Raw genomic sequence first — 230,686 nt, 5'->3', positions numbered from 1 at the left:
CTACACCATTGATACGCTTTAATTCTGCCAATACGTTGATGTCGGCAAAGTTGTAAATAAATTTTTCGTCGAGAGTTGTGTCTTCGCTAATCAAGTTGATGTAAAGAAGCATACTGTTTACTTCTTTTTCAGTCACAACACCAGCTTTGATTACTTCTTCGGGTAATTCATCAAGTACAGTCGTCGCGCGGTTTTGTACGTTTACTGCCGCTACGTCAGGATCGGTACCAACTTCGAAATATACTTGAATAATACTTGTACCGTCGTTACCCGATACTGAGGTCATGTAGGTCATTCCGGGCACACCATTGATGGCTCGTTCGAGGGGAGTCACTACCGCTTTGGCACAAACTTCTGCGTTGGCACCTGTATATTTGGTTGTAACAGTAACTGCTGGAGGAGCAATATCTGGATATTGCGTCACAGGAAGGCTAGTCATTGATAATAAACCCAAAATCACAATGAAGATGGATATAACCAACGATAGCACGGGTCTATTGATGAAATTACTAAACATAGTGAAAAATCTTAGGGTCTACTATTGAGAATCTGTTTTAGAAAGCTCTTTGGCAATTGTTTTGAGTGCCACAAACTTCGGTTTGATTTCCGAACCTTCTTTTAAATTTTGGATACCATCATATACAATGCGGTCGTCAGTGTTTACTCCTGAGTCTATGATATAGAAGTGAGGTAAACGTTTGGAAGTTTTGATAGCCCTAGATTTTACTTTGTTTTTGTTATCGACTACATATACATACATGCGGTCTTGAATCTCAAAAGTAGCTTTTTGAGGAATAATCACAGCATTACGGTAGCGTTGTAAAATGCGAACTTTACCCGTTGCGCCATGTTTGAGAATTTTTTGTGGGTTCGGAAAGCGTGCACGGAAAGCAATATTACCTGTACTTTTATCAAACTCTCCTTCACTGGTTTCTACATGTCCTTTGTAGTCGTGCTCCTCACCATTCGCCAATAGGAGCGTTACCTGTGGCGCTGTATCTTTTTGCTTGCGAACATTATCGGCAATGTCTAGATATTCCTTTTCAGAAACATCAAAGTAGGCAAAAACCTCATCGTTTTTAGAAATAGTTGTCAATAAAGTTCCATCTTCCATCAAACTCCCAGGTTTGTTTGGAATACGGTTGACAATACCATTAAAAGGCGCTTTAATTTGAAGATAAGTAAGCTTGATTTTGGCAAAAGACTCATTGGCTTGAGCTTCTTCTACCTTGGCGCTGGCAAGCTCTACTTTATTTTGAGCGAGTTCGAGCTCAGTTTTTGAGACAACGTTCTTATCAACTAATTTTTTAACATTACTAAAATCAAGTTCAGCGGCTTTGAGTTCGGTCATCGTACTTCTGACAACCGCCTTAGTTCGCATATACTCTTCTTTTAATTCAGGATTATTAATAGTAAATAGTAATTGTCCTTGTTGGACATATTTACCTTCATCAATATAAATTTTCTCTAAATACCCCGTCACACGTGCTCTGATTTCTACATTTTGTACCGCATTGATTTCGGCTACGTAATCATTGTGTAAAAAAGTATCCACCACAATTGGTGAGGTGACAGTAAAGTTTTCAAGCGTGATGTCAGCTTTTTCTTCCTTTTTGTTGCAGGATGCCAATAGTACACAGAGGCTGGCTGCGAACAGAATTCTCTTCATAATTTTTCTATTTGTCTGATTGAGATAATCTTCAAATGAAACAAGGATATACTTTTCCCTATCTTTTGAGCTTATCAATATATTGAATCAAAGTGCTTATTGCCTTAGTTAAGTTAAGATAGGATGTTGTTGTAAACCTTTGATTATGTGGTTTTTTAAATAGAACATCATGACTAACGAACTGTAACAGTTTTATAAATTCAAAGATTATGGAAAGGAGAAATTATGAGTTATGGCCTACTTCGCTGAATAGAAAAGTAGCTAGAGATGCTCCGACAAGCATCTCCAACAGTTGTTTTTGTTTGTTGATTAATTGGATGAAGTATAATTCAAAAAGTATCGTTTTCTATTTCAAATCCTTGAAACAGTGGCTGTTTTTGAATTTTGTAGGTATTCTAGTGGAAAGATAATATGCTATAACCTAGGAGGGGGCGTAAACCGTTTTTGTTCTACACCATAATAATTTAAAGAATATTCAGTTGTGATTCCAGTCAATATTGATACCCCTAACCAATAATTTGATTCTTCAAGCAAACATAGGATTGTATCGGATGAAAAATCTTGATTTTGAACTTCTTGATTTGAATCAGAAGTCGTTAGGTCAAAATGATCCGACACATGTCGTGTTTGTTGCGAACTAAGAGGAACTACTTGAAAAGACTTGTATAAGTGTTTTGGCGTATAAAATCTTTCTTTTGTACAATTTTGACTACAGTGAGCTACAACTGAATTAATGTGTACGAACATCAATAATAGAATGAAAATAGAAAATATTATATGTGATTTACACTTAATCATTCTACTGATTTTTACAAAAATACGATTTTATAGTTGATAAAACTCGATGTTTGTGTGGTTTTTTAGATAAATGAATAAAAATAGGATTTAAAAAGCCTGTTTTTATAGATGAAAAATGATGTTCGTTGAAAAAATAGGTATTTAAAAAGTGGTTTGGTAATATTTGAATTATCCAATTAATCAAACACTTACTAGTCTTTTGGTAAAATGCTATGGGCAGTCAGCTATCAGTTCAATAAATACTTTTCTAACACTAGAAAAGAAAATACTTTATACGCAGTATTGTTCATTGCTGAAAGCTGACCACCAATAGCTGAACTATTATTTTACTTCTTCGTAATCGATATATTCGCCACCATTGAAGTCATCAGAGTTTTTGCCTGACTTTGGGGGCATAAAATCCACATCTACTTGACCATCACGTTTTTTAGGACGATTGGTGTTGGTATTCGGATTATATTGTTGTTGAAATTCCTGTTGGGCTTTGTTGATTTGTGAAACCACAAAGCCTTTCAATGCCCATTTCAATAATTTCGGAAATACAAAGAAAATGAGCACTACTATAAGAACGAATTTGAGCATTTCAATAAACAGTTTTGATAAATGACCGATAAATTCCCATGAATGGATTCTTGGGCTTTTGACATCAAAGTTAATCAAATGTTTAGTTGACTTTATGGCTAATTAACAAGTTTTTATAAACGGTTGTTTGATTAGACCATAGGTATAAACAAAGGTATCAATGCCGAATGACTTTATATTTGGAAGTGAACCTCCATCATGATGGACATAAAAAAGGAGTTAACGTTGTGCGTTAACTCCTTTTTAAGTGAGAAATCTGTCACAACCGAATAACAAATGTCTCTATTTCTTAGGACTAAAGATAGTCAATCCTTTATTTCTAACGTAATTTTAAGGTTACCAGCGATACCACAACTAAGATGATACATACAATCCAGAAGCGGGTTACGATTTTAGATTCGTTGTATCCTTTTTTCTGATAATGATGATGGAGTGGTGACATTAAGAAAACACGGCGTCCTTCGCCATACTTTTTCTTGGTGTATTTAAAATAGCTTACTTGAATAATTACGGATAAGTTTTCGACCACAAAAATACCACACAATACGGGAATCAACAGCTCTTTACGGATTACGATGGCCAATGTTGCAATTACACCACCCAACATTAAACTACCCGTGTCGCCCATAAATACTTGTGCAGGATAGGCATTATACCACAAAAATCCGACACATGCTCCCACAAAGGCGGCACAAAAGACGGCCAGCTCTCCACTGTTTGGAATAAACATGATGTTGAGGTATTGTGAAATAACCTTATTCCCAGACACATAAGCCAAAATCGCTAAACCAATACCGATAATCACCGAGGTACCTGCTGCTAGTCCATCAATACCGTCGGTAATGTTGGCACCGTTTGAAATAGCCGTAATGATAATAATAACCACAAGAACATATAGGATCCATGTGTATTGATCCATTGAGTCTGGTAACAGGTAACTATAATCAAATTGGTTATTCTTCAAGAAAGGAACCGTAGTGATTAAGTCTTTTGAGTCTGTAAACTTTTGAACTTCACCGATATTAGCGGCAATAGTCGCTTTTTCGTAAGTACGTACTTTGATATCGTCATTGAACCACATCGTGAGCCCAACAATTAGTCCAAGTCCTACTTGCCCAACTATCTTAAATCGTCCTGAAAGCCCTTCTTTATTTTTACGGAATACTTTGATATAGTCATCCAAAAAGCCTACAGCTCCTAACCATACGGCTGTTGTAATCAACAAAATAATGTAGACATTATGAAGCTTGGCAAAAAGCAAGGTTGGAACCAACAGTGATAACAAAATAATAAAGCCACCCATAGTAGGTGTACCTTTTTTTTGCATTTGTCCTTCAAGACCCAAATCGCGGATATCTTCGCCGATTTGAAGTTTACGGAGCATGTTAATAACCGTTTTTCCCCAGATTGCTGCAATACCCAATGAGGTTATAGTTGCGGCAATAGCGCGAAAAGTGATATATTGAAATACCCCTGCCCCTGGGAAATCAAAATGTTTATCTAAATAATCAAAAAGATAATAAAGCATGGTTCAGTGGATAGAAATTTGATGAAAAGGGATGTTTGTTTTGTCAAATTTCTACTTTTTTATTGAATAAACTTGGTTAAAAAAGGGAAAAGTTTTGCCTGAGTATGAGCATTGAGCTATCTGTAAGACAATTTGTCTTTTAAATCTGATGCTATCCTCAAGTCTGAATTATATGCCAAAGGCTTCTCGGATGATAACTCTATCGTCAAAATCGTGTTTTACACCTTGGATATCCTGATAAGTTTCGTGTCCTTTGCCTGCTACCAAAATAATATCGCCATTTTCAGATAGTTTATTAATGGCAAAGTGAATCGCTTCTTTACGGTCGATAATAGTTTTGGTTTTTTTGAAATCGATAGGAGGGACACCTTTTTGCATTTGCGCCAAAATCTCCTCAGGGTCTTCAAAACGAGGGTTGTCTGAGGTCAGAATAACTTTGTCGCTGAGCTCGCAAGCTATTTTTGCCATAATTGGGCGCTTGGTCGCATCACGATTTCCTCCACAGCCTACAATCGTAATGACTTGCTGATTACCATCTTTGATTTGCTTGATCGTCTTCAAAACATTTTCGAGCGCATCTGGTGTGTGAGCGTAGTCTACAATCCCAACTTTGCGTGTATCAGGCGAAACGATTTGCTCAAAACGTCCTGGTGCAGTTTGAAGACTCGACATATTGATGAGTACTTCGTCTTTATCTTCACCCAAAAGTATCGCAGCACCATAAATAGCCATAAGGTTGTAGGCGTTGAATGTACCGATTAATTGGAAGTGCACTTCTTTGTTGTCAATCTCCATTTCCAAGCCATAAATACTGTCTGAAACAATACGACCTTTTACGGTGGCAAGTGTTTCGAGCGAGTAAGTATTGATACTCGCCTTGGTATTTTGTACCATCACTGAGCCACGACGGTCGTCGATGTTTACTAAGGCAAAAGCTGTTTTTGGCAACATATCAAAGAAGCCTTTTTTGGCTTTGATATAATTGTCGAAAGTTTTGTGAAAATCTAGGTGGTCGTGGGTTATGTTTGAGAAAATGGCTCCTGTAAACGATAATCCCGTAATGCGATGCTGTACAACGGAGTGTGAGCTTACCTCCATGAATGCATAAGTACAACCAGCCTCTACCATTTCGGCCAATAGCTTATTCAAATTGATAGAATCTGGAGTAGTATGAGTAGAAGGAATAACGGTATCGTCGATTTGGTTTTGAACCGTCGAAATCAAACCGCAGCGGTATCCTAATTTTCTGAAAAGTCTGAATAGTAATGTAACCGTTGTTGTTTTGCCGTTCGTCCCAGTAATCCCTACTAGCTTAAGTTTACTGGAAGGATTATCATAAAAGTTGGATGAAGCATACCCCAAGGATTCTGCCGAATCGTTTACTTGGATATAGGTTACGGTTGGATGAATCACTTCTGGCAGGTCTTCACAAAGAATAGCGCTTGCGCCTAATTCTATGGCTTTTTCGATGTACGAGTGACCATCGGTTTGAGTGCCTTTTAGGGCAGCAAAAAGCGTTTGTGGACCAACCTGACGAGAGTCGATGGTGAGTTGCGAAATCTCTACTTCGGGATTACCCAAAACAGAGATTGTTTTTACTTGTTGGAAAATTTGTGTAACTGTTTTCATAAGGTAACATAAAAAGCGCTTTGTGAGCGCTTTTCAGGAATTATATAAACTTTTTACTTTTAATCGCAGGAATCACTTTCGAGTCAATCAAGAATAGTCGTTGTTTGTGGCTACCTACTTTGACATAGAAGTTGATTTTGAGCGGAACATCAAAAGAGCCTTTCTGAATTTTAATACTCAGAGGGCGTTCGACGCCGTTTTGCTTTGATTGTTTTTGGATTTCTTCAATATCTTTACTCGAAAATTCTTTCTTTCCTATAATGCGTTGATTCCCAAGGGATAGCTCTACGAGAATATGCTCAGCGTTGCGGATTTCTCGACTTAGTGAATAAAACACCCCAACTTCGGTAATTTTTGTTTTGTTATTGCTATTGCTCAGGTCGTCATCGGCATCATCAAAGCCGTTGGCATAAAACTCACGTTGGTAATAGTTACATGAAGTTTATCGTCGAGAGATTCTATGACATCATTGGTTTCTTTCAGTTCAAACTCAAGCTTTTTTACCTCATTTTGCTTTTGTGCAAGTACATCTTCTAGCTGATGAATGGTGGTATTTTGCCCTGAAATAATACTGTCTTTTTGTTTGATAATTTTCTGGAAACTAGTGATTTTAGTTTCGTATTCACCAATTGTTTTATTCAAACGAACCTGTAATTCATCTTTTTCTTTCGAAAGCTGATTGATTTGTCGTTGGAGCATTTGTACTACCTCTCTACGTTGTTCTTCGCTTTGCTCCTTACTTTCTTTTTGAACTGTCTCAAGTTGTTGTTTTAGCTCGTCGATTTTGCGTTGCTTTTCTTGAATTCCATCTCTATTATCCTGAATATCTTCTCGGAGTCGTCCCATATCAGTATTGATGGTTTTGATTTCCTCAGTATTCATTTGCATCTGACTCACTTGGAGTTGTGCTTGGATATATTGATGATAAAGAAAGTATCCTAGGAGTAGACCTGCCCCAGCTATAACGCTGTTTCGTATGGTCTTATTTTTTTGTGGAGGTTCGGTTGATTGTGGGTTCGGCACAAAAGATGTCATGCGATTAATGGCTTGATAAATAGCTTGTGATTTTTGATACGGGAAACTAAAAATACGAATATTTACCTACATAATTGAAAAAATAGCAAAAAATGCATTAATACGCTCTAGGCTATAAGCCGTAGGCGTTAGGCAAGCACAATATTTAGCCTATGGCATATAGATGCTGCCTGAAGCTCCTATTATTTCTGTCTTCAAATAACGAATTACGATTTAGGGTTGTACGAAGGAATTCTAATTATTAAGGATTTGGGATTTCTGATTTCGGAAATAAAGTAAAATACCTCTATTTTTTACAAAAAATAAAAGCTTACACTTCCGAAATCCAACATCCGATATCCGAAATAAACAGTTTTATGTTCCTTCGTACACTACTAATTACGATTAACTAATAACGTTTTATTGAAGGACAAGCTCTATTGTACGCCCTGAGGTAAAGTTTGAGCCAGGAGGAATACTTTGACTTGCTACTTTGCCTATTCCTTTCACTCTTACTTTCAAGCCTTTATTCTCTAACACATACATGGCATCGCGCAAAGACATACCACGGGTGTCGGGAACTCGGTTCTTCTTATTGTATTTGATTTCGTAGTTGAACGAGTTTTGACTGTCTTGTTTTACTGCTGTCCAGCCTTCTGTTTGAGGGCTTGTTTCGATAGACATTTCATCATTAAATGCTTTAATATCTGAAGAATGCGCAATTATTTTTTTCTTGGCAAAATTTAATTTTGAGCCGTCCTCTTTAATCAACAGCTTGTGCATTTGAATATCATTGGCATAAATCTTATCTGCAATTTCCTTAAAAACTGGCGCACAAGCATCACTTGCATAAAGGGCTTCTAGCTTAACCCCACGAGGGTTATCAATCACAACGGCAATACTATATTTGGGCGATTCGGCAGGGAAGAAACCCATAAATGAGGTATAGTACATTCCCTCACGGTATTTACCATTGACGAGTTTTTGAGAAGTACCCGTTTTCCCAGCAATTTTGTACATAGGATTGTTGATATTTTTGGCAGTACCATGTTCAACAACTCCTTCTAGCATTTTACGAACTTTTTCTAGGGTCTTTTCTGAACATATTGGGTCTGGATAAACGGTTTGCCCAACATGAAAATCTTGCATCACCTCATCTGCAATTTTGGTGCTTTTCACAATAATAGGCTGAATCCATTTGCCATTATTGGCTACAGCATTGTAAAAAGTAAGCATTTGCAATGGCGTAATGAGTTCGCCATAACCAATGGAGTTCCAATACATGGCTGTTTTGTCGCCCGCTTTTGGCTCGTTGATGACGGGTGAAACATCTGGTTTTAGCTGAAATTTGAGTGGCTCATTTAAGTGAAACTTTTTGAGATACTCATAATATTTTTTCTGTTTGGCATCGCCAAAATATTTTTGCATCAAGCGCATAATTCCTACGTTGGATGATACCTCAAAAACCTCTTGTGCAGGAATTGTCCCATGACCACCTTTTTTTGAATCTTCGGTGGTTAGGGTTCCGATTTTGATGGTACCGTCTCCAGTATTAACCAATTCTGTATTTTCCAAACCGCCTTCTTCCATAATGGCAATCATTGATGGAAGTTTGAACACCGAACCAGGGTCGGTACGATTGAGCACGGCGTGGTTGTAAGTTTCGGAATAGTAGGAACTATCTTTGCCGACTTTTGAGAGATTGGTCATTGCTTTGATTTCGCCAGTGGCTACTTCCATCACAATTACGCAACCTTTGTCTGCACGGTATTTACGAAGTGCATTCATGAGCGATGTTTCGGCAACGTCCTGAATATTGACGTTGAGCGTACTATGAACATCTAGTCCTTGTACGGGAATGCTTTTTTCGCCACCTTCTACAGGTCGCCAGCTTCCTCCGACAATTTTCTCGAAAACTCCTTTTCCAGATGTTCCCGAAAGCTCAACATCGAAAGCATTTTCAATACCTACTTTTTCTTTGTCTTTTTTGTAGCCAATGGTTCTTACACCCATTTTTTCAAATGGATTGTAGCGAACATTTACTTTTTCAAATACGACACCTCCCTTATACTTACCAGCTCGAAATACGGGCCATTTTCGCATTTTCTTAACATCTTGATAAGAAATCAAGTCATTGTTGAGAACGATATAGGTGATTTTACGGCGTCTTGCAAGGTCAATTTGAGAGTAATATTCTTCAGCGGTTTTATCATGATAAAAATTGGCCAAAAAATGACAAAGTGAATCTATTCCATCATCATAGATTTTGGCATTTTTTTTATTTCTTCTACTTACCAAAGGGTCAAAGCCCAACTTGTACTTGGGAAGAGAAGTGGCTAGTAAGCTACCATCGTCGGCAAATATATTTCCACGAACAGCCTCAATCGTACGTTCTTCTACATAAGACATTTTTGCTTTTTCACGCCATTTATTACCCTCGATAGTTTGTAGAAAAAATATCTTCCAGATAATACCCGCAGCCAATAAGAGCATAAACAAAAACATAGCACGAATACGTATGACGATGTCTTTCTTGATATTCATAACAAAGGGATTATTGATTGAAGAGCTTATAATTATAGGCTCGACGAGATTTCAAAATGCTTGATAGATATAAACTTCTATTGGTTGAGTGCCTTATTACGTTTTCGACTGTAAGCCATAGGAATTAGGCTTAAAGCTTACCAATCTTTAACAATGATTTTGGTAGGAGGGGTTTTGTTTTCCTCAATGCCCATAGACTCCACTCTTTTGATGATTTCAGACTGTTTTCCTGCTTTCATAAAATCAGCTTGTTGCGTGGTATAGTCAGCACGTAGCTCTTCTACTTCAGCTTTGGTTTTGTCTATTTGGTGAATCAAGCTCTCCGAGTGTAGCGATGACGCAATGTAGAGGACAATCAAAAACGATAGCCAAAGTAAATAGCGCAATTGATACGCAGGGAACTCCCCCCCAAGGAGGCGATCCATGTTGAAAATTGTATCAATAATTGAAAATAGCCCCTTGCCATTACTCTTGCGAGTAGAGCTAGATTTGGGTGTTACATTCTTCGAAACGTTTCTTGCCATTGTTGTGAGAAGGTTGAGAGTCGTTACTTAGACAATGTTGCAATACGAAGTTTGGCGCTACGAGAACGGTTGTTGCGAGCTAATTCGTCAGCAGAAGCCTCAATAGGTTTGCGAGACACAGCTTCTAGCGGTTTGTCAACTGTTCCGTAAACGATGTCTTTTTGAAGTTCACCATAGAAGTTGCCTGATTTGATATAATTTTTCACAAGACGATCTTCTAACGAGTGGAAAGTCATAATACACAAACGACTATCAGTATCGCGTAATAATTCTGGGGTTTGTTCAAGGAATTCCTGAATGACATCCAATTCCTGATTCACTTCGATACGAATGGCTTGGAATACCTGTGCAAAATAACGGAACTCCTTAAATTTTGGCGCATATTTTTCCAAAATTGCTTTAAGTTCGCCCGTAGTATTGATAGGCTGGTTCATTCGTTCTGAGCAGATAGCACCAGCAAGTGTACGAGCATTTTTGATTTCGCCATACATGCCAAAAATTTTATGCAGTTGCTCTTCAGGGTACTTATTGATAACAGTATAGGCCGATACTTCTGCTTTTTGATTCATACGCATATCGAGTTCGCCGTCAAAACGAGTTGAAAACCCACGAGTTGGCTCGTCGATTTGGTGCGATGAAATACCAAAGTCAGCCAATATCCCGTCTACTTGTTTGACACCGTGTAGGCGAAGATATTTTTTGATATATCTAAAGTTGGCTTCAATAAAAACTAAGCGTTTATCGTCAATAAGATTGGCATTCTTTTTAGCATCTGGGTCTTGGTCAAAAGCATAGAGTTTGCCTTTTTCTCCAAGTTTTTCCAAAATTGCTTTAGAGTGCCCGCCTCCACCAAAAGTGACGTCAACATACACGCCATCGGGGCGTATATTGAGTCCTTCTACGCACTCATGAAGCATTACAGATTCGTGATACATGATTTTTTAGGGTATGAAGTGATTAAAGCGAGTTGTTTAAGGGATAAGTGCCAAAGGCACAAGGCATAAAGTGAAAGTAATTTGAGTGCTTGATTCCCTCTAATAACTCTGTGTCTTTGTGCCTGTTCCCTTATTTCCATAAGGACTACTTTTTTCTCTGGTTAATAAAAGACCAATTCCCACAAAAATACAGAAAAACTTATCAGCATTCTAGTGCAATTTGAGAAACCTTTTTTCTTTCCTAAGCCAGCATCATACTAAGCACGCCGAGTATCATGAGAATTTTGCAGGCATTACTCAAAAAAGCAAAATCTTTTGATTTGTCTGCATATACCAAGCGGTAGGTCAAAAAGGCCAAAGGAAGCATCAATGCCATAAAAACATATCCAATACGGCTATGTGGAAGCTGAGTTGCCAAAATGAAAAGTAAAGCTGTGAAGATGGCGATAAGGCCATAAAGGAGTAATTTGGTGCGGGCGATTCCCCAGATGATTGGTAAGGTTTTGCAACCATGTTTTTCGTCACCTTTGAGGTCTTCCATATCTTTGATAATCTCTCTGATCAAGGTGATTTCAAAGGAGAAGATTGCATAAATCCATACCTCGCGCTGATGCCCAGGGTAATGCACCGCTAAGACTAACAACGAAAAGCCCGTGAGAATGGCAATCATTAAGTTGCCCCAAAACGGCAAACGTTTCAATTGATTGGAATATAACCACAAACAAAATACTGCCAAAAGGTTGACCAAGAAGACTTTCTTGCCCACAAATAAACCTAAAAGAAGCCCTGCTACATTGAAGATTTGATTGATGACCATAGCCCAACGACGTTTGATATATCGCCCAATCACTACCCGATGAGGTTTGTTGACTAAGTCTATTTTTATATCATAATAGTCGTTGATAATATAGCCAGATGCAGCAATAAAGAGCGTTGAAAGCACAATAAGAGCCAGCTGGTAGTCTAGAAAGACCTCGATTACATTACTCCACGTCAAATCTGCTTCTAGGATTAAGAAGATTCGAGTGAAGTATTGGGTAAAAGCAATAATCAGCAAGTTAGGCCATCTAATAAGCCGAACAAATGCCAAAATTGATTGTCCCAAGGTGACTTTGTGAGAATTATCTTTCATGAAAACAAAATTACGCGCTTTGTTTTATATGTTGTAACGAGTTGACGAGGTTATCTGTTAAAAGCCAATCCGCAAAAAATCTACTATTTTTTACAAAATAGATTTATTAGCCACTTGCAATATGGTCAATTATCTACCTAACATGAATACCCTTGAAGAAATTCTATCAGTTGGGGAGAAAATTTTGGTTTTTCGGTGTTGTATTCTCAAATCATCTTTTACCAAAGAAGGAGGAAAATTATAAATTACGTTTGTTAAGCAAAAAGTTTTTCAAGATTCATGATAAATCTGTTGTCCTTTTGGCTTATTCCCAAATGATTACAGCCCAGAGATTAAGACTCTTGGCTAAATGATGATACCAAATGGTAACTGTTCCATAAATAATATTCTATTTTGTAATTTTAAACAGTAGCGAGTAATTAAAAGTGATTCTTATTAGCTTGTTCGTTATTTCGACAATCTAATGTGAAGTACATCAGACTACCATCAAACACTCAATCTCAAGTAATTCAATGAAAATCGGAATAGTATGTTATCCCACTTATGGCGGTAGTGGTGTTGTAGCCACAGAGCTTGGAAAAGCACTTGCCAAAGCAGGGCATGAAGTACATTTTATTACCTACAGTCAACCGTCGCGTTTAGATTTTTTTAATGAAAATATTTATTACCACGAAGTAAGTGTATCAAGTTACCCTTTGTTTCAATACTTGCCGTATGAGTCGGCTTTGGCGAGTAAAATTGTCCATGTGGTATTGACTGAAAAGCTCGATTTGTTGCACGTACACTATGCGATTCCACATGCTTCGGCAACGTATTTGGCAAAGCAAATTCTGAAATCTAAAGGTGTACATATCCCTTTTATTACTACGCTTCATGGTACTGATATTACCTTGGTAGGCAAAGATCCTTCTTTCGAGCCAGTGGTAACTTTTTCAATTAATGAGTCTGATGGGGTAACTGCCGTGTCTGAAAGTCTCAAAAATGATACTTATGAGGAATTTGAAATTATCAGTAATATTCAAGTGATTCCGAATTTTATCGATTTAGAGCGTTTTAAAAAACTCAGAAAAGACCATTTTAAAATTGCCATATGTCCTCATGGCGAAAAACTCCTCATGCATACGTCCAACTTTAGAAAAGTAAAACGTATTGAAGATGTAGTGAGAGTTTTTCATTTGGTAAATCAGAAAATACCAAGCAAATTACTATTAGTGGGCGATGGCCCTGAGCGTACTTCTATCGAAATGCTTTGCCGTGAGTTAGGTGTACAAAACGATGTACGTTTCTTAGGTAAGCTCGATGTTATTGAGGAGGTTTTGTCATTGGCAGATATCTTTTTATTATTGTCAGAAAAAGAAAGTTTTGGTTTGGCAGCACTTGAGGCAATGGCGTGTGAAGTACCTGTGATTTCGTCAAATGCTGGCGGTATTCCAGAGGTAAATGTACATGGAGTAACGGGCTTTATCAGCGAAATTGGCGACGTAGAGGATATGGCCAAAAATACCATTTATATTCTCGAAGATGAAGAACGTTTACAAACCTTCAAAAGTAATGCCCTCGACAGAGCCAAAGAATTTGATATTGCGAATATCTTACCGTTGTATGAGCAATATTATGAGCAAATCACAGCAAAGAGCTGGAAGTTTCCTGAAAAAATGTTCGTAGATTAGGGCAATTGTGTCAGGAGGATGTGAGAAGTTAGTCATATAAAAAATATAGCGCATAGATATACTTACAAAATTGAGCATGATGACGGTTGGTTTTGTTATGCTCAATTTTACGGTGAAAAATGCTAAATAATGTCAGGTTTCGAGCCAAAATGCTCTATCTAAAATTTGAGATTAAAACTATCATTAAAAACTTTTGATCCTTTAATAACTAGACTGAATATGTTGAAAAATACTTATGTTTCAACATATTCATTGATGCCTATGACACCCAATATTCCGGAAACTACCAAAAAGCGTGTGGTAATCATTGGCGCAGGATTTGGTGGTTTGAAAATTGCCAGAGACCTAGCCGATAGCGAAGACTTTCAGATAGTGTTGATTGATAAAAATAATTATCATCAATTTCAACCTCTTTTCTACCAAGTAGCCACCGCAGGCTTAGAGCCATCAGCCATTTCATTTCCGCTACGATTGGCCTTCCATTATTACAAAGATGTTCATGTTCGTATTACCGAAGTTACCGAATTGCGTACCGACTCGCAGGAGATTATCACGCAATTGGGCGCTATCAGTTATGACTATCTGATTTTGGCGATAGGGGCAGATACAAACTTTTTTGGACAAAAAATATCCAAGAAAAGGCTTTGCCAATGAAGTCGGTAGGAGAGGCCTTGGGTTTGAGGAATCGCTTGTTAGAGAATTTTGAAAATGCCTTGGTATCTGACAGTGATGACGTTCGTCAAGGATTAATGACAGTGGTAGTTGTGGGTGGAGGCCCTACGGGTGTGGAAGTATCAGGTACTTTGGCTGAAATGAAACGCCATGTATTGCCGAAGGACTACCCTGAATTAGATTTTGATTTAATGAAAGTATATATCGTTGAATCAGGAGGGGAGTTGTTGGGGCCGATGTCAAAAAATGCGCAAATCAAATCGAAGGAATATTTGGAGCAATTGGGGGTTAATGTTTTTCTAAATACCCGTGTAACCGACTTTGATGGTAAGTATGCGTATTTGAACAATGGTGAAAAAATCCGCACGAATAATTTAGTTTGGGCAGCAGGAATTAAAGCTAATTTTATCGAGGGACTAAATCCTGAAATATTGGCTCGCGGAGGACGAATTAAGGTAAACAGGTATAATCAGATAGAAGGTCATCAAAACATTTTTGCCATTGGCGATGTTGCCTTTATGATCGAGGATGCCTATCCAAATGGTCACCCACAGGTGGCACAGCCTGCTATTCAGCAAGGAAAACTATTGTCAAAAAACCTTCCAAGACTTTTAAGAGGAAATCCATTGGAGGAATTTACCTATAAAGATTTGGGTTCGATGGCCACTGTTGGGCGCAACTTGGCAGTTGTGGATTTGCCTTTCTGGAGATTTCAGGGATTCTTTGCGTGGTTGACATGGATGTTTGTACACCTAATGTCGATTGTTGGGGTTAAAAATCGCCTTTTGATTTTTATTAACTGGTTGTGGAATTATGTTACCTACGATCAATCTTTGAGACTCATTATAAAACAAAAATCACCCAAAGCCGAGGATTAACGGAGAATAAAACAGATTAGAACAGTATGAAAAAATGATGAATTGTGATAAAAATCAATAAAAATTAGGAATTAGGAACTTTAAAAGTTTGTATCTTTGTTGTTATAATTCAATAATAAGACCTCATTCCTATTAAAATTATTGTTTTAGTGCAATTTTAATAGAAGGACAACTCATCATGTATATTACGATATGGAAGCGAATCAGAAAAAAATGAGACCCAAAAACAGTGGTACCAAACAATTGTTTGAAAACCCAATTCTAGAGAAACTGTCGAGAACTCACATTGCTGTTCCTGTAACGATGTTCTTTGTATCTGGAGCGGTTTTAGGGTGGTATGCATTTACTTACACAGATCTTTCAAATGGTTTGATTGGTTTGCTGTTTGGTATTGGTGCTATCACATTCACTTTTATCGAATACTGGGTACACAGAAGTGTTTATCATATCGACCCAACAACTGAGGCTCGTGCCAAATTCCAATATGTAGCTCATGGCGTTCACCACGAATATCCAAAAGATAAAACTCGTTTGGCTATGCCTCCTGTATTAGCTATTGTTGTGGCTGTAACCTTGTTTTCAGTCTTTTTTGTGTTGATGGGCGAAGCTGCCTATGCATTTTTCCCAGGATTTATCTGGGGATATGCTAGTTACTTGTTGGTTCACTATGCTGTACATGCATATGCACCACCAAAAAATTTCTTGAAGCAATTGTGGATCAATCACGCAGTACACCATTATAAAGATGGTAACGCAGTGTTTGGTGTATCCTCGCCACTTTGGGATTATGTTTTTGGGACAATGGACACCATGGACAAATCAAAAGTTTCAGAGAATTTGTAAGAAATACAGATGAATTGAGTGCATGAGTGATTATTTTTTAGTGCACTTCATCCTTTGAGACGCAATATTTGCGTTTAGAGGTTTGTCATCATAAGTTATAGCATAAAAAAAGGCGGTCGAAATAAGTTTTTCGACCGCCTTTTTTTATGATTCGTTTTTGGTATTTTTCCTTGTAAACAAAACTTTTCTTTAAGGGATAATTGATTAGTTTCAACCATCATCCCTAATGAAGTAAGGTCACTTCCGAAATCCAACATCCGATATCCGAAATAGACGGTTTTATAATCTTTCGTACACTTTAATCCAACCATTATCAGGGCAATCCTGTAGCATTTGTAAGGTTGTTTTTTGTAAAATAGGATGAACCCAATCGGGAGCAACATCTGCAAGGGGCACTAGCACAAACTTCCGCTCTTGTACGAATGGATGCGGAATTACCAATCGAGCATCGTTAATGATCAAATCATCGTAATAAATAATATCAATATCGATACAGCGTTCGCCCCATTTCTCTACTCGTACTCGTCCTAGCTCATTTTCTATTTTTTGGATTTTTTCTAAAATATCGTGTGGAACGAAGGAAGAATTTTCAATTTTTAATATCAAATTCAAAAAACCTGCTTGATTTAAGTTGCCCCAAGGCTCAGTTTCATAAATATTTGAAATAGAAAGATTTGTACTTATGTTTTGTCGGATAAGTTGTATCGCCTGATTCAAATTCTCTTCACGATTGCCCAAATTTGAGCCTAGAGACAGAAAAAGCGTTTGGAGTTTTGGCACTTGCATTGTATTTTTAATATGTACGATTAATACTGATACGTATATCAGCCATGAAAATTTTAGTGCTTACGCTATTGCCAGAAAGCATTACAAAGTTAGTTTTTGTAGTACTAGTTTAACACTCAAACGTGGAATATTATGAAGAACAGGATTGTAAATAGGGGTAACTTGCTTATTTCAGAGCCTTTCTTGGGCGACCCTAATTTTGAGCGAAGCGTAGTGTTAATTTGTGAGCATCATAATTCCTACGGGTCTTTTGGTTTGGTGCTCAATCAAACCTCTAATCTAGTACTGGCGGATGTCCTAGAGGAAAATGTATATCCTGATGTTCCCTTGTTTATCGGTGGACCTGTTCAGCAAAACACCCTGCATTTTGTGCATCGCCGACCAGATTTGATTGACGGTGGACAAGAGTTGCTCAAAGGCGTTGTATGGGGTGGAAATTTCGAACAAGTAAAACGTCTTTTGAATAATGGCGTGCTTCACCCTGAAGATATTCGATGCTTTTTGGGCTATTCAGGTTGGAGCGGAGGACAACTCAAAGACGAACTCGAAAAAGATTCGTGGATTGTAGCTTCGGCGACTTCTGAAATCGTATTTGATACACCTTCTGACTCTTTTTGGCGAACAGTTCTTAAAGGCATGGGGGGCGATTTTAAGGTAATGGCTAATTATCCGACAGACCCAAGATTGAATTGATTTTCTGTAGAAACGTAACTTTTTACGTGTTATACAACCAAAAATATCTTTTTGACATTTTACAAAGCAGCCGACACAGATATTTGTCGGCTGTTCTTGTTTTAGAGACAAAAATGTTAAACTATCTAAAAATGGAATGATTCTGGTAAGAAAATGTTTTACTTAGAGCAATAATTCAGAATAAGTAAAAGAAGTTATTAGTCTTATTACTCGACAAACAGAGTAAAGGGCATTTAGGTCTTTAGACTTGGTTACTCACTTTATTAATAAAGTTGTAAACTATTTAAAAATTAAGTCCAAAGTGAAGTCTTGAAATGAGAACTGGCTATACTTCCGAAATCAAAAAAACAAATTCGAAATAGGTTAAAAAGTTCACAATTCATCATTCACTAATTCATAATTAATCAAGCATGACCGACCCAAACGAACTGTCTGTATTTGAAGATGATCCAGATATTCCAGAGTTTACTACCATTTTTACCAAAGCTCAAGACCGTTATATGCTGTTAGTTGGCGCTTTGGGAGCTTTGCTGTATATGGTGTATTTTTTAAACCAAGCAGAATTATGGTCAGGACTTGGGATGTTGCTACTATCTTCTTATTTGGGGTGGACGTATGTCAAGCATAGTAAACCACAACCTAAAATTATTCTTTCGCAAGAAGGCATACAATTGGTTGGACAACCTTTTGTCTCTTGGGCATTGGTACATGGGTTACATATCAAACCTGAGGTGAAGAAAAATGTCTATATCGAAAACCTTATTTTTGTCAATAATGGACGAATCCAAGAAATACCTCTCAGTCAACTCGATATTACGGCTTGGCGCTTAGAACATTTACTCGAAATATACCAAGGTCGTTTCCGTTATGGATCTGTTACGATTTTACCAGACGATCTGGACGAATCTGAGCTGACAAATGACTAAATGCGAACTTATCCCTTTATGATTATCTGAAATAACCCCTCAAATCTTATGAAATCCAATTATTTACTACTGTCTGCTTTACTACTGAGTATGAGCTCTTATGCTCAACAAATTACGGTGAATTTTGAAGAGTACGAGCCAAAATCTACGTTGGTGGTGCCCGAACATATCACCACAAAAGCCAAATTTCCTTTTATTGATGTTCATAATCATCAGTGGAATTTACATGAAGAAAAAGAAAATTTGGACAAATTGATTACTGAGATGAACGCCCTCAATATGAAATTGATGGTTAATTTGAGTGGCAGGGGTTGGACAAGTGATGAAACCAAAAGTACTCAAACGCTGACAAAACAAATTGAACAAATCAAACAGTATTATCCAAGTCGTTTTGCGGTATTTACTAACATTGATTTTGCCAATATCAATACCAAAGGATGGACTGAAAAAGCGGTAAAAACACTTGAAGATGATGTAAAACTTCGCGGTGCAAAGGGTTTGAAAATTTATAAAAACCTTGGCTTTTCGGTAAAAGATGGTGATAAATTGGTGCGTGTCGATGACCCACGCTTAGACCCAATTTGGAAAAAAGCAGGTGAATTAGGCATCCCTGTACTAATTCATACGGCTGACCCAGAGCGTTTTTGGCAACCTGTCGACCGTTTTAATGAGCGCTGGCTCGAACTCAAATTGCACCCAGATAGAAAGAGAAATGCAGGTGAAAAATCAAATGACTTTACGTGGGAGCAACTTATTGAGCAACAGCATAATGTTTTCAAGAAAAATCCTAAAACTAATTTTATAGCGGCACACATGGGTTGGTACCCAAACAACTTACCCAAATTGGATAGTTTGATGGACGAAATGCCAAATATGTATGTCGAAATAGGGGCAGTGATTGCAGAGTTGGGTCGTCAGCCACATACAGCTAAAAGATTTTTTGAAAAACGTCAAGATCGAATTCTTTTTGGAAAAGACTCATGGGTGCCTTCTGAGTATGCGACTTATTTTAGAGTATTGGAAACCAACGACGAGTATTTTCCATATCATAAAAAATATCATGCGTTTTGGAGAATGTACGGCTTAGGTCTTTCGGATGGTATCTTGAAAAAAGTTTATTATAAAAATGCCTTAAAACTAATTCCAGGACTAGATAAAAGTCAGTTTCCTGAATAGGAGGAATCGTTATCTGTTAATGGAGTATCTGTTATTGGGTAATTGAAACCTGATTATGGAATAAAATAGAACTAGTCGTTTGATGTTGTAACAGATATACCGTTAACTGATAACATCTTTAACATTACACCATGAGATTTTTGCTAGTATTATTATTGAGTTTAATAAGTTGGAGTGTTTTGAGCCAAAATACTCGTTTGGGGCGTATCCGAAAAGTTATTGATAGTACGGGCAAATACACACCTATTAAATATTTGGCCATTGAGCATGCAAGAGGCTATGGACAAAAGTTGCGATTCTTTGAAGAAAGCGATATTTCATTTCAATTGATTGGGAAAAATATGCGATTTACAGGACGAATCGAGCAGATTGCTGATAGTACTTTTTTCTTTACAGACGAAGATAGTCATATCACTTCCGAAATTGCGCTCAAAGATATCGATATGATTTTCTCACCGTATCGACATATCCCCTTCGTATCCAAAGGAGCAGGGACTATCGCAGCAGGTGGGGTGATGTTTTCTGTGATTGATGTACTTAATCAAGTTCAGCGTAATCAACCTGTAAAGCTTAGCCCGGGGCTATTGGCCTTTAGTGGGGTATGTATTGGAATTGGTCTTATTGCCAAACCTCTATCGTATCCTAAATATAAAATCAGCCAGAAACGGCGCTTGGTCGTGCGATTCATGTAACAAATTAGGAAAGATTAGGTTCATGGATTAATTTTGTTACTCTTCTGAAAAGAATCCAAACGCTGGCGTTTGCTAATGCTTTGGAAGATTCTAATTAACCAAATACACGATGCCAAAGGATGACTTTGACATCCACAATCCGAAATTGACCTTGAAAAAGTTATTATTACACAAAGTACAACAGTCTTTCCAAACGGAAATTCCTTTACCGTCTTCAAAATCAGAATCTAACCGTGCCTTGATTATCAACGCACTTGCCAAAGGCCACGACAACTTGTCGAACCTTGCTGAAGCTCGTGATACTCAAACGATGATGCGTTTGTTGGCGTCTAACGACCCTATCGCCGACGTGATTGATGCTGGTACAACCATGCGCTTTTTGACTGCCTATTATGCGGTAACTGGTCAAATCAAAACCATGACAGGTACGCCACGTATGTGCGAGCGTCCTATCGGTATTTTGGTAGATGCATTGCGCGAATTAGGTGCTCAAATCGACTATGTAAAAACTGAAGGCTATCCTCCATTACAATTAAATGGTTTTGATTTTAAAGGAAACAGCCGTTTGGCGATTCGTGGAGATGTGAGTTCTCAATATATTTCGGCGTTGTTGATGGTTGCTCCTTTGTTGCCAGAAGGCTTAACCTTGGAAATTACAGGAGAGTTGGGGTCGAAGCCGTATATCGAAATGACTTTGAAACAAATGGAGGCATTTGGTGTACAAGCTCAGGCAGATTGGGACGCAAAAACTATCACTGTAGCTCCACAAGCTTATAATCCTATCCAGTATGCCGTAGAATCAGACTGGTCTGGTGCGAGTTATTGGTTCTCGGTTGTGGCTTTGTCAGATAAGGCTGATGCTTCTTTGGAATTGTTAGGATTGAAAGAAAACTCTTTACAAGGCGACTCCGTAGTTACTGACATTATGAGCCACTTGGGCGTGAAATCAGAATACACAGGGCGTGGTTTTAAATTGACGAAAATCGAGCCTGCTACTTCCTTGGAATGGGATTTTACCAACTGTCCAGATTTAGCGCAAACGATTTGTGTTGTAGCTGCTGCCAAAAATATTCCGTTGACCCTGACAGGAATTGAGTCTTTGAAAGTAAAAGAAACAGACCGTATCATGGCGCTTCAAAATGAGTTAATCAAATTTGGCGCAACCTTGAAAGAAGTCGAAACCAATCATAAATACCAATTGACTCCTGCTGCGGCCGAACGTCAAGCTGTACCTGTATCGGTACATACTTACGACGACCACCGCATGGCGATGGCTTTTGCTCCGTTGGCATTGGTAGAAGATGTAGTAATCGAAGAACCAGACGTGGTGGTAAAATCATATCCAAGTTTCTGGAATCACTTATCTAAAATCGTAACGATTGAATAATAGTGAATGATGAATGAGTGAATTGTTAATGATTTTTCCTAAAATTCACATTTCACCAGTAGCGACGAAATGATTGCGTCTTAAGTCGAGTTATATCTATCCCCAAAAAGCGGTCGAAAAGCAATTTTCGACCGCTTTTTTGATGAATAATAGGAGAATAAACCTAATTCCAAAATTCGGGAAGATTCATATTTGTTAAAAATACCAAAGATTTCTACATTACTTAGTCGCAAAATATTGCGTCTCTACAATTTACCCTAACTATTCCCATAACCATTCTGATTTTCAAATAGATGTAGGCACGTTTAGGGTTTAGGTCTAAAATATTTCTTAGGTCTAATGAGAATCAAATCGCTGATTTTTATGTATATTTAAAATTGAAGTATCTGATAATCAGTGTGTTAGTTTTTATTTTGTTTATTCGATTTTAGAAAAAGTTCAAACAAAATCAACGATTTTTAGACTTTCACACTTTATTTTTTACTAAAATATCGATAGACCTTAAACAAAACTTGTATGTTTGATTTGTCCTCAGACAGTAGTTCGGATGCCTTTATGCGTATCCGCTTGATTCATCCGCTACTGATTGGCAATGAATTTATGACACCACCTATTGCCTTGTCCGAAGAGGCACAAAATGATTATGAACTAATTTGCCGTTATGCCATCAAACAAGGTTGGATTCGTTGGGCAGATTTTCGTTTACACCTTAAAAATCCTTCACATGCTGTAGTGATTACTGACCCTCAACAAACAATTTTGTTAGCTAGTACTGGTTTTGAGCGTATGACTGGTTATACGCCTAAATTTGCTAGAGGTAAAAAACCGAAATTTTTACAAGGAAAAGACACAGAAGCCGATGTGCTCGCACTAATACGTGAACATATCCAAAAACGAATTCCTGTGGAGGGTGTTTTGACGAATTATCGTGCTGATGGCGAACCTTATCTATGCAAAGTGCAGATTGTTCCAATGTTCAATAAATCGTATGAGTTGGTCAATTTTATTGCCTTGGAAAATGAAGTGTTTCCCAACACAAAGCCATAACCAATAAAGCCCAATAGAACATTTTACCGAATTTTGTAGTTTTGGTTAAAACATCATTAACCATGCCGATGGCGTATGTCCATTGGTAAAAACTAAAAATCAGCATTAAAATCATTTTCCAATGAAAAAAAGTATTATTCTCTCCGCTTTGTTTGGGCTTTTGGTAAACACTTCTTTGTTGGCCAACACTGCTCCAAAGAAATCCCCTAAAGCACAGAAATCTATAAAGTTAAAAGCTGATGTTGATAACGGTGGTTTGACACTTCCGAATGGTATTGGTGCCTTAGTGGTAGCCGATGGCTTAGGAAAAGCTCGTCACTTGGCTGTAGCTCCCAATGGCGACGTATATGTTCGTCTGAATAAATTGGTAAATGGTAAAGGTACTGTTGTATTGAAAGATACCGATGGCGATGGAAAAGCTGACCAAAATACTTCCTTTGGAAACTTTTTGGGTACAGGTATCGTCATTGGCAATGGCTATTTATATGCTTCGTCTGACACATCGGTAGTGCGCTATCCAATGAAAGACGGAAAGATCGACGAGGCTGCTGGAGAAACAATCGTAACAGGATTGGAACACTACAGCGAACACGGTTCGAAGTCTATCGAGTTGGATGACAAAGGACATTTGTATGTAACTTTTGGTGCGCCATCAAATGCGTGTCAGGAGAAAAACCGTCAAAAAGGTTCTAAAGGAATGGATCCTTGTCCGATTTTGGAATGGCATGGAGGTATCTGGCAGTTTGACGCCAATAAGAAAAACCAAAAACAAGCTGATGGTGTGCGTTATGCTACGGGCTTACGTAATGTCGTAGGTTTGGATTGGAACAAACAACAAGGTGAATTGTATGCTATGCAACACGGTCGCGACCAGTTGAATACCATGTTTTCGACTTTGTATAATGCTGAGCAAAATGCAGAATTGCCTTCTGAGGAGTTTTGCTTAGTAAAAAAAGGCTCTGATTTTGGTTGGCCGTATTGTTACCATGATCGCTTCCAAAACAAAAAAATGTTAGCGCCAGAGTATGGTGGCGATGGCAAAATTCAAGAACGTTGCGAAGGTAAAGACCAGCCAATTATGGCTTTCCCTGCACACTGGGCACCAAACGCCTTGTTGTTTTATACAGGAAATCAATTGCCAGCAAAATATAAAAATGGTGCATTTATTTGTTTCCATGGCTCATGGAACCGTGCTCCGTTGAAACAAGGCGGTTATTTTGTGGCTTTTGTTCCTTTTGGTAAAAATGGAAAGCCATCAGGCGAATATGAAGTATTTGCAGAAGGTTTTGCTGGTGGTAGCGAAATCAAAAATCCTAACGAAGCAAAGGCGCGCCCGATGGGCTTGGCACAAGGTCCAGACGGTTCATTGTATATCAGTGATTCGGTAAAAGGAAAAGTTTGGAGAGTTATCAAAAACTAAACATCATCTCATGTTCAAATATATCATTACTTGTTTGTTGCTAGGAGGAATGTTGGGTTCGACAGTTTCAGCAAGATATAGTCAAAAACCTACTTCTCCTAAGGTCATACAAGCAGACTCTGGTCAGCTAGTTTATGAAAATTACTGCTTGGCTTGTCATCAAGAAGATGGGAGTGGAGTCCCAAATTTGAATCCACCATTAATCCAAAATGAATGGGTTTTGGGTGATTCAGCCCGATTGATTAAGGTTGTACTGAATGGACTAAAAGGAGTAGAAGTTGCGGGAGAAAGTTATTCAAATGAAATGCCCTCTCATGATTTCTTAAGTGATCAAGACATCGCCAATGTGCTTACGTACATTCGTAAAAGTTTTGGGAATAAAGCAAGCGCCATTACTCCTGTCATGGTAAAAATGCAAAGAGCTAAGAAATAACAAACTTAGTAAAATACTTGATTTTCAGTAAAATAGCTTTCCTAATAAGGCTTTAATTCTTTAGTGAAAAACTTTTTTAGAGTTTTGACACTACTGAGTTAAAGCCTTTTTTTAGAACCAAATATTGAAATTTTATAATTTTATGTAAAAATATTATTAAAATAGTGCTAAATTTGAAATAATATTTGCTATCCCGCCATTTGTAGCAGATACCTATCTTTATTGAACCCAAACTTTATTTTCTAAACAACCTCTATGAAACAGTTTTCCTTAGCTTTTGCTATGATGGGTCTCCTTGTCATGGGAATATCCTTTTGTGCACAGTCTCAAATCAAAGCACGTTCAAGTCGTGATGTCTTGTTTGATGTGAAAGTAAATGATGATAGTCGTGCTGTACTCAGCTGGGTAAGTTCAGAAGGGCATCGTCCTGCAAGATTCATCGTTCAACGTAGTAAAGACAATGACACTTTCTTCGACATTCGTGAAATTCCAGTAAAAGAAAGCATGGCCGATGAGAGACTCCAATTCACCTTCACTGATTCCAAAATTCTTCGTTATTCAGAGTATTATCGCATAGTAGAATATGAGCAAGATGGACAGTTTAATGTCTATACTTCGATTGCAGCTAAAATCACTTCGCCTATCATTGTGGCTCGACAAAATGACCGTAATGTGATTACCGTCACGGTAGAAAATAATACCAATGTGACAGCATTGGTTGGTACTGAGTCGGGCTTGGGTGTTCCTTGTGAGCAAGAAGCTACCACAGATGCCAATAGCGTAGTCTTGAAATCTTTATATCCTTTAAATTCTGGCAGTTATGTCGTTAAGCTCCGTTCTCCTGGTGGTGAAAGACAGTTTAAGTTTACCGTAAAAAGTGATGAACGTATGATTTCAGATTAGTTTTTTCTTTTGAGTGAACAGGCACAAAGGCACAGAGTGTTTTAGGGTATAGGGGTGAGGGTATAGGGATTAGTTTTTTATAAAAAAGTTGAAAACCTAGGTTAAATTGAGTAGATGGAATGTAGTTTAGGTTTTATCCTAACTCCTAACTCCTAACTCCTAACCCCTATTTCAGTAACTCGTCTAGGCTTGCATTTTTGTTGTTCATAAAAATATCGTTATGATAGAAATCGAGCTTTTTCATGAGATAGGAAAGTGTCGTGATTTCTGATGGCGATAAGTCTCCTACTACGATCCGAGAGACTTTGCTCATTTCTGGAAGTACGTTCATTACTTCCATTTTTCCTTTCTCTGTAATACTTACCCTAACGCTTCTTTTATCTGTCAAATCAGAGAATTCATGAATCAAGCCTTGTGCTACTAATCGTTTGATTACTTCTATTCCTGAGGTTTTTTCCATGACTTGTTTCGAAATCAATTCGGTTTTGGTCAGGCTTTCAAAGGTGATAAGGGTGATTAAAAAGGCAAATTCGTCCGCTGTTTGAATGATACTGTGCTGTAAAGCCTTCTTGATATATCCTTTGGCATAGCTAAATAACAATTTAACCAAGATAGCAACATCGCTGTTACTTTCTTGACGGACTATATTCAAATGTTGTTCTTTGTCTCCGCCCATTTTACGCATCTCAATATCCTTGCTTGGGCGTTGGGTGTTGAGATACCCTAAAAAATCATCTAAAGTATAATCATTTCCCCCTTTATACTCTGTATGAAATTGATCGAGATGCTCTATTATTTCTATTAAAACTTGCTTATTCATGGGCCTCAAAACCGTTATGTTATGGTAAAGCTTTCAGCAATCAGCTATGGGCAAACGGTAAAGTATTAAATATCTTAAAACTTTTGGTCTAATGGCTATAGCATACTGCCTGAACGATATAACTGAATATCAAATTTACGCAAATTATTGCTTATTCAACAGGGCGGTGCCTTTGCCCAAAAGCTGTCCAGATTCATTGTAGCAATAAGCTTCAAGAAATTTCTGTTGGGTGTTTGGGGTAGGTAACCAATCGATTTCAATGGTGAAATCATGGATAGACTGCTGATTCATAATCAAATTAATACAGTGAAAATTGGTGAGCAGGAAATGATCTCCATATTCTACAAATCGTTTGTAAAGCTCTAGGGATTGCAGCAATAAAGTGTCAATCGAAAAGCTTTTATCTTCTTTCGTATAAACAGTATTTTTCGAAAAGAATAAACTAAAATTATCGGCATCTAAATTCCAATTTTTTAACTCGAAGCCAAAAGACTCAATCGATGAATGAGTTATTTGAATGCTGTGATTGATGGTATCAGGTCTGAGAGTCATGTGATTTATTTTTTGAATTTTTCGAGAAGGTTACCACTAATGTATAGCCTATCCATAAAAGTCTTATTGAGCTGCTCTTTGAGTTGTAATTGTTGTACAAGTGCTTTTTGTAATGCGCTTTCTTGCGTGTTTAACTCAGAGGCTTCAAGTTGTCCTGTTTGAAGGCGAGCTTGATAGATGTCTAGGTTTTCTTTTAAAAGGATGATGTTTTTTTCAGCAAATGCAATCTCTTTCTGGAGTCTTTCGATGGTATTCGAATTTTGTAAAATATCCTTATTTTTTTGAGACTTATACTCTTCCTTTTGGTTTTCTACTACCGTGAGTTGTTTCTTGAGTTGCTTGCTCAAATTGATAGATTTGTCAGGTGCGAAAATGGGTAATTTCACAGAAAGACCTACATAGCTATTGCCAAACCATGAATTTGCTAAAAAGGGATTTATACTTTGCGTGTATTGGTTGGCACCAATGTATCCTTGAACTCCCAATGTTGGTCGATACTGGGTTTGCTCCGTTTGAATCTGCTGATTGAGCAGTTGTTCTTTTGTGATGAATTTTTGAAAATCAATACTTGATTCAAATGTGGAGTTATTCGGTGTGTTGTCCAAAACATCGTTGATAGGGGCATAGGAATCAGCTAACAGTTTTTCGAGACTGATATTGGTAAGATAATTCAAATAAATTTTCTCATTAATCAGGTTTGAAAAAGCTTTCTGAAATGCCGATAGGTTATTGTTATGATTGATTTTGGCGGTATTCCATTCGGTTTTCAATATTTTCCCCTCTTTAAACTTTGCCTCCATCATAGCCATAGAAATATAACTGCGAACAGAATCAGAGGCAGATTCTTGGCTTTGTAGCTGATAAAGCAGTATTTGGCTGTAGGATTTAATTATTTCAAAGACAAAATCTTCTTCTGCTTTTTTGAGATCCCAATTTGCCGAGGCCTCATTGATTTTACTTTCCTTAATCTTACTTTTTAAGGACAAATCAATCAAGGGCTGATACACCGTAACTCCTGCATTTTGTTGCCATTTGGTACCAAAACGAATAGCCTGCGTTTCGGTAGTAGGCGTACCGCTAAATAACCCCGTCGGAACTACCTGCGTGGCAATAATCGGATTGTAACGGTATTCATAAGCTAAGGCAATTTGAGGTAAAAACTTAGATTGGGCATCCAAACTTTTTAGAGCAGCCACAGCAAGATCTGCTTGGGCTGTTTTGATGCTAGGTCTATGTTTTAAGCCATTTTCGATACATTCATTGACTGTAATTTGAGCATACATGGAATGTACCAATAGCAAACAAATGATGATTAGTATTGATTTCATAAAATATCAAGATATATCGAATGATGAATTAGGAGTGTACGAAGGATAATAAAAACCATTTATTTCAGATATCGGATGTGGGATTTCGGAAGTGTAATCTTTTATATTTTATCAACAATAGAGGTATTTTACTTTATTTCCGAAATCCCAAATCCGCAATTCAAACCTAACCGCTATCCTCTAAATACCGAGGCTGGCTCGACGCCGTTGATTTTTTTGATGGCAAACAAAGAACCTCCCATTGAGATAAATAGCGTTATGACAAATAATCCCAGTATCTCCCAAGTCGAATAATTAATGGCCAATCCAGCATTTTCTACCCCTTTTTTGAAGCCTATTAAAAGTGCAAAGGCAATGACAAAACCGATGATAGCAAAAAAGAAGGATTGCAGTAAAATCAAATTTCGGACATAGCTGTTGGTTGCACCAATGGCTTTGAGCGTACCATAATCTTTGATACGGTCGAGTGCCGCCGAATACAATGTGAGTCCAATAATAAAGAAGCCACTGATGATGGCAAACACAACCAACGACCCTACACTTGTACCGATATTGGATGAGATGGTGATAAAGCTAATCGTAGAGGCTTGAAGCTCGTTGGCATCCCAAGCACGAATACCATAAAATTTGGTGTTAATGCTTTTGATAACAGACGCTACATCGTAACCCGGCTTTACTTGAATTGCGACTATGCTGACCTTATTTTCAGGAAACCCACCATAGTAACGTGCTTTGCTGAGTGTAGTGTAAAAGAACGCTCCTGCAAAGCCTCTGGCGTTTTTGGTTTGCAGGCTAATTTGGGCTTCCTTTCCATTAATCTCAACTCTGGTGCCTACTTCTAGTGCTGCATCAAAAGTCTTTTGGTCAAAGAATTCTGCCGACATAGCCTGGTCTTGGGCTAGGTCACTGATTTTGCCTTTAAAAACCTTTACAGGATTTGGGCCTGCCACAAAAACAGGTGCTCCACTTCCAATTAATAAAACAGAGGCTGTTTTTCCATTTTTGAATTTTACCAAACCGTTCGAGATTACTACTGGGTAAGTATTAGCTACTCCATCAACACTTCTAATTTCTCGAACATATCGTTCGTCTAGCTTGCCGAGTTCGTTGGCATTGCGGGTAATATTGTCGATGACCCAAATTTGAGCAATATCCTTACGGGAGTTTTCTACGAGTCCTCCCATGAGACCAGTCAAGAAGCCAAGAATACCAATTTGTTGACCAATCAGGAAAATACTAATCACAATACCCACGATTACCCCAATACTTTTGGCGGTGTCGTATTTGATAAATTTAAAGGCCGTCAGTATCATAGCTTGATGTTACATTCAATTTTGGCATTGATTACGAGATTCTTATCATCAGCAACAGAGATGCGTATCTCGCGCACTCTTCGGTCTTCTTGGTCATCTGCTTTTTCAGAAAAGAGAGATTTCTTTTTCAAATAAGGAGCCATCGATGAAATTTGACCTTTTGCCATAACATTGCTACTCCCAATATTGACGATTTCGACAGTGTCCCCAATTTTGATACTATTACTAAACATTTCATCTACCTCGGCTCTGATAATCAGTTTGCCTTGAGGGGCAACCTCTGCATAGCTGGCAAATTGGCTAACAGATTCGCCTTGGTTGACGGTTCTGTCAAGGATTATACCCGAAAAGGGAGCTCTAAATACTTTTTTCCCAGCTTCTTGATAAAGAGTTTTCAATTGTGCTTGAAGCTCATTCAGCTCACTATTTGCTAATTGTACTTGTGTTTTGGCCGCACTGAGATTGGCTTCCAAAACCTCTAGGTCTGTTGCTAAATTATCGTAGACTTGTTGCGTTTCGGCTCCCTTAGTAATGAGTTGTTTGGCTCTATCCAATAGCAATTTTTTGTTTTTGAGATTTGCAATAACCTCGGTTACCTTCGATTGTGTGATTTCTATTTGAGTACGTTGAGTCGCTATTTTTACTTTCAATTCATTGATTTTATTCTGCTCAGCATCATCATCGAGTTGCAGAATAACCTCATTGAGTTGCACCTTATCGCCATCATTTTTCATGACTTTTTCAACAATTCCACCAACTGGTGCAGATAGCTTGATAATACCTTCTTGTGGTTCTACTCTCCCGATGGCTACCACCAATTTTGTGGGAGCTTTGGGGTTAGATTGTTTTTGATTTGTTGACTCTTTTGATTGATCTTTATTACAGCCCATCAGTAGGGCTACTAATAGGCTCAATATCAAGTAATGCTTCATTTTGATAGTTATTTTGAATGAAAGTACAAAAGCGTATTTCTAAAAAATCAAACTCTTTTTGGTATACGTAATAAATCTCGGTGGTCAGTTAAAGAAGCATATCCTCTTCTTCCTGATGGTCGGAAATCATGCCGTTGTTGACGTAAATAATTCTATCTGCAAACTTTTTTAGTCTTAAATCATGCGTAACTACTGCCACTGATTTGCCTGTAGTCGAAAGCATTTTGAGTTCGTCCATGACGACTGAAACACTTTTGGTATCGAGGGCTGCTGTAGGTTCATCGCATAACATCAAGGGAGGGTTGGTTACTAGTGCACGCGCAATGGCCACTCTTTGCTGTTGTCCGCCACTGAGCATTTTAGGAAGGTTATACATTCTATCCTCCATACTTACTTTGCGTAAGGCGTCTATGGCGCGCTGACGTGCTTCTTTTCTAGAAATGCCTAGGAGTAACAATGGCTGCATGACATTTTCGAGCGCATTGAGCGGTGCCAATAAATTGAAGCTCTGGAAAACAAATCCAATGTTTTGAAGACGTACTTTGGCAAGTTGATTTTGACTAAGCCCATTGATCACTTGGTCACAGATAGTAACCTCACCTGTGCTAGGAAAAATCACACAACCTAGGAGTGATAGTAAAGTAGTTTTGCCAGAACCAGAAGGACCAATGATAAGTGTTAGCTCATTTTTCCTGAATTCACAACTTGATGGTTGCAAGGCTGTAATCACAGTATCCCCAGTTTTGTACTGCTTCGAGGCATTTGAAACACTTGCTACAATTTCCATAAATAGTACGATAACATTTTACTTTTTCAAAAGTAATACAAATATTTGATATTTATATATGTTTTCGTACTATATTTTTGTAATAGTTCAAAAACATATATAAAACATCTGGGCGGGTAAATTGTTTGAAGAAGTTTTAGGAAATGTTAAAAGGTGCTGAGCGTAGATATGTTATACGATTGATGGTAAGTTTTAAAACTGTTAAAAATAAGTCCAAGACTAAGTCTTGAACTAGTGTGAACCTCCACTTAGTGGGTGAATTTATTCACCCGTAACTTGAGTCTTGAACTAGTTAAGCTCCAGAATAAACGTCTGGTTTAAAAGCTAAAGCCAACCCTGATACTTAATCGGTTGAAAACTTCGGTAGATTTTTGTAGTTTTTCTGTCACTGAGGATTCTTGATAACGATAGCCAAGACCAAGTAAAAATCCGTTATTTTCTTGAAAAAGGAGTTTGATGCCTAAACCAACCGCAAATGTTGCACCACCTTGGTATTTGATAGTCGGAACATCGTTAGAAGTTGCATTGATACTGTATCCTCCTTCCACAAAGTAAAATGGAATTTTGGCGGAGGAGGTACTTAAATCCCCTCGCACACTCAACACTACAGGGACGAAGGTTTGTACGGCATACAAATCTGCGCCTACACCTATGCCAAGATAAAGGAGCGGATTGAACCTGTATCCGTTGGTTGTTTGAAATGAAAATGCTGAAGTAGTAACGCCATTGGAGGCACGATTACTCATGGCAAGTGGCCCAAGTTCGGTATAATTGACAAAGCCCTTTCTTTTGTAAGTAGCCTTTCCAAAATTCTGTCCAAGGGTATCTACTCGTTGGATTTCGGAATTAGTAAAAACCCATATAGATTGATCAATGGTTTGAATTGAAACTGAAGAAGCATCAGACTTCAGGAGTTTTCCTACAATTTGACTTCCATTTTTCAGATGTACACGATGTTGAGCAATACCAATAGTCTGATTGATTAACAAAATGAATGCTAGGAAAAAGGTCTTGATGAGATTTTTTTCATAATATTATTGGTCTAGCCATGTCTTAAACTCTGAACATCGCTCTTTTGATACATAAATTTCTGATTCAAAATTAGGTTTAAGTTTTACGAGCAATCGCCCTTTGTACACGGCCTTGACAGTTGCGATAGAGGCGATTTTAGTAATGACTTTTCGGTTGAGGCGGAAGAAAAAGTCTGGTTGTAAAAGCTGTTCGAGTTGCTCTAAAGTGTAATCAATGATATATCGTTTGGCATCGTGACAAACCAAATACACAATTTTATCATCGGCAAAGAAATAGGCTATTTCATCCAGTGTTTTATACTGTAAGGTATCGCCAAATTTTACTAAAAATCTAGATTTATATTTTTTTGATTGGTTTCTATACTCTGGATAATTCGCTGAATATCAAGCGAGTCGATGGATTTTCTATCGTAGTTGAGCTGATGATATTTGTTGAGTGCTTGGCTCAAATCTTCAAAATCCAGTGGTTTTAGAAGATAATCTATGCTATTAATTTTGAAGGCCTGAATCGCATATTGGTCATAGGCTGTCGTAAATATGACAGGATTTTTGACGGGTATTTTCTTGAAAATATCAAAACTTGAACCGTCTGCCAAGTGGATATCTACCAATAACAGGTCTGGTTCTTGATGTTTGACAAGCCAGTTGGTAGCTTTTTCGACTGAGTCGACGGTATCTACCACATTAATATTTTGGTCATACTCAAGGAGCAAACTTTTGGCTCGTTGCGCAGAGTGATATTCATCTTCAATAATTAGAACTTTCATAATAGATCTTCAGAGGATAGTTTAATAATGGGAATTTTCACAGTAAACTCATGTGTAGTTTTAATCACTTCCACTTTCAAAGGACTCAAGAACTGATAGCGTTGAATGATATTGCTCAAGCCTTTATTGGTGGATTCTGTAGTATTAACCAGTTTGGGTTGTAAGTTGTTTGATAAAACTAAATAAGGGTGTTCGGTATAGAGTGTGATTTTCAAAGGACTGGCGCTGGTAGCAATATTGTGTTTAATGGTATTTTCGAGTAACATTTGTAAAGCCATTGGTACAATTTGCCAATTGAGGTATTGTTCTTCTACCTTGATGTCTACGACGATTCCTTCATAAAAACGCTTTTGCAAGAGGAATAGATAGGATTTTGTAAAGTCAAGTTCTTCTGCAATGGTAATCAGTTCTTTATCATGGTGTTTTAAAACATATCGATAAACATTCGAAAACTGCTTAACAAACTGGATTGAGCTGGTGGTATCAGTGCTAATCAAAGAACTTAAAACACTCAGGTTATTGAATAAAAAATGAGGGTTTATTTGATTTCGAATAGCTTGAAGCTGCGCTTGCGTACTGATTTGACGGAGCTTTTCGGTTTCGAGAGCCATCATCTCAAATTCATGCACGTACAAATAAATCGTATTGAGAATGTTGAGAAAAAGGTTGATTCTGAAAGCAAACATCAAAAATAGTTTGATCAGCAAACCAAAATTATCACTGGGTCTAACATCCCAAGTATTTGCAAAAATGTATCCTAACCCAACAGCTAAAATAGCAGTAAGCAAAATACTGCTTGCCATACCTAGCAGGAGTTTATACCATAATTTGGGATAATGAAAACGGGAAATAAATAAGTAAATAAGCCTATTACCTTCCCAAATACCCAAAATCAAGAGGAAAAACAAGAACAGTAGCTCCGGTTCTTTTAATGGGATAGGATAGTAGCTGAGGGTTTCGGTAACGAGTGTATTGGCAAAAGAATACACCGTGAGGATTAGAACCCACAAAAATCGAAATGAATGAGCATATAGACTTTGCATAAATTGAGAAGAAAGAGTGGTATATCGATAACGGTTTTGAGTACTGGTATGTTTGAAAATAAATAACCCCCGTCCAAGGTCGACGAGGGCTAAGTAAAGACACTATCTACTATTTATGGTAACAATACTTTGTCAATTACATGGATTACGCCATTTGTAGCCAAAATATTAGCTGAGGTAATATTTGAGTTTCCGCTTGATTTGCCAATCACTTTAGCTCCACCTGATAAGTTGAATGTCACTTTCGCTGCCGAATTAGCGGTTGCAACCTCACCCGAAACATTTGGTAGGTCTGTTGAGAACACACGTCCTGGTACGACATGGTACAACAATACATTGGTCAATAACGTACGATTGGCTGGGTCTAACAAGGTTGCTTTTGGAACAGTTTTATAAAGTTCTGTAAAAGCGGCATTCGTAGGAGCAAAAACTGTCAATCCACTTGCTGAAGCCTGAGATAGAGCAGTTACTACAGCTGGGTCGGCAGCAGTCACTAGACTTACAAGTTCTGAGAAGTTGCTGTTTTCTGCTGCAATAGTAACCAAGTTTTTAGTAGGAGGAGTAATCACATTATCAATTACATGAATTACACCGTTTGAAGCATCCACATCCGTAGCAATAACTTTGATATTACCATTGATAAATACACCATCTGCATTTTTCGAAATGTAAATCGGGCTACTAGAGTTGAGCGTTGGTACAGTACCCGAAGTTACATTGGCTGCCATTACTTCTCCCGAAACCACATGGTTGGTTAGGATATTGGTAAGGTCAGTGTTATTAATACCATCCAGACTAGTAATACCCGCTTTTGTAAATGCTGTATTGTTGGGCGCAAATACCGTAAATGGTCCTGTTGCTTTCAGCGCAGTGACTAAATTAGCTTTGGTTAAAGCAGAAACTAAGGTGCTAAATTGTGGGTCTGCAATGGCAACATCTGTGATGTCTTTTGTCATGACCGTGTTGTTTTCTTCGTCTTTTGAGCATGCGCTCAAGCCAAGTAATACGAAGCCTAATAAGGCTAGTCCTGTTTTTTTAAGGTTTTTCATAAGTATAAAGGATTAATGTTTAATTCACCTCTATAACTTTGGCTCTTGAAAATAGGATATTGAAAACGGAGTGAAACAACTATATTATGGTGTGAAACCTAAATTCTTTTCCGTGAACTGTTCGATTTTATTACTGAACTTTAGGCGTATTTTAATAAAAATGCGCTCTATATTTTGTTGAAAATATAGAGCGCATTGTGGAAAGGAGGCTTTAGACTCTAATAAAGCAATAAAAACACTGCAATGCCTGCAAAATAACCCAAGAGGGCGGGAAGACTGATTTTGCGCATATACCAGATAAAATCAATTTTCTCCATACCCATTACGGCCACACCTGCCGCCGAACCGATGATTAGAATGCTTCCGCCTGTACCAGCACAGTAGGCCATGAATTCCCAAAGTTTACTGTCAACAGGATATTGAGCTAAGTCATACATACCCATCGAGGCGGCCACTAAAGGAACGTTGTCGATAACGGCAGAGGCTAATCCAATTGTAGTTACAATAATATCTTGATTACCAATAGTTTTATCCATCCACATAGCCAAGTCTGAAAGCAAATGCGTAGACTCGAGGGCTGCGATAGCAATTAGAATTCCCAAGAAGAATAGAATACTCGACGTATCGATTTTGCTGAGGGCATGTGCCACCGAAAAAGGCTTACGATCTTCTTCGTCTTTACCACTGTGTAAAATTTCAGAAACAACCCAAACGATACCTAATCCTAGTAATATGCCCATGTAAGGAGGTAAGTGGGTAATGGTTTTGAAAACAGGCACAAACAACAAACACCCCAAACCTACCACAAGCATAATAGTTGAGTTTTGAGCCTCTACAATGAGCTGATGCGTATTTTCGGGCGAATATTGTTCCTCATTGGCAGGTAAAGCTTTTACTTTTCCTTTTAGACGAGAAGTCATAAACAAAAGAGGAATTAATAAAGAAATCAAGCTTGGTAAAAATAAACCTTTCATAATATTACCTGCTGTAATTTGTCCTCCAATCCATAGCATCGTAGTGGTAACATCCCCAATTGGCGACCACGCTCCACCTGCATTGGCAGCAATGATTACGATACCTGCAAAAAGCTTACGAGTCTCAGGCTCTTTTATGAGTTTGCGAACCACCGAGATCATAACAATGGCTGTAGTTAGGTTGTCTAAGGCAGCAGAAAGGAAAAACGTAATGAGTCCTAAAATCCAAAGAAGTGTTACTTTGTTTTTGGAAGTAATGCGGTCGGTAATAAGTTTAAACCCATGATGGGCGTCTACCAACTCCACAATAGTCATGGCACCTAGTAAGAAAAATAGGATTTCGGCAACACTTCCCAAATGATGCGAAAGCTCGTCGACTACCTTTTCAGATTCATTAGCACTTCCGAGCGCATATACTGTCCAGCAAGCCACGCCTGTGAGCAAGGCCGTTGCCGTTTTGTTAATTTTGATAGGATGTTCAAGGGCAATGGCCAAATAGCCAAGGGTGAATAAAATAACGATTCCTGATAGCATGATAAAAGGGATAATGATACTCGATAGAGTTTCGAAGGTACCAAAATACAATATAAAGTCAAAACCCCTGCTTGGAAGAACCAAAACAGGGGTTTTAAATATGATTGCGGAATTGTGAGTGATGAATTATGAATGTAAATTTTACTTACTAATCTATTAAGTAATCGTGCACAATTAGATTTGACTTATGAGTTTAGGCACTAGGCAACAGGCACAAGGCAAAGAGTGTTAAAATGTTTTTTATTTACGATAGATATGTTTTTGCCGAATGCCCAAAGCTGAAAGCCAAAGGCTCAAAAATTAAATTTTATTTTGCCCACCTACTTATCTCACTAACTTCACTTTGCATTATTACACTAAGCTTAAAGTTGCTTATTTCAATTTAGCTACAGCAGTCTTAATTCTTTCGCAAGCTTCTGCCAATTGTTCGTCAGCGGCAGCAGTTGAAATACGCATACAGTTTGGAGCACCAAAGCCTGAACCAGCTACAGTAGCTACAAAAGCCTCAGCCAACAACCACATACAGAAATCGTCAGAGTTGTTGATTACTGTTTTGCCATCAGTTTTACCAAAGTAGTAGCTAATATCTGGGAATGCGTAGAACGCACCGTCTGGCATGTTTACTTTGAAACCTGGGATTTCACGCAACAAACCCACTACAAGATGACGACGACGGTCGTAAGCTTCCTTCATTTTGTAAGCCTCATCCAAAGGACCATTGAAAGCAGCAGTAGCAGCTTTCTGAGCGATTGAACAAGTACCTGAAGTAACTTGACCTTGTAATTTCTCAAGACCTTCTGCAATCCATTTAGCAGATGCCGTGAAACCAATTCTCCAACCAGTCATCGCATGACCTTTTGCAACACCATTTACAGTGATTACACGGTCTTTGATAGCTGGAATAGAACCGATAGAGAAGTGACCACCTGCTGTAAAGTTGATATATTCGTAAATCTCGTCAGCTAAAACGAAGATATTTGGATGTTTTTCAACAATAGCAGCAATAGCTCTCAATTCTTCTTCAGTATATACCGAACCAGTAGGGTTGTTTGGAGAAGCAAACATCACCAATTTAGTCTTAGGTGTGATTGCTGCTTCAAATTGCTCTGGAGTTACTTTGAAGTTATTATCAAAAGCACCTTCTACAATGACAGAAGTACCTTCAGCTAATTTTACCATTTCAGAGTATGATACCCAATAAGGTGCAAAGATGATTACTTCTTCGCCAGGGTTTACCAATACCGAAATAGCATTTGCCAATGCGTGTTTTGCTCCTGTAGAAACTACGATATTTTCTGGACCCCACTCAAGGTTGTTGTCACGTTTTAATTTATCGGCAATTGCTTTACGCAAGTCAGGGTAACCAGCCACTGGTGAGTAACCGTGAAAACCAGCATCAATAGCGTCTTTAGCAGCATCACAAATGTGCTTTGGAGTTTTGAAATCTGGTTCACCTACAGATAAACTAATCACTTTGTGACCTTGAGCCGCCAATTCGCGAGCTTTTTTGGTCATTCCCAACGTAGCCGACTCTTCTAATGCGTTGATTCGACTTGATAATAATTCGACAGACATTGTTTTTGTTGTTTCGGATTATGAAAAAACGAGGAAGATTTGAGCAAATTACAGTCACCCCCAAAATTGCACAAAGTTAATTGAAGGAGATTGCTTAAACTAACTTTTTTTGATTAATTAATATTGGCTTTTATTTCTTGTAAACTTGTTAAAAAAAGAGTACTTAAATTGTTGAAATGGTAATTTTTTAGGCATGGAAAGGAGTGAGGCGTTAGGGGATAGGTTTTGGTTTTAGGGAACAGGCACAAAGGCACAGAGTGTTTGAGTGGTTTTTTAGGGGATAGGGTATAGGCACTAGGCACTAGGGGTGAGTCGCTAGGGGAATGGTTAACAATATGAAAGTTTTCCACTTAGCGGGTGAATTTATTCACCCGTAACGAAAAGGTTTAAACAGCTTCAATGTGGCGTTGTTTAGGGGGGGGTAAATTTTTCTGATTGTTCATTGACAAAGAATTCAGTATTTTGCGCTTGAAGGATAGGTAAGTATGAGTGCTGAATTGTGAGTGATGAGTTTTGAAGGTGATTTTTGAGCTTTCGGCTTTCGGCGGTGGGCTATGGGGAAAGTGCATGTCTGTGGTCTTTAAAAACATTTTAACACTCCTTGCCTTATGCCTGTTGCCTTGTCCCTAACACACAAAACTTAACTATAATTCTGCACTAATACTTAATATCAGAAATCTGAAATAAATTATTTTTGTATCCTTTGCTCATTACTAATTCACAATTCATTATTCATAACTCACCATTTTAACCTCTCCATTATTAGCCAAACCTATATTTGTATGAGTCATTCGCACGATTTAATTCATTGTAAAAACTGTCAAAACGAATACCACGGGCACTATTGTCCAAATTGTGGGCAAAAAGCTACCACCAAAAGACTGGTTTTCAATGACATATTTTCGGAACTACTCAACGCCTTTACTTATTTCAACAGAGGCTTGTTATATACCCTAAAAATGATGAGTACTCGGCCAGGGCATTCGGTAAGGGAATATGTGCAGGGCAAACGAGTGAATCATTTTCATCCTGTCAATTATCTTTTGTTGATTGGTGGGGTGGCTACTTGGATTTATCTACATTACTGGGACGATCTTTTCAATATGGATATTATGTTCCAAAATATGAAAACCAAAGAACAAAAAGCTATAATGCCCTTCGTCAAAAAAGCCGTACATTTTGCTTTTGAAAATTATACCTATCAACTCATGTTTAGTATTCTTTTGTATGGTTTTTTCTCAGTTAAGATTTTAGGAAAAGAACGGTACAATTGGGTTGAAGGCATCGTTTTACATCTTTTTGTACTTTCACACTCTGAACTGATTAAGTTACTTTTGTTTCCATTTTTATTTTTTTGAAAAATAGTATTATCGGTTTTTATGCTCAATCTTTGATTTCCTCCCTCATCAGTATGGTCTATATGATTTGGGCATATAAGCAGTTTTTTGAGGAGGAAAACACTTGGTCAGCGATTGGAAAAACCTTACTTGCCATACTAGCCGCAGGTGTCGTCATTGCCGTGGTTTCTGGTTTTGGAGGATTCTTTATCTCGCTTTTTGGAGATAAAGCCGCCTTGATAAACGCTGTGACTGGAGGAAAATAAATAAGAGTGCTGGGAGATAAATTTTGAGTTCGATGTATTGTACTAAACCAAAGTACTCAGTTGACAGCCCAAAGCCCATTATACATAATTGATTTTAAAATGAAAATATTACATACTGCCGATTGGCATTTGGGTAAAAGATTGGATATGTTTTCTCGCTTGGAGGAACAACGTGAGGTATTGGCTGAAATCGTGGAGATTGCCGACAAAGAGGAGGTAGATGCCGTGATTGTAGCAGGTGATTTGTTTGATAACTTTAATCCTTCGTCAGAAGCTACCGAGCTGTTGTATTCTACTTTACATCGTTTGTCAAACAATGGAACACGCGCTGTGATTGCCATTGCAGGCAATCATGATTCTCCTGAGCGCATCGAAGTGCCTGATGCCTTAGCCCGTGCTTGCGGAATTATTTTTGTGGGGTATCCAAACGCCTATCTCCGTCCGTTTACCACCGATGGAGGAATAGAGGTATTGCATGTAGATAACGGATATATAGAGCTGGCATTACCCAAACAGCAAACGCCATTGCGTTTGATTTTGACACCTTATGCCAACGAAGTACGCTTGAAAACTTATTTGGGAGTAGAGGATACAGAGGATAGTCTTCGCCAGCATTTGGCACAGCACTGGAAGCAGTTGGCAGATCAATATTTCGACGAAAAAGGGATTAATTTCTTGGTAACACACCTCTTTATGATGAAAAATGGAGGAGAACAACCCGAAGAACCAGATGACGAAAAACCAATACTTCATGTAGGTGGCGCCTCGGCGATTTATTCTGAAAATATTCCTCCTCAAACGCAGTACGTAGCTCTAGGGCACTTACACAGATTCCAAACCATTGATACAGAGCCTTGTCCGATTATTTATTCGAGTAGCCCTTTGGCCTATAGTTTTTCGGAAGCTAATCAAACCAAATATGTGGTTGTGGTAGAGGCTCAGGCTGGGAAACCTGTCAATCTTTTACCTATTGCTTTAACTAAAGGGAAAAAATTGTTACGTAATAAATTTACCGAAGTAGAGGAGGCTCTAGCTTGGTTGGAGGAAAATCAAGACGCTATTGTTCAGATTACGATGATAACTGAAAGTTACTTGGAGTCGGCAGATAAGAAAAGGCTGATGGATGCACATCCGATGATGATGCCTATTATTCCTGAGGTGAAAAATTTGCAAAAAGGCAATGATGGTACTTCCAAAATTGTGAGTATAGATAACAAAAGTATGGAAGAACTTTTTGTAGAATATTTTAAAAATAGCAAAGAAGGAAAAGGTCAAGCCCCAAGCGAATCTTTGATGGAGCTTTTCAAAGAAATACAATCTGTGGAGATTTTTGAATAATTTTTGTCGAGAAGGCAACGGTTTTTGTCGACCATCAGTCATGTACTTATGAAACGTTTCAACTATATTTTTTAATCTCATAAAAAGTTAAACCAATAAGTACACATGAAAAAACAATTGTTATTATTGTTGATGGCTGTTTTTGGCCTTTATATGGTGGCTTGTCAATCACAAGATGCTACACCTTCAAGTGATGGTGATTTAGAAGCAATCCAAGTTTCAGCAGCACGTACTGCTGCGGATTCGACCACAAAGACTAAATGTAAAGGCAAATTAACGCCTATTGATTCTACCGCTCTACCTAGCAAGGTTATTTCTTATATCACTACTAACTACGCAGGAGCACAAGTGAAATTTGCGGCGACAGACTCATTAGGACAATATGTTGTAGGAATATCTTTGAATAGTACACATACAGGATTATTGTTTGATGCAAGCGGTAATTTTATTCAAATTATCGAAAAATATGGCAAGAAAGCTAAACTAACAGCAGTAGATATTACAACGCTACCTGCTTCAGTGACTAGCTATGTTACGACCAATTATGCAGGTTATACCATCAAAAAAGCAGGGACTAATGCCGATGGAAACTTGTTTGTAGGTATTGCAAATGATACAACTCGAGTAGTATTGGTGTTCGATTCAGCAGGAAACTTTGTCAAAGTAGCCGACATTCCTCCAATGAATGGTGGTCGTGGCAAAGGTAAAGGTAGAGGTCATTGATTTATCTGATTTGAAAATTAGGGGAATTTGAAGATTTGAAAATGACCTAATGTTGAACGATTACTTCCAGCATAATGCAAACAAAATAATTTAAAAGTGTAATTTGTATAATGCATATAACCACGCTCTTGTTGTAAGAGCGTGGTTTTTTATTGGGTAAAGTACAATATTTTACATCCAGAATACTAACTTCGTTCTGTTAAAGTATTTTATGTCAAACCTTCAGCTATCCCGTGAAAAAACTATTGCTACTCGTTGGACTTACCATGACGACCATGGTGAATGTCCTAGCTCAAACAGCGTCCAAAGAATTTTATATGATTGTGGGCACCTACACTGCCAAAACTAGCAAAGGCATCTATGTGTATCGTTTTAATCCGAGTACTGGAAAATTGCAATATACTAGTCATGTTAGTGGTGTCAAAAACCCCTCCTTTATTGCGGTGTCACCAACCCAAGAAATGGTGTATTCGGTAGGCGAAACCGATGGCGATGGTACCGTAAATTCTTTTAGATTTGACCGTAAGCAAGGAGTGTTGTCCTATCTCAACTCACAATCGGCTGGAGGTCCAGGTTCTTGTCATGTGACTACCGACCGTACAGGAAAGTGGGTTATGGTAGGGAATTATGGAGGAGGAAGTTTGAGTATTCTCCCTGTAGAATCAGATGGAACACTCGGAAAAGCTACCCAGACCATTCAACACACAGGAAGCTCAGTAAACAAAAATCGTCAGGAAAAACCACATGTTCACTCTGTGAATGTTGCGATAAATAATACCGATGTTTTTGTGCCAGATTTGGGTGTGGATAAAGTTTATACCTATAAGTTAGATACACAAAAAGGGCTTTTAAACCCTGGTAAACCTGCTTTTACCAGCTCGACACCAGGTTCTGGCCCACGCCATTTTGTATTTTCTCCTAATAACAAATACGCTTACGTTATTGAAGAACTTACGGCATCAGTTACGGCATATCGTTATGAAAAAGGCGCTTTAAAACCCATTCAGACGATTTCGACCGTGCCTTCTGACTACACTGGGCTCAAGTGGGATGCAGATATTCATGTTTCAGCTGATGGTAAATTTTTGTATGCTTCCAATCGTGCACACGAAAGTATTACGGTATATGCCATTGATGCCAAAACAGGCAAACTGACTTGGGTAGATAATACTCCAGTAGAAGGCAAAACACCAAGAAACTTTGCGATAGACCCGACAGGTAATTATGTAGTAGTTGCCAATCAAGACAGCGATAACATTACCGTGTTTAGTAGAGATAAAAAAACAGGTAAGCTCAAATACACAGGCTATTCTATAGAAGTGTCGATGCCCGTATGTTTAAAATTTGCTGATGCGTTGTAGGCGAAAGAATTACTAACACTTTAAAATAACGCAAAATTAACCTAGATTGTCCAGAAAGGCTCGGTGATTGATGTCACTGAGCCTTTTTTGATTTTGAATGAAGAATAAGTTTTTTATCGAGTGAAAAACTTTATTTATTTGTAGTCTAAAATTCAATGTGATATTATGAAACAAATCTACATCATTCTTTTCTTTTTATTATCAGTACATCTCGTAAATGGTCAAGGCAACTACAGTTCGAGTAACTTTTGTAAAGGACAAAGGATAAGTTTAGTGTCGCCCATCCAAGGAAAGACCTATGAATGGTCGGGTCCTAATGGGTATAAGTCTACAGGAAGTCAGACTGTTACAGTTGCAGAGATTGCTGATTCTAGCAAGCATACGGGTATATACACCGTTGTGGTTGACAAGCTTCAAAAGCATCATATTTTTGTCGGAATAAATCGATATTTATCTACCAAGTTTTCTATATCAACTTCTTCTGATGTAAGTGGGAACAAAGTACTTAGTGTAACTGGGAGTCATGCAAGTACTTTTGAGTGGTCGGGACCCAACAACTATTTTGCACTTGGAGAGACAGTAAAGATACTCCTGCCCCAATCAAACAATAGTGGATATTATAAAGTTACCGCAAGAGACCAATTTGGCTGTATTCTAAAAGACTCTATTAATCTGAAATTTGAAGGGAATGATTGTATCGGTGATTTATCTGTATCTTACCAACAGGAGGGAGGCCCAGTTACGACACTCCTCGGTGGATATCCAGATCCGTATATTATCTCAACTTGTGAAGATTCAAAATCTAATTTAACTGTATCTACTGCCTCGTTTTTGGGCGATTGGAAAGTAATCTGGTATAAAGATGGGAAAGTTTTTTTAAATTCTACAAGTATCTCAATAGCAGAGGAAGGTACTTACTATGCCCTTTTACAGACTCCTACGTGTGAATTTAAATCACGTACTATTAAAAGGGTAAATACAAAGGGGCTCAGTGTTTACTTTCCAAATAATACATCAAGTGATTCATTACTACTGTGTAACAAAAGAGGAGTTGTGCAGTTGAAAGGGGCACTAGTAAATAATAATAATGGAATTAATGCCTCATCGCCTTCCTTTCAGTGGTATAAAAATGACTCACCAATTCCGAATGCTAATGGTTCAACATTTGATGTTACCTCAGAGGGTAATTATAGTTTTAAAATTGTATCAGGTAATTGTGTTGGAACTTCTACAAAAAAAACAATCAAGTCTACCGACAAGATTAGGGCAAATATTTCATACTATACAGGTGGGAGTATCATTGATTCTAACGTAGTAAAAGTATGTGATATAAAAACTGATTGGCATTCCTTAATTGCGAAAGCAGATGGGGCATTCATTGTGTATAGGGATGGAAATCAAACCTATTCTTCTGATATGTTTAGCATTCGCGAGTATGGGCTTTATGTAATTAAAGCCACACAAGGGGAGTGTATTGCCTATGATAGCATAAAAATAGTACAGGGTAATGCCAATGATATTCTTCCATTGGCTGATTTTAGTAAAAATGTTTTGACTCTTCCTTTTACTTGCTCAAGTACTAATTTTAAAATACTATACTTTTATAATAATCAATATTTTGAGGACAAAATAAACTATCAGTGGTTCAGAGATGGAAAACTTATTAGTACCGATAACTTTGTTACAAGCTCGGATGGTGCGAGTTTTGTACTTAAGGTTAATAACTCAAAGTGTCAATACCAAAGTAAGCCATTTTCTCAAGCACCTATTCCATCGAATAAGGTCATAGCAACATTTAGCTCTCCTCAAAAACGATATTTGTGTAGGAAAGAAAGCATTGAAATATCACTATCCGACTGTTATTCCTTGTACTCTAAGTATAAAATTTGGAAAAGAGATGGGGTTGTAATCAATGAACCTTCTTCTAATAATCCAAATTATGGATGTTCGCTGACGGTTAATGAACCTGGTAAATATTGGATAGAATTTCCTACAAATACATGTACCTATTATTCTGATACAATCACTGTTGAATCTGCAGAGGTAAAAACTCCGAGCATTGTTGAGACTTGTGCATCTCAGAGTGTCAAAACCCTAGCAGTACAGGCGGAGAAAGGACTTTCCTATCTATGGCTTAAAAATGGTATTATCCAATCTGAACTAAACCAAAGTAAAATAGACGTAGGGGTTAATGATGCAAATACTTACAGAGTATTGATAAGCAATCCATACTGCGCTGCGCTTACCCCTGAGCTACATACTGGTCTTCGTTTTCCACAAATAAAAAGTCTTTGTGAGGAATCTTTACTTGAGCTAAATCCCCAAGCAACATCAGGTAGTTATCGTTGGACTGGACCTAATGGATTTACTTCTACCAGTGCAAATCCTGTGATTAACAACGTAGCCAAGACAAATGCTGGAGTTTATACCCTCACCTATCAGTCGACTACTGGTGGATGTGATGCTGTTTTTACAGTAATAGTTAATGTAAAAAATGCTGTCAAAGTAACCTACCCTTCATCAATGGAGGTATGCGAAAAAGGACAGCTAGCTCTTCCTCTGATTAAAACTACTGAGCAAGTTGGAATTAACTCTGTAGTTTATACAGGGCCAGGGATTTCGAATACGCTTAAAGGAGTTTCATCGCCATTAGTAATTGATAATTTTAATACAAACAACACAGGTATCTACAAGATTACCCCTATCAGGAGCGACACTAATACTTGTGGGTTTACGCATGAAATTACCGTTAGCATGAATAAATCTTCGGATTGCCGAAGTATCATTCTAAGGCAAACTCGACTAGATGCAATACCCGCAGCATGTGGGTTATCCTCCATTGAAATTCCTTTTGAAAAACTGGGTAACTTCGCACCCAATACAATTTTTAAAGTAATGATGGATAGTACTGTATTGGGAGAAGGTACCAACAGTCCAATCAAAATACAGCTGCCCGAAAGTACAAAAGACTGGTCTATCTTTATCACAACCTCTGATCAGTCTGTAAGTTCACCGATAGGAATCATTAAGAATAGGGGAGTGAATAATAATCCTTTTTCGGCATGGGTAAGTTATTTAAATTATAATGATTTTTTCTACACTTCTGCCGGAATTACAGCGTGTGATTCTGTTCAAATGACGTTTTCTTACTATCCTTATTTTGGGAGGTGGGCTTATAACAATGAGCTAACCAGTAATGATGCTAAAACGATTTCAGCAAAGCAAAGCGGAAGTTATCAGGTTATTTATTTATCATCAGGTGGTTGCCTTGCAAAAACATCTCCTAAGAATATAGTGTTGAAGAAAATCCCTAAAGTGGTTGTTGATGGAAGTAAAGATATCTTTTGTGGTAAAAGTACATTATTAGCAGAAAATAGCAATTTTCAATATCGAAGAAATGTATCCTATCAATGGATGAGAGACGGGATAGCTTTGTCAACGGATACTTCTTACAGTGGATTGTTTAACAGGGCAGGAAACTATCTACTGAAAGTAAAAATGGGCTCTTGTGAATCTGTATCAGATACCATTAAGTTGAAGAGTGCCCAAGGAAAAGTCCCTTTAAATATTAATCAATCTTTCAGTGTTAACACAGATGCTTCATTTAGTTGTAATGAAATGGGCATACCACTTAAGGAGTATCTATTTCAGGGAGACTCTACATGGAAGTATCAATGGTTTGTCGATAATAAACTACTAGCAGGCAAAGTAGGACTTCAACTAAAAGCGACCGAGAGTGGGGATTATTTTGTAAGAGTAACAAAGGATAGTTGTTGGGGTGTTTCCAATACATATACATATCAAAAACCTAAAAATCGATTTATTTTTTATCAACTAGATGATGGTTACTATCCAGAGGTTTCAATTATGTCGATTTGTGAAGGACAAACGGTTAATACCAATGTAAGTTTTATCTATCCCGATAGTGTTAATTACTATCCTAGGATAAAGTCCTTTACTGTTCGATTGAATAAGAATGGCAAGTTGATACATAGATTAAGCTATGAAAAAGACTATCATCCAGTAGATGATTGGCATGATGATGCAGAGTCTGCTCAATTAGATTCGTATAATAATAATTTCGGATTTCGGAGATTATCTCAATTAAATGCTGGAAAGTATGATATCGAGTTAGAATTAAACTTTAAAGATGGCACTACTTGTTCGTATAAGTCACACTCATTGGATATTCTTACTTCTGCAATAGCATCTACGCAGAAATATGCGAAGTTTTATATACCGTTTTACAGCAATGATTACGTAGGTGATACCCCAATAAATAGTTACAAAATCTGTGCTAAAGAGGTAAGACCATTTAGAGCATTCTATCAAGATGAAATCAGAGAATATAGCATTTATAAAGATGAAAAGTTAGTGGCAACCTATTCGGACTCTCAGAGTTTTGAAAACCATTTGGTAACTGAAAATGGTACTTATCAAGTAGTCATAAAACTACAAGGAGGATGTATGGTAAAATCTGACCCTAAAGTCTTTCAGTTTAACAGTATTGAAACACCGTTGTCAATAACAGAAGATAGTGTTTTTCTATGTAAGGGTTTAGTTACTAGTATTTTAAGTTTAAATGATAGATCTAAAATCAAAACGTATCAATGGTTTAAAGACGGAGAAACAGTAGGAACTAATCATCATACCTTAGCAGTGAATGCGCCTGGGGTCTACCATCTTCAGGTACAGTTTCAAACAGCCACGGGTTATACTTGCGAGGGTATTTCTAAGAAAATATTGTTCAAAAATACAGAGATACCAACTACTATTACGCCAAGTGATTCGGTATCCGTATGTGGTGAAAAAGGTGTCGATTTGTTAGCTACTTCTTCAGAAGGACTTTATTATCTATGGCAAAGAAATCAACAAACGATAAATGATGCCACCCAGTCTATTTATCAGGCAAAGTCTTCGGGTACTTATCGAGCAATAGTTCAAAAAGGGAAGTGTATCGACTTTACCCCATCTGTAACCGTCAGCCAACTACCCAGCATCCCAGCCACTGCCAGTATCTCAGGCGACCAGTCGATTGATTATGGCAAGGAAGCCAAGCTGAAGGTGGACTTGGGTTCTCATGCTCCATGGACTTTTAAATTGTCGGACGGACAAGAATTTACTGCCCAGAAAACGCCATTTGAGATTACGGTAAATCCTTTATCCACAACCTCTTATACACTTTCAGAAGTAAAAAATATCTGCGGTACAGGTACAGTAAGTGGTACCGCCAAAGTTACGGTATTGGTATTAGGTATAGAGGAGGAAAGCGGTATTCTTGTGGAGGTGTATCCCGTTCCAACCTCAGATTATTTGACATGGAAAGTTAGAGCAGATAAGTCTGCTTCTTACGATTTACGTTTGAGTGATACCCAAGGACGAGTGCTGGAACTGCAACAAAATACCGCACGTTCACAAGCGCACGAAGGACAATTGAATATCAGTACATTACCAACAGGAGTTTATTTTCTGCAACTGACCGTTGGAGATAAGACCTTTAGCCGTAAGGTGATAAAGGAGTAAAGAGTTTATAATGAAGCTGTTTAAAGTTACTAGTTCAAGACTTAGTCTTGGACTAGCTTTTTTAACAGTTTAAAACTGTTTTTATAAAATTCAGTGGAGGGTTCCAAACACCTGACTATCTCGTACTCGTTTTGTCCAATATTAATAATATATACACGGTACACTTCAAGCCTATTCTTCTGGTTTTAAATACACGCTAATTAACAGATAACTTCCTTTACTGAGGTGCTCAAAATTGATAAATATCAGTTTTGAGCACCTACTTTTATTATGCAGAGAAAATGTCTCGACACCTAATTTTGCGGGTTTTTAAGGAAGACTTGTTTTGAATAAGACAGGTCTAAATAGTATCTCTTGGAGATAGATTTTTCAAAGACTTTTGCAAAATGACACAATCAACTATAGAAATCATGGCTCCAGCGGGCTCTTGGGAGTCGATGATGGCCGCCATCAAAGCAGGAGCTAATTCGGTATATTTTGGGGTAGAACAACTTAATATGCGCGCCCGCCAAACCAATAATTTTCTGATTGATGACCTGCCCGAAGTGACTCGTGTTTGTGCCGAACACGGGGTCAAAAGTTATATCACCCTCAATACCATTATTTACGATCATGATATTTCTTTGATGCGAAGAATTATCGATAAAGCTAAAGAGGCAGGAATTTCTGCGGTGATTGCTTCTGACTTGGCAGTGATGAATTACTGTCGCAAAAAAGGGATGGAACTCCACATTTCAACTCAGTCAAATATCACTAATATCGAAACAGTCGAACTCTATGCCGATTATGCCGATGTGGTGGTAATGGCTCGTGAGTTGACTTTGAAACAAGTCGGTGACATCGTAAAAAATATTCAACGAAATCACATTACTGGTCCGTCGGGTAATTTGGTACAAGTCGAAATTTTTGCCCACGGCGCTTTATGTATGGCTGTTTCTGGAAAGTGCTATTTGAGTTTACACTCCCATAATGCCTCGGCAAATCGTGGGGCTTGTATCCAAAATTGTCGTCGAGAATATACGGTTATTGATAAAGAGGAGGGAATAGAGCTCGAAATCGATAATGAATACATCATGTCGGCCAAGGATTTATGTACCATTGATTTTTTGGACAAAATCATCGAAGCAGGCGTAAAAGTGCTTAAAATTGAAGGTCGTGGACGTGCTGCCGATTATGTTTTTGCCACTACACAGTGTTACCGACAAGCGGTAGATGCCATAGCCGATGGTACTTACACACCCGAAAAAATTAAACATTGGAAAGCAGAACTTAGCAAAGTATATAACCGAGGCTTTTGGGATGGATACTATTTAGGTCGTAAAATGGGCGAATGGAGTAATCAATACGGCTCGGTAGCTACTCAGAAAAAGGTATATTTAGGCAAAGGAGTGAAGTATTTTGAAAAAATAGGCGTTGGGGAGTTTTTACTCGAAAGTCAAGAAATCAACCTTGGAGACCAGTTGATTATTACAGGGCCAACCACTGGGTATGTGGAGGCTGTAGCAGAGGAAATACGAAACAATGAAGGTAATCCCGTAACAACTGCAAGTAGAGGAGAAACCATTGCGATACGGGTGGCAGAAAAGATACGTCCGTCCGACAAACTTTACAAAATCGTGCCTGCTCATGTTTAAGTTGATTCATTACCGAAACCGTTGTATTGGTTGTAATGCTTGCGTAGAAATAGCCTATCAGCGCTGGCGTATGTCCAAAAAAGATGGTAAAGCTGTACTGTTAGGAGCTATCGAAAAAAAGGAATCTATCAAATTCAGCTTAACGAGGACGAACTCCCCGAAAATGAACAAGCGTTAGAGGCTTGTCCTGTAAAGGTTATTCAGATTGTGAGGTGAGGATTTTGTTAGATATTAAACTTTGATCTTTAAAGTTCTTTTAGTGCCCCTTAGAAACGACGGAAAATACTAGTTTCTGTCGTTTCTAAGGGGCATTATAATTTCTTATTTGTTTGTAACGAGTGCTAGCGAAGCTTTCTGATTGCCCGTTCCTTTTAAACTTCCTTTGGCGACAAGTGTATAAATTCTACCAGTTGCAATCGACACTTTTTCTAACTGGAACAACAGCGAATCGTTGCTAGCGTCTTTTACCACAAATGTGTAGTTGGAGCCCGGAGTGATAGCCTCAAAAGTCTGCACACCAGCAAAACCCGTTTGTGAAAATAAAGGAGTATTTTGACCTTGAAGGTAAAGATTTAGTCCTTTATTTTCGACCATAAAATTGGCAAAACGAATATGGGCAAACTTAGGACTAGGTTTTGATAAATCGTCATTGTAAACCATAATAGAAGGATTGGCTTTAGTGCCAGCCACAAATGCGGTGTAGTTACCTTGTTCTGATAAGGTAATTTCTTTTTTTGCTATGGCAGTTGTTGAGCCTTTAGTACTAAAACTTAACTCCATTTTATTCGTAGGGAAATCTTGATAGCCAAGCTCAGTCATAAAGTCAATATCCTTGTCAAGAAACTTTTTGGTACCTAGGTAAAAACTTACTGCTCCACAATCAGTACAGGCGTTGAATACCGATAGTTTGGCTGGTTTGGGTTCTACATTGGGATTTACCTCGTAAACTTTCTTACAAGAAATGGACAATACTGCCACAAGAACAAAAGAGATGTTTGTAAATTTCATAAAAGAGAAGGTTTAAATTTATCTCAATGAGGTATGATTTCAGTGGATGGTTGTAAGCCTTTTCTGGATTTAACATTCTTTAACAAGTGGGTGAGATAGACTCAATGGAGCTAATTGTTGAAGTTGCAGTATATAGCATTATATTAGCTTTGAATCATTTGTTCTAACTGCTTTTCACAAGAATAATTTATGTAGACTAATAGTTTAAATATTCCTAGAATCACACGAAAATCTACTCAGGAGAATGGTTTTACTACAGTGATAATGGTAAGTTGATGACTTATGAGTTATGGGAGAATGGTAAGATTATGTCCTTGCCTAAAATAGGTTGCCCTCAAAAATCAACTAATGATGGCAACTTCAAAATCTAAAACTTGGAAAAGTACAAAATACGAGATTCGTCAAAGTCGTATTTTCAGTGAGTCGTTCAAACGAGAAAAAGTCGAAGACATTCTCAACAAAAGGATTAGTATCATCGAATTTTGTAAATTGTGGGATGTCAGTAGCACAAGCGTTTATCGCTGGATTTACCAATATTCTCCTCACCACAAAAAAGGAACTAAGATGATTGTACAACAAGATTCCGAAGAAGCTAAAACTCAGGAGTTACTCAAAAAAGTGGCTGAACTTGAGCGAATTTTAGGATTAGGCATCCCCGACAAAAACAAATGGAGATAGACTATCAGTCTAAACTTATTGAGATTGCCTCAAATGAACTCGACATTGACCTAAATCGCAGCGGCGAACCGTAAAAGTTTCAAGCCGACACTTTAGAGTACTTTCGTCGAAATATTACTCAATATTCTTACCAGATGAAGCACTTGTATGCACTTTGTGGTATTTCTAAACAAGGACATTATCAAATGCTCCGCAGAATAGAAGAATGGAAGGTAAAGGAAAGTCTTTATGTGGGCTTGATTCTCCAAATTAGGGAGATTCATCCTGCTATGGGTCTGAGAACCATGTATGATTATTATCAACCAGAAGGAATCGGGCGAGATGCCTTTATTAGTATTGGACTCTATTATGGCTTTAGGGTAAAAGCCTATAGAAACCTCTGTAGGACTACTTTTTCAAGTCCTTACAGTCGTTACAAAAACCTTTTGGTTGATAAAGTCCTCACAGACATTAACCAACTCTGGACGAGTGATATTACCTATTTTAAAGTAAATGATAAGTTCTATTACATCGTTTTTGTCTTAGATGTTTATTCTCGTTTTATCGTTGGATATTCCCTTGCGGATAATATGAGAGCAGAAAACAATATCATTGCTTTAAAAATGGCGTTGAAAACTCGGAAACAGAAGAAGTTTAAGCATGAACTCATTCACCATTCTGACAGAGGTAGTCAATACATCAGCGAAGCCTATGTCAGCCTTTTGAATGAAGCTGAAATCAGCATCAGTATGTGCAATGAGGTCTATGAAAATGCGCACGTTGAAAGAGTGAATGGCACGATTAAAAATCAGTATCTAATCTATAGAAATATTACAAATTTTGACGAATTAGCCACTGAGCTTAAAAAAGCAATTCACACATACAACTATCAAAGACCACACGCAGCCCTGAAAGGACTAACACCTTTTGCGTTTGAACAGTACATCAAAGAACTAAACAATGAAAACAAACCTAATTTACCGATTTGGACTTGTGATTATTCAAAAAACACCAACCCAAATCAAACTATTTTACAATTTTGATTACTTTAACTTGGCTAAAAATCAGGGCAACCTATTTTAGGCAAGGACATTATTAAGAAAAAAGTCTTTGAGTGAAGCCTAACATTATTCCTTGGTCTGTTCAACTTGCTCAGTCAATCTACAATAGACTTTATCACGGTTTCAGAAGTATCATAAAAAAAGGCTTGAATTTTTTAGATTTGTAGTCGCAAAACCAAACAAACTAAAAAAGACGAGCCATGAACAAAATTAACACATTAACTACACTTAATCATAGAGAATACACACATTTATATTCAGTTTTTTGTCCTCTTATGGAGGAACGAAGTTAGCAACTATACCCTCAAAGGGACTTTACGCAAGTATAAACAAGTTAAAGAATCTAAGTTAAGTAGCCTGTATGGGAATGAAGCCAAACTAAAGTTCATATTGCACTACTTAAAGCAAAACCCTAGTCAATCTTTTATGGCAGAGTATTCTGGGATATGCCAGTCAAAAGTAAGTGAATGGATCAAGTATCTCTTGGTGGTTTTACATGAAACCTTAGATCGTTTAAACTTTCTAGCTCAGCGTCAGGGTAGTTTTACTATTGATGAAAACTTAGATTATATTTTATGTGATGTCACTGAAAGACAGGTTAGTAGAAGTACAGACTATGAGCTTCAAAAAGAGTTTTATAGTGGGAAAAAGAAGACACATACTGTAAAAAACTTAGTATTTTCAGATTCCAATACTTACATCCATTATCTTGGAGAAACCTACGAGGGAAGTCTGCATGATAAAACCTTATGGGATGAAATAAGTCTTAAACCTTCCCCAGTAACGATAATAGCTGACTTAGGATTTTTAGGGGCTCATAAAGAGAATGAAAATGTTATTTTACCTTATAAAAGCTCAAAACACCACCCATTAACTACCCTTCAGAAGCAAATTAACAAAGCAATTGCCCAAGTAAGAGTCAGAGTAGAACATGCTTTTGCAGGGGTAAAAAGATTAAGAGTCGTCAAGGAGAAAATACGCCTGAGAACCAGTCAAATCCTAGATCGAATCATGGATATTGCTGTTGGATTACATAATCTTAGAGTTACTTTCAGAACAATAAATAATAAACCGTGATAAAGTCTATTAACTTGTAATTATTTTTAGCTTCTGAGTAACTAATTTTTTTCATTCTTTTAAAGTTTTGAGATATGTCTAGGTTTGTTAGTGTGTGGGCATCTGCTTGATACCAACGAAAAGACTTCGTGTTTTTGGTAAATGTGAAATATAAATTTGTAACGCTCTAGGGGTTAAATTGCTAATCTTGAGTTATTTTTCTATGTTCAACGGGGTTATGTATTATCCTGTTCAATTACTTTTATCCCCTTCCTATGTGCAACATCAAAGGCCTTACTAATTAAGGTTGTGCCACTTATGATTACACATATTTTTACATTCCACATTTATTCTAAATGTATCCTTTAAAGATCCACAACAATGCAATTATGGTTTTGTGCTGCTCGCTTTTCGGGAGTTTTTCCAGTTTCCCTAAAGCTATTCTAGTTGAAAATGTTTTCAAAATCACAACGGAAGTATAAGTAGGTTTTAAAGGAATTGTATTTATTGCTTTTTGATATATTTCCGAATTATAGACTAATTGAATTGGAAATAAAGTTTTTACCTGTGTGAAAATTAATGCAAAATCAAAAGATTGGTCATTCAATATCGTTTGGCAACCAATCTAAAATCTAACTTATTTTGCGCTATTTGATTGATAATAATTATCGTATTGTCTTAATCAAAAATTCCTTCTCAATTTACTTAAACTTTATGGCATATTAACAGCCAATCAGGAATATAGAGATTAATTTTAAGCTTTAAGCCGTTTATGCTTTCCTTTTTATTTGACATATTGAAATTATTGAGTATGACATAAAACTCAATATTTGGGAAGTCAGAATTCTTCATTCTTCAAACACCCAAAAACTACTCAAAGCCTTCACAGTTAATCAATTAAGTGTCTAACAAACAATCTTGATCTGAAATTATTTTAGTTAATGTTTGGTATATGTTGGGGTAAATCAGGGAAAGGCTTTCTAAAAAAGCTGGTATATTTGACCTAAAAGCAAAGTCTTGCAGAATAACCTAAAATCAGTACATCATATGAAAATCCAAAAACATTTAATCTTAGCATTTCTATTTCTTTGTGGCGTCCAGAGCTTTGCTCAAAAACAGCAAACTTTAACTTATTTCCAAAACGATACTCTGCGTTTGGACTTAGACCTATTTCTTCCCGAAAAAGCATCATCTTCTGAAAAACTTCCATTAGTCATTTTTGTACATGGCGGAGGTTTCTCTGGGGGCTCGCGTGATGGCGGATTTGCTTTCTGTAAATTCATGGCTCAGAACGGCTACGCTGCAGCAACCATCAGCTATACCTTATACATGAAAAACAAAAAGTTTAGCTGCGATGGTATTTTACCAGAAAAAATAAAAGCGTTTAATTTTGGGGTGAATGACTTATGGCTTTCTACTCTATTTTTTATTGATAAGGCTGATTCATATCATATCGACCCTGCTAAAATCTTTATTGCAGGCTCGAGTGCGGGGGGTGAAACTATTTTACACGCCGCTTTTTGGAATCAGAATTTAATGAAGATGTACGGAAAAACGCTTCCTGAAGGATTCAAATATGCAGGATTAATCTCTGGTGCTGGAGCTATCATGGATTTGAATTTAATCACCAAAGAAAATAAACTGCCCATGTTGTTCTTTCATGGCAATGGAGATGTGACAGTGCCTTACGGAACTGCTGCTCACCATTATTGCCCTGTAAATTCATCGGGATGGTTGATGCTGTTTGGGTCTTATTCCATTTTCAATCACCTGAAAAGCATGAAAGGAATGACGCACTTGTACACATATTGTGGAGGTGGGCATGAATATAGCGCCGAACTTTTCAATAAAAATCAAGCGTATATCCTAACCTTTATGAATGATGTTTTAAAAGGAAAAGTTTATCAGAAACATACGATTTTTGAAACTGGTAAAAAGAACCATTTATCAGCAGCATATAATTTTTGTAAATAAGATAGGGTAATTATGTCGAGCTGAGTACGATGAGTTATCTCTAACTGAATGATTTGGTTGAGTGAATGAGTAATTATTTTTAATATGAATTTTTAAAAATCACTCCTTCACTCAACCACCATTCACTCAATAAACACTGTTAGTAATTCTTAGCAGGTTTTACTTGTGGCTTTATGACATATCGGAAAGCTTTTCCTGTCAAAATATAACCCGAAGTTGAAGCTGTAGAGAATACTTTATAATTCACATTCATTAGGCCACTTGCACCCAAATCCTGCGCTTTTTCAACCATTTGCTTCAACAAGTCTCTTTTTTGTTGCTCATCATTTCCTCTTTTCAACATACGACCTTTATATTCTTGGTCAGTTGTAAGCGGATATTCACCCTCAATTTTCAGGTTTTCTATCTCCTCAAAAGCATTTGCAGGTTTATCTGTTCCTTGCAAAATTTCGATAGGATATTTTTCATCAATACCAAAATTTAAGCCAACACCAGAATCATAACCTCCTCTTTCATAATTCGGACGATAGTAAGAACTCGTTGAGGGTGGTTTGTTACAAGACAACACTAAGCCGATAAATAATATCGAAGCCAGCCCTTTTACAATTGAATTATTAAATACTTTCTGCATCATAAATTAGTACTCTATCCCAGAGATGTTTACATTCGTCCACAAATTTAAGGTGGATTGGATCAACTTGGTATTTATCGTGTCCTTCTATGTTGTTAAAAACTGTTAAAAGGTTATAATCGTAGCTTCTATCAATCACAGGACGGTCGGTGTCAGCAGGTGTACCTACATTAAAAGTTACCAAACCTTCAATAGTTCCAAGTGAACTTACCCCTTCTACAAATTTCTGACGGTCTTCAACCGACAAATCTGGTTTCAACCAGAAGTTTACAATATGAACGAACATAGTTAATTTTTATTTATAGGTAACAAAGTGTTATTACATGATAGAGCTGTAAGCCGTAGGCCTTAAGTAAAAAGCATTTGGTAAACTCACACACAGCTCACTACTCAACATTTACAAAATAAAATCGCCCCAAGCAAAAGCATGAGGCGACAAAAATATTACAAGTTATCGTTGGCCAAAACCACTTTCATTCTTTCGCCAAGTTCTTCCGAAGCTTTCACAAGCGGCAATCGAACGTGAGATTCTGCAAGACCTTTAATTTCAAGAATCTTCTTCACTCCTACTGGGTTACCCTCTTCGTACAACAATGGGTCAATCGCCAAGAAATCACCCAAAACATCGCGAGCACCTTTGAAATCACCATCCAAAGCAGCGTGAATCATGTTAGTAAATTTGGTAGGAATAGCGTTAGCGATAACCGACATAACACCCACACCACCACAAGCAATAATTGGAACAGCCTGCACGTCATCGCCTGAAATCAACAAGAAGTCCTGAGGCTTTCCTTTGTAGATTTCCATACATTGCTCGATAATACAAGATGCTTCTTTGATACCGATAATGTTTGGATGCTGAGCCAACGTCAAGGTTGTTGATGCAGACATATTAATGCCTGTACGACCTGGAATATTATACATAATCACAGGAACTGGTGAAGCATCTGCAATGGCAGTATAGTGTGCAATCACACCACGAGCGCCAGGTTTGTTATAATATGGACATACTGACAAGATAGCGTCTACACCTGTCAAATCTACTTCCTTCAAATATTTGACCACTTCAGGCGTGTTGTTTCCACCTACACCGTACACGATTGGAAGGTTCTTGTAGTTGTGTTCCTTGACAAATTCCAATATACGTTTCTTCTCGTCTTTAGAAGTTGTTGCGGACTCACCTGTTGTTCCCTGAACAACCAAATAATCTACACCTCCGTCGCTTACGTGTTGGATTAAAGATTTTAACCCATCGTAGTTAATACTCCCATCCTCATGCATTGGCGTTACTAATGCGGGAGCTACACCATGAAATTTTGGTCTCATTATAATTGATTTGAGTTTGGTAGAGTATTGTTTTCAATACCCCAGAAATTTTAATAAAATTCTCGTTTTTAGGCTTCAAGCATTCCTAAGAAATCCTCCTCAGAAATAATAGCTACACCCATTTTTTGTGCTTTTTCAATTTTTGAAGGACCCGCTTCAGCGCCTGCTAGCAAGAAATCAAGCTTTTTAGATACACCACTGAGTACTTTACCTCCGTTGGCTTCTATCTTTACTTTCAGCTCATCTCTTCCAAAATTTTGAAAAACACCCGAAATTACAAAAGATTTTCCTTCCAAAGTGTTTCCTTCGACAACAATTTCAGTAGGAATGTGCTCAAATTGTAATCCTGCTTGTTGCAAACGGGCAATAAACTGGCGATTGTCAGCATCGGCAAAGTAAGCAATAATACTCTGGGCAATTCTGTCGCCAATCTCTGGCACTTCAATCAACTGCTCATAAGTAGCTTCAGCAAGCGCCTCAATAGTCAAGAAATGTGCGGTGAGTTTTTCAGCGACCGTTGCCCCTACAAAACGAATGCCTATGGCAAACAATACTTGTTTGAATGGAATCTCTTTAGATTTTTCAATGCCAGAAAGAATATTTTTGATAGATTTATCTTTAAACCCTTCCATTCCCTGAATATCCTCGTATTTCAAATCATACAAATCGGCAGGACTTTTAAGTAACCCTTTTGTATAAAAAGTATCAATCGTTTCGGATCCAATATTTTCTATATTCATCGCTTTTCGCTGAATATAGTGCTCAATTTTACCTTTGATTTGCGGAGGACAGCCTTTTTCATTCGGACAATAGTGATTGGCTTCTCCTTCTTTGCGAATCAGTTCGGTACTACATTCTGGGCAGAGGTGCGGAAAATGAACGGCTTCGAGTTCCTCGGTTCTCTTGCTCATATCTACACCAGTAATTTTCGGAATAATCTCCCCTCCTTTTTCTACAAAAACGGTATCGCCAATATGCAAATCCAAACGCTCTATTTCATTAGCATTGTGTACGCTCGCACGTTTCACCACCGTTCCTGCTAACGAAACGGGTTTTAAGTTGGCTACAGGCGTAATATTTCCTGTACGACCCACTTGATAGCTTACCGACTCTAGCGTTGTAGTGGCAGATTCTGCCTTGTACTTGTAGGCAATTGCCCATCTTGGTGACTTTGCCGTAAAACCCAATTCTTCGCGCTGGGCAAAAGAGTTGATTTTAATAACAATCCCATCCGTATTTAAGGGCAATTCATGACGTTTTTCTTCCCATTTTTCAATAAATCCTAAAACGCCTTGAATGGTATCGTGCTTTTCCCAAGTATCAGAAACATTAAACCCAACTGAATGTAACCAATGTAAACTTTCTTCATGTGTATCAAAAACCGTTTCTTCAGACAAAAATTGATATACATAAAAATCTAGTTTTCTTTTGGCCACCACAGAAGAATCCTGCATTTTGAAAGTACCCGAGGCCGCATTTCTTGGATTTGCCAATAGAGCTTCGCCAATATCCTCTCTCTCTTTGTTGATGGCTTCAAAAGACGCCAGGGGTAAAAAACCTTCTCCACGAACCTCAAACAGTGCTGGAAGTTCATTAGTCATTACCTTCAAAGGCAATGTTCTAATCGTTTTTACGTTGGCCGTAATATCATCGCCTCGAACTCCATCACCTCGTGTTACACCACGGGTAATAATTCCATTTTCGTACCAAACAGATAATGCTACACCATCGAACTTCAGCTCACAGATATACTCGTAAGATTGTCCTTCCAATCCTTTTTGTACTCGTTCATCAAAATCCAAAAGCTCCTGTTCATTGTAGGTATTCCCTAAAGAAAGCATCGGAAAACGATGCGTTACAGATTCGAATTCTTTTGAAATAGTCCCTCCCACTCTGTGTGTGGGCGAATCCTCACGCACTAAATCGGGGTATTGCTCTTCCAAAGCTCTTAACTGAACAAGCAATTGATCAAAGTCAAAATCAGAAATTTCTGTTTCTGACTTCATGTAATACAAATGATTGTGATAATTTATCTGATCTGTAAGGAAATTAATCTGTTCTTGCGGACTCATTTTCGTATATTTCTAGTAAAATCTATTTTTTGAGATAGATTCATGTTTTCGGTCTAATTTTTGACCAAGATAATTCAAAAATCAGATTTTTGCTTCAAATACTTTAAGCAAAAAGGCTTAATCATGAAAGAAGTGCTGATTACAAGACCTTTGAAAATACTTTTGTTCGAACCTTTTATGTTTAGTGCCAAGTAGAAAATAAAAATCCTTATGAAAAAATTTATACTGATCTATTGCATCCTCGGAGTCTGTTGGACTGCTTTCACGCAAGATGGTGTCAATTTTGGGGTAAAAGCAGGTGGCAATGCCACCTCACATGCAGGAACAGGCCTATTGAATGATCCCAACAATAATATTTACGCTTACCATTTTGGCATTTTTGGTCAACTCCCATTGACTAGTGATATACTGTTAAGTCCCGAAATTTTATACACGAAAAAAGGGTTTAAAAGAAGAGGAATTACCTTTCAATCTCCCTATATTGACTTTTCATTGTTAGCAAAAATTAATCTTGGCGATTCCAAAGCCTATTGTGTTGTTGGTCCTTATGCCAGCTATCAGCTTGAAAGAGAATTTTCCTACATCACCTCCCAAAAGACCTACGACTTTGGAGGCAACTTAGGAATTGGGCTTAAAATTCAGCAACATCTGAGAATGGAAGCTATCTTTCAAACCTCTGCTAATGTCTGGACAGCTCCAAGACCTATGGGCGAAGGCTATCGTCTAACGCAAGTCACCCTTTCTGCCCTTTATCTCATTCGATAATACCGCTTTTTTCTTTTTTCCTGCACAAGATTCCTTTAATTTTGCGGCATGAAAAATATCATTATTGCTCCGTCGGTATTAGCGGCGGATTTTGCGAATCTTCAGCGAGATGTAGAAATGGTCAACAACTCGCAAGCAGACTGGTTTCATATCGACGTAATGGACGGTGCTTTTGTGCCAAATATTTCTTTTGGTATGCCTGTAATTGAGGCCATTAATCGTCATGCAAAAAAACCTTTGGACGTACACTTGATGATTGAAAAACCTGATAGATATTTGGAGGAATTCAAAAGAATCGGTGCAACCAATATTACCGTTCACTATGAAGCTTGTACGCATATTCTCCGTACATTACAACAAATCAAATCATTGGGATGTGTCGCTGGTGTGGTATTAAACCCTGGCACTTCTCTTTCGGTACTTGATGAAATTTTGCCTGATTGTGACATGGTATTATTGATGTCGGTAAACCCTGGCTTTGGTGGACAAAAATTCATAGAATCTACTTACGATAAAGTTCTTCGTTTGCGCCAAATGATTGATTCAAGAGGTTTGAATACGATTATTGAAATCGACGGTGGAGTAAATCAAGAAACTGGTACTAAGTTGATTGAGGCAGGTGCCGACGCCTTAGTAGCAGGAAGCTTTGTTTTTAACGCTCCAAACCCACAAGCAACAATTGCGAATTTGAAAAATATTCAGATATAGTATATCAGTCGTATGCGCTAGGCTTTATGCCGTAAGCTCAAGCCTAGCACATACGGCTAAGTAATAATCTTCAAGATAATTTCTCGTCAAAGCATTCCTCCCAAAACAATCATACCTCAATAGCATCATTACTCAGCAAAAACTTCCTTATACTTCTATCTTCATTTAAGCTGTTCTTCTCGGAAAATCTATTTTCGTTTTATCTTTCCGCATTCCATTAAAAATAGTTAAATCCCTCGCAGAATTATATCATTTTAGCATAATAAAAGTTTTTTTACATTAACTTTACCTCTGAGATGTACAACATTGGCACAGTTTTTAAGGTTACGCCAAAGTCATTAAATATCGAAGCCTCTTCGTCTTCATGATTATCTATGAATAGAGTCTGTTTGCTTATACTATTTGCATTTATAAATCTTCCTCTTTTTGCACAAAAAACATTTTGGGCCAGTAAAGTCGTGGCGTTCTCGAGCGAGTATGCAGACAAAGAAACGACCAAAGAAAATCGTGCAATACAAGTTTTAGGAAAACCCAACAAACTACCTCAAGTGGGCTATTCGGTTTGTGCGTGGCAACCTATGACCCAAAATAATTCTATCAACGAGGAATTCATCATCGTTAGTTTTGATACCCTCATGCCAGTCCGCCAAATTGCAATTGCCGAAAACTTTGGTCAGGGTGCTATCACACATGTTGATGTTTTTGATGAAAATAATAATATCCATCCTATCTGGATCAATAATACCCCTCCCACAAATGAACTCGGTAAAATGCTGAATTTGATACTTAATCAAATGACAACATTCAAAGTTCGTTCGGTGAGAGTAAGTCTTAATACTTCAAAAGTAAAAGGATGGAATCAAATTGATGCTATTGCAATTTCGCAGTCCGACCAGCCCATCAAAGCCTTCATCAATTTGGCCAATAATATGCCAAGTCAGATTGTGAAAGAAAATTTAGGAAAAAATGTGAATTCAGAATTTCGTGAATTAGCGCCTGTGATTGCTCCCGATGGAAAAACCTTGTATTATACTCGTTGGAAACACCCAGCCAATGTGGGTTATGCCAAAAAGCAAGATATTTGGTTTTCTGAGCTTCAAGCCGACAAAACATGGGGACCAGCCAAACCTTTTCCTGAACCAATCAATAATTCAGAGCATAATGCCATTTGTGCTATCTATCCTGACGGTAAAACTTTGTTGCTCAACAATGTGTACATGCCCAATGGCGAAATGAGTAAAGGGATTTCTATTTCTCAGAAGACCGCTTCAGGCTGGGGATTTCCTGAGCAGGTAGCGATTGCCGACTTCAAAAACAAGTCTGAATATGCCGAATATTCCATAGCTCCCAATGGTCGAATTCTCCTTATTTCAGCACAATTGGAAGATACCGAAGGAGGTAAAGATTTGTATGTAAGCTTTTTACAAGATAACAAATCATGGTCTAGACCCGTCAACTTGGGAAAAAGTGTCAATACCGCCGAAGATGAAGGAATGCCTTTTATCGCAGCGGATTCAAAAACCTTGTATTTCTCCACGAAAGGTTTCCCTGGCTACGGCAACAACGATCTTTTTGTTACGAGAAGACTAGATGATTCTTGGACAAAATGGTCAGAACCACAGAATCTTGGTCCGATGATTAATACTTCTGAATGGGATGGTTATTTTACGATTTCTGCCGTAGGTGATTATGGGTATTTTTCTTCTCAAGAAAAATCACTCGGAGAAGAAGATATCTTCAAATTGAAAATTCCTGAGGCAATCAAACCTGAAGTAGTCGTACAAGTGTCGGGTGGGGTGTACAATTCTGCTGATAAAAAACCTGTTGGTGCCAAAGTAAAAGTACAGTCAACTATGGACGGAGATACGGTATGTGTAACGTTTGACCCAGCTACGGGGGACTATAAGTTTATGCTTCCAACCAAGAAAAAATATACGATTTCTGCCTCACAAAAAGGGTATCTATCATCCTCAGAAGTACTTGATTTTGAGAATGAAAAAGATTTTCATGAAGTCAAAAAGAATTTATTCCTATTCCCTATTGCTGCTGGACAAAAAATTACGCTCAACAGTGTGTTTTTTGAACAAAGTAAATACGAATTATTGCCCGCCTCCTTCCAAGAGTTAAACCATATTGTGGCAACCATGAGAGAAAATCCCAAAATGGAAATTATGCTCGAAGGACATACTGATAATCAAGGAGATTGGAACGAAAACTTAAAGCTTTCGAAGCAACGTGTCACCGAAGTGAAAGGCTACCTTATTAAAAATGGTATTGAAGAAAAACGCATCCAAATCCAAGGCTATGGCTCTACAAGACCTATAGCAAGCAACAATTCGGAAGAAAAACGAAAGCTTAATAGAAGAGTTGAGGTGACGATTGTCAAAATCTAAGCTCCTTTCTGGTATTATTTTTGTAAAGGAGAGTTTAACTAATTTAATATTATGGTTAATACTCTCTTTTTTCGTTTTGCTCTAGTAGTTACACTGTTCATATTCACCCAAGAAGCATCATCACAAACTATCAAATGGGCTAATACTGTCATCGAGTATTCGTCTGAATTTGTTTTACCTCTACGTGCCAAAACAGCAACTACGACCTTAAAGTTTTCCCCCATTACTTCCGAATTTGAATCCTTAGCCATGAAATTTGATACAGCTTTCAGTATCAAACAAGTGATGGTATCAGAATTGATGCCTCAAGGTTCGATTGCACAAGTATGGGCCATTGACGCCCTTTCGAAAGAACACCTACTTTTCGAAATATCGGAAGATGCATCGCTCATTCCGGGGAAGGATAAATTATTCAATGTTATTTTACCCAAAGTGACTGAATATAAAGTACAAGCCATTCGACTTGTACTACGGAAGAGTGCGTTGAAAACTTCCAAACAAATTGAAGCCATAGGTATTTCCAATAGTTCTCAGGTGGTTAATCAGTATGTAAAAGTGGCGTCTGATGCTCCCAAAAAAGTAATTCGTGAAAATTTAGGAAAAACTATCAACTCCAAAAATCCTGAGTTTGCGCCTGTCATTTCCAGCGATGGAAAAACACTTTACTATACCCGTAATTATATCAGCTTATTTGGTAAAGAAAAAGATCAAGATATCTGGTACAGTACCAAAAATAGCGACGGCACTTGGTCGAAGGCTCAAAATCTTGGCATTCCATTAAATACCGATGACAACAATGCCGTATTTGCTGTTTCTTCTGATGGCAGAGAGGTTTTGTTGATGAACAAATATCAAAAAGACGGGAAATTAGCTCCAGGTATCTCCCGTTCTAAACGAACGCCAAATGGTTGGTCATTTCCAGAGGAAGTTAAAATTGATAACTTTTATAATTACAGTCCCAATGCAGAGTTTGCCGTTTCAGCAGATGGTCGTGTAATGGTGATGTCTGTTCAACGTATGACTACCAAAGGAAAAAGGGATTTGTATGTTTCTTTCAAGAAAAATAATGAAGAATGGACTGAACCGCGACATATGGGAAACACGCTTAATTCAAGTGAACATGATGTAACGCCATTTATTGCGGCGGACGGTAAAACTTTATACTTTTCGACTAGAGGTTTTTCTGGGTTTGGGGATAATGATATTTTTAAATCCACCCGACTAGACGAAACGTGGCTTAATTGGTCTGAGCCTCAGAATTTAGGAGAAGGAATTAATACCCCAAATTGGGATGGATTCTTCACCATTCCTGCTTCAGGCGAATACGCCTATATGTGTACATACGAGGGTAGTTCGCAAAAGGAAGATATTTTTAGACTACTTTTACCAGAAGACAAACAGCCTGAGCCAGTGTGGGTACTTATGGGAGAAATTCTCTCAACCTCAGATCAGAAAGCGGTAGAATGTGAAGTCGAATGGTACACCAATAAAAACTATAAGAAAAAGAATTCAACCCATTTTAATCCAAGTCTGGGGTTATTCAAAATAATTCTGCCATTACACCAGCAATATGAAATTGTCCCTGTCAAAAAAGGATATTTAACCATCACTGATTACGTTGATTTAACGAACGAAAATGAATTTAAAGAAATTAAGAAGAACTTCTACCTTCTTCCACTAGAGGTGGGGAATAAAGGTATTCTCAACAGCTTAACTTTTAGTCAAGGAAAAGCTGATTTGCCAGAAGCTGCCTTACGAGATTTAGATAGAATCGCACAGGCAATGAAAGAAATTCCAACTTTAGAGATTCTCTTTGAAGGACATACCGACAACCTTGGTGACTTTCAACTAAATCTTCAACTTTCGGAAGATAGAGTAAAAAATGCTAAGAAATATCTCATTAGCCAAGGTATTCAGGCAGATAGAATACAGACCAAAGGTTGGGGGCAAACAAGACCTATTGCAAGTAATGCAACTGAAGAAAGAAGAAAATTGAATAGACGAGTAGAGTTTACAATTATCAAAAAATAGTATCACAAAACGAGCTTGTCACCTTTTCAATAATTTTCCTCTTTCACAGCGTTTATTTTTTAGTTTACTAACTCAATTCTGTACGGGTAATGTTGATGACCCTTTTACTTAAATTTAGTGAACGGTCTACCACACTTAGGGAATACATTGATAGCTAGAACACTTTCTATCAATAAGTTAGCATTCATTTGCTATAAGTCGAATATTGCTTTGTAAACGTCTAGTCGAATTTTAGATTTGTCAGAGGACAAAAAACAAGCTATTTTTGTCTATTCAATACCTGTATTTAACTCTCCCGAACGAGTTAACTTCAATTTTCTGAAAAGGATGACGCAAACAAAAAATCAACATGACTATTTTGGGCAATTAGATGGCATTCGAGCAATTGCTGTAGGCCTTGTGCTAATTGACCACTGGTTAGCTGAAAGAAATACCCTTCCATTAGGTTCATTGGGCGTAGCCATGTTCTTTGTTTTGAGTGGTTTTCTAATTATCAGAATTTTGATGTTAGGAAAAGAAAAAGACGATGCCATTGGCCGAAGTCATTGGTTTACAGTAAAGCAATTTATTGTTCGAAGAACCATTCGAATATTTCCAATCTATTACTTAGCATTGTTTCTGTTATTTATTTTTGATGTACCGAATATTAGAGCAACAATAGGCTGGTCACTTTTATATTCGACTAATTTTTACATTGCCATCTATCATAAATGGATTGGTGTTATTGACCACTTATGGTCATTAGCGGTGGAAGAACAGTTTTATTTGTTTTTTCCCTACTTGATTTTATTTCTTCCTAAAAAATATTTCACTAAGCTTTTTGCGGGAATGATCGCCTTATCATTGGGATTAAGGTTATTATTTTTCTTCCTTCATGCAGATTGGACTGCCCAGTATGTTTTGATGCCAACCTGCTTAGATTCATTTGGTTTGGGAGGTGTGATGGCGTATTTGTTTACCTACAAGCGCGATACAATATTTAAGCAATTGGACAAAAATAGTTACTTATTCCTGAGCCTTGCGTTATATATTGGGTATATTGTTGCGCTAAAAATGGATGTTCACCACGGTTTTACCTATGTGGTTTTAGACAGACTCTTTGGTTCTATCCTGAGTTTTTTCTTGATTTTACGAGCCGTATCAGGCTACGGAGGCATCATGAAATTTTGTCTCGAAAATCCAGTAACGGCCTACATTGGGCGTATTAGTTATGGTTTATATTTGTATCATAATTTTGTTTACAACTTCTATCACACTAATTACCCAACACATCCTACGGTTCGAATTTTACATAAATTACAACAGTTTGCACCAAGCATCACACATCGATTTGCCTTTGAGCTCTTGGTGTATGCTACGCTCACTGTTTTGATAGCAACGTTGTCTTGGTTTCTCGTTGAAAAACCAGTTAACAACTTGAAAAAATACTTTAATTATTAACCCGAAAGGCGCTGAAGAAACAAGTGTTTTGAAAGAATCAAATCTCACATTCAGCAGTTTTTACTAACTAACCAACACAAATCGATCACTGAGAATAGAATTGTGTGCCATGAAGTCAAACACCTGTTTGATAAAAACAGCATTAAGTTTTCTTCATTTTTAAAATTTACATTACAAAAATCAATCTGAATTAGGTATTTTTGCGATGCAAATGATTGCACAAAACTGTTTGGACAAACAAAATCTTTAATGAGTATTAAATTAGCCATCGTCATGCCAGCTTACAACGAAGAAGAGTGCATGGCAGACGTAGTAAAAATCTGGAGTGACCTTTTAGACACAGAGTTTGCAGGAGAAAATACCCGCTTGATCGTAGTGAATGATGGTTCAAGAGACAATACTGGTAAAATTCTTGACGAAATTCAGCCACAGTATCCTAAATTAATTGTTGTTCACCAACCAAATGGCGGACACGGTAATGCGGTAGTTCACGCTTATAGAAAAGCAGTAGAAATTGGTGCTGAATATGTATTCCAAACAGACTCAGACGACCAATTTATTCCTGAAGATGTAAAAAAACTTTGGGATAAAAGAACCCAATCTGATTTTATCTTAGGCTATCGTCAAGTGCGTCATGATGCGGTTTTCCGTTTGTTTATCACCCGTATATTACGTTGGAGTATGTTCTTGGTTTACGGAACATTCATCCTCGATTCCAATATTCCATTCCGTTTGATTAAAGGAAGCTTCTTGAAAAAATTGTTGGAACAATTACCAAGTCCAACTCCTTTTGCACCGAATATTTTTATTGCAATTATGGCGAAAAAATCAGGTCAAGAGCTATTCAATATTCCAATTGTTCACAAAGAGCGCCTTACTGGGGAAGTTTCAATCCGAAAAATGAAACTCCTTAAAGTATGTTGGCAGAGCTTCAAAGAGCTTTTGAATTTCCGCTTGGAACTAAATACGAAAATCAAAAAATTGAAATAGTAACGTTGGCTTAGGAATTATTCTTAAGCCAATTCTCTATTTTTATTCACTTCTTTTGTCAAATTTTTGCTGTTGTTTTTTACCTCAAACAACAGGACTGAATTACAACAAACAGGCTAAAGACTTCGGCCGCAATTATTGTATGAAATATCAATATGTCATCATTGGTTCAGGACCAACAGGTCTTGGCGCAGCGTATCGCTTGAAAGAACTTGGTATCAAGGACTTTATCGTACTTGAAAAAGAAAATTATATAGGAGGTTTGGCCACCAGTTTCGTAGATGAAAAAGGCTTTACTTGGGATGTAGGGGGTCACGTACAATTTTCGCACTACAAATATTTCGATGACCTAATGATGAAAGCATTGGGCGAAGATGGTTGGTTGACTCACCAACGTGAATCATGGGTTTGGATTGAAGACCGTTTTGTACCATACCCTTTCCAAAACAACATCAAATATCTTAGCAAAGAAACGATGTGGAAATGCTTAGAGGGTTTGATCAAGTTGTACAAAAACCCTTCTAGTAAAAAACCTGCCAACTTTCATGAGTGGATTATGAATACATTTGGCGAAGGTCTCGCTGAGGTATTTATGTTGCCATACAACTTCAAAGTTTGGGCTTTCCCTCCTGCACAAATGAATGCAAGCTGGGTTGGTGAGCGTGTTGCTGTTACTGATTTGCAACGTGTTACCCAAAATATTCTATTCGATAAGGATGACCTTTCGTGGGGTCCAAACAATACATTCCAATTCCCTAAACATGGTGGTACAGGAGCTATCTGGGAAAACGTTGGAAAATTGGTAGGTGAAGAAAATATCTTGACAAACGCTAAAGTAGCCAAAGTAGACCCTATTGCTAAAAAGTTGATTTTGGAAGACGGTCGTGAAATCGAATATACCTATTTGATGAACACAATGCCATTGGATATTTTCACTACCAAAGTGGAAGGTTTGGACGAAACAATTACAGCCAAAGCACAAGGTCTGAAACACTCTTCTACCAACGTGATTGGTATTGGTTTGAAAGGTAAACCAAAAGCTGATTTGGCTACTAAATGTTGGATGTATTTCCCAGAAAAAAATAGCCCATATTATCGTATTACGGTATTCTCAAACTATAGCCCATACAACGTTCCAGATATCGAAAATCAATGGTCATTGATGGCAGAGGTAAGTGAATCGGAATGTAAGCCTGTTGACAGAGAAACTTTGATTAAAGATACGGTTCGTGCGATGTTGGAAGATAAACTCATCGAATCTGAGGATGATATTATTTCAGAATTTATCTTCTCAACGAACTATGGTTATCCAACACCATCTGTTGAGCGTGATGGTATTTTGAAAGAAGTACTTCCAGCCCTCGAGAAATACGACATTTATTCACGAGGACGTTTTGGCGCTTGGAAATATGAAGTTTCTAACCAAGATCACTCGTTGATGCAAGGTGTTGAATGGGCCAACAGAATGGCACATGGTGTTCCTGAATTGACATTGTTCTTCCCAGATACGGCCAATGCGATGTGGGGAAAATAAATAAGTGTATTGGGGTGGCCGATAAACTGTAGAAATAGAATACCTTTTCTTAAGTAAATCATCCATTTACCTACAACAAAATATATAAACGAGAACAGTTTTGGGAATTTCATCTGAAGCTGTTCTCGTTTGCTTTTTGATAGCCCCTACAAAAGCCTTATCTTTGGCTTTCTAAATACATACGTTCAAATTTGCTTTATCAGAATGAAAAAAAATTGGTTCATCCTACTTGCAATCCTTTTAGGAATAGGCGGTTTTTTCTTTTATAGAAACACCACTGCCACCAACAAACTCATTTCTGATCTTATTCCAGACAATACCCTGTTATTGCTGGAAGCCTATCAGCCCAACGAGGCCAGCATTAAAAGTAAATTACAAGAGTTACCCTTCACAGATTCTTTATTTCCAATTGCTACAGAATTAGAACATTATGGATTAAAAGGTGAAAGGCTCGATGCTCTGTTTGCCAATCGCTTATTGTACTTTGCTTATATTCCACAAGCCAAAGAACGTATTACTTGGGCCTACTTTATTCCTCTCATTTCTGAAGATGAACCTCTGCTCGACCAATTGATTCACTTGGACAAAACCCGTGAAGGCTTACGTTTGATTACTCATACTACGGCGAAACAAAAGATTCACGAAATATTTTTTAATTCTACCAAAACTGAAATTGCATTTTTCATCAAAGATAATTTTCTCATAATTAGTCCTTCTACCCTAGTATTGGAGGAAATTCTTTTGAGTAAAAAGCATTTTTGGGCACAGAATTTACCACTCAAGGATTTATCAACCTTTACAGAATCCACTTTGATGACTACCCATGTGAATGCTCATGCCATCAAAGAATTTGGTGTAAAAGTTGTAGAACAAAAACGTACCTCTGCTCCTTATTTAGCCCGTATTTTGCCTCAGTCGTGGACTTGGTATCTCAAAGATAGTTTCCTTAACTATGGCGTAGAGGCATTCTCAGTGAGTCCCAATCCAGACATCTTCGGAACACAATCAGCCAAAAAATTTGATGTAGGCAATATGATTCCTAATTCTTGCTCCATGGCACTGAACATTAGTATTGACCAATCAAGTGAATTGAAGGATAATTGTCAAAAACAAATTGAATCGGATGAATATTTATTGAAGCTTCAAAACTCTGCAAAAAGCGATTTTGATATCGATTTTGAGCAGATTCAGGATAATATCCAAAATAGTGTCAGTCTACTAAATCTTGAAGGTAGCGATCCCAGCAAAGCCAATAAAATTGTACTTATTCAAAACAAAGAAATCAAAAACCTACTTAAGGAGGTTACCCTAAAAGTGGCCAATGCCAAAGGACAAAAACCTTATGCAATCCCGTATGGTTCGTTCACGATTACTGCCTTGGGCGTTCGAGAGTTTCCAGCAATGGTTTTAGGACCTATTTTTTCAGGTTTTAGTAATTGTATTTTTACGGAATATAAGGATTTTGTTATTCTAGCAAGTGATTTAAGTACTTTACAAGAATATCTACTTAGTATTAGTAGAAATGAGGTTTGGTCGAGTAGCAGTCGTCATCAGTCACTACTCAAAAAACTTGGAGAAAATAATTTAGTTTGGATTTCAGAACCTCAAAAAGCCCTAACTGGTCTTCAAGCCTTGCTACCTTCTCCTTGGTACGAAATGTCAAAAGAAACCTTTGAGTCTTCAGGTATCACCTTTTTAGTTTATCAGTCTAACGAAGAGAAATCTAAGTTTTCTTTTTTAAAGGGTGATTCATACAAGGGAAGCTCCTCAGGAAAATATGATTATAAATTACTAAAACTCAAACAGTATGGTTATAGTGTTGCAGGAAAACCGCTAATGTTGGTCAACCCAACCACCAAGTCCTCAGAATTATTATTCCAAACTACTGGAAATCAACTTGTTTTATTAAATGAAGGCAAAAAAATATGGTCTACCTCAGTTCAAGGAAAAATATTGGGTGAACCACAATTTTTGAAAACTAGTAGCGATAAAAAACAGCGATTAATGGTGCTTACCACCCAAAAAGCCTATATCCTAAAACGAGAGGAAGATGGTTTTGAGGTAAATAGTAGTACGAACATTTCAGGACTTAACTCAACTAGTTGGGCTGTTGCAGAATCCAATAATCAAATCCATATTATAACCTCAAACGGTCTTTGTGTAAGTTTACAATCAGATGATTTAGAGGAAACCCATAGCTTTAAACAAAAATCCCTTGAAAATTGTATCGGTCCACTCCCAACAATTGGTTATAAGGGACAGGTTTATACTGTAGGTCTTACAGAAAATGGTTTGTTGGGTATCGTGAACGAAAAGGGAGAATTTACCACTGGATTTCCAGTAAAAACGGGCGTTCCAACCCTCTCAGCACCTGTGTTAGACCAAACTGATGGGCAAATTGCCATATTAGTTTTGGGACAAAAAGGCGAATTTTTTAAAGTTAATATGTCAGGAAAGGTGGTTCAAAAAAACCAGTTTTTTAGACCAGATACAGAATATAAATTCCAACTTTGTGCCTCCGATAAACCCAACGACTGGGTTGTAATGCGCGGAAATAACAAGGTAGTGACTGTTTTGGACAAAAATGATAAGGAGCTTTTTTCCATAAAAGATCTTGCTTTTGGACGTAAATACCTCAAATACTACAATTTAGGAAGCGGTCGTAGATTTTATGCCATCTTCAACGGCTGGTCATCCTATTATTTGTATAACGAAAAAGGCGAGAAGGTGTCCGACAAGCCTATTATTTCAAGCTCTGCCCCTATCATTCAGTATTCGGATTCTTACAATAAACTTATCATAACAACGCATAATAATCAGAATATCGAAACATGGTCAATCAAATTGAAGTAGTTTCGTATCTCAAAACTTTAGCTGTAGTATCATCACAACACCCAAACCCGATGGTTGGATAGGTACAAATTATAAACTATGTTATTTAATACTGTACATTTTTTAATCTTTTTTGTCATAGTTACGCTTGCGTACTTCAGCCTTGGTTGGTCAGGTAGATGGCGATTGCTTTTGTTGGCAAGTTGCTATTTCTACATGATATTCAAGCCTATCTATTTTCTGATATTGCTAAGTACCATCATCATTGATTACATTGCTGGGATACTTCTTGAAAATGAACAAAATGCTGTAAAACGAAAGCTTTTACTTGTCATAAGTCTGATTTCTAATATCGGTATTCTAGTTTATTTCAAGTATTTCAACTTCCTGAATGATAGCCTTACCGAAGTTTTGAGTTGGGCATCTATGACCAATCCTATCAAAGCTTTAGATATTTTGCTTCCTGTCGGCTTATCGTTTCATACCTTTCAGGCAATGAGCTACACCATAGAAGTGTACCGAGGAAATCATAAAGCTGAGCGCCATTTTGGTATTTATGCCTTATATGTGATGTTTTATCCTCAGCTAGTAGCAGGACCGATTGAGCGTCCACAAAATGTGCTTTATCAGTTTCATCAATTTCATCAATTCAATTGGGAAAAAGTAAAAAGTGGCTTATTCTTAATTGCTTTTGGACTTTTCAAAAAAGTAGTTATTGCTGATAGACTTGCCATGTTGGTTGATCATTGCTATAACCAACCCGAAAATAAAAATGGGCTTTCGCTCCTTCTAGCAACCTTCTTTTACACTTTTCAAATCTATTGCGATTTTTCTGGATACTCCGAAATTGCACTTGGAACAGCTCGTGTTATGGGATTTGAGCTCATGGAAAACTTTCATAGTCCCTATTTCTCAGGTTCTATTTCAGAGTTTTGGCGACGCTGGCATATCTCATTATCAACTTGGTTTAGAGACTATCTGTATATTCCTTTAGGTGGAAATCGTGTGTCAGAGTTCAGAAAATATTTAAACCAGTTTATTGTTTTTATGGTCAGTGGATTGTGGCATGGTGCTAACTGGACCTTTGTCATCTGGGGCTCGCTACATGGTTTCTATTTGATTGTTGCCATTTTCAGAAATAAATATTTACCTAGCTTAAAACTACCCCAAAACCTCTGGGGAAAAACACTTAATGTGTTCAGCACATTTTTCTTGGTGATGCTTGCATGGGTGTTTTTTAGAGCTAAAAATATACATGATGCTACTGTGATTTTGCATAAAATCAGCTTTACCTCTCTGACGGATACCTTGCAAAGTCCGCTAAATCAAGCTGAACTGGTTTTCTGTTTTATGCTTATTGGTTTATTGATGTTAAAAGACTGGAAGTTCTTTTATGTGGATACAAGCTCGAATAAGAAATTTTGGTTACTGACATGTGGTTTGGCATTTCTGACGTATTTCTTAGGCGTATTTGAAACCAATCAGTTTATCTATTTTCAGTTCTAGTTTTGAGGTAATAATTGAAAAATTTATGATTTTAAAAGTATTAAAATATAGCTGTTTATTCATCGCCATATTTTTATGGATTCAGGCTTACTCGCCTGTGGTATATCGCACCACAGGTCCTATGGGCTTTTTTCCAGACGATTATCGTAATGGCGATTTGTATCGTCTCTCCTATTTACCTGAGTTTAAAGACCCAGTTAAAACTTGCAAAGACTCAAAAGTATCTTCAAAAACAACTCAAAAGCCAGTGCATTTGTATATCCTTGGCGATAGCTTTACAGAACCTGCTCGTGTTGATTCTTCAATGCTCAAGGCAGATAAATATACCTACTTGCATTGGGCGAATAGTAGCCAAATTAAGTTGGACACCAACTATCATAATATTCTCATTCTTGAGTCTGTTGAACGTACGGCACGTGAGCATTTTAGTGAGAAAGTCGATAACTACCAAATTATTGGACATGATACTATTGCTGAAGTACAAGCCCCTCAACTTTCGTGGAAAAGACGTTTATTCCAAAAATCAGAAGAGTTTTTGACATGGCTCTTCCCGTCTCAGGTTGAGGAACGCTTGCAACATACGTTGTTTAATTATGATTTCTTTTTGACTATTCGAGAAGCCAAAGCATCTTTTAATGAAAAAGTATTTGGTCGTGTAGAATCGGGTGTGGTTTTATCGCCTGACAAACAAGCTTTGTTTTATAGAGACGAAGCAAAAGCAACAGAAAAAACCTCTTCCTTCTATCCTTTAGAAGCTCAGGAAGTAAACAAAATGGTAGAGGTAATCAATCGCTCTCTGACACATTATCAAAATGCAGGTTTCGACCACGTTGTTTTGGCCTTAATACCTAACAAAGTAAGCGTAACTAATCCAGAACTAGGCAGTTATAATCATTTGATTGAAAAAATACAGTATAACCCGAACTTGAAAGTACCCTATATTGAGATTTTCAGAGATTTTAATAACTTAGGAAAAATGTACTACCTCAAAGGAGATTCGCACTGGAATTGTGAAGGTAAAGCATTGTGGTTGAGCAAAGTAAATGCTATTCTCCAATAGTGTAAATATGTACTTTACCGCAAAAGATAATTAAAGGACATAAAAAAACCGTCCCAAAACGTATTTTGTGACGGTAGATATATGAAGTCTTAGGTTTAGGTTGATAGAAGCGTACTTCTATCAACCTTTTTGTATCAATCTATTCCACGATTACTTTACAGATACAAACCTAAAACCTTTTCCAAATGGTCGAGATAGTAAAATCTATCTTGGAGATTTTGATTATATAACTCTCAAACTGAGTGAGTTATTGTATTAGAATTTCATTAGGAAAATGCCCCTATTGATTACAATAGCACAATAAAGCTTTTCAAAATAGCACCCAAACGAACCGCTTCAAATATACGTTGCTCGCTAGCACCGTGACTTTTTACAGATGCTTCGTGAGAAGTAACACACATTTCACAACCGTTGATAGCTGAAATTACTAAGCTCAATAATTCAAAAAATTCTTTACCCAATACTGGATTCATCATGATTGACATACGAATACCTGCTGGGATATTATTGTATGACTCTTTGTCCATGAAGTGACGGAAACGGTAGAATACGTTGTTGGCGTTCATTAACGAAACACAACTTGCTACTTCCAACAACTCTTTTTCCTCTACACCTTTTGCTTTTGCCAACTCTTCCAAAGAAGCTACCAATAAAGAAGATTTTTCGTTGATTGCTACACCCAAAGCCAAAAGAACTGCATCTTTTTCAGACAAAGTAGATGCCTTCAACGAGTTACTTACGTTGATTTTAAGATCTTTGATATAACGGTGATCTGCCGAGTTTAATCTATCCAAAAACACAGAAGCTAAATCTGTAGGCAAGTTTAATTCTGCCAACAAGTTCTTTTTTGTTTCACTTGTAGTTCCAAACATGTTATGATGTTATTTATAAAATCCTGAAAGTCTTATTTGAAGAAAAGCTAACATAATCATGTTAGCCCAATGTATTATTTTAAAAACTTAAGTAATCGTGCAAAATTAAATCAAACGATTTTGCTTTTGGCTTTCAGCTATGGGCATTCAGTAAAGGTAGGCTTGTTTTTTAGAAACATTTTGCCTATTGCTTAAAGCCTAAAGCGAGTATAATTTTAGTGGTGGTAAAGCGAAACTTAGTGATATTTATCATTTGACATACCATAAATTGCTTCGCTCAAGTACCTTTGGGAAGGTATTTAGGAGAAATAGCATTGTTTGATTACTCAAACAATGCTAGATATTTATATCAACTAAACTGACAAAGTTTCTTCGCCAGCTTTCCAGTTACATGGGCAAAGTTCGTCTGTTTGAAGAGCATCCAATACACGGATTACTTCGTCTACGTTACGTCCTACTGACAAGTCGTTAGCACATACCCAACGAATAACACCTTGTGGATCAACGATATAAGTTACACGGTAAGCGATTTTCTCGTTAGCTTCCAAAATACCTAATTCTTCAGCCAAAGATTTAGAGGTATCAGCCAACATTGGGAATTTCAAACCACGAAGATCATCATGGTTGTTTCTCCATGCCAAATGAACAAATTCAGAGTCAGTTGAAGCACCGATCAAAATTGCATCACGGTCAGCAAAGTCTTCAGATTTAGCGTTGAATGCAGCGATTTCAGTTGGACAAACAAAAGTAAAATCTTTTGGCCACCAGAACATTACCATCCATTTACCTGCGTTGATATGGTCTTCAGAAGTGATATCATAGAATTCTTTACCTTTTTCTAAAGATACAACTGCAGATTTTTTGAAAGCTGGGAATTGAGCACCTAAACCTAACATTTTAGACATTTTTTTTGTAAATTTATGATTGAATAAATATTAAAATTGTACAATTCAAATATATAATTTCACTACTAATACTGAATATCGTATTTGAAAAGTATTATTTTCGTTTTGATGATACAAAGGTCATCACAAAACTTTCTCGATACAAATTGATATTATTTATAACCCTATAAAGATTATCAATACTAACTTTTAAAACTATGACAATCACTCAGTTAGAATACATTATTGCGGTCGAAAATCTTCGAAATTTTGTACAAGCTGCCGAAAGCTGTTTTGTTACCCAACCCACGCTGAGTATGCAAATACAAAAACTGGAAGATGAACTAGGAGTGAAAATTTTTGACCGTAGTAGACAACCTGTGGTGACAACTCAGATTGGTGCCGAAATAATCCAACAAGCCCGTATCACAGTAGCCGAATTTAGTAAAATCAAAGAGGTCGTTAATTCTGGCAAAAACGAGGTTTCTGGAGAAATTCGCTTAGGTGTAATTCCCACCATTGCTCCTTATTTATTACCCTTATTTTTGTCTAGTTTCTTGGAAGAATACCCTAAACTGGAGCTTAAAATTAAGGAGTTAACCACTGAACGAATTATTCAAGGACTCAAAAATGATGATTTGGATATTGGGTTATTAGCGACACCACTCCAACAGCCCAATATTATAGAGCACCATATTTTTTATGAGGAACTAGTCTTATATGTATCAAAGCAAAATGCTTTGTACCAAAAAGAATACGCCCTTTCTGAAGATATTGATCCGAAAGAATTATGGCTTTTGGAAGAAGGGCACTGCCTCCGCTCACAAATTGAAAATCTTTGTGAGTTAAAACGTAAAACAATTGGTTTTGGACAGTTTGAATACCAAGCAGGAAGCTTAGAAACACTTCGTAAAATGGTAGAAAGAAATCAAGGAATAACGATATTACCAGAACTTGCAACGCTAGATTTTGAGGAAAAACATAAAGGTCTCATCCGACAATTTGCTAGTCCTGCTCCTGTGCGTGAGGTGAGTTTGGTAGCACATAAAAACTTCGCCAAAACTGCCGTTTTGAACGCCCTGAAAAAAAGTATTTTGGCATCATTGCCAGAATCAATCAAAAATACCAAACCTCGTTCGGTCATTCAGATTAAACAGTAAGGATATTTTCACTTTCTGTTATTGAGTGAGTTGTGAGCGAATTGTAATTGAGTGAATGAGTGCTTGAGCGAATGAGTGATTATGTGAAAATTTGTATTCCATCAGTAGAGACGCAATGATTGCGTCTCATGCCATTCATATCTAGCATAGTAGCATCAAAAAGCGGTCGAAAAACATTTATCGACCGCTTTTTTGATAAAAACGTGGAGAATAATCCAATCCTAAAAATTCGGGATGACTCATGTTTGATGTTAAATCATATTAAAAAATAATCGCTAAATCACTCATTCATTCAATCACAAATTATTATCCCATCAGCCGAGGAAGCAGGACGGCTAAATGGATTTTTGGAGACATATTGCCAGTTGAAACTTATAATAGCTTTAATACAAAATGAAAAAAATACTGCTTGCCTTGGCATGTTCACTGGTGGGATTGAGTTCAATCAATGCTCAAAAAAACACTACGCAATTGTTTCCTGATGGCACTCCTATTTCGAGCTGGTTTACTGTTAATAAAAAAATCACTTTACCACAACTTGGAAAAGCTTACGTTATTACCGATTATGGCGTCAAAAACGATAGCACTTTAGTACAAACAGAAGCCATCCAGAAAGTTATTGACACAGCAACTGAAAAGGGTGGTGTCATTGTCATTCCCAAAGGTACTTTTTTGAGTGGTGCGCTTTTTTTCAAACCCAAAACACATCTACATGTGATAGAAGGGGGTAAATTGAAAGGCTCTGATAACATTGAAGATTATCCCAAACTACCTTCACGTATGGAAGGACAAAGCCTAGATTATTTCACGGCTTTGGTAAATGCTTATCAAGTAGATGGTTTTACCATTTCGGGTAAAGGCACTATTGATGGAAATGGCTTAAAATATTGGCAGGCGTTTTGGCAAAGAAGAAAGGAGAACCCTAACTGTACCAATTTAGAGGTTTCTCGTCCTCGATTGGTTTTTATTTGGAAATCAAATAACGTACAGATTCAAGATGTAAAATTGCATAACTCAGGTTTCTGGACAACTCATTTATATCAGTGTAATAACGTAAAGATCTTGGATGCACACATTTTCTCACCAGAAAAACCAGTAAAAGCCCCAAGTACCGACGCCATTGACATAGATGCCTGTATCAATGTTTTGGTCAAAGGCTGTTATCTCTCTGTAAATGACGATGCTATTGCACTAAAAGGTGGCAAAGGTCCTTGGGCAGATAAAGTGCCAAATAATGGTGCCAACAAAAATATCATTATCGAAGATTGTGAATTTGGTTTTTGCCATTCTGCCCTTACCTGCGGTAGTGAGGCCATACACAACCGCAATATCATCATGCGCAACTGCTATGTAAATGAAGCAACCAGAGTTTTATGGCTCAAAATGCGTCCTGATACGCCACAATTATATGAGTATATTTTGGTTGAAAATGTCAAAGGAAATTCTCATAGTTTATTGTTTGTTAAACCTTGGAAGCAATTTTTTGACTTACAGGGACGTAAAGATGTGCCACTCTCCTATTCAGATCATGTTACTCTGAGAAATATTGAAGTAAAATGTGATATATTCTACGATGTAGCCGTGTCGGAATACGATAAACTTTCCAATTTTACTTTTGAAAACTTTAAAGTAGAAAGTAAAAACCCTGTTTTCGACAAATCAGTAGTAAAAGGGTTTACGTTGAAAAATGTAGTAGTGAATGGTGCGGCGATTAAGTAATTTCTTCTAGTATCACATAAAAATCCCTTTGTGATGGTTTAAATGCCAAACAAAGGGATTTTTTATATTTACCGATTATCATATTTATCATGGATTCTTCAAATTGCAAGTGTTAATTTGCGTGAAATCAATTTTCTACAATAAATCCCAATTTTTATGCTTTACCTATTTTGGGGACTTTTGAATCTCGTGCTTATTGTCCTCTATCTAAGATTACTTTTCTTCTCCCTCCGTAACATTTCACGGAAAAATGGCATACTAGCAGCCGTTTTAGTCTTTATGCTTTTCCCAGGCACATTGAGCCAAGCAGGTACAAAAAAGGCTCCTCCTCAATATTTTGAGATGGCAAAAGGTCATGATCCCAGCCGAATGTTTACTACCGTTTTCTCTGTGGAAGACTACAAACTTTTCAAAAAAGAAGTGATTCTTTACTATGAAAAGCATCAAAAAATCGAAGTCTTAGCTATGCAAGGCATGGAGTCAGGGTGGAATATGGGCGTTCGTTGGCAACCCACTAGTATCACTGCGTACCAAGATACTAAAAGCCAAAAAGTTAATTACGCCATTTCAGCAAAGGTAGACTGGACGATTCTTTCTATTCCTATTTTTACAACGAGTGAAACGATAAAGGGAAAATTTCAAATCAAATAAAACCCAAAATCGATCAGAAGGAATAGCTTTATTTTTACATATTTTAAAATTTCAAAAACAAACACCTACGAAATATTCGTAGGTGTTTGTTTTTTTATACCTTTGTAACAATCAAACTTTAACATAATGGAAAAATTAACACCTTCCGAAGAGGAAGCTATGCTGGTGATTTGGAGTAAAAAAGGAGGTTTTGTCAAAGATATTTTAGAAGGTCTTTCAGGTGAAAAACCTCCCTATACTACCCTCGCTTCCACAGTAAAAAATTTGGAGAAAAAAGGATTTGTCAAGGCAGTAAAATATGCGAATGCCTTTCGTTACGAACCTGCAATTCCACAAGAAAGCTACAAGCGCGAGCACGTAGGAAATGTTGTGTCTGGTTATTTCAAAAACTCATACAAAGAATTAGTAAGCTTTTTTGCTCAAGAGGAAAAAATTACACCAGATGATTTGCAAGAAATTTTGAACATGATTCAAAACGGCAAATCTTAATTTTTCAATTTCTCAACATCCTATTTTTCCTCTTTTCGCCTTTTAAAATTATTTTAAAAAAATATCTACGAAAATTTCGTAGATATTCGATTTCTTCGTATGTTTGTATTGTAAGGCAAACATACACCTGATAATTATGAAAATTTAACAGCTATTCAAAACTAGAAAAGCTTATGAATCAGACGCTTATCATGGTGGTACAAATGCAACTATCATTAGCCTTATTCTATTTGGGATATCGTTTTTTACTACGTCCATTAACTTTTTATACCTACAATCGGTGGTATTTTTTGTTGACGACCCTGTATTCATTGATAGCTCCAATCCTGTTACATAATCGTTCGATTGTGCCACAAATTACCGTACCAGCCAATAATTTGGTGTTGTATTTACCTGTGATTCAGGAAAAACAATTTGATTATTCGTGGGTACAGATATTCTATGGACTTGTAGTAATGAGTCTTTTATTGAAGATAGTATTGTCTGTTTTACAGATTCAAAAAATCAAAAAAACAGCAACGGTATATGATTGGGAAAGTATTCGTTTTTGGCATAGTGATCAAATAGATAGTGCTTTTTCGTTCTGGAATGATATTTTTTGTAATCTCCAAAAACATGAAATAAAAGACCTACCTGCCATCTTGACGCACGAGGCTATACATGTAGAGAAAAAACATACACTAGACGTATTATTATTTGAAATCCTATCAGTGATTTTTTGGTTTAATCCCGCGGTATGGCTTCTCAAACGTGGCGTCAAAGAAAACATTGAGTATCAAACAGACAGTCTGGTCGTAGGCTCTGGGCAAGACAAAAAGCAGTACCAAATGCAATTGCTCTACGTAGCCATGGGACAAAATTCTATACCTCTTTCAAATTCATTTAATGTACAAGAACTAAAACACCGTATTTCAATGATGAACAAAAAATCCTCCAGCAACAAAGATTTGAGAAGGTACTTTTTATTGGCGCCTATCCTACTTACCAGTCTAACTGCCTTTACTGTAACTCAAACCACAAAAGGTTCTGAACAGATTATCGAAAAAACGACAAGTGCTATCGATGACTATTTGAAAGAACAAATACAGGCAGTGAAAGTCGAAAATCCCAAAGCAGAAAAACTGCCTTTGATCCAATTAAGTGAAGTAGTCGTTGTAGGAACGCCTTACAAAGGTGATTCTGTCAAGGTTAAAGACAAAGGTACCCTAGTTACGATTAAACTTACAGGAATGGGGAATGCGAAGATTGACTCTTCTACAAAATTCATAGCGGTAAAAGATATGCTTTTGGTAAAAAATGAAGACAATGTTTTCACCGCTGTGAATGATTCTACCTCTAAGATCAATATGAGAGCCACTTCGCCTATGACCGCACCGCTGTGCATTGTCAATGGAAAAGAAGTTTCGTATGGGACAGGAGGTTTAACTGGAATCGACCCTAATACCATAGAATCGATAAGCGTTTGGAAAGATAAAAAAGCCATAGAACTTTACGGCGAAAAAGGACGCAATGGGGTGATTGTTGTCACACTCAAGAAATAACATTCTCTAAACCTACACAAAAATCCTTCGACTAAATAGTCGAGGGATTTTTGTTTTTAGGGCTTTTCTATCTCAAAATTAACCGCCAATATTCTTATTTTAGCCGTATTTGAAATACTTCTCAAAAACACAGTGCCATATAACGCAAAATCGACACCAATTCGGTAATTTGTTTCGTTAAGCCAAATCAAGCTTGTACTTTTGTCATCATTAAACCTTTTTGTTTTAAAAATCTTACCCTCCGCCTGCGGTTAAGATTTTTGATTTCGCTCATTATTTTTACATGAAAAAACTCCTTTTTTGCTTGTTATTTATGGCCAGTTTTGGCGTAAATGCACAGCTACTCGTCAACAAACCCACTTTTACTCACGATGATACCCTTCGTGGCTCGATTACCAAAGAGCGTATTTGGTGGGACTTAAAACATTATGCTTTACATGTGAGTGTACAGCCAAAAGACAGTACTTTTAGCGGTTTTAATACCATTACTTATCAAGTATTGCAGCCATCACAAGTTTTACAAGTAGATTTACAACAACCTTTAATCATTAGCAAAATTGTGCAGGATGGGGTAAATCTCAAGTTCAAAAGAGATGGAAACGCCTTTTTTGTGACACTACAAAAACCTCAAAAAGTAGGCAAAACTGAAAGTTTGACAGTGTACTATCAGGGAAAACCAAGAGTTGCCAAGCGTGCACCTTGGGATGGTGGTATATCTTGGAGCAAAGACAAAGACGGTAAATTGTTCATGGCAACCTCTTGTCAAGGACTTGGTGCGTCTGTATGGTGGCCGTGTAAAGACCACATGTACGACGAACCCGATAGTATGAGTATTGCTGTGACGGTTCCGAAAGGTCTAATGGATGTTTCAAACGGTCGTTTGAGAAGTGTGAAAGAAAATAGCGACAATACTACCACATTTGTGTGGGCTGTGGTAAATCCAATTAATAACTATGGTGTAAATCTAAACATTGCGAACTATTACAGAATTACGGATAAGTATTTTGGAGAAAAAGGCCCGCTAGATCTAAACTATTATGTTCTTCCTGAAAACTATCAAAAAGCCATGACGCATTTCAATCAGGCCAAAGATATGCTTAAGGCTTTTGAACACTGGTTTGGGCCATATCCGTTTTATGAAGATGGCTACAAGTTGGTAGAAGTACCGTATTTGGGAATGGAACATCAGAGTTCAGTAACATACGGAAATGGCTATCAAAATGGCTATCGTGGTCGTGATTTGTCGGGCACAGGCTGGGGAACTAAATGGGACTTTATCATTGTACATGAGTCTGGACATGAGTGGTTTGCCAACAATATTACTTACAAGGATATAGCAGACATGTGGATTCATGAGAGTTTTACCAACTATTCAGAAAACCTATTTACTGAGTATCATTTCGGAAAAGAAGCTGGACACGCATACGTACTAGGAACTCGTAAACTCATCAGTAATGACCGCCCAATTATCGGCGTTTATAATGTCAATCATGAAGGTTCGGGAGATATGTACTACAAAGGTGGCAATATGCTTCACACGATTCGTTACATTATTGATAATGATGAAAAATGGAGAAATATTCTGCGTGGAATGAACCAAGTATTTTATCATAAAACCGTTACAACCGAAGAAATCGAAAATTTCTTATCACAACAAAGTGGGGTTAGTTTGAGTAAAGTTTTTGATCAGTATCTTAGAACAGTACAAATTCCTACCATAGAATATAAAGTATCAGGAAACAAGTTAGAATACCGTTGGACTACCTGTATCGATGGTTTTGATATGCCAGTGAGATTTAAAAAAGCAGATAATACTTATCTAAAAGTAAAGCCTAGTATGCAATGGCAAACTGTAGAAGACAGTAATTTAAGCAACTTAACTGTTGATGAGAATTTTTATATAAACTCTAAAAATCTTAATAAATAGTCAAAAAAACTGCGTTAGAGATATCTTTAACGCAGTTTTTATGTTTTACCCTATAAAAAATTCACCTCTAATAATCCTCATCGAAGTGGATATTCCTACATGAGTGTAATATATCTTGAGTTATTCCATGTAGATACATATTTTTGTACTTCCGATATTTCCTATCAATACTTTATACTTAATAAATTATCTTACGACGCCCTGATTTGGACAAACCTTACTACCGCTAAGAGTTTATCGAATCTTCTTTTTGTACATTCTAGAACCAACTTACATCCTTACATTTAGGTTCGAGGATTACAGCTCTATTCATCCTTTTATTAAACAACCAATGAAAAACATCTTTACTAAAAGCATCCTTGCTTTGGGATTGATGCTATGCGCTTTTGCGTCATTTGCTCAAACCAAAATCACAGGTAAAGTAACCGATGCATCCACTAATGAAGTAATGGCAGGCGTAAACATTATGATTAGAGGAAAAGTGACGGGTACAACTACCAACCTTGATGGAACATTTACACTTTATACCCACGCTCCTCTACCTTTCAAACTAGCTATTTCTTTCGTGGGCTACAAAACCCAAGAAATTGCCATAACTGATTCTCAAGCGAAATTAGATATCGCTATGACAGAACAAGTTACCCAAGGAGAAGAGGTGGTTGTATCGGCTGCCCGGGTGGAGGAAAGTGTAATGAAGTCACCTGTAACTATTGAAAAAATTGACATTCGTTCGATTCAATCTAATCCTTCATTCAACTTTTTAGAAAGTTTGAAATACCTCAAAGGGATTGATTATACAACGCAATCTATGTCTTTCACCTCTATCAACGCTCGTGGTTTCAACGCCAATGGAAACAACCGACTAGTACAATTGGTAGATGGTATGGATAATCAAGCTCCTGGTACCAACTTCTCTGTTGGTACGATTGTAGTAACCTCTGATATTGACCTAGCAAGTGCCGAATTTTTGCCTGGGGCAGCCTCTGCGCTTTATGGACCAAATGCACTCAATGGTATTTTGTTGATGAATACCAAAAGTCCATTTTTATACAAAGGCTTAAGTGCCAACCTCAAAACGGGTATCATGCACGAGCGCAACCGCAGTCAACCCAACAGTTCATTCTATGATTTCAGTATGCGTTGGGCACAATCGTTCAATGATAAATTTGCAATGAAAGTTAACTTCTGGTACATCGGTGTGCCAAGAGACTGGGCCGTAAGTAATACCTTGAATATGAATGATGGTTTGACGGGTAAAACGAACCGTATGACAGATCCAAACTACAATGGTGTCAATGTATATGGAGATGAAATTTCACAAGATTTGCGTTCAATAGCAGATAAAATGGTAGCGGCAAACCTTCTTCCAGCTTCTTCAGCGTCTTTGATTCCATATGGTACTTTGGTGAGTCGTACAGGATATAATGAATTAGATTTGGTTAAACCTGAAGCCAAAAACATTCGTACTAGCGTGGCTCTACATTATCGTTTAACTGAAAATATTGAAGCGATTGGGCAGTTTATGTACGGCACAGGTACATCAGTTTATATGGGTACGGATAGATACTCTCTTAATAACTTCTCAGGAATTCAAGCTAAACTCGAATTGAAAGGTTCTAACTTTTATGTTCGTGGATATACTACACAAGAACGTTCAGGTGATACTTTCGCAACGGGTGTATTGGCTCAGTTACTGAATGAAAGTTGGGGAGGAGGAAGTGCTACTTGGTATCCAACATACGTGGGTGCTTACTTAAATGCCTTGCAGTCTGGCAGTATAGGAATCAATGCCCACAACGTTGCACGTGGGATAGCTGATGCTGGTCGCCCTGTAGCTGGCTCTGCTGTTTTCAATGCTTTGACTAGGGATATCAAAAATGTAAATATTGCAGCAACTGACAACGCTTCCTATCCTTATGGCGGAGCACACCTTTTCGATAAAACAAATATGTATCAGTTGGAAGGTATGTACAACTTCAAAAATGAGATTAAGTTTGCTGAGGTAATTGTAGGAAGTAACTACCGTATGTACGACCTAAACTCTGGGGGTACATTCTATCCTGATAAAGATGGAAAAGGGATTCAAGTAAATGAGTGGGGTGCATACTTACAAGCAACGAAATCGTTTTTCGACGAGAAATTGAAAATCGTAGCTTCAAGTCGTTATGATAAAAACCAAAATTTCGAAGGACAATTTTCTCCACGTGTAGCTGCAGTAGTTTCTCCTTGGAAAGAGCATTCTTTCAGAGTATCGTACCAAACAGGTTTTAGAATTCCTACTATTCAGTCGCAGTATGTAGACATCAAAGCACCTCAAGCGATTGTTATTGGTGGTTTGGGTAACTATGCGACCAAATATGGTCTCAATTCAACAACAAATCCTGCATACACTGTAGCTACAGTTAGAGCTTTGGGCACTCAAATTCAGGAAAGAGCTACCGCTTTAGCGCCAAGTATTGCTACAGGATTGCAAGCAGAAGCGCAAGCCAATCCTCAAGCATTTGCCAATAAATATGGCGTAGCACCATCGGCAGCGTCGATCGCTGATTTGACTACTAAACTAGCAACTCAACAAGGAACTCAAGCGGCTTTGGCTTCGGGTGTATTAAAACCTTATGAGTTTAAGCCTTACAAGCCAGAAATTGTACAATCTTATGAAATTGGGTATCGTGGTTTGATTGCTAATGCTTTGTATATCGATGCAAGTTATTATTACAACCAATTCAAGAATTTTGCCTATCAAGAAACCTTGATGCAGTCTACTACAGGAACGCCACTTGGTTTACTAAGCGAAGGTACTCGTCAAATTTACTCGATGCCTGCCTCTTCACAAGGTAAAGCAGTGACTGAAGGTTTTGCGGCTGGTGTAGATTATCGTTTGCCAAAAGGTTTTTTAATTGGAGGTAACGTTTCTTATAACTCTTTGAAAGAATTTGACCAAAATATTATTAACCAAGGAGGTACTGCTGCATTCAATACACCAAAATTCAAGTATTCTGCTTCAATTGCTAACCGTGAACTTGGCAAATCTGGCATTGGTTTCAACGTAATTTGGCGTTATCAAGATGCCTTTTTGTGGCAATCAGGCATAGTAGCAGGATATGATTCAAATGCTACCATTGTTCCAGCTATTTCTACTTTTGATGCACAGATTTCTAAGAAAATTTCTAGCTTAAAGTCTATTCTAAAACTAGGGGCAACGAATATTCTAGGAAAATCATACTTCACAGCTTATGGTAATCCAAATGTAGGCTCGACCTACTTCTTGTCATTAACATTTGATGAGTTGACAAAATAAACACTTTTTACAAACTAACACATCTATTCGGGTAAGGGAGAAATCTTTTACCCGTTTTTTGTTCATGAGTTTCTATTTTGAGTATATAATCCTTTCTTGAACCCTATAGTTAAAACACTTAATAATCGGTAATTCCATCATTCAGCATAAACGGCTGTTCTCAATGTTAAATTTTTAATGAAAACACTTACCTTATTACAACCTGAATCTTTTGCGTATTCTGATACAGAAAAACCTTCTTCTCTCCTTCCTAATGAAGTTTTAGTAAAAGTCCATAAAATAGGAATTTGTGGGACTGACTATCATGCTTTTTGGGGTAGACAACCCTTTTTTCAATATCCTCGTATTTTGGGACATGAATTGGGCGTCGAGGTTGTAGCCATTGGGTCGGAAGTGACAGAAGTAACAATCGGGCAAAAATGTGCGGTAGAACCCTATCTAAATTGTGGTAAATGCTGGGCTTGTGAACGTGATTTGGGCAATTGCTGCGAAAACCTTCAGGTGATGGGCGTACATACCGATGGTGGTATGCGTGAATACATCAAAGTGCCTGCACACAAACTTCATGTTTCTGATAAACTGAATTATGAGCAGTTGGCATTGGTTGAAACCCTTGGTATTGGTGCACATGCAGTCGAAAGAGCCAATGTGCAATCCAACGACTTGGTGTTGGTAGTCGGCGCAGGTCCAATTGGTTTATCAGTACTTGAGTTTGTCAAACTTCGTGGTGCTAAAGTAGCCGTAGTTGACAGAAACACGCAGCGATTAGATTTTTGTTTAGAACATAAAAAAGCGGATGCTAGTATCGTTGCCAATGACCAAACAGTAGAACAAATTTTGGAAGTATTTGGAGGTAAAATGCCGACAGTAGTTTTAGATGCTACAGGAAGTCCTGCTTCTATGCACCAATCATTCAATTATTTGGCAGCAGGTGGACGATTGGTTTTTGTAGGATTATATCAAGGTGACTATCAGTTCAACGACCCAAGTTTTCATAAAAGAGAATTGACCATCATGGGTAGTCGTAATAGTAAACCTAATAACTTCAAAGAAATTATTGCTGCCATGGAAACTGGCGAATTATCGGTTGATAGCTGGATTTCACACCGTATTACCTTTGAAGAAGTAGCAGAACAATTACCGAAATTATATACAGAACCTTCGCTAGTCAAAGCTATTATTTCTTGGGAGTAAAATATTCATATTTCGGATAAGTAGGGAAACGTTATTAGTTAACAGTATATTGGTTATTTGAAAATATTCATAATCAAAAGATTAAAACAAATTTTGCCTCAGATATACTATTAATTTAATCTTTCCTATTAATTAAGACATCCATTTAAGAAATATTGTTAATGGGTTTTGCGTGTTGAGTAAGTCAAGACGTAGATATTTGAGACATCCTTTAAGCAATTTAATACTTATGTTATCAAACTTTACCCTTGCGCAAAGCCCTAAACAACGGAATTTTTCGTCTAATCAATTACCTCAAGACCATCATAAATCGGGAAGTACTCATCAGTACTAAGTATAGGCATTTTTCTACCAAAGATTGTGAGATAATCAGTAAATCGAATGGGTCTCCATGAGGTTTTAGACTACCTTGCTTAGGATAAATTTTAGGTATCTCTGTAATTTTCGCTATATGCTCTTCTTTTACAGATAAGATGTTTATTCCTAAGTCTTTAATTTTATTTAGGGCATCATCTATAGAATATTCGATTGGCGAGTTACCTTTTCTAATTTTAACTGCCATTTCATGAAAGCTTGAAATACTTGCCCAAAGAGTGGATTTTGAGGATAATATATCCTTTTGAGATTTTGAAAGTCTAGAACTATCATTATTCAGAATAAAAATAATAATGTTTGTATCTAATAGGTAAGCCATTTACTGTTTTTGTAGCTTCTGTAAATTCTGTTGATGTATTTTTTTAAGCCTTTCGGTATTCTTTTTTCTCTCCTCAGGTGTATGGAGTTCATGCTCTTCCAATAGCCCCTTGTAAGGACTTTTCTTTGAGGATTTATTTTGAGGATTGACCGTCATAACTATTTCGTATTTTTGTACTACAAATATAGCGATATTTTTAAATTTGTCATGACTTTTATAACCTAGCACCTACCTGATAACTACATCTTAAATTTGATCATTCCTCACACCGAATAACTTTAGAAATAGCAAATCAGAATTGGCTTAAAAAACACAAACTCATCAACTATTCAATGCACATTTACTAGATTTCATAATAAACCTTACTCCAAGAGGTGCTTCTAGCGAAAAGCCTCCCCCCTTACCTGGCGATACATCCAACGTTAGTTCGGTATCCTTCCAAAAAGCCAGCTGGTCGTTGGTGGTATAAATAGCACAATCGCACACATCCCCCAATTTAATATCCACCTCTCCTAACCGAAACTCTCCTAATTCATAGCATTGGGGCTGAGTTCCATCACAGCAGCCTCCACTGATATGGAACATCAATCGCCCATGTCGATTCTGCAATTGCCGAACCACATCTTTTGCCAAAGCTGTTATCTTGATTTGATTCATAACTTCAATTTTGAATCTTGAATGAGTGAATTGTGAATTACAAATTATACATAAAGAAGGTATATAGTACCCCTATGCAGTATTTGTTGCAACTATTCACAATTCACCATTCACAACTAACACATTGTTTAAAAGAACCCTAGTTTATTTTTGTTGTTTGACAACAAGATATTTTTCGTTTGACGATATTGGTTCAATGACATTTTGTGCGTTTCACGACCGAAACCTGATTTTTTATATCCTCCAAACGAAGCATGTGCTGGATAAGCATGGTAGCAGTTTACCCAAACACGACCTGCTTGAAGCTCTCTTGGTACGGTCAATAATTCGTGTGCGTCGCGTGTCCAAACACCAGCACCCAAACCATACAAACTGTCATTGGCAATTGCTATAGCTTCTTCAACAGTTTTGAAAGTAGCAACCGAAGCAACAGGTCCAAAGATTTCTTCTTGGAAAATACGCATCTTGTTATGTCCTTTGAAAAGCGTTGGTTTGATGTAATAACCCTCTGGCAAGCCATCGATGTATTGTGAAGCACCACCTGTCAACAACTCAGCACCTTCTTCTTGACCGACTTCGATATAACCTAAGATTTTATCAAACTGTTCTTTCGAAGCCTGAGCACCCATCATCGTATTTGGGTCAAGCGGGTGTCCCATTTTGATTTTTTCTACTCTTTCAACTACTCTTTCGATGAATTTTTCATAAATACTTTCATGCACCAACATACGTGATGGACAAGTACAAACTTCACCTTGATTCAAGGCAAACATCGCTGCACCTTCCAAACATTTGTCAAAAAACTCATCATCCGCATCCATAATACTTGGGAAGAAAATATTGGCAGATTTACCACCCAACTCCATCGTTACAGGAATAATGTTTTCAGACGCATATTGCAAAATCAAACGACCTGTTGAGGTTTCTCCTGTAAAGGCTACTTTTGCTATTCTAGGCGATTGCGCTAAAGGCTTTCCTGCTTCTACCCCAAAACCATTGATGACGTTTACTACACCTGCTGGAAGTACATTTTGCAACAACTCCATCAAGACAAGTAAACCAACTGGTGTTTGTTCAGCAGGTTTCATTACTACGGTACAACCAGCAGCCAAAGCTGGACAAAGTTTCCATGCAGCCATCAAAAGTGGGAAATTCCAAGGAATAATCTGACCCACAACACCAATTGGCTCATGAATGTGCATAGAAATTGTATCGGCATCTAGCTCTGACATTGTTCCCTCATCTGCACGCAAAACACCTGCAAAATAACGGAAGTGATCTATTGCCAAAGGAATATCAGCCGCCATTGTTTCACGAACAGGCTTGCCATTGTCAATGGTTTCTACTGCCGCCAAATATTCAAGATTTGCTTCCATTACGTCAGCAATTTTCAATAAAATATTACTTCGATATGTCGCCGACGTACGAGACCAAGAAGCAAAAGCTTTATGAGCTGCATCCAACGCCAACTCAACATCTTCTTTGCTCGAACGGGCTACCTCCGTAAAAGTGCTACCATCTACTGGAGAAGAATTTTGAAAGTACTCACCTTTCACGGGTGCTACCCATTCGCCGCCAATAAAGTTTTCGTATCTCTCTTTGAATTGTGGACGTGCCACCAAGTTGCTCACTTCTACTGTTGTTTCCATGTTGTTAAATTGAGTTAAAAGGATTTTGTGTTGTTTGATGTTTCAAAATTCTCATTTTATTCTCACTTCAATCTTCACTATCGTATCATGTTTCTACAATAAAATATCATATTTAATCTTGACAACTTACTATTTGTTAAATTGTATAGAATAAAGCTGAAATAGGAAATAAAAAAGACTTATTCACAGACAAAAAAAGTATTTTGGTAGTAAATTGTACCATCAAATACAATCTTATCTTGTTTTTGTGAGTTTTATAAACAGTGTGTTAGCTTTCAAAAAGGAGTAGTATTCCTCATTTTGAATGTTATCAATCCCCGATAATTAAAGAGATATTCTGGTCATGGAAAAGAAATTTGCGCCACAAACCCAAGCATTAACCAGTTTGAGACAACTCCAGACACTAGTAGAGCATCGTTCGACATTCAACTTGAATCATTGTGAGTTGAATATCTTCGAAACTCATCAGCAAAGCGAAAGAGTCAGTCTGAAATTTAATGACTTGGTTTTTACTGCTATGCTTCGAGGCAAAAAGGTAATGAATCTTTTTGGAGATAAGCGTTTTGACTACCTGCCAGGCGAGTCGGTGATTGTACCTTCCAACGAAGAGATGATTATCGATTTTCCAGAAGCCAGCTTACATACACCTACGCAGTGTATTGCTTTGGCGATTGATGAAGAGAAAATAAAGGAGACCGTGGATTTGCTGAATGAGAAATACGCTAAAGTTGAGCAAAATGAACTTTGGAATATTGACCTCAATCGTTTTCATATCAAGAATACCCAAGAGTTAGCCAGCACTATTGATCGGTTGGTATATGTTTCCAAAGAAAATAATGTATCCAAGGACTTGTTTGCCAATTTTGCACTACAAGAATTATTGCTTCGCCTCATGCAAACGCAAGCCCGTGTATTGATATTTGACAATTATATGCAATACATCAATACCAATCGCTTCGCTCATGTGGTAAAATATATCCGTGAAAATTTGGCAGAAAACCTCACTATCGAAAAACTGAGCGATATGGCTTGTATGTCAAAAGCGCATTTTTTCCGTAGCTTCAAACGTGAGTTTGGGTTAAGTCCTGTCGAATTTATTATTCAAGAAAGAGTAAAATTAGCCAAAAGGCTACTCGCAGATCCAAGCACCAGCGTGACAGATGCGAGCTATCGAGTGGGCTTTCAAAATGTCAATTATTTTTGTACGATTTTCAAAAAATATGAAGGTACAACACCTACTTATTTTAAGAAAAATCTTCCTATTCTAAAAGCTTCATGAAATTGATTTCATGACAATGTTTCATCGCTACCCTATTCATCAGCACAGATTATTTGTCAAATAATTTGCATTTACGCAAAAGGAGTGAAAAATTCATGCTTTGATTTGCACCAGAATGAAATTGACTGATTCAACTATTCGTTCATAAAATCCTTTCTTGCATGAATTATAACAGAAAACAAGGTGAGTTTCTCCTAGAAACCATCGAAGAGTGGAAAAAGCGAGGAACCATCAACGACGATACCGCCGAAAAACTTAAATCGGAAGTCCAAATTCGCCCTTTTGATTGGATGAAACTGGCTATCTATGCGTTTTGGATTGCCATGATTTGTATCATTATTTCAGTTGCTACTGCACTCAAAGACAATCGTCTTATCGAACTCATTACCGAACTTTTTACTTCTTCTAATACCGCTATTTGTATTGGTTTTATTGGAATTTCTGCTGGACTTTATGCTTGGGGGCTAAATCGTCGCAAAAATCATCCACAAAATCTGTTTAGCAATGAGACTATCTTTCTAGGAGGCGTATTGGCTACGGCAGTTGCAGTAGGTTATTTTGGAAAAGTCATCGACAATGGCAGCGGGCATTTTTCTATGCTATTTTTACTGTCTACCTTGATATATGCAGGCTTAGGGTTCTGGTTTCCTTCCACGCTAGTCTGGATTTTTGCCGTATTATCGTTCGGAACGTGGTTTGGAACAGAGACAGGCTACGCCTCAGGCTGGGGAGCTTATTTTATTGGCATGAACTATCCTATGCGATTTGTGCTGTTTGGATTGCTCTTAACTATTGCTAGTTTTTTTATTCCGAAAAAATCAAAACTGGACGATTTCCGACATCCTACTTATGTTTTAGGACTTTTATACCTCTTTATTTCACTTTGGATATTGTCTATTTTTGGCAATTATGGCGATATGGATTCTTGGTATCATGTCAAACAAATAGAGCTATTTCACTGGGGAATCTTATTTGCAGGAGCGGCTATTTTGGCGATTTGGTATGGACTCAAACAAGACGATTATACTTCGAGAAGTTTCGGGATTACCTTTCTGTTTATCAATCTTTACACTAAATTTTTCGAATACTTCTGGGACTCAGTTCACAAAGCTGTATTCTTCTTAATCCTTGCAGTATCATTTTGGTTTTTAGGTCAAAAGGCAGAAAAGATTTGGAATTTAGAGTTCTTAAAAGGAGATAAGTAGGAGTGCTGAACTATGAGTGATGAGTTTTGAGTGTAATTTCATGATTACTATCCTAGTTCAAGACTATCTTTTAGACTCTCTTTGATAGTTTTACTTACTTCTCAAAAGGGTTATAGTTTTGAAATCCATTTACATGAAAAAACCCTCCCAAAATTTGAGAAGGTTTTAATCAAATTCAAATATAATCCTTACTTTATAGAAGCTGTTATTTTGTAAATACAGCTGTATAAATTCCTGAACCAGTCGGAATTGATGCATATAAAGTTCCTGACTGGTAGTAATGATCTGTACCAAAACTAATTTTTGATCCCGAGACCGATACTGTGTAAGTATTGGTAATGTTTACGTTTGAGGTAGACGTTCCATTCTTCAAGGTCACAGCATACGTAAATCCAGCAGTATTACCATTTTCTCTTTTTACCGTCAAAGTTCCTGATCCAGTTACTGCCTGACCAGCCGTATTCGTAATAGAACGAAGCGTGTATGAGCCAATGGCTACATCGAAGTCTACAGTTGGAACAGTGTTGGTATTGTCATCGTCAGAACTACAACCAAAAAGAAGGGCAATAGATAGAAATAGAGTCAAAAAACTATAAAGCTTTTTCATAATAATTTAAGGGTTCGTTTTAATAATGTTTGTTATGACAAAGGTACAACCCAAAGAACTTTTTGAGCAACCATTTCGGTCTTTTGCAACAGAAATTCAAAACAATAAGCTATTAATCAACAATTTAACCCCACTGGAAGTTATTTTACGGTTTTCAAAAAATAGGCATAAAACTATTCGTATTAACAAATGTATGAAAGTGCATTTTAGTGAAAATAATGTTCTAACGCCATTGTCAAATATACCAATGGAGCGTTCCAATTGATAGCAATTTCGTTTGAAGCATACGAACAATCCGAATCAGAAAAAGACTCATCTGGAACCTTCGAATCGTACTTACATTGGTCTTGCTGACCAGGATTTGGCCCACCCGAAAGTAGTCCCGGCACAGGTTCGTCTACTCCATCGGCAATAGACGGGCGGTGATGTGGATGCATAGGATATTTGCTCCCATAACCCGTTAGCAATGAGTAGCCAACGCCATTTCGTCCCAACAAATAATCCATATTTCCCAAAGCCGCCTCCAAATAGATTTTCTTAGGGTTTAGTTGAAAAGCTTGAAGTAGAAACATGGCTTGATTAGCCGCATGGGACGAACTACCCCACATAAAATCCTTGGCTGTTTTACCCATCACTGTTCTAAACAATCGCTTATCCAAATCTTTCACCATTTCGTCTGCTTGCTTCAAAACAGTATTTTGAATTTGTGCTATTTTATTATTGGTAAATGAAGGCAAAGTTTTTTGTGCTTTTAACAAAGAAAAAGCGCCCAATGGCATCACCGAATTCCACGATTGAATCGGAAGCCAATACACATCAGTACTAGCGATTCCTTCCCAATATTGAGAATTTTGCGTGGCTACAAATAACTCTGCAGATGCCCAAAACCATTCGTCAGTATCATTATTATCTTCATACCCGCCTGTAGTGATAGCAGGTTTAAATTTCTCATTGTTCTGATTTTGACGATAAAATACTTTAGGATTCGCTTTTGCCCAATTCCAAGCACTTTCCGCTGATGTTAAACACCGACTTGATAATTCAGGGTTATAGGGTTTTAAAATCCTTGAGGCTTGAGCCATTACTGCGGCAAAATCTAAACTTGCTATAGTATTTTTCTGAACCACATATCTAGGAAGAGTCGCCTTGTCAGGCATAATCATTCCGTCAAAATTGGCATTCGTTAACTTATGATAAACACCTCCATCATTGGGGTCTTGCATAGTCAACATCCATTCGAGATTGACCAAAATTTCATCTAAAAGATCAGGCAAAGAATTACCACTTTCGGGGATGTTCAACTCTAATTCGCTAGCAACTTTAGGGAAATCCTCCAAAGCTGACAATAGCGTGTACATGGTAATACCCGAATTGACAATGTATTTATTGTAATCCCCAGCATCATACCACCCTCTTGGAGAATTGATACGAGTACCTTCAGGACGATTCGATGAGACGGCGTTGGCATGAACCAATACCGAGGTATCAGGATGACCTGCTTTTCTAGCCCATTTTCCTGCATATTTCTCAGGTAAATCTTCAGAAACACGTTGAAAATAATACCCTTTGATAGCGGCTTTAGCTACGGAACTAAGTGCATTATCTTTGATTTCGAAAGGATGAGACTCTCCCAACTTATCCACAGAGAGCAGATATTTTCCTTTTTTTCGAAAACTAGAAAAATCTATTTCTTGAGTGTATTTTTCAGAAAATGGACTTTTAATCGCCTCTTTTATTTTTCCTTTAAATACAACTTTTTTTGTTTTCTGGTCGATAAGTTTAAAGTTCTCATAGTTTTTACCAACCACTACCGCTTGTTTGGGTGCATTGGGGTAAAAACCAACTTGGTTGAGCCGAATTTGGTCGGCAGGATTTTGGGCAAATAACCCAAATCCTGCCAGTATAAATCCAGCCAAGTAGCGAAAACTAACTTGATTCATAGTATTAAATAAATTGGATAAATAGTCGCTAACGACCGAAGAATTAAATAGTATTATCTTTCAAGAAAACTCACACAATTCCATTTCACTTTTTGATTGTAAGGATCTTTGAGTAATTGAGTTTTCTTCCCTTTTGTCGAAACACTGACTTCTTGCCATTGGCTATCATTTGGCAAATAAACTTTACCTTTAGCCGTTCCATTAATGGCATAGCTGACTAATTCAATTTGTGACCAGTCGATTTGTGCAGTCGACTGTGCTAATTTTACTTGAGGCAATACTGTACCTTCTCTTACTAGTACAACAATTGAAAATTCACCTCCAGCAATTTTATGCCACCCACCTTCATATACTTTATGGGTCTGAAAATCAATCCATTTGCCTTTTGGCAAATATACATTTCTTTCATTTGAACCCGTTTCAAAAATTGGAGCTACCAATAAATCTTGTCCCAAAAGATATTCATTTTCAATTTGCCATGCTCCCGGATCTTCAGGAAACTCTATAAAAAGCGCACGCATCATGGGCAATCCTTTTTCGGAAGCTACTTTTGCTTGAGCATAGATATATGGCATCAATTTGTACTTCGTTTCTACTACTTTTCTGAAAGTATTCAAAAACTTTTCGCTGTACGCCCAAGGCTCTTTCGGCGGTTGACCATGACAACGAGAATGTGAAGTAAATAAGCCAAAAGGAGCCCATCTGCGATACAAATCCTCTGGTGTTTGGGCAGCAAACCCACCAGCATCATGACTCCAAAAACTAAAACCCGACAGACCTATAGACAAGCCTCCTCTCAACTGAGCTTCCATACCCATATCTGAAGCCTCGGCGTCGCCACCCCAGTGTAATGGATAACGCTGACTACCAGCCCAAGTACTACGAGCCCAAATGATATTGTCGCCAGTAATTTGCTTGGTAATATCTGCTACCGTTTTGTTATATCGCAAAGGATACAAATTATGCTCATAGAAACCTGTACGACCATTTGAATAAATCCCATTCAACGGCGCCGCCTCACCAAAATCAACTTTTATGACCGACACACCCATTTTTAGTAGATTACCAACTTTATTCTGATACCATTCAATCGTATTTTTATTGGTAAAATCTAGTACCGCATCCTCGTAAGGGAGATTTCCTTTGGCATTTTTGACACTTAAGCCTTTAGAAACAATCTCAGAAAACAACTCATTTTTCGGAACAAAATAAGGCAACTGCCACAAACAGGTTCTGAATCCTTGTTCTTTCAAATCGGCAATCATTTTGACTGGGTCTTGAAAACGATTTTTCGAAAACTCATAATCACAACGCCAGTCTGTTTCGAACCAGCCTGTATCAAAATGAATCACATCTGAAGGGATTTTATAATCTCTCAACTGCTTAGCAACCGTGCGGCCATCTTGCTCTGAAAAATACGAAATACGGCTCATCCACAAGCCAAACGACCATAATGGTGGCATAGAAGCTTTGCCTGTAATGTTGGTGTATTCGTCCAAAATATCTTTGGGTTCACCCAAAAAGACAAACAAATCCAAGCTTTCATCCCCAATTAATAAAGCGTTGGAAGCCCCAAATGTTGCCCCAAAATCACAAGTAATTGGCGAAGAGGTATGCATAAACATTCCGTATCCACGACTACTCATAAAAAATGGAATAGGCTTATACATCCCGTTGGTTTCTACACCATTAGGATCTGTGGTATAAAGGTTTACTTTTTGCCCGTATTTGTTTAAGCGGGTGAACGACTCGCCACAGCCAAAGATTTTTTCATCAGGCGATAAGGTAAATACTGCCGCTACACTTCTTGAATAGTCGGCGGCACGGCGAACAAAAGAAAAAGGTAATGAGGGCGTAAAGGAAGTTTTTCCATCTACCTGATGGCGTGTTTTAGTGAGTAGTTTTCCGTTGGCATCATGAATTTCTATTGCCCAAGGATTTTCAGTTATAACAACCGTACCAAACGCACTTTTGTATTGGTGACCATTTTTGATTTTTGTATACACCCACGAAGCATCTTTATTTGGTTCTTTGACCAACATTAAGGATGGCTCGGTTGACGGTGCTACATAACCTGTTTGGGCTTTGATGCGAATCGTTTTGGGCGAAACAAACTCAATACTAAATGGAAGTACTGGATCGGCAGCATATTCAATACCGGGAAATTCATTTCCAGGCACTTTGTGAATACCCGCCATCGTATTGTTAAATGCATGCTGAGGATAGTATTGGTTTCGTCTCCATTTCAACTGTCCTTGTCCAGTAGAAGGGTTAAAACCAGCCAAACTATCTGCTAAAAAATAGGTATTGGTAAAATCTCTAAAATCACGGCTTAAATCAAATGGTTCATTTTGTAAAGCTGGACCACTTTGTCCAAATGTCGTCGTTACAGACGAAAGTAGTGATATAAGAACCAAAACTCTTTTTGTAAATCTATGCATATCTTTTCTGTAATCCATTGACTAATAGCGGATAGGAGATTTTACTTTAGGCATAGTTATATGAGCTATGCCCAAAAGTAAAATACAGCTCCCAATTCAATTTTCAATCTATATTTATGTGTTTTTTGGATACAACTTGTTGTGTAGACTTTAGTAGTCTTTATTTAATACAAAATTCTATTTTTTTTATCTTATATCATTCAGGGTTAATCCCTAAAAACAAAACTCAGGGAAAACCCTGAGTTTTGCTGAAAAGCTTCGAAAATTATGATAAGCTATTATTATTTTCCTTCCACTTCTATATTTATCGAAGTACCAAACTGTCGATCACTTTCAATAGATAGGGTTCCTTGTAAATAGTCTAATCTTGAACGAATATTTTGCCATCCTCTCACAGAATGTTGTGCAATGCTTGTTTCAAAGCCCTTACCGTTATCCTCGACTGTCAAATGGATATGATTTTCTTGAAAACTTATCTGAATAAGCACCTCCGTAGCTTCAGCATATTTCAAGGCATTTGCCAATAACTCCTGTACAATTCGGTAAATCATCAAGGTTTTTTCTTTGCCAAAATCAAAACATTGTCCATAAACCTGAAATATGATTTCAGTCTCTTCTGAATGGTTTTTGCTTACCAAATCTTCAATAGCGGCAATCAATCCAAAATTTTGAAGGCTTGATGGTTGTAAATTTCCTGAGATATTTCGTACTTCTTTACAAGCATCATCTAGTAAATGTTGTAGCTGAACATTGTTCCAAAAAGGTGCATCCATCATCATTTTGATTCTCGATAGCAAGGTCCCTACCCCATCGTGTAAATCCTGAGAAATCCGAAGTCGCTCTTGCTCTTGTCCATTAATCAATGCTTGCAAGGTATCTATTTGTGCGGTTTTGAATACTCTATCAGCTTGTAGTTTGGCAACTTTTTGTTTCGAGAAATAGGCATACAAAAGTATGACAAGCAACAAAAAGGCTACTAATATAGTCAGAAGATAAATCCGCTCTGTAGCTTTTAAGGAAACCAATTCCGCTTCTGCCACGCGCTTTTCGAGAGCAATTTTTGAAATTTTCTCCTGCTGCTCTTCTAATAATTGATACTCACGATATTGTCGAACCTCCACTTCTAACTTCGAACTTTCGAGTAATTGAAAAGTCTGATACGCCAAAGAAGTGTATTGAAAAGCCTTGTTATACTGCCTTTTTGTCTCATAAACCAAACCCAATTCTTCATAAATCGCCTTGCGAAGCAAAAGCATACTAAAATACTTTTCGGTAATCGTTTGTGCCAAATTCAATGATTGAATTGCCTCCTCATTTTGACCCACCTTACGATACGAAGCCCCCAAGTAGAAATAGGACACGGCCTCTAGCCAAGCGACTTTAATATTTTGGGCTATAGATAAACTCGAATGTGCCTTTTGAATAGCTTCTTGGTAAAAGCCATTTCTCCGATACCAATCTGCCCAAGCAGCAGCATTTCTTCCTTTTGAAATAGCGGATTGCGGTAACTCATCGGCACGGACAAGATATTGTTTTGCCTTTTGCATTTCTTTCTGACGAATAGCCAAATTAGCAAGGTTAATCAAATGCCCGATTTCCATATCTGGTCGATGGATTTTACGAAAATATTGAACCGCACTCGACAGATATTCATTAGCATAACTGGCAAAAATAGGGCGATCCATAAAGTAAGTTCCCAACGAGCCTTTTACCTCATAGTAATGAAGTGAATCACCCAAGACTCGGAAATAATCCATACTTTTGCGATAACTCTCAATGGGAGATTCGTCGGGCAAATTCCATCGCTCTTGACTTTTGGCTTTAGCCAAATACGTCATGGCTAAACCTTTGATATTATTTTTTTCATAAAATTCCTTCATGTATCGCTCCAAAGTAGACTTTTCGTAGAGCGAATCAGGACGGGGCAATGGCTGAGCGCTGAGATGATTTAAGACCAATATGCTCAGCGCCAAAAGTATATATCGTAAATAGCTTTTCATAACCAATAGATTTTTGACAAAAAAACAGATGATTCGTGTAATAATCGTAGATGACCACAAAATTTTTACTGAAGGGCTCGCACATATCCTTGGATTAGAGTCAGACATAAGCGTCGTGGGACAGTGTCAATCAGCCAAAGAGCTTTTTGAAATAATGAATCCTACCGAAAATGTCGTGGTATTACTCGATATAAATTTGGGCAATGAAAGTGGACTGGATATATGCAAAAGTATTACCGAACAGTATCCTTTAGCCAAAGTAATAGCCGTTTCGATGTACCAAGAGGAAAGTTTTATTACGAAAATGTTGAAAAATGGAGCTACAGGGTATCTATTAAAAAACACTGGACGAGAGGAGTTTTTACAGGCTATCAGAGCTGTTAGTGAGGGGAAAAACTACCAAAGTGCTGCGGTAACAGAAATCATCATGAATGGCTTGAGCCGTCAAAAAAATCAAGAACGAAATCTACATGAATTAAAATTTACAAGGAGGGAAAAAGAGATTTTAGAACTGATTGCCAAAGGACAAACGACCAAATCTATTGCCAATACGCTTTGTATCAGCGAAAAAACAGTAGAAACACATCGAAGTAATCTACTGGCTAAGTTCGATGTTAAAAATATGGTGAGTTTGCTAAAACTTGCACTGGAATATGGATATGTGAAGTAGGCTTTGGGCTTTGGGCTTTGGGCTTAAGAAATTTTGGATTCTTTGATTTTCTACTCAAAATCTTAACAAATTTTAGCATTTTAAAAAGCCGAATTGGAGAACTAAGATGTTGCTATAAATTTTACTAAGAAGGCGATCGAAATTAGTTTTTCGACCGCCTTTTTTGATACTTCTATGCTGACTCTGCATGAGACGCAAGCATTACGTCTCTACAAGTGAAATTCCTATTAAAAATAATTACTCATGCGCTCAATCTATAATCACACTTTGTGCCTTTGTCTCTGTTCACTTTGCCACTTATGCTCTAGCTATTCCCTTTGAAATTACGAATATTGTAAGTGAAAGTAAGCATAAAATACTGGGTCAAAACATTTGAGCGAACATCTGCAATATAAGTATCTGTTACAGTACGAGTAATGCTATTGTTACGCTTCAACACATCAAATACCGTAATTTTGGCTTCGGCACGTTGGCTTTTCAAGAACTTCTTACCTGCAGACATATTCCATAAAATAAACTGCTGATTAAACGAATCAGATAAACCATTATATCTGTAGTAGCTCAAATCTGTTTGGAATACAAAGCCCTTGCCAAAGATTAAATTCAAACGACCTGTAGCATTATGAACATAATATTTGGTATTCAACTGCGGCTGCAAAGTATTATCTACTTGATTGTAGCCCAAATTATAGGTCAAGTTAAAGTCGATATTGGTACTAATATTACTTGCAAATGTGATGCCTTGGTTGAAATTATACTGATTGCTATTATTCAACTGATCGTTGATTTTGCCTGGCAGTTTCGAGTAGTTGTAGCTAGACGTCAAGTTGACATTGGTTTTGATAAATGACAAAGGGAAACCAATCACCATAAACGAACGCATATTCAATGAATTATCAAAGTTGATCGGACGAGTCAACTGAGCCCCTTTTCTCAAGGTTACACCCCTGTCAATAACCATGTCTTGTTGAGCAATAATCACCTCATTTCCAATAGGATTTTTTGTGTATCCAAAGTTACCCAATAACATAAATGTCAAGGCCTTTGCTGGTATATTGTAGGTAAAACGAGCGTTTAAGTTATGACTATATTCTTGTGCCAAATTTGGGTTACCGCTTGTCAAAAATAGAGGATTGGTATTGTCCAATACATTTTGTAACTGCGTGATACTTGGTGCATTAGTAGATGTACGATAGTTGAAACGGATACGACTATCTTGTGCAAATCGATAATCAAATTGTAAATAAGGCAAAACGTTTTGGAAACTAGTTTCTACTTGTGTCGTTCTCGGAAACAATTGTTGTCCCGAAAGCTCAGCTGATTGATAGTTGGCACCTACATTTAGGTTACCACTTTTCATGCGTAAATTATAACCCAAGCCAGCACGATGCGTAAGATAGTCATTATCAAATTTGTTTGACAATAGGGAATCTAACACCGAATATTCGTTAGATGTCGGATTAAATTTGTTTGTTACCTTATCGCTCTTATTGTTGTTGAACGACACGTTATAAGTACCTTGCAACAATCCTTTACCTATAGGCTCAGTATAAACTAGGTTAGCGGACAAAGTATATCCCTTAGTATCTGTTACAGAAATCTGTCTGGTAGCTGAGCTTGTATTACTTGTAAAATATTGGTTGTTTGATACTAAATTGCTATTAGCATCTCTATCATTCAAGGCAGTACTCAAATTCAAAGATACCGAACGCCCACGTTTGGCAAAACTATGACGATACAAGATATCATTGTTAAAGGTATATCCTGTACGCTTGTTAGTAGTATTATTGGCTGTCTGGTTGAGCTTCTGACCATTGGCATCTGTAGTCAAACCATCGACCACACTCGTCGAGTTATTGTTTTGGAGGTTTAGTCTCGGCGTAAAAATGATGGTATTCTTCGGGTCAATAGTATATTCCAAACGAAGATTCAGGCGATGGTTGTAATTGTTGCTTGAGCTATTCGATTGTTCGTCATAATACTGATTAGTAGCCTGACTCAAAAAATAAGTACGATAGGTGGACTGAGCATTAGTATTATTGCTATTATTAAAGAAATAACTTCCTTTTATAGCTAATTTTTTACCCCAGTTATCGGTATAGTTTACTCCAAACGAATTAGTGGTATTAATACCCGTTTGTTGCCCTACCAAAAAGTTGTCTGAGGAGCCCCCAAAATTACCGCCACCGCCACGGTTTCCACCACCGCCACGGTTTCCACCGCCACCACCGCCGCTGCTACTTATTCCCAGAAGGTCTTGACTTGAAAAATTTTGCTGGTTGATATTATTACTCATCCCAACGATTGACCATCTTTTTTCACCATTAAACAAGTTGATATTTCCTCCTGCTGTGTAGTTATCATTTGTTCCTAATCCAGCATACACTTTACCAAACTGACCGTTACGTCTATTGGGGTTTGTTATGATATTGATTGTTTTAGAGGTATTCCCATCATTGAAACCTGTCAACTGCGATTGGTCACTCAAACGATCCATGATTTCGATTTTGTCAATTAACTCGGCTGGTAAGTTTTTCAAAGCAATGTTGGGATCGTCGCCAAAAAAAGGTTTTCCATCTACGAGCACCTGAGCAACGTTTTCGCCTTGCGCTTTAATTTGACCATTTTCAACAGTAATCCCTGGCATTTTTTTGATCAGTTCATCTGCGTTAGCGTCTGGAGCTGTTTTAAAAGCATTGGCATTATATTGTAAAGTATCCCCTTTTTGAACCATCGTAGCAGCCTTTCCTTTTACCACAACTTCATTGAGTTCATTAGTACTTTCCTGCAATACAATATCTCCGAGATTGTTAAATTCTTTAGAAATGGTAACACTTTTGATTAGTTCTTTGTAACCGACAATTGTTGCTTTAAGTTGATATGTGGTGTTTAGGGGAATGCGACTAATAATAAATCGGCCGTTCACATCAGAAGGGCCAAAATGCTTATCTTTCGCGTCATTGGGATTCGTCAACACTACGTTTACACCAATCAGGGCTTCGCCTTTGGCATCTATAAATTTTCCAGTAAGTCGACTCGTTTGTGCCCAAGCTCCAAAACTAATCAAAATTAGTAGAGCGGTTCGGAAATAGGTTTTCATAAATTTATTTTAGATAAAGATGAAATTATATCTTTTCGGATTTTTGATGCTTAGACTATCCTAGAAGTGCTTTTGTTTAGTGCAAGAAATACGAAGAAGGGTATTTAGTCGCTTGTTGTAGACCAACGGATTTTATACATCGACCAATCTTTTTTTGTGTAGATAGAATATTGATAAGAAAATCTTCTAAATAGACACAAAGTACAAATTTTCGACAAATAAAATAGATTTAAGCAAGATAGTACAACTGTTGTTGGCTAGGTAAAGCTACGAGAAAGACACCCTAATTCAAACGAGGCGTACCTGATGAGACAGGCAAATAGAGTATTGGTTTATCTACTATTTTGACATAAAGAAACTCGCTCGAATCTTTCCCCAAAACAACCTTTTCTTTTTTTAACAAAACTCTGATTAATAAGCATTTATTAATTTTCTTTAAAATGATATTTATCATTATTGTACTTTATCAATGTATTTTATAATTGTACAAAAAATATAAAATGTAAAATTATTGTACAATTTTAGCACTAAATACCTCTATTATTTCTATAATTCTTCGTTAATATATAATAATCTCCCTCGAACAGTCCATATTTTATTGTTCGGAATCTTTCCATTCCCTCATTTCTAAGCAAAAATCCCTTCCAAAACATAGGATTTAACCGTTTTTTTTTACAATTTGTCTCTCAGAAATTGCTTTATTGAATTGATACTCTCATTATCTGCAAAAAATCCACTGCCCCAAATCAATATTTTACCGCCTTTTAGTGGGTGCAGGCAAAATTAAAATAACTTTCTTGCTATAAATCGTGAATTATGAAACCAAGAATAACCTTGTCGGCTTGGTTCTATATTTAACAAACAGTATTATATTTAAGTGGTATGTTTGAAGAATCTATTAACCCTTTAATCCTAATCGTAATTTTGTACGTTGTAGTACAGTTAACGGTTTTAATCTACTTCTTTTTTCGAAAATCAAGTAGTAGAAAATGTCCAAGTTGTGGAAACCCTTACGGTACCCGTACCAAAAGAGGCGTGTTTTTAAAAACATTCTTGTTTTTTATACCTGACATCAAGTATTATACTTGTTTGAACTGTGGAACCAAATATTTCTCTACATCGAGTGAGAAAAAAGAGATATTGACTGAAAAATCATAATTTGGTCATGGAATGTAGCTTTTTGAAGAATCAGGCGGACTAGTTATCTTAACTAAATAAAAATCTTCAATGGGTTTTTACTTTAACTCCTTGTTCTGGTGTTGAAGGCGAAATTGCAATAAAGTATTTTCTAAAAAAATGCCGTTAGTGTAGTTTCTAACGGCATTTTTATGAATGTATTCCTAATAGATGTTTTTTGATGGAATCCTTTTAATCAAAATATAGCCAATCAAAAATATCACCGACAATACCAACACGCTTAAACGCATACTTCCTGTGAGTTGGTTGACTAACCCAAACATAAATGTTCCTATAACCGTTGAAAGTCGATCGCACACATCGTAAAAACTAAAATAGGATGCTGTGTCGTGGGTATCCTCAGGAATCAACTTGGCATAAGTAGAGCGTGATAAGGACTGTATCCCTCCCATCACAAAACCAATACCTGTTGCCAATAAGAAAAATTGATTTTTGGTATAAACAAAATATGCTGCAATACAAATCACAATCCAAATCACTACAATCCAAGAAATAGAGGCTGTATTACCAATTTTTTAGAGATTTTAGCAAACAAATACGCCCCAGGAATAGCTACCAACTGAATCAACAAAATGGTGATAATCAAGGCATCGTCGGGCAAATGTAATTCTTCGCTCCCAAATAAGGCACCCAAATACATAACCGTTTGTGCTGCCATATTATAAAAGAAGAAAGCCAACAAGAATTTCTTGGTAAACTCCAAACCTTGTAATTCATGAAATACCTTCTTTAGCTCTCTAAAACCATTAAAAATCCAGCCGCCTTCTTTCTTCTTTTCTTTTTTGGTTTCTGGCAAAATAGAAAAAGGGATTTGCGCAAATATAATCCACCAAATGCCGACCGATAAAAACGAAATACGAGAAGCTTGTCCACTTGTGATACCTCCATACCATTCTGGTTTTAGTACCATAGTTAGGTTTTGCAATAATAAAATCACACTCCCAATATATCCCAAACTAAATCCTTTGGCACTTAAATTATCGAACCTATCTTCGGTGGCAATTTCAGGTAAATAGGAATTATAAAATACAATACTTCCGCCCCAGCCAACAATTGAAAACAAAAATGCAAAAGTTCCCAAATAGTAGCGTCCTTCTTCAAAGAAATACAACAACATACAACTTAGCGAGCCTAAGTAGCAATAAAGCTTCAAAAAGGCCTTTTTCTTTCCTGTAAAATCCGAAATAGCAGAAGTAAAAGGCACAGAAAATGCCAATAATAAAAAGCCAATCGACACCGCATAAGAATACACAACGGTATTTTCAAGTTGCAAGCCCAAAAAGTCTAGCTTGGTACTTTTGCTTGGCATCATGACGGCTGCTGCCGGAAAGTAAATGGGAAAAATCGCAGAGGTAATTGTCAATGAATGTACCGAGTTTGCCCAGTCATACATTGCCCAAGCATTCAATACTTTAGGATTATTTTTTTGCATAAAAAGAGAGATAAGTTAATGAATTTGGTGCGAGCAGCGTTGGGCTGTCAGCTTTTGGGATATGAAAAACAATGCCAAAAGCTGATAACTTATAGCTAATGGGCATATTCATATATCCTACACTCATAAGGTTGTAATTCAAATGTATGGCTTTCGTATTGCGATTCATTTGGATAATTACTGAGAAGTAAATTTAGAACAGAAGCCTTACATTTTACTGAAAAACTTTGTGTTTTATTTGTCCAGTTATTGAGCACAAGATACGTAAAATCCTTTCCAATTCTCTTATACGCAAAAATCTTATTACAATTTGGTCGTAAATCGTTATAATCTCCGTACACCAAATCAGGATGTTCTTTTCGGATATGGATCAATGATTTATAAAAACTCAAAATCGAATCTGTATTATTTTCTTGTGAGGCTACATTGATGCGGGTATTACTAGGATTAATTTTTAGCCAAGTAGAGGTACTTTCTGTAAATCCTGCCATTTCGGTATTATCCCAGGGCATGGGCGTACGAGCATGATCCACCGAGATTTGATTACAAACTCTCAAAAAAGCCTGCTCATCTATTCCGATTTTTTTGATGACAGACTCATATACCTCGCCTACTTTTTCATCCTTGAATTCTCCGATAGCATTAAATGCACAATTACTCATGCCAAGTTCATCGCCTTGATAAATAAGCGGAGTGCCTTTTAAGGTAAGTAAAATCATCCCAAGCATTTTGGCAGATTCATTTTCAAACTTGGAGGTATTGCCAAATCTTGATAATACCCTTGGAGTGTCATGATCGCCCCAATACACACAATTCCAATCATCTTTGGCTTGTTCTCTTTTACGAAAAATACGTTTTAATTCCGATAGTTTTAACGCTGGAGGAGGATTTAGGAAATTAGAACTTTCGCGTAAAATCAAATGATCGGTCTGAAAACTAATGGGCAAGTCTGCCCGTGACGCAATCACCTTTAGTCCTCGACTATTGGCCTCCTTCACGAGTTGCTCAAAAGCACTATCTTGCTGAGAAAATTGGGATAAAAACGGACGAAAACAAATAGCATCGATACCTAGAGATTGGAGATAATCTAATTTTGAGATAATTCCCTGCCAATCGCCAATGCCATCTTTATCTGAATCTTTAAAACTTTGGGGATAAATTTGATATAAAACTGCTTCTTTCCACCACTCGCTCCCTGAATTAATACTGCTCATGTTTTTATAAATACTTAAAATTTTATGTGGCGAAATTAGCTAAAATAGAATATTTTGTGGTTGTTTTTATCTGTAAGGCAATATTTTGTATCTCAACGGCAAAAGATATTTTAAGCGATTTTCTGAAGATATTTCCATTAAATTTGAATACTGTACACAAGCTTAGAAATATCAATATTTTGCGGAATAAGCTCTACATTTACAGAAAAGTCATTTTTATAAACAATTTAGAAAACTTTATGTCATTACAACATCAAACAATCCTGATCACGGGCGCTAGCCGTGGCATAGGCAAAGCCTTAGCAATCACTTTAGCCAAAGATGGTGCAAATCTTAGTTTAGTTGCACGCAACGAGCAAGAATTATTAGCCGTAAAACAAGAAGCAGAATCTTTGGGTGCTCAAGTAGCAGTTTTCGCTGGCAGTGTTGCTGACGAAGACTTTGTAAAAAATGTAGTAGCCGAAACAGCAGAAAAGTTCGGTAAAATTGATGCTTTGGTCAATAATGCAGGCTTTGGGGTATTCAAACAAGCAACCGAAATAAGTACTTCAGAATGGGACAATATATTTGAAACCAACGTCAAAGGGACTTTCTTATTTTGCCGTGAAGCTGTGCCTCTGATGAAAAGTGCAGGCAAAGGACATATCATCAATATCGCTTCGGATGTTGCCAAACGAGTGTTTGATGGAGGTTCGTTGTATTGTGCTTCAAAATACGCTCAAGATGCTTTTTCGATGGCCTTGAGAAAAGAAGTAAGAAAAGATAAAATCAAAGTATCTGTGGTGTATTCAGGTGTGGTTGACACACATTTTCATAAAAGAGAAGAAGGAGATCCATATCAAGCCAAATATCTTTCGTCAAAAGATATGGCAAATTCGATCTATTTTATTCTTTCAGCACCGGAACATGTGGTAATTGATGAGCTAATGATTCACCCAATTTCTCAGGAATATTAGGTATTAGTGCTTAATGATGAGTTACTGATTACTGGACAAAACGAGAAAGTGTAATTCTGGCGTTTGATCTTGTTACTGATTTTTGTAAAAACAGTTTTAAACTGTTTAAAATAATGAGTCCAAGACTAAGTCTTGAACTAGTATTTTCAATTTTGTCCAATAATCAGGATGAGTTATGAATTGTAAATGTAAGATATTGATAATTAAAATTTTACATTTACAATTCAGCATTCACACTTAATAACCGCCTAAAGCAGATATTTTTTATTTTAATCCCAAAATCACAGCCCAAGCTTCTTGGATTTTATTTTGGTCGAGGAGCGTCTTCGCTAAAGTCAAACTAGGATTTTCTTCAAGATTTAAAAGATAGTTTTTACTATCCTCTTCGGAAGGAAGGTTACTTTCATTCCCTAATTTACCGAAATCATTGCCATCAAATATCGTTGACTGTTTGACAAATTCAGGAATACTGTCCACGCCTACACCCAAATGTACATTTGGTTTGGGTACTTCAAACATTGCTTCAGGAGTAATACGTGCGTACCAATCTGCACCCATACGGGCAACCCAATCAGTTTTAAGCTGGTCGATTTTCCCATGTTCATCCAATAAATTTTCTGCAATATGTGCCATCACAATTTCACAAATAGCAATATTAGACGTCCCATAAGATTTTATTTCTAAGACCTTACATTCAAACTGCACTGGCGCTTCTTTGACTCTTGGAGGCTTTACCAAAACAGATGCTTGTTCTGTAAAACCAGCCTTTATAAACTCGTTGGTTCCTTTGGGAAACTCGCAACTCGACAAAGACATTTGTTGCACCATGGCATAATCTACCAAGTTGATGACAACTTCGGGAAAAGCCTCAATATTTTCGGTTGTATTCTTCTTCGAATTATCACGACCTCTATTATTGGGAGAAAAAACCAATAGCGGAGGGTCAATACCAACAATATTGAAAAAACTAAAAGGGCTTAAATTTACCTTTCCATCGGCATCGACCGTAGAAGCAAATGCAATTGGTCGAGGGGCAATGGATGTGGTCATATACGAGTAAAATACTCGCGCCGCCATATCTTTAGGGTTGAGAGATAACATAAGTATAAATGCTGTATTTTGAGTCGTGAATTATGAATATTTTTGAATCTATCAGGCTTTAAACCAATATTTTCTATTGAAAGAACAGTAATGGCGGTGTCAAAAGTTTTATTTAGCGGGTAAAATTTTGTTATGCAAATTTCCAAAGCCGACCCTAATTCCATTTTTCTCAGCCCAGCCTTTCATCACTACCGAATCGTAATCCTGTAAAAATATACGGCTGTCACCATTGGTTAATGTTAATGCTTTTTTACCATTTTCTGTAATTTCTAATAAACAACCATAACTTCCCAATTCTGAGCCAGAGATAGTACCCGATGCCAGCAAGTCTCCCGTGTTGAGATTACAGCCGTTGACAGTATGATGCGCTATTTGTTGAGCTACATTCCAATACATATGCCTCAAATTGGTTTGCGTAACAACAGTAGGTTCAGCATCTTCTGGTTGTATCTCAACAGACAGGTGTATATCAAAATTTCGTTCACCACTAGTCTTTAAATAATCTAAAACCTTTGGGTCTTGAACAGGACTTTCAACTCTAAAATATTGTAATGCTTCAAACGTAACTACCCAAGGAGAAATAGCCGAAAAGAAGTTTTTACCTAAAAATGGTCCTAGTGGTTGGTACTCCCAACGTTGTATATCTCGGGCAGACCAATCATTAAATAGTACAAAACCGAAGATATGTTCTTCAGCCTTTTCTGTCGTAATTCTTTCTCCAAGCTCTGATGGCTTTCCGATAATGGTTGCCATTTCTAACTCAAAATCAAGCGCCTGTGTAGGACTAAATTTGGGAATAGGATTATCTGGCGTGCTGAGTTCTTTGTCAATTATTTGACCACAAGGACGATAAAAATCCACACCCGACAACTGAATCGAAGAAGCTCGTCCATGATAACCTACAGGTAGATGTCTCCAATTGGGGAATAATGCTTTGTCTGGATCCCTGAATAATTTCCCAGCATTTTGGGCATGTTCCAAACTCGAGTAAAAATCGGTATAATCACCAATCAGAAAAGGAAAGTGCATCGTAGCATCCGCTTGCAACGTTAGCCCCTCCTCCTCTATCGCCTCTCTTTCGGTAGTAGCTTGTGATAACAAAAACTGTAACCTTCCGCGAAGTTCTCTTACAGCCTCATTGCCCAAAGCCATAAACGAATTTAGGACAGGCTCTTGAAGAATTTCTAGGTCAAAACCCAAGCCATCTAAAGCACCTTCAGATACCAAAAAATGAAGGTCAAGGATATATTCACCTATAGCCACTCCAATTCTAGGAAAAGGCTTATTTTCGGTTGAAAAGACCCCAAATGGTAAATTATGGATACTAAAATCTGAATCGGCAGGTATATCTAGCCAAGTTGGAATGGTTTGCATCATTAGTTTGGATGAAATTAAGGGGTCAGTAAAATAGGAAAAGGCAGTTTGACGTTTGTGTGCAATTACCAGAAGGGAATCACGCACAAACATAACTACCTGAAAGTCAAAAGAATTGAAGACATTTCCAAATCTTATGAACAGAACATTTTACTTAAACCGCAAACCACCATGAAAAGAAGGGTTTACTGATAACGATTGAGTTTGTAGGAGATGTTTCTCTATAATTAACCAGTTATGTTGTTATAAATAGAATCAAGAATACGAACAAAAGTTTGGTAGTCATTTTCTGACAAATCACCCCAACCCTTGCGTCTGACTTCGGCCACGATTGGAAAAGCGTCATGAAATTTCTTCTCGCCATCAGCAGTCAAAGTAATGTTGAATCGACGGCGGTCATTTTCGGCCATAGCACGCTCGGCAAGTCCCTTTTTTACCAGAAGATCAATAATTCTGGTAACGGTGGGCGCATCTTTTACCGTCATTTCGGCTAGTTCGTTTTGGCTAATGCCATTCTTTTGACTTCTATAAATGTGGTCTAACAAAACCCATTGGTCAACCGTAATATCAAGATGGGCATCGTCTAGTTTTTTCTGGAGACTCTGCCGTATTTTTTTCATGGTGGTATCTATTTTGAAGAAATACGCACGTGAGTCGCTTGGATTGGTAGTCATATCAGAAAAAGGTATATATGATTATTGCGATAGTTTGTTATGGCTAAAGTTGTATTTGTTAAAACAACTGTTAGTGTTCAAATATAATAGAAAATCTCAATAACCTACCAACGCTTTTCTAATAAACCACCAATCTATTGATTAAAGGGTACCTCTCAATGCTTGTTCTCTTTCAATTGCTTCAAAAAGTGCTTTAAAATTTCCCTTTCCGAAGGATTTGGCACCTTTTCTTTGGATAATTTCAAAAAACACCGTAGGTCTTGAAACTACAGGTTTGGTAAAAATTTGCAATAAATAGCCTTCTTCATCCCTATCTACCAAGATATTAAGGGCACGAAGTGACTCAATTTCTTCATCTATTTGCCCAACTCTTTCAAGTAAAGAATCGTAGTAATTTGAAGGTACTTGCAAAAATTCTACACCTCTTGCCATCATTCCTTGTACCGTTTCAAGGATATTATCGGTCGCCACAGCGATGTGTTGCACGCCAGAACCTCCGTAAAAATCAAGGTATTCTTCTACTTGTGATTTTTTCTTTCCTTCGGCAGGTTCATTGATCGGGAATTTGATTCTACCATTACCATTTGACATTACCTTGCTCATCAGCGCCGTATATTCTGTCGAAATATCTTTATCGTCAAACGAAACCATTTGGGTAAAACCCATTACTTTTTCGTAAAAAGCAGTCCATGTGTTCATCTCATTCCATCCCACATTGCCAACCATATGATCCACGTATTTCAAACCTAATTCTGATGGTTGATAGCTTGGAGTCCAAGCAACGAAGTTTGGTAAGAAAATTCCTTGATAGGCCTTTCTTTCTACAAATACATGGATGGTATCGCCATAAGTTTTGATAGCAGAACGAACCACAGAACCACTTTTGTCAGACTCTTCAGTAGGTTCAAAAACGGGTACTGCTCCGCGCTTCGTTGTTTCTTCAAAGGCACTTTTGGCATCGTCTACCCACAATGCAACGGCTTTGACTCCATCGCCATGCAAATCGATATGACGACCAATTTCAGTATTAGCTACCAAAGGAGTCGTAAGCACCAAACGAATTTTATCTTGTATCAATACATAGCTTTCACGATCTTTCAAACCAGTGCTCAAACCAGCATACGCCAATGGTTGAAAACCAAAAGCAGTTTGAAAATAATGCGCCGATTGGCGAGCATTACCCACATACATTTCGATGTAATCTGTGCCATTAAGTGGCAAAAAGTCGGTAGTTGCCATGGCTGGCACGAGGGTATTTTCAGATACTAGCATAATGTTGTCCGATTTCTGAGTCGTGAAAAGTAAAAGTATTTTTCTTATGTTTTAGATTCATTCGTTTCTCTAATTCTTGCTCAATCATAGGAATAGAGTGGAATAAATCTTCGTAGGAATCAATCACAAAGTATTGGGCTTGATAATGGTCTTTGATATAAGGAGTATCAAAAATCTTGACAATATCATAGGGAATTCGTTCCACAGTATCGGCTTTGAGCGAATACACGCTTTCGCCAGAAGATGATAAAATTCCTGCTCCATAAATCTTCAGTTCTCCTTCTTCTCTAATCAAACCGAACTCAATGGTATACCAATACAATCGGGCGATGTATTCGATTGCCTCCTCATCATCTACAAATCGCAAGGCAATACGTGCTAATTCTTCCAAAAAGTGACAAATGGAAGGATTTGACAGTAAAGGCACATGACCAAAAATGTCATGAAACATATCTGGTTCTTCCAAATAGTCGAGTTGCTCACGTTTTCGAAGCCAAGTAGAAGCACAAAAGTTTTTGGCCTGCATTAACTCAAAAAACGGTCGGTTCGCAATCAACCCTGGCACTACATGTATCTGCCAACCCGTATATCCTCTAAGCAATACATTGGTTTCGGCATAATTAGGAATTTTCTCGGCCGAAAACTGCACTCGCTCTAAACCCGCAAGGTATTCTTTACTTGCCAACTTGGGCAGTTGTGCCATTTGTCGTTCAAAAAGAATTTTCCAAACTTCTCTATCATCCGATGTATAGGATTCATAGTCTTGCGACATTGAAAAAGGTTTAAAATCGTATTCCATTTTCTTTATGAGTTGTGAGCTACATTATTATTTTTCAAGCCATGATTGGTAGTATTTTCCATCATCAATTTTCATGGCCGCCTCAGTCAGCATTAACGGTCTAAAAGTATCTACCATCACAGCCAACTCATGGGTTTCGGTTTTACCGATACTTCGTTCCATTGCTCCTGGGTGTGGCCCGTGCGGGATACCCCCAGGGTGCAGTGAGATATGTCCTTGAGCAATATCATTTCGACTCATAAAATCACCATCTACATAATACAAAACTTCGTCAGAGTCGATATTGGAATGATTATAAGGTGCTGGAATACCCTTTGGATGATAGTCGTATAACCTTGGACAAAACGAGCAAACCACAAAAGCATCGGTATGGAAGGTTTGATGCACTGGCGGTGGTTGGTGAATACGCCCTGTAATCGGTTCGAAATTGTGAATCGAAAATCCCCATGGATAGTTATAACCATCCCAACCTGTTACATCAAAGGGGTGAGCAGCATATACCACCGAATGCAGTGTTTGTTGCTTTTTGATTTTCATCAAAAAATCACCCGTTTCATCATGTGTTTCGAGCTGTTGTGGCAACTTATAATCTCGCTCGCAAAAAGGTGCATGCTCCATCATTTGCCCAAAATGATTGCGATATCTTTTTGGGGTATAGATTGGATGAAAAGATTCCACAAAAAACAGACGGTTATCTGTTGTGTCAAAATCAATTTGGTAAATCATCCCTCTTGGAATCACGAGATAATCGCCATACTCAAAAGGGATATTTCCCATCATGGTACGCAAAGTCCCCGTTCCTTTATGAATAAATAAAAGTTCGTCTGCGTCTGCATTTTTATAATAGTAAGTGCGAAGTGATTGCTGTGGAGCCGCCACACCAATGTGCAAGTCATTGTTAACCATCAAAGTAACTCGACTATCCAAGAAATCTTGTGCAGGCGCAACATTGAATCCGATTAGTTTGCGAGAAGCAATGTTTTTATCAACCGCAATTTTAGGAGCTGTTGAAATACTTTCGAGAATCTCCTTTACCTGCGTCGGTCGGTGGTGATGATACAACAATGAAGACATTCCATCGAAACCAATCGTTCCGAATAATTCTTCGTAAAACAAACCTCCAGTAGGTTTCTCAAACTGAATATGTCTTTTGGAGGGAATATTCCCCAAACGATGATATATTGGCATGGCTATTATTGATTTTACTAATATTTGTCATAACAAATATTAGTATGCAATTTTAAAATTTATATTGATTAATTCCAAGAAAAAATTGATTAAAAATTATTTAGAAAGCTAAAATTGTATGATGGAGGAATAGTAGAAAGTATGTTTAAGAAGTTTTTTGATATCTCCGAAATCAGCAATCCTAAATCTGAAATAACTATAAACAATCATGTAGAACCCAATAGATTTACATTCCCTTAATATTTCTCTAAACTTTGGGCTAAAGTGTAGACCTACCTTTGCTAGCGAAATTCAAAATGAGGGTTGGAAACCCAACCACATACAAGCATTTAATAATTTATGAAAAAACTATTATCTATCTCTCTAGCATTGGCGTTGGCTGGTTTAACTTCGTGTCAAAAAGATGAAAATGGTGTACCAAGTTCACCCGTTGTTATCAAAGATTATTCTGTAAACCCCTCGTTGGTAACAACACTTTCTGGTTTTGATGCTGTTAAAATCAATACACTTATTAGCTCAGACGACAAACTGACAGACTCTCCAAATTTTGTGTTTGGTGCACAACCAGACGGTGCAGGCTTGATGAAAAATCCATCTGGCGAAGGTTTTATTTTGATTAACAACCATGAAATTATTCGCTCGGTTTCAAGAGTTTATCTAGACAAAACCTTAAAACCAACCAAAGGTGAATACATTCTTGATGGTGACGGAGGAACATGGCGTTTGTGTTCAGCAACATTAGCTACACCAGAAATTCATGGTTTTGGACCAATGTTTTTGACAGCTGGCGAAAGCGGTGCCGAATCTTTAGTACATGGAATTAGTCCTCTTGCTGATATTTCAGGTAAAAAAGATGCTTCGAGAGTATTGCCAGCTTTGGGTAAAGCTAGTATGGAAAATGCCGTACCACTTCCCAAAGAAGCTTTTGCAGGCAAAACTGTTATTATTATCGGAGAAGATGATACCAATGGTCAGTTGATAGCCTATGTATCTAATACGGTTGGAGATTTGACAAATGGTAAACTATATTTCTTGAAAAGAACTAACAATGACCCTATCGAGACCAATATTGCTGTTGGACAGAAATATGATGTAGAATTTGTAGAAATTGAAAATGCTAAAAGCTTGACAGGTGCTCAGATCGCTGCACTTTCAGTTACTAAAAATGCCATTCAATTTGCTCGTGTAGAGGATGTTGACTACGGAAAAGGTTCTGCTTCAAAAAATCGTGATATTTACTTTACTGCGACTGGTGTAAGTCAAAGTGACAAGAAAAGTCCTGTAGCTGGCAAAACTATGTGGGGACGTGTGTACCACTTAGCACTTGATGCTAGCAATCCATTAAAAGGAACACTGGAAGCACTAGTAGATGGTGTGGTAGACCCAGGTAACAGCATTGTAAACCCTGATAACATTTGTGTAACTGAAAACTACGTTTACATTCAGGAAGATGGAGACTCATTCTATGCTGACAATAAGCATGATGGTCGTGTGTGGCAATACAATATCGCTACAAAAGCATTGAAACCGATGATTGAAATGAACCACCGTCGTACAGATGCCACTTTCAACGCAAAATATAACCCAATCAGCGTGAACACTTTGAGCTCTTGGGAATACGGTGCTATGCACGATATTTCTGACCTTGTAGGTATCCCTGGTACATTTTTATTGAACATTCACCCACATACTTGGCGTGATATGAAATACAGTAATGCTGATGGTAGTAACTCAACTGTTGCAAAAAGTATTACAGATAGTAGCACAGGATCATACGCGGAAGGCGGACAAGTTGTAATTTTGTCTGGCGTACCAAGATAAACGAAAATCCTAGATCAATCATAAATAAAATCTCTCGTTAGTCATATTGCCCTTGGTTATTTTAATCAGGGGCAATTTTTATTCTCAATAGTATTATGAAAAAATATACGTTACTTTTCTTTATTTTTTTATTATGGTCCTGTGAACCAGAAGACCCAGCCATTGCCTTTAAGAAACAAATGGCAGTGGATTTGGGTATTTTGAATGAGCAAGTATCAAAACTACAGCAAACGGTTGTTACCAAACAACCACAAGATTCTATACAAAACGCCTTTCTTCAAGCTAGAATAGCCTATAAAAAAATTGAATTTATTACCGAATACTTCATGCCTTCTGCGACCAGATTGGTCAATGGCGCACCTTTGAATGAGATAGAACTAGAAGAAAATATGATTAATGAGCCTGGTGGTTTTCAGGTGATTGAAGAATATGTTTTCCCGAAAATCGATACCGCTAGTCATCAAGAACTAATTCATCAAATCAATAAACTTCAAACAGAACTTAAAAGATACCAAACCTTACAGGATTTAGAGTACATGCCTAGCCAATGTTTGGATGCGGCACGACTTGAGCTATTTAGAATAAGTTCATTAGGATTAAGCGGATTTGATACGCCTCTTTCGCAAAACAAAATTGCCGAAAGTAAAGCTGCCTTAGCTCATTTGCCTAAATACTTAGATATTTTTGGAGAAGTGGATAAGGATTTAGCGCAAGCATTTTCTGAAAGCATTCAATTTTTAGAAACGCAAAAAAGCGAAAATTTCGATGCCATGACGTGCATCAAACAGTATATCCAACCGCTGACTAAAAGTCTGGTCAATTGGCAAAAGCTCCAAAAAATAGCACCAATGAAGGATACTCGTATTCTTTCTGCCGAAGCAAGTTCATATTTTGATACTAATGCTTTTAGTGGCGATTTTTATACGCATAATGCTGAATCCCATTCCAATCCAGCCAAAAGTGAATTGGGACAAATGCTATTTTTCGACCCTGTTCTTTCTAGTGGAAATGGCATCAGTTGTGGTACTTGCCATCAACCTGATAAAGCTTTTACTGATGGACTCAAAAAAGCCAAAGGTATTTCAGGAAAACAAGTGCAACGCAATACCCCTACCCTCATGTACGCGGGCTTACAAAGCAAGCAATTTTATGATTTGAGTGTCAGTAGCCTAGAAGAACAAGCAGAAAAAGTAGTGCATAATCCTTTAGAAATGAAAGGGAATTTGGAAAAAGCCTTGTCTCTCATCGAAAAGGATGAAAAATATAAGCAGGCTATTCAAAAAGCTTTTCCAAAAGTAAGTAAACTAGAGACTAGACATTTGAGAAATGCCATAGCGTCTTACGTTCGCTCGCTATCTCCTTTCAATAGTCGTTTTGACCAATATATGAAGGGAAAAGGCATTTTGGATGAAACGGAAAAAGTAGGTTTCAATTTGTTTATGGGAAAAGCCAAATGCGGTACTTGTCACTTTTTCCCATTATTTAACGGAACTGTTCCTCCTGATTTTCAGAAAACAGAATCAGAAGTTTTGGGTGTTTTTGACCAACCTCGGAGCAAAACAATAGATAAAGATTTAGGACGTGGCACTTACAATCCACAAATTGCTGATTGGCATTTTGCCTTCAAAACACCCACCATTCGCAATATTGAAAAAACAGCACCTTATATGCACAACGGCGCTTATCCAGATTTGAACTCCGTAATTGATTTTTACGATCATGGTGGTGCCTTAGGCTTAGGCGTAAATCTGGAAAATCAAACCCTTTCAGATGAACAACTCAAATTGAGCAAAGCCGAAAAAACAGCCTTGATTGCTTTCCTCAAAACGCTCACAGATCGATAGGAGTTGTGAGTGATGAATTGTGAATGATGAGTTAGTAGTGTACGAAGGAATATGAAAACTGTTTATTTCGGATATCGGATGTTGGATTTCGGAAGTATAATCTTTTATGTTTTGTAAAAAATAGAGACATTTTACTTTATTTCCGAAATCAGAAAGTCCAAATCTGAAATTGTTAGAAATCCTTCGTACAGTACTAACCTAACATCTAAATTGCCTATTGCTTAGATCTAGCCATGAGCGATTTGTAATAACGGCTCATAAAATCATATATCAATAACTCATGCGTGCGCTGACCATCTGGAAATATCCGATTGATGGTCATGTGAATCAAATCACTGAGATATTTGGAACGGTAAGCAATATCCTGTTTTTCTACAATTACTTTGACAATACTGGTAGTATTCATCGAACGAGCTTGAATGAGCGATAAAAGTGGTGCATATTCGTGTTCATCTTCTGATCCCAAAACCAAAAATTGTTCGAGCGCTTTACGGTTTTCTCTAAATTTTGCATCCAACAATAACTTCATAGACTTGTCCAGATTAAATTCTCTGGCAAAGCTATCTCTCATCGACTCCATCAAAGAATATTTGGCTTGAATAGTACAGTCAAAATCATTTAACAAAATATCCAATGCCTTACAAGCAAATATCCATCGTAAATCATCCCTATTTTCTTTCGAAGTTGCATTGATAAACCCAAGCACCATATCACTATCAGCACCAAACCATTGTTCGGTTTCTTCAATAATATTTGCTCCATATCTTTCCAATTCTCGTTCATAGGTATCCACCAAAATTTGAGATATTCGATTGTTTTCCTTAAATACTAAAAGTGCCTGATTAATAGTTGTCAATACTAGGGCTATAGTATTTACATCTTTCAAATGGAATCTCAATCGAATATGTTTTTCGGGATCCGCATAACGGATAAAGAACCAATTGTCTATCAAATTAGAGTCTTTCAAATACGTCAGCACAGGCGTAATCGCCTCCGAAAGAATAACCTCCGCTGACTGCACACCACAATAAACCTTGTAATAGAGCCATTCAGAACCTAGGGCAAATGACCTTTGTGTAGACTCAAGAGGCTTAACGAGAAGTGGCTTTGAAGTATAGTGCTTTTCTTTTTTTACTAAAAATGCAACTACCTGATTGGTAAAGCCTTTTTGTTGATTATTTTGAAAAATGGCAGAATCTGGATTGAACAAAAACTCTTTAAGAATAATTTCTGACCTATTTTTGATCGTATCTAACCATGTTTGAACACTCAAAGGATTCTGGGTATTGACCAATAACTCATTATCTGAATCGGATAAAACAAATCGTTGAGGTAGTTTCCATTCTGCAAGGAATAAATCTAACGGTTCTTGATTTTCTGGTTGCTTGAGTAATTTTTCAAAATCCTTGCGTTGCAATTGCCAAGTAGCTGGTTCTAAAATCATATTTTTAAAACAAACTCTTGGGTAGAAAGAAGCGTCAGGATAAACTTTTTGCCAGTTGATACCTACAGAATTTGTCTGACCTTGGTGCTGTAAATCGCCTAAAAAACGATACACAGGAACAGCATTATGGATATAATTGTGGGCATTGCTCAATCTTGGCACTATTTCTTTTTGTAGCCTTTTTGAGCGTAAAATCACTTTTCTAGCCATAATATCCACCGACACCATCAAATCATCCAAAGACAGTTGATAGGCTGACCCTACCGAAGATTTTGCCAAATAAGGAATTTCGTATTGCCGAAAAGCAGGGTGAAGAATGATATTCCCGACACGATTTTCGGGAAGGTGTACAATTTCTGCCAAAATTACCTCAGGGTTTTGAGCTTGTTCTTGGGTGGTTATTTCCTTTGCCACCGACCATATTCCCTCAGAAGCATGCGCAAAACGACCGATGATATTGACTGCACTTGAGCCTCCAATATTTTCGAGATACAAGGGATATTGGTTATCTCCTGTAAGACGAAACATCACTGGAATAGACGCCGCCATGGGAGGCTTATCCGAATATAGTTGGGCAATATCTTTCTCCTGTAAGTCAATTTGAAAGGCATTTTGTCGGTAGGCTTCAAGCCATTGTTGAAACAGATATTGCTCCCAATCACCCATTTGCCACGATTTTGTGGAAGATACCTGTCCTTTAGCACTCAAGCCTTCTGCTATTGCCGTCAACTGATTTTTGCCAGTTATGCCATATCCTATGCCCGCCTCGGTATCCAAAGCTACTAGCAGAGGTACTTCTTGCGCATCGTATCTTTCATAAAATTGGTCGATAAATTGTTGTAATGTAGTATTATCGCTTGGGGTTTGTGCTTGATAAAGAAGCTCAATTGCCTCACATATATCCTCCTGTATATCTTTTTGAATGAAAGTCTGCTCGAGCTGATTGATTCTGTCCGTCTGAAAGAGTTTGCCTTCCTCAAAGGGAATCCCCAAAGGCTGAAGTAATTCCATAATTTGAACATAAGACTCGACAGCATTATAAGCCTGTTTATCAATATTATGTAAAGCTTCTTCAACCTTTTGAAGAATTGATAAAATCCCTTCTAAATCTCCGTTGTGATTGATTCGGGCAAGAATCGTAATGAGTTGTTGTGTAAAAGTGTCACCCGTAATGGCAGGTTCTAAATCACTAACTAAGAGCTGAGCGTTAATCAGTTCTGCCACAAAATCTAGCGCCTGCTCCAGCGTAATTTCGTCTTCTACCAAAGATGACGCCAGTTCGAGTAAGGTAGCACCCGACAGTGCTTTTTGCAAAATAAAATCGATATAGGGCGAATAATCAATGGCCGAAATCTGATGCTGTCGCTTTCCATTTACATAACGGTATTCCACATAGCGAAACTCCTCTCCTAGTCTATACTGACTCGAATTGGGATAGTAAAGAATTCGTTGGGCAATCTCTGGAATTTCGGCTAAACGCTGTGCCAAAGCGCCAGCATAGTGCATATCTAAGCGAGTATGTCGGTGGAAGGATTCTGCAAATTGGATAGAAGTTTGGTCACTCCATTCGGCGATAGCACAACCTGCAAAGAGTCCAAATGGCGTACACCTCGAACACATCCGTGTGTAGTATTTTGATAAAGAAAATAAGACTTTTTGCTTCTTCTTGGCATCCACTTTTTCTTGACTTTTTAAAGCTTTGGCTTCTTCAAAAAGTACAGGGGATGCTAAATACAAGGCTTCAGAGAATTGAGGATTTTCTAATAATTGAAAAAGAAAAGTTTCATCAAAATCATCATTAAAAGCAAATGCAGGTGTACGAATTATGAGTTGGGGTAGGAATTGATAATTAGTTGTCATGTGTCAAATGCTCAGTTTTACTTTTGACGCAATTTATAGTTAATCGACGAAAAATAAAGATTTAGAAGGAATTTATTTCGAGAACTGTAATTTCTTACCTACAAAAAACGGCTTGAGTTGTAATGACTCAAGCCGTTGTGAAGATAGCGGAGGTATATGAAGTATTAGTCTTAAAAATCATCAAAACTAATTTCAAGCCCCAGACTAGATAAGTTTATTAAACTTGGAAATCAAAGTACAACTTCTCATTCACAACTTCTTGACAATCTAGTATCCCGCGTTTTGTGTATATAGACCAGTTTTTACATCAATTTCTGTTTGAGGAATTGGGTAGATGATGTAGTTAGTAGTAAATGATTTCATTTGCTTCAACACATCTTCTTTAGGAATCCATGCAGCCATCACTTTATCAACTACGCCAAAACGTACTAAGTCATGCCATCTCGAACCTTCAGCGGCAAACTCTTTGCGGCGCTCTGCCAAAAGTCCGTCTAGGGTCAATGTAGTAACGTTTGCCAAGCCAGCACGTTTACGAACTTGGTTCACTAAGGCAATAGCTTCGTCAGTGGCAACACCGTTATTGGTACGCAATAGACACTCTGCTTTTAACAATAAGATATCTGCATAACGAGACACGATAAAGTTGATAGGCCAGTCAGTACGGCTTTTACCATATTTTGACAAATCAAGATATTTCTTGAAAAATGGACGTGTTTCCTGTACACCATTTGAAGTATATCCAGTCAAAATTGAGAATGTTCTGCGAACATCAGCTGCTTCATAGGTACTTACTAAATCTGAAGAAACTGGGCGGATAGTCAAACCACCTTGAGCACCCAAGCCATTGGCTGTAAAATAAGTATCTGGAGCCAACATCCAAGGAAAACTTGCTCCTAAGCCCAAGCCACCACTGATATATTGCACATCAAAAACCACTTCGCTATTGTTTTCATTCGTGTAAGAGAAAACGCCCGCATAAGTACTTTGAAGTGAATATTTTCCTGAGCTAATCACATCATTCAACAAGGTTAATGCTTGCGACCATTCATTTGAGTTGATACCTGGTCCTTCGATACCATAAGTAGCCCCCGAACGAGTCATATAAACCAAAGCCAATAAGCTTTTTGCAGCATTATTTGTAGCACGACCAACATTGGTCGTCGTATAACTTACTGGTAAATTGGTTGCAGCAAACTGCAAATCAGAAATGATCAATTTGTAAACATCAGCTACCGAAGAACGACCGATTGATAGTGCTTCGTTTTGTGACACAACCTTATCAATCACAGGTACTTTACCAAACCAACGCACCAAGTCAAAATAGAACATAGCACGTAAATAACGAGCTTCAGCTTCAAAACGAGTTTTCAAAGCAGGGTCTGTAATCACAGAACCATTTTTTGTCAACTGGTCTAAGAAGTTATTCGCCTTAAAAATACCACTGTAGTTGGCACTCCAAGCCTCAGCAATGTACGGGTTCGAAGAAATCGTTTGATGGAAAGAGTTGATACCTTCCCAGTCACGCACACCACCATCAGATACCGCATACAAGTTATCTGAGCGAGTTTCTGATAAATTCAACTGACGTTCAGGATAAGCCGACAATGAAGCATAAACCGCATTGATACCCTGCAAGAAGTCGTTGTTGGTTTGATAGAATGTCAAAGTTGTGGCACTAGAAATAGGTGTTTGGTCAAGTTCGTCAGTACAACTTGTCAAACCTAAAGCAGCCAATGCTATATATAAAAATACTTTTTTCATGTTGTCAATAAAATTATCTGTAAAGGATATGATCTTTGGGTTTCTTCATGGAGGTTGGGTACTTTTCAACAAACACCCAGCCCTCAATGCCTCATTAGAATGTCAAGTTAAGACCTAAAATCAAAGAACGAGACAATGGTAAACCGCCGTAATCACCACCTTGTGGGAATGAGCTGTCACCACTTAAGTTGGTATTTACTGCATCTGGGTTCCAACCACCTTTGTACTTGTCAGCACCAAACCAGTTTTCGGCAGTGAAATAAATACGAGCACCTTTTACATATTTTTTGCTTATTACTTGACCCAAATCATATCCTAAAGTGATGTTACGAACTCTCCAGTAATCTGATGACCACAACCAGTCAGTATTTTTGATACGTCCAAATGTAGAATAAGCTTTACCCCTCAAACCAGCACCTGGGTTATCTACTGAACGCCAACGGTCTCTGTAAATACCCAAAGCGTTGTCGGTATAACCTTGACCAGTTCTGTCAACCGCACGACCGAACAATGAATATACATATCCACCTGATTGACCTTGAACTAATACTGTCAAATCAAAACCTTTGTATTTGAAGGTGTTTGTCATACCATATACCAAATCTGGGTTTGGTTTGCCTGCATACACACGGTCATTAGCATCGATTTTACCATCACCATTCGCATCAAAATATTTTGGATCCCCAACAGTTTGTGTACCAAACAAAGCAACTTTGTTATCAATATCGGCTTGTGTCAAAATACCCATTTGTTTTACTAAGTGATAAGCATACATTGGCTCGCCAACTTGCAATACACTGTGAGGAATATCAAATGACGATGGGATATAAATCGTTGCGTCACCTGCCCCTAAGTGAACCACTTGGTTTTCGTTATGACTCAAGTTAACCGATGTAGTCCACTGGAAAGATGAGTTGTTGATATTGCGAGAAGTTACTTCCAGTTCCCAACCTTTATTCAGCACTTCACCGATATTTGTCAATGAGGTAGCAAAACCTGTAGCTTGCGGAACAGGTACGTTCAATAACAAATCAGTATTACGTTTTGTATAATAGTCAAATGATGCTGTGAAACGGTTTTTCAAGAGACCAACATCTAAACCAACATCAATCGTTTGTGATTTTTCCCATGTTAAATCTGGGTTAGAAATACGGTTCGGAGCTTGACCACCTGCTTGTGTACCGCCAAAATCGTAGTTATAGAAGCCCAATGTAGAAATACTGCTGTAGTCACCAATGTTATAGTTACCAGCTTTACCCCAGCTTGCACGCAATTTTAAGTCACTCACAGAAGAAACACTCTTCATAAAATCTTCTTCACTCAATCTCCAACCGATAGAAGCTGATGGGAATAAACCCCATTTGTTGTTATCGCCAAAACGAGAAGAACCATCACGACGTACACTAGCTGATAATAAGTATTTGCCTTTATAACCATATTGCACACGACCGAAATAAGACAACAATACGTTTTGTGTTTCGTTGGTATTACCTGTTACACTTACTGCCGCATTCAAACTTGTAATGGTACTACTGTTATAACCACCGTTTGATGACATCGTTGATGTTCCGATTTTTGTCAAGTTATAGGCATAACCTGCAACAGCCGAGATATCATGGTCTTGGTTGATAGTTGTAGAGTAAGACAAAGTATTTTCATTAACCAAAGTCTGTTTTTTCAAAGTAGAGAAACTACCTGAAGTAGATAAGCCTGGTGTTGTAGTACGTGCAGACAAACTACCGTTTACCCAGTCTGGACTGTATCTTTTAGTCGATAAATCAGTATTATCAAAGTTGATAGAGCTTCTAAATGTCAATCCTTTTGCCAATTGATAATCTACAAAAGTTGAGAAAATCGTTCTAAAATTCTTCGTAAGACCAATGTTATTTTGCAATTGACGAATAGGGCTATTACGGCTCACACTCCACGGATATTGAGCATATTGACCTGTGTTTGCATCCAAACCGTTTTCTTGTACTGGTGTCATACCCGCTACAATATGCAAAATAGCATCTTTTCCTTCAACACCTGGGTCATTTGCTTCGGAATATGATGGCGCCAAGTTTACACCAAACTTCAATCTTTCGTTTGCTTTTACTTCTACGTTTGCACGAGCTGAATAGTTACGGTAATAGGTATTCAAAACAGTACCGTCCTGATGAGTCATGTTACCTGATACATAGTACTTCACATAGTTATTTCCTCCACTTGCAGACAACTGATAGTTATTTACCTTACCTGTTCTGAAAGCCTCTTTCTGCCAGTTGATATAATTCAAGCCAGGATGCCCCTCTTGCGCCCAACGATCATCCAACATCAAGTTTGAGTTTACTGCTGTAGAAGCCACCCCAAGGATAGCTCTTCTTTGAGCGGTAGTTTGCGAAGCTGTACGACCTACACCAGAAGCAACCCACTGAGCATTAATCATTTCTGTGGCACGGTCAACCCACTCGTCAGCACTTAACATATCCAACATTCTTACGGCTTTTGTAATACCCGAATAAGCATTAAAAGTAATTTTTGCTTTTCCTTCTTGACCTTTTTTCGTAGTAATCAAAACAACACCATTGGCAGCTCTTGAACCATAAATCGCGGCAGAAGAAGCATCTTTTAATACCTGAATGTTTTCAATATCGTTAGGGTTGATATTGTCTAATGGGTTACCTGTACTGAAACCACCAGAGGCATTTTGTCCAGAAGTTTCTAAAGGGAAACCATCAATCACATATAAAGGCTCATTACTAGCCGAAATTGAACCTGAGCCACGTACTTGCACACTAAAACCTTTACCGGGTGTGCCTGAAGTTTGTTTTACTTGTACCCCAGCTAATTGTCCAACCAAAGCTTGGTCAACACGAGCAATCGGACGTTGATCCAAATCTTTGGCATTGAAATTGGCCATTGCTCCCGTTACATTCGCTTTTTTCTGAGTACCATAACCAACTACCACAACCTCGTCTAATGATTTAATATCTGGTTTTAAACTTACATCTTGTTTTGTTTGACCATCAATTGCTACTTCTAGTTTTTCATAACCTACCGAAGTAAAAATAATCACTGCACCTTTTCCCACCGAAATAGAATAACCACCATTTACATCAGAAGTAACACCACGCTGGCTTCCTTTTACCAACACACTCACACCAGGAACTCCTTGGTTGCTTACGGCGTCGGTAATTTTCCCAGTTACCACTCGTTCTTGAGCCAAGCCAACATAAGAAAGCAAGCACAAAACGATCCATACAAATTGTCTAATTGATCTCATATAGTCTGTTTTTAATTTGGATTAAAAGATAATGAAGGGTTCGAGCCTCTGTTTTACGATTTATGTACTGTCTTTTTATAAATAATTTGAAGGACACTAGGTACAAAAAGGCAATGAAAAGCCTAGCCCCTTTATTTTTCATAAAGGTCCTGGAAAGCTTTTCATTAGCGCAAATAGTGTCTTAGAATTAAATATTTAGAAGTCTGGTATCTTAAATTTTTTATTTTAGGGACAAGGCAACAGGCACAAGGCAAAGAGTGTCAAATCGTTTTTAGTAACACTAGATATATTTTTGCCGAATGCTCAAAGCTGAAAGCCGTAAGCTCAAAAATTAAATTTAATTTTACACGCATTAAGCTCTAGGCTTTATGCTGTAGGCTAAAAGTTGAAAAGTATTTCTCACGAAACAATTGAATCTTTTTTGCCTAATGCCTACGGCTTACAGCCTCAAGCATTTTATTACGATTTTACTGCCAATGGTTTTAGGTCGGTCAATGAGGCTATCTTTACAGGTTGTCCTGTGTCTGAGCTTTTTCTTGCTGCTATCCCAACTAAGATAGCCATTGCTCCATCACGGCTTCCGGCTGCCTGACGGTATGTGTCTTTGGCATTAGGATTACGGAAAATCTTATCTCTCAAGCGTGCGTCTCCTCCGCCATGTCCTTCAGCTTGTTGAATTTTGATGTATTCGATGTCGCCAAAATTGCGAGAAAGCATCAGTTCATCATAGTTCTCAATGGTCATTTTTCCCGACTCCTTAATCCATGCCTCCAAGCGACCTTTTGTTCCGTTAAACGCTATTCTATATCCTTCATAAGGCGAATATGTGGTTAACGAATAGGCAACATTCACACCGTTGGCATAATGAATGGTGGCGGCCATTTTATCGAAAATATTTATATCTTCTTTAAACACACAACCGTCTCTCAAGTAGCCATCATGCTTTTCGTTTTCTACATAAAGCTTTGTCAAACGGGTATCTTTTGTAATATCCCAATAAAAATCACAAGAAGACTTGTAATCACACGAACGACAATTGTTACCTCGTTTTTCACCATTTTTTCCGTAGTGCTCTAGCGACGCTTGTGCATATACGGATTCTGGTTCTGATTCTAGCCACCAGTTCAACAAATCAAAATGATGACTTGCTTTGTGAACCCATAACGAACCAGAATTTTCTCGAAGTCGGTGCCAGCGTCTGAAATAGTCGGCACCATGACGAGTATCCAAATACCAGTGAAAATCTACAGAAGTTACTTTTCCGATAGCTCCTTCTCGTAAAAGTTCATAAATCTTCTGACGGTGAGGCGAATAGCGATAATTAAAAGTAACCGTCACCTTTTTGCCAGTACGCTTTTCGGCATCCAAAATAGCCTGACATTTTCCTTCATCAGTAGTCATTGGCTTTTCGGTAATGATGTCAGCACCCAATTCCATCCCACGAATAATAAACTTATCGTGCGTAGCATCGACTGTGGTTACAATCAATAAATCGGGCTTGGTTTCCTTCATCATTTTCTCGAAATCTGTGTAAACATTACAATTTACACCCAAGAGTTGCTTTGCTGTCTCGGCACGTCCTGGATTGATGTCACACAAACCAACAAACTCAATTACATCGCTAAATTCTTTTACCACTGGCGTTCCCCACATACCTGTTCCACGATGACCAGTACCCACCATGGCTACTTTGCGTTTGGTAGTATCATTGCCAAGTGTTTCAGACAAGTTTGCCATAAACAAGCCCGCTGATGCCAGTGATGTTTGTTGTAAAAATGCTCTTCGATTAAGATTGTTTTCCTGACTTTCCATTTCGGTAAGGTCTTTGATTTTCGGTTAACATAGGTTTGTAAAGTAAGTTTTGCAAAGAAAAAAACGCTTTAAATCCACTGTTTATACTTTGCACTTTACAAATTATTTATTGTAAAATAACCTATTGTCTCAGGACGAACCATCATGCCCCATCCTGTTTATACCGAACATTCTTAGAATAGTACAATAAATATTGGTTGGTTGAAATTATTTGAGGAACAAAAGTGTAGATAGCATAGAAAAATAGAAAAGAAAAATCATCGAATTATCGAGATGGTTTGCCTAATCCATTTGTTAAATCTTTGAGTGTTTGAGCCATTCTTTCCACCCGAATATCTTCATTTTTAGCCGAAAAAATCCATTTAATAAACGTTTCTTGTTGACTCTCGTTTAGATTATAAAAAACTTTTTCTGCAAAGGAATCCAGCGCTAAACATTCAGTAAATTCGAACGGGATAGAAAATGGACTTTCGTCCAAAAAAAGTTGAACATGCACTGAATCTCCGACCTGCTTTTTAATCTGTTTACGAAGCTCAGCTTTGAGAGGTAAAAACAAATGCCCATTGCCCATAGGCATCAATTTGTAGCGTGATAATTGATAAGAATCTATAGAACCTTTTACTTGTAACCAACCAAATGGATTTCGTGGGTTTTGAGCAACGGTAGGTAAAGCCACGTATGTCCAGCCTCCTTTTCCTTCAAATTTTTGAACAGGCAATACCGCATCGATTAATAAAATATCTGTCATTGCTCAAATTTTGATCTAAGGATTGTTTAAGCCTTCTAACAAAGATTAAACTAAAGGTATATCTGTTGTCTTATTGGCGATAATATTCTGTTGTCTTTCAAATAGTAACTTTACGATGAACTAGTAACGTCTACTAAGTTATATTCAAATAGCTGACCACTCTCGTCATCAGCTATTTGAAAGAATAACTCTCTAATTCAGAATATCAGAAACCGTCAACTTATCTTGTGCGATTTGCGCCTTCAATGCATCTAATCCATTGAATTTTTGTTCGGCTCTAACTTTTTGGACAAACTCTACTCTCAAATTTTCTCCATAAATTTCTTTATTGAAATCTAGGATATTTACTTCAATCGTTTTGTAAGTGCCATCTACCGTTGGTCGGTTACCAATATTGAGCATTCCTCTCAATTTCTCAGCATTATAATACACCCAAACCGCATAAACACCATCTTGAGGAACTAGTTTAGTTTGTTCACGCACTTGTATATTAGCTGTCGGAAAACCAATGGTACGACCTATCTGTTTGCCTTTTACCACCAAGCCATTCAAATCGTAATTACGACCTAAAAAATGTTGTGCTTGAGTCATATCTCCATCTTGGATAGCCTTACGAATCTTGGATGAGCTTACCGCAATATGGTCGATATCTTGGCGTGAAATTTCCTCAACGCCAAAACCATAGCGACTAGCATTTTGTACTAGATAGTCAAAACCTCCTTCTCGGTTTTTCCCAAAGCGATGGTCATAGCCAATCACCAAAGTTTTAGTGCCAATCGTGTTGATAATAACTTTTTGGATAAACTCCTCCGAAGTAAGCTCCGAAAACTCTCTAGTAAATGGAATCACTAATAGATGTTGGACGCCATTTTGGGTCAACAATTCTATTTTTTCATCCAAAGTTGAAAGGAGTTTTACTTCTTGATTATCGGCTGACACCACCGTGCGAGGATGCGGGTAAAAAGTAATAACTACACTTTCCCCTCCTGTTTGTTGTGCTACTTCTGCTAGCCTTTTTAATATTTTTTGGTGTCCCAGATGTACGCCATCAAAAGTGCCACTGGTAACAACTGCGTTTTCTAGTTTTTGAAATTCTTGAATTCCGTAATATACCTTCATATCACAAAGTTAGTCGAAAAAAATGTGGTACGACACAGTCGCACCACAAATCCAATAATATGCTATTTTACAGGAGCAACCGCTCTTTGATTCACAAATTCTTCAACAGTCAGGGCATTAGCGACCTCAAACTCTCCGATGCGCTCGCGACGGAGTGCACTCATGTAAGCGCCCGACTGACAAGCTAGTCCAAAATCGCGTACCAAACTGCGAATGTAAGTACCCTTTGAGCAGACAATTCGAAAATGAATCGTTGGGAACTCTGAGCTATCAATTTCAAATTTCTTGATTTCGACCTCTCTCGATTTGATTTCGATATCTTCTTCCGTTTTTCCTTTTCTCGCCAATTCGTACAAACGTTTTCCTCCAACAGAAATCGCAGAATAAATCGGTGGAATTTGCAATATTGGACCCGTCAATTGTACCAAAGCATTTTGCATGATTTCTTCGGTAATATGTTCGGTAGGATATTCACCATCAAATTCAGTTTCTAAATCTATTGAAGGTGTGGTTTTACCTAAAACTAGTGTTCCAGAATATTCCTTTTCTTGGGCTTGAAAACTGTCTATTTGCTTAGTCATCTTACCTGTACAAAGAATTAGCAAACCTGTTGCCAATGGATCTAATGTACCTGCATGACCTATTTTCTTAAAATTACCTGCATACTTCAATTTTTTAACTACGTCAAAAGATGTCCAAGTAAGCGGTTTATCAATCAGCAACACCTCTCCAGGATCTTGTACAGGCTGATTTTGTTGATTTTCATTCATAAAAATTTATTTTCTTGGAGTTGGAATAGTTTTAATGAAACTTCCATCTCATTCTACCATCAAATGTATATTTTCATTACAAATGATTCATATTATAACCATCATTATGACTGAAAAACACTTTTATGACAAAAATAACTCCAGAATTTTGATTTTTCACATCATTGGGTCTAGACAACACTAAGCGTATGTCCTGTTGCCAATAATCCTAAAATGGTTAAGCCAACAATAATACGGTAAATACCAAAGTACTTGAAACCGTATTTGTTGAGAATACTGATAAAGAATTTAATAGCTAATACTGCCACAAAAAATGCCACTACATTTCCAATAGCCAATAATTTTACTTGCTCAGAAGTGATAGCCCCTTCTTCTTTAATAAATTTCAACAGTTTGTATCCAGTAGCTGCAGCCATGGTCGGAACCGCTAAAAAGAAAGAGAATTCTGCTGCTAAGCTACGAGTCAATTTTTGTTGCATCCCACCAATAATAGTGGCAGCACTACGACTAAGCCCTGGGAACATAATCGCCAAACACTGATAAGCCCCGATTTTGATGGCAGTGATATTAGTAATATCCGCCTCTTCGTCAAAAATTGGTTTTTTGAACCAATTATCAACAAACAATAAAATGATACCTCCGACCAATAAAACCGTTGCGATAAATGCTGGATTGCCTAAATGTTCATCTATTAAATCATCGAATAATTTGCCAAAAATTAAGGCTGGTACTACCGCCAACATCAATTTTACGTAAAATTGCCATTTAGAAAAGTCAAAAAACTTTTTCCAATACAAGGCAACAACCGCCAAAATAGCTCCCAATTGAATACATATTTCAAAAAGTTTGGTGAACTTATCATTCTCAATTCCAAGAATCGAGCTGGTCAAAACCATGTGTCCAGTAGATGAAATAGGTAAAAATTCGGTAAGTCCTTCGATAATGGCTAGAATAATGGATTGAATAATAGACATATAATGTTTAAGTATCTTTTAAGTAGGAAATATTAATGGTCAAAAATACAAAAAACAAAAAGAAGAACCTGTTTTCATATACAGAATTCCTCTTTTTGTTTTTTAACGGTAAATATCAATATGATTTACACCTAGAATATTTCTTTTCGTCTATGATTTTTTCAAAATAGCAAAAAACTCGATTGTAAACCCTGCCAATACTACCAATGGCCCAAGAGTTAATCCTAGGAAACCAAAACCGAATTCTTCTTTATCCAAACTCATGATGAAGAATCCTGCAAGAACAACGACAATACCCAACAACATCAATGTATAGTTGGCTTTTCCAAATGGTAATTTTGATGAATTTGACATAGTTTTCGAATTTTATTGGTATAAAAGCCAAGTTGGCTTAATAGTTCATTTTTATAATTTATCCTTTAAAATAAGTTTCAAAACTCCTTAATAAAGGTCATCTAGCGATAATTTAAGATACTTATCGACTGAGCGGAAAGTGCTTGTTACTCCCACCATTACGCCAATCATCAAAATGATAAGAATCAACAAAACCATCTTATCTATTTCTTGTAAAATAACCAAGCCATCGACTTTATTCACGGCCAATTGTTGGGTTACAATCAACAAAGTGCTAGCAATAAAACCGCTAATCAGACCTTGTAAAGCACCTTTCGATACAAATGGTTTACGGATAAATGAATCGGTAGCTCCAACCAGTTGCATACTACGAATCAGGAAGCGCTGTGAATATAGTGCAAGTTTGATGGTATTATTGACAAGCATGATGATGATTACCAACAGCAACAATACAAAACCTGATAAAATGAGATAAATCTTAGAAATATTCTTGTTGACCTCATCCACAAAATTTTCTACGTATCCCACCTCTTTGATTCCTTGGATGCGCTCCAAAGACTTTTTGATTTCTTTCAATCTGCTTTCACTGAAATATTCCTCTTTGATTTTGATGGAATAAGAGTTCAGCAAAGGGTTGTTGTTTTTGCCTAATAACTTATGAAAATCCTCCCCTGAGTCTTCAATAAACTGCTTTGCCGCAGCATCTTTAGAGATAAAATTGATTTGTGCTGAGTTATCCTTAAAAAGGACAAATGGATATTTAGCAATTTGTTTGTAAATCGAATCCAGTTTGGCATTAGACAAATCGTTGTCAAGATAAGCCTGCACCTCTACGTTTTGACGCACCACTTCTGCCAATTTACGAGCGTTGAGCGTCAAGAGTCCACAAAGACCAATCAAGAACAAGGCAATTGTTAAACTTACAACTACCATCAGGTTAGGGGTATTTCCTAGTTTTTTAGCTTTTGGCATGATTTTACAGTGCGATTTGGAGAATAATCTTCAATGCTACGCAAGTAATCAGTGAGTTCTATTGATATCCAGACAAAATTACTTGTTTTTCATTGCAATAATATACATTTAACGCTTTTTAACAAAAAAGCCGTCTGATAAACTCAAACGGCCTTGGGGCTATAATCTCTAATTTCTACGTTCGATTTCGTCTCTAATTTTAGCTGCCTTTTCGTAATCTTCACTTTCTATAGCTTCCTCAAGCATTTTGTTGAGTACCTCCACAGGATTATCCCTGAGCATTTCTCCAAAAGACTTTTTCGGCGAAACTTCTTCAACCGCCTCTTCGTCCTCCTCATGATGGGAAGTTTCGTTTACAGAGATTCCAGCTTCTGATAAGACATGTTCGGTGGTATAGATTGGTACATTAAAGCGTAATCCGATAGCAATTGCATCTGAAGGACGAGCATCAATTGTCACACTTTTCAATCCATCAGTACAAAGAATCTTGGCAAAAAACACACCTTCTCTTATATCTGTAATAGTTATTTCGGTTACGGAATAGCCAAATGACTTTGCGAAAGATTTGAATAAATCATGAGTCATTGGTCGGTTAGGTTCAATTTTTTCTATTTCGATAGCAATTGCCTGTGCCTCAAAAGTTCCAATAATAATCGGTAAGCGACGAGGACCATATTCTTCACCTAGTACAAGTGCAAAAGAACCTGTCTGCGATGAACTTGGCGACAATCCCAATATTTCTAGTCTTATTTTCTCCACTTTGTAAGAGCTTATAATGAATAAACGGTTGAATTCCTACCAACATTGTCTACAACCTTGCCAAACAGACATTTTATGTCAATTTGTCATAACCAGTAGGATTTATGCTGATAACAAAGATATAAACCTGATTAATTTTAAAAAAGTTTTCTTTCTCTTTGTTTTGCTAAATTCAGAATAGGATTTTTCCTGTAGTAGAAATATACGTATAATCAATTATATTTCATACTGATAATCAACAAAAAAGACCTACCCCAAGCTTGAGATAGATCTTTCCTTATAATAGCAAGAAATTTTGGTTTTAGAATAACTTTATCGAAGTATGTATTGCTATTTAGAGGCTTGAATAGCCTTTGTCAAACGAGGCAATACATCAAATACATCACCTACAATACCATAATCAGCGGCTTTGAAGAAAGGTGCCTCTGGATCTTTATTGATTACAACAATTACTTTGGAAGAGTTGACACCCGCCAAATGTTGAATCGCACCTGAAATACCACAAGCAATGTATAAATTTGGCGAAACCTTGATACCCGTTTGACCAACGTGCTCATGGTGAGGACGCCAATCCAAATCAGAAACAGGTTTTGAACAAGCAGTAGCCGCTCCAAGCGCAGTGGCCAAATCTTCAACAATTCCCCAATTTTCTGGCCCCTTCAATCCACGACCAGCAGATACAACCAAGTCGGCCTCTGGCAAAGATACTTGTCCTGAAGCTTTATGTGTCCCCGTTACTTTTACGGCAAAATCAGTATCGTTCAAGGCTGGCGCAAAATTTTCAACCGATGCACTACCATCGCCCTCAACCACATTTACCGCATTTTTCTTTATCGCAATCACTTTCTTGTCAGCAGTCAATGCTACAGTCGCAAAGGCTTTCCCTGTGTAAATACTTCTTTTTACCGTGACACCGTTAGAAAAATCTGGTAAATCAACCACATTCGACACAATGGATGCTTTTAATTTAGCTGATACACGTGCCGAAACTGCATCCCCTAGCGATGATTTTGCAAGGATTATAAACTCCGCCGAAGTAGCCCCCACAGCCTCCGCCAGTACACTTGAATAGGCCTGTATTGAAGCACTATTTAAACGAGCATCTGATGCCCATAATACCTTATTTGCTCCAAACTTACCTGCAATAGCTAAAGCATCGCTATTTGACTCACCGATGGCAAGTACTGTGGTAGAAGTACCTTTTGCTTTGGCAACTTCTGAGCCATAATATATGGCTTCTAATGATGATTTTTTGATTGAGCCGTTATCTAATTCGGCAAAAACTAAAACGCTCATATTAATATCGTTTGTGTGTTAATCCGTAAAAGTGGTTACCTGTTAATCGTATATCTGTTATTAGGGACTTCATGATTCTCTAAATAACTATCTGATTTTAAACACTTTTCACTTTACACTGTTAAAGACTTTGGATAAATAATAGATTGAGATTCTTACAAAACTTTAGCTTCGTTTTTCAACAAATCAATCAATTTTTCAGCTTCCTCCGCAGGAATCATTTTTACTGCACCTTTTGGCGCTGGAAGCGCATATTTCTCTGTAATAGTCAACCCTACCCCAACTGGCTCTACAACTTTTAGAGGTTTTGTTCTAGCCGACATAATGCCACGCATATTCGGGATTTTCCACTCAGCAATCGGTTCTTGGCAACCTAAAACCAATGGCAATGAAGCTTCGATATCTTCTTTACCACCTTCAATTTCACGAGTCATTTTGGCGACACCACCATCAATTTCCAATTTCATAACTGGCGAAAGCGACGGAATTCCCAACATCTCTCCTACTAATCCATGCACCACACCACTATTGAAATCGATAGACTCACGACCCATCAATATCAAATCATAGTTTTCCTGAGAAGCAATATGTGCAATTTGTTCTGCAACAAAATACGAATCAGTCGGTTCGGTGTTTACACGAATAGCATCGTCGGCACCAATCGCCAAACATTTACGAATTACTTGTTCAGACTCAGCCTCCCCCACGTTCAAAACTGTTACGGTACCGCCGTGCTGTTCTTTGAGTTCGACTGCACGAGACAAGGCATAATCGTCGTAAGGTCCGCAAATATATTGTACGCCCGTTTTGTTAAACTTGGTATCACCATCGGTAAAAGAGATTTTAGCGGTGGTATCAGGGACATTGGTAATACATACTAAGATTTTCATAACAATTAAAATATTATGTTTACAGTAGATTAATCGTACAGTTTTATTTTTTCACTATACCGAGGATATTTTTAACTTTTCGAACAATATCCTGATGCAATATTAACGAAAAGTTTTAAAAATAGTATGCAAGCATAATATTTTTTTAAAAGTTTTTTACAAACCCTTTTAATTCGAACAAGATGAACCAATTTCGCCTTGAACAATTGCGTAATTTTTATGAAGAAGAACCCAACGACCCTTTCAATGCGTATGCGTTGGCTACAGAGTTATTGAAGTTTGACCTACAGGCAGCAAGACAATTATTTGAAGAATTATTAGTAAAACACCCCAATTATTGGGCAACTTATTATCATGCGGCCGCACTTTACACTACTTTGGAAGAATTTGAGTTGGCTGAACAGACCTATCAAAAAGGTATTGAGGTAACAGGTAATCTCCAAAATGAAAAGGCCTTGAAAGAACTAAAAGGAGCTTATCAAATGTTTTTAGATGAGCGAGAGGAATGGTAAACAATTTCGGATTTGGGATTGCTGATTTTGGATTTTTCGTAAAATGGTCAATTTGTTTTTTTGATTATCCAAAGTTTATCTAATTCAAATTAAAAAAATCTGAAATCCGATATCCCAAATCCAAAATCCAATTAAACCTTTCCATTTTCAAACGTTCTTAGAAATATAACAAACTCCGATGCGGAGCGTTAAATAGTAAAATCACAACGAAAGTCATGAACTGCAAAAAACACATATTGCTTTTCTTCGTCCTAACTCTAGGTTATGGATGCTTGGCTTGGGGAATGAAATCTGCTTCATTCGTCAATTCAGGAAGAAAAGCGTTTGTGGCAGCCACATATATTTCTGGTACTAATGGTGTAGTAAAAAATACCACACCATCATTTGTTTTGGCGGATGACAACGAAACAGAGCCAGAACAGACCTCAGACTTCAATTCTGCTTCGGGTTTTATTCCAGATTTCAGTTTATGTTTAAAAGCCCTTCTATTGCCCGAACATTGGGTAATAGTGAAATATTCTTGTAATACTAGTCATTGTCAAATCAATCACCTCTACGTGCTTTTCCATGAGTGGAAATATTTACCTTTCTAATTGCTTGCTTTAATATGTAGTAGCCGTTTTTATTTGCTACCACCCCCATTTGGATACTGATTTTTCGGTTTCCTTAGTTTATCTATTCTTTTTCTAATCATTATAGTATTTAAGGCCATGAAAACTAACAAGCTTTTCAGAGGAATGGAAGCATTTGGAGCAATGAGCTTCCGTCAATCAATTGTTGCTTTTACTGCTCTTATTTTAACTTTGTTGCAAAGCAATATCTTTGGTCAAAGCAACCAATTAGAAACGCTCAAAGGTATGCAACAAACTATTGCATCCTACGATGCGGATGTGCGTGAGGCAGTACTAACAGCCAGTCAATATCCTGTCGTGTTAGTCAACATTCAAAATGTACATAACCAAGCACAAAATTCATTTCAAAATGTTATTAAAGACTTTAGTCAAAAGAAACAAGGTTGGTTTTATGAGCTAACTCGTTATCCTGACTTGTTACACACACTAGCCACAGCCCCTAGTGGAAAAAGCCGTGATGAAATAGAAAGCTTACTGCCCAACAAAGATGAAAATCTTGCGACCGCAGCATGGAAGCTCTATCGCCATCACCAAGATGATTTGGACAAAGTAGATCAATTGTACCAACAAGCCGAGGATAGTTTCAAGAAAACGATTCAACCGCTTGATCCAACTGCACAATCTGCTTTTACTACATTGGCAAAATATCCTGATGTCATGTTATTCTTAAATGACAATCTGGACATTACCCAACAATTAGGCAAAAAGTATATCTCAGATCAAAACGGTTTGAAAAATGAGCTAGCTGCAACACACGATAGTTTGGTAGTACAAAATCAAGCACAATTGGCAGCTTACAAACGTGAGCTTGACAAAAATCCACAAGCCAAACAAGAGTTGAACCAAGCAGCTAAGGATTTTGCCAGAAGTAATGGTTACATTCTGCCTAATGGTCAAATAGCTTATGGTAGTGGATATGGCTATGGTTATGCCAACCCTTACTCCTATTGGTTTGGGTATCCTTATTGGTACGGCTCAGCACTGTGGTATCCTGGAGCTTATTGGGGAAGTTTTGGTATGACTTACGGTTTTGGAGGATGGGGCTACGGATTATTTCCTGCCTACGGATTCTCAAACTGGTTCTTTAATGGCGGGTATTACATGAATTACCCTAATTTGTATCGTCATTACGGAAATTATTACCGTAACGTAGTTGCTAGTCGACCAAATTATTACCGTGGTAATACCTTTGGAGGTACGATGAATAATCACTTCACCGCATCAAGAGGTAGCAGTTTCAACGGAGGTAGTCGCCCTAGCTATGGAGGCAATTATGGTGGTAGATTCCGTTCTGGAGGATTTTCTGGTGGAGGTAGAAGTTTTGGCGGTGGTGGCGGTAGACATCGTTAATGGTTGTTCCTCATTCTCAATTTAGTGAGTCAAAATTGTGTGTATGAGTGATTAATTCAAAATAATCACTCATGCACACAATCATAAAATCAGGGATGACTCCTGTTTGATGACTAGTTTAACAATGTATCTCCTATTCGTCTTAATCATAGATACTTAGGTCATGTCATTAGGTTGGAAATTACAGTTTTTTTAGAAAAAAACTATATCCATAACACACGCTACCCATTATCTTTTACCTAAGAATTTCCTAATAAATTCCATCAATTTGGTTCGAAACTTATCCTCTAAATTAGGATTTTGAGAAATGTAGCTTTTTAAATCTTGTCCTCCTCTGCGAGAGGCTGATAATTGTATTCCATTGACCATTAGCACCAATTTTTGACTATGATCGTATGACTTAAGTTCGTTGAGGTTAATTATTAAGCTACTTGATATAGAGAAAAAATTATGGTTTACGAGAATGTTAGCATAATATCCCAAATTTTTATAGGCTGTAAGTTGCTGTTTATTTTTTAATACAAAAATCGTAACATCTCGGGCTGCCTCTAGGTATAGAATTTGATTAATTTCTACAAACTCAACCACCCCTCCCAGTCTGGTAACCGCCATTTTGTTTGGTAGTATATTTTCTGAAGAACTAATCATTTCTAGAAAAAAGCCCATTTGAGCACTATTCAATTGACTTGATGATTTACGTTCCATAACTCGAGTAATGGCTTTATCGAAAGCAACTGTATCAATAGGCTTAGTTAAAAAATCTAAAGCAGTGTATTCAAACGCTCGAGTTGCATAATCAAATCGACGATTTCCTGTGAGAAAAATAATTTCAAAATCTAGTGGAATACTATACTGTCGTAGGCTTGCCAAAATGTCATAGCTTGTACCTCCCATAATCTCAATATCCATCAAAACGAAGTCTGGTTTATTTCTTAGAATCATACTGATTCCTTCGTCTACACTGCTGGCGATGCCGATAATCTCGATGGTAGGAAAACTATTATTGAGCATCCCTTTTATCATGGTGGCTTCGGGTAAAACATCCTCTATGATGATTGCCTTCATAATTTCTAAATTTTAGAACCTTAACTTTATTTATAACCTATTTGTATTGTCACAACTGTTCCTCCTGTAATTCCATCATCAACCGTAATCGTGATATCATATCCCATTTCATTAAGAATGTCAACCCTTCTTTTGACGAGTTCGGTCCCACGAGACTTGTATTTTTTGAGTGATCGAGTTTGAATACGATTTGCTTCTGTTCGACCAACCCCATTATCCTCAATCGTACAAATTAAAGTATCCTCATTCAAACTAATAAACCTAATTAACAACATACCTTTTTCGGAAGGCGATTTGTATAACAAGCCATGTTTGATAGCGTTTTCTACAAAAGGCTGTAAAATAAGGGGAGGTACACGGTAGTTTTCAGTATTTAGTTTACCATCCAAAGAAATTTCGTATTCAAACCTATCTACGTATTGCAGTTGTTCAAACTCAATATACATTTTTAATAATTCAACCTCTCTTGACAATTGAATCTCGTGACTAAACAATGAACCATTTTTGTTATCTGTCAGCAAAGAGGCTTCTAGGTAATTTCGGATGAGCGTAGAGAGTTTCAACAAATTTTCACTTGCTTTTTGAGTTTCGTTATTCAGAATTAGGTGTTGCAAAGTTCCAAGCACATTAAAGGTAAAATGAGGATTCATCTGAGCTTGAATGGTTTGCACCTGTAAAAAACGAACTTTATGCTCTTGTTCTCCTATTTTTTGACTTTGTGATACCAACTTCCGAGATAGTCTAATACTACGAGTGGCAATAATCAATATCACGACCATCAATAGAAAAAAAGTAATGGTTGCATACTTATAAAAATCAGGAGATTTATAAAATGGCGCATTGACCCTGATATTAATAGCCATAACCGAAGAACTAGATGTCGAAAGATTACCCATTCGAGTCCGAAACTCAATGATATGCTCCCCATTAGGAAGATTATTGACCATAATTTTATTCTGCTCCTGCCATTCACTCCACTCATTTATAAACCCTTTGATTCTAAAGCTATATAGTGAGCGAAAAGGCTTGTTGTCACCGATGGACTCCAAGGTAAACGTAGTACTATTTTGTTGATTGGGCAACTCATACACTTGAGTCTGTTTAATAAAAGGATACCTCTCTCCACCGATGGCCAAAACATGAATTTTGAGCGGTTGGAGGCTATAATCAAGCTCAGAAGGTATCATTTTCGATAAAATCGTCCCAGAAGTAATCCAGATATTTCCATCAAAATCTCTATATGAGCCTAACTGATTAGGTTCAATACCATTATATCCATTGTGGTGATTGAATACTTGAACGAAGCCATTCCCATTTTTCTTAAAAATGGATAAATCTAAAATATGAATACCTGTAGAATTGCCAAAAGCCAAATGTCGATGGTCGATTTGTTCAACAAAACTCACTGCAGTATTAAAATAGCTTTTGAATACACGGTCGAAACTATCTTTTTTCTCGTTATATACATATACTCCACCTGTAAAATCATAGGCCCAGAGTCTTTTTTCCCAATCATAAGTGAGACCTAACATCTTACGTAACTTGGAGCCATCGGCAGCATATTTATAATATCTATATCGCTTTGTTTCGGGGTTATAACGACCGATGCATTTACCTCCGAGCCAATATTCTCCTTTAGGTGATACTGCTGCGCACAGGATAAGACCTTTAAATAAGATGGCGTTTGTGTCCTGCAAAAATTCAAGTTGATTGGGTTTGGCAATATTCAAACTAAAAACTGTGCCAATCGAGGTACCTATAATCTTACCCCTAAGCGTATCATATGCTTGTGAAAATACCAGCTTTTCACCAGTTGGGCTGGAAAAAAGTGTCCATTTATTATCTCTCAAGCGTAACATCCCATGATTAGAGGGAAACCAAAGGTCATTATTTGCAGAACGAATGGGTTTAAAATACCAATAATTTGAAGACTTTTGATCGGCAAAATCCTTTATATTTAACTGTCGGTAAGTACGGTTAATGACATTTCGGTACAACTCATTAGGTACTTTTTCAATTTTCGTTCCGTCATACTTTTGAAGGGAAAGAGAATAATTAGAAAAGTAAAATTGCTTGTCTTTGTCTTGCACGACACTCCAGCAGTTGGGTACTTGTGACTCAGAAAATTGTCGAAATCCTCTTTTAGTAAGCCTAACTAATCCTTTTTCGGTTGGTAGCCATGCTAATTTTTTATTATCTGACCCTTGATCTATAATATCAATAAGTACTAAGTTATGACCTACTATATCTATTTTCTTACTTTCTGCCTTAATCAAATATACTTTGCCCTCATGTGAAAATATAAAGTCATATTTGAAGGTGTTGATCACTTCTTTTTGCTTCGAGCTAATTTTCAGAAAAGGTTTTAGTGAATACCCGTCAAAAATGAAATAGCGAATCATTTCATTGATTGGCTTGGACTCAAATACAATAACATCGTTGAATGTTATGCCCTGATTTACCCAACCATTTAGATCCTTCACTGGCACTATTCCCTTTGAGGTTTCTTGAAAAAAATTATGATTATTATCCTCAAAAAATAGCTGGTTTGATTCTTTCAAATAGAATATTGATCCACTAGGATTAGAGAATTTATATCTTGGATGTTTCTCAAAACTTTTCCCATTAAATCTCAAGACTTCTTTTCCCCAACTTACAATTAACTCCCCATTTTTAAGAAGAATTAATCTAGACCAGTACTTAGCTGTTTCGTCCAGAGGAAACTGCTCAAAGTTTTTTCCATCAAACCGAACAAAGCCTAATTCTCTACATTGTAACCAGAGATAACCGTTACTATCTTCAAGGATTTGAGTTATGGTAGAGCCAAGTAAGCCATCTTTTACTGTATAATTGGTAAAATGTTCACCATCAAATCTACTGAGTCCTCCATACGTACCCACCCATATAATTCCTCGACTATCTTTTAGATATGATAAAACCTGGGATTGTGCCAAACCATCCTGTGGTGTGTATTTCCAAAGTGGGAAATCTTGAGCTAACGAGATATTTCCTCCGAAAATCAAATAAAGGTAAATGAGTAAAAAAATCTTTTTCATGAAGTGATACTGTAGAGCTTCTTAGTAGGTAGAAATATTAATGATTTTCGTTTCGAGAAAGGAAACAATGCAAGTATAGCGAATAATCACCTATTTAAAAGGCGAATAACCATGATACGGTCAAAAAAAACAACTATTTGGACAGTACATCGAATAACTGGTATATAGTACAGATGACCAATTATTGGGGTGAACAACCGAATGTTTGTTAAAATGAACCAGTTATCTGTTACCGTTTGTGAGTTTGATTATTATCTAAGAAATTCAAGAAATTAATATTTTCTCACACTATTTGCTTCATTACTTATGCTAACATTCAAATATCCAATGCCTTCCGTCAAGGCAAATCAATCTTCAATTTTTTGTATTGACAAAGAATATTTTTCAAGTGATCAAATTGTCTCACTTATTGCAGACGGTAATTACAGTTCAATCCATCTCGCAAATGGAAAAGTATATATTTCAGCAAGAACCCTAAAAAAATATGATTTAATTCTGAGTAATCTTGGCTTCATAAGAATTCATAAATCATCTATCATTAATCCCAATTATGTGGTTGCTTGTCCTGTGCCAGAAGTAAAGCTTTCCAATGGTCAAACTTTAGCGGTGAGCCGAAGAAAAATCAGTGAAGTCAGAAGAAGGTTTAGATAAAGAGCTACCTCCAATCCAAATTTTGACATTAAAGGCTAGTCTAGTGTATTATTAGAACTTTGGGATTGACTGCTAAACACGCTATCAGTTCGGCAGTCAATCATTCATAATTAGGCAAATGAGTTCAAAACTTAAAGATAGTAAGTAAGATTATTTGCTTTAGGCATTAGGCGAAAGGCACTAGTCAAAGAGTGTAAAATTATTTTTTAGTAACGATAGATATGTTTTTGCCTAAAGCCTATTGCTTAAAAACTTAAATATTCGACCCAGCCACATAACTGGTTGTCCATGCAGCCTGAAAATTGAACCCTCCAGTTACAGCATCAATATCCAGTACTTCTCCCGCAAAAAACAATCCTTTAATTTTTTTAGACTCCATTGTATTGGGATTGATTTCGTTTAAATCTACACCACCACAAGTAACAAATTCTTCTTTAAAAGTTGTTTTACCAGCAACTGTCTGATTACAATTGATCAAGTTCTCGGTGAGTTTATTGAGTTGTTTGTTCGAAACATCAATCCAACGTAGTTGCTCGTCTATTTCGGCTAATTCACAAAGGCGTTTCCACAAACGTGAAGGAATACCCAATAATTGATTTGATTGAATGACTTTTTTCGGATGTGATTTTTTCTGCAAAGCCCACTGTTCGCGCACTTCATGTTCAGTTGTTTCTCCACACCAATTGATCAAGGTCGAAAACTTGTATTCTACCTCCGCTAATTCTTTTGCCCCCCAAGCTGATAACTTTAAGATAGCTGGACCAGAAAAACCCCAGTGCGTCACCAACAACGGTCCATCCTGCTTTAGTTTCCTTCCTGCAATCTTAACATTAGCATTGGGCACACTTACACCTGAGAGATCTTTAAAAACTCCTTCGGGGGTATTGAAAGTAAATAATGAAGGTAAGGGCTTCAGAATATTCAAGCCCAAATCTGCCAGCCAACGATAACCTTCTACGTTGGGGTTCCCTCCCGTAGTTACCAGCACGGCATCGACTTCAAGGTTTGTTCCGTCTAATAACTCAAGGACAAATCCAGTCTCTTCTTTCGGGTGGATTTTGGATACACCCGTGGAAGTTTTTACTTGAACGCCTTTTCTAATAGCCTCATTTTCTAAACATAATGCAATGGTTTCGGAGCTATCTGTGGTGGGGAACATGCGTCCATCTGACTCGATTTTTAAAGCAACACCTTTTTGTTGAAACCAGTCAATAGTACTTTGAGGATTGAAGGTCTTGAAAAGTGGCTTCAAAAAGCTTCCTCCTCTTGGATAGAACCTTGCCAACTTTTTGTCATCAAAACATGCATGTGTCACATTACAACGACCTCCGCCCGAAATCCGAACTTTGTTGAGAACCGTCCTATTTTTTTCTAATAACAAAACCTCAGCAGCAGGATTTTGTTCGGCAGCTCTGATGGCACCAAAAAATCCAGCGGCTCCTCCTCCTATTACGACTATTTTTTTTCGACTCATTTGATTTTTTTATCTAAGACTTTTCAATTCTGATACTGTTCGAGCTTATTTCTCGTTTTTTTAGTCAAAAAGCCCCAGACTCTTACGTTAATTAGTACGAAATTAGTAAAATTGTAGTCTTTTAGCTCAATCCTAAAAGCCTATTCTGAAATTACTTTCAAAAAATCGCTGTGGAGCATCTGGCTCCAATCAATGCTATTCATACCAAAATGGGTCTAGAAAAACCCAGTAAAATTGTATTATGAAAACCAGTAAAATTAAGTTCTTATTTTTTCTAGTGGTACTCGGAATCGTTCTATATTATTGGGGGCAACCACACCCTTTTCAGCAGTTTAAACACGATGTTTCAAACATTTTCAACGGTAAAAATGAAAAGAAAAAAGAACCTTGGACTCGTGAAGGACGTGAAGATAATGTGGCAAGCGACACAAAAGAAAATGACACCGAAGCCACTGACAATGAAGCAAGTGACACAAAAAGCTCTTCTAAGAAAGATAACTCTATTGTAGATATTCTGAAAGATGCAGTAGAAGAAGGCACCAAAACTTTACCCAATATTAAAGATGAGGTTTTCAAGGATAATAGCTCCTCCAATGTTGTGTTCAAAGACCTCGACAAATACAAACCTTACTCTTCGAAAGACAAGGAAATTGTACGACATACTGGTTATATGTTGAGTTATCAGGAGGACTATGAGCAGGCATCTTGGGTATTGCATTTATTAAAATCAGAGGCGGCAAAAGGTACTGAACCTCGTTCGAATGAGTTTATAGCCGACCCCGAAGTATCTACAGGTTCGGCAGTCACTCAGGATTACTCTCGATCGGGTTATGATAGAGGACACCTTTGTCCTGCGGGAGATTTTAAATATGATCACGAATTGCAAAACGAGACTTTTTACATGTCCAATATGAGTCCACAAGCACCCGACTTTAACCGTGGTATCTGGAGTGATTTGGAAAGTAGAATCAGAAAATGGGCACAAGATAGAGGTGATTTGATTGTTGTAACTGGACCTATTTTGCGCCAAGGTTTGGAATTTATCGGAAAACGAAATCAAATCGCTGTACCCGAGTATTATTACAAAATTGTATACGACCCAAGAGATAAACAGGCTATTGCTTTTTTGATGCCCAATCAAGCTTCTTACGAAACTGTCCGCTCTTTTGCCGTGAGCATTGATAGTATTGAGAAAAAGACAGGAATAGACTTTTTTGCCAAACTTCCCGAGTCTCTCCAAAAGCAAATAGAGTCTGAAGTAAACGTAGATGACTGGTTCTAAAAATTGTGCGAATTGAGATTGATAGATATAGAGATTATTTCAGTTGTAGAGACGCAATACGTTGCGTTTAAAGATATGTCAACACGAATTTAGCCTCGATCGAGAGGCTAAATTATGATAAAATTCGTGGCATATTTTATCATTTCAATAAATTATCGACGCTATATTTTTGGGTTAAAGAGATTTTTTGAATCTTTGTCAAAAAAGCAAATTGAGGAAACTGTAGAAAAAAACTTCTGGTATTTTTCCCTTAACTTGATTTTATACTAACCAACAAACGGTTGAAAAACCAACAAGTACTTAAGTGTTTTAACCCCCTGTTTTATGAACAAAGTTTATTTGAGTGATTCGGGCCCTAAAGTTTCAGAAGCGGTTTATGGATTTTGGAGATGGACTAACAATGGTGAGCAAACCATTAACCAGATGGAAAAAATCGTAAATCTTTGCCTCGAATTAGGAGTAAATACTTTTGACCACGCTGACATTTATGGTAATTCTTCTATCGAAGAATATTTTGGTAAATTAATCAAAAATAAAGGGGTCAAAAGAGAAGATATTGTGTTGTTCAGTAAGTGTGGAGTTCGTAAATCAACTAAAGGATATACGTATTTTGACAACTCTGAAAAATATATTTTGGAAAGTGTAGATAACTCTTTGAAACGCCTTGGTACAGACTACTTGGATATCTTCTTGTTGAATCAATTAGACATGATTAGCAATCCAGAAGAAACGGCTCAAACGCTTCGTGAGTTGGTTAACATCGGCAAAATCAAACATATTGGAGTGAGTAACTTTTCGGTATTCCAACACCAATTACTGGAATCATACTTACGCAAACCTATCGTTACCAATCATATCGAACTAAACTTAGCCAACACTTCTGCTATTGAGGATGGTCGTTTGGACTTCATCAAACAACGCTTTAGCAAACCATTGGCTTGGGCACCGTTGGCAGGTGGAAAAATCCTTGATGGCACAGATTTCAAATCGGCAATTTTGAAAGAAAAATTAGCGGAAGTTGGTCAAAAATACGGTGCTAATATCGAACAAACCGCTGTAGCATGGTTGATTCAGCTAGGTACTTTACCAATTATTGGTTCATTATCAGAGCAACGTATTCGTAATGCTGTGAGCGCTACCGAAATCAAATTGAACCACGAAGATTGGTATGAGATTTATAATGTAGCCTTGATGAAATAGATTGATTTTTTTGCTGTTGTTGGAAAGAGCTCCAACAACAGCAAAAATTCTAAAGAACTATCTTCTCAAATTATCGCAAATAACAGCGGTAGCAATACCAGCGTTTAGTGACTCTGCACCACCAAATCTTGGAATTGTAATTTTGTGCGTTACAACCTCCTCCACTGCTTCAGAAATCCCGTTAGCTTCGTTACCTATGATGATATACCCACTAGGCGCAAAATTGAGCGTGTGTACATTTTCTGAGTCCAAAAATGCCCCATATATCGGTTTTTGTTGTCCTTTTAGATATTTTACCAAATCGGTATAAAACAAAGATACCCGCGTAAAAGAACCCATCGTTGAAGATATAACCTTGGGATTGTACAAATCTACCGTTCCTTCTGAGCAAATAATCTTTTGAATACCATACCAGTCTGCGATACGAATAATCGTTCCCAAATTGCCGGGGTCACGAATTTCGTCCAATACTAAGGCGTATTCGGTGTCATTCAATAGCAACTCTTGATTAGATTTCATCTTCGCAACCGCAAGCGCTGCGTTGTTCGAACTAAATGTACCAGCCTTTTCTAATTCTGCCTGTCCTACAATTTCGGCTCTTAAAGGTTGTTTGTCTAATAGAGGTTTAGTTTCTTTGTAAAAATCCTCAGTAACATACAACGACTCCAGCTCAAAATCAGATGAAAGTAGCTCAACCACACTTTTGGCGCCTTCTACTACAAAAGATTGGTATTCTTGACGAAACTTTTTTTGCTGAAGAGAATTAATGTATTTAATCTGGTTTTTTGACAACATAAAGCAATATTTTAAAAGGTTAGTCGCTGTATATCAGCACCCTTGTTACATATATTAAGTATGACTTTGAGACATTTTTGCCTATATCTCACATTGATTAGTATCGGTAGTTGGCTTTCCAGCTGTACTACTTCTAATATATTCTCTGACCCATTGCTCTATTCTCAAAACTTTCGTGGCAACAGAAAGATTACTACTGAGAATCTAGAGCCCCTATTGCCCCAAAAACCGAACAAAAAAATTCTGCGAACTCCTATCACGCCCGGTTTGTATTTTTATCAGCTTTTTTCTAAAGATTTTCCGAAAAAGAAACTTCAATGGGAATATGAACTTACAAAGTTAAATGAGGATTTTGAGGAACAAATAAAAGGACTTGATATTAATTCAAACGAATACAACAAACTTCTTCAAAAGAAAGAAAAAAAGGCACAAAAACTTACCAGAGCCATCGCTGAGGGCAACTGGGCCATGCGTACATTCGGAGAACCACCCTCTTATTTTTACAAGGATGAGTCAGAGAAAAATGTCGAAAAAATTAAAACTTACTATAAAAATCATGGTTTTTTCCTCACGCAAGTTTCTTATAAAGTCGATTCTTTATTTATCAAAAAAGGAAGCGTGGCTGTTACCTACGTTATCAACGAGGGAGTAAGTTACCCTATTGGAAGCAATGATTCGCTGGTAGTAAAAGATTATAAAATTTTACAATTATTAGAAAAAAACAAAAAGCAAAGTTTTCTTAAATCAGGCGAAAGACTCACCCTTGAAAACTATAATGCAGAAAAAGACCGAATAGAAAGCTTATTGAAAAACAACGGCTACTATGCTTTCTCTAAAGATTTTTTAAGTCTAAAAATCAATGCTTTAGATACCGCTAAAACTGGAAAACTCCAAGTAATTACCTACATTCCAAGTCCCGACCGTAATCCCCGAAGCAACAATTATTCAACGGCTTACAATATCGGGAATATTCAATTTATTGCCGATGGTACTTATACAAATGCCTATCGTACCACGGTCGATACGGTGTATAGTCCTAATATTCAATACATTTTCGTAAATAAAAAGTTTTCACCAAGTGTATTAGATACAAAAATTGATTTAAGAAAAAATCAAGTATTTAGTCAAGAAAAAATCAACCAAACCCAAAAGAAATTATACGGTTTGGAGCAGTTCCAATTTACACGTATCAATTTGGACACAACCAAAGGGGTGATCAATGCCTCGATTTATGCCAAACCTTTAGATAAATACGAATTTTCGGTCGAAACAGGTGGAAGTGTATTTGCAGGAGGAAGTCTCAACAACTTAGTGCCAGGTCCTTTTTTGAATACTTCTTTCAAAGCTAGAAATATCAATAATAGTGTCAATTCCTTCGAAACAACTTTTCGATTTGGATTTGAGGCTCAAGCAGGTTTTTTACGCCCCGATTCAGTAAACCGAAATCTTGAGTTAGGATTAAATACCTCGTTTATTATTCCAAAAATATTATTACCTGAAGGTCTTGCCCAACGTTTCGAGAACTATTCGCCACAAACTCGTATCAGTGTGGGTGGCGAGTTTATTGGTCGCCAAGAATATAACCGTTTTGGTTTTAAAGTGGCTAGTACTTTCAACTGGCGTCCGTCGCCCAACAAATACTGGCAAGTATCCCTTTTTGATGTCAATCTTGTTAACACCAGTAACCAAGCGCCTGCTTTTCGTAACTTTTTGGATAGCTTATTACGCTTAGGGAACAACCTCAAACGAAGTTTCCAACAATCATTTATCTCCAGTATGAGTGCCACATACACTTACACTGATAACCCGTATGGACAACTCAAACAAGGGAAATACTTAAAGCTATTTTTTGAGTCTGGTGGTACTACTTTGAACTTAGTAAAAGGAAATAAATTTGGTTTCTTGACCAATCTTTTACAAGATTCTCTGCAATTCTATCGATTTATCAAAGCCAGTGCCGATTACCGAAAATATATTCCTATTGGTCGTAGCGATAAAACCCTTTTGGCCTATCGAATCAATACAGGTGCGGCCTTTGCGTATGGAGCTGACAAGGATTTACCTTATGAAAAGAACTTCTTTATCGGTGGACCAAACAGCTTGCGAGCATGGCGACCTAGAGGACTGGGACCTGGTTCATTTACTGGATCTTTTGATAACCCAGGGAGTATTATTCTTGAAACGAGTGCGGAGTTGCGTTTCAAAATTATTCGTTTTTATGGAGACCTAAACGGAGCTCTTTTTGCTGATGCTGGTAACGTTTGGAGATTTCCTAATCAAAACACCGCTGGTTTAACAGGTTCAGATTTTCAACTAAATCGCTTCTACAAAGAAATTGCAATGGATATTGGTTTTGGTTTGCGCTATGACTTATCATTTTTCGTGATTAGATTTGACTGGGCTGTACGCGTCCTTGACCCTGCCTTTAAGGGTGATAATTGGGTATTTTTGAGAGACAACCTCAAAAGTCCACTCTATCCCGAACAACCGTATACAAACCCTTTGACTCTTAATTTTGGTATTGGATATCCATTTTAAGCGGATCGATTTTCTATTAACAAATATCAGCGAGGCTTGACAGAAACGAGCTTTTTTACTACCTTATTATAGTTAAAGTAATCTACTTTTGATCTTTTAATTCTAACTGCCATGATCTACAAAGCCTCATTAGACAAACTCGCAAAAATTACTTCGATAAGTGTTACGCTATTATTTGCTTTTATGGCAATTTTTCTTTTTCCAATGCTTCAACAAGAAAGTTTTTGGGTGACTGTACTAACGATCGTTTTGCTCGTAGCTACTTATGCAATCAGTTTAGGCTACAGTCCACGAGGCTATCAAATTACAGAAGATATGCTTGTGATCAATCGACTTTTTTATAATGCTAAATATGAAAGACGAAAAATCGAAAAGGTTGAAATGCTAAGCAATGAGCAGATGGGATTTGCCATTCGTACATTTGGCGTCGGAGGTTTATTTGGATACTTTGGCTATTTCTCCAGTAAAAATCAAGGTTCAATGCTTTGGTACGCGACCCAACGTGAAAAATTTGTCATGATTCACCTTGAAGGAAACAAAAAAATCGTCCTTACTCCCGACGATGCCATAGGTTTTGTATCAGATTTAACACTTTAGTTAATGTAGAATTGTGAGTTAAGACTTCAAACTATTTCGGATTTCGGAAATAACGAAAAATATCATTGTTTGTACAAAATCCTGAAGGTTACAATTCCGAAATCCAACATCCGATATCCGAAATTGTTCTACGTTCCTTTTAAACTTCAAGCTCAACACCTTTTTTAGCAAAATAAACAATTCAAGTAGCTTCTTTATTTGAAAAAAAACACCTGCTCGATTAAACAATTCTTCATTTAATCTATCAAAGCGTTATATTCTCATTTCCAACAATCACCTTATGAAGCAATAATTTACTGAATATATAGGCTCATACACGAGCATACATATTTCTTTAACTGGGTCAAACATCGCTAAAACTAAATTTAGTCATGACTATGATTGCTTCAACTCTCAAAAGAATTTCGCTTTTGAAAAAGGTGTTATTCTTTACCGCTTGTACTCTTTTCATTCAAGTAAAAACCTATTCTTTCACAGATCCCAAACCCATAAGCATAGACAGTTTACGCTATGGGAAATTCGGAAAATTAACAATGTATCATCCATCGGGTACGCCTAATTCATTGGTTCTCTTCGTGTCGGGCGATGGTGGCTGGCAATCTGGCGTGTTGAGCATGGCTCGTTATTTAGCCTATCAAGGAGCTTAGTGGCAGGAATTGATGCTAAATATTTTGCTGCTTCGATGGCAAAAGACAAAGGTGCATGTTCTTACCCTGCTGCTGATTTTGAGCAGTTAAGTATGATGCTTCAACGTAAGTACCATTTTGCCTCTTATCAAAAACCTATTCTTGTGGGATATTCTTATGGCGCAGTATTCATTTATGGACTTATCGCTCAGGCACCTGCTGGTACTTTCAAAGGCGGAATTTCACTTGGATTTTGCCCAGATATAGACCTCAAAAAACCTTTTTGTAAAGGCAATGGGCTTTTGTATCATGTACTTAAAGAAGGCAAATCGTATTACTTTGACCGTGTTGAAAAACTTCCTGCACCATTTATCGTTCTCAACGGGGTAAAAGACCAAACTTGTCCTTACGATGCCACTGCTTCTTTCTTAAAAGGTATCAAAAATGTAGAGCTCATCACTTTGCCGAAGGTGGGTCATGGATTTTCGTATACAGGAAATTGGCTACCTCAGTTTAAACAAGCTTACAATTCCTTAGCAGCAACGACTTCAAAAGCATTACCAGTAAGTCTCAAAACAGATTTACCTATTGATATTATTGAACCGAAGTCAAATGCCAATAATGAATTAGTATTTTTCCTTTCGGGGGATGGCGGCTGGACAAGTTTTGACCAAGGTATTGCCAATGCCTTTGCTGAGAAAGGCATTGCTGTAATAGGCTTAGATTCCCAAAAATATTTCTAGAATGCTCGAACTCCAGAAGAAACGGCAAGGAAAATTGCAGAAATTGCGCAATATTATTTGCAATACAAAGAAGTCAAGTCATTCCGAATAATGGGGTATTCTTTTGGGGCTTGCGTAGCTCCTTTTATTGCTAATAAACTTCCTGAATCGCTTCGAGAAAAACTATCTAGTATAACCCTACTCTCACCTGATACTAAGGGAGATTTTGAAATCCATGTGGCAGATATGCTTAGTTTGGGAGGCAATAATGACCCTTATGATGTCGTCAAAGAAATGGAGTTATCTCATTCTTTCAAACGACTTTGTCTATTTGGAAGCGACGAAGATGCCGACATCACCAACTCTTTTAGAAAAACAGGAGCCAAAGTAGAAATTCTCCCAGGGGGGCATCATTTTGACAATGCCTATACGAGTATAGTTAATAAAGTTTTAGAAAATTAGGTGTAAAGGCTGAGAATAGCAAATACACAAATTACCTAATAATGAGAACTTTACAATAGTATTGCATTTCTGAGTCCGTTAAAAAATCTCATAATTCTATGAAAAACCTCCTTAAATCTCGAAACTACTATTTAAAAGAAATTCTTGCTTTTTTGTTTCTACTATTAGCAATATATTTCTTCCGACAACAACAGTCTGATATCGTGCAGTCTGTGGATATAGTAAAAAATGTTGACTTGAGTTACTTCTTTGTAGGCATATTAGTCACCGTATTGTATATCCTACTCAATGGACTCATGTATGTATATGCCTTTCGAGCAGTACAAAGTAATATCACACTTACAGATGGGCTAAAGCTCTTTCTGAAACGAAATCTTATCAGTGTATTTTTGCCGGGTGGGGGCGTTACTTCCTTGGCTTTTTTCAATCAAGAAATTGAAAGAAAAGGCGTAAGTAAAACTCGAATTAATTTTGCATCCTACATCTATGCTGTTGTAGGCATTGCCTCTCTTGCATTGGTAGCATTCCCTGTTTTAGTTTATCTGGCAATAGTCCGCAGCTCTACGGCTAGTTCGTGGTTAGTCTTTGGGGGAATTGTCGTGCTAGTGGCATTGTTGGTGTGGGCAACTTGGTCTTTTCTGGAGAAAGGATGGGTGTACGAGCAATTAACCAAAGTAAGTCCGCAGTTTGAAATGTTAGCCGAAGAAATCAATGTAGGGAATTTTTCGGTAAAAGAAATACTGATGGTATTACTCTTTTCGGTAGGTATTGAAATCACGGGGATGCTACACTTAGGTATTGCCATGAAGGCTCTAGGATTGTCTGCCAGCATCGAAAGTTGCATAGCGGGCTATGTGATAGCAACACTTTTCTATGTCATTTCTCCATTTTTGAGAGGTTTGGGAGCGGTGGAAGTTTCCATGATTTTATTGATAACTTCTTATGGATTTAGCGAAACCCAAGCCATTTCTATCACCATACTTTACCGTGTGTTTGAGTTTTGGTTACCGCTGGTTGCAGGCATTGGCAGTTTTTTATTGAATCGAGGAAATATCCTGCTAAGAATACTTCCTGCCATGCTACTGGCGTTGTTGGGGATTGTCAATATTATCTCGGTGCTCACTCCTCCCCTTGTTGAACGTCTTCAATTATTAGAAAATTTCCTACCTGTTGCCGCAGTGCATCTATCCAATCAGGCGGTTTTGATGGCGGGTATTTCTATGTTGATTTGTGCGGCATTCTTGATGAGAGGACAGCGTAACGCTTGGTTGATGGCGGTACTGCTCAGTACTGTATCGCTAGTTGGTCATTTGACCAAAGCGATTGATTACGAAGAATCTATTTTTGCGCTTTTTACGCTGATTATTTTACTTTTTACACGAAAACAGTACTACGTGCGAAGTGATCGAAAATTGCAAAGTTTTGGTTTACGCTTGGCAAGTTTAATCTTGGGAATGGTATTAGTTTATGGCGTCATTGGTTTTTACTTTTTGGACAAAAAGGAATTTGGCATTGACTTTTCTTTGAGTAATTCCATCGAAAACAGTATACGAAGCTTTTTCCTTATTGAAACAACGGTCTCTCCTGTCACTCGTTTTGCCAAAGGTTTTATTCACTCTATCAATCTTTTGGGAAGTTTGTCCTTGGGTTTGCTTATCTATGCTTTTGTCAAACCATATATTTTTCACTATTCTTCAGATGAGGAAGAACAAGCAAAAGCACTTGAATTATTAGCCAAATATGGTCACACAGCCGACGACCATTTCAAAGTAGATACTGATAAAACTTTCTTTTTCGGCACTAAAATCGAGGGATTTATCGCTTACAAAATTGCCTCTGGTTTTGCCATTGCTTTGGGTGAGCCCGTCTGTGAAGATTCTCCAGAAAGTATGCGCAAGTTGCTACACGAATTTGAAGTTTTTTGTAAAAGAAATAGTCTTAAAACCGCGTATTACAAAATTGATGAAAGCGAACTATCACTTTTTGAGTCTTTTGGTAAAAAATCATTACCAATCGGTCAAGAGGCTGTCGTGAATTTACAGACTTTTACTTTGGAAGGAAAAGACAAAAAATCGTTGAGAAATGCCCTAAATACTTTGGAGAAAAAAGGGTTTAAAACAGTCGTTCATCAAGCGCCCATCAAAGATGGCCTTTTACAAAAACTCAAACACGTTTCAGATGACTGGCTACGCTCTTTAGAGCGAAAAGAAATGGTTTTTCTCAAGGGATGTTCAATTGGAATGAGTTGAAAAATCAAACCATTATTACCATTGAAAACAGCGATGAAAAAATAGTTTCTTTTCTCAATATCATTCCCGATTATACACCCAATGAAGGAACGTATGACTTGGTCAGAAAAACGGAGGATGCCCCCTCTGGCTCAATGGATGCGCTGATTATTGCCCTTATAGCCCAGCTCAAAGAACAAGGATTGAGCGCCCTCAACATGGGCGTAGCGCCTATGTCGGGTATCGACCAGCCAAAAGATTTTCCAGAATGGACGGTAAAATTTGCCTACGAAAAACTCCAACAGTTCCGTCATTATCATGGATTGAGAGACTTTAAAGATAAGTTTAATCCAACATGGGTCAATAAGTATTTAGTCTATGAAAATCACTATGATTTAATAAGCCTTCCTATGGCTTTGGGTAAAGTGATGAAACTATAGGTCTTAGTTTTGGCTTTCGGCAATGAGTTATTATTACCTAGTTCGAGACTTTGTCTTGAACTAGCAATTTACCCTCTTAAGTATTAGTGCAGAATTATATTTAATAGGGGCAAGGCAACAGTCACAAGGCAAAGAGTGTTAAATCGTTTTTTAGTAACAATAGATATATTTTTGCCGAATGCTCAAAGCTGAAAGCCGTAAGCTCAAAAATTAAATTCTATTTTGTCCACTATCTTAAGTACTTCATTGTTAAACACCTCCCCCATCTTTTTGTGGAAAATTAGCCAATACTTGTAGCATTTTATCCTATCATACTTTGGCATTGAGTATAATTGATTTCATCCAACTTTTTATCCATAAGGTACAAGTAATTGTACTATATTTATGAATAAACCTAGTAACAGATGAAGAAACTTCTTCTTGTATTTTTCCCTATCTTAATTTTATCTTCTTGCGGTAGCAGTGTGCCAGAAGAACTTAAAGCGGAAATCGCTCTATTACCAAATGAACTTGACTACAACATGGACGTAAAGCCTATTCTTTCGGATAAGTGCTTTGCTTGTCATGGGCCTGATAAAAAGAAACAAAAGGCTGGTTTACGCCTCGACCTCGCCGAAGCTGCTTTCGGAGATTTGCCCGAAAATCCGGGCAAAGTAGCCATCGACCCCGGCGACCTCAACGATAGCGAATTGGTGCGTCGTATTCTTACGTCGAATCCCAAAGAAATCATGCCTACGCCCGAATCTCACCTTTCTTTGAGTAATAAGGAAAAAGCTGTTCTAATCAAATGGATTAAAGACGGGGCTGAATACAAAGCTCATTGGGCATTTGAAAAACCCGAAAAACCTCGTGTGCCTTCGGTAGAAGCGGAGGATTGGGTAAAAAATGACATTGATAATTTTGTTTTAGCCAAACTCGAAGCCCAAAAACTCAAACCACAACCCGAAGCCGATAAAGAAACCTTGCTTCGTAGGGTGTATTTAGACCTCACAGGCTTACCGCCAAGCATTGCCGAAATAGATGCTTTTTTGGCTGATAAATCGCCTAATGCTTATGAAAAAGTGGTGGATAAATTACTCGCTTCGCAACATTACGGTGAAAAATTGGCTACCGATTGGATGGACGTGGCTCGCTTTGCCGATTCGCATGGCTATACGGTTGATAGGGTAAGAGATATGAGTCCGTTTCGGGATTGGGTTATCAAGGCTTTTAACCAAAATTTGCCTTACGACCAATTTATCAAATATCAGTTGGCTGGCGATTTGTTGCCCAATGCAACTTTAGACCAAAAAATTGCTACGGGTTTTTTGCGCAATCACCAACAAAACATGGAAGGAGGGATTGTTGAAGAAGAGTTTCGGGTAGAATACGTCGTGGACAGAACCAATACCCTTGGCACTGCATTTTTGGGCATGACCCTCGAATGCTCTAAATGCCACGACCATAAATATGACCCGCTTTCGCAGAAAAACTACTACCAATTGTTTAGTTTCTTCAATAATGTAAACGAAGCTGGACAAATCTCTTGGGACGATGCCTTGCCCGTGCCAACCTTGCAATTGCCTACCGCCCAACAACAAGCCATTGTCAAATATATCCAAACCAAACTCAATACCACGATTCAAAACAAAGCGTATCCTGCTAAAATCAATGCAGAGTTTGAGCAATGGATTCGTAGCCAACAATACCAACAAGACTTAGCCAATCAGCCCGATACTGTTGGCTTACAAGGATATTATACCTTCGATGATGCTTTGCTCAACCTTCGCAACAAAGCCCACAAACCCAAAATGGCCCGTGATGTGGGTGGCACCGATAAAGATAAAGCAACGTACATCGCAGGAAAAAAAGGCAAAGGACTTTGGATGGAAGGCGACCTTTGGTTTGATACTCAAGGCGTTGGAGCTTTTCATCGCTACGAACCTTTTACCGTGTCTATTTGGGTAAATATTCCGAAAAAACTCAAAGAAGGAGTCATCCTACATCGGGGTGTTTCGGGGCTTTTGTATGGTTTTAGAGGCTATCATTTGCAGGTAAAAAACAACAAACTCGAATTTAATTTGGCTCGCACCGCTCCCGATAATGCCATTATTGTACATACCCAAAACGATGTTCCCAAAAACCAATGGATTCATCTAGCCATTAGTTATGATGGTTCTTCGTCGGCCAAAGGAGCAAAAATTTATGTAAATGGCCAAGTAGCTCCGCTCAATGTCATCAATGATAACCTGACAAGGGATATTGTGTTTTTTGAGCATACCTACAAAGTACAACCAACTTTACAAGTGGGTGCTTGGGGCAGAGGCTTAGGGTTTAAAAATGGAAAAGTGGACGAGCTAAAAGTATATAATCGCTTGGTATCGCCCTACGAAATAGCTGTTTTAGCCGAAAAGGCTAGTTGGAACAACTTGCTAACCAAGCCTTTTACTATGCTCAACGAGGCAGAAAAAAATGCACTCAAAGGTTATTTTATATCAGCAAAATCGACGCTTGCCAAACAATGGTTGAAAGAAATCACCAGTTATCGTAAAGCTCAAAACGATAGTTCCGAAAAAATTCGGGAGTACATGGTCATGAAAGAAATGCCCAAACCCCGACAAGCCTATATTTTGGAAAGAGGTTTGTATGATAGTCATGGAGAAAAAGTTTTTCCGAATACTCCCGAAAGCATTTTACCATTTAAAGAAAAATTTGCTAAAAACCGTATTGGTTTAGCGGATTGGTTGGTGGACGACGAGCATCCGCTTACGGCACGAGTAGCTGTAAATCGTTACTGGCAAATGCTTTTTGGTATAGGTATCGTCAAAACAACCGAAGATTTTGGCAACCAAGGAGAATTACCCGTCAATAAAGATTTACTCGATTATTTAGCGGTTGATTTCAGAGAAAACCAATGGAATGTAAAAGCCCTTTTGCGTAAAATTGTGCTTTCGGCAACATATCGACAAAGCTCTAAAGCCAGTAAAGAATTATTGGCGCTCGACCCCGACAACCGACTGATGGCACGTGGCCCCGCCAACCGTCTTACCGCCGAAATGATAAGAGATAATGCACTGGTAGCAAGTGGTTTATTTAAAAATAAAATAGGAGGGAAAAGCATCAAACCTTATCAGCCCGAAGGACTTTGGGCCATCAATGGCGATATTTACATCCCCGACACGACCGACGAGATATACAAACGAAGCTTGTATATGCTTATCAAACGTTCTGTGCCACATCCTACTTTAGCCACGTTCGATGCTACAGCAAGGTCGTCATGTACCGTAAGGCGACAAAAAACGAGTACGCCATTACAGGCTCTCACCTTGATGAACGACCCTACTTTTATTGAAGCGTGTAAAGTAATGGGGCAAAACATGGTAAAAGAAGGCAATACGCCAAGGGCATTAGTCAATGTGTTTAGAAAAATTACGGGTCGCAAACCGATTCCAGCAGAATTAACCTTGCTTTTGCAACAGCAAAAAGCTTTGTATCAAAAGTTTAAAGCAAATCCGAAAAAGAAAGATAGTTGGCTCAATACGGGACTTTATCCGATAGACCGCCGTTTAGACCAAGATTGGATAGCCACCAATACCATAGTAGCTAATACCATTCTAAATTCCGACGCATCTATTACTAAAAGGTAATCCGATATAAAAAATCACTCAATCACAAATCACTCAATCACAATTAAACAGATGGCACATCAGCATGATGAGGAATTTCGCCTACTGGGAGGCGAGTTCGATGAACTCAATCGGAAATATGATAGAAGACGTTTTTAAACCAAAACTTCTTTAGGTCTTGGTGCATTAGCCCTTGGCGGTTTGTGGGCAGGAACAGAGCTATTGGCCAGTGGCAAAAAGCCCAATACCACTAGCCTCGAAGCAGATGTTTTGGCGGCATTACCGCATTTTGCTCCCAAAGCCAAACGAGTGGTGTATTTGTTTATGAGTGGCGGCCCTTCGCAGTTTGAAACCTTTGATTACAAACCCAAATTATACAATATGCTTGGGCAAGACCTGCCCGACTCGGTACGTGGAAACCAGCGTTTGACGGGCATGAGTGCCAGCCAAAGCCGCTTTCCGATTGCTCCTTCTTTATACAAATTCAATGCGCATGGACAAAACAATACCATGATTTCGGAATTGTTGCCCCATACCGCCAAAGTTGTAGATGAATTGTGTATCATCAAGTCGATGTACACCGAGCATATCAACCATGACCCTGCTATTACCTTTTTTCAAACAGGACACCAATTGCCAGGCCGACCCTCGATTGGCTCTTGGGTGAGCTATGGCTTGGGTTCTGATAACCAAAATTTACCTTCATTCATTGTATTGGTTACGAAAAATGGAGGCGGACAACCCCTGTATTCTCGTCTTTGGGGGAACGGTTTTTTGCCAACCAAACACCAAGGTGTACAATTTAGAAATGGCAAAGACCCTGTTTTGTATCTCAACAATCCTGAAAATTACGACGGTGCTGACCGCCGTGAAATGCTTGATTACCTCAACAAACTCAACAGCCTGCAAGCCGATTATTATGGCGACCCCGAAGTAGATGCCAAATTGGCTCAATACGAAATGGCGTTTCGTATGCAAACGTCTATTCCAGAAGTAATGGACATGAGCGACGAACCCGACGAGGTGTTTGAATTGTATGGAAAAGATTCGAGAGAATCAGGGACTTTTGCAGCTAATTGCCTAATGGCGAGAAAATTACTGGAAAAAGATGTCAAATTTGTACAACTCTATCACCAAGATTGGGACCACCACGCTGCTTTGCCTAATGGTATTCAAAGCCAATGCCAAAAGGTTGACCAAGGTTGTGCAGCTCTCATTACTGACCTCAAACGCAGAGGTTTATTAGAAGATACCTTGGTGATTTGGGGCGGAGAATTTGGTAGAACGGTGTATTCACAAGGCAAACTTTCACCTGAGAATTACGGACGAGACCATCATCCGAGAGCCTTTAGTATGTGGATGGCTGGAGCAGGTGTAAAAGCAGGTATCAGTTATGGCGAAACCGACGATTTTAGTTATAATATCGTCAAAGACCCTGTGCATGTACACGATTTTCAGGCTACTTTGATGCACTTGTTGGGCATAGACCATGAAAGATTTACCTTCAAAACACAAGGCCGTAGGTATCGACTAACCGACCTGAGTGGCAAAGTAGTAAAAGATATTTTAGCCTAAAACCAAACCTTTTTATAGACTATGAATTACAATAGAAGAAATTTTCTCAAAAATACAGGGTTAACGGCTGCCGTAGGAGCATTGGGCATGAGCCAACAACCTACGTTGGCTCATACAAGTACCAAGGAGCTTGTCATTGGACACAACGATTTTCGGTATAAAGTAGATAAAAACTGGGCTAAACTCACCGTCAATCGCACGCCTTTGTTCAATTGTCACGAAATGGTGCAAGACCAACAAGGTCGATTGATTATGGTTGGCGACCACGTAGCCAATAATATTTTGATTTTCGACAAATCTGGTAAGTTATTGGACAACTGGACGTTAGCATTTCCGGGGGCACATGGATTGAGCTTGGCAAAAGAAGGCTCAGAAGATTTTTTACTGATTACCGATTGCGGTTGGTACCAAGACCGCAGTGGTCAATGGAAAAGTCAAGCAGGACAAGTCATCAAAACCGATACCAACGGCAAAGTAATTTTTACGATTGGTCATCCTCGAACCATTGGCGTTTACAAAGACAACGAGCCATTTATGCCCACCGAAACCGCCGTAGCTCCTAATGGCGATATTTATGTAGCCGATGGCTATGGCAGCGATTACATTATTCAATACAATAGCAAAGGGCAATACATTCGGCATTTTGGAGGCAAACACAACGCCAATCCTGAGCATAATTTAGTCAATGCACATGGCGTTTCAATTGACCTCCGTGACCCCAAAAATCCGAAAGTGGTTTGTTCGTCGAGAGAAGAAAATTGCTTTAAGTTTTTCACCCTTGATGGCAAATATTTATATAAAGTAGAATTGCCCGGAATGTATGTTTGTCGGGCGGTATTTCATCGAGAAAACCTCTACGCTGGCGTTTGTTGGAGTAAAGATAAAGAGGGCAAACAAAACTGGGGCGATTCGGGCTTTGTCACCATTTTAGATAAAAACAACCAAGTCGTGAGTAATCCCGGTGGCAATGCTCCTGTGTACCAAAATGGAAAGTTACAAACGGTATTTTCAACAGAAAATCCTATTTTTAGTCATGGTCATGATGTTTGCATCGACGAAGACGATAGCATTTATGTGTGCCAATGGAATGCCAACCACACAGCCCCAATCAAACTAACACGAACGGTATAAATATGAGTGCTGAATTGTGAGTGATGAGTTTTGAGTACAATTTTATGATTACTAATACTTTACCTCGTCAATCTATCAAATATATTTTTTGAGTTTTCGGCTTTCAGCTATGGGCATTCAGCAAAAGCATATCTATCGTTACTAAAAAACAATTTAACACTCTTTGCCTTGTGCCTAAAATACAAATCTCACATCTAATTTAGCTCACTAACTAAATACAAATGATTTTATTGGATATTTTTTCTTACCTCGGACGAATGCACCCTTTGGTGGTGCATTTGCCGATTGGTTTTTTAGTACTCGCTGCTGTTTTCGATCTTTTAACCTATAAGTCTAACTATGCTTTCCTAAAACCTACTGTGCCGCTCATTTTACTTTTGGGAGGCTTTTCGGCTACAATTGCCTGCGTAATGGGATGGTTTTTGTCACAAACTGGCGATTACGACTATCTCATATTAAGAAATCACAAATATACAGGTATCAGTGTAGCCGTAATTTCCTTTATTTTTTATGGATTAAAAAGTACTTTTTCCCAAGCTATTTTTCAGCTTTCTGATAAAACATTTTCAGGCTTATTATTGGCACAAATGTGCCTATTGAGCTATGCAGGGCATCAAGGCGGAAACCTTACGCATGGGGCTGATTACCTAAGTTTGAGCCAAATAACCCAAAAAGAAAAAGTACAAGTAAGCAGTTTGAGTCAAGCCAAAGTTTTTGAAGATTTGGTTTTACCAGTCTTAGAAAACAAATGCCAACAATGCCATCAAAATGGCAAAAAGAAAGGCGATTTATTACTCGTAAATTATCAAGATTTACTGAAAGGAGGCAAAAATGGGCCAGCAATTGTATTGGGTTCTTCGGCGAAAAGTGAGCTATTCCGACGAGTAACCTTGCCTGCCGACCACAAAGAATTTATGCCAACCGACGGCAAACCAGCTTTAACACCCGAAGAAATAGCCGTGCTAAAATGGTGGTTAGATGAGGGGAAAGGAGCGGAAAATATTGGCTTTACGGCTGTGCCTCATCACGAAAAAATGATGGCTGTAGCCTCTAATATGTTGGGTATCGCAGCGACAACTTTACCACAGGAAAGTACAATTATACAAGCCATTATCAATCCCAATATTCCAAAGCAAGTAGATGAAAAAGCATTGCAAAATGCCATTGCTGGAGGTTTTAATATTCGGTTGATGAACCATAATCCAGTAATGTTGGATGTGAGTTTTATTGATAAAAAAGCTACGCCAAACTTGGCATTGCTTGTGCCTTTGGCTAAAAATATTGTATGGTTAAATCTCAATCAATTAAACCTTTCCAACAACGTTGGCTCGTCGATTGCGTTGATGTCTAATCTCGAAAAATTACGTTTAGAAAAAAATAACATTAGCGATGGCATTGCCTCCGATTTGATTGGACTGCAGCACTTAAACTCCCTCAACCTCAACGAAACACAGGTAAGTAATGTAACAGTTACAGAATTGAAAAAATTGAAATCTTTACAACACTTATATGTTTGGAGAACCAAGGTTTTAGAAACTCAGCCTAATGATACCAACGCTCATGTGTTAAAAATTATCAGTAAATAGCATCCAGTACTCCTTAAATACCCTGACGGTTTAGAGCTATCGGGGTATTTTTTTTATTCATTCCAACCTTTTTTATATCTCGCTACTCTTTATTAAGACTGTACAGAAGTTTTCAAACATTTGTGGATTACTGATTATGGAATTATAAAAATACTTTTCATTTTGATAAAGTGGGTTATGCTTCCTAAATGGATGATTCGTCGAATTCTTCGTACAATACTAGCTCTTTATCTAAAATTCAATTCAAAATTTATTCTAAAACTATGAGAACATTATTTGTAGCCATTTTGATGGCATTGGCAGTGGTAAGTTGCAAGCAAGATGGTCAATCGATTGGCACTCAGGAAAGTATTGTCGGCAAATGGGCACCGACTTACGAAATATTCGACGAGTCTACCCAAAAATGGAGTTCTATCCAAACGTTAGTTGCACTCCCTACTTATGAGTTTACGTCAGATGCACGTGTACTTCAAAACGACAAGCCAGCAGGCGACCAAGATTGTTGTGGATTTATCGGAAACAAATATGCATTTAAAAATGGGAAAATAACTTTTTCAGACTTTAAGATATGTCCAAACGTAAGCTGCTATGCTTTACATTGTGACGGCTGGATAGTCAGAAAATTAGAAGGTGATATCATGGAAATAGCTCAATGTCCAGGCGGAATCATGAGATACAAAAGAGTAAAATAATTGTCATCTTTCCCTTCAAGAAATCGTGCAAAATTAGATATAAGTTGTGTGCTTTAGGCACTAGGCAAAGAGTTTCAACATATTTTTAAGTAACTACAGATATGCTATTGCCGAAAGCCCATTGCTGAAAGTCGAAAGCCAAATTGTTGAGTTTCATTTTGCCCACTAACTTACGTATGAGAGCATTTATCAGCATTTCAACCGTATTTATCGTACTCTTCATCTCTTGTAAAAACGGGAATGATATTGAGCCCAAAAACCTCATTGGTCAATGGCGACCTACTTATGAGATTTTTAATGATAGTACTCAAAAATGGGAGGTCATTCTATCGTATATGCTACTCCCCAACATTGAATTTACTTCAGATGGAAAATTTCTTATAAACAACCGACCAGGCTCAGAAGGCGATTGTTGTGGTTATATCGGAAGTCAGTACAAAGTGGAAAACAACATGGTTATCTTCTCTAACTTTGGTACACCTTGTCCTAATGCCTTATGCCTCAACTCTACTTGTAAAGGATGGTCTATCAAGAAGTTAAGCGAAGAAACCTTAGAAATATATCAGTGTCCGAATGCAACTTATAGATATACGAGAGTAAAATAAAAATAAGGCTTTACTTGCGCACAAGTAAAGCCTTATTTTTGTAAGTTTGAATAGAAATTGCTATCACTAACTATCTTGCATAATGACTACCGTTATTTCGTATTTCTTACCAGCTATCCTATTATTTTGGCTTACCACATTCAACCCAAAGAATGTTGAATTTTCGTTTTCAAAATTTCAGAAAGTAGTTAAAAAATCACATAAACTCCCACGCACTTAGATATGATCCAGCATTTTCTGCATATTCGATAAACTTAGCATAAAAATCAAATTGTGCTAGGGTGGCACTATCACCAATTACCACAAGTTTTTTCTTGGCTCTAGTCATAGCGACATTCATTCTACGAATATCGGAAAGGAATCCTATTTCTCCTTCTGCGTTGTTACGCACCATACTGATATACACTATGTCGCGCTCTTGTCCCTGAAAACTATCTATGGTATTAACCGAGATTCTTTTCAAAAACTTCTCTTCAATTCCCGAATGTTGTACTAATTGTTGTAATTCCAACACTTGTTGTTTGTAAGGCGAAATCACAGCAATACTTGGCGCAGCGCTATCTGGTTTTTCGACTTTGTAATTTTCTATTAATTGAGTAAGATGTTTTACCAACAATTGTGCTTCCTCTGGATTGATGGTTGAGGTTCCAATTAGTTTTTCCTCAAAACCACAACCCGCAGTATCTACAAAATTCAAGGCAATTTCTCCATCAAACAAGGTTCTTTGTGCGACCGACTCATGCGCTTTCAATAAATTTTGGTAAAATACTTGCGACGAATATCCCATAATCAACTCATTCATACGGTATTGTTCTTGTAATAATACCACAGATTCGGGATGGGCTACTACAGATTTTTCTAAAAGTGTTTTACTCAATCCTTTTTGCGAAGCTTCATTTGATTTGATGGTTGGTGCCAATTGACAGTGATCTCCTGCTAGTATCACACGTTGGGCTTTCAAAATCGCAATCCAACAGGCTGGTTCCAAAGCCTGACCAGCCTCGTCAATCACTACGGTTTTGTACTGCAATTTTCTGACTGTATAATGATTTGCGCCCACCATCGTTGCTGTGACAATTTGAGTTTTGGTCAAAATATCATCAATCATATATTGCTCCGTGCGCTCTACCTCCTTCATGATTTTATGCGCCTCCTCAAATAACAATTTGCGTTGGTCACGCTCAGCTTTGCCAAAATTACGCTTGTACTTATGTGCCATACTTTTGAACTCCTGCGCTTGTTTCTTAAAGCGTTTGATTTCTTTAATGGCGGGGTGCTCCGTCATTTTAGCATCTAAAGTCAATGCCATCAAAGCATCAGAAACTCTCGCTGGATTGCCCACTCGTAATACATTGAGCCCCGCTAGTGACAGCTTTTCACTCAACAAATCTACAGCCGCATTACTAGGTGCTACCACCAGAATCGGTCCTTGGTCTTTTTGAGCTAGTTGCTGAATGGCTTCTACCAAGGTCGTAGTTTTTCCAGTCCCTGGAGGGCCATGCACTATGGCCAAATCTTGCGCTTGAAGGATTTTGGTTAACGCTTTATTCTGGAACTCATTGAGTTTTGGACTAGACCTAGCCTGTATATATTCATCAAATGTTGGTTTGGTTTGCCCCGTTAACACTTTTATCAAATGTGCTTTCGGCGAATTACTATCATTGAGATGCACTTGCGCTACTTTCAAAGCCGCAAACATTTCATCATAGCTATTTTCATCAAAAAGTACATCTACCCCCAACTTTCCATCGCGACTCCAATCGGGCAATTCATCGGTTTTTAGGGTCAACTTTAACCTATTGCCCCCTTGATAGGAAACTAGCCCTTCTATCCTATCATCTGAAGGATTATGATTGCTAAACAGCGTTGCAGGAACGCCAAAACGAAACACATGCGCCAAATCATGATGCGTTGTACGTTCCAACTCCACACTTATATAATCGCCCTTTGTCAACTCTGTACCACGAATAGCCACTGGATACCACGTAAGTCCATTAGCGCGTCGCTCGCTTACGCTAGTGCTTTCGGTCAGTTGTTTGTATTGGGTACGGTCTTCTTCCCGCTCTATTTGTAATAAGGATGTTAAATTTTCAAAATATGACATTAGAATAAGTTATGAATGATGAGTGCGGAGTGCCGAGATTCCATAATTGATTTCTTGATTATTTATTTTCGAGAAAACATTTACTCCTTGTGGCAACATCATTGAATGATGAAAAGCTTAAATTTTCCTAAAATTTCTTAAATGAAACCTTAAGGTTGAACTAAAACTGTGAAAAGGTCATTTACTATCATGTCAAATCGGTACATGCTAGGATATAAACTCAAGAAATAGCACAATTCCACAAAAGTCTGACATAATGGCAGGATTGACAAGAAAAATCCGTAAATTTGTAGATTAAAACGAATGAGGCGGTCAATTATGAACAAAAGTATTCTGATTGCGCCCAACACCCTATTCGAATCATATTATTCTTAATCAAAAGATGAGAAGCTTAGAAATACTCAAAGACGAAGACAAAGAAGCGTTGGAAGTAGCCCGCATTTCGGTGGACGAAACTGGCAAGGAAAGTAAAAAGAAATTATACATCGAGAGTTACGGCTGTCAGATGAACTTTTCGGATAGTGAAATCGTAACTTCGATTTTGCAAGAACAAGGCTATGCCACTACAAGCCAATACGAAGAAGCTGACGTAATCTTGTTGAACACTTGTGCTATTCGTGAAAATGCGGAGCAAAAAGTGAGAAATCGTCTGAAAAACTTTACACCACTCAAAAAGAAAAAACCTCAGGTTGTGGTTGGTGTATTAGGTTGTATGGCGGAACGCTTGAAAACGAAATTTTTGGAAGAAGAAAAAATCGTTGACGTAGTCGCAGGCCCAGATTCTTATCGTGATTTACCTAACCTTTTCAGTGAGGTTGACGAAGGTCAAAAAGCTATCAATGTATTCCTTTCTCGTGACGAAACTTACGCCGACATTACACCAGTACGTCTGAATTCAAATGGCGTTACTGCCTTTGTAAGTATCATGCGTGGTTGCGACAATATGTGCTCATTCTGCGTAGTGCCTTTCACAAGAGGTCGTGAGCGCTCACGTGACGTACATTCTATCCTAAAAGAGTGTCAAGAATTACATGACAACAACTTCAAAGAGGTTACACTCTTGGGACAAAATGTAGACTCATACAAATGGTCGTCTGAAGATGGCACAGAAACAGTCAACTTTGCTCAATTGCTTGAAAGAGTAGCTTTGATTAGTCCAGAACTACGTGTTCGTTTCTCTACGTCGCACCCTAAAGATATTACTGATGAAGTTTTGCATACTATGAAAAAGTATGAAAACATCTGTAACTATATTCACTTGCCAGCACAATCAGGTAACTCGAGAGTCTTGAAAATCATGAACCGTACCTACGACCGTGAATGGTATTTGAATCGTATCGATGCGATCCGTGCTATTTTGGGCGAAGAGTGTGGTATTTCGCATGACCTTATTGCAGGTTTCTGTACCGAAACAGAAGATGAGCATAAAGATACCTTGAGTCTTATGGAATATGTAAAATATGACTACGGCTATATGTTTGCTTATTCGGAAAGACCAGGAACACCTGCTGCCAAAAAATTGGAAGATGATATTCCAGAAGACGTGAAAAAACGCCGTTTAAATGAAATCATTGCCCTTCAACAACAACACTCATTGGCAAGAAACCAAATGTCAATCGGTAAGGTTCAGAAAGTATTGGTAGAAGGTTTCTCAAAACGTTCAGACGATTTCTTACAAGGACGCAACGACCAAAACAAGGTGGTAGTATTCCCTAAATTAAACTTCCAAAAAGGCGACTACGTAAACGTTCTTATTAAAGAATGTACCGCAGCAACCCTAATTGGAGAAGCGGTGGTTTAGAGAATTGTGAATGTTGAATGAGTGAATTGTGAATAATGGTGTTAAATATTGTTTTTAACAACACCTCATTCACCATTCACTCACGCACAATTCTTTGATTCAATCAACCTATCCAAATCCTATAAATATATGACTAATTCCGAATTACAATCCATCAAAGCCCGATTTGGTATAATTGGCAATTCCCCCGCCTTGAACCATGCCATCGAAGTAGCTGCACAGGTTGCTCCTACCGACATGACCGTGCTGATTACAGGCGAAAGTGGTTCGGGAAAGGAATCATTCTCAAAAATTATACATAATGTTTCGGCACGAAAACACGGACAGTTTATTGCGGTAAACTGCGGTGCAATACCCGAAGGAACGATTGATTCAGAATTATTTGGTCATGAAAAAGGAGCTTTTACTGGTGCAGTAGATGCTCGTAAAGGTTACTTTGAAGTGACCGATGGCGGTACCATTTTCTTGGACGAAATTGCCGAAATGCCTCTTGGTACTCAAGCTCGCTTGTTACGTGTACTCGAAAATGGAGAATTTATCAAAGTGGGTTCTTCCAAAGTACAGCGTACCAATGTTCGAGTTGTAGCGGCCACAAACATCAACTTGATGCAGGCTGTAGAGCGTGGCAAATTCCGTGAGGACTTGTACTACCGTCTAAATACCGTTCCAATTTTTGTGCCTCCGCTTCGCGATCGTGGTTTAGATATCGAATTACTTTTCAGAAAGTTCACTACCGATTTTGCCGAAAAGTATCGTATCAAACCTATCCAGTTGACCCAAGATGCTCAGAATATTTTGTTGTCACAAAGGTTTCCTGGTAATATCCGCCAGTTGAAAAACTTGGCTGACCAAATCTCTATTTTGGAAGTCGATGACCGTATTGTTGATGCTAACAAATTGACTCATTATTTACAAATGAATAGTGGTCAACAAGTAGGTAACGGGCTCGTTAGAAAGGACTTTGAAGCACAGAATAAAGATAACTTTAATGAGCGTGAATTACTCTACAAAATTCTTTTTGATATGCGTCGCGATGTGACCGAACTCAAAAAGATGTTTTTGGAGGTGCTTAAAAATAATGGTGAAATGACTGGCGATATCCTGAAGGGTCATGAAACTTTATTCCAAGGGTTAGAGGGTGAAAGTATTCCTGCCAGTTATGGCAATAGCTTTCAAGCTCCTGAAATGAACCCCAGTCGAATTTTGCCTCCTAGTACGCCAAATTTTGATCAGCCTAGCTATCAAAATGTCAATGTTTCGCCAAGTGATAATGAGTTAAAAATTATTTCACTCGACGATAACAATACAGCCAACGATGTTTACGATATTACTCATGTGGCCGAGGAGGTATCTTTATCTTTAGAAAAACAAGAGAAAGATATGATTATCAGAGCCTTGAGAAAAAATAAAAATAAACGCAAATACGCCGCTCAGGATTTGGGTATTTCCGAAAGAACGCTTTATCGCAAAATCAAGCAATATGACATCGAAGAAGAATAATCTCTGGAAAATTTCTGGTATATTACTTTTTGTAGGAATCGCAAGCTTGTTACAGGCTTGCTATACGTTTCGTGGGGCCAGTTTAGACCCGAATTTGAAAACCATTCAGATTCAAAACTTTACGACACAAGCAGCAGGTGGCCCAACCAACCTTACCTTGACTTTCAATGAAAAAATGAAAGAATACTTTCAGCGAAATACTTCATTGAAAATGGCCAATATCAATCCAGATTTGATGTTTGAGGGAAGTATTACAGGATATGATGTCGAAGCAAAAGCTACTAGTTCATCCGATAAAGGGGGACTTAACCGCCTTACTATAAGAGTTCAAGTAAAGTTTACTAATGCCAAAGACGAGAATAAAAACTTTGACCAAGAGTTTTCTTTCTACCAAGATTTCCCTCAAAATCAAACCGTTACGGCAGTAGAAAAAGATTTGATTCCGAAGATATTTGACCAAATTGTTTTGGATATTTTTAACAAAACCGCAGGAGAGTGGTAAGAGCTTTTGAGTGATGAGTTGGGAGATGTGAGTGTTGAGTTGTGAATTAGGGTTGAGCTAAGTAAAACTGTTTATTTCGGATATCTGATATTGGATTTCGGAAGTGTAAGCTTCCTATATTATGTAAAAAATATAGAGATTTTACTTTATTTCCGAAATCAAAAATCCCAAATCTGAAATTGTTTGAAGTCCTTCGCACAACCCTAATTCTCAACTCACCATTCAAAACTCCTAACTCAAAACTCAAAAAACTCATCACTCCTTTTACCTATAACTTCTCGATGACTAAAGAAGCTTTTTCATATTTAGTAACCAATCCCAATGAGGTTTCCAAAAAGGATGTAGAGTCTTTGGAAGCTATTTTGGAAGAATATCCATTCTTTCAATTAGCACATACCTTAGTGGCAAAAGGCTATCATGCCAATTATGCAGAAGAATTAGCCAACGAAAAAATTCGTAAGGCTGCCATATATGCGCTCAATCGCAATGCTTTAAGAAAAGTAATCAATGGAAGTTTTGTGAACGAAAATCTGGTTCCTCAAAATTCTCCTAGCACAGTCGAATACATCAATAAAGTAGATAAAATCATAGAACAAGCAACGGCAGAAGAGCAACCTCAAACCTTTGCAAATCATGATTTAGTAGCTTTTTCGGCCTCTTATGAAGATGCGTTGTTGGACGATATTTTGAACAAACAACAAAAACAACTCGACATTATCAATTCCTTTATTGAGAAAGACCCAGGCTTGATTCGCACTTCTAAAAGTCAGATAGATTCCCCTGTGAACCATATAGATTTATCTGCCAAAAGCACTAAAGCAGAAAAAGAAGTTGTCACAGAAAGCTATGCCAAAATTTTGACGATGCAAGGGCGCAAAGAAAAAGCGATAGAGGTGTATGAAAAATTAATTTTGAAATTCCCAGAAAAAAAAGCGTACTTTGCGGATAAAATTAAGGCCATACAGTAGGAAGAGTTTATTTACTTGACTAAATTTAGCATTTCAAGCATTCAATAAGTTCTTCTCAAAGCAATGAGCTTGCGATTTGAGCTTATCGTCTGACACGTCTTAATTTGGCCTAATGCCTACTGCTATTGCTTACAGCGTTAGTAATTCATTTCCAAATACAAAATATTCACATTTAAAGTAAAAGTAAAAAATGTTCGGAGCAGTTATTGTAATTATTTGTATCGTAGCGGTATTGTTAGTGTTCGTAGTACTTGTGCAAAACCCTAAAGGAGGTGGCTTATCAGGTGAATTCGGTTCGGCTGGCGCTAGCCAAATGTTCGGTGTACAACGCACTGGCGACCTACTTGAACAAATTACTTGGGGTGGAGCGATTCTAATTGCTTTGTTAACATTGGGTTCTAAGTTTTTGACTCCAACAGCTTCTGAAGGAATCAACTCTGTGAACGTTGAAAAAGCAGCTACTAAAACTATTCCTGCAGCTGTGCCTGCACCAGCTCCTGCTGCTCCAGCTTCAGGAACTCCAGCACCAGCGCCTGCACCAGCGAAATAATCTTTCGTAGGTACGGATACAATAAAAAAGTCGAGCAAGAAATCTTGCTCGACTTTTTTTGTTGACCTTGCAACGGTTTAATCATTTTCGTTAAGTGTGAATAAATTCACCCGCTAAGTTGAATTGTTGACTTTAACACAAAGACATGATATGTATGAGTGCTGAATTGTGAGTAATAAGTTTTGAGTATAATTTTATGATTACTAATATTTTATCTCATTAATCCCTCCAACTTAATTTTTGTACTTTAGGCTCTAGGTAAAAAGTTTTAACATGTTTTTGCCGAATGCCAATACCTGAAAGCCGAAAGCATACTTTCCCTTTGAGAATATAGCTTACACAAACTACTCACTCGAAACCCAACATTCAAAACTCCTATTTACGCCGCCGACACCATTTCTACTACTTTGCGTTGAGCTATTGGCAAAAAGGTTTCTTCCAAGGGTAAAATACTGGAAGACTCCACCAAAAATGTGGCTGGGTTGGGCAAGTGTCTATATTTTTTGACTAAATCAATCTTCATATTTTCGAAAGTATTCGCCATCGAACGACGAACGGTATCCACATAAAAGGTTTTTAGTCCTCTACATTTTTCGTGGTTGTTTTCAAAAATGGTCAGATTGAATTGATAAATCCGTGTTTCCTGAATACAAGGCTCATACAAAAACAGGTATCCTTCATTTTTGTACAAAGGCAAAACGCCAATAGGCGCAATCGAAATTCCTTTTTCAACCTTTGATAAAAGCTCTTTTCCTTCCTCAATCGAGTACTTAAATTTTGGCAAAGCATATTCCATAATACTTTGCATTTCGGATATAACTTCGTTTTCGGGCTGTTTTACTTCCTCATAATTGACTTGCAATGCATCCGAATCTAGTCCTTTGATTCTCTTCGGAAAATTTTTCGCCATTTGTTGTAGACCGTCCTTAAAGTACATCGAATACTCATAATGACGCTGCAAATCAGATAAGTCAGGGTAAAGCTTCTTTTCTTTGAAGTTAGTTTTGACAGATTGTAGGTAGGCGAGCAACAAATATTTTTTGTACTCGAAGTCAATTAAACCTGCGGTGAGCCAATCTTTTTCTAAATTTCTCATCTTGGGCCTCCTTTCTTTAAATTAAGTGGTGATTTTGTAAATGAGCGAATAATTAAATTTATTTGGTATTTATTGAAACAAACTAAATTTCCCTTCGCCACTCCTTACTTTTCTTGTCTTGACACAAGAAAAGTAACAAAAGAAAGTCAAGAAATCCTAAACTCGCCTTCGGCTCAAACAGTAGGATTTCAGAAAACAAATACATATTGTTTTATTTTCAATGACTTATGAAATTTAAACATACTCTTGCTATTAAAATTAAAAACTTCATTGAAAAAAACAAATATTCAGGCAGTTTTTTGAAATTGGCATAATGAAGAAACCTGTTTGAAGTCAATTTGTCATAAAATAAGTACAAAATAGGCGACAAAATTTCAGGTTGAATTGACAAATGAATAGAGTATGACAGAGTTTGAAGCCAAAACCTGACAATATTTCAGCAAAATGCCCAATGGCACAAAAAATGTACAAAGATGCCATGTCAGCCACCTAATAATTGCGGCTGGCTCTGACCTAAAATTTACATAAACAAAAAATAACTCTTACAAAAACAAATGTCAACAGTTAGTATCAAACCATTAGCTGACAGAGTTCTAGTTGAACCAGCAGCAGCAGAAGAAAAAACTGCATTCGGAATTATCATCCCTGACACAGCGAAAGAAAAACCACAAAAAGGAACAGTAGTAGCAGTAGGTGCTGGCAAGAAAGATGAGCCGTTGACTGTTAAAGTAGGCGACACTGTATTATACGGTAAATACTCTGGTACTGAAATCGCGGTAGAAGGAAAAGACTATTTAATCATGCGCGAAAGCGATATTTTCGCAATCGTTTAATTTTCAGTTATCTGTTAGGCGTTAACGGTTATCTTTTAACAAAACGCTTTAACTCAAAATAATTGCAAAAAAACTTATAAAAGTTGTTTACTCTGCACGTCATTTAGTTAACTATTATTGACAACAGACAACCAATAACTAATAACAAATTTCAACAATGGCAAAGGAATTATTTTTTGACACCGACGCACGTGATAAATTGAAAAGAGGCGTTGACACTTTAGCAAATGCAGTAAAAGTAACTTTGGGACCAAAAGGTCGTAACGTTATCATCGATAAAAAATTCGGTTCTCCTACAATCACTAAAGATGGTGTTTCGGTAGCGAAAGAAATCGAATTGGAAGATGCAGTTGAAAACATGGGTGCTCAATTGGTGAAAGAAGTAGCTTCTAAAACAGCTGACCAAGCTGGTGATGGTACTACTACTGCAACAGTATTGGCGCAAGCTATCTACACAATCGGTTCTAAAAACGTAGCTGCTGGTGCAAATCCAATGGATTTGAAACGTGGTATCGACAAAGCGGTTAGTGCAGTTGTAGGTTCTTTGAAATCTCAATCTAAAGCTATCGAAACTTCAAACCAAATCGCTCAAGTTGCTACAATCTCTGCTAACTCTGATGCTGAAATTGGTAACATGATTGCTAACGCGATGGACAAAGTTGGTCGTGAAGGTGTAATCACTGTTGAAGAAGCTCGTGGTACTGAAACTGAAGTTAAAACTGTAGAAGGTATGCAGTTTGACCGTGGATATTTGTCTCCATACTTCGTAACAAACACTGAGAAAATGGAAGCTGAATTAGAGCGTCCATTCATCTTGATTTCTGAGAAGAAAGTATCTTCAATGAAAGAATTGTTACCAGTATTGGAAGGTGTTGCTCAAACTGGTCGTCCTTTGTTGATCATCGCTGAAGATGTTGACGGAGAAGCTTTAGCTACATTGGTAGTAAACAAAATCCGTGGTGCATTGAAAGTTGCTGCTGTTAAAGCTCCAGGTTTCGGTGACCGTCGTAAAGCTATGTTGGAAGACATCGCTATCTTGACAGGTGGTACTGTAATTTCTGAAGAGCGTGGTTTCAAATTAGAGCACGCTACTATCGAATATTTAGGACAAGCTGAAAAAATCATCATCGACAAAGACAACACAACTGTTGTAAACGGTGTTGGTTCTTCAGATGGTATCCAAGCTCGTGTAAACCAAATCAAAGCTCAAATCGAGAACACTACTTCTGATTATGACCGTGAGAAATTGCAAGAACGTTTGGCTAAATTGTCAGGTGGTGTTGCTATCCTTTACATCGGTGCTGCTACTGAAGTAGAAATGAAAGAGAAAAAAGACCGTGTTGACGATGCTTTACATGCAACTCGCGCTGCTGTAGAAGAAGGTATCGTTGCAGGTGGTGGTGTAGCATTAATCCGTGCTATCTCTTCATTAGACGGTTTGAAAGGTGAAAACGATGACCAAACTACTGGTATCAACATCATCCGTCAGGCTATCGAAGCTCCATTGAGAACAATCGTTTCTAACGCAGGTGGTGAAGGTTCTGTAGTAATCAACGCAGTGAAAGCTGGCGAAGGTGACTTTGGTTACAACGCTCGTGAAGACAAATACGAAAATATGTTAGTAGCTGGTATCATCGACCCTACTAAGGTAACTCGTTTGGCTCTTGAAAACGCAGCTTCAATCGCAGGCTTGTTGTTGACTACTGAATGTGTGATTGCTGACAAACCAGCAGCAGACCTTCCAGCAGCTCCACACGGTGGCGGAATGGGCGGAATGATGTAATCATCAATTTCTGCTTATAAATCAAAGGCCTCTTTCTACGGGAAGAGGCCTTTTTTTATTCTATTGAGTGAATGAGTGAGTGGTGAATGATTTAGAGTATTTGGCTTTGATAAGCTGTTTTTTTGTTGTCTAACATATAAGCTAGTTGTATTTTAGGTAGTTTAACTTTATCATCGTTACAACATAGATATGCCTGTTTATTGGATTTTTTCAGAAAACAATCATGGTATTAGCTCCGTAGGTGCGAAATATTAAAAGAGCGCCGTAGGTGCGAAAGAATCTTGTTGGAAATAATATAACTATCATTCGAAAATAGTAAATTCAAAAACTGATATTTTAAAATTCAGCATTCATGAATGTTTTTAAAAATATTTGAAGCTATATAAATCATTAAGTTATCTAAGAGCCGTATTGTTACAAAACTTGAAAATTATGAGAAACCTATTCAAAATAATATTGTTTTTCTCGTTTTACATCTCATCATGTAAAAATATTGACCAAGAACCTGAATATGGTTGTGAAAATATTGTACTCGAAAAGGTAGACTGGACCTATTGTGAAAATATTGAGAGATATGGCTGGAGAAAATGCAATGATAATCGGGATACACTTACCATGAAATTTAAAGAGCATCTTGAAAATATCAAAGGCATAATTACCCAAGAGGATGATTCAACTTTTTGTCTAAAACCAAATGGCTTAAATAGCCTTACACCTATAAATTTGCCTAAATGTTTCAAAATAGGAAATTTGAGAGTAGTTTTTAGCGGAGATATTAGAGTGGCACCAGGCTTGAATGAATCAAATTGTGGGGATTTATTTGAACTTACAAAAATAGAAATTGCTGAGTGAATTCGTTAAGGCTTGTACATATCTTCTACCTTGATGTATTTGAATAATTATCTCAGCTTATTATTTCATACTTAACAGATACTATTACTATATTTTTAAGCTTACACTTTATTTTAAAGTTAAAAACTGTATGGAAACTAAATTATTGAGACCACAAGTGACGTACCATGTTGAAACATTAGAAGAGTTTGAAGAGCGTTACTCAGGTTTTGGTAAAGAAACATATTAGAATATTAAGAAATATATACCTGAAATATTCGATAGTCTTGTGCTTTACAAATGTATTGATTGCCAATTAGAGGATAGTTATGCAGAATATAAAAATGACCGATTCCCATTTTGTATTCAATTAGATCCATTAATTGAGGTAATAGTTCTATGGAACAAATCAAAACATATTGAAATTGGCTATTGGTCAAAAAATGAATATTTAGATACCATCAATTTTATCAAATCAGAATTTCTTCAATGAAAAACGTTTAATCTCCTATTACAACCTATTCCCAATCCCCCCCAAAAAATGCCTAATCAAAACCCATTATTACTCGCATTAAAGGCTAAAAAGTCGAATGTTGAAATCCATAAACATGCGGCTTTTCAGATAGTTTTTACTGATGACTATCCCTTTAGTACCACACTCGAAAGTCAGGAGTATCCAGATATCTTTGGGTTTGTAATCAAACCTCAAGTAGCGCATGCCTGTGTGTGTAACCAAGGAAATGTAGTTATTCTAAATATCGAACCATATTCCATTTTGGGGAAGCTTATTGCGGAACAATTAGGTGAGAAAAATGCTATTGTCTTCTATGCTAAAACAGAATTTCAACATTTTTTAGGTATGCAGGAGGGCGACTTTTCATTAGATAGATTGCTTGATTTGAATCTCCAAAACTCATTGATTCAGCCTTTGGATACCCGAATCGAGGATGCCATCACATTTATTCATGAGCATTTTAAAGTGGAAAATATCTCGACTCAGGAGGTTGCTAATCATGTTTTTTTGTCCCCTTCTCGACTAGCCACATTGTTCAAACAACAAATAGGTAGCAGTATCAGCAAATACCTGTTGTGGACAAGATTGAGAAATGCGATTTTTCAAATTTTAACCGAGAAAGACAAAAATCTGACAACGATTGCTTTGGAAAGTGGTTTTTACGACTCTTCGCAAATGACTAAATATATGTACCAATTATTTGGCATTTCACCTTCCAAATTGAAGCAAAAAAGTGATTTGATACAATTTTTAGCGATTGAGACTACCTAATTTTATGGTACTAAATTTAGTAACCTAGAGCAGTCATAACTTTTAAAATAACCTAAAAAATGTACAGAATCATTGTTTCAATCGCATTGTCAGATAGTGGAATCGACACCATTAAATCAACACCAGAACTTCCTAAAAAGGAAATGGAATATGTCCATCTTTGGAAGAACGAAGGTATTTTGGAAAGCTTTTATATTTCTGTAACCAAAAAAGAAGCGGTTCTCATTTTTAAAGACATCGACGAAACCAAGTGCAAGGAAATGATAGAGATACTGCCTTATTTTCCCTACATGTCAAAAGTTGAATACCTTGGGGTGGATAAGCAATTTTAATAGTAAGTAATCGTGCAGAATAAGATTTAAGTTTTTTTTTAGGGACAAGGCAACAGGCACAAGGCAAAGAGTGTCAAAATGTTTTTAATGACCACAGACATACATTTTTCCCAAAGCCTACCGCCGAAAGCCGTTACCTGAAAGCTAAAAGCACAATTTTAAACTTTATATTGCGCACTAACTTGAGTAATTGTGTAAAATAAAATTTAGTAAAGGAAAATCCACAATATATCTACGATTCGCATTGATATTATGAGCTTATTCTAATAACTGAATTACTGTTAATTAATAACTTACTTTTACTAAATCTATTAAAAAAACTATTATGACAACAATTGAAATTCAAATAGAAGAGAAAAATAAAATTCTTAAAGGACTTGAAAAAGCTTATGAAAAGCTTTTAGAATTTAAGAAAACTCAAAATAGTGAGTTGGTGGTTTTACGGGACAATAAAATTGTCAAAATTAAACCTGAATAAATAACACATCTACTCAACTCTGGTGGCTATTTGGCCATCCCATTTCTCTAAAATTCTATTATAAAATATTATTCTAAACCACCTTGAAAGCAATTCTAAGGTGGTTTTCTTTTTAATTGCAATATTCTAATCACATAACTACCTCCTCCCCTCTTCCAAATTAAAATCTATCAATAACCAATAATACAGTTTATTGCAGAATTTCAGTGCTAAAAACTTACCATTTATCAATTTATTCATTAAAAACTAGGGAGATTATTATTCATGAATAGAATAATTTCTCATATTAGGGGAAAAGTCACATACTACCTTTAACTTATTGCATCTACCTTGATATGATAAACAAAACAATTACGATCGAAACGCAATTGGCAGCAACACCTGAAACTGTTTGGGGCTTCTTGACAAATCCTAGTCTGCTAGCCGAATGGCTAATGCCCAACAACATTACGCCTGAAAAAGGTAGAGAATTCCAGTTTAAAACCAAATCACGAGTCAAACTTGGCTTTGAAGGATCAATCACCTGCCAAATTCTCAAACTAAAACCGAATTCCGAAATTAGCTACACTTGGCAGGGAATACTCTCCCGTGAACAACACAAACTCGAAACCACTGTTACTTGGACATTGCAAACTCAATCTACTAATCAAACTATTTTGAAGCTCAAACAAGATGGATTTATTGGCTTTAAAAACCTGATTCCTTACGCCGTTTTACTAAAGACTTGGCAACGGCTACTTTCTCAAAAATTACCCATTGCCATTGCTAAGTACCAAGCTGAAATTTAACGTTTGAATACGCTTATTATACATCACATCCATTCTCCTTACTTTATATTTTACTCCACGCTTTTTTAATACAAATTTTTCTACCATAAATGAAGATTTCTTGTACTTTAACTTATCATGTTGTGGTAATGTTGGGGTAAAAAATGCCTTTATAAGCCAAATTAAAGGTTTTGTAGTGGTAATGTAGTAACACCTAATTAGACTATTTGAAGTCCTTCCTCCTACTTTTGCAAAAGCGAAAAGCAGTTCGATAAGCCTATCACTATCGGATTAATCCAATTATTTTTCATTATACTCCAAAATGCTTTTGCAAAATGAACAAAAAACATCTACTAATTTTTAGTATTCTTTTACTCTTGGGTAGCGTGAATACACTCCTAGCTCAAGGTATTAGAGTTACTGGTAAAGTTACCTCTAAAAACTCTGGAGAACCCTTGATTGGCGCCAGTGTATCTATTATGGGAACAGCTAAGGCTACGATTACCGATTCGTTGGGGCGCTACAGTATTTCGGCAAACCAAGGAGCTATTTTGGTAGCCAATTATTTGGGCGCTTCGGCTCAAAGTGTGAGTGTCAAGGCCAATACAACCGTCATTAATTTTGTGATGGAGGAAGCCATCAACAAACTCGATGAAGTGGTTGTGGTAGGTTATGGTGCTCAAAAGAAAAGTGTGGTAACGGGTGCTATCTCATCGGTAAAGGCTTCTGACTTACAGACTATGCCTATCAACCGTGTTGAGGAAGCATTACAAGGTCGTACTTCGGGTTTAACAATTGCTTCTAGTTCTGGTCAGCCAGGCTCTGGGGCAACAGTACGTGTGCGTGGTGTAACAACACTCAATAACAACGATCCTCTTTGGGTAGTGGACGGAGTGGTAATCGACAATGGTGGTATTGGTTATTTGAATCAGTCAGACATCGAATCGATTGAAGTACTGAAGGATGCTGCTTCACAGGCTATTTATGGAGCTAGGGCTGCCGCTGGGGTAATTTTGGTTACTACGAAAAAAGGAAAAGCGGGTAAGCTTCAGGTGAGCTACAATGGTTTTTATGGTATTTCGTCACCTGCTAAAAAACTCAATTTGTTGAATGCTACACAGTATGCGACGATTCGCAATGAGGCTGCTGTAAATGCTGGTGCGCAACCTGTATATGCTAATCCTCAATCGTATGGCACGGGTACAGACTGGCAAGCCTTGATTTTTAATAACAGTGCTCGTCGTCAAAATCATGAACTTAGTTTGAGTGGCGGTAGCGAGCGTTCTACTTATTATGCTTCTTTTGGTTATTTGGATCAGGAAGGTATTGTGGCTACAGATATTTCGAAATATACTCGTGCGAATATCCGTTTGAATAGCACACACAAAATTTCAAAATATGTAACTTTTGGACAGAACTTAGGCTATGCACATGACAAATCTGTAGGTCTGGGAAATACAAACTCTGAGTTTGGAGGTCCTTTAAGTTCTGCCATTAACCTCGACCCTATTACTGCTGCTGTGGTAACAGACCCATCTATATACAATGCTCCACCGTACACCAATACAGGGATTCGTCGTGATGCCAATGGTTTTCCTTATGGTATCTCTACAGCAGTGGGACAAGAGATGATTAACCCTTTGGCGTATATTTCTACCCGTTTGGGCAATTATGGATGGAGTGATAACATTGTTGGAAATGCTTATTTGGAAATTAGTCCGATCCAAGGATTAAAAATCCGCTCAACAATTGGTTCGAAAGTAGCGTATTATGGCAATGAAAGCTTTACGCCTATTTCTTGGTTAAACTCGTCAAATATTACGTCACAAACTTCATATAACCGTGGTTTGAACTCTCGCTTTGATTGGAACTTAGAAAATACCGTTTCTTATACGCGTGATATTCAAAAACACAATGTAAGTGTATTGTTGGGTCAGGGTGCTTACTCTGAAAACAGAACCTATTCGACAAGTGTAACTTTCTATAATATCCCTGTAGATAATTTCAACGATGCGTCGATGAACTTCAAAGTACCAAACGACCAACGTTCTTCTGATTCAGGTGAAGGACAGTTACATAATGTATCCTCATTGTTTGCTCGTTTGAATTATAGTTTTGACGAAAAATATTTAATTCAAGGTCTAGTTCGTCGTGATGGTTCGTCTCGCTTTGGCGCTAACAACAAATATGGTATTTTCCCATCTATATCATTAGGTTGGGTTACTTCTCGCGAGGCATTTTTCCCAACAAATACTTTTGTCAACTTTATGAAAGTACGTGGTGGTTATGGAGTAGTAGGAAACGATGCGATTGGGGATTTTGCGTTCTTATCTACAATCGGAAGTGGTCGTAATTACGCTATTGGTAACTCTGGAAGCTATATTATTGGTTATAGTCCAAATGCGCCAGCCAACCCAGATTTGAAATGGGAACAAACCAGTCAAGCGAACATTGGTATAGATGCGACTTTGTTCAACAACCTCTCTGTGACTTTAGAATATTTCCAGAAAACGACGAAAAACATTCTTCAAAACCCACGCATTCCAAGTTATGTAGGTGCCATTTCAAACCCAGCAGCCAACGTGGCAGATATGCAAAATACAGGTTTTGAAATTGAATTAGGGTATCGTAAAAAAATCGGTCAAGTCAACTTCTCGGTAAATGGTAACGCTTCATTTATCAAAAACGAAGTAACAAACTTAGGAAACGGAATCACCTATTTGTCAGGTGGTCAGTCATTCCAATCGAGTACCTACCCTATTACTCGTACAGCCGTTGGCCAACCGATCAACTCATTCTTTGGCTTCCAGACTTTAGGCATTTTCCAAAATCAGGGCGAAGTAGAAGCATATGCTAAAGATGGTAAAAAGATTCAGCCTAATGCCAAACCAGGCGATTTTAAATGGCAAGATACAGATGGTGATGGCGTCATTACAGAAAAAGACCGTGTGTTCTTGGGTAACCCAATGCCAACGGTAACCTATGGTTTTACGGTTAATTTAGGGTACAAAAACTTTGACTTTGTGTTATTTGGACAAGGTGCGGGCGGTAACAAAATCTTCCAAGGTTTACGTCGTTTGGACATTGCAAATGCTAACTGGTCAACCAAAGTTTTGGATCGTTGGACAGGCGAAGGTTCTACCAATAGCATGCCAAGAGTCGTAAATGGCGACCCGAACAAAAACTATGGTAACCCATCTAATTTCTACCTTGAAAATGGTGACTATTTCCGTATCAAAACACTTCAATTGGGTTATACTTTACCTCAAACTATCTCAAGCAAATTGGGTTTGGGCAAGGCAAGATTCTATGTCATGAGTCAAAACCTTTTGACAATCACCAAATACAGTGGTTATGATCCTGAAATTGGCGGAGGTGTCATGAGTATCGACCGTGGTATCTATCCACAAGCACGTTCATGGATGGTAGGTTTAAATCTAGGATTTTAACAGAGGTTATCAGTTAAAAGCATATCAGTTATTGTAATTCATTCATAATCAATACAATAACATAAATTTACACGGCAGATATATCATTAAAACAACCTTTCCTTCTACTTAAGTTAGTGGGCAAAATAAAATTTAAGATTGTGCTTTCAGGTAACGGCTTTCGGCGGTGGGATTTGGGGAAAAGCATGGCTATGGTTATTAAAAAACATCTTAACACTCTTTGCCTTGTGCCTGTTGCCTAGTGCCTAAACACATTGGTTAAATCTTATTATGCACGATCACTTAATACTTAACAACTAAAATTTAACAAGATGTCAGTAAAAAAATATATCGCAACATTACTCATTGGTAGCCAGTTGTTATCGGCTTGTACCACTGAATTTTTGGAGGTAACTCCCAAAGGAACCAACCTCGAAGCTAACTATTATCGTAACCAAACTGAAGCGTTCAACGGGTTAGTGGCGGCATACGATGTGGTTGGTTGGCAAGGAGGCGGTTATGTCACCAAAGTGGGTGCTATGAATGCCGCATCTGACGACCACTACGCTGGTGGTGGTGGACCTAATGATATTTCAGACTTTCAGGTAATCTCTAACTATACTTTAACCCCTGACCGAGGTCCACAGGGAGAATTATGGAGAAAAGGATTTTCTGGTATCTTTCGTGCCAATACCATCCTTTCCAAGCTCCCTGGTGTTCCGATGGACGAAACCTTGAAGAAGCGCTACACAGCAGAAGGAAAGTTTTTGAGAGCTTATTTCTATTTTGATTTAGTGCGTCTTTTCAAAAACATTCCGCTATTTACCAAACCTGTAGAAGCTAGCCAGATGTACAATGTTGAGCAGGCTGCTCCAACTGAAGTATATGCACAGATTGAGAAGGATTTAAAAGAGGCATTAGCAGACCTTCCTGCTACCGTTCCAGTGGCTACTGAAGGTGGTCGTGCTACACAAGGTGCTGCTCATGCACTTTTGGGTAAAGTGTATTTGCAACAAGAGAAATTCACAGAGGCGGCTTCAGAATTTGCCCTCGTAAATGGCACACCTGGTGGTTCAAATCAGTATGGTTATAAGTTACTCAACAACTTTTCTGACCTTTGGAAAGTAACTAATAAATACAATAGCGAATCAATTTTTGAGATTGCTTATACCAATACTTCGGCAGGAAACTGGAACTGCGTAGCTTGTACAGAGGGGAATTTATTGAATATTTTGGTTGGTCCACGTGGCTATCGTTCACTAAAATCTGACGCTCCTGACTATGTTTCGGGCTGGAGTTTTTTGGTTGTAACACCAGATTTATTTAATGCCATGCATTATGACCCACGCTTAAATTCTACGATTGCGAACTTAGATAGTTTAGAGAAAAATGGGATTGCTGGCTACGAAAAAGGCTATATGAATACAGGTTATTTCTTGGAAAAATTTGCAGGTCGTAACTCATTCAAATGGACTGGCGCAGGTAATATGGAGTTGAATTTCCCACAAAATATGTACGAAATTCGCTTGGCGGATACATATTTGCTCGAAGCGGAAGCCTTAGTTAGAGGTGGAGGAGACTTAAAACGTGCGGCTACGTTGCTGAATGCCGTTCGTAATCGTGCCTACAAAAGCACAACTGGTAACATAGCAGCTACCCTCGACAATATCATCAAAGAACGTCGTTTGGAATTGGCTGGTGAAGGTCACCGCTGGTTTGACTTGGTACGTTGGAAAATTGCACCTCAAGTATTGGGAAGTCGTGGTTTCCAAGCTGGAAAACATGAAATTTTACCTATTCCTTTGTTAGAAATGGATAACACCAAAATCCAACAAAGCAAAGAATGGGGAGGTACAAAGTAGATTAATTGATAAACATTGGCTTAAAATACAAAAGAATCATATTACTCCCTAGTCCGAGACTAAGTCTCGGACTAGCTTTTGTTTCAGTTTATAAACTGTATAAAAAATAAGTCCAAGACAAAGTCTTGAACTAGGCATATGTTGCCTTAGTACCTCCTAGTCCGAGACTAAGTCTCGGACTAGCTTTTGTTTTAGTTTATAAACTGTATAAAAATAAGTCCAAGACAAAGTCTTGAACTAGACATTTATTACATTAGTACTCTCTAGCTCGAGACTAGCTTTTTTCTTCTCATCTTCAAATCTCCAAATTATCAAATTATAACCCCTTTTTCTATGAAAAACATAGTCTTAAAAAAAGCTATTGGCGCACTGTGCTTTTTGGGTGTAAGCACACTTTACTCCTGCTCAGGGCAACCCAAACCCACGCCTTCTCCTGTTGTAGTAACGATTCCTCCGCTGGTAGATAAAGCTTGGGACTTTGAAACAACTCCTACTTGGGCAGATGAATTTGACTATGCGGGAGCACCCAATCCAAAGCTCTGGGACTACGATATTGGTGGTACTGGATGGGGTAACAACGAGCTTCAGTACTATACCAACAGCACCAACAATGCCTTGGTAAAAGATGGTAAACTCAGTATCATTGCCAGAAAAGAATCATTGGGAGGTAAAGATTATACCTCAACCAGATTAGTATCTCGACAAAAAGGGGATTTTCTCTATGGTCGTTTCGAAATCAAAGCGAAGCTTCCGAAAGGCTTAGGCACGTGGCCTGCTATTTGGATGCTCCCTACCGATTGGGCGTATGGCGGCTGGCCAAATTCTGGTGAAATTGACATTATGGAACATGTGGGTTATGACCCGAATGTCGTACATATTAGCACCCATTCTCTGGCATATTATTTCAAAATCAATACACAAAAAACTGCCGTTAAAACAATCCCCACTGCTATAACCGACTATCATTTGTATCGGGTAGATTGGACTCCTTATGCTATTCGAGGATATATTGACAATGAGAAGATTTTTGAATTTGTGAATGAAAACAAAAGTTATGCCGAATGGCCGTTTGATAAAAGATTCCATATATTATTGAATCTTGCCATTGGTGGCGATTGGGGTGGTGCCAAAGGCGTAGACAATTCGATATTCCCTTGCCAAATGGATATTGATTATGTACGTGTTTACAAGATGATTGACAAATAACCTAAGTAGAGACGTTGCACGCAACGTCTTCTTGAAGAATGATCTAATACGATTTGAAATAAAATAATCCACCATGTCTTATCATATTTCAATTTGAAAATTTGTTTGGAGACGTTGCGTGCAACGTCTCTACAGGTTTTAATCCGAAATCTAATATCCACAATCTACAATCGAAATCTATTCTTCGTAAATGCTTAGGAAATAACTAAAGAAATTGACCTCAGAAGGTAGTTGTAGTTTCTTTCGCAAACGATACCTGCTTACCTCTACACTTCTAGCAGAGATATTCATGAGTTGAGCAATTTCTTTGGTAGAAAGGTTCATTCTTAAATACGCACAAAGCTTTAGTTCACTTGGGCTTAGATTGGGGAATCGCTCTTTGATGACCATCAAAAAATTACTATGAACACTATCGAAGTGCATCGAAAACTGGTTCCAATCGGTCTCAACTGTATTCTCATCGTCAACCGTTTTCATCATGCGTTTCAAATCTTCCTTGATTTCCTCCACATTGCCAGACTTATACATTTTACCCAAATCTTGTTTGAGCTTGGTCAGTAATTCCGCTTTTTGAACTAAATACATCGCCGAGGAAGCCAGTTCGGCATTTTTATGGATAATTTCTGCCTCTAATTTTTCATTTTTTAGGCTGACAATCTCTTTTTCATTTTTATCTAATTCCAATTGGTGCATATACATCAATTGTTTTTGTTCTTTTTGAAACGAGACTTGCTGGTCGATAAATTTTTGTTGTTGCCAACGAAACAATCTCCAAAAGGCAACTGACAACAGCAAAAAATAGAAAATATAAGCCCAGATTGTCAAATACCAAGGTGGTAAAATGATGATTTGATAAGATGCAATGTCAGATTCTTGCCCCAAATTATTTCTTGCTTTGACCTTAAACAAGTAGGTTCCTGCGGGCAATTGGGTATATTCTTTACTTGTCTTTTTGGTCCACGCCGACCACGTACCATCAAAACCTTCTAACTGACAAGCATATTCCACCGTTTGGAGTTGATGATAGAGTGTGGAGGAATAGTCAAATGTTAATCGGTCGAAATCACTATCTATTTTGGTATTTTTTGCCTTCTCCATACTTTTGATTCCACCGAAAAAGACACTATCTATTTTCCCTGAAGCACTAATTTCACTAATCAGCACATTTACCTTACTCAGCTTTTGTCGATACGCTTTGTAATTGATATGAAAAAAGCCCTTTTCCCCTCCTACTATCACATTTTCCAGATTCATGGGATTGATAAACTCAAAGCCCGAAACTAAACGATTATTTAATTCAGGAAAATAGATTACTTGTGGCTTATGATTAGAAAAATCTAAAACTCCGATTCTATTATCTGCTATAAACCAGATGTTTCCATCTTGGTCTTCTTTGAGATAATACATTTTCATTCCTTTAAAATAAGGCATTAATAAAGAACAAGGAACAAATTTGTCGGTATGAGTATTGTATTCGAAAATGCCATTTTCGGAAGCAATTACCACCCTATTTTTAAGACGGTATACAAAACTGTTATTCTCTGAAAGAGTCAAACCTTCTCGCGCACCGTATAACTTCACTTCTGTTTTTAAAGAATCCTTCATCGAAACTCTAAAAACACCTTTATAGGGGTGCGATGTCCAAATAACTTTGTCATTGTTAGGGTCGATACAGACAAAACGAGATGAAATATGAAAATTATCTACCTTTTTATCTACTGAAAATTGCCCATTTTTATAGATCCAAAATTTCAAACCATTGTAATTTCCTGCTACCAATCGAGCGGTAGGTTCCAAACTCGAAAGTGGCACAAAAGTCCAATAACCCCCATTATCATCTATTTTTTGGGCACTTTTTTCATTTACGATAAATGCTCCCTCATGATGCCCCATTAAGAGCTGACGATTAATTACTTGTAAATTCCATACTTGACCAGTCGAGTTAGTAATTTTTCGGAAGGCACTTTTTTCATAACTCAAATCACCTTGTTCCTTAATGGGCGCTACATACAAGCCGTTGGCAGTTCCCAAATACAAATTTCCTTGGTATAAGGCCGAAGCATATCCTCCAGCATCAGCATCTTGCATAATCGAAATGCTTTTGATGGCATTGTTGGTCGCCACGAAGGCAATTCCGTTGTCTAAGCCCAACCAAAGATTTTTTTGTTTATCCAAAAAGCTACTGAGAATATTATTGTTATTGAGACCTTCTGCTTTGGAAAAATGTTGAATAAAATTACCGTGTATATCGATGATATAACAGCCATTTAAACTTGTCGAAAGCGCTATTTGAGTAGCATTAATTTGAACAGCATGATAGATTCGGTACTTGCTAATTTCGGTAATAAATGGTGTAGCAAAGGACTGAATACGCTGGGTATTTAACCAATAGAGTCCATTCTCAAACGTCGAAATCACTGATAATTCCTTTGAAATAGGGACAATGGCTGTTACTAACTGCTTGCCTAAGAGTTGCAAATCGGTGCTAAAAGGTATCCATTGCCCATTTTCAAAATACAACAAACCTTTTTCAAAATCTTGTGCGATTAGTTTTTCTGAACTTTTCCCTAAAAAACGCCAGTGAGAAGAAGGTCTATACACCGAAATTTTATTGGCTTTATATTCAAAAATACGACTGCTAGAACGGAAAAAAACGGATTCTTTCCACACACAAACATTCCAAACATCATAAAAAGTTTGGTCTTTTTCAGGCAAGAGTTGCTTTAAAGAATGATATGCCAATACCCCATTTTCACTTGGACTGAAGTAGCCAATTTCATTTTCTCCGCCCACATAAATCTTACCATCCGAAGCAATCGCCAAGGAACGAACTTTGGTTTTGGAAGGCAAATGATACTTTCGCCAATAGTTACCATCAAAAGTCAAAAGACCTTCATTATTAGCAAAATACATCCGTCCAGCAGCATCTTGTTGAATACCCCAGTTTTGCGTTCCAGCTAGATATTGATTTTTGGTATAGTTATTTATCTCTGGCAAACCAATGGTATTTTGACCAAATGAGACAGATATCGGAAGAAGTAATATGATTGATAGGATTAGTCGGTTCATGAAACGATACAGGCGATGTGTGTATTTTAAAACAAATATCTGGCAAAAAGTCCAAAATATTATAGTTTTCTATCCTTATTGTCCTAATGTTGGGGTAATGTAGGGGTACATTTTTATTAATCCTCATAGAGTATTTCTACTTTTGACAAACAATTACTACGCTACCTATTCCTAAAATATATCTGTAGTGTTTTAACCTTTACTCCTGTATAAAATCTTGAAAATAAGTTTTGCTAATTTTTTATATATCCAATTTCTTTAAAAACTATAAATTCATTGTCCTTATGATTTGGGTCTTCTGGCGTTAATTCTAGTTGGAGATTAGGGTTTTAATTCACAGCTAGACCCAAAACATAAGGATTTAATAACCCTTCAGAACAAAATAGTGAAAAAGTGTATGTTAACTCTTGTCCTAGCGATTATCTCGGTAATCGCTCAGGCTCAAGGATTTTTGAAAGCTAAAGGAAAAATTATCACCGACTCGAACGGGAACAAGGTAATCTTACGAGGCATGGGGCTGGGTGGCTGGATGTTGCAAGAAGGCTATATGTTTAAACTTGGAAATATTGGTCAGCAGTATCAAATCAAAGCCCGAATTCAGGAGCTTGTTGGACAAGACGCCACTGATAAATTTTATCAACAATGGCTCGAAAAACATACCCAAAAAGCCGACATTGATTCAATGGCGGCATGGGGATTCAATTCTATCAGGTTGCCCATGCACTATGATTTATATACCCTATCGGTAGAAAAAGAACCCATTGCAGGACAAAACACGTGGTTAGAAAAGGGTTTTGCCATGACTGATAGCCTATTAGCTTGGTGCAAAGCCAATAAAATGTATTTGATTTTAGATTTACACGCAGCGCCTGGCGGACAAGGGAATGATTTAGCTATTTCTGATCGTAATCCAAATATGCCATCTTTATGGGAAAGTCGTGATAATCAATTGAAGGTAATTGCTCTTTGGAAAAAACTCGCACAAAGATACGCCAACGAACCTTGGATTGGAGGTTATGACATTATCAATGAGCCCAATTGGGGCTTTCAGGATGTAAAGGATTTTAGAGGAACAGAGGAAAAACTCAATCTTCCACTACGAAACCTGATGATTGAAATTACCAAAGCGATTCGTGAGGTAGACAACCATCATATTATCATTATTGAAGGAAATGGTTTTGGGAATAATTACCGTGGAATTCTGCCTGCTTGGGACAATAATATGGTATTGAGTTTTCATAAATATGGAAATTTTAATACCAAAGCCGCTATTCAAAATTTCTTAAATCTCAGAGATGAATATAACGTACCGCTTTGGTTAGGCGAATCGGGCGAAAACTCTAACAACTGGTTTACTGAAGCGATCCGTTTGGTCGAATCCAATGATATTGGTTGGGCATGGTGGCAATCCAAGAAAATGGGAATTAATAATCCTTGGGAAATCAAAATAACGCCATCTTACCAAAAGCTTTTGGATTACTGGAACAACAAAGGTCCTAAGCCTAGCAAAGAAGACGCACAAACCTCTTTAGACGAACTTATTTCACTCATTCAACTTCCTAATAACCAACCCCACGCCGACGTGATTGATGCGATGTTTAGACAAGTAAGAGAGCAAAAAGCTTTGGCTTTCAAAACACATCGCATCGGCTCATCGGTTACCATTCCTGCGGTTGATTTTGACTTAGGAGGGCAACGAATTGGGTATTATGATAAAGATACCGCAAGTTATCACTATACTCCAGGCGTCAATACGCAAGGAAATCGTGGAAAAGTATATCGCAATGATGGCGTAGATATTCAATTAGAAAATGGACAATATCAGGTCTTTTCAATTGAAAATGAGGAATGGTTGGGTTATACCATTGAGGTAGAAAAAGCCAAAAAATATCAGATAAATCTAGAAATAGCTTCAAAAGAAGCTGAAGGGGAAATCGAAATATGGAGCAATGATCAGTTGTTATCTACCACCAAAATTCAACCCACTGGTAATGATAAAAATTGGAAATGGGTCAAGGCAGGCACAATTCGGTTAAATAAAGGTACTCAGCAGCTTCGAATCAAATTTGTGAAAGGAAATATTTTATTTAGAACTATCCAACTCAATTAATACTTAATAACCCTTCGTTCTATGTCGAGCCAGTTCATTTTTGGACTGGCTTATTTTTTGTAAAATAAGGCAAAAACTTATCTTTGTATATGTCAAATCTAAGCCATATTATCGAAGAAAGACCGCACGAAGTTGGGAACTTCTGGGTAGGTCGATTGCTACCATTCCGTACCAAGCGAATGGTGGGTCCTTTTACTTTTATCGACCACATGGGGCCAACACAGCTCCAAGATTATGAAAACTTCGATGTCGGACCGCATCCACACATTGGGTTGTCTACCCTCACCTATCTTTTTGAAGGCAGTATAATGCACAGAGACAGCCTAGGAACACAGATGGAAATTCAACCAGGGGCTGTCAACTGGATGACCGCAGGTAAAGGAATCGTTCACTCCGAACGTACGCCAGACTATTTAAGACATTCGCCTAAATTTCTACATGGTCTACAAATATGGGTGGCATTACCCAAACATTTGGAACAAATGGAGCCTAGCTTTTTCCATGCCGAAGCCGACACATTACCTTCATGGGAAGAAGATGGCGTACAATACAAGCTCATTGCAGGCGAAGCCTTAGGGCATCAATCTCCCGTACCAGTATATAGTCCTCTTTTTTTACTAGAAATCAAATCTACAGCTAAAAAAACGGTCAAAATCGGTAGTTCTCTTTTTGGGGAGGCGGCCATGTATATTTTGGAAGGAAGTGTGGAAAGCGAAGGGAATGTGTATGAACCCAAAAGAATTCTAGTGGCCAAAGATGCTTCACTTTGTGAATTTACGATAGGTGAAAATACAACCATTTATATCTTTGGTGGAGAGCCATTTCCAGAAGAAAGATTTATGTTTTGGAATTTTGTAGCAAGTGATAAAGAAATGCTAGAAGAGGCTAAACAACGTTGGCAAGACCAATTATTCCCCAAAATAGAAGGCGAAACAGGCTTTGTCCCCTTGCCTGTGATTGGAAAAGTTTCTTAAGTATTTATAATGAATTGTCTAGTTCGAGACTAAGTATTATTGCTGAATTATGACTTATGAATTGTGAATGTGAAATTTTAATTATCAACATCTTACATCTTCAAATGATCAAATCTTTTGATTACTGGACAAAATGAGCAATAGATTTTTTGGAGTACTGAATTTTATAAAAACAGTTTAAAACTGTTTAAAAATAAGTCCAAGACTAAGTCTTGAACTAAGAAGTTTCAGAGTAGTTTTATAAGCCATTGAAAATTTAAAGTATGTATTTGTTTTTCTGAAATCCTACTGTTTGAGCCGCAGGCGAGGTAGGTCGCCACTCCGATTAGGATTTCTTGACTTTCTTTTGCGGCCGCCGCGCGGTTACTTTTCTTGTGTTAGATGGGCACGCCTAGTGAAGAAAAGTAAGGAGCAGCGAATGGAAATTTTGTTTCTTCTACAAATGCCAAATAAAATTTTTAAACATACTCTTATCTTATTGATTACTCAAAATATTATTTTAAAAATCAGCAATACCAAATCCGCAATCGCTTGAATTCTTTCATATTTTAGTTTAACTTAAAGAGAAATAAAACTAAATCTCGATATGAAAGCTATCTCTACTGAAATCAAATGGGGTATTTATTTTTCGTTAATGACTCTGTTATGGATGACGCTCGAAAAAGTTGCGGGCTTGCACGATGTATATATCGACAAGCATCCGATTTATACCAACTTCATCGCTATTCCTGCCATAACGCTTTACGTATTTGCCCTAAGAGAAAAACGTTTCAAAGACTTAGGAGGTAATATGACCTACAAACAAGCTTTGATGAGTGGATTTTATATTACATTGGTGGTTACGATTTTGGCACCACTAACACAGTGGATTACGACGCACATCATCACACCAGAGTTTTTTCCAAATGTCATTCGATATGTCATTTCTCACAATATGATGACAAAGGAAGAAGCTTTGAATCAATTCAATGAGAAAAACTATATGATTCAGAGTGTCGTTGGTGCCCCGATTATGGGTATGATGACTACGGCTATTGTAGGCTTTTTTGTGAAAGGGACAAAGCAAGAAAGGGTTTAAACAATAATGTCAAAGCTTTGGGCTTTGACATTATTCAAAACTCTCTAAAAAGTAATTCCGTTACTCGAACTTACAATCTATCTTTAAAGCTTTCGTAACCAAAAGATTTAACTAATTCAAAAGTATCGTTTTCTCTCCAAATACCAATTGAAGGAAGGTTAACGCCATTGAAAGTCGTTGTCTTTACCATCGTGTAATGAATCATGTCGTCAAATACGATAGAATCTCCAATTTTCAATTCTTGGTCGAAAGAGTAATCTCCATAAAAGTCACCTGCCAAACATGTCATACCGCCAAAACGATACGTTGGTTTGCCTTCCACAGGTTCGTGGTGAGCGCCCAAAATTCTTGGTTTATAAGGCATTTCTAGGGTATCTGGCATGTGTGCTGCAAAACTCACATCCAAAATGGCTGCATTAATTCCTTGTGAATCAATAATATCCATCACCGTTGAGGTCAAATAACCTGTTCTCCAACCTACTGCTGAGCCTGGTTCTAGAATTATTTTAAGATGAGGGAAACGAGCTTTCAGATTTTTCAATACAGAAATCAAATGCTCAGGCTCATAATCAGCACGAGTAATTAAGTGTCCTCCTCCCAAGTTCAACCATTTAGCTTGTTCCAATAAATCGCCAAAACGTTCTACAATAGCGTTCAAAGTACGCTCTAATGTATATGAATCATTTTCGCAGAGGGTGTGTGAGTGCAAACCTTCAATACCTTCTGGCAAAGTATCTCCTAATTGATTACGAGTAATTCCCAATCGCGAACCAGCAATACATGGATTATACATATCTGTCTCAACCTCAGAGTATTGTGGATTAATACGCAAACCACAGCTAATACCATTAGCACGTGCTCTATCCCCAAATGTATTATATTGATTCAACGAGTTGAAAGTGATATGGCTCGAATAAGACATCAATTCGTCAAATTCACGTTCCAAATAAGCGGGGGCATATACGTGAGCCTTAGCTTTCATTTCCTCAAAACAAAGACGGGCTTCGTTGAGTGAACTTGCCGTAGCACCAGCCAAATACTGACGTACCATTGGAAAAGTGCTGTACATTGAAAAGCCTTTAAGCGCACAAATAATCTCGATTCCTGCTTGCTCCTGTACATATTTGAGAAGTGTAAGGTTCTTTCTCAAAAGTTGGTCTTCGATTACATAACAAGGCGAAGGAATTTGTGAAAAATCAATCATCTGATAAGATATTCTTGGTTGAAATGGTTTGTTGTTGAACTGAACTATTGGTTTCAATTGATAAACCTATTTTAACTAAATTAGTTCAGTACCCAATTGCTAATAAGGTGCAAAATTACCAAGAAACTATGAACCTTAGATTAAGAATTTGAAAAATGATGAAAATCAAAACAAAAGGGCGAAGATTTCGCCCTGAGTAACTAACAATATGTTAAACAAAATCTTCTCGAAACGGTGCAAATACATCCACTAACACTCCTACTTCCAAAGCCACTGCTCCGTGTACAATATGTGGAGGAATGTAATAAGTATCGCCTTGTTTAAGCACTTCGGTTTTACCTTCAATGGTTATCTCAAAAGCTCCACTTTCGACATAGCTAATTTGCGTATGATAATGGCTATGCAACGAACCTACAGCACCTTTTTCGAAGGCTACTTTTACCATCATGACGTTATTGTCATAACTCATAATTTTACGACGTAACCCCTCGCCTACTGTTTCCCAGGCAAGGTCTTCGTCATGAACAAATCTTTTTCCAAATTGTGACATAGCTGATTTAATTGTGAATTGTGAGTTATGAATTTTAATTGGGCTGTAGGCATTAAGCTATAGGCCGTAGGAAAAAGAAAAAGCCAATTTGCCTACGGCTAACAGCTTACAGCCATCTTTTTACTTTGTCTTTTTACAAAATTAGCCAGCAACACATACAAGCATCACTGGCTAATCCATTCACGTTTTTAACAAGATTTTATTAAGTTAATGGGCAAAGTAAAATTTAATTTTTGAGCTTTCGGCTTTCAGCTTTGAGCATTCGGCAAAATATATCTATCGTTAATAAAAAAACATTTTAACACTCTTTGCCTAGTGCCTGTCGCCTAATGCCTATAGCCTGACATCTTAAATCAAACTTTGTCCACTTATTTTTTACAATTCTACTTTCTCCATTTTCGGAGCAAACAAGTGCATTAAGCCCCACGCTAATAAGTAGGCAAAACCGCACACAATAAAGATGATATTATAACCTGCTGTGATATTTCCAGCTTCTTTGTATGAATCCAAAATAGTACCTACCATTAATGGAAAAAGGATACCACCAACAGACCCAGCCATACCACCGATACCTACAACAGAAGAAACTGCCTTTTTAGGAAACATATCCGAAGCAGTCGTAAAGATGTTAGCACTCCACGCTTGGTGAGCCGCCGCCGCAATACTAATCAATACTACCGCTTGCCAAATATTTGAGCAATACTGAGCAGCCATAATTGGCACAACAGCCAAGGCAAAACTCAACATCGCTACTTTACGAGCTTTAAAAACTGGCCACCCTTTGTTGATCAAGAAACCAGATACATATCCCCCACCGATACTACCAATAGTTGTAGCAGTATAAACAATAATAAGTTCTAAAGATGGTTTTTTCAAGTCTAATTGGAAAGTTTCAGCAAAATATGAAGGCAACCAATACAAGAAGAACCACCAAATTGGGTCGGTTAACATTTTTCCAAAAACAAAAGCCCAAGTTTGACGAATACCAAACAATTGCGCCCATTTGACAGGCTTCTCATCAGATGTTTCCACTTCATCCTCATCGCTTTGGATATAGGCTAATTCTTCAGGCGTAACAGATTTATGCGTTGTTGGCTTGTCGTAGCTCATTACCCAGAAAATTACCCAGATAAAACCTACACCACCCGTTACTATAAAAGCCACTTGCCATCCCCACACTGCCAAAATCCAAGGCACCATCAATGGTGCTACCACAGCTCCGATATTAGCACCAGAGTTAAAAATACCCGTTGCTAATGCACGTTCTTTTTTAGGAAACCATTCAGCCACACTCTTGATAGCAGCAGGGAAGTTTCCTCCCTCGCCCAAGCCCAATAAAGCTCTGAATGCACCAAAACCAAAGGTACTAGTAGCAGCAGCAGTTAAAACACCTGCAGCACTCCACCAAATTACAGCTACCAAATAGCCTAATTTCGTACCAATTTTATCAATAATGCTACCCGATAACACCAAACCAATCGCATAAGCCGCTTGAAATGCCATTACTAGGTTACTATAATCTTTTTCATTCCAGTCAAACTCCTTTTCCAAAGTTGGCTTCAATAAAGCAATCACTTGACGGTCAAGATAACTGATGGTTGTTGCAAAAAACAAAAGGGCTACAATGACCCAACGATAACTTCCTACCTTTTTTCCATAGTTTTTATTTAGATAAGCTTGCCACCGTTTCCATCAAGCTAGCTACGGTTTGCTGAATTTGATTAAAATCTTTATTTGCTAAAACGGTACTTGGAAACAATTGTGAACCCATTCCAACAGCAGTTACACCTGCTTTAAACCATGTTGTAAGACTTTCAGTTGTAGGTTCTACTCCACCAGTTACCATTACTTTCACCTTCGGCATTGGACCTTTCATAGATTTTACAAAACCTGGACCAACAACATTACCCGGGAAGATTTTAACCACAGTAGCACCCAATTCTGTTGCTTGATAAATTTCGTTCAAGGTACATGCACCAGGGTACCAAGCAATATTTTTTTCTTGGCACAATGCACCAACTTCAGCAGTAGTGACAGGTTGTACCACAAAATCTGCCCCTAATTCGATAAACTTTGCAGCTTGTTCTGCTTTGAAAATAGTACCGATACCAATTGCCATATCTGGGCAATTTTCACGAATAAAAGGCACTAAAGCCGTAAAAGTTGCCAAGGCACTTTCACCACGATTAGTAAATTCAAATGCACGCATTCCACCATCGTAACAAGCTTTAATGATACCTTGTGTTAATGCTAAATCTTCATGATAAAAAACGGGAACAACGGGATAATTTGCGATGAGTTGATCAACCGTTGCACTTTTAAAAAGGGCCATTTTATATTTCTTAATTAAAATTGAGAGGAACAATAAAAGATAATAGAAATCACCGAGATCATTTTCTCAGTGATTTCTATGGTTATAAAAACTTAGCCAGTAGATTTTCTACTTGTTCTACGCTTTGTTTGGTAGCATCGCCATATTCATTCAGCTTGCCGAATGCCGCTGCGGCTGCATAATTAATTACTTCTTGAGGAGATTTTTCATTATATAAACCATAAATCAAACCTCCCATAAAACAGTCACCACTGCCTACCTTATCTACAACTTCATCAATTGTGAAAGTCGGAGAAACGTATTGTTGACCATTGGTAAAAAGTGTGGTATAATACAAAATGCCTTTCGGAGGAGCATCAAAACGGAACGTATGCGCTACCACAGAACATTGAGGGTATTGTTGTTGAATAGCTTCTGCCGTACGAATGCTATGCGCTAAATACTCTTCTTGTGTTGAATCGGGGCTGATACTTGCATCTACAGGAATACCCAAGAGCCAATCAGCCGCCCAAATATTACCCATGATAACGTCACAGTATTGTGCTAAGCGTGGCATGATTTCGACAGGTTGTTTGCCGTATTTCCAAAGCTTTGCACGATAGTTGAGGTCAACGGATACGGTAATACCCTTGCTTTTAGCAATTTTCAAAACCTCCTCACAGGCATCCACTACGTCTTCGTTCAAAGCTGGGCTGATCGCACTGAAATGAAACCAAGAGACATTTTCGAGAATGCTATCCCAATCTACTTTACCGGGCGCTAAAGTCCAGAAAGCAGAATGAGCACGGTCATAAATTACGCCTGCATTTTTGAGGTCAGCACCTTGCGGAAGGTAATAAGTACCTATTCTGTCACCGAAGCAAGGCATTTTATCAGCAGAAATACCTTTTTCTTCGATATACTGCTTCAATTCAACCGAAAGCTGGTTGTCGGGCAATACACTTGTATATTGCACAGGCACATTCCAATTAGCTAAAGCTGTGGCTACGTTCAATTCGGCACCACCAACAAACACGGGCATTGTGGCATTTTTAATCCATTCACCACCCAACTGAGGAGAAAAACGTAAAAGAATCTCTCCAAAACAACACACTATTTTTTGCATATATCTATTTTAAAAAGCGGCTAGATACCTCTGAGATACCTAGCCGAGTCAATTAAAATCCGAAGTATTCTTTGGCGTTGTTGTAACAAATATCTTGAACCATCTTTCCAATCCAAGGAATATCGTTAGGTAGTTCGCCATTTTCAACGTCGTTACCTAATATATTACATAAAATTCGTCTAAAATACTCATGACGAGGGAAAGAAAGAAAACTACGAGAGTCTGTCAACATACCTACAAAACGGCTCAACAAGCCCAAATTTGAAAGCGCATTGATTTGTTTTTCCATACCATCTTTCTGGTCGAGGAACCACCAACCAGAACCAAATTGGATTTTCCCAGCTACAGAACCATCATTGAAGTTACCAATCATAGTAGCCATCAATTCGTTATCACGAGGGTTCAAGTTGTAAAGGATAGTTTTAGCCAATTGGTTGTTCTCGTCTAATTTACCTAAAAATTTCGAAAGGGCTTTACCTTGGTCAAAATCACCAATTGAATCCCAACCAGTATCAGGACCTAATTCACGCATAGCACGAAGGTTATTGTTACGCAATGCACCTAAGTGAAATTGCTGAGTCCAACCTTTTTCCCAATCCCAAATGGCGAAATGAATCAACATCGCAGATTTGAACTTCAATTGTTCTTCTAAAGTCAACTCACTTCCTCCTTTGATTTTCAAGAAGATAGCAGCAATTTCATCTTCTGTATAATCTTCCGCATAAATCTGCTCAAGACCGTGGTCAGAGAGTTTGCCACCCATTTCAGCAAAGAAATCATGGCGCTCTTTCAAAGCACCTAGATATTCTTCCAAAGTGGAAAGACTACGACCTACAACTGTTTCTAATTTTGCCACATAAGCCACAAAATTTGCCACATTCTCAACCGCCATTGCTTTATCTGGACGGAAAGTAGGCAATACTTTTACCTCAACACCATCAGCTTTGATTTTTTGGTGATATTCCAAAGAATCAATCGGGTCATCGGTTGTACATACCACTTTTACATTCATTTTATTCAACAAACCTCTCACCGAATATTCTGGTGTTTGAAGAAGGGCAGTACATTTTTCGTAAATATCCTTGGCAGTCGATGGATTCAAAATTTCATTTACCCCAAAATAACGCTGTAATTCGAGGTGAGTCCAGTGGTACAAAGGGTTACGCATGGTATAAGGAACCGTTGCTGCCCACTGCTCATATTTCTCATAATCCGACTTGTCTCCAGTACAATAGGCTTCGTTGATTCCATTTGTACGCATAGCACGCCATTTGTAGTGATCACCATACAACCAAATTTGGGCAAGGTTCTCAAATGACTTATCCTCCGCTATCTGGTCTGGTGGAAGATGGCAGTGGTAGTCAATAATTGGCATTTGCTTCGCATACTCATGATACAAAGTACGAGCTGTTTCAGTCTGTAATAGAAAATTGTCGTCTAAGAAGTTTTTCATCTTTTGAAATTGATAGTAGTTCAAAAAAATGCTTAAAGTTTAGTAACCCAAGCAAGAGACTGTATTTGGAAAATATTTTGGCTGTCGGCTGTGAGCTGACGGCTTTCGGCTTTGAGCTTTCAGCAGAAGTTTTGTGGGCTCAATCATCTAAATCTCCTCACTCAAAACTCCATACTCAGCACTCAGAAGCCGTTGTTGGAGTTTTCTCCAACAACCTCGCGTAAGCAACAAACCATACTCTTTAGTTAGCGCTCAACTCGTTGGAGAAAACTCCAACGGGGGCAAGTGTGTCGGCTGTGAGCTATCGGCTTTTGGCAATGGTTTTAGAAATCCCAAAACTCCGCACTCAAAACTCCATACTCAACACTTACAAAGAGACTCCACGTTTCCATGGAATAAAGTCATCGTGTCCAAGAGCAACAGCCTTTGGCGTGTACTCACCTGAGGCAGTTTTAATACAATATTCCAACAACTCCTCGCCCATTTCGGCAATGGTCTTTTCTCCTGTAATAACCGTTCCTGCGTTGATATCAATAATATCAGACATTCTTTCTGCTAAAGCAGAGTTAGAAGAAATTTTTAAAACAGGACAAATAGGATTACCCATTGGATTACCTAAGCCCGTTGTAAACATGATTACATTGGCACCCGAACCAGCCAAACCTGTCGTACATTCGGCATCGTTACCCGGAGTACAAAGCAAATTTAAGCCTGACTTAGTCGCTTGTTCAGTATAATCCAATACGTCAAAAATAGGAGAACTTCCCCCTTTTTTAGCGGCACCTGCCGATTTCATCGCATCAGTAATTAAGCCATCTTTGATATTTCCTGGAGAAGGGTTCATATCAAATCCAGAACCAACCGCCTCCGCACTGCGTGCATAAGCTGCCTGAATAGTGGTAAACTTATCTGCTAAATCATCACTCACGCAACGATTGATAAGTTCTTGCTCTACTCCACATAATTCTGGAAATTCAGCTAGCATAACCTTGCCTCCTAAAGCAGAAAGCAAATCTGCACAATATCCTACTGATGGATTCGCAGAAATTCCTGAAAAACCATCCGAACCGCCACACTCTACCCCTAAAGTAATATGTGAGAGTGGTGCAGGTTCACGTTTCGCTTGGTTAGCAATCGTAAGACCAATAAAGGTTTGTTTGATAGCCTGACGCAACATTTGCTCTTCGTTTCCGATAGCTTGTTGGTCAAAAATATAAAGAGGCTTTGAGAATTGAGGGTCTACTTTAGCAATGGCATCTTGCAATAATTTTACCTGAGCATTTTGACAGCCTAAACTCAAAACCGTTGCTCCTGCAACATTGGGATGTGTAATATATCCTGCCAACAATTGACATAATACTTGAGCATCTTCGCGAGTACCACCACAACCACCAGTATGTGTCAAGAATTTGATACCGTCTACTTGTGGAAATAATTTACCACGCCCATCTTCAGTTTGTTCGGTTTCTTCATAAACTAATGCCGAAACATCTACTCCGTTTTTGTAAGCATTAATCAAGCTTTGCGTATATCCTTGGAATTGTGATGCCTTAGCATAGCCCAATTCGTTCAAAAGAGCATTTTTAATCACCTCAACATTTTGGTTTTCGCAAAAAACCATTGGTACTACCAACCAATAATTAGCAGAACCCACACGACCATCTGCACGATGAAAACCATTGAAAGTACGTCCTTCAAACTTTGAAATATCTGGTTTTTGCCACTCCAAGTTAGGCACACGCTCGCCATATGATTCGGCTACGTGTTTTACATTGAAAGTAGTAATATGTTCTCCTTGTTGAATAGGCTGAGCTGCTTTTCCAATGGTAAGACCATACATTTTCAACAAATCGCCCGTGGCGAAGTCAAATTCTGCAAATTTATGTTTAACAGGAACATCTGTTTTTAATTCGATTCCTTCTAGCACCTCCCCTTTTTTGAGGTCTGTCAAAGCTACATAGACATTGTCGCTAGGATTGATTTTGATAGCTTTTGCTTTCATTTTTTGAGAATGTTTACTGGTTACAGAAGAAGGACAATGAGGAATTACGAGTTACGAATTGTGAATGTGAAATATTAACTAACAACACTTTACCTTAACTCTTTGCCTTGTGCCTATTGCCAGTGCCTGACAACTTTAATCTAATTTTACCCATCAACTTAAGTAATCGTGCAGAATTAGATTTAAGTTATGTGTTTAGGCACTAGGCAACAGGCACAAGGCAAAGAGTGTTAAAATGTCTTTTAGTCACGATAGATATGTTTTTGCCGAATGCACAAAGCTGAAAGCCAAAGGCTCAAAAATTAAATTTTATTTTGCCCACCAACTTAACTTACCAAGGTATCTTCACCTTTACGTACAAATATTTTTAGGGTACTCAATACACCTTCGTTAGTCATTCTGCATAAGTACTCTGTGACCATAGCAGAGAATCCTTTGAGTGCCGCAAGGTCTGTTCCCCACAAAAATTTATCAGAAAGTACAGATTCCACTAATTCTTCCGGAGATAGTGTAGCCCATTTTTCAGCAAAATAAGCCACTTTGTCGTCCTGAATAAGGTATTTCTCTCCGTTGCTTGTACCATAATATTTTCCATCTTCAGCAAGTTCTGCTTTCATAAAAAGCAAATAAGCTGCAAATCCTACCGAAAAATACTCGGGAACACATGGAAAATTTTGATAATACTGTAACAAAGTTGCCAAATTACGCATCTTCATTTTAGAAGTATACTGCATTGTAATGCTCAACCAGTTGTGTTGGATACTATCGTTACGGAAACGGTCTAATACTTGACGACCAAAACGTTCTGCAGTCAAAATTGACACTTTGTATGGAATTGATGGAGCTAACTCAGCCAACATCAAGTTACTTACGAAAGTGCTTAAATATTCGTCCTCCATTCCTTCAGATACTGTTTTGAAACCAGCCAAATATGCTAGTCCACAGCTAAGTGTATGAGTCCCGTTCAATAATCTCAGTTTCAACTCACGGTACAAATCAATGTTGGGTTCAACAATCACACCTTCGTCTACTTGTCCAAACGAAAGAACTTCTTTCACATGCTCATCACCCTCAATAGCCCAAAGTCGGTAAACCTCAGAAACAATCAATAATTGGTCTGTATAACCCAATTGAGCTTCAATCGCCTCTTTCACCTCTGGTTTGGGTTTTCCTGGAACAATACGGTCTACCAACGAATTACAGAAAGTGGTAGATACTTCTAACCAATCCAAAAAGTCGGTTTCCAAAGAGTTCAAATGTGCCAATTCCAACACAATTGATTCCAATTTTTTACCATTGTCAGGAATCAACTCCGTAGGTACAATCACCAAACCTTTTGATTTGTCGCCATTAAACGCCTTATATCTTTCATACAAAAACGCTAGTAACTTTCCTGGGAACGATACAGGAGGTTGGTTGTTACTAATATCATCTTGTACTAATTGAATTCCTACTTCAGTAGTATTTGAAATGACAATTTGCATTTCAGGATTATGCGCACATTCCAACACCTTTTTCCAATCTGATTGTGCTGAAATCACACGGCTAATAGCCGAACTCAAGGTGTATGACTCAATTTGTTCTCCTGCCTGTACCCCGCGCTCACAAATCGTGTATAAGCTATCTTGTTGGTCAAACTCATCGGATGCCCCTGATGTAGATTTTACCACCACAATGCGGCCGTTAAAAACGCCTTGCTTGTTGGCTTTGTCAATAAAATAATCTGGTAAACCACGGAGTAATACTCCTGTACCAAATTGCAATACCTTTTCTGGAAGATTGAGGTCGTTAAGGTTTGGTAAATTCACCGCACATTGAGGCACAATTGAATCCAATTGTGAAAATGAAATATCTTTCATAGCAGTCGTTTTATTCAAAAGGCATTATGCCTAAAAATGATATTATTCCAAGGATACGTTTAAAACTATATAGTTTTGTAAAATAAGTTTATGTCAAATGTTTAGCTCGTGCAAGTGAATAGGAGAATGTTTTTACGCAATCGTTTTCGGCATCGTTCCCGAAAATCATTCCCTCAATCAATTTTCCACAACTCTGCGGTATATCACTTAATCGTCCAGAAAGTAGGATTTGTATTTTTTTAAGAATAGAAACTATTGGAGTTTTTTTGAGTGAGGAGTGATGAGTTCTGAGTGAGGAGTTTTGAGTAGTAATGTTAAGTAATTATCAATATTCATATTCACAACTCAGCACTGGAACAATGCGAAGGACTCAAAAACTGTCTATTTCGGATATCGGTTGTAAGATTTTGGAAGTGTAATTACCTTTTTTGTAAAAAAATAAAGGTATTTTAATTTATTTCCGAAATCAGAAATCCCAAATCCGCAATTGTTGGAAATCCTCCTTACAATACTAACTCACAATTCATAATTCACAACTCTGCACTCAAAAAAAAGGCGGTAGTAAGATATTCTCACCACCGCCCTCGACTTACTTTTTAATGGTGGCTTGTTTTAGAAGCCATTCTGTTAGGTATTTAGCAGCTTTAAAGTTTTCGTATTGCAAAGGAAGGCGTTTGCCATTGAGGTATTCGTTATAAATCCAAGGATCACCAAGGACAAATACTGTACCTTTACCAACTTTGGCTGTTGCCATAATCACATCGCCACCTTCTTCCAAGATCGGTTTTGCTGGTGCTTTTGTTTCTAGGGTTACCAATTCTTTTACATAAATTTTCTTCACATCCTTGAAAATTGGATGATTATTGAATTCAAATTTACCTTGCTCAAATTGGTCATTCTTCACCATATTGCGGTTTTTGTTGGTAAAGCTAATACCGAACGCCTTCGTCAATTGATTGAAATGCTTAATTTCTGCGTTAGAGGTATCATTGGCCAACAAAACCAATACACCACCTGCTTTTACCCAGTCAGCAATTACTTTTACGTCCTTCTCTTGAACATAGTTTGGTGCTGGAGTTTCTTTTGGTGTATCTGGGTCAACAATGATAAATACGCTGGCATTCTTCAAATTTTGAGCACTTGGAGCTTCTTCTAAAGTACCTAGTTTGGCGCCATATTCATTAAAGATTTTGCCCCAAAGCGAGTATCCAGAATCCTTACGGTCGTACCAAGTATAGTGATATGTTTCTTTTTCTCCTGTAAATCCTTTACGATATTCACGGTTAAAGAAGTTGTCTAACATAACGGTTTTGCCTTTGCCAATCGACAAAGTAGGGAATGTCTCCATCTCCACACTTGCCATGATGAATGGACCTACGCCTTTTAAATCGTCTTGACGGATTTTTCACTTAAATAATATTCGTAGCTACCGTCACGATAAGGAGTACCACCCAACCCAGAAACCTGCACGGTTTTTTCTAGGTGAATCAAACCATTAGCATCTGTAGAAATAAAGTTTTTCAAAATACCCTGATAGCCCTTTTGTGCCGCTACCATGTAGGCAGGACTCAAATAGCCCAAACGAACACCTTTCACGATCGAATACACAAACATAGAGGAACCAGAGGCTTCCAAATAATTACCTTTACCACCAATTTTATCAGTTACTTGATACCAACAACCTTCTTTAGGATCTTGGAACTTGATAACGGCTGGAATGATACGTTGTAAGATAGCCACTAATTCCCCGCGACGTGGATGATTGGCAGGAATATAATCCAAAACATCTACCAAAGCCATTGTGTACCAGCCCATTGCACGACTCCAGAAGTTAGGAGATTTACCTGTTTTAGGATCTGACCACTTCTGCTCACGGCTTTCGTCCCATCCATGATACAGTAAACCTGTTTTATCGTCACGACTATTTTTTCCATCCAAACAAACTGATTAATAATATCATCAAAGTTTTTTGAAGGTCCAAACATCGCTGTATATTCTGCATAAAATGGTTCTGCCATGTATAAACCATCTAACCACATTTGGTTTGGATAGCGTTTTTTGTGCCAAAAACCACCCTCTTTAGTGCGAGGTTGTTCGTGCAACTGCTTCATTAAATTATCAGCAGCCAAACGATATTTTTCTTTACTCGTTTCATGATACAAAGTCAACAATAAACGACCAGGCGTAATCATATCAATATTGTAATCATCGAGTTTGTATGTTCGGATGTTCCCTTTGTCGTCGACAAACTGGTCAACCACCTGTTTGATGTAACGGAAATATTTTGCGTCGCCCGTATGATACCAAACGTTTTCGAGTGACTTCATCATCAAGCCCATTTCGTATTCCCAATGAGCATTTTTCTTTTCAGCACTATAAGTAATGGTATCCTTGTGAACGGTTAACATGGTATTTGCCATTCGTTCTGACCAAGGCAACGACTGCTGTACTTGAGCAAAAGCCGAATTCGCCATCAATGCGCAAACTGTCAATATTTTTGCAGTTGTTTTGAACATAGGTTTTGTTTTTTGAATGTTTTAGAATGTTTTGAGAGATACGTTCTTTCAAAGCGTTGAGACTTGAGTTTCCATAAAGAGGATCTTTTCAATTCAGGATACTCTTTATGAGATTATGTCACGAAGTTACTTACTTCTTCAAAAGAACACTTGAAGGCACTTTTTCTCCAAGTTCAACGTCTTTTTTAGCTTGCTTGGTATCTGTATTAACCAAACGAACACTTTTGTTACGTTCTCCTGTTATTTTCAATAATAAGTCAGTCGAGGCACCTTTATACTGAATATTGTCCAAGGTAATTTGCTGTCCATTCTGAATTTGAATAGTTGTAGCATCCTTTGAAAGAATACTCACATTTTTCAAATTGATATTCTCAGCCTCTGTACAAATCATACCTTTATCAGATTCCAAAATAGCATCTTCTAACCACACATTCTTGATAGGCATTTCGGGCAAACCTCTAATAAACAAGGCTTTTTCAGCACCACGACAAACGATATTTTTCATGTAGAAATCCTTGAAAAGTGGTGTTCCTGCTCCAACTGGCTCAAATTTTATTTCAGGAATATCTGTCTTCTCACCATATACAGGCACTGGATCCTTAGCAGCATAATACATATCAAATAAAATTGCTTCGCCAGGGATATTGGTCATTCCAATGTCGCTTATATAAATATTTTCCACTACTCCTCCACGACCACGTGCCGACTTAAAGCGCAAACCAATATCTGTTCCCATAAATGTACAGTTATTCACAAACATATTTTTGACACCGCCAGACATCTCGCTTCCAATCACAAAACCGCCATGAGCATGGTACACAAAACAATTATTAATCAATACATTTTCGGTAGGAACACCACGTTTACGACCTTCCTCATCACGCCCAGATTTGATACAGATACCATCGTCGCCTACGTCAAAAGTACAATCTTCAATCAAAGCGTTTTTGCATGACTCCAAATCTATCCCGTCGCCATTTTGGGCATACCAAGGGTTTTTAGCTTTCACACCCTTCAAAGTAATATTGTCACACAACAATGGGTGCAAACACCAAGCAGGTGAATTTTGGAAAGTAATCCCTTCGAGCAACACGTTCGAACAACGCGTAAGAGACAACATGTTTGGACGAAGGAAATCTTTGATATATTCAAAATCTTTTACCTCTTTTCCATCTTTCAATACACCTGGCAATTGTACTGTCGATCCCAAATATGATTTTTGAGTTGGATACCAGTTGTTTTTGTCTGGACTCAACAAACCACCTGATGCAATGAGTTTTTCCCAAGCGCCTTGGGTCATTTTGGAGCGTTTTACTGGACGCCACGCATCGCCTGCTCCATCCAAAACACCAAAACCTGTAATCGCTACGTTTTCCAAGTCAATACCATACACAGGTGCTTGGCAACGAGCAGCAGTCAAGCCTTCGTAAGTAGTACGAATCAAATCAAAGTCTTCAAAACGATTGCTAAATTGAATCAATGCACCATTACGCAAATGTAAATTAACATTACTTTTCATCACAATTGAGCCTGTCAACCAAACGCCTGATGGTACAATTACGGTACCTCCACCAGCTTCGCTACAAGTAACAATCGCCTTGTTGATAGCTTTCGTATTTAGCGTTTGTCCATCTGCAATGGCACCAAAGTTTATGATATTAAAAGTATCTTTCTTGAAAACTGGCGTTGATACCTTTGGCAATTCGTAAATAAATTTGGTTGGATAAACCGACTTTTTGAAAGACGATTTCAGTGGTAAACCTAAAGATGCAATATCTTCGCAAACCAAGCTAGCCATTACTTCAGCTCCGTATCTTGAGAAATGTGTATCGTCAGCAGCGCCATCTTTGTAGCGAGCATATACATTTTTAGGATAATGTAAGAAAAGTTTCTTTGAACCTGCTACACCATGTTGCTCTATTACCTTTTGTGATTTTTGGTGTAAATCAATCATGGGTACTTTCAACTCTTTTGCCAAAGCTTTTACTACATCTGGGTAGTCTTGATGTTGATCAACAAACTTACCTGCTTCATCAAATTTGCGACGCATCACAGGTGTAATCAACACAGGGTTGCCACCTTTAGCACGAGTTTCGTTGACAAAACGCGTCAAGTTTTGTTTGTAAAGCGTTTGTGAAGGAGCAGAACGAGTCGTATCGTTCACTTTTTGATCATTATGCCCAAACTGAATCAAAACCCAGTCACCTTTTTTTACCTTTTCTATTACCGTTTTCCAACGACCTTCGTTAATAAAGCTTTTAGTACTACGACCATTTACAGCATGATTTTCAACTTTGATTTCATCAGTAAAAAACTCTGGCAAAACCATCCCCCAACCAGTTTCGGGTGCGGCATTTGCAGCCTTATCAGCCATGGTTGAGTCTCCGCACAAAAAATAGTAGTACGAGTATCTTCGAGCTTGAAGCTAAATATGGTAAGAAGCGTGAAGGTAAATAAAAGGACTTTTTTCATTAGTTATTGTTTATTTGAATCTCCTAGTGGAGCTAACCCTAGTAGGGGTTCTTCTGGCAATTGAGTATGTTTAATAATTTTATTCAGTTCACATAAAAAACGAAATTTCCATTCGCCACTCCTTACTTTTCTTGTCTTGACACAAGAAAAGTAACAAAAGAAAGTCAAGAAATCCTAAACTCGCCTGCGGCTCAAACAACAGGATTTCAGTAAAAAACAAACTCTTTCATTTTTAATAACTTAGAAATTTTAAACATTCTCTAAGTAATGTATGTGATTCAAAATGCTTTTTCAGAAAATATTAATTCAAAATTTTAGTCAGAATTACTTAATTTCCCTTAGCTTCCTCCCTCCCAAAAGAAGGGAGAAGCAGGGTCGAGGTTTAGAGGGTTCAAACTATCTATCCAAAAACTAATTATACATACGATGGCTATTGAGTTGTTCCCTAAAGAACACTGTATCTCTGAATATTTCTTTTTGACTTTTTCAGGGAAATAGTAGTAACAATTCTACTATATAGTTGCTGTAAGACGGTGTCAAGTTAGAATTGTCCAAATCTAAGGGCAAATTTTTACAGGAAAATATTTACGCAATCGTTGTCGGTAACGTTGTCAATCTATCAGGATTTTTGATTTATTTAATAATATTTGGGATATTACCTTGAAAATCGTAGATTAGAATAGTTTTACAGAGAAGCAAGTTATCTTTGTGAAAAATTGTACAAAAACAAGATTAGCTTTGGAAACCGCAACTATAAAAGATATTGCAAAGGCACTTAATTTATCGACCTCCACTGTTTCAAGAGCGTTGAGGGGCAGTTATGAAATCAACCCCGAAACAAAAAGAATTGTATTGGAATGTGCCGAAAAACTGAACTATCGCCCCAACCCTATTGCCTTAAGTCTCAAAGAAAACCGTAGCCGTGCTATTGGTGTAGTAGTACCCGAAATCGACAATCCATTTTTTTCTCAAGCTATCAATGGCATTGAGGCTATCGCTTATAATCGTGGTTATCATGTTGTAATCTTTCAAAGTCATGAATCCTATGACCGTGAAGTAGTTAATATCCAACACCTTGCGTCACGTCGTGTAGATGGTGTATTGATTTCTCTTTCTGGACAAACAACCCATGTCGAGCACCTCAAAGAGTTACACACTAAAGGAATGCCTATCGTCTTTTTCGATAGATTTTCGGACGAAATTAATACTCATAAAGTTGTTGCTGACAATTACCAAGGTGCATTTGAAGGAACAGAGCATTTGATTAATTCTGGTAAAAAACACATTGCGCATCTAGCGGCATCTCCTACGCTTTCTATCACTCGTGAGCGTATTAGTGGCTACAAAGCAGCCTTAGAAAAGCACGGTATTCCTTACAACGAGGACTTTGTTAAATACTGTAATTTTAGCATTGAGGACATGGAAAATGTTATTGATGAACTTTTGTCACAACCAATTCTTCCTGAAGCCATTTTTACAGTAAGCGACCGATTAGCGATGGCATGCCTAAAGATTTTGAAAAAACGTAATATCCGCATTCCTGAAGACATGGCACTGATGGGCTTTAGCAATTTGAAAGTGGCAGAATTACTTTCCCCATCTTTTACATCGGTGATTCAACCAGCTTTGGAAATGGGACAAAGAGCAGCAGAGCTACTACTAGACTTAGTAGAAAAGAAAAGTAAATCACCTGCTTATCAAACCGTTACACTTCCTACAGAGTTGGTTATTCGCGATTCTACTAAAACAGCATCTAAGTAATAGCCCAATATTGACTTGAAAGGGACAAAAGCAAAACACCTCATCGGTAATGCTTTTGTCCCTTTTAATTTTGTTCATAACTTGGTATTTCTATTTATTTTTCCATTTGATAAAGTAGAAAAAAAGAATCCTCCTCTTTCTTCGTTGAGTAATAATTAGAAACGAGTATTTACCTTCATAGGCTGTCAAAGCCCATTTTATCTAAACATCATGAAAAAATTAAGCATCACACTTCTATTATTAGTTATGGCAACTTTGGGAAGCATCGCACAGTCAAAAGATGAAAAAGCAGTAGCTGAGTCTGTTGAGAAATTACGTTTAGCAATGATTGACCCAAGCAAAGAAACTCTCGAAAGTATTGCTACAGAGGATTTATCGTATGGACATTCGGGGGGTAAAATCGAAAACAAAGCGCAGTTCGTAGAAGCTTTGGTAAGTGGCAAATCAGATTTCAAATCGATTCAATTGACAGACCAAACGATTAGTATTCATGGCAAAACAGCTATCGTTCGTCATAGTTTAGCGGCTGAAACCCTAGATGGTGGTAAACCTGGAACAGTGAAATTATTTATATTGACGGTTTGGAGTAAGGAAAAAGGAGGTTGGAAATTACTTGCTCGACAAGCAGTAAAAAATTTGAATTAAAAAATACTCGTCCATAGAATATCAAGCCATGCCACCAAAAGCATGGCTTTTTTAGTTTTTAGTCAACACTTTTCCAAAAATCAAGTAACTTTGATAAACTCATAATTATCAATAGCATACCTAATGAAAACACTATTTATTGGTTTGCTGGCTATACTCTGTAGCTGGCTATCTTCGCTTTCCGTATATGCTCAATCCTGTGGATGTAATTTTACGATTACCAAGAGCGGGGCTTACAGTCCAAGTAATTTCAATGCTCAACCCGGGCAAACTATTTGCGTCCAAGCTGGCACTTATACAAACCTATCATTTAATAGCTTTCAAGGATCAGCTAGCCAACCCATCCTTATTAAAAATTGCGGTGGGCAAGTAGTCATTCAGAATACAACCAATGCCGTAGCTATCAACTTCTCAAAGAGTAAATTTATTAAGCTATCAGGAACTGGTGACGCCAGTGCTAACTATGGATTTAAAGTTGCAGGTACTGGAAATAATAGTAGAGGCGTCAGTATTGCAGATAAAAGTAGCAATATTGAAGTAGAAAAAGTTGAGATTCAAAATGTTCAAGGTGCGGGTATTGTTGCGCGTACTGAGCTAGCATGCGATAGCACCACATGGAGAGATTATTATACTATGAATGCTATCAAAATACATGATAATTATGTACATGATGTAGTTGGAGAAGGTATTGCAGTTGGTGAGCCTTCTTATGGCACGCCCAAAACGATAAATTGTAATGGCGTAAGTATCTCTAAGTTTACTCACCTCATTGTAGGTCTTGAAATCTACAATAACCTCTTTGAACGTACAGGTAGTAAAGGCATCCAATATGCCAACTCGCCCGACGCACAGGTACACCATAATATGATTAAAAATTGTGGAAAAGTGCCGGGCTCAACCACTCTCAACAATGCCGTAGCCATGAACGGTGGTGCTGGAGGTAATTTTTACAATAACACGATTTTGGACGCGGAAGGAGCTGCCATTGTAATGTTTGGTTTCTTAGGTAACCAAATGATTTATAACAACCTTATTGTCAGACCAAAAGGCAATGCTATTTTCTCAGACTCACGCCCCGGCTCAATACCTGACACGTATTTGCGAATTGCTCAAAATACGATTATTTCGCCTCAAACAGAGGCCTTGAAACTGTATAGCTCAATCCATAATTATGAGATTGTCAATAATATTATGTTAAACTCAGGAGTAGGAAAATTCATCTCTCCGCTTTCCTCCTCTGTAAGAATAAATGCTCGCAAAAATTACCTCAATGGTGTAGTGGATGCTTCATTTTATGAAAATACTGCTGCTGAAAATTACCGTCCACTCAGTCAAGCGCCAGTGATCAATAAAGGTGAAAACTTAAGCGCTTGGGGCATTACAACTGATATCACTGACCAGCCTCGACCGAATGGTGGGGACTTTGATATTGGCTGTTTTGAATCGGCATCGGCGGTGGCTACTTATGTACCAAGCTCATGCGATTATACCGTTATTCAAAGTGGTGACTATTCGGCATTAAATTTAAGTGCAGGGCCTGGCAATACCGTATGTATTCAGGCAGGAACATACACTGGTCTCAAATTTATTGGTTTAAATGGTAGTCCTAGCGAACCAATTATTTACAGAAACCTTGGCGGTCAGGTTATTTTTCAAAATACTACCAGAAATCAAAATGGATTAAATTTTGACAATTGTCGCTATTTTAAAGTAACTGGCACGGGCGACCCAAATGTTTATTATGGACTAAAAGTAGCCCAAACAGGCTCTGGAGGCATGGGTATCACAGTTGGTGGTAAAAGCAGTGATTGCGAAATTGAAAGAGTAGAAATTTCTAATACTGGTTTTGCGGGTATTATGGCCAAAACTGACCCAAGTTGCGATTCGACCACATGGCGGGGTAACTTCACCATGTATAATGTCAAAATTCATGATAATTATATCCATGATGTTCCGGGTGAAGGCTTGTATATTGGTAATTCGTTTGCTGCGGGTGGGATGACAATCAACTGTAATGGTGTAAGCAAAGTGGTTCCTCCCCACAATATATATGGACTTCAGGTGTACAACAATCAGTTAGAAAGAATTGGATGTGAAGGCATACAATTTGGTTGTTCTGTGGATGCTTTGGTGCATGACAATACTATGATAGACACAGGTATTAGTCCATTTGATGTTTATCAGGCTAATGGTATACAGATAGGCGGAGGTTCTGGTGGACTATGCTATAACAATAAAGTCGTGAATGCCAGAGGAACAGGTATTATTATGGTAGGATTTTTGGGTAACCAATCTGTATTCAATAATGTCATAGTCAATTCGGGTTACAATGGCATTTTTGCAGACTCTCGTTCTTGTTCTATCCCTAATACCTATTTAAGAATAGCCAATAATTCAATCATTGGTTCTACCAGCGATGCTATTAAATTATACAGTTTGATACATACCCACGAGGTAGTCAATAATTTGATTGCTAATCCAGCCACTGGAAAATATATCGTTAAATTGGGCAGCCCTGTGATTGTCAACGAGCGTAATAACTTCAAAACCTTGGATATAAGTCAAGCACAACTCAACAACCCAAGTAATGGTAACTACTATCCTATTGTTGGTTCACCGCTGGTCAATACAGGTGAAAACCTTCTAAATTGGGGTATCTCTTTTGACAGAGATAATAATGCAAGACCTTACGGCAGTACACATGATATTGGAGCATTTGAATTAATTCCTCCGGGAGGTTGATAATTTGGGTAAATAGACCCACTTTTCCTCATGTTGTGATTGGATTTGATGTCATAACATGAGGATTTTTTATGTAAAAAGAGATAAGTATCATCTCTTAAATATTGGGAAAATGATTTTTTTATTGATTTTTAACAAAAAAGTAACATTTAAGTATTTCTATATTACCTAACTCACGCATGCAAAGTATTGTTATCAAAGAAGTTATAAGTCCAAGCGAACTCAAGACATTCGTCTATCTTTCTGAAAAGCTACATGAGAATCGCCCCAATTGGGTTCCTCCTATCTATGCAGACGAATGGATTTTCTTTGATCACAAAAAAATCCTGCCTACGAAGTGGCTGATACCATTTTGTTTTTGGCTTATATCAATAATCAACCTGTCGGCAAAATCATGGGTATTATTCATCGCGAATACAACGAACTTCAACAGATTAAAGAGGCTCGTTTTTTTCATTTGGATAGTATTGAAAATATCGAAGTGATAAAACTGCTCATTGATGCTGTTCAAAGTTGGGCTAAAGCTCAGCAAATGGAAACCTTAGTAGGTCCTTTTGGCTTTTCAGAAAAAGACCCTCAGGGTTTTCAGATAGAAGGTTTTGAGTATTTACCCGTCATAGCCACCGCTACTAACCCACCTTATTTGCCTCAATTTTTGGAAAAATTGGGTTTCAATAAATTGACAGATTGTGTGGTTTATAAAATTGATATTCCTGCTGAAATACCTCTATTTTATCAGAGAATTTTCGATAGAGCACAACGTAACCCCAAAATAAAGCTCCTTAATTTTACTTCCAAAAAAGAACTAAAACCTTATGTAGTGCCAATATTTCGGTTGGTAAACGAAACCTATAAAGACTTGCTGGGCTTTGTGCCGCTTTCGGAAGCCGAAATGCAAAAAATTGCCAAATCGTATCTCCCAATCCTCGACCCTGATTTCGTTAAAATTATTGTTAACGAAAACAACGAGCCCATCGCCTTTGTCGTAGGCTTACCAGACATGAGTAAAGGTTTGAAAAAAGCTCGTGGCAGATTATTTCCTTTTGGATTTATTCACATTCTTTTGGATGCCCGTAAAAATAAGCAATTGGATTTGTTGTTAGGTGCTGTAAAACCGAACTACAGAGGTTTGGGACTAACCACACTTTTGGGTGTGAGTATGATAAAAGCTGCGCAAAAACGGAAGATGGAATTTATGGATACGCATTTGGTTTTGGAAACAAATCATACCATGCGCGGGGAGGCTGAAAAGTTAAATGGGGAGGTTTATAAAAAGTATAGAATTTTCCAAAAAGCCATTCTTTAGTAATTATGAGTGATGAATTGTGAGTGATGAATTGTGAATGTAAAATTTTAATTATCAAGTTTTTACATCTTCAATTGGTCAAATCTTATTTAGGAACAAGGCAACAGGCACAAGGCAAAGAGTGTTAAATTGTTTTTAGTAATTATAGATATATTTTTGCCAAATACCTAGGGCTGAAAGCAAAATATTTTTAATGCCATTGATTATCAAAACCATTTTCAAATAAGCACATTTTCAAATTTTCAAATTGAAAAAAAATCCCTTCAGTTTTGAAGCTGAAGGGATTTTTTAATTCCTAATATTCGTGTGGAAGCTCGATGTCAACCAATTCGTTCCAAGGTAAACCGTGAACGTTCAACATAGCCATAAATGGATCTGGATTCATTTCCTCGCAGTTCCAAACGCCTGGTTTGAACCATTCGCCTGTAATCATCATCATAGCGCCAAGCATAGCAGGTACACCTGTTGTATAACTTACTCCTTGAGCTTGAACTTCGCTCCAGCAGTCTTGGTGCTTACAATTGTTCCAAACATAGTAAGTTCTATCTTTACCATCTTTGATACCTTTGATTTGGCAACCGATAGAAGTTTCTCCTGTATAGTTTTCTCCTAAAGTGCCAGGCTCTGGCAATACCGCTTTCAAGAACTCTAAAGGTACAATATCAATACCTTTAAATTTGATTGGCTCGATTGAAGTCATACCTACATTTTGAAGTACGTTTAAGTGAGTCAAATATTGTTGACCGAAAGTCATCCAGAAACGAGCACGTTTAATCGTTGGGAAGTTTTTCACCAAAGATTCCAACTCTTCATGGTACAATACATACGATTCTTTTGGACCGATACCAGGATAATCAATTGCCTTGTGAATTGACATTGGTGGAATCTCTACCCATTCTCCATTTTCCCAATAACGACCGTTTTGAGTAATCTCACGGATGTTAATCTCAGGGTTGAAGTTAGTAGCAAATGCTTTACCGTGGTCACCAGCATTACAGTCGATGATATCCAAGTAGTGCATTTCGTCGAAATGATGCTTGTTGGCATAAGCCGTGTACACTTGTGTTACACCTGGGTCGAAACCACAACCCAACAAAGCCATCAAACCAGCTTGTTCGAAACGCTCTTTATAAGCCCATTGCCAAGAGTATTCAAACTTAGCTACGTCTTTTGGCTCATAGTTAGCAGTATCCATATAGTGTACGCCTGTTTCAAGACAAGCATCCATAATGGTCAAATCTTGGTATGGCAATGCCACGTTGATAACCATCCAAGGTTTCACTTCGTTGATAAGTGCAACCAATTCTGGTACGTTATCAGCGTCTACTTGTGCAGTTTGTACAGGTGTTGGCAAACCTATTTTAGCACATTCTTCTGCGATGGCATCGCATTTACTCTTGGTACGGCTCGCCAATACGACCTCCGAAAACACGTCGGGATTCATGGCACATTTTTTCGCTACCACATTTCCTACACCACCAGCACCAATGATTAAAACTTTCTTGCCCATTCCTTAATGTAAATGTAAATGATTGAGTTATGAATGAAAATATTGGCGCAAAATTACATAATTTCAAGATAGCTTTCGCATTAAGAGCTTGTTAAATTTGTTTTTGGAAAAAGTGTTTCCTATTCAAGGCAATTTGTACCAGTTTTCTAAAAATGTCCATGATGCTCAACCTAGAGATGCCTTGAGGTACAATTTTACCAGTAAATCCCTTACTTTTGCGTCTTTTTAGCATAAAAGACATATATCCCCTCCGCAATGAATCCTACTAATGCTGTTTTTATAACTGCTTTATCTATTATCGGGCTTGGCTTCTTCCTCAAATATAAAGGCATTATTTCTGAGAAAGAAGGTAAAATTATCACAAAACTTCTGGTACATACCACCTTTCCTGCGCTGGTTTTCGTGACTATTATGCGAGTAAAAATCGAGGCAGATTTATTATTGCTTCCTGTTTTCTGTATCAGTTTCAGTGCTATTTCGATGACGATTGCAGGCTTGTTTTTTAAAAGTCAAACCAAACGACTTCGTGGTTTATTGACCATGGCAAGTGGTGGATTTAACTTAGGGTTATTTGCTTTTCCATTGATAGAAGGTATTTGGGGCCCCGCAGGGATGGTCTTTGCTGCGCTATTTGATATGGGAAACTCTATTGTGGTTTTCTGTATGGTATATGGAACAGGCGTCATTTTTGCAGAAACCAATGAGGCTCAAGTGGTAAGAAAAAGAGAGAAACTCAAAAAGGCATTTCTCAAAATCTTTACCCTCCTACCCTTTCAAGCGATGTTACTAGGCTTGTTTGTTAACTTAACTAAAATTGAATTACCAGAGGTATTGGTCAATATTATTGATATTTTGGCAAAAGGAAATAAGGTACTTGTATTACTCATAATGGGTATTTATTTGAGTATTGAATTAAAACCAGAAATCTTCAAAAAAATCGCAAGTGTATTGGTTATCCGTTATGCTGTTGGTTTAACACTAGGCTTTTTTCTATATTACAATCTTCCTTTTGAACCACTCTACAGAAGCATTGTATTAATCTGCATGATTCTGCCAGTAGGGATGACACTACTCCCATTTGCTGATGAACTTGGATATGATTCCAAAATTGCTGGGCTTTTAGTCAACATTTCGATGATTATCAGCTTTGTATTGATGTGGGGCTTGGTACTCGGCATGGGACTGAGATGAGTGTTGAATTGGGAGTTTTGAGTGAGGAGTTGTCCTTTGTCCTTTTTCACTGAATTTTGAAAACAGTTTAAAACTGTTTAAAAAAGTAAGTACAAGACTAAGTCTTGAACTAGGAACTTCAATTTTGTCCAGTAATCAGAAATCCACCCTACTCCTTAAATTATCTTCCTGAAAAACAGACGTTTAAGTGATTTTATCACTAATTTCAACTTGAAATATTACTATTAGAGTTTGTTTTTGGATTTTTCTAAAGCTATTAAGTATAAACCACTAGATAACTCTAATTTTGCGACCTCAAAATACTTTTGTCAACAGACAAATCTTACATTATGAATAGTCAGCAAAGAATCGCAGGATTTGGATTAGCCATTTTTGCCGTCATTACATGGGGCGTTTCAGGAACATTTGGACAGTTTTTATTTAGTCAACGAGGTATCAATCCTGGTTGGCTCGTAACGCTACGTTTGTTGGTAGCGGGTAGTATTTTATTGATGATTGCCCTTTTTCGTGGCTTAGATTTATGGAAAATATGGAGTAATAAACGCGATACCCTATTGCTTCTGGCATTTAGTGTGCTCGGAATGGTGGCAGTGCAATACACGTATTTTGAAGCAATTCATAAGTCGAATGCTGCCACAGCTACCGTTTTACAATATATGGGACCTGTCTTTATAGCGATTTACATGGCTTTTAAACAAAGAAGATTACCCAATTTCATCGAATTTGTGGCGATTATCTTAGCACTTTCAGGTACATTTTTATTGGTTACACACGGCAGATTTGGCAGTTTAGCCATCTCTACTGAAGGTCTTCTTTGGGGAATTGCCTCCGCAGTTGCTTTGGCGGTTTATAGTTTATTACCAGTCGGCTTGATGAACCGCTACGAAGTGACTACCGTAATTGGTTGGGCTATGTTTGTTGGAGGTGTTATTTTTAGTTGTGTATTTGCGCCTTGGAAGGTATCAGGAACTTGGGATTCGCAATCTTTTGCCTACACTGGTTTTATTTTGCTATTAGGGAGTTTGGCAGCATTTTATGCTTTTTTGAAAGCAGTGACAATAGTTGGCGCACAAACCAGTAGTTTGCTTGCCTGCGCAGAGCCACTTTCGTCTACAGCAATGGCTATTTTCTGGTTAAACACTCCATTTGGTAAAATAGATATGCTCGGAAGCTTCATGATTATGCTGACGATTGGTGTATTGGCATTGTTTGGAAGGAAAAACTAAGATAGACTTAGCTATGATTTAGTGAGTTATGATTGAGCAGTTGAGTGATTGAGTTATTTTTAAAATAATCACTCAACCACTCAACCACCATTCACTAAATTTAAAACGACGCCGAAACCCTTGTCTACCAATTATTATCCTGATTCTTATCCGATTTTACGGGTGCCAACGGTGGTGTTGGTGGCGGTGGTAAACTTGGTGCTGAAGCAGCGCTTGGAGCTTTTGGTGGCTTCGGTGGTTTTGGTGCTGAAGACGCACTTGGTGCCTTTGGCGCTTTAGGAGGTTTTGGAGGCTTTGGCAAGCGATACCCTGAACCATAATGTCTATTTTTTGACCAATACTTACCCTCTGGATCTATTTCCTCAATGGCTTTTGCATGTACTTCCATCTCTTTTCCTATCTCTTCAATAGGCTTTGAAAGCTTATCCATTTCTTTTCCTAGACTATCCATTGGGGCAGAATGGACTTCCATTTTATTGGACATTAACTCCATTTCTTTAGAAGCCTTTTCCATCCTTTTCTCAATTTCTACTCGCTGTTTTTCTATAGCACTCAACTCTTTCTGAACCTTTTTATATTCATCAGATTTTTTGTCAAGGTTAGCAACTGTCATCTCCAACTGTACTTGTTTACCTACTAAGGTACCCAATTCTCCCCCCAATTTTCCGATTTGCTCAGAAAACTCCTGCAATGGTTTTTGTTCGAGTTGCATTTTTGCCCCTAAAACACCCATTTGAGCAGAGAGCACTTGGATTTGTTTTAAATATGGATCCATTTTCTTTTGCAACTTCTCGATTTCTTGCTCGTGCATAGCTACTTTTAAACTATCAGGATCACTATAATCATTCTGAATAGTAAGCAGTTGAGATAATTTATTTTCTTCTGGTTCTTCCCCAGATGGAACAATACTTTTGGTCTCTTCTACATTGCTAGTCGATATGCTTTCTGAAGAAAGAATTTCTTTAGAAGTTTGTGCTAAGGTTTTTATCGACTTGTTAAATAATTTGCTTGCCTGAGCTCTTACTTGCGTAAAATTGAGACAGCAAAATGCTAGTGCTAATACAACTACCGAGCTAATAATGCCGACTGGATTGGTAGTTTCCTTTTGTTGTACACCCAAAATACGTTGGATGCGACTCAATAACTGAGGTTTATTGCCTGAAAAAGCCATAGTCAATGATGTTTTTGATTGTTGTCTAAAGGTTTCTACAAACGTTAGGGCTTTTGCCAAATACAATTTATTTTGACAAATCTCCAACGCCCAATCATCGCAACAGTCTTCACGGTCTTGGCGAATAGATTCACCGATAACCCAAACCAAAGGATGATAGAAAAATAGAATCTCGATCATTGACTGGATAATATTGATAAGATAATCGTGGCGCTTGATATGCGCTAATTCATGTGCAAAAATCGCTTTAATTTCTCCCTGACTCAAACCCGTTAGAAGCCCAATCGGTACAAGTACCAAAGGTTGTAAATAACCTATCGTAAGTGGTGATTCTATTAACTGAGATTCACGTATTTCGACGGTTCGAGAAATATCAAATTGATTAAGAAGTTGTTTAAAGAGGTTTTCTGTGTCGGTTTCTACCAGATTTGTACATTGCCAGCGCAATTTTTGCACATAAAAATAGCCTCCAATGAGTCTTATGGTCATAATGGACATGCCAAGAATCCACAACATTACCAGCCAATCGAGATGTAAATTAAGCCAAATAGCCGTTTGTTCCCATACAGAACTCAGAGCCAATGGCGCTTGATTGATAGGTTCAGAGGTTGAAAGGTTATTTGCGATTGGAGAATTTTGTACCGGGAAAGTCATCGCCTTTACTGGCGCTTCGCTAGGATAATTTTTCCAAAAAGTGATACCAGAAACCAAGAATTGCACCAACAATACACCAATTCCAGTCCAATAACGCACTGAAGCATTTTGACGAAAAAAGAACTGATGAATTTATAAAGAAAAAAGAATAGGCTTAGCTGCCATAGCGAATGCACCAAGGTCCATGCCAAGGCATAAATCGTTTGTGGTGACAAAGGAGATTCAAAGTATTGCATGGCTAATTGTTTTGTTCAAGTTGTGCAATGAGTTTCTTGATTTCGTCGAGCTCTTCTGCCGAAGATTGATGATTTCCTAAAGCTTGCATCACTAGTTTCATGGCTGAACCTTTGAAAGCAGTATCCACGAAAATATCAAGTAGTTGTTGTTGCGTTTCATCTTCGCTAACCGCTGCTTGGTATAAATGATAACGACCTTCTTCAGTACGTGTGACCAGCTTTTTCTCAAACATAATTTGCATCAGTTTGAGTGTGGTGGTATATCCTATCTCTCGCTTTTTGTTGAGTTCGTCGTTTACTTGTCTTACGGTTGCTTGGCCTAGCGCCCATAATACTTGTAAAATTTCTAATTCTGATTCTGTTGGCTTTATCATGATAAAAAGTTTACTACGAAATATTTCGTAACAAAGATACTACGAAAAGATTCGTAATTGCAAATTTATCTACGAAAATTTTCGTAGATAAATACAATGAATTGTAAGACAGACTATTATATAAAAAAAATAAAAGTTAGCGATTGGTTTCCCGCTTTGAGCTTTTAGTAAAAAACAGGATGTGATTCTCTCAAAAATTATTTGCCTAATGCTTAGCGCCTCACGCCTATTGCCTGTTACCCTTATACCAACTGTTTGGCAGTAACATATAACTGACCAAAATGGCGAGTGGTATGCTCGGCAGCATGGAAAATCAAACCTATTACATTAGTAGGAATTTGTTTGCGACCGATACCTCTGGGTTGTAATAAGTCTGCTTCGGAAAGTTGTTCGAGATAGGATATATATTTTTCTACTTGTAAATCAAATCGAGCTAGAAAGGTAGCAACTGTTTGATTTTCTTGCGGAGCTACTTTTTCAAGACCTAATAAATCAAATTGCTCTGCGGATAAAGTATTGCCTTCGGCATAGGTTTGCAATCTGTCCAAAACACCTGCAAGATGTTGTAAATGAAAACCAATAGAGGCTACACCATGAGGTTTTTCCCAAAGTAAATCATCAGAAAAGTCTTTCAACAACTCATGTAATTCTTCCTGAACTTGTAACACAGCATGGGCTGCGGGTTGTAATAAAGCAGGGACACCATCAATAGGTCCTCGCATCCAAACTTCTAAGGGAGCAGACATTTTTAAATTGAAGATTTGTTTGAATTTGAAAATTTGGGGATTTGAAAATTTGAAATATTATATTTCAGTTTAAAACTGTACAAAAATAAGTTCAAGACTAAGTCTTGAACTAGTAATGACGTTTTGGGTTAATTTATATTCCACAATCCAACATCCGCAATCCCAAATCAGAAGGGTCTTCTGGCGGTGGCATAGCACCCCATCCAATAGGCAGAAATAAGGTTATCTTCGCGAACGCCTTTTGAGGTTGATGCATGAATAAAATAGATTTCTTTTGGACCACGAATTTCGGTAATCATCCCAGAATGATTTACTTCTGCAACATTTCCTTTATTGGTTACAAAAAATACTAAATCACCCGGACGCAACTCGTCCAAATCTTTCACTTCTTTTCCATAGCCTGATTGCTGAACAGCCCTTCTTGGAATATTTACGCCCATTTCTTTGAAAGTGGCAAACAACAACCCCGAACAATCCATCCCTTTCGAATCAATACCACCTGGACGATACGGAACTCCCAAATACTGCCTTGAGGCGTCAATTAACCTTCTGACCTCTTTCGATGAAATAACTACAGGTCTGCTCGGACTTGTAGGTCTCTTGGTGGTAGTCGTGGTTTTAGTAGCTTCTTTTTTACGAAAAAGTGCACAAGAATCTAATAAAACTGGAAGTATTGCTATCAATAAAAGCTTAGCATAAATGGATGTGGTAGTCGTTTTCATGAGATTGGTAAGGATTTAATCTGGGTAAATTTTTCTAAGAGCAATTTACAAAATTCCCCATTTTCACCAAGCGTAATTCCACCACAAGTGCATGGTATTTTATCATTCGGCAAGACTGGTTGAGTTTCTAACGAAAAGTCTCAAATAAATCTTGTATTTGATGAACTTGCTTTGATCGAGGCAACTCTTCGATGGTAAAGAAAGTTTACTGCCTTACTGTTAATTAAATATGAATTATACCTCTTACAAATATTCTAAACAGAACTGCCCCTTACAAGCCAGTTGTGTTTTACTACAATATCATGATTAGAATCTGTTAGTAGATATGCATTCCCATTCAAACTCAGTCCTCCTCTTTAGGCTGAAGTAAATGAGTCATGAAATTGTCACTATCATGTAAAAAATGATAATAGGAATTAAATAATTCTGTTTCCTTATAAGATTTTGTCACAATTCCATCTTGACTAAATTCATAAATCAATGCATTCGGATAGGCTATTAATATTGGTGAATGTGTTGCAATAATGAACTGTGAGCCATTCTCTATCATCTGTTGCATCCGACACAACATCGCCATTTGCCTTGAAGGCGACATAGCAGCCTCGGGTTCGTCAAAAATATACAATCCATCGTCCGAAAACCGATGAAGAAATAAAGCCCAAAAGGATTCTCCATGAGACTGTTCATGCAAGGACTTGCCTCCATAAGAATCGATAATTCTCCTAGCAGCAGAGGGCTCTCTATCTAAATCTTCAATTTGGGTTGCTAGATTAAAAAAACTTTCACTTCGTAGAAAAAACCATCTTTGTGTCGCTTGGTTCTAAATGGAAATTTCAAATATTTGTAAAGGTCTGAGTGCGAAGCTCGTGAGCTAAAATTGAAGTTCTTTGTCCCACCCTCAGCATTAAATCCTAATGCTACGGCAATTGCCTCAATCAGCGTTGATTTTCCCGTACCGTTTTCGCCAACGAAAAAGGTTACTTGTGGATGTAATTGAAGTTTTGTTAAACCTGAAAGAGCAGGAATATTGAATGGATACTGATTTCTCAATCCAATGTCAAAACTGAATTCTAATTCAGATATGCTTGCATCATTATTGTACATAAAATTTGTTGTATTAGAGTTAGAACTGTACGAAAGATTCTAAAGCTGTCTATTTCGGATATTGGATGTTGGATTTCGGAAGTGTAATCTTTTATATTTTGTAAAAAAAGGTGTTTTACTTTATTTCCGAAATCAAAAATCCTAAATCCGCAATAGTTGAAAATCCTTCGTACACCAAAATATAAGAGTAAATAATTAGGCTTATAAGATTTCAACAGGTTTCATATTTAGCACCTGCATGATTTTGACGACCTCGTCTATTGTCGGGCTTCGTTCACCTTTCTCTACGCTAAATTGTGGATTGTGGAATGCCTGTCAGATGTGAAATGTAGCTTTGTTTAAAGCCAAGTGCTAGGCGCGTTTGACGGAGTTTATTTAGGTTGAACATAGGAGGCTTCGGCGTGAAGGCAGGATATACCAAGACAGTGACGTATTTTAGATAGAGGGATGGGAAGAAGGCACAAAGTAGCAGAGGCACAAAGGCACAAAGCGGTTGTTAGAATGAGAAAGGGAACAGATATATAATAATTTTTGGATTGGTAGTAAAATGGGGTTTTAGTGTTATTGTTCTAATTACATTCATTAAGAAATACCTTGTTCACCTGTATGTCTATCTGAGCCTTCATTCCCTATGTCATAAAAAAAACACTTTGTGCCTCTGTGCCTTTTCCCTCATTCACTTAAAAAACTACTTTGCTCTGGCCATCCTCACTGCCAATGCCACCAAAATACTTGCCATAAACCATTTTTGTATTTTTATCCAAAAAGGATTTTGTGCAAAAAATCTTGCCATTTGAGATGCTGTTAGCACTAAAGAGAAATTGACAGAAAAACTTACCAGCATTTGAGTTATGCCCAATTGTAAGCTTTGCAAAAGAGGATTTCCATACGCTGGTTTGATAAATTGTGGGAAAAATGATAGATAAAACATCGCCACTTTGGGATTCAACATATTGGTGAGTAGTCCCATCGTAAAAAGCTTTTTGGGAGAATCATTAGTCAAATCTTGACGAGCCTCAAATACAAATTTTCCATTGGGATTTATCGCCTGAAAAGCTAAGTAAAGCAAATAACAAACTCCCAAATATTTGATTAGTTCATATAGAAAAGGGACTTCTGCCAAAATAGCCGTCAAGCCAAATGATACCATAATGATATGAAATAAGAAGCCCACCATTACGCCTGCCAACGAAAGTAAGCCTGCCATTCGTCCTTGAGTAATCGAGCGGGAAATCAGATAAATCATATTCGGTCCTGGACTAATGACCAGCACAAACGCTGCTAAAGCAAATAAAAGTAATTCTTGAAATGTCAGCATATCTCTATTATTTATTTAGTGAATGTTGAGTTGTGTGCATATAGATATTCACAATTTACAAAAATGGCACAGAGAATATTTCCCTGCGCCACTTAAAAAAACACTCTGTGCCTTTGTGCCTGTTCCCTCTACCACTTAAAAACACTCTGTGCCTTTGTGCCCGTTCCCTCTGCCACTTCAAAAACACTCTATGCCTTTGTGCCTGTTCCCTTTCCCCTCCTAAACCGCTTTCATACTTAAGGCAATACGCTTACGAGCAATATCTACCTCTACGACTCTTACTTGCACTTGTTGTTGTAGTTTAACCACTTGATTCGGGTCAGAGACATATTGGTTAGCTAGTTGCGAGATATGGACTAGACCATCTTGTTTTACCCCCACATCCACAAAGCAACCAAATGCTGTGATGTTAGTAACGATACCCGGCAAAACCATTCCTTCGTATAAATCTTCAATCGTTTTTACATTGGCATCAAACTCGAAAGCAGTGAGTTGCTCACGAGGGTCACGTGAGGGTTTTTCTAACTCTTTCAAAATATCTTGAAGTGTGAGCAAACCTGTATTTTCGCTGATATATTGTTGCAAATTGAGTTTTTTACGAAGCTCAGCACTTGTCATCAAATCTTTTACAGTACATTTCAAATCCTTTGCCATTCGTTCTACTACTTGATAACTCTCAGGGTGAACTGCAGAATTATCTAGTGGATTATCTGACTGAGGAATTCTCAAGAAACCAGCACATTGTTCAAAGGCTTTGTCGCCCAAACGAGGTACTTTTTTGATTTGTGCTCTTGATTTAAAATCTCCATTTTCCTTACGGAATTTAACAATGTTCGCTGCCAAACTTGGCCCTAAACCAGCCACGTAGCTCAATAAGTGTTTTGAGGCTGTGTTAATATTTACCCCAACTGTGTTTACACAACTTTCTACTACCGAATCCAATGAATTCTTTAGTAATGGTTGGTCTACATCATGCTGATATTGACCCACACCAATAGATTTTGGGTCGATTTTTACTAATTCTGCTAAAGGGTCGAGCAAGCGACGACCAATAGAAATAGCACCACGAACCGTCACATCTTTATCAGGAAACTCCTCGCGAGCCACTTCTGACGCTGAATAGATAGACGCTCCTTGCTCCGAAACCATAAAGATTTGTGGTTGTGTCGAGAAAGTTAGTTTTTTTACAAAAGCCTCCGTCTCACGACCAGCAGTACCATTACCGATGGCAATCGCTTCGATTTTATGTTTTTCAACTAAAGACAACACCGTATGCTGTGCTTCAATTGTTTTATCAAATGGGTAAATCACTGTATCAGCAATCAAGTTGCCTTGAGCATCTAATACAACAACCTTACAACCAGTACGATACCCAGGGTCAATGGCCAAAGTACGTTTTTGTCCAAGCGGAGAAGCCAATAATAGTTGACGAAGATTTTGAGCAAAAATTCTGATGGCTTCGCTATCTGCTTTTTCTTTAGACAAATTAGAAAACTCATTTTCGATAGATGGCTTCATCAATCGTTTGTATGAATCAGTAATAGCGTCTTCCACCTGCTTTTTAGGTTCAGACATTCCTCGCAAGAATATACGGTCGAGAGCGCCCAAAGCATTATCTTCATCTGGCGAAATAGAAACAGATAGGATACCTTCTTCCTCACCACGACGAATGGCTAATAGACGATGCGAAGGTACTTTTTTGAGAGGTTCGCTAAAATCGTAGTAATCTTTGTACTTGACACCTTCCTCCTCTTTTCCTTTTTTTACTTTTGAAGAAATGTATGCTTCACGTTCAAACACCTTACGCACTGCATTACGAGCATCCACGTTTTCGTTGATCCACTCAGCCATAATATCACGTGCACCTTGAAGTGCTTCGTCCACTGAAGCCACTTTTTCGTTCAAATAGCTTCCAGCTTTTTGAAGAAAATTATTATCCTTTTGTTCGAAAATTAATTTTGCCAAAGGCTCAAGTCCTTTTTCTATAGCGATACTCGCACGAGTTTTACGCTTTTGTTTATACGGCAAATAAAGGTCTTCTAATTCTTGAAGTTGATAAGCATTATTGAGCTTATTCAATAATTCAGGAGTCATTTTTCCTTGTTCCTCAATAGCTTTGATAATTGCCTCGCGACGCTTATCAGCTTCTTTCAATTTATTCCAAAGGTCTTTTATTTCAAGAATTTGAACTTCGTCTAAACTTCCAGTTGCTTCTTTGCGATAACGAGCTATAAACGGTACCGTTCCACCTTCCTCTAATAACTTAATTGTATTTTGTACTTGGTTGGCTCTTACTCCAATTGTATTGGTGATGATGCCAATTTGAGTTGTATTCATGATTTTTAGGTTTTGACTAACCACAAAGCTAAGAATTCTTTTGGATTTACGCCAAGCTTCTCCTTTTAGGGTTCTATTATGATA

Annotated in this window: 176 protein-coding genes and 4 pseudogenes (1 of these 180 running past the window's edge); 89 read left to right on the top strand and 91 right to left on the bottom strand. The window is 37.7% G+C overall.

Going from position 1 to position 230,686, the window contains the following annotated elements:
- The 11 genes from BWI92_RS15440 to BWI92_RS15390 all read right to left on the bottom strand — a co-directional run.
- A protein-coding gene (locus BWI92_RS15440; protein WP_095164152.1) for an efflux RND transporter permease subunit crosses the window boundary here: on the bottom strand, nt 1–517 show its beginning. Its footprint begins 2,633 nt before the window's first position; 517 of the gene's 3,150 nt are visible here — the first part of the coding sequence; the start codon lies at nt 515–517; its stop codon lies off the left edge, out of view.
- 21 nt (nt 518–538) lie between these two features.
- Nucleotides 539–1,669, bottom strand: a complete 1,131-nt coding sequence (locus tag BWI92_RS15435) for an efflux RND transporter periplasmic adaptor subunit (RefSeq protein WP_095164151.1) — start codon at nt 1,667–1,669, stop codon at nt 539–541.
- Between the two features lie 1,119 nt (nt 1,670–2,788).
- A complete protein-coding gene (locus BWI92_RS15430; RefSeq protein WP_095164150.1) occupies nt 2,789–3,049 on the bottom strand; it encodes a DUF4834 family protein in 261 nt (86 codons plus the stop codon).
- Between the two features lie 319 nt (nt 3,050–3,368).
- The gene (gene mraY / locus BWI92_RS15425; RefSeq protein WP_095164149.1) at nt 3,369–4,577 is read right to left on the bottom strand and encodes a phospho-N-acetylmuramoyl-pentapeptide-transferase; all 1,209 of its coding nucleotides are present in this window, start codon (nt 4,575–4,577) and stop codon (nt 3,369–3,371) included.
- Nucleotides 4,578–4,745: 168 nt separating this feature from the next.
- The gene (locus BWI92_RS15420; protein ID WP_095164148.1) at nt 4,746–6,206 is read right to left on the bottom strand and encodes a UDP-N-acetylmuramoyl-L-alanyl-D-glutamate--2,6-diaminopimelate ligase; all 1,461 of its coding nucleotides are present in this window, start codon (nt 6,204–6,206) and stop codon (nt 4,746–4,748) included.
- Nucleotides 6,207–6,246: 40 nt separating this feature from the next.
- Nucleotides 6,247–6,543: a hypothetical protein gene (locus tag BWI92_RS15415; RefSeq protein ID WP_095164147.1), complete on the bottom strand. Its 297-nt coding sequence runs from the start codon at nt 6,541–6,543 to the stop codon at nt 6,247–6,249.
- Between the two features lie 38 nt (nt 6,544–6,581).
- Complete coding sequence (locus BWI92_RS15410; RefSeq protein WP_095164146.1) at nt 6,582–7,241, bottom strand: hypothetical protein; 660 nt, start codon at nt 7,239–7,241, stop codon at nt 6,582–6,584.
- Nucleotides 7,242–7,640: 399 nt separating this feature from the next.
- The gene (locus BWI92_RS15405; RefSeq protein ID WP_095164145.1) at nt 7,641–9,764 is read right to left on the bottom strand and encodes a penicillin-binding protein; all 2,124 of its coding nucleotides are present in this window, start codon (nt 9,762–9,764) and stop codon (nt 7,641–7,643) included.
- Between the two features lie 137 nt (nt 9,765–9,901).
- Nucleotides 9,902–10,288, bottom strand: coding sequence for an FtsL-like putative cell division protein (locus BWI92_RS15400; RefSeq protein WP_095164144.1), 387 nt, complete (start codon nt 10,286–10,288; stop codon nt 9,902–9,904).
- 23 nt (nt 10,289–10,311) lie between these two features.
- Nucleotides 10,312–11,223 carry a 16S rRNA (cytosine(1402)-N(4))-methyltransferase RsmH gene (gene rsmH / locus BWI92_RS15395; protein WP_095164143.1) on the bottom strand — a complete coding sequence of 304 codons (912 nt, stop codon included), beginning with the start codon at nt 11,221–11,223 and terminating at the stop codon, nt 10,312–10,314.
- A 241-nt stretch (nt 11,224–11,464) separates the two neighbouring features.
- Entirely contained in the window at nt 11,465–12,355 is an 891-nt protein-coding gene (locus BWI92_RS15390; protein ID WP_095164142.1) for a geranylgeranylglycerol-phosphate geranylgeranyltransferase, read from the bottom strand.
- Between the two features lie 512 nt (nt 12,356–12,867).
- Between BWI92_RS15390 and bshA the strand changes: the two genes are divergently transcribed.
- From bshA to BWI92_RS15375, 3 genes and pseudogenes are all read left to right on the top strand, one after another.
- Nucleotides 12,868–14,025, top strand: coding sequence for an N-acetyl-alpha-D-glucosaminyl L-malate synthase BshA (gene bshA / locus BWI92_RS15385; RefSeq protein WP_095164141.1), 1,158 nt, complete (start codon nt 12,868–12,870; stop codon nt 14,023–14,025).
- Between the two features lie 261 nt (nt 14,026–14,286).
- Nucleotides 14,287–15,575: pseudogene (locus BWI92_RS15380) on the top strand (NAD(P)/FAD-dependent oxidoreductase).
- A gap of 213 nt (nt 15,576–15,788) precedes the next feature.
- A complete protein-coding gene (locus BWI92_RS15375; RefSeq protein WP_229242219.1) occupies nt 15,789–16,418 on the top strand; it encodes a sterol desaturase family protein in 630 nt (209 codons plus the stop codon).
- Between the two features lie 279 nt (nt 16,419–16,697).
- On the opposite strand, the gene folK is transcribed toward BWI92_RS15375, so the two are convergent.
- Complete coding sequence (gene folK, locus BWI92_RS15370) at nt 16,698–17,198, bottom strand: 2-amino-4-hydroxy-6-hydroxymethyldihydropteridine diphosphokinase (RefSeq protein ID WP_229363156.1); 501 nt, start codon at nt 17,196–17,198, stop codon at nt 16,698–16,700.
- A 138-nt stretch (nt 17,199–17,336) separates the two neighbouring features.
- Here folK and BWI92_RS15365 point away from each other — a divergent pair, with 138 nt between their 5' ends.
- The 9 genes from BWI92_RS15365 to BWI92_RS15325 all read left to right on the top strand — a co-directional run bounded on the left by BWI92_RS15365 (nt 17,337) and on the right by BWI92_RS15325 (nt 25,881).
- Nucleotides 17,337–17,897, top strand: a complete 561-nt coding sequence (locus BWI92_RS15365; protein ID WP_095164138.1) for a YqgE/AlgH family protein — start codon at nt 17,337–17,339, stop codon at nt 17,895–17,897.
- A gap of 410 nt (nt 17,898–18,307) precedes the next feature.
- Nucleotides 18,308–18,823: a hypothetical protein gene (locus BWI92_RS15360; protein WP_095164137.1), complete on the top strand. Its 516-nt coding sequence runs from the start codon at nt 18,308–18,310 to the stop codon at nt 18,821–18,823.
- A 48-nt stretch (nt 18,824–18,871) separates the two neighbouring features.
- Nucleotides 18,872–19,999 (top strand): amidohydrolase family protein, encoded by a 1,128-nt coding sequence (locus BWI92_RS15355; RefSeq protein ID WP_095164136.1) that lies wholly within the window; start codon nt 18,872–18,874, stop codon nt 19,997–19,999.
- Nucleotides 20,000–20,130: 131 nt separating this feature from the next.
- Nucleotides 20,131–20,691: a hypothetical protein gene (locus BWI92_RS15350; RefSeq protein WP_095164135.1), complete on the top strand. Its 561-nt coding sequence runs from the start codon at nt 20,131–20,133 to the stop codon at nt 20,689–20,691.
- A 151-nt stretch (nt 20,692–20,842) separates the two neighbouring features.
- Nucleotides 20,843–22,078: a 3-phosphoshikimate 1-carboxyvinyltransferase gene (locus tag BWI92_RS15345; protein ID WP_095164173.1), complete on the top strand. Its 1,236-nt coding sequence runs from the start codon at nt 20,843–20,845 to the stop codon at nt 22,076–22,078.
- Nucleotides 22,079–22,594: 516 nt separating this feature from the next.
- The gene (locus tag BWI92_RS15340) at nt 22,595–23,125 is read left to right on the top strand and encodes a PAS domain-containing protein (RefSeq protein WP_095164134.1); all 531 of its coding nucleotides are present in this window, start codon (nt 22,595–22,597) and stop codon (nt 23,123–23,125) included.
- 121 nt (nt 23,126–23,246) lie between these two features.
- The gene (locus tag BWI92_RS15335) at nt 23,247–24,545 is read left to right on the top strand and encodes a sorbosone dehydrogenase family protein (protein ID WP_095164133.1); all 1,299 of its coding nucleotides are present in this window, start codon (nt 23,247–23,249) and stop codon (nt 24,543–24,545) included.
- A 10-nt stretch (nt 24,546–24,555) separates the two neighbouring features.
- Complete coding sequence (locus tag BWI92_RS15330) at nt 24,556–24,978, top strand: cytochrome c (RefSeq protein ID WP_095164132.1); 423 nt, start codon at nt 24,556–24,558, stop codon at nt 24,976–24,978.
- Between the two features lie 255 nt (nt 24,979–25,233).
- Nucleotides 25,234–25,881 carry a hypothetical protein gene (locus BWI92_RS15325; protein WP_095164131.1) on the top strand — a complete coding sequence of 216 codons (648 nt, stop codon included), beginning with the start codon at nt 25,234–25,236 and terminating at the stop codon, nt 25,879–25,881.
- Between the two features lie 166 nt (nt 25,882–26,047).
- Here the strand turns inward: BWI92_RS15325 and BWI92_RS15320 are convergent, their stop codons facing one another.
- The 13 genes from BWI92_RS15320 to BWI92_RS15265 all read right to left on the bottom strand — a co-directional run bounded on the left by BWI92_RS15320 (nt 26,048) and on the right by BWI92_RS15265 (nt 38,586).
- On the bottom strand, nt 26,048–26,701 hold the full coding sequence (locus tag BWI92_RS15320; RefSeq protein ID WP_095164130.1) for a MarR family winged helix-turn-helix transcriptional regulator: 654 nt from the start codon (nt 26,699–26,701) through the stop codon (nt 26,048–26,050).
- A 144-nt stretch (nt 26,702–26,845) separates the two neighbouring features.
- Nucleotides 26,846–27,253: a hypothetical protein gene (locus BWI92_RS15315; protein ID WP_095164129.1), complete on the bottom strand. Its 408-nt coding sequence runs from the start codon at nt 27,251–27,253 to the stop codon at nt 26,846–26,848.
- Nucleotides 27,254–27,258: 5 nt separating this feature from the next.
- A complete protein-coding gene (locus BWI92_RS15310; protein WP_095164128.1) occupies nt 27,259–28,581 on the bottom strand; it encodes a TolC family protein in 1,323 nt (440 codons plus the stop codon).
- Nucleotides 28,582–28,754: 173 nt separating this feature from the next.
- Nucleotides 28,755–29,894, bottom strand: a complete 1,140-nt coding sequence (locus tag BWI92_RS15305) for an FtsX-like permease family protein (RefSeq protein ID WP_095164127.1) — start codon at nt 29,892–29,894, stop codon at nt 28,755–28,757.
- Entirely contained in the window at nt 29,891–30,826 is a 936-nt protein-coding gene (locus BWI92_RS15300) for an HlyD family secretion protein (RefSeq protein ID WP_095164126.1), read from the bottom strand. The genes BWI92_RS15305 and BWI92_RS15300 overlap by 4 nt, the downstream gene beginning before the upstream one ends.
- 88 nt (nt 30,827–30,914) lie before the next feature.
- Complete coding sequence (locus BWI92_RS15295) at nt 30,915–31,613, bottom strand: ABC transporter ATP-binding protein (RefSeq protein ID WP_095164125.1); 699 nt, start codon at nt 31,611–31,613, stop codon at nt 30,915–30,917.
- A gap of 317 nt (nt 31,614–31,930) precedes the next feature.
- The gene (locus BWI92_RS15290) at nt 31,931–32,602 is read right to left on the bottom strand and encodes a hypothetical protein (protein ID WP_229363153.1); all 672 of its coding nucleotides are present in this window, start codon (nt 32,600–32,602) and stop codon (nt 31,931–31,933) included.
- Nucleotides 32,603–32,647: 45 nt separating this feature from the next.
- Nucleotides 32,648–32,896, bottom strand: a complete 249-nt coding sequence (locus BWI92_RS28270) for a LytTR family DNA-binding domain-containing protein (protein WP_229363148.1) — start codon at nt 32,894–32,896, stop codon at nt 32,648–32,650.
- Nucleotides 32,897–32,967: 71 nt separating this feature from the next.
- Entirely contained in the window at nt 32,968–33,411 is a 444-nt protein-coding gene (locus tag BWI92_RS28265; protein WP_229363146.1) for a LytTR family DNA-binding domain-containing protein, read from the bottom strand.
- Complete coding sequence (locus BWI92_RS15280) at nt 33,408–34,214, bottom strand: sensor histidine kinase (protein ID WP_176464438.1); 807 nt, start codon at nt 34,212–34,214, stop codon at nt 33,408–33,410. The genes BWI92_RS28265 and BWI92_RS15280 overlap by 4 nt, the downstream gene beginning before the upstream one ends.
- 353 nt (nt 34,215–34,567) lie before the next feature.
- Complete coding sequence (locus BWI92_RS15275; protein ID WP_095164123.1) at nt 34,568–35,503, bottom strand: fasciclin domain-containing protein; 936 nt, start codon at nt 35,501–35,503, stop codon at nt 34,568–34,570.
- Nucleotides 35,504–35,721: 218 nt separating this feature from the next.
- A complete protein-coding gene (nhaD, locus tag BWI92_RS15270) occupies nt 35,722–37,011 on the bottom strand; it encodes a sodium:proton antiporter NhaD (protein WP_095164122.1) in 1,290 nt (429 codons plus the stop codon).
- Nucleotides 37,012–37,383: 372 nt separating this feature from the next.
- A complete protein-coding gene (locus BWI92_RS15265) occupies nt 37,384–38,586 on the bottom strand; it encodes a pyridoxal phosphate-dependent aminotransferase (protein ID WP_095164121.1) in 1,203 nt (400 codons plus the stop codon).
- Between the two features lie 782 nt (nt 38,587–39,368).
- On the opposite strand from BWI92_RS15265, the gene BWI92_RS15260 reads away from it, so the two are divergent.
- From BWI92_RS15260 to BWI92_RS15225, 8 genes are all read left to right on the top strand, one after another.
- Nucleotides 39,369–39,944 (top strand): DUF3667 domain-containing protein, encoded by a 576-nt coding sequence (locus BWI92_RS15260; RefSeq protein WP_095164120.1) that lies wholly within the window; start codon nt 39,369–39,371, stop codon nt 39,942–39,944.
- A 32-nt stretch (nt 39,945–39,976) separates the two neighbouring features.
- On the top strand, nt 39,977–40,189 hold the full coding sequence (locus BWI92_RS15255) for a hypothetical protein (protein WP_141234798.1): 213 nt from the start codon (nt 39,977–39,979) through the stop codon (nt 40,187–40,189).
- A 99-nt stretch (nt 40,190–40,288) separates the two neighbouring features.
- The gene (locus tag BWI92_RS15250) at nt 40,289–41,527 is read left to right on the top strand and encodes an exonuclease subunit SbcD (RefSeq protein ID WP_095164118.1); all 1,239 of its coding nucleotides are present in this window, start codon (nt 40,289–40,291) and stop codon (nt 41,525–41,527) included.
- 105 nt (nt 41,528–41,632) lie between these two features.
- Complete coding sequence (locus tag BWI92_RS15245) at nt 41,633–42,250, top strand: PepSY-like domain-containing protein (protein WP_095164117.1); 618 nt, start codon at nt 41,633–41,635, stop codon at nt 42,248–42,250.
- A 233-nt stretch (nt 42,251–42,483) separates the two neighbouring features.
- Nucleotides 42,484–43,611: a lactonase family protein gene (locus BWI92_RS15240; RefSeq protein WP_229363143.1), complete on the top strand. Its 1,128-nt coding sequence runs from the start codon at nt 42,484–42,486 to the stop codon at nt 43,609–43,611.
- Between the two features lie 165 nt (nt 43,612–43,776).
- A complete protein-coding gene (locus BWI92_RS15235) occupies nt 43,777–49,134 on the top strand; it encodes a T9SS type A sorting domain-containing protein (protein WP_095164115.1) in 5,358 nt (1,785 codons plus the stop codon).
- A 386-nt stretch (nt 49,135–49,520) separates the two neighbouring features.
- On the top strand, nt 49,521–50,768 hold the full coding sequence (locus BWI92_RS15230; protein WP_095164114.1) for a peptidase U32 family protein: 1,248 nt from the start codon (nt 49,521–49,523) through the stop codon (nt 50,766–50,768).
- Nucleotides 50,761–50,946, top strand: coding sequence for a ferredoxin (locus BWI92_RS15225; RefSeq protein ID WP_229363141.1), 186 nt, complete (start codon nt 50,761–50,763; stop codon nt 50,944–50,946). Before BWI92_RS15230 ends, BWI92_RS15225 begins: the two co-directional genes overlap by 8 nt.
- A 143-nt stretch (nt 50,947–51,089) precedes the next feature.
- On the opposite strand, the gene BWI92_RS15220 is transcribed toward BWI92_RS15225, so the two are convergent.
- Nucleotides 51,090–51,776: a DUF4397 domain-containing protein gene (locus tag BWI92_RS15220; protein WP_095164113.1), complete on the bottom strand. Its 687-nt coding sequence runs from the start codon at nt 51,774–51,776 to the stop codon at nt 51,090–51,092.
- 348 nt (nt 51,777–52,124) lie between these two features.
- Here BWI92_RS15220 and BWI92_RS15215 point away from each other — a divergent pair, with 348 nt between their 5' ends.
- From BWI92_RS15215 to BWI92_RS15205, 3 genes are all read left to right on the top strand, one after another.
- On the top strand, nt 52,125–52,454 hold the full coding sequence (locus BWI92_RS15215; protein ID WP_141234797.1) for a transposase: 330 nt from the start codon (nt 52,125–52,127) through the stop codon (nt 52,452–52,454).
- Nucleotides 52,455–52,588: 134 nt separating this feature from the next.
- Nucleotides 52,589–53,476 carry an IS3 family transposase gene (locus tag BWI92_RS15210; RefSeq protein ID WP_095164111.1) on the top strand — a complete coding sequence of 296 codons (888 nt, stop codon included), beginning with the start codon at nt 52,589–52,591 and terminating at the stop codon, nt 53,474–53,476.
- 444 nt (nt 53,477–53,920) lie between these two features.
- Nucleotides 53,921–54,571 (top strand): transposase family protein, encoded by a 651-nt coding sequence (locus BWI92_RS15205; RefSeq protein WP_095164110.1) that lies wholly within the window; start codon nt 53,921–53,923, stop codon nt 54,569–54,571.
- 331 nt (nt 54,572–54,902) lie between these two features.
- Here BWI92_RS15205 and BWI92_RS28875 read toward each other — a convergent pair whose 3' ends face one another.
- Nucleotides 54,903–55,157 carry a DUF5958 family protein gene (locus BWI92_RS28875; protein ID WP_095164109.1) on the bottom strand — a complete coding sequence of 85 codons (255 nt, stop codon included), beginning with the start codon at nt 55,155–55,157 and terminating at the stop codon, nt 54,903–54,905.
- 440 nt (nt 55,158–55,597) lie between these two features.
- On the opposite strand from BWI92_RS28875, the gene BWI92_RS15195 reads away from it, so the two are divergent.
- Entirely contained in the window at nt 55,598–56,524 is a 927-nt protein-coding gene (locus BWI92_RS15195) for an alpha/beta hydrolase (protein WP_095164108.1), read from the top strand.
- Between the two features lie 139 nt (nt 56,525–56,663).
- Here BWI92_RS15195 and BWI92_RS15190 read toward each other — a convergent pair whose 3' ends face one another.
- The 4 genes from BWI92_RS15190 to ligA all read right to left on the bottom strand — a co-directional run bounded on the left by BWI92_RS15190 (nt 56,664) and on the right by ligA (nt 60,553).
- Nucleotides 56,664–57,158 (bottom strand): hypothetical protein, encoded by a 495-nt coding sequence (locus BWI92_RS15190; RefSeq protein ID WP_141234796.1) that lies wholly within the window; start codon nt 57,156–57,158, stop codon nt 56,664–56,666.
- Nucleotides 57,139–57,441 (bottom strand): Dabb family protein, encoded by a 303-nt coding sequence (locus BWI92_RS15185; protein WP_095164106.1) that lies wholly within the window; start codon nt 57,439–57,441, stop codon nt 57,139–57,141. Before BWI92_RS15185 ends, BWI92_RS15190 begins: the two co-directional genes overlap by 20 nt.
- Nucleotides 57,442–57,599: 158 nt before the next feature.
- A complete protein-coding gene (gene dapA, locus BWI92_RS15180; RefSeq protein ID WP_095164105.1) occupies nt 57,600–58,481 on the bottom strand; it encodes a 4-hydroxy-tetrahydrodipicolinate synthase in 882 nt (293 codons plus the stop codon).
- Between the two features lie 68 nt (nt 58,482–58,549).
- Nucleotides 58,550–60,553 carry an NAD-dependent DNA ligase LigA gene (gene ligA / locus BWI92_RS15175; protein ID WP_095164104.1) on the bottom strand — a complete coding sequence of 668 codons (2,004 nt, stop codon included), beginning with the start codon at nt 60,551–60,553 and terminating at the stop codon, nt 58,550–58,552.
- Between the two features lie 210 nt (nt 60,554–60,763).
- Between ligA and BWI92_RS15170 the strand changes: the two genes are divergently transcribed.
- The 3 genes from BWI92_RS15170 (at nt 60,764) to BWI92_RS15160 (ending at nt 64,419) form a co-directional block, all read left to right on the top strand.
- Entirely contained in the window at nt 60,764–61,318 is a 555-nt protein-coding gene (locus BWI92_RS15170; protein WP_095164103.1) for an outer membrane beta-barrel protein, read from the top strand.
- A gap of 48 nt (nt 61,319–61,366) precedes the next feature.
- Nucleotides 61,367–62,026, top strand: a complete 660-nt coding sequence (gene rpe, locus BWI92_RS15165) for a ribulose-phosphate 3-epimerase (protein WP_095164102.1) — start codon at nt 61,367–61,369, stop codon at nt 62,024–62,026.
- A 458-nt stretch (nt 62,027–62,484) separates the two neighbouring features.
- Nucleotides 62,485–64,419, top strand: a complete 1,935-nt coding sequence (locus BWI92_RS15160) for an OmpA family protein (RefSeq protein WP_176464437.1) — start codon at nt 62,485–62,487, stop codon at nt 64,417–64,419.
- 38 nt (nt 64,420–64,457) lie between these two features.
- Here BWI92_RS15160 and BWI92_RS27335 read toward each other — a convergent pair whose 3' ends face one another.
- Nucleotides 64,458–64,670 carry a hypothetical protein gene (locus BWI92_RS27335; RefSeq protein ID WP_176464436.1) on the bottom strand — a complete coding sequence of 71 codons (213 nt, stop codon included), beginning with the start codon at nt 64,668–64,670 and terminating at the stop codon, nt 64,458–64,460.
- Here BWI92_RS27335 and BWI92_RS15155 point away from each other — a divergent pair.
- The 7 genes from BWI92_RS15155 to BWI92_RS15125 all read left to right on the top strand — a co-directional run bounded on the left by BWI92_RS15155 (nt 64,669) and on the right by BWI92_RS15125 (nt 75,812).
- Nucleotides 64,669–66,450: an OmpA family protein gene (locus BWI92_RS15155; protein ID WP_176464435.1), complete on the top strand. Its 1,782-nt coding sequence runs from the start codon at nt 64,669–64,671 to the stop codon at nt 66,448–66,450. The two genes, BWI92_RS27335 and BWI92_RS15155, sit on opposite strands and share 2 nt — an antisense overlap.
- 327 nt (nt 66,451–66,777) lie before the next feature.
- Nucleotides 66,778–67,890 carry an acyltransferase gene (locus tag BWI92_RS15150; protein ID WP_095164099.1) on the top strand — a complete coding sequence of 371 codons (1,113 nt, stop codon included), beginning with the start codon at nt 66,778–66,780 and terminating at the stop codon, nt 67,888–67,890.
- Between the two features lie 249 nt (nt 67,891–68,139).
- The gene (locus BWI92_RS15145; protein ID WP_095164098.1) at nt 68,140–68,880 is read left to right on the top strand and encodes a glycosyltransferase family 2 protein; all 741 of its coding nucleotides are present in this window, start codon (nt 68,140–68,142) and stop codon (nt 68,878–68,880) included.
- Between the two features lie 142 nt (nt 68,881–69,022).
- Complete coding sequence (locus BWI92_RS15140) at nt 69,023–70,414, top strand: NAD(P)/FAD-dependent oxidoreductase (RefSeq protein ID WP_095164097.1); 1,392 nt, start codon at nt 69,023–69,025, stop codon at nt 70,412–70,414.
- Between the two features lie 204 nt (nt 70,415–70,618).
- Nucleotides 70,619–73,267 (top strand): hypothetical protein, encoded by a 2,649-nt coding sequence (locus BWI92_RS15135; RefSeq protein WP_095164096.1) that lies wholly within the window; start codon nt 70,619–70,621, stop codon nt 73,265–73,267.
- Nucleotides 73,268–73,345: 78 nt separating this feature from the next.
- Entirely contained in the window at nt 73,346–74,752 is a 1,407-nt protein-coding gene (locus tag BWI92_RS15130; RefSeq protein ID WP_095164095.1) for an MBOAT family protein, read from the top strand.
- A 25-nt stretch (nt 74,753–74,777) separates the two neighbouring features.
- Nucleotides 74,778–75,812: a hypothetical protein gene (locus tag BWI92_RS15125; RefSeq protein WP_095164094.1), complete on the top strand. Its 1,035-nt coding sequence runs from the start codon at nt 74,778–74,780 to the stop codon at nt 75,810–75,812.
- Nucleotides 75,813–76,099: 287 nt separating this feature from the next.
- Here the strand turns inward: BWI92_RS15125 and BWI92_RS15120 are convergent, their stop codons facing one another.
- Both BWI92_RS15120 and BWI92_RS15115 read right to left on the bottom strand, forming a co-directional pair.
- The gene (locus tag BWI92_RS15120; RefSeq protein ID WP_095164093.1) at nt 76,100–76,684 is read right to left on the bottom strand and encodes a carboxymuconolactone decarboxylase family protein; all 585 of its coding nucleotides are present in this window, start codon (nt 76,682–76,684) and stop codon (nt 76,100–76,102) included.
- 353 nt (nt 76,685–77,037) lie between these two features.
- Nucleotides 77,038–77,580: a peroxiredoxin gene (locus tag BWI92_RS15115; protein ID WP_205690763.1), complete on the bottom strand. Its 543-nt coding sequence runs from the start codon at nt 77,578–77,580 to the stop codon at nt 77,038–77,040.
- Between the two features lie 206 nt (nt 77,581–77,786).
- Here BWI92_RS15115 and BWI92_RS15110 point away from each other — a divergent pair, with 206 nt between their 5' ends.
- From BWI92_RS15110 to BWI92_RS15075, 8 genes are all read left to right on the top strand, one after another.
- The gene (locus BWI92_RS15110; RefSeq protein WP_095164091.1) at nt 77,787–78,728 is read left to right on the top strand and encodes a hydrogen peroxide-inducible genes activator; all 942 of its coding nucleotides are present in this window, start codon (nt 77,787–77,789) and stop codon (nt 78,726–78,728) included.
- A 393-nt stretch (nt 78,729–79,121) separates the two neighbouring features.
- Nucleotides 79,122–80,447: a glycoside hydrolase family 28 protein gene (locus BWI92_RS15105; protein ID WP_095164090.1), complete on the top strand. Its 1,326-nt coding sequence runs from the start codon at nt 79,122–79,124 to the stop codon at nt 80,445–80,447.
- 156 nt (nt 80,448–80,603) lie between these two features.
- A complete protein-coding gene (locus tag BWI92_RS15100; RefSeq protein WP_141234795.1) occupies nt 80,604–81,098 on the top strand; it encodes a hypothetical protein in 495 nt (164 codons plus the stop codon).
- A 126-nt stretch (nt 81,099–81,224) separates the two neighbouring features.
- Complete coding sequence (locus BWI92_RS15095) at nt 81,225–81,587, top strand: BlaI/MecI/CopY family transcriptional regulator (protein WP_095164088.1); 363 nt, start codon at nt 81,225–81,227, stop codon at nt 81,585–81,587.
- A gap of 173 nt (nt 81,588–81,760) precedes the next feature.
- Nucleotides 81,761–83,128 (top strand): M56 family metallopeptidase, encoded by a 1,368-nt coding sequence (locus tag BWI92_RS15090; protein WP_095164087.1) that lies wholly within the window; start codon nt 81,761–81,763, stop codon nt 83,126–83,128.
- A gap of 283 nt (nt 83,129–83,411) precedes the next feature.
- The gene (locus BWI92_RS15085; protein ID WP_095164086.1) at nt 83,412–85,055 is read left to right on the top strand and encodes a M1 family metallopeptidase; all 1,644 of its coding nucleotides are present in this window, start codon (nt 83,412–83,414) and stop codon (nt 85,053–85,055) included.
- Nucleotides 85,056–85,386: 331 nt separating this feature from the next.
- Complete coding sequence (locus tag BWI92_RS15080) at nt 85,387–88,353, top strand: TonB-dependent receptor (protein WP_095164085.1); 2,967 nt, start codon at nt 85,387–85,389, stop codon at nt 88,351–88,353.
- Nucleotides 88,354–88,530: 177 nt separating this feature from the next.
- Nucleotides 88,531–89,547: a zinc-binding alcohol dehydrogenase family protein gene (locus tag BWI92_RS15075; RefSeq protein WP_095164084.1), complete on the top strand. Its 1,017-nt coding sequence runs from the start codon at nt 88,531–88,533 to the stop codon at nt 89,545–89,547.
- A 289-nt stretch (nt 89,548–89,836) separates the two neighbouring features.
- Here the strand turns inward: BWI92_RS15075 and BWI92_RS15070 are convergent, their stop codons facing one another.
- From BWI92_RS15070 to BWI92_RS15055, 3 genes are all read right to left on the bottom strand, one after another.
- Nucleotides 89,837–90,241, bottom strand: a complete 405-nt coding sequence (locus BWI92_RS15070; RefSeq protein WP_095164083.1) for a type II toxin-antitoxin system VapC family toxin — start codon at nt 90,239–90,241, stop codon at nt 89,837–89,839.
- Nucleotides 90,242–90,562: 321 nt separating this feature from the next.
- Nucleotides 90,563–90,898 carry a DUF779 domain-containing protein gene (locus BWI92_RS15060; RefSeq protein WP_095164081.1) on the bottom strand — a complete coding sequence of 112 codons (336 nt, stop codon included), beginning with the start codon at nt 90,896–90,898 and terminating at the stop codon, nt 90,563–90,565.
- Between the two features lie 128 nt (nt 90,899–91,026).
- Nucleotides 91,027–92,547, bottom strand: a complete 1,521-nt coding sequence (locus BWI92_RS15055) for an aldehyde dehydrogenase family protein (RefSeq protein WP_095164080.1) — start codon at nt 92,545–92,547, stop codon at nt 91,027–91,029.
- 343 nt (nt 92,548–92,890) lie between these two features.
- Here BWI92_RS15055 and BWI92_RS15050 point away from each other — a divergent pair, with 343 nt between their 5' ends.
- Nucleotides 92,891–93,826, top strand: a complete 936-nt coding sequence (locus tag BWI92_RS15050; protein ID WP_095164079.1) for an AraC family transcriptional regulator — start codon at nt 92,891–92,893, stop codon at nt 93,824–93,826.
- Between the two features lie 161 nt (nt 93,827–93,987).
- Nucleotides 93,988–95,031, top strand: a complete 1,044-nt coding sequence (locus BWI92_RS15045) for a DUF2157 domain-containing protein (protein ID WP_095164078.1) — start codon at nt 93,988–93,990, stop codon at nt 95,029–95,031.
- Between the two features lie 205 nt (nt 95,032–95,236).
- On the opposite strand, the gene BWI92_RS15040 is transcribed toward BWI92_RS15045, so the two are convergent.
- From BWI92_RS15040 to BWI92_RS15025, 4 genes are all read right to left on the bottom strand, one after another.
- Nucleotides 95,237–95,638: a hypothetical protein gene (locus BWI92_RS15040; RefSeq protein ID WP_095164077.1), complete on the bottom strand. Its 402-nt coding sequence runs from the start codon at nt 95,636–95,638 to the stop codon at nt 95,237–95,239.
- 206 nt (nt 95,639–95,844) lie between these two features.
- A complete protein-coding gene (locus BWI92_RS15035) occupies nt 95,845–97,578 on the bottom strand; it encodes a glycoside hydrolase family 9 protein (RefSeq protein WP_095164076.1) in 1,734 nt (577 codons plus the stop codon).
- A gap of 53 nt (nt 97,579–97,631) precedes the next feature.
- Entirely contained in the window at nt 97,632–100,019 is a 2,388-nt protein-coding gene (locus BWI92_RS15030; RefSeq protein WP_095164171.1) for an alpha-xylosidase, read from the bottom strand.
- A 281-nt stretch (nt 100,020–100,300) separates the two neighbouring features.
- On the bottom strand, nt 100,301–102,019 hold the full coding sequence (locus BWI92_RS15025; protein ID WP_176464434.1) for an ATP-binding protein: 1,719 nt from the start codon (nt 102,017–102,019) through the stop codon (nt 100,301–100,303).
- Between the two features lie 28 nt (nt 102,020–102,047).
- On the opposite strand from BWI92_RS15025, the gene BWI92_RS15020 reads away from it, so the two are divergent.
- Entirely contained in the window at nt 102,048–102,689 is a 642-nt protein-coding gene (locus BWI92_RS15020; RefSeq protein ID WP_095164074.1) for a response regulator transcription factor, read from the top strand.
- A gap of 304 nt (nt 102,690–102,993) precedes the next feature.
- Here the strand turns inward: BWI92_RS15020 and BWI92_RS15015 are convergent, their stop codons facing one another.
- From BWI92_RS15015 to BWI92_RS15000, 4 genes are all read right to left on the bottom strand, one after another.
- The gene (locus BWI92_RS15015) at nt 102,994–105,789 is read right to left on the bottom strand and encodes a TonB-dependent receptor (RefSeq protein WP_095164073.1); all 2,796 of its coding nucleotides are present in this window, start codon (nt 105,787–105,789) and stop codon (nt 102,994–102,996) included.
- Nucleotides 105,790–107,129: 1,340 nt separating this feature from the next.
- Nucleotides 107,130–107,453 carry an MFS transporter gene (locus BWI92_RS28695; protein ID WP_310588909.1) on the bottom strand — a complete coding sequence of 108 codons (324 nt, stop codon included), beginning with the start codon at nt 107,451–107,453 and terminating at the stop codon, nt 107,130–107,132.
- A gap of 11 nt (nt 107,454–107,464) precedes the next feature.
- Nucleotides 107,465–108,418, bottom strand: a complete 954-nt coding sequence (locus BWI92_RS15005; protein ID WP_310588908.1) for an MFS transporter — start codon at nt 108,416–108,418, stop codon at nt 107,465–107,467.
- 95 nt (nt 108,419–108,513) lie between these two features.
- Nucleotides 108,514–109,632 carry an alpha-amylase family glycosyl hydrolase gene (locus BWI92_RS15000; protein WP_095164071.1) on the bottom strand — a complete coding sequence of 373 codons (1,119 nt, stop codon included), beginning with the start codon at nt 109,630–109,632 and terminating at the stop codon, nt 108,514–108,516.
- A gap of 239 nt (nt 109,633–109,871) precedes the next feature.
- Here BWI92_RS15000 and BWI92_RS14995 point away from each other — a divergent pair, with 239 nt between their 5' ends.
- Entirely contained in the window at nt 109,872–110,588 is a 717-nt protein-coding gene (locus BWI92_RS14995) for an SDR family oxidoreductase (protein WP_095164170.1), read from the top strand.
- Between the two features lie 264 nt (nt 110,589–110,852).
- Here the strand turns inward: BWI92_RS14995 and BWI92_RS14990 are convergent, their stop codons facing one another.
- The 6 genes from BWI92_RS14990 to BWI92_RS14965 all read right to left on the bottom strand — a co-directional run bounded on the left by BWI92_RS14990 (nt 110,853) and on the right by BWI92_RS14965 (nt 116,996).
- The gene (locus BWI92_RS14990) at nt 110,853–111,689 is read right to left on the bottom strand and encodes a flavin reductase family protein (protein ID WP_095164070.1); all 837 of its coding nucleotides are present in this window, start codon (nt 111,687–111,689) and stop codon (nt 110,853–110,855) included.
- 108 nt (nt 111,690–111,797) lie between these two features.
- Nucleotides 111,798–113,066 carry a fumarylacetoacetase gene (gene fahA, locus BWI92_RS14985; protein WP_095164069.1) on the bottom strand — a complete coding sequence of 423 codons (1,269 nt, stop codon included), beginning with the start codon at nt 113,064–113,066 and terminating at the stop codon, nt 111,798–111,800.
- Between the two features lie 224 nt (nt 113,067–113,290).
- A complete protein-coding gene (locus BWI92_RS14980) occupies nt 113,291–113,737 on the bottom strand; it encodes a MarR family winged helix-turn-helix transcriptional regulator (protein WP_095164068.1) in 447 nt (148 codons plus the stop codon).
- Nucleotides 113,738–113,878: 141 nt separating this feature from the next.
- Complete coding sequence (gene hppD / locus BWI92_RS14975) at nt 113,879–115,009, bottom strand: 4-hydroxyphenylpyruvate dioxygenase (protein ID WP_095164067.1); 1,131 nt, start codon at nt 115,007–115,009, stop codon at nt 113,879–113,881.
- Nucleotides 114,996–115,808 carry a phenylalanine 4-monooxygenase gene (gene phhA / locus BWI92_RS14970; RefSeq protein ID WP_229363137.1) on the bottom strand — a complete coding sequence of 271 codons (813 nt, stop codon included), beginning with the start codon at nt 115,806–115,808 and terminating at the stop codon, nt 114,996–114,998. The genes hppD and phhA overlap by 14 nt, the downstream gene beginning before the upstream one ends.
- Before the next feature lie 27 nt (nt 115,809–115,835).
- Nucleotides 115,836–116,996: a homogentisate 1,2-dioxygenase gene (locus tag BWI92_RS14965; RefSeq protein ID WP_095164066.1), complete on the bottom strand. Its 1,161-nt coding sequence runs from the start codon at nt 116,994–116,996 to the stop codon at nt 115,836–115,838.
- A 339-nt stretch (nt 116,997–117,335) separates the two neighbouring features.
- Between BWI92_RS14965 and BWI92_RS14960 the strand changes: the two genes are divergently transcribed.
- Entirely contained in the window at nt 117,336–118,817 is a 1,482-nt protein-coding gene (locus tag BWI92_RS14960) for a hypothetical protein (protein WP_095164065.1), read from the top strand.
- Between the two features lie 95 nt (nt 118,818–118,912).
- On the top strand, nt 118,913–120,661 hold the full coding sequence (locus BWI92_RS14955) for a cytochrome-c peroxidase (protein ID WP_095164064.1): 1,749 nt from the start codon (nt 118,913–118,915) through the stop codon (nt 120,659–120,661).
- 214 nt (nt 120,662–120,875) lie between these two features.
- Here the strand turns inward: BWI92_RS14955 and BWI92_RS14950 are convergent, their stop codons facing one another.
- The 13 genes from BWI92_RS14950 to BWI92_RS14890 form a co-directional block, all read right to left on the bottom strand.
- Nucleotides 120,876–123,965 (bottom strand): lantibiotic dehydratase, encoded by a 3,090-nt coding sequence (locus tag BWI92_RS14950; RefSeq protein ID WP_095164063.1) that lies wholly within the window; start codon nt 123,963–123,965, stop codon nt 120,876–120,878.
- A 267-nt stretch (nt 123,966–124,232) separates the two neighbouring features.
- The gene (locus tag BWI92_RS14945; protein ID WP_095164062.1) at nt 124,233–125,726 is read right to left on the bottom strand and encodes a RagB/SusD family nutrient uptake outer membrane protein; all 1,494 of its coding nucleotides are present in this window, start codon (nt 125,724–125,726) and stop codon (nt 124,233–124,235) included.
- A 94-nt stretch (nt 125,727–125,820) separates the two neighbouring features.
- Nucleotides 125,821–128,991, bottom strand: coding sequence for a TonB-dependent receptor (locus BWI92_RS14940; protein WP_095164061.1), 3,171 nt, complete (start codon nt 128,989–128,991; stop codon nt 125,821–125,823).
- A 459-nt stretch (nt 128,992–129,450) separates the two neighbouring features.
- Nucleotides 129,451–130,803, bottom strand: a complete 1,353-nt coding sequence (locus BWI92_RS14935) for a Gfo/Idh/MocA family protein (RefSeq protein ID WP_095164060.1) — start codon at nt 130,801–130,803, stop codon at nt 129,451–129,453.
- Between the two features lie 265 nt (nt 130,804–131,068).
- On the bottom strand, nt 131,069–131,551 hold the full coding sequence (locus tag BWI92_RS14930; RefSeq protein ID WP_095164059.1) for a YdeI/OmpD-associated family protein: 483 nt from the start codon (nt 131,549–131,551) through the stop codon (nt 131,069–131,071).
- A 192-nt stretch (nt 131,552–131,743) separates the two neighbouring features.
- The gene (locus BWI92_RS14925) at nt 131,744–132,670 is read right to left on the bottom strand and encodes a bifunctional riboflavin kinase/FAD synthetase (protein ID WP_095164058.1); all 927 of its coding nucleotides are present in this window, start codon (nt 132,668–132,670) and stop codon (nt 131,744–131,746) included.
- A 62-nt stretch (nt 132,671–132,732) separates the two neighbouring features.
- Nucleotides 132,733–133,440, bottom strand: a complete 708-nt coding sequence (gene truB, locus BWI92_RS14920) for a tRNA pseudouridine(55) synthase TruB (RefSeq protein WP_095164057.1) — start codon at nt 133,438–133,440, stop codon at nt 132,733–132,735.
- A gap of 170 nt (nt 133,441–133,610) precedes the next feature.
- A complete protein-coding gene (locus tag BWI92_RS14915; RefSeq protein WP_095164056.1) occupies nt 133,611–134,414 on the bottom strand; it encodes an undecaprenyl-diphosphate phosphatase in 804 nt (267 codons plus the stop codon).
- Nucleotides 134,415–134,564: 150 nt separating this feature from the next.
- Nucleotides 134,565–134,768, bottom strand: coding sequence for a DUF3098 domain-containing protein (locus BWI92_RS14910; protein WP_095164055.1), 204 nt, complete (start codon nt 134,766–134,768; stop codon nt 134,565–134,567).
- An 87-nt stretch (nt 134,769–134,855) separates the two neighbouring features.
- Nucleotides 134,856–135,740: an ABC transporter permease gene (locus BWI92_RS14905; RefSeq protein ID WP_095164054.1), complete on the bottom strand. Its 885-nt coding sequence runs from the start codon at nt 135,738–135,740 to the stop codon at nt 134,856–134,858.
- 168 nt (nt 135,741–135,908) lie between these two features.
- Nucleotides 135,909–136,499 (bottom strand): bifunctional nuclease family protein, encoded by a 591-nt coding sequence (locus BWI92_RS14900; protein ID WP_095164053.1) that lies wholly within the window; start codon nt 136,497–136,499, stop codon nt 135,909–135,911.
- Nucleotides 136,500–136,829: 330 nt separating this feature from the next.
- Nucleotides 136,830–137,795, bottom strand: a complete 966-nt coding sequence (locus BWI92_RS14895; protein ID WP_095164052.1) for an electron transfer flavoprotein subunit alpha/FixB family protein — start codon at nt 137,793–137,795, stop codon at nt 136,830–136,832.
- A 155-nt stretch (nt 137,796–137,950) separates the two neighbouring features.
- Nucleotides 137,951–138,685 (bottom strand): electron transfer flavoprotein subunit beta/FixA family protein, encoded by a 735-nt coding sequence (locus tag BWI92_RS14890; protein ID WP_095164051.1) that lies wholly within the window; start codon nt 138,683–138,685, stop codon nt 137,951–137,953.
- A gap of 182 nt (nt 138,686–138,867) precedes the next feature.
- On the opposite strand from BWI92_RS14890, the gene BWI92_RS14885 reads away from it, so the two are divergent.
- The 3 genes from BWI92_RS14885 (at nt 138,868) to BWI92_RS14875 (ending at nt 141,179) form a co-directional block, all read left to right on the top strand.
- Nucleotides 138,868–139,197, top strand: a complete 330-nt coding sequence (locus BWI92_RS14885) for an enzyme of heme biosynthesis (RefSeq protein WP_095164050.1) — start codon at nt 138,868–138,870, stop codon at nt 139,195–139,197.
- A 215-nt stretch (nt 139,198–139,412) separates the two neighbouring features.
- Nucleotides 139,413–139,790: a hypothetical protein gene (locus tag BWI92_RS14880; RefSeq protein ID WP_095164049.1), complete on the top strand. Its 378-nt coding sequence runs from the start codon at nt 139,413–139,415 to the stop codon at nt 139,788–139,790.
- Between the two features lie 117 nt (nt 139,791–139,907).
- Nucleotides 139,908–141,179, top strand: a complete 1,272-nt coding sequence (locus BWI92_RS14875) for a DUF3300 domain-containing protein (RefSeq protein ID WP_141234794.1) — start codon at nt 139,908–139,910, stop codon at nt 141,177–141,179.
- Nucleotides 141,180–141,407: 228 nt separating this feature from the next.
- On the opposite strand, the gene BWI92_RS14870 is transcribed toward BWI92_RS14875, so the two are convergent.
- Both BWI92_RS14870 and BWI92_RS14865 read right to left on the bottom strand, forming a co-directional pair.
- The gene (locus BWI92_RS14870; protein WP_095164047.1) at nt 141,408–142,244 is read right to left on the bottom strand and encodes a LytTR family DNA-binding domain-containing protein; all 837 of its coding nucleotides are present in this window, start codon (nt 142,242–142,244) and stop codon (nt 141,408–141,410) included.
- A 26-nt stretch (nt 142,245–142,270) separates the two neighbouring features.
- Nucleotides 142,271–145,300 carry a histidine kinase gene (locus BWI92_RS14865; protein ID WP_095164046.1) on the bottom strand — a complete coding sequence of 1,010 codons (3,030 nt, stop codon included), beginning with the start codon at nt 145,298–145,300 and terminating at the stop codon, nt 142,271–142,273.
- 306 nt (nt 145,301–145,606) lie between these two features.
- Between BWI92_RS14865 and BWI92_RS14860 the strand changes: the two genes are divergently transcribed.
- Nucleotides 145,607–145,951: a LytTR family DNA-binding domain-containing protein gene (locus BWI92_RS14860; RefSeq protein WP_095164045.1), complete on the top strand. Its 345-nt coding sequence runs from the start codon at nt 145,607–145,609 to the stop codon at nt 145,949–145,951.
- Between the two features lie 253 nt (nt 145,952–146,204).
- Here BWI92_RS14860 and BWI92_RS14855 read toward each other — a convergent pair whose 3' ends face one another.
- On the bottom strand, nt 146,205–147,425 hold the full coding sequence (locus tag BWI92_RS14855) for an NAD(P)/FAD-dependent oxidoreductase (protein ID WP_095164044.1): 1,221 nt from the start codon (nt 147,423–147,425) through the stop codon (nt 146,205–146,207).
- A 241-nt stretch (nt 147,426–147,666) separates the two neighbouring features.
- On the opposite strand from BWI92_RS14855, the gene BWI92_RS14850 reads away from it, so the two are divergent.
- Nucleotides 147,667–148,707, top strand: a complete 1,041-nt coding sequence (locus BWI92_RS14850) for a DNA/RNA non-specific endonuclease (RefSeq protein ID WP_095164043.1) — start codon at nt 147,667–147,669, stop codon at nt 148,705–148,707.
- Nucleotides 148,708–149,031: 324 nt separating this feature from the next.
- The gene (locus BWI92_RS14845) at nt 149,032–149,907 is read left to right on the top strand and encodes an aldo/keto reductase family oxidoreductase (protein ID WP_095164042.1); all 876 of its coding nucleotides are present in this window, start codon (nt 149,032–149,034) and stop codon (nt 149,905–149,907) included.
- A 57-nt stretch (nt 149,908–149,964) separates the two neighbouring features.
- Here BWI92_RS14845 and BWI92_RS14840 read toward each other — a convergent pair whose 3' ends face one another.
- Nucleotides 149,965–150,702 (bottom strand): RNA methyltransferase, encoded by a 738-nt coding sequence (locus BWI92_RS14840; protein ID WP_095164041.1) that lies wholly within the window; start codon nt 150,700–150,702, stop codon nt 149,965–149,967.
- Nucleotides 150,703–150,762: 60 nt separating this feature from the next.
- On the opposite strand from BWI92_RS14840, the gene BWI92_RS14835 reads away from it, so the two are divergent.
- From BWI92_RS14835 to BWI92_RS14775, 11 genes and pseudogenes are all read left to right on the top strand, one after another.
- Entirely contained in the window at nt 150,763–153,240 is a 2,478-nt protein-coding gene (locus tag BWI92_RS14835; RefSeq protein WP_095164040.1) for a BamA/TamA family outer membrane protein, read from the top strand.
- Between the two features lie 183 nt (nt 153,241–153,423).
- Entirely contained in the window at nt 153,424–153,837 is a 414-nt protein-coding gene (locus BWI92_RS14830; RefSeq protein ID WP_176464433.1) for a PH domain-containing protein, read from the top strand.
- Nucleotides 153,838–154,208: 371 nt separating this feature from the next.
- Nucleotides 154,209–154,484 carry a hypothetical protein gene (locus tag BWI92_RS14825; protein ID WP_095164038.1) on the top strand — a complete coding sequence of 92 codons (276 nt, stop codon included), beginning with the start codon at nt 154,209–154,211 and terminating at the stop codon, nt 154,482–154,484.
- A 35-nt stretch (nt 154,485–154,519) separates the two neighbouring features.
- A pseudogene (locus BWI92_RS28260) lies at nt 154,520–155,647 on the top strand (AcvB/VirJ family lysyl-phosphatidylglycerol hydrolase).
- 98 nt (nt 155,648–155,745) lie between these two features.
- Nucleotides 155,746–158,315, top strand: a pseudogene (locus BWI92_RS14810) (phosphatidylglycerol lysyltransferase domain-containing protein).
- A 404-nt stretch (nt 158,316–158,719) separates the two neighbouring features.
- Nucleotides 158,720–161,941 carry a DUF1553 domain-containing protein gene (locus tag BWI92_RS14800; RefSeq protein WP_095164033.1) on the top strand — a complete coding sequence of 1,074 codons (3,222 nt, stop codon included), beginning with the start codon at nt 158,720–158,722 and terminating at the stop codon, nt 161,939–161,941.
- Between the two features lie 201 nt (nt 161,942–162,142).
- Nucleotides 162,143–163,495 carry a DUF1501 domain-containing protein gene (locus BWI92_RS14795; protein ID WP_409024753.1) on the top strand — a complete coding sequence of 451 codons (1,353 nt, stop codon included), beginning with the start codon at nt 162,143–162,145 and terminating at the stop codon, nt 163,493–163,495.
- 21 nt (nt 163,496–163,516) lie between these two features.
- Nucleotides 163,517–164,626: a twin-arginine translocation signal domain-containing protein gene (locus BWI92_RS14790; protein ID WP_095164032.1), complete on the top strand. Its 1,110-nt coding sequence runs from the start codon at nt 163,517–163,519 to the stop codon at nt 164,624–164,626.
- Between the two features lie 221 nt (nt 164,627–164,847).
- Nucleotides 164,848–166,212, top strand: coding sequence for a c-type cytochrome domain-containing protein (locus BWI92_RS14785; RefSeq protein WP_095164031.1), 1,365 nt, complete (start codon nt 164,848–164,850; stop codon nt 166,210–166,212).
- A 263-nt stretch (nt 166,213–166,475) separates the two neighbouring features.
- A complete protein-coding gene (locus BWI92_RS14780; RefSeq protein ID WP_095164030.1) occupies nt 166,476–166,904 on the top strand; it encodes a hypothetical protein in 429 nt (142 codons plus the stop codon).
- A 176-nt stretch (nt 166,905–167,080) separates the two neighbouring features.
- Nucleotides 167,081–167,509 carry a hypothetical protein gene (locus BWI92_RS14775; RefSeq protein WP_095164029.1) on the top strand — a complete coding sequence of 143 codons (429 nt, stop codon included), beginning with the start codon at nt 167,081–167,083 and terminating at the stop codon, nt 167,507–167,509.
- Nucleotides 167,510–167,705: 196 nt separating this feature from the next.
- Here the strand turns inward: BWI92_RS14775 and BWI92_RS14770 are convergent, their stop codons facing one another.
- Entirely contained in the window at nt 167,706–169,613 is a 1,908-nt protein-coding gene (locus BWI92_RS14770) for an AAA domain-containing protein (RefSeq protein ID WP_095164028.1), read from the bottom strand.
- A 382-nt stretch (nt 169,614–169,995) separates the two neighbouring features.
- Here BWI92_RS14770 and miaB point away from each other — a divergent pair, with 382 nt between their 5' ends.
- The 5 genes from miaB to secG all read left to right on the top strand — a co-directional run bounded on the left by miaB (nt 169,996) and on the right by secG (nt 174,934).
- A complete protein-coding gene (gene miaB, locus BWI92_RS14765; RefSeq protein WP_095164027.1) occupies nt 169,996–171,414 on the top strand; it encodes a tRNA (N6-isopentenyl adenosine(37)-C2)-methylthiotransferase MiaB in 1,419 nt (472 codons plus the stop codon).
- Nucleotides 171,415–171,543: 129 nt separating this feature from the next.
- On the top strand, nt 171,544–172,914 hold the full coding sequence (locus tag BWI92_RS14760) for a sigma 54-interacting transcriptional regulator (RefSeq protein WP_095164026.1): 1,371 nt from the start codon (nt 171,544–171,546) through the stop codon (nt 172,912–172,914).
- Nucleotides 172,895–173,416, top strand: a complete 522-nt coding sequence (locus tag BWI92_RS14755; protein ID WP_095164025.1) for an LptE family protein — start codon at nt 172,895–172,897, stop codon at nt 173,414–173,416. The genes BWI92_RS14760 and BWI92_RS14755 overlap by 20 nt, the downstream gene beginning before the upstream one ends.
- A 179-nt stretch (nt 173,417–173,595) precedes the next feature.
- On the top strand, nt 173,596–174,384 hold the full coding sequence (locus tag BWI92_RS14750; protein ID WP_095164024.1) for a hypothetical protein: 789 nt from the start codon (nt 173,596–173,598) through the stop codon (nt 174,382–174,384).
- A 190-nt stretch (nt 174,385–174,574) separates the two neighbouring features.
- Nucleotides 174,575–174,934, top strand: coding sequence for a preprotein translocase subunit SecG (gene secG, locus BWI92_RS14745; protein WP_095164023.1), 360 nt, complete (start codon nt 174,575–174,577; stop codon nt 174,932–174,934).
- 379 nt (nt 174,935–175,313) lie between these two features.
- On the opposite strand, the gene BWI92_RS14740 is transcribed toward secG, so the two are convergent.
- The gene (locus BWI92_RS14740; protein ID WP_095164022.1) at nt 175,314–176,030 is read right to left on the bottom strand and encodes a hypothetical protein; all 717 of its coding nucleotides are present in this window, start codon (nt 176,028–176,030) and stop codon (nt 175,314–175,316) included.
- Between the two features lie 554 nt (nt 176,031–176,584).
- On the opposite strand from BWI92_RS14740, the gene groES reads away from it, so the two are divergent.
- The 10 genes from groES to BWI92_RS14690 all read left to right on the top strand — a co-directional run bounded on the left by groES (nt 176,585) and on the right by BWI92_RS14690 (nt 188,835).
- Nucleotides 176,585–176,863 carry a co-chaperone GroES gene (groES, locus tag BWI92_RS14735; protein ID WP_095164021.1) on the top strand — a complete coding sequence of 93 codons (279 nt, stop codon included), beginning with the start codon at nt 176,585–176,587 and terminating at the stop codon, nt 176,861–176,863.
- A 157-nt stretch (nt 176,864–177,020) separates the two neighbouring features.
- Complete coding sequence (gene groL / locus BWI92_RS14730; RefSeq protein ID WP_095164020.1) at nt 177,021–178,646, top strand: chaperonin GroEL; 1,626 nt, start codon at nt 177,021–177,023, stop codon at nt 178,644–178,646.
- A 423-nt stretch (nt 178,647–179,069) separates the two neighbouring features.
- Nucleotides 179,070–179,498 (top strand): hypothetical protein, encoded by a 429-nt coding sequence (locus BWI92_RS14725; RefSeq protein ID WP_176464432.1) that lies wholly within the window; start codon nt 179,070–179,072, stop codon nt 179,496–179,498.
- A 520-nt stretch (nt 179,499–180,018) separates the two neighbouring features.
- Complete coding sequence (locus BWI92_RS14715) at nt 180,019–180,762, top strand: AraC family transcriptional regulator (protein WP_095164017.1); 744 nt, start codon at nt 180,019–180,021, stop codon at nt 180,760–180,762.
- A 59-nt stretch (nt 180,763–180,821) separates the two neighbouring features.
- Entirely contained in the window at nt 180,822–181,094 is a 273-nt protein-coding gene (locus BWI92_RS14710; protein WP_229363134.1) for a hypothetical protein, read from the top strand.
- Between the two features lie 325 nt (nt 181,095–181,419).
- Nucleotides 181,420–181,572 (top strand): hypothetical protein, encoded by a 153-nt coding sequence (locus BWI92_RS27330; RefSeq protein ID WP_176464431.1) that lies wholly within the window; start codon nt 181,420–181,422, stop codon nt 181,570–181,572.
- 335 nt (nt 181,573–181,907) lie between these two features.
- Nucleotides 181,908–182,360 (top strand): SRPBCC domain-containing protein, encoded by a 453-nt coding sequence (locus tag BWI92_RS14705; protein WP_095164016.1) that lies wholly within the window; start codon nt 181,908–181,910, stop codon nt 182,358–182,360.
- A 314-nt stretch (nt 182,361–182,674) separates the two neighbouring features.
- On the top strand, nt 182,675–185,788 hold the full coding sequence (locus tag BWI92_RS14700; protein WP_095164015.1) for a TonB-dependent receptor: 3,114 nt from the start codon (nt 182,675–182,677) through the stop codon (nt 185,786–185,788).
- Nucleotides 185,789–186,099: 311 nt separating this feature from the next.
- Nucleotides 186,100–187,629: a RagB/SusD family nutrient uptake outer membrane protein gene (locus tag BWI92_RS14695; RefSeq protein ID WP_095164014.1), complete on the top strand. Its 1,530-nt coding sequence runs from the start codon at nt 186,100–186,102 to the stop codon at nt 187,627–187,629.
- A gap of 333 nt (nt 187,630–187,962) precedes the next feature.
- Nucleotides 187,963–188,835 (top strand): glycoside hydrolase family 16 protein, encoded by an 873-nt coding sequence (locus BWI92_RS14690; protein ID WP_095164013.1) that lies wholly within the window; start codon nt 187,963–187,965, stop codon nt 188,833–188,835.
- A gap of 177 nt (nt 188,836–189,012) precedes the next feature.
- On the opposite strand, the gene BWI92_RS14685 is transcribed toward BWI92_RS14690, so the two are convergent.
- Nucleotides 189,013–191,904, bottom strand: a complete 2,892-nt coding sequence (locus BWI92_RS14685; RefSeq protein WP_095164012.1) for a triple tyrosine motif-containing protein — start codon at nt 191,902–191,904, stop codon at nt 189,013–189,015.
- A 397-nt stretch (nt 191,905–192,301) separates the two neighbouring features.
- Here BWI92_RS14685 and BWI92_RS14680 point away from each other — a divergent pair, with 397 nt between their 5' ends.
- From BWI92_RS14680 to BWI92_RS14670, 3 genes are all read left to right on the top strand, one after another.
- Nucleotides 192,302–194,014 (top strand): cellulase family glycosylhydrolase, encoded by a 1,713-nt coding sequence (locus tag BWI92_RS14680; protein WP_095164011.1) that lies wholly within the window; start codon nt 192,302–192,304, stop codon nt 194,012–194,014.
- Nucleotides 194,015–194,103: 89 nt separating this feature from the next.
- Nucleotides 194,104–194,988: a pirin family protein gene (locus BWI92_RS14675; RefSeq protein WP_095164010.1), complete on the top strand. Its 885-nt coding sequence runs from the start codon at nt 194,104–194,106 to the stop codon at nt 194,986–194,988.
- A 586-nt stretch (nt 194,989–195,574) separates the two neighbouring features.
- Complete coding sequence (locus BWI92_RS14670) at nt 195,575–196,066, top strand: DUF4199 domain-containing protein (RefSeq protein ID WP_095164009.1); 492 nt, start codon at nt 195,575–195,577, stop codon at nt 196,064–196,066.
- A gap of 70 nt (nt 196,067–196,136) precedes the next feature.
- On the opposite strand, the gene nspC is transcribed toward BWI92_RS14670, so the two are convergent.
- The 11 genes and pseudogenes from nspC to BWI92_RS14620 form a co-directional block, all read right to left on the bottom strand.
- Complete coding sequence (gene nspC / locus BWI92_RS14665; protein WP_095164008.1) at nt 196,137–197,270, bottom strand: carboxynorspermidine decarboxylase; 1,134 nt, start codon at nt 197,268–197,270, stop codon at nt 196,137–196,139.
- 211 nt (nt 197,271–197,481) lie between these two features.
- Nucleotides 197,482–197,820, bottom strand: coding sequence for a cupin domain-containing protein (locus tag BWI92_RS14660; protein ID WP_095164007.1), 339 nt, complete (start codon nt 197,818–197,820; stop codon nt 197,482–197,484).
- Nucleotides 197,821–198,195: 375 nt separating this feature from the next.
- Nucleotides 198,196–199,434 carry an MFS transporter gene (locus BWI92_RS14655; RefSeq protein WP_229363131.1) on the bottom strand — a complete coding sequence of 413 codons (1,239 nt, stop codon included), beginning with the start codon at nt 199,432–199,434 and terminating at the stop codon, nt 198,196–198,198.
- Nucleotides 199,435–199,483: 49 nt separating this feature from the next.
- On the bottom strand, nt 199,484–200,152 hold the full coding sequence (locus tag BWI92_RS14650) for a bifunctional 4-hydroxy-2-oxoglutarate aldolase/2-dehydro-3-deoxy-phosphogluconate aldolase (protein ID WP_095164005.1): 669 nt from the start codon (nt 200,150–200,152) through the stop codon (nt 199,484–199,486).
- Between the two features lie 82 nt (nt 200,153–200,234).
- The gene (locus BWI92_RS14645) at nt 200,235–201,257 is read right to left on the bottom strand and encodes a sugar kinase (protein ID WP_095164004.1); all 1,023 of its coding nucleotides are present in this window, start codon (nt 201,255–201,257) and stop codon (nt 200,235–200,237) included.
- Nucleotides 201,258–201,309: 52 nt separating this feature from the next.
- Nucleotides 201,310–202,710: a glucuronate isomerase gene (gene uxaC / locus BWI92_RS14640; protein WP_095164003.1), complete on the bottom strand. Its 1,401-nt coding sequence runs from the start codon at nt 202,708–202,710 to the stop codon at nt 201,310–201,312.
- 367 nt (nt 202,711–203,077) lie between these two features.
- On the bottom strand, nt 203,078–204,712 hold the full coding sequence (locus tag BWI92_RS14635; RefSeq protein WP_095164002.1) for a UxaA family hydrolase: 1,635 nt from the start codon (nt 204,710–204,712) through the stop codon (nt 203,078–203,080).
- A gap of 326 nt (nt 204,713–205,038) precedes the next feature.
- A complete protein-coding gene (locus tag BWI92_RS14630; protein ID WP_095164001.1) occupies nt 205,039–206,571 on the bottom strand; it encodes a tagaturonate reductase in 1,533 nt (510 codons plus the stop codon).
- Nucleotides 206,572–207,160: 589 nt separating this feature from the next.
- Complete coding sequence (locus BWI92_RS28690; RefSeq protein ID WP_310588907.1) at nt 207,161–207,934, bottom strand: hypothetical protein; 774 nt, start codon at nt 207,932–207,934, stop codon at nt 207,161–207,163.
- A gap of 20 nt (nt 207,935–207,954) precedes the next feature.
- Nucleotides 207,955–208,979, bottom strand: a pseudogene (locus BWI92_RS28685) (glycoside hydrolase family 105 protein).
- 238 nt (nt 208,980–209,217) lie between these two features.
- Nucleotides 209,218–211,461: a glycosyl hydrolase family 28 protein gene (locus BWI92_RS14620; protein WP_095164000.1), complete on the bottom strand. Its 2,244-nt coding sequence runs from the start codon at nt 211,459–211,461 to the stop codon at nt 209,218–209,220.
- An 836-nt stretch (nt 211,462–212,297) separates the two neighbouring features.
- On the opposite strand from BWI92_RS14620, the gene BWI92_RS14615 reads away from it, so the two are divergent.
- The 4 genes from BWI92_RS14615 to BWI92_RS14600 all read left to right on the top strand — a co-directional run bounded on the left by BWI92_RS14615 (nt 212,298) and on the right by BWI92_RS14600 (nt 218,013).
- A complete protein-coding gene (locus BWI92_RS14615) occupies nt 212,298–213,320 on the top strand; it encodes a LacI family DNA-binding transcriptional regulator (protein ID WP_095163999.1) in 1,023 nt (340 codons plus the stop codon).
- 210 nt (nt 213,321–213,530) lie between these two features.
- Nucleotides 213,531–213,965: a nuclear transport factor 2 family protein gene (locus BWI92_RS14610; protein ID WP_095163998.1), complete on the top strand. Its 435-nt coding sequence runs from the start codon at nt 213,531–213,533 to the stop codon at nt 213,963–213,965.
- Between the two features lie 123 nt (nt 213,966–214,088).
- Nucleotides 214,089–216,707: a right-handed parallel beta-helix repeat-containing protein gene (locus tag BWI92_RS14605; protein WP_095163997.1), complete on the top strand. Its 2,619-nt coding sequence runs from the start codon at nt 214,089–214,091 to the stop codon at nt 216,705–216,707.
- 337 nt (nt 216,708–217,044) lie between these two features.
- Nucleotides 217,045–218,013 (top strand): hypothetical protein, encoded by a 969-nt coding sequence (locus tag BWI92_RS14600; protein ID WP_095163996.1) that lies wholly within the window; start codon nt 217,045–217,047, stop codon nt 218,011–218,013.
- Between the two features lie 295 nt (nt 218,014–218,308).
- Here the strand turns inward: BWI92_RS14600 and BWI92_RS14595 are convergent, their stop codons facing one another.
- Nucleotides 218,309–219,523 (bottom strand): saccharopine dehydrogenase family protein, encoded by a 1,215-nt coding sequence (locus BWI92_RS14595; RefSeq protein WP_095163995.1) that lies wholly within the window; start codon nt 219,521–219,523, stop codon nt 218,309–218,311.
- 255 nt (nt 219,524–219,778) lie between these two features.
- Between BWI92_RS14595 and BWI92_RS14590 the strand changes: the two genes are divergently transcribed.
- Both BWI92_RS14590 and BWI92_RS14585 read left to right on the top strand, forming a co-directional pair.
- On the top strand, nt 219,779–220,714 hold the full coding sequence (locus tag BWI92_RS14590; RefSeq protein ID WP_095163994.1) for an AEC family transporter: 936 nt from the start codon (nt 219,779–219,781) through the stop codon (nt 220,712–220,714).
- 329 nt (nt 220,715–221,043) lie between these two features.
- Nucleotides 221,044–221,940 (top strand): DMT family transporter, encoded by an 897-nt coding sequence (locus tag BWI92_RS14585; RefSeq protein ID WP_095163993.1) that lies wholly within the window; start codon nt 221,044–221,046, stop codon nt 221,938–221,940.
- Nucleotides 221,941–222,064: 124 nt separating this feature from the next.
- Here the strand turns inward: BWI92_RS14585 and BWI92_RS14580 are convergent, their stop codons facing one another.
- From BWI92_RS14580 to BWI92_RS14550, 8 genes are all read right to left on the bottom strand, one after another.
- Entirely contained in the window at nt 222,065–223,864 is a 1,800-nt protein-coding gene (locus BWI92_RS14580) for a M56 family metallopeptidase (protein ID WP_095163992.1), read from the bottom strand.
- 139 nt (nt 223,865–224,003) lie between these two features.
- Nucleotides 224,004–224,375, bottom strand: a complete 372-nt coding sequence (locus BWI92_RS14575) for a BlaI/MecI/CopY family transcriptional regulator (RefSeq protein WP_095163991.1) — start codon at nt 224,373–224,375, stop codon at nt 224,004–224,006.
- 242 nt (nt 224,376–224,617) lie between these two features.
- A complete protein-coding gene (locus tag BWI92_RS14570; protein WP_095163990.1) occupies nt 224,618–225,121 on the bottom strand; it encodes a DinB family protein in 504 nt (167 codons plus the stop codon).
- A gap of 167 nt (nt 225,122–225,288) precedes the next feature.
- On the bottom strand, nt 225,289–225,843 hold the full coding sequence (locus BWI92_RS14565) for a C40 family peptidase (RefSeq protein ID WP_095163989.1): 555 nt from the start codon (nt 225,841–225,843) through the stop codon (nt 225,289–225,291).
- A gap of 343 nt (nt 225,844–226,186) precedes the next feature.
- Nucleotides 226,187–226,534 (bottom strand): AAA family ATPase, encoded by a 348-nt coding sequence (locus BWI92_RS28870; RefSeq protein ID WP_217903419.1) that lies wholly within the window; start codon nt 226,532–226,534, stop codon nt 226,187–226,189.
- A 74-nt stretch (nt 226,535–226,608) separates the two neighbouring features.
- The gene (locus BWI92_RS27750) at nt 226,609–226,947 is read right to left on the bottom strand and encodes an AAA family ATPase (protein ID WP_217903418.1); all 339 of its coding nucleotides are present in this window, start codon (nt 226,945–226,947) and stop codon (nt 226,609–226,611) included.
- 688 nt (nt 226,948–227,635) lie between these two features.
- Nucleotides 227,636–228,265, bottom strand: a complete 630-nt coding sequence (locus BWI92_RS14555; RefSeq protein WP_095163988.1) for a LysE family translocator — start codon at nt 228,263–228,265, stop codon at nt 227,636–227,638.
- Nucleotides 228,266–228,484: 219 nt separating this feature from the next.
- Nucleotides 228,485–230,602, bottom strand: a complete 2,118-nt coding sequence (locus BWI92_RS14550; protein ID WP_095163987.1) for a Tex family protein — start codon at nt 230,600–230,602, stop codon at nt 228,485–228,487.
- Between the last annotated feature and the right edge of the window lie 84 nt (nt 230,603–230,686).

It is taken from the genome of Flectobacillus sp. BAB-3569, assembly GCF_002270355.1.
Lineage (GTDB): Bacteria > Bacteroidota > Bacteroidia > Cytophagales > Spirosomataceae > Flectobacillus > Flectobacillus roseus.
This window is presented reverse-complemented; position numbering and strand designations above follow the sequence as displayed.

Bases quoted from the DNA above. Each gene is read 5' to 3' on its own strand.
- nspC (WP_095164008.1), bottom strand. From the start codon at position 197,270: ATGATTGATTTTTCACAAATTCCTTCGCCTTGTTATGTAATCGAAGAC.
- BWI92_RS27750 (WP_217903418.1), bottom strand. From the start codon at position 226,947: ATGTACAATAATGATGCAAGCATATCTGAATTAGAATTCAGTTTTGAC.
- BWI92_RS14990 (WP_095164070.1), bottom strand. From the start codon at position 111,689: ATGTTATCTCTCAACCCTAAAGATATGGCGGCGCGAGTATTTTACTCG.
- BWI92_RS15070 (WP_095164083.1), bottom strand. From the start codon at position 90,241: ATGGCTTACCTATTAGATACAAACATTATTATTTTTATTCTGAATAAT.
- BWI92_RS14875 (WP_141234794.1), top strand. From the start codon at position 139,908: ATGAAAACTAACAAGCTTTTCAGAGGAATGGAAGCATTTGGAGCAATG.
- phhA (WP_229363137.1), bottom strand. From the start codon at position 115,808: ATGGAATACGATTTTAAACCTTTTTCAATGTCGCAAGACTATGAATCC.
- truB (WP_095164057.1), bottom strand. From the start codon at position 133,440: ATGAATGAAAATCAACAAAATCAGCCTGTACAAGATCCTGGAGAGGTG.
- rpe (WP_095164102.1), top strand. From the start codon at position 61,367: ATGAAAAATATCATTATTGCTCCGTCGGTATTAGCGGCGGATTTTGCG.
- bshA (WP_095164141.1), top strand. From the start codon at position 12,868: ATGAAAATCGGAATAGTATGTTATCCCACTTATGGCGGTAGTGGTGTT.
- BWI92_RS27335 (WP_176464436.1), bottom strand. From the start codon at position 64,670: ATGGCTAAGGATTCAAATTCGGAAGTAATGGGGGAAAACTTTAAGGTC.
- BWI92_RS14630 (WP_095164001.1), bottom strand. From the start codon at position 206,571: ATGAAAGATATTTCATTTTCACAATTGGATTCAATTGTGCCTCAATGT.
- BWI92_RS15210 (WP_095164111.1), top strand. From the start codon at position 52,589: ATGAAGCACTTGTATGCACTTTGTGGTATTTCTAAACAAGGACATTAT.
- BWI92_RS15045 (WP_095164078.1), top strand. From the start codon at position 93,988: ATGAATTATAACAGAAAACAAGGTGAGTTTCTCCTAGAAACCATCGAA.
- groES (WP_095164021.1), top strand. From the start codon at position 176,585: ATGTCAACAGTTAGTATCAAACCATTAGCTGACAGAGTTCTAGTTGAA.
- BWI92_RS15120 (WP_095164093.1), bottom strand. From the start codon at position 76,684: ATGTTTGGAACTACAAGTGAAACAAAAAAGAACTTGTTGGCAGAATTA.
- BWI92_RS15320 (WP_095164130.1), bottom strand. From the start codon at position 26,701: ATGAATAAGCAAGTTTTAATAGAAATAATAGAGCATCTCGATCAATTT.
- BWI92_RS15080 (WP_095164085.1), top strand. From the start codon at position 85,387: ATGAAAAACATCTTTACTAAAAGCATCCTTGCTTTGGGATTGATGCTA.
- BWI92_RS15055 (WP_095164080.1), bottom strand. From the start codon at position 92,547: ATGGAAACAACAGTAGAAGTGAGCAACTTGGTGGCACGTCCACAATTC.
- BWI92_RS15145 (WP_095164098.1), top strand. From the start codon at position 68,140: ATGAGTATTAAATTAGCCATCGTCATGCCAGCTTACAACGAAGAAGAG.
- BWI92_RS14610 (WP_095163998.1), top strand. From the start codon at position 213,531: ATGAAAAAATTAAGCATCACACTTCTATTATTAGTTATGGCAACTTTG.
- BWI92_RS15250 (WP_095164118.1), top strand. From the start codon at position 40,289: ATGAAAATATTACATACTGCCGATTGGCATTTGGGTAAAAGATTGGAT.
- BWI92_RS15335 (WP_095164133.1), top strand. From the start codon at position 23,247: ATGAAAAAAAGTATTATTCTCTCCGCTTTGTTTGGGCTTTTGGTAAAC.
- BWI92_RS15015 (WP_095164073.1), bottom strand. From the start codon at position 105,789: ATGAAAACCTATTTCCGAACCGCTCTACTAATTTTGATTAGTTTTGGA.
- BWI92_RS15245 (WP_095164117.1), top strand. From the start codon at position 41,633: ATGAAAAAACAATTGTTATTATTGTTGATGGCTGTTTTTGGCCTTTAT.
- BWI92_RS15020 (WP_095164074.1), top strand. From the start codon at position 102,048: ATGATTCGTGTAATAATCGTAGATGACCACAAAATTTTTACTGAAGGG.
- BWI92_RS14645 (WP_095164004.1), bottom strand. From the start codon at position 201,257: ATGCAAAAAATAGTGTGTTGTTTTGGAGAGATTCTTTTACGTTTTTCT.
- BWI92_RS14860 (WP_095164045.1), top strand. From the start codon at position 145,607: ATGCTAACATTCAAATATCCAATGCCTTCCGTCAAGGCAAATCAATCT.
- BWI92_RS15195 (WP_095164108.1), top strand. From the start codon at position 55,598: ATGAAAATCCAAAAACATTTAATCTTAGCATTTCTATTTCTTTGTGGC.
- BWI92_RS14930 (WP_095164059.1), bottom strand. From the start codon at position 131,551: ATGACAGATATTTTATTAATCGATGCGGTATTGCCTGTTCAAAAATTT.
- BWI92_RS14660 (WP_095164007.1), bottom strand. From the start codon at position 197,820: ATGTCACAATTTGGAAAAAGATTTGTTCATGACGAAGACCTTGCCTGG.
- BWI92_RS14910 (WP_095164055.1), bottom strand. From the start codon at position 134,768: ATGTCAAATTCATCAAAATTACCATTTGGAAAAGCCAACTATACATTG.
- BWI92_RS14825 (WP_095164038.1), top strand. From the start codon at position 154,209: ATGACTATGATTGCTTCAACTCTCAAAAGAATTTCGCTTTTGAAAAAG.
- BWI92_RS15155 (WP_176464435.1), top strand. From the start codon at position 64,669: ATGAAATTTGATACAGCTTTCAGTATCAAACAAGTGATGGTATCAGAA.
- BWI92_RS14690 (WP_095164013.1), top strand. From the start codon at position 187,963: ATGAAAAACATAGTCTTAAAAAAAGCTATTGGCGCACTGTGCTTTTTG.
- BWI92_RS14800 (WP_095164033.1), top strand. From the start codon at position 158,720: ATGAAGAAACTTCTTCTTGTATTTTTCCCTATCTTAATTTTATCTTCT.
- BWI92_RS15340 (WP_095164134.1), top strand. From the start codon at position 22,595: ATGTTTGATTTGTCCTCAGACAGTAGTTCGGATGCCTTTATGCGTATC.
- BWI92_RS14850 (WP_095164043.1), top strand. From the start codon at position 147,667: ATGAAAACCAGTAAAATTAAGTTCTTATTTTTTCTAGTGGTACTCGGA.
- BWI92_RS14845 (WP_095164042.1), top strand. From the start codon at position 149,032: ATGAACAAAGTTTATTTGAGTGATTCGGGCCCTAAAGTTTCAGAAGCG.
- BWI92_RS14950 (WP_095164063.1), bottom strand. From the start codon at position 123,965: ATGACAACTAATTATCAATTCCTACCCCAACTCATAATTCGTACACCT.
- BWI92_RS15400 (WP_095164144.1), bottom strand. From the start codon at position 10,288: ATGGCAAGAAACGTTTCGAAGAATGTAACACCCAAATCTAGCTCTACT.
- BWI92_RS14585 (WP_095163993.1), top strand. From the start codon at position 221,044: ATGAATAGTCAGCAAAGAATCGCAGGATTTGGATTAGCCATTTTTGCC.
- BWI92_RS14590 (WP_095163994.1), top strand. From the start codon at position 219,779: ATGAATCCTACTAATGCTGTTTTTATAACTGCTTTATCTATTATCGGG.
- BWI92_RS15390 (WP_095164142.1), bottom strand. From the start codon at position 12,355: ATGAAAGATAATTCTCACAAAGTCACCTTGGGACAATCAATTTTGGCA.
- BWI92_RS15050 (WP_095164079.1), top strand. From the start codon at position 92,891: ATGGAAAAGAAATTTGCGCCACAAACCCAAGCATTAACCAGTTTGAGA.
- BWI92_RS14715 (WP_095164017.1), top strand. From the start codon at position 180,019: ATGCCTAATCAAAACCCATTATTACTCGCATTAAAGGCTAAAAAGTCG.
- BWI92_RS15300 (WP_095164126.1), bottom strand. From the start codon at position 30,826: ATGAAGCATTACTTGATATTGAGCCTATTAGTAGCCCTACTGATGGGC.
- BWI92_RS15360 (WP_095164137.1), top strand. From the start codon at position 18,308: ATGACCGACCCAAACGAACTGTCTGTATTTGAAGATGATCCAGATATT.
- BWI92_RS14605 (WP_095163997.1), top strand. From the start codon at position 214,089: ATGAAAACACTATTTATTGGTTTGCTGGCTATACTCTGTAGCTGGCTA.
- BWI92_RS14550 (WP_095163987.1), bottom strand. From the start codon at position 230,602: ATGAATACAACTCAAATTGGCATCATCACCAATACAATTGGAGTAAGA.
- BWI92_RS14755 (WP_095164025.1), top strand. From the start codon at position 172,895: ATGACATCGAAGAAGAATAATCTCTGGAAAATTTCTGGTATATTACTT.
- BWI92_RS14680 (WP_095164011.1), top strand. From the start codon at position 192,302: ATGTTAACTCTTGTCCTAGCGATTATCTCGGTAATCGCTCAGGCTCAA.
- BWI92_RS15095 (WP_095164088.1), top strand. From the start codon at position 81,225: ATGGAAAAATTAACACCTTCCGAAGAGGAAGCTATGCTGGTGATTTGG.
- BWI92_RS14865 (WP_095164046.1), bottom strand. From the start codon at position 145,300: ATGAAAAAGATTTTTTTACTCATTTACCTTTATTTGATTTTCGGAGGA.
- BWI92_RS14675 (WP_095164010.1), top strand. From the start codon at position 194,104: ATGTCAAATCTAAGCCATATTATCGAAGAAAGACCGCACGAAGTTGGG.
- dapA (WP_095164105.1), bottom strand. From the start codon at position 58,481: ATGAGACCAAAATTTCATGGTGTAGCTCCCGCATTAGTAACGCCAATG.
- BWI92_RS14790 (WP_095164032.1), top strand. From the start codon at position 163,517: ATGAATTACAATAGAAGAAATTTTCTCAAAAATACAGGGTTAACGGCT.
- BWI92_RS15230 (WP_095164114.1), top strand. From the start codon at position 49,521: ATGACACAATCAACTATAGAAATCATGGCTCCAGCGGGCTCTTGGGAG.
- BWI92_RS14840 (WP_095164041.1), bottom strand. From the start codon at position 150,702: ATGTTGTCAAAAAACCAGATTAAATACATTAATTCTCTTCAGCAAAAA.
- BWI92_RS15235 (WP_095164115.1), top strand. From the start codon at position 43,777: ATGAAACAAATCTACATCATTCTTTTCTTTTTATTATCAGTACATCTC.
- BWI92_RS14575 (WP_095163991.1), bottom strand. From the start codon at position 224,375: ATGATAAAGCCAACAGAATCAGAATTAGAAATTTTACAAGTATTATGG.
- mraY (WP_095164149.1), bottom strand. From the start codon at position 4,577: ATGCTTTATTATCTTTTTGATTATTTAGATAAACATTTTGATTTCCCA.
- BWI92_RS14870 (WP_095164047.1), bottom strand. From the start codon at position 142,244: ATGAAGGCAATCATCATAGAGGATGTTTTACCCGAAGCCACCATGATA.
- BWI92_RS15295 (WP_095164125.1), bottom strand. From the start codon at position 31,613: ATGGAAATTGTAGCAAGTGTTTCAAATGCCTCGAAGCAGTACAAAACT.
- BWI92_RS15215 (WP_141234797.1), top strand. From the start codon at position 52,125: ATGATGGCAACTTCAAAATCTAAAACTTGGAAAAGTACAAAATACGAG.
- nhaD (WP_095164122.1), bottom strand. From the start codon at position 37,011: ATGCTATCAGGAATCGTTATTTTATTCACCCTTGGCTATTTGGCCATT.
- BWI92_RS14980 (WP_095164068.1), bottom strand. From the start codon at position 113,737: ATGACTACCAATCCAAGCGACTCACGTGCGTATTTCTTCAAAATAGAT.
- BWI92_RS14945 (WP_095164062.1), bottom strand. From the start codon at position 125,726: ATGAAAAAAGTATTTTTATATATAGCATTGGCTGCTTTAGGTTTGACA.
- BWI92_RS14830 (WP_176464433.1), top strand. From the start codon at position 153,424: ATGGCAATTTTTCTTTTTCCAATGCTTCAACAAGAAAGTTTTTGGGTG.
- BWI92_RS14925 (WP_095164058.1), bottom strand. From the start codon at position 132,670: ATGAAGGTATATTACGGAATTCAAGAATTTCAAAAACTAGAAAACGCA.
- BWI92_RS14940 (WP_095164061.1), bottom strand. From the start codon at position 128,991: ATGAGATCAATTAGACAATTTGTATGGATCGTTTTGTGCTTGCTTTCT.
- BWI92_RS15075 (WP_095164084.1), top strand. From the start codon at position 88,531: ATGAAAACACTTACCTTATTACAACCTGAATCTTTTGCGTATTCTGAT.
- BWI92_RS14935 (WP_095164060.1), bottom strand. From the start codon at position 130,803: ATGGAAAGTCAGGAAAACAATCTTAATCGAAGAGCATTTTTACAACAA.
- BWI92_RS15205 (WP_095164110.1), top strand. From the start codon at position 53,921: ATGGCAGAGTATTCTGGGATATGCCAGTCAAAAGTAAGTGAATGGATC.
- BWI92_RS14955 (WP_095164064.1), top strand. From the start codon at position 118,913: ATGAAAAAATATACGTTACTTTTCTTTATTTTTTTATTATGGTCCTGT.
- BWI92_RS15125 (WP_095164094.1), top strand. From the start codon at position 74,778: ATGATTTTAAAAGTATTAAAATATAGCTGTTTATTCATCGCCATATTT.
- BWI92_RS15315 (WP_095164129.1), bottom strand. From the start codon at position 27,253: ATGACTCTCAGACCTGATACCATCAATCACAGCATTCAAATAACTCAT.
- fahA (WP_095164069.1), bottom strand. From the start codon at position 113,066: ATGATGCAAACCATTCCAACTTGGCTAGATATACCTGCCGATTCAGAT.
- BWI92_RS15310 (WP_095164128.1), bottom strand. From the start codon at position 28,581: ATGAAATCAATACTAATCATCATTTGTTTGCTATTGGTACATTCCATG.
- BWI92_RS14835 (WP_095164040.1), top strand. From the start codon at position 150,763: ATGACTTTGAGACATTTTTGCCTATATCTCACATTGATTAGTATCGGT.
- BWI92_RS14960 (WP_095164065.1), top strand. From the start codon at position 117,336: ATGAAAAAACTATTATCTATCTCTCTAGCATTGGCGTTGGCTGGTTTA.
- BWI92_RS14785 (WP_095164031.1), top strand. From the start codon at position 164,848: ATGATTTTATTGGATATTTTTTCTTACCTCGGACGAATGCACCCTTTG.
- BWI92_RS15355 (WP_095164136.1), top strand. From the start codon at position 18,872: ATGAAATCCAATTATTTACTACTGTCTGCTTTACTACTGAGTATGAGC.
- BWI92_RS15430 (WP_095164150.1), bottom strand. From the start codon at position 3,049: ATGCTCAAATTCGTTCTTATAGTAGTGCTCATTTTCTTTGTATTTCCG.
- BWI92_RS15090 (WP_095164087.1), top strand. From the start codon at position 81,761: ATGAATCAGACGCTTATCATGGTGGTACAAATGCAACTATCATTAGCC.
- uxaC (WP_095164003.1), bottom strand. From the start codon at position 202,710: ATGAAAAACTTCTTAGACGACAATTTTCTATTACAGACTGAAACAGCT.
- BWI92_RS15365 (WP_095164138.1), top strand. From the start codon at position 17,337: ATGAAGAACAGGATTGTAAATAGGGGTAACTTGCTTATTTCAGAGCCT.
- BWI92_RS15100 (WP_141234795.1), top strand. From the start codon at position 80,604: ATGCTTTACCTATTTTGGGGACTTTTGAATCTCGTGCTTATTGTCCTC.
- BWI92_RS14595 (WP_095163995.1), bottom strand. From the start codon at position 219,523: ATGGGCAAGAAAGTTTTAATCATTGGTGCTGGTGGTGTAGGAAATGTG.
- BWI92_RS14890 (WP_095164051.1), bottom strand. From the start codon at position 138,685: ATGAAAATCTTAGTATGTATTACCAATGTCCCTGATACCACCGCTAAA.
- BWI92_RS15035 (WP_095164076.1), bottom strand. From the start codon at position 97,578: ATGAATCAAGTTAGTTTTCGCTACTTGGCTGGATTTATACTGGCAGGA.
- BWI92_RS14775 (WP_095164029.1), top strand. From the start codon at position 167,081: ATGAGAGCATTTATCAGCATTTCAACCGTATTTATCGTACTCTTCATC.
- BWI92_RS14780 (WP_095164030.1), top strand. From the start codon at position 166,476: ATGAGAACATTATTTGTAGCCATTTTGATGGCATTGGCAGTGGTAAGT.
- BWI92_RS15280 (WP_176464438.1), bottom strand. From the start codon at position 34,214: ATGGCAAGCAGTATTTTGCTTACTGCTATTTTAGCTGTTGGGTTAGGA.
- BWI92_RS15330 (WP_095164132.1), top strand. From the start codon at position 24,556: ATGTTCAAATATATCATTACTTGTTTGTTGCTAGGAGGAATGTTGGGT.
- BWI92_RS15085 (WP_095164086.1), top strand. From the start codon at position 83,412: ATGAAAAAACTCCTTTTTTGCTTGTTATTTATGGCCAGTTTTGGCGTA.
- BWI92_RS14905 (WP_095164054.1), bottom strand. From the start codon at position 135,740: ATGCCAAAAGCTAAAAAACTAGGAAATACCCCTAACCTGATGGTAGTT.
- BWI92_RS15375 (WP_229242219.1), top strand. From the start codon at position 15,789: ATGAGACCCAAAAACAGTGGTACCAAACAATTGTTTGAAAACCCAATT.
- BWI92_RS14695 (WP_095164014.1), top strand. From the start codon at position 186,100: ATGTCAGTAAAAAAATATATCGCAACATTACTCATTGGTAGCCAGTTG.
- miaB (WP_095164027.1), top strand. From the start codon at position 169,996: ATGAGAAGCTTAGAAATACTCAAAGACGAAGACAAAGAAGCGTTGGAA.
- BWI92_RS15190 (WP_141234796.1), bottom strand. From the start codon at position 57,158: ATGATGCAGAAAGTATTTAATAATTCAATTGTAAAAGGGCTGGCTTCG.
- secG (WP_095164023.1), top strand. From the start codon at position 174,575: ATGTTCGGAGCAGTTATTGTAATTATTTGTATCGTAGCGGTATTGTTA.
- groL (WP_095164020.1), top strand. From the start codon at position 177,021: ATGGCAAAGGAATTATTTTTTGACACCGACGCACGTGATAAATTGAAA.
- BWI92_RS15150 (WP_095164099.1), top strand. From the start codon at position 66,778: ATGACGCAAACAAAAAATCAACATGACTATTTTGGGCAATTAGATGGC.
- BWI92_RS14620 (WP_095164000.1), bottom strand. From the start codon at position 211,461: ATGGCTGATAAGGCTGCAAATGCCGCACCCGAAACTGGTTGGGGGATG.
- BWI92_RS14760 (WP_095164026.1), top strand. From the start codon at position 171,544: ATGACTAATTCCGAATTACAATCCATCAAAGCCCGATTTGGTATAATT.
- BWI92_RS15000 (WP_095164071.1), bottom strand. From the start codon at position 109,632: ATGAGCAGTATTAATTCAGGGAGCGAGTGGTGGAAAGAAGCAGTTTTA.
- BWI92_RS14670 (WP_095164009.1), top strand. From the start codon at position 195,575: ATGAAAGCTATCTCTACTGAAATCAAATGGGGTATTTATTTTTCGTTA.
- BWI92_RS15410 (WP_095164146.1), bottom strand. From the start codon at position 7,241: ATGACATCTTTTGTGCCGAACCCACAATCAACCGAACCTCCACAAAAA.
- BWI92_RS28690 (WP_310588907.1), bottom strand. From the start codon at position 207,934: ATGGCAAGTGTGGAGATGGAGACATTCCCTACTTTGTCGATTGGCAAA.
- hppD (WP_095164067.1), bottom strand. From the start codon at position 115,009: ATGCTAGTATCTGAAAATACCCTCGTGCCAGCCATGGCAACTACCGAC.
- BWI92_RS14885 (WP_095164050.1), top strand. From the start codon at position 138,868: ATGAACCAATTTCGCCTTGAACAATTGCGTAATTTTTATGAAGAAGAA.
- BWI92_RS14700 (WP_095164015.1), top strand. From the start codon at position 182,675: ATGAACAAAAAACATCTACTAATTTTTAGTATTCTTTTACTCTTGGGT.
- BWI92_RS15435 (WP_095164151.1), bottom strand. From the start codon at position 1,669: ATGAAGAGAATTCTGTTCGCAGCCAGCCTCTGTGTACTATTGGCATCC.
- BWI92_RS15185 (WP_095164106.1), bottom strand. From the start codon at position 57,441: ATGTTCGTTCATATTGTAAACTTCTGGTTGAAACCAGATTTGTCGGTT.
- ligA (WP_095164104.1), bottom strand. From the start codon at position 60,553: ATGAGTCCGCAAGAACAGATTAATTTCCTTACAGATCAGATAAATTAT.
- BWI92_RS15405 (WP_095164145.1), bottom strand. From the start codon at position 9,764: ATGAATATCAAGAAAGACATCGTCATACGTATTCGTGCTATGTTTTTG.
- BWI92_RS15135 (WP_095164096.1), top strand. From the start codon at position 70,619: ATGAAAAAAAATTGGTTCATCCTACTTGCAATCCTTTTAGGAATAGGC.
- BWI92_RS15265 (WP_095164121.1), bottom strand. From the start codon at position 38,586: ATGTCTGTCGAATTATTATCAAGTCGAATCAACGCATTAGAAGAGTCG.
- BWI92_RS15115 (WP_205690763.1), bottom strand. From the start codon at position 77,580: ATGTTAGGTTTAGGTGCTCAATTCCCAGCTTTCAAAAAATCTGCAGTT.
- BWI92_RS14635 (WP_095164002.1), bottom strand. From the start codon at position 204,712: ATGAAAGCAAAAGCTATCAAAATCAATCCTAGCGACAATGTCTATGTA.
- BWI92_RS15260 (WP_095164120.1), top strand. From the start codon at position 39,369: ATGAGTCATTCGCACGATTTAATTCATTGTAAAAACTGTCAAAACGAA.
- BWI92_RS15420 (WP_095164148.1), bottom strand. From the start codon at position 6,206: ATGAAAACAGTTACACAAATTTTCCAACAAGTAAAAACAATCTCTGTT.
- BWI92_RS14915 (WP_095164056.1), bottom strand. From the start codon at position 134,414: ATGTCTATTATTCAATCCATTATTCTAGCCATTATCGAAGGACTTACC.
- BWI92_RS14965 (WP_095164066.1), bottom strand. From the start codon at position 116,996: ATGCCAATATATCATCGTTTGGGGAATATTCCCTCCAAAAGACATATT.
- BWI92_RS15140 (WP_095164097.1), top strand. From the start codon at position 69,023: ATGAAATATCAATATGTCATCATTGGTTCAGGACCAACAGGTCTTGGC.
- BWI92_RS15225 (WP_229363141.1), top strand. From the start codon at position 50,761: ATGTTTAAGTTGATTCATTACCGAAACCGTTGTATTGGTTGTAATGCT.
- BWI92_RS14570 (WP_095163990.1), bottom strand. From the start codon at position 225,121: ATGTCTGCTCCCTTAGAAGTTTGGATGCGAGGACCTATTGATGGTGTC.
- BWI92_RS15040 (WP_095164077.1), bottom strand. From the start codon at position 95,638: ATGAAAAAGCTTTATAGTTTTTTGACTCTATTTCTATCTATTGCCCTT.
- BWI92_RS15005 (WP_310588908.1), bottom strand. From the start codon at position 108,418: ATGCAAAAAAATAATCCTAAAGTATTGAATGCTTGGGCAATGTATGAC.
- BWI92_RS14880 (WP_095164049.1), top strand. From the start codon at position 139,413: ATGAACTGCAAAAAACACATATTGCTTTTCTTCGTCCTAACTCTAGGT.
- BWI92_RS15170 (WP_095164103.1), top strand. From the start codon at position 60,764: ATGAAAAAATTTATACTGATCTATTGCATCCTCGGAGTCTGTTGGACT.
- rsmH (WP_095164143.1), bottom strand. From the start codon at position 11,223: ATGTATCACGAATCTGTAATGCTTCATGAGTGCGTAGAAGGACTCAAT.
- BWI92_RS15110 (WP_095164091.1), top strand. From the start codon at position 77,787: ATGACAATCACTCAGTTAGAATACATTATTGCGGTCGAAAATCTTCGA.
- BWI92_RS15105 (WP_095164090.1), top strand. From the start codon at position 79,122: ATGAAAAAAATACTGCTTGCCTTGGCATGTTCACTGGTGGGATTGAGT.
- BWI92_RS14710 (WP_229363134.1), top strand. From the start codon at position 180,822: ATGTACAGAATCATTGTTTCAATCGCATTGTCAGATAGTGGAATCGAC.
- BWI92_RS14565 (WP_095163989.1), bottom strand. From the start codon at position 225,843: ATGAAAACGACTACCACATCCATTTATGCTAAGCTTTTATTGATAGCA.
- BWI92_RS15030 (WP_095164171.1), bottom strand. From the start codon at position 100,019: ATGCATAGATTTACAAAAAGAGTTTTGGTTCTTATATCACTACTTTCG.
- BWI92_RS15025 (WP_176464434.1), bottom strand. From the start codon at position 102,019: ATGAAAAGCTATTTACGATATATACTTTTGGCGCTGAGCATATTGGTC.
- BWI92_RS15220 (WP_095164113.1), bottom strand. From the start codon at position 51,776: ATGAAATTTACAAACATCTCTTTTGTTCTTGTGGCAGTATTGTCCATT.
- BWI92_RS15350 (WP_095164135.1), top strand. From the start codon at position 20,131: ATGAGATTTTTGCTAGTATTATTATTGAGTTTAATAAGTTGGAGTGTT.
- BWI92_RS15275 (WP_095164123.1), bottom strand. From the start codon at position 35,503: ATGAAAAACCTTAAAAAAACAGGACTAGCCTTATTAGGCTTCGTATTA.
- BWI92_RS14555 (WP_095163988.1), bottom strand. From the start codon at position 228,265: ATGCTGACATTTCAAGAATTACTTTTATTTGCTTTAGCAGCGTTTGTG.
- BWI92_RS15060 (WP_095164081.1), bottom strand. From the start codon at position 90,898: ATGAATCAAATCAAGATAACAGCTTTGGCAAAAGATGTGGTTCGGCAA.
- BWI92_RS15305 (WP_095164127.1), bottom strand. From the start codon at position 29,894: ATGATACTGACGGCCTTTAAATTTATCAAATACGACACCGCCAAAAGT.
- BWI92_RS15130 (WP_095164095.1), top strand. From the start codon at position 73,346: ATGTTATTTAATACTGTACATTTTTTAATCTTTTTTGTCATAGTTACG.
- BWI92_RS28265 (WP_229363146.1), bottom strand. From the start codon at position 33,411: ATGAAAGTTCTAATTATTGAAGATGAATATCACTCTGCGCAACGAGCC.
- BWI92_RS27330 (WP_176464431.1), top strand. From the start codon at position 181,420: ATGACAACAATTGAAATTCAAATAGAAGAGAAAAATAAAATTCTTAAA.
- BWI92_RS14995 (WP_095164170.1), top strand. From the start codon at position 109,872: ATGTCATTACAACATCAAACAATCCTGATCACGGGCGCTAGCCGTGGC.
- BWI92_RS14705 (WP_095164016.1), top strand. From the start codon at position 181,908: ATGATAAACAAAACAATTACGATCGAAACGCAATTGGCAGCAACACCT.
- BWI92_RS14685 (WP_095164012.1), bottom strand. From the start codon at position 191,904: ATGAACCGACTAATCCTATCAATCATATTACTTCTTCCGATATCTGTC.
- BWI92_RS14770 (WP_095164028.1), bottom strand. From the start codon at position 169,613: ATGTCATATTTTGAAAATTTAACATCCTTATTACAAATAGAGCGGGAA.
- BWI92_RS14740 (WP_095164022.1), bottom strand. From the start codon at position 176,030: ATGAGAAATTTAGAAAAAGATTGGCTCACCGCAGGTTTAATTGACTTC.
- BWI92_RS14895 (WP_095164052.1), bottom strand. From the start codon at position 137,795: ATGAGCGTTTTAGTTTTTGCCGAATTAGATAACGGCTCAATCAAAAAA.
- BWI92_RS15325 (WP_095164131.1), top strand. From the start codon at position 25,234: ATGAAACAGTTTTCCTTAGCTTTTGCTATGATGGGTCTCCTTGTCATG.
- BWI92_RS14650 (WP_095164005.1), bottom strand. From the start codon at position 200,152: ATGGCCCTTTTTAAAAGTGCAACGGTTGATCAACTCATCGCAAATTAT.
- BWI92_RS14855 (WP_095164044.1), bottom strand. From the start codon at position 147,425: ATGAGTCGAAAAAAAATAGTCGTAATAGGAGGAGGAGCCGCTGGATTT.